The sequence below is a fragment of the Streptomyces sp. NPDC012769 genome, assembly GCF_042901205.1.
GTDB lineage: Bacteria > Actinomycetota > Actinomycetes > Streptomycetales > Streptomycetaceae > Streptomyces.
Map to the genome: position 1 here is coordinate 845,864 of NZ_JBIBCP010000002.1, position 227,655 is coordinate 1,073,518.

203 protein-coding genes, 1 pseudogene and 2 riboswitches (2 of these 206 only partly in view) are annotated in these 227,655 nt (G+C 72.4%); of the genes and pseudogenes, 111 read left to right on the forward strand and 93 right to left on the reverse strand.

The window, feature by feature from the left end:
- The 3 genes from ACFY7C_RS12900 to ACFY7C_RS12910 all read left to right on the forward strand — a co-directional run.
- A protein-coding gene (locus ACFY7C_RS12900; RefSeq protein ID WP_389648153.1) for an MFS transporter crosses the window boundary here: on the forward strand, positions 1-799 show its 3' portion. 794 nt of this gene lie to the left of the window's left edge; only the last 799 of its 1,593 coding nucleotides appear in the window; the start codon falls outside the window, past its left edge; it ends in the stop codon at positions 797-799.
- A gap of 179 nt (positions 800-978) precedes the next feature.
- The gene (locus ACFY7C_RS12905) at positions 979-1,704 is read left to right on the forward strand and encodes a TetR/AcrR family transcriptional regulator (RefSeq protein WP_389649498.1); all 726 of its coding nucleotides are present in this window, start codon (positions 979-981) and stop codon (positions 1,702-1,704) included.
- 180 nt (positions 1,705-1,884) lie between these two features.
- Positions 1,885-3,057, forward strand: coding sequence for an endonuclease/exonuclease/phosphatase family protein (locus ACFY7C_RS12910; RefSeq protein ID WP_389648156.1), 1,173 nt, complete (start codon positions 1,885-1,887; stop codon positions 3,055-3,057).
- A 30-nt stretch (positions 3,058-3,087) separates the two neighbouring features.
- Here ACFY7C_RS12910 and ACFY7C_RS12915 read toward each other — a convergent pair whose 3' ends face one another.
- Entirely contained in the window at positions 3,088-4,851 is a 1,764-nt protein-coding gene (locus ACFY7C_RS12915; RefSeq protein WP_389648158.1) for an NAD+ synthase, read from the reverse strand.
- A gap of 101 nt (positions 4,852-4,952) precedes the next feature.
- Entirely contained in the window at positions 4,953-5,804 is an 852-nt protein-coding gene (locus ACFY7C_RS12920) for a DUF4190 domain-containing protein (protein WP_389648161.1), read from the reverse strand.
- 247 nt (positions 5,805-6,051) lie between these two features.
- Between ACFY7C_RS12920 and ACFY7C_RS12925 the strand changes: the two genes are divergently transcribed.
- Positions 6,052-6,876 carry an alpha/beta fold hydrolase gene (locus ACFY7C_RS12925; protein WP_389648164.1) on the forward strand — a complete coding sequence of 275 codons (825 nt, stop codon included), beginning with the start codon at positions 6,052-6,054 and terminating at the stop codon, positions 6,874-6,876.
- Here the strand turns inward: ACFY7C_RS12925 and ACFY7C_RS12930 are convergent.
- From ACFY7C_RS12930 to ACFY7C_RS12945, 4 genes are all read right to left on the reverse strand, one after another.
- Entirely contained in the window at positions 6,861-7,280 is a 420-nt protein-coding gene (locus tag ACFY7C_RS12930) for a CBS domain-containing protein (RefSeq protein ID WP_389648167.1), read from the reverse strand. The genes ACFY7C_RS12925 and ACFY7C_RS12930 overlap by 16 nt on opposite strands.
- 156 nt (positions 7,281-7,436) lie before the next feature.
- On the reverse strand, positions 7,437-8,063 hold the full coding sequence (locus tag ACFY7C_RS12935; protein ID WP_389649501.1) for a DUF305 domain-containing protein: 627 nt from the start codon (positions 8,061-8,063) through the stop codon (positions 7,437-7,439).
- A gap of 2 nt (positions 8,064-8,065) precedes the next feature.
- Complete coding sequence (locus ACFY7C_RS12940; RefSeq protein ID WP_389648170.1) at positions 8,066-8,743, reverse strand: DUF3105 domain-containing protein; 678 nt, start codon at positions 8,741-8,743, stop codon at positions 8,066-8,068.
- 113 nt (positions 8,744-8,856) lie between these two features.
- A complete protein-coding gene (locus ACFY7C_RS12945; RefSeq protein WP_389648173.1) occupies positions 8,857-9,195 on the reverse strand; it encodes a hypothetical protein in 339 nt (112 codons plus the stop codon).
- Between the two features lie 260 nt (positions 9,196-9,455).
- On the opposite strand from ACFY7C_RS12945, the gene ACFY7C_RS12950 reads away from it, so the two are divergent.
- Positions 9,456-10,817 (forward strand): glutamine synthetase family protein, encoded by a 1,362-nt coding sequence (locus ACFY7C_RS12950; protein ID WP_389648176.1) that lies wholly within the window; start codon positions 9,456-9,458, stop codon positions 10,815-10,817.
- Between the two features lie 74 nt (positions 10,818-10,891).
- Positions 10,892-11,395, forward strand: a complete 504-nt coding sequence (locus tag ACFY7C_RS12955; protein WP_389648179.1) for a GNAT family N-acetyltransferase — start codon at positions 10,892-10,894, stop codon at positions 11,393-11,395.
- A gap of 3 nt (positions 11,396-11,398) precedes the next feature.
- Here ACFY7C_RS12955 and ACFY7C_RS12960 read toward each other — a convergent pair whose 3' ends face one another.
- Positions 11,399-11,830, reverse strand: coding sequence for a VOC family protein (locus ACFY7C_RS12960; RefSeq protein WP_389648182.1), 432 nt, complete (start codon positions 11,828-11,830; stop codon positions 11,399-11,401).
- A 178-nt stretch (positions 11,831-12,008) separates the two neighbouring features.
- Here ACFY7C_RS12960 and ACFY7C_RS12965 point away from each other — a divergent pair, with 178 nt between their 5' ends.
- Positions 12,009-14,996 carry a bifunctional [glutamine synthetase] adenylyltransferase/[glutamine synthetase]-adenylyl-L-tyrosine phosphorylase gene (locus tag ACFY7C_RS12965; protein ID WP_389648185.1) on the forward strand — a complete coding sequence of 996 codons (2,988 nt, stop codon included), beginning with the start codon at positions 12,009-12,011 and terminating at the stop codon, positions 14,994-14,996.
- Positions 14,997-15,191: 195 nt separating this feature from the next.
- On the opposite strand, the gene ACFY7C_RS12970 is transcribed toward ACFY7C_RS12965, so the two are convergent.
- Both ACFY7C_RS12970 and ACFY7C_RS12975 read right to left on the reverse strand, forming a co-directional pair.
- Positions 15,192-15,386, reverse strand: a complete 195-nt coding sequence (locus tag ACFY7C_RS12970; protein ID WP_389648188.1) for a hypothetical protein — start codon at positions 15,384-15,386, stop codon at positions 15,192-15,194.
- 36 nt (positions 15,387-15,422) lie between these two features.
- The gene (locus tag ACFY7C_RS12975; protein ID WP_389648191.1) at positions 15,423-16,034 is read right to left on the reverse strand and encodes a TetR/AcrR family transcriptional regulator; all 612 of its coding nucleotides are present in this window, start codon (positions 16,032-16,034) and stop codon (positions 15,423-15,425) included.
- A 124-nt stretch (positions 16,035-16,158) separates the two neighbouring features.
- Between ACFY7C_RS12975 and ACFY7C_RS12980 the strand changes: the two genes are divergently transcribed.
- Positions 16,159-17,724: an APC family permease gene (locus ACFY7C_RS12980; RefSeq protein ID WP_389648194.1), complete on the forward strand. Its 1,566-nt coding sequence runs from the start codon at positions 16,159-16,161 to the stop codon at positions 17,722-17,724.
- Positions 17,628-19,205, forward strand: a complete 1,578-nt coding sequence (locus ACFY7C_RS12985; protein WP_389648197.1) for an amidohydrolase — start codon at positions 17,628-17,630, stop codon at positions 19,203-19,205. The genes ACFY7C_RS12980 and ACFY7C_RS12985 overlap by 97 nt, the downstream gene beginning before the upstream one ends.
- Here ACFY7C_RS12985 and ACFY7C_RS12990 read toward each other — a convergent pair.
- Positions 19,189-20,157 carry a phosphatase PAP2 family protein gene (locus tag ACFY7C_RS12990; protein ID WP_389648200.1) on the reverse strand — a complete coding sequence of 323 codons (969 nt, stop codon included), beginning with the start codon at positions 20,155-20,157 and terminating at the stop codon, positions 19,189-19,191. The two genes, ACFY7C_RS12985 and ACFY7C_RS12990, sit on opposite strands and share 17 nt — an antisense overlap.
- A 75-nt stretch (positions 20,158-20,232) precedes the next feature.
- Positions 20,233-21,264: a LacI family DNA-binding transcriptional regulator gene (locus ACFY7C_RS12995; protein WP_389648203.1), complete on the reverse strand. Its 1,032-nt coding sequence runs from the start codon at positions 21,262-21,264 to the stop codon at positions 20,233-20,235.
- Positions 21,265-21,568: 304 nt separating this feature from the next.
- Between ACFY7C_RS12995 and ACFY7C_RS13000 the strand changes: the two genes are divergently transcribed.
- The 7 genes from ACFY7C_RS13000 (at position 21,569) to pulA (ending at position 34,776) form a co-directional block, all read left to right on the forward strand.
- Positions 21,569-22,846: an extracellular solute-binding protein gene (locus tag ACFY7C_RS13000; RefSeq protein ID WP_389648206.1), complete on the forward strand. Its 1,278-nt coding sequence runs from the start codon at positions 21,569-21,571 to the stop codon at positions 22,844-22,846.
- 31 nt (positions 22,847-22,877) lie between these two features.
- Complete coding sequence (locus ACFY7C_RS13005) at positions 22,878-23,891, forward strand: carbohydrate ABC transporter permease (RefSeq protein WP_389648209.1); 1,014 nt, start codon at positions 22,878-22,880, stop codon at positions 23,889-23,891.
- On the forward strand, positions 23,888-24,778 hold the full coding sequence (locus tag ACFY7C_RS13010; protein ID WP_389648212.1) for a sugar ABC transporter permease: 891 nt from the start codon (positions 23,888-23,890) through the stop codon (positions 24,776-24,778). The genes ACFY7C_RS13005 and ACFY7C_RS13010 overlap by 4 nt, the downstream gene beginning before the upstream one ends.
- 62 nt (positions 24,779-24,840) lie before the next feature.
- Positions 24,841-26,514: a glycoside hydrolase family 13 protein gene (locus tag ACFY7C_RS13015; protein WP_389648215.1), complete on the forward strand. Its 1,674-nt coding sequence runs from the start codon at positions 24,841-24,843 to the stop codon at positions 26,512-26,514.
- Complete coding sequence (locus ACFY7C_RS13020) at positions 26,502-27,569, forward strand: LacI family DNA-binding transcriptional regulator (RefSeq protein WP_389648218.1); 1,068 nt, start codon at positions 26,502-26,504, stop codon at positions 27,567-27,569. The genes ACFY7C_RS13015 and ACFY7C_RS13020 overlap by 13 nt, the downstream gene beginning before the upstream one ends.
- A 153-nt stretch (positions 27,570-27,722) precedes the next feature.
- Entirely contained in the window at positions 27,723-29,408 is a 1,686-nt protein-coding gene (locus ACFY7C_RS13025; RefSeq protein WP_389648221.1) for a carbohydrate-binding module family 20 domain-containing protein, read from the forward strand.
- Between the two features lie 97 nt (positions 29,409-29,505).
- Complete coding sequence (pulA, locus tag ACFY7C_RS13030; RefSeq protein WP_389649504.1) at positions 29,506-34,776, forward strand: pullulanase-type alpha-1,6-glucosidase; 5,271 nt, start codon at positions 29,506-29,508, stop codon at positions 34,774-34,776.
- A gap of 40 nt (positions 34,777-34,816) precedes the next feature.
- Here the strand turns inward: pulA and ACFY7C_RS13035 are convergent, their stop codons facing one another.
- Positions 34,817-35,329 carry a GNAT family N-acetyltransferase gene (locus tag ACFY7C_RS13035; protein WP_389648224.1) on the reverse strand — a complete coding sequence of 171 codons (513 nt, stop codon included), beginning with the start codon at positions 35,327-35,329 and terminating at the stop codon, positions 34,817-34,819.
- A 51-nt stretch (positions 35,330-35,380) separates the two neighbouring features.
- Here ACFY7C_RS13035 and ACFY7C_RS13040 point away from each other — a divergent pair, with 51 nt between their 5' ends.
- The gene (locus ACFY7C_RS13040) at positions 35,381-35,713 is read left to right on the forward strand and encodes a 5-carboxymethyl-2-hydroxymuconate Delta-isomerase (protein ID WP_389648226.1); all 333 of its coding nucleotides are present in this window, start codon (positions 35,381-35,383) and stop codon (positions 35,711-35,713) included.
- Here ACFY7C_RS13040 and ACFY7C_RS13045 read toward each other — a convergent pair.
- On the reverse strand, positions 35,698-36,411 hold the full coding sequence (locus ACFY7C_RS13045) for a TetR/AcrR family transcriptional regulator (protein ID WP_389648229.1): 714 nt from the start codon (positions 36,409-36,411) through the stop codon (positions 35,698-35,700). The genes ACFY7C_RS13040 and ACFY7C_RS13045 overlap by 16 nt on opposite strands.
- Before the next feature lie 38 nt (positions 36,412-36,449).
- Here ACFY7C_RS13045 and ACFY7C_RS13050 point away from each other — a divergent pair, with 38 nt between their 5' ends.
- Positions 36,450-36,842 (forward strand): hypothetical protein, encoded by a 393-nt coding sequence (locus tag ACFY7C_RS13050; protein WP_389648232.1) that lies wholly within the window; start codon positions 36,450-36,452, stop codon positions 36,840-36,842.
- Between the two features lie 16 nt (positions 36,843-36,858).
- On the opposite strand, the gene ACFY7C_RS13055 is transcribed toward ACFY7C_RS13050, so the two are convergent.
- The 4 genes from ACFY7C_RS13055 to ACFY7C_RS13070 all read right to left on the reverse strand — a co-directional run bounded on the left by ACFY7C_RS13055 (position 36,859) and on the right by ACFY7C_RS13070 (position 41,821).
- Positions 36,859-37,926 carry a PDR/VanB family oxidoreductase gene (locus ACFY7C_RS13055; protein WP_389648235.1) on the reverse strand — a complete coding sequence of 356 codons (1,068 nt, stop codon included), beginning with the start codon at positions 37,924-37,926 and terminating at the stop codon, positions 36,859-36,861.
- A complete protein-coding gene (locus tag ACFY7C_RS13060) occupies positions 37,926-38,813 on the reverse strand; it encodes a metal-dependent hydrolase (RefSeq protein ID WP_389648237.1) in 888 nt (295 codons plus the stop codon). The genes ACFY7C_RS13055 and ACFY7C_RS13060 overlap by 1 nt, the downstream gene beginning before the upstream one ends.
- A 225-nt stretch (positions 38,814-39,038) precedes the next feature.
- Positions 39,039-40,937: a hypothetical protein gene (locus tag ACFY7C_RS13065; protein WP_389648240.1), complete on the reverse strand. Its 1,899-nt coding sequence runs from the start codon at positions 40,935-40,937 to the stop codon at positions 39,039-39,041.
- A gap of 83 nt (positions 40,938-41,020) precedes the next feature.
- Entirely contained in the window at positions 41,021-41,821 is an 801-nt protein-coding gene (locus ACFY7C_RS13070) for a tyrosine-protein phosphatase (protein WP_389648243.1), read from the reverse strand.
- Positions 41,822-42,089: 268 nt separating this feature from the next.
- Between ACFY7C_RS13070 and ACFY7C_RS13075 the strand changes: the two genes are divergently transcribed.
- Complete coding sequence (locus ACFY7C_RS13075; protein ID WP_389648246.1) at positions 42,090-42,722, forward strand: hypothetical protein; 633 nt, start codon at positions 42,090-42,092, stop codon at positions 42,720-42,722.
- A 74-nt stretch (positions 42,723-42,796) separates the two neighbouring features.
- Positions 42,797-44,281: a PepSY-associated TM helix domain-containing protein gene (locus tag ACFY7C_RS13080; RefSeq protein ID WP_389648249.1), complete on the forward strand. Its 1,485-nt coding sequence runs from the start codon at positions 42,797-42,799 to the stop codon at positions 44,279-44,281.
- On the opposite strand, the gene ACFY7C_RS13085 is transcribed toward ACFY7C_RS13080, so the two are convergent.
- The 5 genes from ACFY7C_RS13085 to ACFY7C_RS13105 form a co-directional block, all read right to left on the reverse strand.
- On the reverse strand, positions 44,282-44,815 hold the full coding sequence (locus tag ACFY7C_RS13085; RefSeq protein ID WP_389648252.1) for a winged helix-turn-helix domain-containing protein: 534 nt from the start codon (positions 44,813-44,815) through the stop codon (positions 44,282-44,284).
- A 331-nt stretch (positions 44,816-45,146) separates the two neighbouring features.
- Positions 45,147-46,076, reverse strand: a complete 930-nt coding sequence (locus tag ACFY7C_RS13090; RefSeq protein ID WP_389648255.1) for a DUF6891 domain-containing protein — start codon at positions 46,074-46,076, stop codon at positions 45,147-45,149.
- A gap of 148 nt (positions 46,077-46,224) precedes the next feature.
- On the reverse strand, positions 46,225-47,256 hold the full coding sequence (gene glnII / locus ACFY7C_RS13095; protein ID WP_389648258.1) for a glutamine synthetase: 1,032 nt from the start codon (positions 47,254-47,256) through the stop codon (positions 46,225-46,227).
- 141 nt (positions 47,257-47,397) lie between these two features.
- Positions 47,398-48,582 (reverse strand): hypothetical protein, encoded by a 1,185-nt coding sequence (locus ACFY7C_RS13100; protein WP_389648261.1) that lies wholly within the window; start codon positions 48,580-48,582, stop codon positions 47,398-47,400.
- Positions 48,579-49,994: a hypothetical protein gene (locus tag ACFY7C_RS13105; protein WP_389648263.1), complete on the reverse strand. Its 1,416-nt coding sequence runs from the start codon at positions 49,992-49,994 to the stop codon at positions 48,579-48,581. Before ACFY7C_RS13105 ends, ACFY7C_RS13100 begins: the two co-directional genes overlap by 4 nt.
- A 316-nt stretch (positions 49,995-50,310) precedes the next feature.
- On the opposite strand from ACFY7C_RS13105, the gene ACFY7C_RS13110 reads away from it, so the two are divergent.
- Complete coding sequence (locus tag ACFY7C_RS13110) at positions 50,311-51,225, forward strand: Gfo/Idh/MocA family protein (RefSeq protein WP_389648266.1); 915 nt, start codon at positions 50,311-50,313, stop codon at positions 51,223-51,225.
- Positions 51,226-51,273: 48 nt separating this feature from the next.
- Positions 51,274-52,134: an alpha/beta fold hydrolase gene (locus tag ACFY7C_RS13115; protein WP_389648268.1), complete on the forward strand. Its 861-nt coding sequence runs from the start codon at positions 51,274-51,276 to the stop codon at positions 52,132-52,134.
- A gap of 1 nt (position 52,135) precedes the next feature.
- On the opposite strand, the gene ACFY7C_RS13120 is transcribed toward ACFY7C_RS13115, so the two are convergent.
- Entirely contained in the window at positions 52,136-52,495 is a 360-nt protein-coding gene (locus ACFY7C_RS13120) for an arsenate reductase family protein (protein ID WP_389648271.1), read from the reverse strand.
- A gap of 136 nt (positions 52,496-52,631) precedes the next feature.
- Between ACFY7C_RS13120 and ACFY7C_RS13125 the strand changes: the two genes are divergently transcribed.
- Positions 52,632-52,907, forward strand: a complete 276-nt coding sequence (locus ACFY7C_RS13125) for a hypothetical protein (RefSeq protein WP_389648273.1) — start codon at positions 52,632-52,634, stop codon at positions 52,905-52,907.
- Positions 52,908-52,985: 78 nt separating this feature from the next.
- Here ACFY7C_RS13125 and ACFY7C_RS13130 read toward each other — a convergent pair whose 3' ends face one another.
- The 5 genes from ACFY7C_RS13130 to ACFY7C_RS13150 form a co-directional block, all read right to left on the reverse strand.
- The gene (locus ACFY7C_RS13130) at positions 52,986-54,197 is read right to left on the reverse strand and encodes a cytochrome P450 (protein WP_389648276.1); all 1,212 of its coding nucleotides are present in this window, start codon (positions 54,195-54,197) and stop codon (positions 52,986-52,988) included.
- A complete protein-coding gene (locus ACFY7C_RS13135; RefSeq protein ID WP_389648279.1) occupies positions 54,194-54,916 on the reverse strand; it encodes a tRNA-dependent cyclodipeptide synthase in 723 nt (240 codons plus the stop codon). The genes ACFY7C_RS13130 and ACFY7C_RS13135 overlap by 4 nt, the downstream gene beginning before the upstream one ends.
- 133 nt (positions 54,917-55,049) lie before the next feature.
- A complete protein-coding gene (locus ACFY7C_RS13140; protein WP_389648282.1) occupies positions 55,050-55,238 on the reverse strand; it encodes a hypothetical protein in 189 nt (62 codons plus the stop codon).
- Positions 55,235-56,314: a hypothetical protein gene (locus ACFY7C_RS13145; RefSeq protein WP_389648285.1), complete on the reverse strand. Its 1,080-nt coding sequence runs from the start codon at positions 56,312-56,314 to the stop codon at positions 55,235-55,237. The genes ACFY7C_RS13140 and ACFY7C_RS13145 overlap by 4 nt, the downstream gene beginning before the upstream one ends.
- Before the next feature lie 9 nt (positions 56,315-56,323).
- Positions 56,324-56,731, reverse strand: a complete 408-nt coding sequence (locus tag ACFY7C_RS13150; protein ID WP_389648288.1) for a hypothetical protein — start codon at positions 56,729-56,731, stop codon at positions 56,324-56,326.
- 217 nt (positions 56,732-56,948) lie between these two features.
- Between ACFY7C_RS13150 and ACFY7C_RS13155 the strand changes: the two genes are divergently transcribed.
- Positions 56,949-57,902, forward strand: coding sequence for a hypothetical protein (locus ACFY7C_RS13155; protein WP_389648291.1), 954 nt, complete (start codon positions 56,949-56,951; stop codon positions 57,900-57,902).
- 68 nt (positions 57,903-57,970) lie between these two features.
- Here the strand turns inward: ACFY7C_RS13155 and glnA are convergent, their stop codons facing one another.
- Positions 57,971-59,380 (reverse strand): type I glutamate--ammonia ligase, encoded by a 1,410-nt coding sequence (gene glnA / locus ACFY7C_RS13160; RefSeq protein WP_389648294.1) that lies wholly within the window; start codon positions 59,378-59,380, stop codon positions 57,971-57,973.
- A 232-nt stretch (positions 59,381-59,612) separates the two neighbouring features.
- Here glnA and ACFY7C_RS13165 point away from each other — a divergent pair, with 232 nt between their 5' ends.
- Positions 59,613-60,080, forward strand: a complete 468-nt coding sequence (locus ACFY7C_RS13165; RefSeq protein WP_389648297.1) for an RDD family protein — start codon at positions 59,613-59,615, stop codon at positions 60,078-60,080.
- A 78-nt stretch (positions 60,081-60,158) separates the two neighbouring features.
- Here the strand turns inward: ACFY7C_RS13165 and ACFY7C_RS13170 are convergent, their stop codons facing one another.
- From ACFY7C_RS13170 to lipB, 4 genes are all read right to left on the reverse strand, one after another.
- Positions 60,159-60,869: a DUF4191 domain-containing protein gene (locus tag ACFY7C_RS13170; RefSeq protein ID WP_389648300.1), complete on the reverse strand. Its 711-nt coding sequence runs from the start codon at positions 60,867-60,869 to the stop codon at positions 60,159-60,161.
- Between the two features lie 10 nt (positions 60,870-60,879).
- Positions 60,880-61,089, reverse strand: coding sequence for a hypothetical protein (locus ACFY7C_RS13175; RefSeq protein WP_389648303.1), 210 nt, complete (start codon positions 61,087-61,089; stop codon positions 60,880-60,882).
- Positions 61,090-61,248: 159 nt separating this feature from the next.
- Positions 61,249-62,202, reverse strand: a complete 954-nt coding sequence (lipA, locus tag ACFY7C_RS13180) for a lipoyl synthase (protein ID WP_389648306.1) — start codon at positions 62,200-62,202, stop codon at positions 61,249-61,251.
- Positions 62,203-62,304: 102 nt separating this feature from the next.
- Positions 62,305-63,129 carry a lipoyl(octanoyl) transferase LipB gene (lipB, locus tag ACFY7C_RS13185; RefSeq protein WP_389649506.1) on the reverse strand — a complete coding sequence of 275 codons (825 nt, stop codon included), beginning with the start codon at positions 63,127-63,129 and terminating at the stop codon, positions 62,305-62,307.
- A gap of 346 nt (positions 63,130-63,475) precedes the next feature.
- On the opposite strand from lipB, the gene ACFY7C_RS13190 reads away from it, so the two are divergent.
- Positions 63,476-64,996, forward strand: a complete 1,521-nt coding sequence (locus tag ACFY7C_RS13190; protein WP_389648309.1) for a regulator — start codon at positions 63,476-63,478, stop codon at positions 64,994-64,996.
- A 6-nt stretch (positions 64,997-65,002) separates the two neighbouring features.
- Here the strand turns inward: ACFY7C_RS13190 and ACFY7C_RS13195 are convergent, their stop codons facing one another.
- Both ACFY7C_RS13195 and ACFY7C_RS13200 read right to left on the reverse strand, forming a co-directional pair.
- Positions 65,003-66,358, reverse strand: a complete 1,356-nt coding sequence (locus ACFY7C_RS13195; RefSeq protein WP_389648312.1) for an NAD(P)/FAD-dependent oxidoreductase — start codon at positions 66,356-66,358, stop codon at positions 65,003-65,005.
- A gap of 176 nt (positions 66,359-66,534) precedes the next feature.
- Positions 66,535-67,509, reverse strand: a complete 975-nt coding sequence (locus ACFY7C_RS13200; protein WP_389648315.1) for a TIGR01777 family oxidoreductase — start codon at positions 67,507-67,509, stop codon at positions 66,535-66,537.
- A gap of 45 nt (positions 67,510-67,554) precedes the next feature.
- Between ACFY7C_RS13200 and ACFY7C_RS13205 the strand changes: the two genes are divergently transcribed.
- Positions 67,555-68,052: a GNAT family N-acetyltransferase gene (locus ACFY7C_RS13205; RefSeq protein ID WP_389648318.1), complete on the forward strand. Its 498-nt coding sequence runs from the start codon at positions 67,555-67,557 to the stop codon at positions 68,050-68,052.
- 74 nt (positions 68,053-68,126) lie between these two features.
- Here the strand turns inward: ACFY7C_RS13205 and ACFY7C_RS13210 are convergent, their stop codons facing one another.
- Positions 68,127-68,804 carry a TetR/AcrR family transcriptional regulator gene (locus ACFY7C_RS13210; RefSeq protein ID WP_389648321.1) on the reverse strand — a complete coding sequence of 226 codons (678 nt, stop codon included), beginning with the start codon at positions 68,802-68,804 and terminating at the stop codon, positions 68,127-68,129.
- Positions 68,805-68,880: 76 nt separating this feature from the next.
- Here ACFY7C_RS13210 and ACFY7C_RS13215 point away from each other — a divergent pair, with 76 nt between their 5' ends.
- Positions 68,881-69,675 (forward strand): SDR family NAD(P)-dependent oxidoreductase, encoded by a 795-nt coding sequence (locus tag ACFY7C_RS13215; RefSeq protein WP_389648324.1) that lies wholly within the window; start codon positions 68,881-68,883, stop codon positions 69,673-69,675.
- Positions 69,676-69,730: 55 nt separating this feature from the next.
- On the opposite strand, the gene ACFY7C_RS13220 is transcribed toward ACFY7C_RS13215, so the two are convergent.
- Positions 69,731-70,252, reverse strand: a complete 522-nt coding sequence (locus tag ACFY7C_RS13220; RefSeq protein WP_389649509.1) for a DUF4240 domain-containing protein — start codon at positions 70,250-70,252, stop codon at positions 69,731-69,733.
- 100 nt (positions 70,253-70,352) lie between these two features.
- On the opposite strand from ACFY7C_RS13220, the gene ACFY7C_RS13225 reads away from it, so the two are divergent.
- Positions 70,353-71,282: an SDR family oxidoreductase gene (locus tag ACFY7C_RS13225; protein WP_389648327.1), complete on the forward strand. Its 930-nt coding sequence runs from the start codon at positions 70,353-70,355 to the stop codon at positions 71,280-71,282.
- A 5-nt stretch (positions 71,283-71,287) separates the two neighbouring features.
- Here the strand turns inward: ACFY7C_RS13225 and ACFY7C_RS13230 are convergent, their stop codons facing one another.
- The 6 genes from ACFY7C_RS13230 to ACFY7C_RS13255 form a co-directional block, all read right to left on the reverse strand.
- The gene (locus ACFY7C_RS13230) at positions 71,288-72,250 is read right to left on the reverse strand and encodes a helix-turn-helix transcriptional regulator (RefSeq protein WP_389648330.1); all 963 of its coding nucleotides are present in this window, start codon (positions 72,248-72,250) and stop codon (positions 71,288-71,290) included.
- Positions 72,251-72,295: 45 nt separating this feature from the next.
- Complete coding sequence (aceE, locus tag ACFY7C_RS13235) at positions 72,296-75,007, reverse strand: pyruvate dehydrogenase (acetyl-transferring), homodimeric type (RefSeq protein WP_389648333.1); 2,712 nt, start codon at positions 75,005-75,007, stop codon at positions 72,296-72,298.
- Between the two features lie 298 nt (positions 75,008-75,305).
- Positions 75,306-75,929 (reverse strand): GntR family transcriptional regulator, encoded by a 624-nt coding sequence (locus ACFY7C_RS13240; protein WP_356702776.1) that lies wholly within the window; start codon positions 75,927-75,929, stop codon positions 75,306-75,308.
- A 121-nt stretch (positions 75,930-76,050) separates the two neighbouring features.
- Entirely contained in the window at positions 76,051-77,826 is a 1,776-nt protein-coding gene (sucB, locus tag ACFY7C_RS13245; RefSeq protein WP_389648336.1) for a 2-oxoglutarate dehydrogenase, E2 component, dihydrolipoamide succinyltransferase, read from the reverse strand.
- Positions 77,827-77,889: 63 nt separating this feature from the next.
- Positions 77,890-79,278 carry a dihydrolipoyl dehydrogenase gene (lpdA, locus tag ACFY7C_RS13250; protein WP_389648339.1) on the reverse strand — a complete coding sequence of 463 codons (1,389 nt, stop codon included), beginning with the start codon at positions 79,276-79,278 and terminating at the stop codon, positions 77,890-77,892.
- Between the two features lie 305 nt (positions 79,279-79,583).
- Entirely contained in the window at positions 79,584-81,092 is a 1,509-nt protein-coding gene (locus ACFY7C_RS13255) for a leucyl aminopeptidase (protein WP_389648342.1), read from the reverse strand.
- Positions 81,093-81,398: 306 nt separating this feature from the next.
- Here ACFY7C_RS13255 and ACFY7C_RS13260 point away from each other — a divergent pair, with 306 nt between their 5' ends.
- The 5 genes from ACFY7C_RS13260 to ACFY7C_RS13280 are packed head-to-tail and all read left to right on the forward strand — an operon-like array spanning position 81,399 to position 87,981.
- Complete coding sequence (locus ACFY7C_RS13260) at positions 81,399-83,555, forward strand: hypothetical protein (RefSeq protein WP_389648345.1); 2,157 nt, start codon at positions 81,399-81,401, stop codon at positions 83,553-83,555.
- A 42-nt stretch (positions 83,556-83,597) separates the two neighbouring features.
- On the forward strand, positions 83,598-85,106 hold the full coding sequence (gene pelF / locus ACFY7C_RS13265) for a GT4 family glycosyltransferase PelF (RefSeq protein ID WP_389648348.1): 1,509 nt from the start codon (positions 83,598-83,600) through the stop codon (positions 85,104-85,106).
- Positions 85,103-86,551 (forward strand): hypothetical protein, encoded by a 1,449-nt coding sequence (locus ACFY7C_RS13270; protein WP_389648351.1) that lies wholly within the window; start codon positions 85,103-85,105, stop codon positions 86,549-86,551. Before pelF ends, ACFY7C_RS13270 begins: the two co-directional genes overlap by 4 nt.
- A 9-nt stretch (positions 86,552-86,560) precedes the next feature.
- The gene (locus ACFY7C_RS13275) at positions 86,561-87,196 is read left to right on the forward strand and encodes a spherulation-specific family 4 protein (RefSeq protein ID WP_389648354.1); all 636 of its coding nucleotides are present in this window, start codon (positions 86,561-86,563) and stop codon (positions 87,194-87,196) included.
- A complete protein-coding gene (locus ACFY7C_RS13280) occupies positions 87,193-87,981 on the forward strand; it encodes an endo alpha-1,4 polygalactosaminidase (RefSeq protein ID WP_389648357.1) in 789 nt (262 codons plus the stop codon). Before ACFY7C_RS13275 ends, ACFY7C_RS13280 begins: the two co-directional genes overlap by 4 nt.
- Positions 87,982-87,996: 15 nt before the next feature.
- Here the strand turns inward: ACFY7C_RS13280 and cobS are convergent, their stop codons facing one another.
- Positions 87,997-88,761 (reverse strand): adenosylcobinamide-GDP ribazoletransferase, encoded by a 765-nt coding sequence (gene cobS / locus ACFY7C_RS13285; RefSeq protein ID WP_389648360.1) that lies wholly within the window; start codon positions 88,759-88,761, stop codon positions 87,997-87,999.
- Positions 88,762-88,838: 77 nt separating this feature from the next.
- Between cobS and ACFY7C_RS13290 the strand changes: the two genes are divergently transcribed.
- Positions 88,839-89,603 (forward strand): hypothetical protein, encoded by a 765-nt coding sequence (locus tag ACFY7C_RS13290; RefSeq protein ID WP_389648363.1) that lies wholly within the window; start codon positions 88,839-88,841, stop codon positions 89,601-89,603.
- Here the strand turns inward: ACFY7C_RS13290 and ACFY7C_RS13295 are convergent.
- From ACFY7C_RS13295 to ACFY7C_RS13310, 4 genes are all read right to left on the reverse strand, one after another.
- The gene (locus ACFY7C_RS13295) at positions 89,543-90,265 is read right to left on the reverse strand and encodes a hypothetical protein (protein WP_389648366.1); all 723 of its coding nucleotides are present in this window, start codon (positions 90,263-90,265) and stop codon (positions 89,543-89,545) included. The two genes, ACFY7C_RS13290 and ACFY7C_RS13295, sit on opposite strands and share 61 nt — an antisense overlap.
- Positions 90,262-92,022 carry a phosphatidylglycerol lysyltransferase domain-containing protein gene (locus ACFY7C_RS13300; protein ID WP_389648368.1) on the reverse strand — a complete coding sequence of 587 codons (1,761 nt, stop codon included), beginning with the start codon at positions 92,020-92,022 and terminating at the stop codon, positions 90,262-90,264. The genes ACFY7C_RS13295 and ACFY7C_RS13300 overlap by 4 nt, the downstream gene beginning before the upstream one ends.
- Positions 92,023-92,111: 89 nt before the next feature.
- Positions 92,112-93,179 (reverse strand): nicotinate-nucleotide--dimethylbenzimidazole phosphoribosyltransferase, encoded by a 1,068-nt coding sequence (cobT, locus tag ACFY7C_RS13305; protein ID WP_389649511.1) that lies wholly within the window; start codon positions 93,177-93,179, stop codon positions 92,112-92,114.
- A gap of 44 nt (positions 93,180-93,223) precedes the next feature.
- Positions 93,224-94,423, reverse strand: coding sequence for a bifunctional adenosylcobinamide kinase/adenosylcobinamide-phosphate guanylyltransferase (locus ACFY7C_RS13310; protein WP_389648370.1), 1,200 nt, complete (start codon positions 94,421-94,423; stop codon positions 93,224-93,226).
- Between the two features lie 80 nt (positions 94,424-94,503).
- Here ACFY7C_RS13310 and ACFY7C_RS13315 point away from each other — a divergent pair, with 80 nt between their 5' ends.
- On the forward strand, positions 94,504-94,710 hold the full coding sequence (locus ACFY7C_RS13315; protein ID WP_389648372.1) for a hypothetical protein: 207 nt from the start codon (positions 94,504-94,506) through the stop codon (positions 94,708-94,710).
- A gap of 56 nt (positions 94,711-94,766) precedes the next feature.
- Here the strand turns inward: ACFY7C_RS13315 and ACFY7C_RS13320 are convergent, their stop codons facing one another.
- The 3 genes from ACFY7C_RS13320 to ACFY7C_RS13330 all read right to left on the reverse strand — a co-directional run bounded on the left by ACFY7C_RS13320 (position 94,767) and on the right by ACFY7C_RS13330 (position 97,314).
- Entirely contained in the window at positions 94,767-95,810 is a 1,044-nt protein-coding gene (locus ACFY7C_RS13320) for a S1C family serine protease (RefSeq protein ID WP_389648374.1), read from the reverse strand.
- Between the two features lie 101 nt (positions 95,811-95,911).
- The gene (locus ACFY7C_RS13325; protein ID WP_389648377.1) at positions 95,912-96,679 is read right to left on the reverse strand and encodes a class I SAM-dependent methyltransferase; all 768 of its coding nucleotides are present in this window, start codon (positions 96,677-96,679) and stop codon (positions 95,912-95,914) included.
- A gap of 32 nt (positions 96,680-96,711) precedes the next feature.
- Positions 96,712-97,314: a DUF3043 domain-containing protein gene (locus ACFY7C_RS13330; protein WP_389648380.1), complete on the reverse strand. Its 603-nt coding sequence runs from the start codon at positions 97,312-97,314 to the stop codon at positions 96,712-96,714.
- A 251-nt stretch (positions 97,315-97,565) separates the two neighbouring features.
- On the opposite strand from ACFY7C_RS13330, the gene ACFY7C_RS13335 reads away from it, so the two are divergent.
- From ACFY7C_RS13335 to ACFY7C_RS13355, 5 genes are all read left to right on the forward strand, one after another.
- Positions 97,566-98,363 carry a PspA/IM30 family protein gene (locus ACFY7C_RS13335; protein ID WP_389648382.1) on the forward strand — a complete coding sequence of 266 codons (798 nt, stop codon included), beginning with the start codon at positions 97,566-97,568 and terminating at the stop codon, positions 98,361-98,363.
- A gap of 54 nt (positions 98,364-98,417) precedes the next feature.
- A complete protein-coding gene (locus ACFY7C_RS13340) occupies positions 98,418-98,696 on the forward strand; it encodes a hypothetical protein (protein ID WP_389648384.1) in 279 nt (92 codons plus the stop codon).
- An 84-nt stretch (positions 98,697-98,780) separates the two neighbouring features.
- On the forward strand, positions 98,781-100,010 hold the full coding sequence (locus tag ACFY7C_RS13345; protein ID WP_389648387.1) for a sensor histidine kinase: 1,230 nt from the start codon (positions 98,781-98,783) through the stop codon (positions 100,008-100,010).
- Complete coding sequence (locus tag ACFY7C_RS13350) at positions 100,007-100,717, forward strand: response regulator (RefSeq protein WP_389648390.1); 711 nt, start codon at positions 100,007-100,009, stop codon at positions 100,715-100,717. Before ACFY7C_RS13345 ends, ACFY7C_RS13350 begins: the two co-directional genes overlap by 4 nt.
- Before the next feature lie 169 nt (positions 100,718-100,886).
- A complete protein-coding gene (locus tag ACFY7C_RS13355; protein WP_389648393.1) occupies positions 100,887-104,045 on the forward strand; it encodes an efflux RND transporter permease subunit in 3,159 nt (1,052 codons plus the stop codon).
- A gap of 117 nt (positions 104,046-104,162) precedes the next feature.
- On the opposite strand, the gene nadA is transcribed toward ACFY7C_RS13355, so the two are convergent.
- Positions 104,163-105,350 (reverse strand): quinolinate synthase NadA, encoded by a 1,188-nt coding sequence (nadA, locus tag ACFY7C_RS13360; RefSeq protein WP_389648396.1) that lies wholly within the window; start codon positions 105,348-105,350, stop codon positions 104,163-104,165.
- Positions 105,351-105,587: 237 nt separating this feature from the next.
- Between nadA and ACFY7C_RS13365 the strand changes: the two genes are divergently transcribed.
- A complete protein-coding gene (locus ACFY7C_RS13365; protein WP_019885637.1) occupies positions 105,588-105,944 on the forward strand; it encodes an iron-sulfur cluster assembly accessory protein in 357 nt (118 codons plus the stop codon).
- Positions 105,945-106,057: 113 nt separating this feature from the next.
- On the opposite strand, the gene ACFY7C_RS13370 is transcribed toward ACFY7C_RS13365, so the two are convergent.
- Both ACFY7C_RS13370 and ACFY7C_RS13375 read right to left on the reverse strand, forming a co-directional pair.
- Complete coding sequence (locus tag ACFY7C_RS13370; protein ID WP_389648399.1) at positions 106,058-107,482, reverse strand: hypothetical protein; 1,425 nt, start codon at positions 107,480-107,482, stop codon at positions 106,058-106,060.
- 73 nt (positions 107,483-107,555) lie between these two features.
- Positions 107,556-107,762: a hypothetical protein gene (locus ACFY7C_RS13375; RefSeq protein WP_389648402.1), complete on the reverse strand. Its 207-nt coding sequence runs from the start codon at positions 107,760-107,762 to the stop codon at positions 107,556-107,558.
- Positions 107,763-107,894: 132 nt separating this feature from the next.
- Here ACFY7C_RS13375 and ACFY7C_RS13380 point away from each other — a divergent pair, with 132 nt between their 5' ends.
- Positions 107,895-108,869: a carbohydrate kinase family protein gene (locus ACFY7C_RS13380; protein ID WP_389648404.1), complete on the forward strand. Its 975-nt coding sequence runs from the start codon at positions 107,895-107,897 to the stop codon at positions 108,867-108,869.
- A gap of 58 nt (positions 108,870-108,927) precedes the next feature.
- Here ACFY7C_RS13380 and ACFY7C_RS13385 read toward each other — a convergent pair whose 3' ends face one another.
- Positions 108,928-110,310, reverse strand: a complete 1,383-nt coding sequence (locus ACFY7C_RS13385; RefSeq protein WP_389648406.1) for a cysteine desulfurase/sulfurtransferase TusA family protein — start codon at positions 110,308-110,310, stop codon at positions 108,928-108,930.
- A gap of 311 nt (positions 110,311-110,621) precedes the next feature.
- Here ACFY7C_RS13385 and coxB point away from each other — a divergent pair, with 311 nt between their 5' ends.
- The 4 genes from coxB to ACFY7C_RS13405 all read left to right on the forward strand — a co-directional run bounded on the left by coxB (position 110,622) and on the right by ACFY7C_RS13405 (position 115,085).
- On the forward strand, positions 110,622-111,587 hold the full coding sequence (gene coxB, locus ACFY7C_RS13390; RefSeq protein ID WP_389648410.1) for a cytochrome c oxidase subunit II: 966 nt from the start codon (positions 110,622-110,624) through the stop codon (positions 111,585-111,587).
- Entirely contained in the window at positions 111,584-113,320 is a 1,737-nt protein-coding gene (ctaD, locus tag ACFY7C_RS13395; protein WP_389648413.1) for a cytochrome c oxidase subunit I, read from the forward strand. The genes coxB and ctaD overlap by 4 nt, the downstream gene beginning before the upstream one ends.
- Positions 113,317-113,715, forward strand: coding sequence for a cytochrome c oxidase subunit 4 (locus ACFY7C_RS13400; protein WP_389648415.1), 399 nt, complete (start codon positions 113,317-113,319; stop codon positions 113,713-113,715). The genes ctaD and ACFY7C_RS13400 overlap by 4 nt, the downstream gene beginning before the upstream one ends.
- A gap of 113 nt (positions 113,716-113,828) precedes the next feature.
- On the forward strand, positions 113,829-115,085 hold the full coding sequence (locus tag ACFY7C_RS13405) for an Ig-like domain-containing protein (protein WP_389648418.1): 1,257 nt from the start codon (positions 113,829-113,831) through the stop codon (positions 115,083-115,085).
- A gap of 11 nt (positions 115,086-115,096) precedes the next feature.
- Here the strand turns inward: ACFY7C_RS13405 and ACFY7C_RS13410 are convergent, their stop codons facing one another.
- The gene (locus ACFY7C_RS13410; protein WP_389648420.1) at positions 115,097-115,498 is read right to left on the reverse strand and encodes a hypothetical protein; all 402 of its coding nucleotides are present in this window, start codon (positions 115,496-115,498) and stop codon (positions 115,097-115,099) included.
- Positions 115,499-115,685: 187 nt separating this feature from the next.
- On the opposite strand from ACFY7C_RS13410, the gene ACFY7C_RS13415 reads away from it, so the two are divergent.
- The 6 genes from ACFY7C_RS13415 (at position 115,686) to ACFY7C_RS13440 (ending at position 122,796) form a co-directional block, all read left to right on the forward strand.
- Positions 115,686-116,306, forward strand: coding sequence for a heme-copper oxidase subunit III (locus ACFY7C_RS13415; protein WP_389648422.1), 621 nt, complete (start codon positions 115,686-115,688; stop codon positions 116,304-116,306).
- Positions 116,307-116,380: 74 nt separating this feature from the next.
- Positions 116,381-117,190 carry a c-type cytochrome gene (locus ACFY7C_RS13420; RefSeq protein ID WP_389648425.1) on the forward strand — a complete coding sequence of 270 codons (810 nt, stop codon included), beginning with the start codon at positions 116,381-116,383 and terminating at the stop codon, positions 117,188-117,190.
- A complete protein-coding gene (locus tag ACFY7C_RS13425; RefSeq protein WP_389648429.1) occupies positions 117,187-118,239 on the forward strand; it encodes a Rieske 2Fe-2S domain-containing protein in 1,053 nt (350 codons plus the stop codon). Before ACFY7C_RS13420 ends, ACFY7C_RS13425 begins: the two co-directional genes overlap by 4 nt.
- Positions 118,236-119,861 carry a cytochrome bc complex cytochrome b subunit gene (locus tag ACFY7C_RS13430; protein ID WP_389648432.1) on the forward strand — a complete coding sequence of 542 codons (1,626 nt, stop codon included), beginning with the start codon at positions 118,236-118,238 and terminating at the stop codon, positions 119,859-119,861. The genes ACFY7C_RS13425 and ACFY7C_RS13430 overlap by 4 nt, the downstream gene beginning before the upstream one ends.
- 137 nt (positions 119,862-119,998) lie before the next feature.
- Complete coding sequence (gene trpD / locus ACFY7C_RS13435) at positions 119,999-121,063, forward strand: anthranilate phosphoribosyltransferase (RefSeq protein ID WP_389648435.1); 1,065 nt, start codon at positions 119,999-120,001, stop codon at positions 121,061-121,063.
- Positions 121,064-121,140: 77 nt separating this feature from the next.
- Positions 121,141-121,258, forward strand: a riboswitch (SAM riboswitch).
- Between the two features lie 173 nt (positions 121,259-121,431).
- Entirely contained in the window at positions 121,432-122,796 is a 1,365-nt protein-coding gene (locus ACFY7C_RS13440; protein ID WP_389648438.1) for an aminotransferase class V-fold PLP-dependent enzyme, read from the forward strand.
- Positions 122,797-122,866: 70 nt separating this feature from the next.
- Here the strand turns inward: ACFY7C_RS13440 and ACFY7C_RS13445 are convergent, their stop codons facing one another.
- Entirely contained in the window at positions 122,867-123,148 is a 282-nt protein-coding gene (locus ACFY7C_RS13445; RefSeq protein WP_389648440.1) for an Lrp/AsnC family transcriptional regulator, read from the reverse strand.
- Positions 123,145-123,879, reverse strand: coding sequence for a rhomboid family intramembrane serine protease (locus tag ACFY7C_RS13450; RefSeq protein ID WP_389648443.1), 735 nt, complete (start codon positions 123,877-123,879; stop codon positions 123,145-123,147). The genes ACFY7C_RS13445 and ACFY7C_RS13450 overlap by 4 nt, the downstream gene beginning before the upstream one ends.
- Positions 123,880-124,028: 149 nt before the next feature.
- Here ACFY7C_RS13450 and ACFY7C_RS13455 point away from each other — a divergent pair, with 149 nt between their 5' ends.
- From ACFY7C_RS13455 to ACFY7C_RS13475, 5 genes are all read left to right on the forward strand, one after another.
- A complete protein-coding gene (locus tag ACFY7C_RS13455) occupies positions 124,029-124,271 on the forward strand; it encodes a hypothetical protein (RefSeq protein WP_345489112.1) in 243 nt (80 codons plus the stop codon).
- A 45-nt stretch (positions 124,272-124,316) separates the two neighbouring features.
- On the forward strand, positions 124,317-125,681 hold the full coding sequence (locus ACFY7C_RS13460; protein WP_389648446.1) for an NYN domain-containing protein: 1,365 nt from the start codon (positions 124,317-124,319) through the stop codon (positions 125,679-125,681).
- Between the two features lie 266 nt (positions 125,682-125,947).
- Positions 125,948-126,976, forward strand: a complete 1,029-nt coding sequence (locus ACFY7C_RS13465) for an NlpC/P60 family protein (protein WP_389648449.1) — start codon at positions 125,948-125,950, stop codon at positions 126,974-126,976.
- A 193-nt stretch (positions 126,977-127,169) separates the two neighbouring features.
- Positions 127,170-128,183, forward strand: coding sequence for an NlpC/P60 family protein (locus tag ACFY7C_RS13470; RefSeq protein ID WP_389648452.1), 1,014 nt, complete (start codon positions 127,170-127,172; stop codon positions 128,181-128,183).
- A 23-nt stretch (positions 128,184-128,206) separates the two neighbouring features.
- The gene (locus ACFY7C_RS13475; RefSeq protein WP_389648455.1) at positions 128,207-129,421 is read left to right on the forward strand and encodes a hypothetical protein; all 1,215 of its coding nucleotides are present in this window, start codon (positions 128,207-128,209) and stop codon (positions 129,419-129,421) included.
- Here ACFY7C_RS13475 and ACFY7C_RS13480 read toward each other — a convergent pair.
- A complete protein-coding gene (locus tag ACFY7C_RS13480) occupies positions 129,418-129,975 on the reverse strand; it encodes a PadR family transcriptional regulator (RefSeq protein WP_389648458.1) in 558 nt (185 codons plus the stop codon). The two genes, ACFY7C_RS13475 and ACFY7C_RS13480, sit on opposite strands and share 4 nt — an antisense overlap.
- A 105-nt stretch (positions 129,976-130,080) precedes the next feature.
- On the opposite strand from ACFY7C_RS13480, the gene ACFY7C_RS13485 reads away from it, so the two are divergent.
- The gene (locus tag ACFY7C_RS13485) at positions 130,081-131,514 is read left to right on the forward strand and encodes an MATE family efflux transporter (protein WP_389648461.1); all 1,434 of its coding nucleotides are present in this window, start codon (positions 130,081-130,083) and stop codon (positions 131,512-131,514) included.
- On the opposite strand, the gene ACFY7C_RS13490 is transcribed toward ACFY7C_RS13485, so the two are convergent.
- Entirely contained in the window at positions 131,442-132,794 is a 1,353-nt protein-coding gene (locus ACFY7C_RS13490) for a glycosyltransferase 87 family protein (RefSeq protein WP_389648464.1), read from the reverse strand. The genes ACFY7C_RS13485 and ACFY7C_RS13490 overlap by 73 nt on opposite strands.
- 88 nt (positions 132,795-132,882) lie before the next feature.
- Between ACFY7C_RS13490 and ACFY7C_RS13495 the strand changes: the two genes are divergently transcribed.
- Positions 132,883-134,028, forward strand: a complete 1,146-nt coding sequence (locus ACFY7C_RS13495) for a glycosyltransferase family 4 protein (RefSeq protein ID WP_389648466.1) — start codon at positions 132,883-132,885, stop codon at positions 134,026-134,028.
- A gap of 74 nt (positions 134,029-134,102) precedes the next feature.
- On the opposite strand, the gene ACFY7C_RS13500 is transcribed toward ACFY7C_RS13495, so the two are convergent.
- Both ACFY7C_RS13500 and ACFY7C_RS13505 read right to left on the reverse strand, forming a co-directional pair.
- Positions 134,103-134,627: a hypothetical protein gene (locus tag ACFY7C_RS13500; RefSeq protein ID WP_389648469.1), complete on the reverse strand. Its 525-nt coding sequence runs from the start codon at positions 134,625-134,627 to the stop codon at positions 134,103-134,105.
- 178 nt (positions 134,628-134,805) lie between these two features.
- On the reverse strand, positions 134,806-136,602 hold the full coding sequence (locus ACFY7C_RS13505) for an AMP-dependent synthetase/ligase (RefSeq protein WP_389648471.1): 1,797 nt from the start codon (positions 136,600-136,602) through the stop codon (positions 134,806-134,808).
- Positions 136,603-136,857: 255 nt separating this feature from the next.
- Between ACFY7C_RS13505 and ACFY7C_RS13510 the strand changes: the two genes are divergently transcribed.
- From ACFY7C_RS13510 to ACFY7C_RS13535, 6 genes are all read left to right on the forward strand, one after another.
- Entirely contained in the window at positions 136,858-137,625 is a 768-nt protein-coding gene (locus ACFY7C_RS13510; RefSeq protein ID WP_389648474.1) for a metallophosphoesterase, read from the forward strand.
- A gap of 79 nt (positions 137,626-137,704) precedes the next feature.
- Positions 137,705-138,148: an SRPBCC family protein gene (locus ACFY7C_RS13515; RefSeq protein ID WP_389648477.1), complete on the forward strand. Its 444-nt coding sequence runs from the start codon at positions 137,705-137,707 to the stop codon at positions 138,146-138,148.
- A 100-nt stretch (positions 138,149-138,248) separates the two neighbouring features.
- Positions 138,249-139,475: an ArsA family ATPase gene (locus ACFY7C_RS13520; protein WP_389648479.1), complete on the forward strand. Its 1,227-nt coding sequence runs from the start codon at positions 138,249-138,251 to the stop codon at positions 139,473-139,475.
- 51 nt (positions 139,476-139,526) lie between these two features.
- Positions 139,527-140,024 carry a DUF5304 domain-containing protein gene (locus ACFY7C_RS13525; protein WP_389648482.1) on the forward strand — a complete coding sequence of 166 codons (498 nt, stop codon included), beginning with the start codon at positions 139,527-139,529 and terminating at the stop codon, positions 140,022-140,024.
- 86 nt (positions 140,025-140,110) lie between these two features.
- Complete coding sequence (locus ACFY7C_RS13530; protein WP_389648485.1) at positions 140,111-141,052, forward strand: ROK family glucokinase; 942 nt, start codon at positions 140,111-140,113, stop codon at positions 141,050-141,052.
- 88 nt (positions 141,053-141,140) lie between these two features.
- A complete protein-coding gene (locus ACFY7C_RS13535; protein ID WP_389648488.1) occupies positions 141,141-141,899 on the forward strand; it encodes an endonuclease/exonuclease/phosphatase family protein in 759 nt (252 codons plus the stop codon).
- A gap of 15 nt (positions 141,900-141,914) precedes the next feature.
- On the opposite strand, the gene ACFY7C_RS13540 is transcribed toward ACFY7C_RS13535, so the two are convergent.
- Both ACFY7C_RS13540 and ACFY7C_RS13545 read right to left on the reverse strand, forming a co-directional pair.
- Positions 141,915-142,715: a hypothetical protein gene (locus ACFY7C_RS13540; protein ID WP_389648491.1), complete on the reverse strand. Its 801-nt coding sequence runs from the start codon at positions 142,713-142,715 to the stop codon at positions 141,915-141,917.
- Entirely contained in the window at positions 142,708-143,490 is a 783-nt protein-coding gene (locus ACFY7C_RS13545) for an alpha/beta hydrolase (RefSeq protein WP_389648493.1), read from the reverse strand. The genes ACFY7C_RS13540 and ACFY7C_RS13545 overlap by 8 nt, the downstream gene beginning before the upstream one ends.
- Before the next feature lie 212 nt (positions 143,491-143,702).
- On the opposite strand from ACFY7C_RS13545, the gene ACFY7C_RS13550 reads away from it, so the two are divergent.
- From ACFY7C_RS13550 to ACFY7C_RS13570, 5 genes are all read left to right on the forward strand, one after another.
- Complete coding sequence (locus ACFY7C_RS13550; protein WP_389649514.1) at positions 143,703-144,434, forward strand: lysophospholipid acyltransferase family protein; 732 nt, start codon at positions 143,703-143,705, stop codon at positions 144,432-144,434.
- 28 nt (positions 144,435-144,462) lie between these two features.
- On the forward strand, positions 144,463-145,689 hold the full coding sequence (gene macS, locus ACFY7C_RS13555; protein ID WP_389648495.1) for a MacS family sensor histidine kinase: 1,227 nt from the start codon (positions 144,463-144,465) through the stop codon (positions 145,687-145,689).
- 92 nt (positions 145,690-145,781) lie between these two features.
- On the forward strand, positions 145,782-146,429 hold the full coding sequence (locus ACFY7C_RS13560) for a response regulator (protein ID WP_389649517.1): 648 nt from the start codon (positions 145,782-145,784) through the stop codon (positions 146,427-146,429).
- A 95-nt stretch (positions 146,430-146,524) separates the two neighbouring features.
- Positions 146,525-147,514: an ATP-dependent 6-phosphofructokinase gene (locus ACFY7C_RS13565; RefSeq protein WP_389648498.1), complete on the forward strand. Its 990-nt coding sequence runs from the start codon at positions 146,525-146,527 to the stop codon at positions 147,512-147,514.
- 68 nt (positions 147,515-147,582) lie between these two features.
- The gene (locus ACFY7C_RS13570) at positions 147,583-148,578 is read left to right on the forward strand and encodes a 2-hydroxyacid dehydrogenase (protein ID WP_389648501.1); all 996 of its coding nucleotides are present in this window, start codon (positions 147,583-147,585) and stop codon (positions 148,576-148,578) included.
- A 97-nt stretch (positions 148,579-148,675) separates the two neighbouring features.
- Here ACFY7C_RS13570 and ACFY7C_RS13575 read toward each other — a convergent pair whose 3' ends face one another.
- Both ACFY7C_RS13575 and ACFY7C_RS13580 read right to left on the reverse strand, forming a co-directional pair.
- Positions 148,676-150,628, reverse strand: coding sequence for an anthranilate synthase family protein (locus ACFY7C_RS13575; RefSeq protein ID WP_389648504.1), 1,953 nt, complete (start codon positions 150,626-150,628; stop codon positions 148,676-148,678).
- Positions 150,629-150,742: 114 nt separating this feature from the next.
- A complete protein-coding gene (locus ACFY7C_RS13580) occupies positions 150,743-150,841 on the reverse strand; it encodes a trp operon leader peptide (RefSeq protein ID WP_389648507.1) in 99 nt (32 codons plus the stop codon).
- 64 nt (positions 150,842-150,905) lie between these two features.
- On the opposite strand from ACFY7C_RS13580, the gene ACFY7C_RS13585 reads away from it, so the two are divergent.
- Positions 150,906-152,252 (forward strand): class II 3-deoxy-7-phosphoheptulonate synthase, encoded by a 1,347-nt coding sequence (locus ACFY7C_RS13585; RefSeq protein WP_389649519.1) that lies wholly within the window; start codon positions 150,906-150,908, stop codon positions 152,250-152,252.
- A 143-nt stretch (positions 152,253-152,395) separates the two neighbouring features.
- Complete coding sequence (locus ACFY7C_RS13590) at positions 152,396-152,653, forward strand: bacterioferritin-associated ferredoxin (RefSeq protein WP_389648510.1); 258 nt, start codon at positions 152,396-152,398, stop codon at positions 152,651-152,653.
- 34 nt (positions 152,654-152,687) lie between these two features.
- Here ACFY7C_RS13590 and bfr read toward each other — a convergent pair whose 3' ends face one another.
- Positions 152,688-153,164 carry a bacterioferritin gene (gene bfr, locus ACFY7C_RS13595; RefSeq protein ID WP_309549481.1) on the reverse strand — a complete coding sequence of 159 codons (477 nt, stop codon included), beginning with the start codon at positions 153,162-153,164 and terminating at the stop codon, positions 152,688-152,690.
- A 188-nt stretch (positions 153,165-153,352) separates the two neighbouring features.
- Between bfr and ACFY7C_RS13600 the strand changes: the two genes are divergently transcribed.
- The gene (locus ACFY7C_RS13600; protein ID WP_389648513.1) at positions 153,353-153,994 is read left to right on the forward strand and encodes a sulfite oxidase-like oxidoreductase; all 642 of its coding nucleotides are present in this window, start codon (positions 153,353-153,355) and stop codon (positions 153,992-153,994) included.
- A gap of 6 nt (positions 153,995-154,000) precedes the next feature.
- Here ACFY7C_RS13600 and ACFY7C_RS13605 read toward each other — a convergent pair whose 3' ends face one another.
- The 6 genes from ACFY7C_RS13605 to thiO all read right to left on the reverse strand — a co-directional run bounded on the left by ACFY7C_RS13605 (position 154,001) and on the right by thiO (position 159,717).
- Positions 154,001-154,558, reverse strand: a complete 558-nt coding sequence (locus tag ACFY7C_RS13605) for a DUF4396 domain-containing protein (protein ID WP_389648516.1) — start codon at positions 154,556-154,558, stop codon at positions 154,001-154,003.
- 68 nt (positions 154,559-154,626) lie between these two features.
- A complete protein-coding gene (locus ACFY7C_RS13610; protein ID WP_389648518.1) occupies positions 154,627-155,475 on the reverse strand; it encodes a deoxyribonuclease IV in 849 nt (282 codons plus the stop codon).
- Between the two features lie 6 nt (positions 155,476-155,481).
- Positions 155,482-157,383, reverse strand: coding sequence for a Stk1 family PASTA domain-containing Ser/Thr kinase (gene pknB / locus ACFY7C_RS13615; RefSeq protein WP_389648520.1), 1,902 nt, complete (start codon positions 157,381-157,383; stop codon positions 155,482-155,484).
- Between the two features lie 131 nt (positions 157,384-157,514).
- Positions 157,515-158,309: a thiazole synthase gene (locus ACFY7C_RS13620; RefSeq protein ID WP_389648523.1), complete on the reverse strand. Its 795-nt coding sequence runs from the start codon at positions 158,307-158,309 to the stop codon at positions 157,515-157,517.
- Positions 158,310-158,314: 5 nt separating this feature from the next.
- Positions 158,315-158,557 (reverse strand): sulfur carrier protein ThiS, encoded by a 243-nt coding sequence (gene thiS / locus ACFY7C_RS13625; RefSeq protein ID WP_389648526.1) that lies wholly within the window; start codon positions 158,555-158,557, stop codon positions 158,315-158,317.
- Positions 158,554-159,717 (reverse strand): glycine oxidase ThiO, encoded by a 1,164-nt coding sequence (thiO, locus tag ACFY7C_RS13630; protein WP_389648529.1) that lies wholly within the window; start codon positions 159,715-159,717, stop codon positions 158,554-158,556. The genes thiS and thiO overlap by 4 nt, the downstream gene beginning before the upstream one ends.
- Positions 159,715-159,827: riboswitch (TPP riboswitch) on the reverse strand. (Overlaps the previous gene by 3 nt.)
- Positions 159,828-159,910: 83 nt before the next feature.
- On the opposite strand from thiO, the gene ACFY7C_RS13635 reads away from it, so the two are divergent.
- The 5 genes from ACFY7C_RS13635 (at position 159,911) to ACFY7C_RS13655 (ending at position 164,530) form a co-directional block, all read left to right on the forward strand.
- Positions 159,911-161,389, forward strand: a complete 1,479-nt coding sequence (locus ACFY7C_RS13635; protein WP_389648532.1) for an NAD(P)/FAD-dependent oxidoreductase — start codon at positions 159,911-159,913, stop codon at positions 161,387-161,389.
- Between the two features lie 43 nt (positions 161,390-161,432).
- Positions 161,433-161,798 (forward strand): Rv2175c family DNA-binding protein, encoded by a 366-nt coding sequence (locus ACFY7C_RS13640; RefSeq protein ID WP_389648535.1) that lies wholly within the window; start codon positions 161,433-161,435, stop codon positions 161,796-161,798.
- 214 nt (positions 161,799-162,012) lie between these two features.
- Positions 162,013-162,663, forward strand: a complete 651-nt coding sequence (gene thiE, locus ACFY7C_RS13645; protein WP_389648538.1) for a thiamine phosphate synthase — start codon at positions 162,013-162,015, stop codon at positions 162,661-162,663.
- A 106-nt stretch (positions 162,664-162,769) separates the two neighbouring features.
- The gene (metF, locus tag ACFY7C_RS13650) at positions 162,770-163,687 is read left to right on the forward strand and encodes a methylenetetrahydrofolate reductase [NAD(P)H] (protein ID WP_389648541.1); all 918 of its coding nucleotides are present in this window, start codon (positions 162,770-162,772) and stop codon (positions 163,685-163,687) included.
- A 51-nt stretch (positions 163,688-163,738) separates the two neighbouring features.
- A complete protein-coding gene (locus tag ACFY7C_RS13655; protein WP_389648544.1) occupies positions 163,739-164,530 on the forward strand; it encodes a hypothetical protein in 792 nt (263 codons plus the stop codon).
- Between the two features lie 12 nt (positions 164,531-164,542).
- Here the strand turns inward: ACFY7C_RS13655 and ACFY7C_RS13660 are convergent, their stop codons facing one another.
- From ACFY7C_RS13660 to ACFY7C_RS13680, 5 genes are all read right to left on the reverse strand, one after another.
- On the reverse strand, positions 164,543-165,949 hold the full coding sequence (locus tag ACFY7C_RS13660; protein WP_389648547.1) for a phytoene desaturase family protein: 1,407 nt from the start codon (positions 165,947-165,949) through the stop codon (positions 164,543-164,545).
- 31 nt (positions 165,950-165,980) lie between these two features.
- Positions 165,981-166,595: a DUF4126 domain-containing protein gene (locus ACFY7C_RS13665; RefSeq protein ID WP_389648550.1), complete on the reverse strand. Its 615-nt coding sequence runs from the start codon at positions 166,593-166,595 to the stop codon at positions 165,981-165,983.
- Positions 166,596-166,909: 314 nt separating this feature from the next.
- Complete coding sequence (locus ACFY7C_RS13670) at positions 166,910-167,518, reverse strand: TetR/AcrR family transcriptional regulator (protein ID WP_389648553.1); 609 nt, start codon at positions 167,516-167,518, stop codon at positions 166,910-166,912.
- A 38-nt stretch (positions 167,519-167,556) separates the two neighbouring features.
- Complete coding sequence (locus ACFY7C_RS13675) at positions 167,557-169,650, reverse strand: YhgE/Pip family protein (protein ID WP_389648556.1); 2,094 nt, start codon at positions 169,648-169,650, stop codon at positions 167,557-167,559.
- Positions 169,637-170,575, reverse strand: coding sequence for an ATP-binding cassette domain-containing protein (locus ACFY7C_RS13680; RefSeq protein ID WP_389648559.1), 939 nt, complete (start codon positions 170,573-170,575; stop codon positions 169,637-169,639). Before ACFY7C_RS13680 ends, ACFY7C_RS13675 begins: the two co-directional genes overlap by 14 nt.
- Positions 170,576-170,728: 153 nt before the next feature.
- Here ACFY7C_RS13680 and ACFY7C_RS13685 point away from each other — a divergent pair, with 153 nt between their 5' ends.
- The 3 genes from ACFY7C_RS13685 to ACFY7C_RS13695 all read left to right on the forward strand — a co-directional run bounded on the left by ACFY7C_RS13685 (position 170,729) and on the right by ACFY7C_RS13695 (position 172,826).
- On the forward strand, positions 170,729-171,259 hold the full coding sequence (locus ACFY7C_RS13685; RefSeq protein WP_389648561.1) for an SAV_6107 family HEPN domain-containing protein: 531 nt from the start codon (positions 170,729-170,731) through the stop codon (positions 171,257-171,259).
- A 66-nt stretch (positions 171,260-171,325) separates the two neighbouring features.
- Positions 171,326-172,114, forward strand: a complete 789-nt coding sequence (locus ACFY7C_RS13690; RefSeq protein WP_389648564.1) for a class I SAM-dependent methyltransferase — start codon at positions 171,326-171,328, stop codon at positions 172,112-172,114.
- Between the two features lie 307 nt (positions 172,115-172,421).
- The gene (locus ACFY7C_RS13695; protein ID WP_389648566.1) at positions 172,422-172,826 is read left to right on the forward strand and encodes a DUF3040 domain-containing protein; all 405 of its coding nucleotides are present in this window, start codon (positions 172,422-172,424) and stop codon (positions 172,824-172,826) included.
- 83 nt (positions 172,827-172,909) lie between these two features.
- Here ACFY7C_RS13695 and ACFY7C_RS13700 read toward each other — a convergent pair whose 3' ends face one another.
- The 3 genes from ACFY7C_RS13700 to ACFY7C_RS13710 are packed head-to-tail and all read right to left on the reverse strand — an operon-like array spanning position 172,910 to position 177,752.
- Positions 172,910-175,303: a DUF3488 and DUF4129 domain-containing transglutaminase family protein gene (locus ACFY7C_RS13700; RefSeq protein ID WP_389648569.1), complete on the reverse strand. Its 2,394-nt coding sequence runs from the start codon at positions 175,301-175,303 to the stop codon at positions 172,910-172,912.
- Positions 175,300-176,715, reverse strand: a complete 1,416-nt coding sequence (locus tag ACFY7C_RS13705; protein WP_389648572.1) for a DUF58 domain-containing protein — start codon at positions 176,713-176,715, stop codon at positions 175,300-175,302. Before ACFY7C_RS13705 ends, ACFY7C_RS13700 begins: the two co-directional genes overlap by 4 nt.
- Entirely contained in the window at positions 176,715-177,752 is a 1,038-nt protein-coding gene (locus tag ACFY7C_RS13710; RefSeq protein WP_389648575.1) for an AAA family ATPase, read from the reverse strand. The genes ACFY7C_RS13705 and ACFY7C_RS13710 overlap by 1 nt, the downstream gene beginning before the upstream one ends.
- A 496-nt stretch (positions 177,753-178,248) precedes the next feature.
- Between ACFY7C_RS13710 and rsmH the strand changes: the two genes are divergently transcribed.
- From rsmH to ACFY7C_RS13790, 16 genes are all read left to right on the forward strand, one after another.
- Positions 178,249-179,208: a 16S rRNA (cytosine(1402)-N(4))-methyltransferase RsmH gene (gene rsmH / locus ACFY7C_RS13715; RefSeq protein ID WP_389648578.1), complete on the forward strand. Its 960-nt coding sequence runs from the start codon at positions 178,249-178,251 to the stop codon at positions 179,206-179,208.
- A complete protein-coding gene (locus tag ACFY7C_RS13720) occupies positions 179,205-179,744 on the forward strand; it encodes a septum formation initiator family protein (protein ID WP_389648580.1) in 540 nt (179 codons plus the stop codon). Before rsmH ends, ACFY7C_RS13720 begins: the two co-directional genes overlap by 4 nt.
- A gap of 3 nt (positions 179,745-179,747) precedes the next feature.
- The gene (locus ACFY7C_RS13725; RefSeq protein ID WP_389648582.1) at positions 179,748-181,721 is read left to right on the forward strand and encodes a peptidoglycan D,D-transpeptidase FtsI family protein; all 1,974 of its coding nucleotides are present in this window, start codon (positions 179,748-179,750) and stop codon (positions 181,719-181,721) included.
- Positions 181,722-181,798: 77 nt separating this feature from the next.
- Entirely contained in the window at positions 181,799-183,517 is a 1,719-nt protein-coding gene (locus ACFY7C_RS13730; RefSeq protein ID WP_389648585.1) for a UDP-N-acetylmuramoyl-L-alanyl-D-glutamate--2,6-diaminopimelate ligase, read from the forward strand.
- Between the two features lie 4 nt (positions 183,518-183,521).
- Entirely contained in the window at positions 183,522-184,964 is a 1,443-nt protein-coding gene (murF, locus tag ACFY7C_RS13735; RefSeq protein ID WP_389648588.1) for a UDP-N-acetylmuramoyl-tripeptide--D-alanyl-D-alanine ligase, read from the forward strand.
- On the forward strand, positions 184,961-186,031 hold the full coding sequence (gene mraY / locus ACFY7C_RS13740) for a phospho-N-acetylmuramoyl-pentapeptide-transferase (protein ID WP_389648590.1): 1,071 nt from the start codon (positions 184,961-184,963) through the stop codon (positions 186,029-186,031). Before murF ends, mraY begins: the two co-directional genes overlap by 4 nt.
- Positions 186,013-187,449: a UDP-N-acetylmuramoyl-L-alanine--D-glutamate ligase gene (murD, locus tag ACFY7C_RS13745; protein ID WP_389648593.1), complete on the forward strand. Its 1,437-nt coding sequence runs from the start codon at positions 186,013-186,015 to the stop codon at positions 187,447-187,449. Before mraY ends, murD begins: the two co-directional genes overlap by 19 nt.
- A 55-nt stretch (positions 187,450-187,504) precedes the next feature.
- Entirely contained in the window at positions 187,505-188,845 is a 1,341-nt protein-coding gene (gene ftsW / locus ACFY7C_RS13750; RefSeq protein WP_389648595.1) for a putative lipid II flippase FtsW, read from the forward strand.
- Positions 188,846-188,851: 6 nt separating this feature from the next.
- Positions 188,852-189,946 (forward strand): undecaprenyldiphospho-muramoylpentapeptide beta-N-acetylglucosaminyltransferase, encoded by a 1,095-nt coding sequence (murG, locus tag ACFY7C_RS13755; protein ID WP_389648598.1) that lies wholly within the window; start codon positions 188,852-188,854, stop codon positions 189,944-189,946.
- 29 nt (positions 189,947-189,975) lie between these two features.
- The gene (locus ACFY7C_RS13760; RefSeq protein WP_389648601.1) at positions 189,976-190,773 is read left to right on the forward strand and encodes a cell division protein FtsQ/DivIB; all 798 of its coding nucleotides are present in this window, start codon (positions 189,976-189,978) and stop codon (positions 190,771-190,773) included.
- Positions 190,774-191,053: 280 nt separating this feature from the next.
- The gene (gene ftsZ / locus ACFY7C_RS13765) at positions 191,054-192,268 is read left to right on the forward strand and encodes a cell division protein FtsZ (RefSeq protein ID WP_389648604.1); all 1,215 of its coding nucleotides are present in this window, start codon (positions 191,054-191,056) and stop codon (positions 192,266-192,268) included.
- Positions 192,265-192,993, forward strand: a complete 729-nt coding sequence (pgeF, locus tag ACFY7C_RS13770; RefSeq protein WP_389648607.1) for a peptidoglycan editing factor PgeF — start codon at positions 192,265-192,267, stop codon at positions 192,991-192,993. Before ftsZ ends, pgeF begins: the two co-directional genes overlap by 4 nt.
- Positions 192,994-193,001: 8 nt before the next feature.
- Entirely contained in the window at positions 193,002-193,721 is a 720-nt protein-coding gene (locus ACFY7C_RS13775) for a YggS family pyridoxal phosphate-dependent enzyme (protein WP_389648610.1), read from the forward strand.
- Positions 193,722-193,858: 137 nt separating this feature from the next.
- Positions 193,859-194,479: a cell division protein SepF gene (locus ACFY7C_RS13780; protein WP_265861641.1), complete on the forward strand. Its 621-nt coding sequence runs from the start codon at positions 193,859-193,861 to the stop codon at positions 194,477-194,479.
- An 82-nt stretch (positions 194,480-194,561) separates the two neighbouring features.
- Positions 194,562-194,852, forward strand: coding sequence for a YggT family protein (locus ACFY7C_RS13785; RefSeq protein WP_345489237.1), 291 nt, complete (start codon positions 194,562-194,564; stop codon positions 194,850-194,852).
- A 67-nt stretch (positions 194,853-194,919) separates the two neighbouring features.
- The gene (locus ACFY7C_RS13790; RefSeq protein ID WP_389648614.1) at positions 194,920-195,993 is read left to right on the forward strand and encodes a DivIVA domain-containing protein; all 1,074 of its coding nucleotides are present in this window, start codon (positions 194,920-194,922) and stop codon (positions 195,991-195,993) included.
- An 807-nt stretch (positions 195,994-196,800) separates the two neighbouring features.
- Here ACFY7C_RS13790 and ileS read toward each other — a convergent pair.
- Positions 196,801-199,944: an isoleucine--tRNA ligase gene (gene ileS, locus ACFY7C_RS13795; RefSeq protein ID WP_389648617.1), complete on the reverse strand. Its 3,144-nt coding sequence runs from the start codon at positions 199,942-199,944 to the stop codon at positions 196,801-196,803.
- Positions 199,945-200,492: 548 nt separating this feature from the next.
- Between ileS and ACFY7C_RS13800 the strand changes: the two genes are divergently transcribed.
- The 4 genes from ACFY7C_RS13800 (at position 200,493) to ACFY7C_RS13815 (ending at position 203,491) form a co-directional block, all read left to right on the forward strand.
- On the forward strand, positions 200,493-201,326 hold the full coding sequence (locus ACFY7C_RS13800; protein WP_389648620.1) for a TraR/DksA family transcriptional regulator: 834 nt from the start codon (positions 200,493-200,495) through the stop codon (positions 201,324-201,326).
- 63 nt (positions 201,327-201,389) lie between these two features.
- Positions 201,390-201,956, forward strand: a complete 567-nt coding sequence (gene lspA, locus ACFY7C_RS13805; protein WP_389648622.1) for a signal peptidase II — start codon at positions 201,390-201,392, stop codon at positions 201,954-201,956.
- Between the two features lie 78 nt (positions 201,957-202,034).
- The gene (locus ACFY7C_RS13810) at positions 202,035-202,976 is read left to right on the forward strand and encodes an RluA family pseudouridine synthase (protein ID WP_389648623.1); all 942 of its coding nucleotides are present in this window, start codon (positions 202,035-202,037) and stop codon (positions 202,974-202,976) included.
- Complete coding sequence (locus tag ACFY7C_RS13815) at positions 202,973-203,491, forward strand: GNAT family N-acetyltransferase (RefSeq protein WP_389648626.1); 519 nt, start codon at positions 202,973-202,975, stop codon at positions 203,489-203,491. The genes ACFY7C_RS13810 and ACFY7C_RS13815 overlap by 4 nt, the downstream gene beginning before the upstream one ends.
- Before the next feature lie 313 nt (positions 203,492-203,804).
- On the opposite strand, the gene ACFY7C_RS13820 is transcribed toward ACFY7C_RS13815, so the two are convergent.
- The gene (locus ACFY7C_RS13820) at positions 203,805-203,993 is read right to left on the reverse strand and encodes a hypothetical protein (protein WP_389648629.1); all 189 of its coding nucleotides are present in this window, start codon (positions 203,991-203,993) and stop codon (positions 203,805-203,807) included.
- Positions 203,994-204,106: 113 nt separating this feature from the next.
- Here ACFY7C_RS13820 and ACFY7C_RS13825 point away from each other — a divergent pair, with 113 nt between their 5' ends.
- A complete protein-coding gene (locus ACFY7C_RS13825) occupies positions 204,107-205,693 on the forward strand; it encodes a Na+/H+ antiporter (RefSeq protein ID WP_389648632.1) in 1,587 nt (528 codons plus the stop codon).
- Positions 205,694-205,731: 38 nt separating this feature from the next.
- Complete coding sequence (locus ACFY7C_RS13830; protein ID WP_389648634.1) at positions 205,732-206,301, forward strand: dienelactone hydrolase family protein; 570 nt, start codon at positions 205,732-205,734, stop codon at positions 206,299-206,301.
- A gap of 77 nt (positions 206,302-206,378) precedes the next feature.
- Here ACFY7C_RS13830 and ACFY7C_RS13835 read toward each other — a convergent pair whose 3' ends face one another.
- Both ACFY7C_RS13835 and ACFY7C_RS13840 read right to left on the reverse strand, forming a co-directional pair.
- Positions 206,379-207,353 carry a zinc metalloprotease gene (locus ACFY7C_RS13835; protein WP_389648637.1) on the reverse strand — a complete coding sequence of 325 codons (975 nt, stop codon included), beginning with the start codon at positions 207,351-207,353 and terminating at the stop codon, positions 206,379-206,381.
- Between the two features lie 360 nt (positions 207,354-207,713).
- Entirely contained in the window at positions 207,714-209,363 is a 1,650-nt protein-coding gene (locus ACFY7C_RS13840; RefSeq protein WP_389648640.1) for an alkaline phosphatase D family protein, read from the reverse strand.
- 160 nt (positions 209,364-209,523) lie between these two features.
- Here ACFY7C_RS13840 and ACFY7C_RS13845 point away from each other — a divergent pair, with 160 nt between their 5' ends.
- Positions 209,524-211,161 (forward strand): PQQ-binding-like beta-propeller repeat protein, encoded by a 1,638-nt coding sequence (locus ACFY7C_RS13845; RefSeq protein WP_389648643.1) that lies wholly within the window; start codon positions 209,524-209,526, stop codon positions 211,159-211,161.
- An 89-nt stretch (positions 211,162-211,250) separates the two neighbouring features.
- Here the strand turns inward: ACFY7C_RS13845 and ACFY7C_RS13850 are convergent, their stop codons facing one another.
- The 3 genes from ACFY7C_RS13850 to ACFY7C_RS13860 form a co-directional block, all read right to left on the reverse strand.
- On the reverse strand, positions 211,251-212,066 hold the full coding sequence (locus ACFY7C_RS13850) for a thioredoxin domain-containing protein (protein WP_389648646.1): 816 nt from the start codon (positions 212,064-212,066) through the stop codon (positions 211,251-211,253).
- Positions 212,067-212,141: 75 nt separating this feature from the next.
- On the reverse strand, positions 212,142-212,882 hold the full coding sequence (locus ACFY7C_RS13855; protein ID WP_389648649.1) for a hypothetical protein: 741 nt from the start codon (positions 212,880-212,882) through the stop codon (positions 212,142-212,144).
- Between the two features lie 81 nt (positions 212,883-212,963).
- Positions 212,964-214,298, reverse strand: coding sequence for a DUF2252 domain-containing protein (locus ACFY7C_RS13860; protein ID WP_389648652.1), 1,335 nt, complete (start codon positions 214,296-214,298; stop codon positions 212,964-212,966).
- Between the two features lie 181 nt (positions 214,299-214,479).
- On the opposite strand from ACFY7C_RS13860, the gene dnaE reads away from it, so the two are divergent.
- A complete protein-coding gene (gene dnaE / locus ACFY7C_RS13865) occupies positions 214,480-218,019 on the forward strand; it encodes a DNA polymerase III subunit alpha (protein WP_389648655.1) in 3,540 nt (1,179 codons plus the stop codon).
- A gap of 89 nt (positions 218,020-218,108) precedes the next feature.
- Here dnaE and ACFY7C_RS13870 read toward each other — a convergent pair whose 3' ends face one another.
- Positions 218,109-218,279, reverse strand: coding sequence for a hypothetical protein (locus ACFY7C_RS13870; RefSeq protein WP_389648657.1), 171 nt, complete (start codon positions 218,277-218,279; stop codon positions 218,109-218,111).
- Between the two features lie 241 nt (positions 218,280-218,520).
- On the opposite strand from ACFY7C_RS13870, the gene ACFY7C_RS13875 reads away from it, so the two are divergent.
- The 4 genes from ACFY7C_RS13875 (at position 218,521) to ACFY7C_RS13890 (ending at position 222,435) form a co-directional block, all read left to right on the forward strand.
- A complete protein-coding gene (locus ACFY7C_RS13875; protein ID WP_389648660.1) occupies positions 218,521-219,882 on the forward strand; it encodes an NYN domain-containing protein in 1,362 nt (453 codons plus the stop codon).
- A 20-nt stretch (positions 219,883-219,902) separates the two neighbouring features.
- Entirely contained in the window at positions 219,903-220,874 is a 972-nt protein-coding gene (locus ACFY7C_RS13880; RefSeq protein WP_389649522.1) for an ABC transporter ATP-binding protein, read from the forward strand.
- A 31-nt stretch (positions 220,875-220,905) separates the two neighbouring features.
- Positions 220,906-221,736, forward strand: a complete 831-nt coding sequence (locus ACFY7C_RS13885) for an ABC transporter permease (RefSeq protein WP_389648663.1) — start codon at positions 220,906-220,908, stop codon at positions 221,734-221,736.
- Between the two features lie 66 nt (positions 221,737-221,802).
- Positions 221,803-222,435: a DUF2567 domain-containing protein gene (locus ACFY7C_RS13890; protein WP_389648665.1), complete on the forward strand. Its 633-nt coding sequence runs from the start codon at positions 221,803-221,805 to the stop codon at positions 222,433-222,435.
- A gap of 29 nt (positions 222,436-222,464) precedes the next feature.
- Here the strand turns inward: ACFY7C_RS13890 and ybaK are convergent, their stop codons facing one another.
- The 4 genes and pseudogenes from ybaK to ACFY7C_RS13910 form a co-directional block, all read right to left on the reverse strand.
- Positions 222,465-222,962, reverse strand: coding sequence for a Cys-tRNA(Pro) deacylase (ybaK, locus tag ACFY7C_RS13895; RefSeq protein ID WP_389648668.1), 498 nt, complete (start codon positions 222,960-222,962; stop codon positions 222,465-222,467).
- 18 nt (positions 222,963-222,980) lie between these two features.
- Positions 222,981-223,718, reverse strand: coding sequence for an LON peptidase substrate-binding domain-containing protein (locus ACFY7C_RS13900; protein ID WP_389648671.1), 738 nt, complete (start codon positions 223,716-223,718; stop codon positions 222,981-222,983).
- A 242-nt stretch (positions 223,719-223,960) separates the two neighbouring features.
- Positions 223,961-224,989: pseudogene (locus tag ACFY7C_RS13905) on the reverse strand (hypothetical protein); the annotation flags it as partial.
- A 134-nt stretch (positions 224,990-225,123) separates the two neighbouring features.
- A complete protein-coding gene (locus ACFY7C_RS13910; protein WP_389648673.1) occupies positions 225,124-226,725 on the reverse strand; it encodes an oxidoreductase in 1,602 nt (533 codons plus the stop codon).
- A 172-nt stretch (positions 226,726-226,897) separates the two neighbouring features.
- Between ACFY7C_RS13910 and hisD the strand changes: the two genes are divergently transcribed.
- A protein-coding gene (gene hisD / locus ACFY7C_RS13915) for a histidinol dehydrogenase (protein WP_389648675.1) crosses the window boundary here: on the forward strand, positions 226,898-227,655 show its 5' portion. 577 nt of this gene lie beyond the right edge of the window; the window shows 758 of its 1,335 coding nt (coding positions 1-758); the start codon lies at positions 226,898-226,900; its stop codon lies beyond the right edge, outside the window.

Consider the following 227,655-nt stretch of genomic DNA (forward strand, 5'->3'; position numbering starts at 1 on the left):
CAAGCCCGCCTTCTCGGCCGCCGTCGCCGCCGTCGCGCTGGTCTTCTTCGCCCTCATGGGCGTGACCTTCTTCTCGGCCTTCTACCTGCAGAGCGTCCGCGGCTACACCGCGCTGGAGTCCGGCCTGCTGATCCTGCCGCTCGCCGTCGCCCAGATGGCCTTCGCGCCGCGGGCCCGGCTCGTCGTGGAGCGCTTCGGCGCGCGGATCGTCTGCACGGCGGGCATGCTGGCCGTGGCCGTGGGCCTCGGCGCCTTCGCCCTCTTCGACGCGGACACCCCGGTCTGGTGGATGGAGGTCGTCTTCTTCCTCCAGGGCGCGGGCATGGCGCACATCATGCCGCCGGTCACCGTCGCCATCATGCAGGCGCTGCCCCGTGAGAAGGCCGGCTCCGGCTCGGCCGTCAACAACACCTTCCGGCAGGTCGGCGGCGCGCTCGGGGTGGCCGTACTCGGCTCCGTGCTGTCCTCCACCTACCGCGGCGAGATCGAGGGCCACCTCGGCTCCGTCCCGGCCGGCCTGCGCGACACGGCCGGCGAGTCCATCGAGGCGACCCTGGCCGTCGCCGAGAAGCTCGGCCCGGCCGGTCAGGGCCTGATCGCCCCCGCGTACGACGCCTTCGTCGACGCCATGCACGTCACCGCCATCGGCTCGGCCGCCGTCGCCGTCCTCGGCGCGGTCGTCGTCGCCCTCTTCCTGCCCGGCCGGGCCACGGCCGCCCCGGCCCCCGGACAGGCCGCGGCGCCGGGCGCGGGCGTCCCGGGCAGCCGCGCCGAAGCGGGAGAATCGGTTCCGAAGTAGCGGAGCAGGCGGTGCGGTCGACGGACAACCCCAGGGGCACCACGGGCGGTATGAGAGGCGGAACGGACGTGTCGCAGGAGAACGGCGGGTCGGGGACGACCGGGGCGGCCGACCCGCCCGGACCGGAGGCGGGCGGTTCCGACGGTACGGGCGCTGCCGGTGTTACGGGTGGTGCGGGCATTACGGGCGGTTCCGGCGGCACGGGCGGTGCGGGTGTTACGGGTGGTTCCGGCGGCGCGGGCGGTGCGGCCGTTACGGGTGGTGCCAGCGGTACGGGCGGTTCCGGCGTTACTCCCGGTGCCGGCGGCGCGGGCGGGTGCGCCGCGCGGCGGGGGCGGCCCCGGAGCGAGGCGGCGGAGCAGGCGATCTTCGAGGCGGCGATCGGGCTCCTGGAGAGCGGGATGCCGCTGGCCGAGGTCTCCATCGAGAAGATCGCCCGCACCGCCGGAGTCGGCAAGGCCACGATCTACCGCCGCTGGCCGGGCAAGGAGGAGCTCTTCGTCGACCTGCTGCGCTCCGTCGAGGCCCCGGACCCGGTGCTGCCCGGCGTCTCGGTCCGCGACGACCTCGTCGCCCTCATGGAGTCGATCCGGCGGCGAGGACTCGCCAAACGGAATTCGGCGCTGCTGCACAACGTGTTCTCGCAGATGCAGCAGTACCCCAGGCTGTGGGACACCTATCACCACACGGTCATCGAGCCCCGCCGCCGCCTCGGCCTCGACCTCGTGCTGCGCGGCATGGAGCTCGGCGAGATCCGCTCCGACCTCGACGCCGAGCTGGTCAACGACCTCTTCACCGGCCCCATGATCCTGCGCACCACCATCCGCCCCGGCGCCCCGCTCGACGACGACCTGGCCGAGCGGGTCGTCGACGCCGTCCTGGACGGCGTACGGCCGCACGACTGACCGGCCGGAGGACAGTCCGGGCGCGCTCGTACGAATGTGCGCGTTCTGTCACAGCCGTACGCCCCGCGCAGCTCGCAGGAACCCGCCACGCCCGGGTGTCGTCCCTCGAGGAGTACGACCGAACCGGAATCGCCTAGGGTCGACTCCGGGTCGCAGAGCAAGGCAGTGAGGACGAGTGTGATGGCGCGGGTGGACATGACGGGGACCGAGAACGGCGGAACGCCGGACGACGAGGGCTCCGCCTCCCGGGCCGGCTCCCGCTTCGGCTCCCGCTTCGGCCCCGGCACCCCAGGCCCCGGCACCTCAGGCCCCGGTATCGCAGGCGCGGGCACCACGGGCACGACCGGAGCAGGCGCGGGCCCCGGCAACACCGGCCGCGGCACCGCCGGTTCCGGTCTCGGCGCCCGGCTGGCCCGGCTGCGCGGCGACCGCGGCATCTGGCGACGGGGCGTGCTCCTCGCCCTCGGCGCCGTCGTGCTCGCCCTCGTGATGGTGCTTCACTCCGACATCCCCAACCGGATCGGCAACCTCGGCAGCCTGACCGAGACCTTCCTGCCCTGGTTCGGCCTCCTGGTGCCGGTGCTGTTCGTCCTCGCCCTGCTGAGGCGCTCCGCCACCGCGCTGGTGGCGCTGGTGCTGCCGGCCGTGGTCTGGCTCAACCTCTTCGGCGGGCTCGTCGTCGACAAGTCGCAGCCCGGCGGCGACCTCACCGTCGTGACCCACAACGTGAACGCCGACAATCCCGACCCCGAGGGCACGGCCCGTCAGATCGCCGCGTCCGGCGCCGACGTGGTGGCCCTGGAGGAGCTCAAGGGCGACATGGTCCCGGTCTACGAGAAGGCCCTCGCCGACACGTACCGCTACCACTCCGCCCAGGGCACGGTCGGCCTGTGGAGCAAGTACCCGCTGCGCGACGCCCAGCCGGTCGACATCCGCCTCGGCTGGACCCGCGCGATGCGCGCCACCGTCGCCGCCCCGGCGGGCGAGGTCGCCGTCTACGTCGCCCACCTGCCCTCCGTACGGGTCAAGCTGAACGCCGGCTTCACCGCCAACCAGCGCGACAACAGCGCCAACGCCCTCGGCGAGGCCATCGCGCGCGACCCGCACGACCGGATCGTGCTCCTCGGCGACCTCAACGGCACCATGAACGACCGCGCCCTCAACGCCGTCACGTCCCAGCTGCGCTCCACCCAGGGCGCGGCGGGCGACGGCTTCGGCTTCAGCTGGCCGGCGTCCTTCCCGATGGCCCGCATCGACCAGATCCTGGTCCGCAACGTCGAGCCGCTGTCCTCCTGGACCCTCCCGGAGACGAAGAGCGACCACCTTCCGGTGGCCGCCCGTCTCAAGTTCTAGGGAATGCCCAGGGGTTTCCGCCCCTCACCGTCAGGGGCGGGCCTCGCGCCAGCGGTTGGTGATGGGCAGGCGGCGGTCCTTGCCGAAGCCCTTGGCGGAGATCTTCGTGCCCGGCGGGTACTGGCGGCGCTTGTACTCCGCCGTGTCGACCAGGCGCAGGGTGCTGGTCACCAGGTCCTCGTCGAAGCCCGCCGCCACGATCTCGTCCCGGCCGTGGTCGCGGTCGACGTAGAGCTCCAGGATCCGGTCGAGCAGGTCGTAGTCCGGGAGGGAGTCCGTGTCGACCTGGCCCGGGCGGAGTTCGGCGCTCGGCGGCTTGGTGAGGGTGTTCTCGGGGATCGGCGGGGTCTGGCCGCGCTCCTCGGCGGCGCGGTTGCGCCAGCGGGCGAGGCGGAAGACAACGGACTTGTAGACGTCCTTGATCGGGCCGTACGCGCCGACGGAGTCGCCGTACAGGGTCGAATAGCCCACCGCCAGCTCCGACTTGTTGCCGGGCGCGAGGACGATGTGGCCCTCCTGGTTGGACAGGGCCATGAGGAGGGTGCCGCGCAGCCGCGACTGGAGGTTCTCCTCGGCGAGGCCGGTGAGGCCGAGCGCCCCCATGTAGGCGTCGAACATCGGCTCGATCGGCACCGTACGGAAGTGGAGTCCGGTGCGGCGGGCCAGTTCGGCGGCGTCCGCGCGCGAGTGCTCCGAGGAGTACTTCGACGGCATCGACACGCCGTACACGTGGTCCGCACCGAGCGCGTCGCAGGCGATCGAGGCGACGAGGGCCGAGTCGATGCCGCCGGACAGGCCGACCAGGACCGAGCGGAAGCCGTTCTTGTTCACGTACGCGCGCAGGCCGACGACGAGGGCCGAGTACACCTCCTCGTCGTCGTCGAGCCGGTCCGCCTGACCGCCCGTCACCTGGGGTTCGTAGGCGGGCAGCGGCTCCTCGGACAGCACGGCGCGGTCGATCCGCAGGCCGTCGTCGACGACGGCGCCGCTCTCCGGCGCGTCCGGATCGGCCGCCGGAAGCTCCAGGTCGAGGACCACGCAGCCCTCGGAGAACTGCGGGGCGCGCGCGATCACCTCCCCGGACCCGTCGACGACGATCGAGTCGCCGTCGAAGACCAGCTCGTCCTGACCGCCGGTCATCGCCAGGTACGCGGTGGTGCAGCCGGCCTCCTGGGCCCGCTTGCGGACCAGTTCGAGACGGGTGTCGTCCTTGTTCCGCTCGTACGGGGAGGCGTTGACGGACAGCAGCAGCCCCGCCCGGGCGGCGCGGGCCGCCGGGACCCTGCCCCCCTCCTGCCACAGGTCCTCGCAGATGGCGAGGGCCACGTCGACGCCGTGGAGGCGGACGACGGGCAGGGTGTCGCCCTGGACGAAGTAGCGGTACTCGTCGAAGACCCCGTAGTTGGGCAGGTGGTGCTTGGCGAACCGCAGCACCACCTCGCCCCGGTACAGCACCGCCGCCGCGTTCTCCGGCGACCCGGCGGGCCGGCCGAGCCGGGGCTCGGCCCGCTCGGAGCGGTCCAGGTAGCCGACGACCACGGGCAGCTCGCCGAGCCCCTCGTCGGCGAGCCGCCGCCCGAGCGCCCGCAGGGCGGCCCGCGAGGCCTCGACGAAGGAGGAGCGCAGCGCCAGGTCCTCGACGGGATAGCCGGTCAGCGCCATCTCGGGGAACGCGACGAGGTGCGCGCCCTGCTCGGCGGCGTGCCGGGTCCAGTGGACGACGGCCTCGGCGTTCCCGGCGAGATCGCCGACGGTCGAGTCGATCTGATTCAGAGCGAGGCGTAGTTGAGGCACGCCCCCAGTCTAATCGTCAATTCGACGCTATGTCCTGAGGAACGCGCGATCGACCCGGGCGAGCGGGCGGCCGTGGACCGCCGCCGGCCGAGCGAGGGCGGCTACTTCGTGGGGCCGGTCCAGATCTGCGGCTCGTGTTCCAGGACCGTCGGGGAGAGCTCGATCTGCAGTTCCCCGGCCGCGGCGGCGGGCATCGAGAAGGTGTACTCGGCCTTGGCCTGCTTGCCGGGCAGCACCTTGCCGTTGAAGGGCTTGGTGGCGTCGCTGCCGTCGAAGACCGTCTCGGCGGCTGCGCCCTGGGCGTCGCTCGCGTCCGGCAGGGCGGCGGTGACGTCGAGCGTCTCCTCGCTGCCGTTGACGACGGTGATCGTCACCTGGAAGGCCCGGTTGCCCTTGGCGTGCCCCACCGCGAAGCCGTCGGGCTTGTGGGACCGGGGCTTGGACACGGTGACCTTGATCCCGTCGTCGTACGTGAAGGTGTCGCCGAACTTCAGGGCGGCGGGAGCCTTCTCGGTCGGCTCGGCCGACGGCTCGCCGGTGCCTTCGCCGCCCGGTGCGGCGGAGGAACTCGCCGAGCCCTTGCCGCCGGTCTCCTTCTCCAGGTCGTCGGCGACGTCCTGCACCGCCACGGCGAGGACGATCACCCAGACGATCGCGGCGACCAGGGCGACACCGCCCAGGACGGCCCCGGTGACGGCCATCCCCCTGTTCGTCGCGATGCCCTGGCCGGCCCGGACGGCGCCGACGATGCCGAAGACAACCGCCAGCACACCCAGGATCGCGCCGAGCCAGAAGAGGAACGGGATGATCCCGAAGAGTGCGCCCAGGATGCCGAGGACCAGCGCGGTGACGCCGAGCCCGTTGCGGGGCTGCTGGAACGGGGGTTGCGGCGGGCCCGGTACCCCCGGCGGCCCCCAGGGCTGCGGCGTGGGGGAGTGGCTGGGCATGGTCATGCGGTGTCCTTCGTCGAACGGGGGAGAGGACACCGGCACGGCCGCCGGACCCCCTCAAGATCGCTCCTGACGTTAAGTGAATGGAATGTGTAGAGACCAGGGAATTCTTGGTCGGAGTGCGATCGTTATCCGACGTCCAGTGGCCGGCGACCGAGCGAAGGTGATCGGCCCTGGTCCGGGCCCGCCCCGGGAACCCTCCGCCGTGTCCTGACGTTCGACCCACTGCGTCCAGAGAAGGCAGGCCGGAATGACCTTCGTACGGCTCGGAGGAGTCGCCCACCACGTCGTCGTCGACGGCAGCGGACCCGTCTGCGTCCTCGCCGCCGGGCTCGGCATGAGCTGGTTCGACTGGGACCCGGTCGTCCCGCTGCTCGCCCCGCACCGCACCGTCGTCCGCTTCGACCGCCCCGGCCACGGCCTGTCCGCCCCCGCCGCCGAGCCGTCCACCGCCGCCGGGGAGGCGGACCGGATCGCCGCGCTCCTCGACGCGCTGCGCCTGCCCGGGCCCGCCACGGTCGTCGGGCACTCGATCGCCGGCTTCCACGCCGAGGCCTTCGCCCGCCGCCACCCCGCCCGCGCGGCCGCCCTCGTGCTCCTGGACACCTCCGTGGAGGAGCGCCCCCGCGCCTCCCGCACCGCCCCGCCGCTCGCCCGCGCGCTGGGCCTCGCCCTGTCCGCCGCCGGGATCCCGGCGGCGCTGGGACCGGCCGCGCGCGGACTCACGGTGCGGCTGTCGGCCCGGGGGCAGGACCCGGCCCCGCCCGCCCTCGTCCGCCGTGTCTACCGCACCTCACGCGTCCTGCGCGGCACCCTCGACGAGAACGCCCGCTACGGCGCCGTGGCCGCCGAACTCCTCGCCCTGCGCGAGCGCGCCCCGCTCCCGCCGGGCCTGCCCGTCACCGTGCTCGCCGCCCCGGACGGCTCCGCCCGCTGGGAGCGGCGCCAGCGCGCGCTGGCCCGGCGGCTCGGCGCCCGCTACGAGGCGGCCGAACCGTCGGGCCATCTGGTCATGCTGGACCGCCCGGACCTGGTGGCCGGGGCGGTCCTGAGGGAGGCTCAGGAAGCCGCGTAGACGCTCTCGCAGAACGACTTCAGCTGGTCGTCCGAGAGCTGCCGGGCCAGGTCCGCCTCGCTGATCATGCCGACGAGACGCTTGTTCTCGATGACCGGCAGCCGGCGGATCTGGTGGCCCTGCATCTCCCGCAGGACCTCGTTCACATCCGCCCCGGCGTCGATCCAGCGCGGCGTGCCCTTGGCCATCTCACCGCAGGTGAGCTTGGCCGGGTCGTGACCCATGGCGACACAGCCGACCACGATGTCGCGGTCGGTGAGGATGCCGCAGAGCCGTTCGTTCTCGTCGGCGATGGGCAGCGCGCCCACGTTGAGGTTGCGCATCAGCTGGGCCGCGCGGTCGAGCGTCTCGTGAGCCGGGATCCACTGGGCCCCCGGGTGCATGATGTCCTTCGCCGTGGTCATGGGGTGCGTGCCTTTCGTAGAACGTCGTCGTACGTACGTCCCCGAGCACCCCTCATTCTGTGGTGACGGCGCGGCCCCCGCGACCCCAGCGGTGCGACCGGGGAAGGTCGACCGCGGGGGTCACGGGGGCCGGGGGGCCGTGGCGGGTCCGACGCGTCAGGCGCCGCGCTGCTTGAGCATGTCGGCCATCAGCTTGATCTCGGACTCCTGCGCGTCGACCATGCCCTGCGCGAGATCCCGCTCGACACCGGGCACACAGCGCTCCACACAGCCCTGGGCCATGTGGATGCCGCCCTTGTGGTGCTCGGTCATCAGCTTCAGATAGAGCACCTCGGCCGCGCGGCCGGAGGCCCGGGTCAGCTGCTCGATCTCGGCGCGGGTCGCCATGCCCGGCATCAGCTCGCCGTCCTCGCCGGCCGTCTCGTCGCCGTGGCCGCCCATGCCCATCCAGGTCATCGGCGGGACGCCCGACCGGACCTTCGGCAGCCCCCACATGTCCAGCCAGCCCAGCATCATGCCGCGCTGGTTGGCCTGGGTGTTGGCGATGTCGTACGCCAGCCGGCGCACCTCCTCGTCCCGCGTGCGGTCGCGCACGATGAACGACATCTCGACGGCCTGCTGGTGATGGACGGCCATGTCCCGGGCGAAGCCGGCGTCCGCGGACTCGGTGGTGGGCGTCCTCGGGGCCTCGTCGCGGTCGGCCGAGGCGACGGTGACCGCGCCCCCGGCGAAGAGCAGCGCGAGCACCACGGAGGTGACGGACGCCCACTGCGTCCGGTTCAGCCTCACTGGCCCATCCCGGCGCCGCCCGTGCCCTCGGCGCCGACGCCACCGGTGCAGGCGGCGCCCGGCTCCGGGGTCTGCGGACCGTTGACGTACTTGGTGAAGAAGGCGTCGACCCGCGGGTCGGTCGCGCTGTCCACGGTCACCTGCTTGCCCCAGGCGCTCAGCATGATGGCGCCGGACTGGCCCTCGACCGGGCTCATCAGCGAGTACGGGGTCTTCTTGACCTTGCTCTTCAGCTTGTCCAGGTCGGCGGCGCCGGCCTTCTTGTTGTACGTCACCCACACGGCCCCGTGCTCCAGGGAGTGCACCGCGTTGGTGTCGTTGACCGGCTTGTCGTAGACGTCGCCGTTGCAGTTCTGCCAGACCGGGTGGTGGTCGCCGCCGACCGGCGGGGTCATCTCGTACTTCACCGGCGTGTTGACGTGGTTGCGGCCCAGCTTCTTGGCGTCCCAGGACTTCTCGCCCTGGATGGGGGCCTTGGCGGCGGCCTCCTGCTGCTCCTGCTCCTTGTTCTCCTTGTTGATGACCCAGCCGCCGAAGCCGACGAGGCCGAGTACGACGACGGCGGAGACGCCGACGGTGAGGATCCGGGTGCGGCGCTCGCGGGCCTGCTCGGCGCGGCGCATCTCCTCTATTCGGGCGCGGCGGTCGGCGGTGGTGGAGCGGTTCGCGGCCATGGTGATGTCGTCCTTCTGGAAGTCTGGAATTCAGAAAGTCTGAAGTCTGGAAGTCTGGAAACGGGTCGAGAGGCGCGGACGGAGACGTACGCGACGGGGACGCGCCGCGTCGCTCACGTCCGCAGGACTTGAAGGACGTGCAGGTCCGGCGCACGCGGCTGTGCGCCGGAGAGGAAGACCCGGCCGTCGGCGGGCGACGCCTCGAGGCGCGGAAGCCGACCGTCAGCGTGCAGCGGCGGATCGAGCGGGGGCGCGCTGAGCACCGCGGGGGAGAGGGCGGGGAAGAGCGAGCAGTCGCCACCGCCGTACGGGCACACGTACTGCGCGTGCCGGACGTCCTCCGCCGTGTGCGCGGCCGCCCGATGGTGCTCGGCCCGTTCCGCCGGGTCGGCGACCCCCAGACAGAGGAAGAGCGCGCCGAGCAGCGTCGCCACGGCACTCGCCAATGCCATGGGACGCGAGTCTCGGGACAGGCGTGCGAGCCGTGGGCCCCCCATGGCCGGAGATCGTAGTGGCAGAAGGGGTTCCTTGGCCCGTACGGGGTACTCCTGGGTAGCAGGAATCGGCCCGTCCCCCGTTACCTGTGTCACAGCGGAGCAGGCACTATGGGTGTGCAACGTGCACGAAACCATGTGGTGGGATGCTCAGGTGCCCCCCGATGTGCCCGAGGCGGTGGGAGCAGGCGGCCTGACCAGCGAGGATGGGTGTGGAAATGGACAAGCAGCAGGAATTTGTGCTCCGTACGCTCGAGGAGCGCGACATCCGCTTCGTGCGTCTGTGGTTCACCGACGTGCTCGGTTTCCTGAAGTCGGTCGCCGTCGCCCCCGCCGAGCTGGAGCAGGCCTTCGACGAGGGCATCGGCTTCGACGGCTCCGCGATCGAGGGCTTCGCCCGGGTGTACGAGTCCGACATGATCGCCAAGCCGGACCCGGGCACCTTCCAGATCCTGCCGTGGCGCGCGGAGGCCCCGGGCACCGCCCGGATGTTCTGCGACATCCTGATGCCGGACGGCTCCCCGTCCTTCGCCGACCCGCGCTACGTCCTCAAGCGCGCCCTCGCCAAGACCTCGGACCTCGGCTTCACCTTCTACACCCACCCCGAGATCGAGTTCTTCCTGCTGAAGGACAAGCCGCTGGACGGCACCCGGCCCACCCCGGCCGACAACTCCGGCTACTTCGACCACACCCCGCAGAACGTGGGCATGGACTTCCGCCGCCAGGCCATCACCATGCTGGAGTCGATGGGCATCTCGGTGGAGTTCTCCCACCACGAGGGCGCGCCCGGCCAGCAGGAGATCGACCTGCGGTACGCGGACGCGCTGTCCACCGCCGACAACATCATGACCTTCCGCCTGGTCATGAAGCAGGTGGCGCTGGAGCAGGGCGTGCAGGCCACCTTCATGCCGAAGCCGTTCTCCGAGTTCCCCGGCTCGGGCATGCACACCCACCTCTCCCTCTTCGAGGGCGACCGCAACGCCTTCTACGAGAGCGGCGCCGAGTACCAGCTCTCCAAGGTCGGCCGCTCCTTCATCGCGGGCCTGCTCCGGCACGCGGCGGAGACGGCGGCGGTCACCAACCAGTGGGTCAACTCCTACAAGCGCATCTGGGGCGGCTCCGGCCGCACCGCCGGCTCGGGCGGCGAGGCCCCCGCGTACATCTGCTGGGGCCACAACAACCGCTCCGCCCTCATCCGCGTCCCCATGTACAAGCCCGGCAAGATGGGCTCCTCCCGCGTCGAGGTCCGCTCCATCGACTCCGGCGCCAACCCCTACCTGACCTACGCGGTCCTCCTCGCCGCGGGCCTCAAGGGCATCGAGGAGGGCTACGAACTCCCGGCCGGCGCCGACGACGACGTCTGGGCCCTCAGCGACGCCGAACGCCGCGCCATGGGCATCGAGCCCCTCCCGCAGAACCTCGGCGAGGCCATCGCCCTGATGGAGCGCAGCGAACTGGTCGCGGAGACCCTGGGCGAGCACGTCTTCGACTTCTTCCTGCGCAACAAGAAGCAGGAGTGGGAGGAGTACCGCTCCGAGGTCACCGCCTTCGAACTCCGCAAAAACCTTCCGGTGCTGTAACCGCGGCGCGGGGCGGTGGCGGCCTCCCGGCAAAACCCGTTGCGGCCCGCGGTGGGCCGGTCGAGACTCCACGCGTGAACGACGTGAAGATCATCGAGACCGCCCGGCTCCTGCTGCATCCGCTCTCCGTCGACGAGGCCCGGCGCGTCGTCGACGCGGCGCCCGGGCCGGAGGACCGGTGGGCCGAGGGGTATCCCGGGCCCGGGGACGTGCGGGGTGTGGGGAGCTTTCTGAACGGGGTGGCCGAGCGGGGTGACCCGGGGGTCTACCGGCCGTACGAGATACGCCGCCTGACGGACGGTGTGACCGTCGGCGGCATCGGGTTCCACGGGCCGCCTGGGGAGGACGGGGTCGTCACCGTCGGGTACGGGCTCGTGCCCGGGGCGCGCGGGCAGGGCTTCGCGTCGGAGGCGCTGCGCGGCCTGATCGCCCGCGCCCGCGAGGCCGGGGCGACGGCCGTCCGGGGGGACGCCGACCTCGACAACGTCCCGTCCCACCGCGTGATGGAGGCGGCCGGGATGACGTACGAGGGCGAGGACGAGCGGGTGCGGAACTACCGGCTCGTGCTCGCCCCGTAGGGGTCAGCGCTCCGACAGCTCCGAGGGGGCCTCCTGCACCATCCACCCGTTGCCGTCCGGGTCGGCGAAGGTCATGAAGGAGTTCCAGGTGTCGCCCTTGCCCTCCTCCCAGCCCGACTCGCCCACGTGCATCACCGGCGACACGTCGACGCCCGCCTCGACCAGCTTTTCGCGCGCCGCCTCGATGTCGGTGACGCAGACCTGAAGGCCGTGCAGGGTGCCGGGGGCCATGTCCGTCGTGCCCGGGAACGGCGGCATGCCGTGGAGGAGGGCGATCGAGCAGCGCGAGCCCGGCGGGGTGATCTGGATGATCCGCATGCCGGGGGCGACCTCCTGGTCGAGGTCGACCTTGAAGCCGCACGTGTCGGCGTAGAACTCCTTGGCCCGGTCCATGTCGCTCACGGGGACGGGGACCACTTCCAGTGTCCAGTTCATGCGGTCGATTGTGCCGTCGGTCCGGGACCCGCGCCCGCCGGATCGCCGAACGGGACGTCGACCTGCCCGAGTGCCGGCCGCGGATCGCGCCGGGGCCCGCGCTCCCCGGCGAGCCCCTCCGCCCCTTCGGCGGATAGGCTCGACGCCGGACGGAGACGACCGGTGAGGGAGCGGCGGAATGACGGTGCCGGGACGCAGGAGCAGCACGTTCAGCCGGCTGCTGCGGCACGGGTTCACCGATCCGTCGGCCGCCGAACGGCTCCTGGAGCTGCCCGAGCTCGCCGCCCTGCGCGGCGACTCCGTCCTCCTGGACGCCCTCGGCGCCACCGCCGACCCCGATCTCGCCCTGCGCGGCCTGGTCCGGCTGGTCGAGGCGCAGCCGGAGGACGGGCGGCGGGCGCTGACCACCACCCTGCTCTCCGCCAAGCCGTTCCGCGACCGGCTGCTCGGCGTGCTCGGCACCTCCGAGGCGCTCGCCGACCACCTGGCCCGCCACCCCCGCGACTGGCAGGCCCTCGTCACGTACGAGGCGGCCGATCTGCACCCGGGCGTCGCCGACTTCGAGCGCGGGCTCGCCGAGGCGACCGACCCGGTGTCGCTGCGGGTCGCCTACCGCCGCTGCCTCCTCGCCATCGCCGCCCGCGACGTCTGCGGCACCATCGACGTCGCCCAGACCGCCGCCGAGCTGGCCGACCTCGCCACCGCCACCCTGCGCGCCGCGCTCGCCCTCGCCCGGGCCGCCGCGCCCGAGGACGCCGCCCTGTGCCGGCTCGCCGTCATCGCCATGGGCAAGTGCGGCGGCAACGAGCTGAACTACGTCTCGGACGTCGACGTCATCTTCGTGGGCGAGGCGGCGGACGGCGCCGACGAGGGCAAGGCGATCCAGGCCGCGACCCGGCTCGCCTCCCACCTCATGCGGATCTGCTCCGAGACCACCGTCGAGGGCACCATCTGGCCCGTCGACGCCAACCTCCGCCCCGAGGGCCGCAACGGCCCGCTCGTCCGGACCCTGTCGAGCCACCTCGCCTACTACCAGCGCTGGGCCAAGACCTGGGAGTTCCAGGCCCTGCTGAAGGCGCGGCCGGTGGCCGGCGACCCGGAGCTCGGCGCCGCGTACATCGACGCCGTCTCCCCGCTCGTCTGGCAGGCGGCCGAGCGCGAGAACTTCGTCTCCGACGTGCAGAAGATGCGCCGCCGGGTCGTCGACAACATCCCCGCCGGCCATGTCGACCGCGAGCTGAAGCTCGGCCCCGGCGGCCTCAGGGACGTCGAATTCGCCGTCCAGCTCCTGCAGTTGGTGCACGGCCGCAGCGACGGCACCCTGCACAGCGGCAGCACCCTCGACGCGCTCGCCGCCCTCGCCGCCGGCGGCTACGTCGGCCGCGCCGACGCCGCCCAGCTCGACGACGCGTACCGCTTCCTGCGCGCCATGGAGCACCGCATCCAGCTGTACCGGCTGCGCCGCACCCACCTCGTCCCCGAGGGCGAGGAGGACCTGCGCCGCCTCGGCCGCTCCCTCGGTCTGCGCACCGACCCGGTGGCCGAGCTCGGCCGCGAGTGGCGGCGGCACGCGGCCGTGGTGCGCCGGCTGCACGAGAAGCTGTTCTACCGGCCGCTCCTCGACGCGGTCGCCCAGCTCGCCCCCGGCGAGATCCGGCTCAGCCCGAAGGCCGCCGGCCAGCGCCTCGAAGCGCTCGGTTACGCCGATCCCGCCGCCGCCCTGCGCCACCTGGAGGCGCTGTCCTCCGGGGTCAGCCGCAAGGCCGCGATCCAGCGGACGCTGCTGCCCGTGCTGCTCGGCTGGTTCGCCGACTCCGCCGACCCGGACGCCGGCCTGCTCGGCTTCCGCAAGGTGTCCGACGCGCTCGGCAAGACCCCCTGGTACCTGCGGCTGCTCCGCGACGAGGGCGCCGCCGCCGAGAACCTGGCCCGGGTCCTGTCCGCCGGACGGCTCGCCCCCGACCTGCTGCTGCGGGCCCCCGAGGCGGTGGCCATCCTCGGCGACCCGGAGGGTCTCAAACCGCGCGGCCGGGACCACCTGGAGCAGGAGGTGCTGGCCGCGGTCGGCCGGGCGGAGGGTGCCGAGCAGGCGGTGGCGGCGGCCCGCGGAGTGCGGCGCCGGGAGCTGTTCCGTACCGCCGCGGCCGACCTCATCGGCTCGTACGGCACGGAGGACAGCCCGCGCGCCTCCGACCCCGGCGACCTGGTCGACCGGGTCGGGCAGGCGGTCACCGACCTCAACGCGGCCACCCTCGCGGGCGCGCTGCGGGCGGCCGTACGGGCGGAGTGGGGCGAGCAGCTGCCGACCCGGTTCGCGGTGATCGGCATGGGCCGCTTCGGCGGGCACGAACTCGGTTACGGCTCCGACGCGGACGTGCTGTTCGTGCACGAGCCGCGCGAGGGCGTCGACGAGCAGGAGGCGGCCAGGGTCGCGAACCAGGTCGTCACCGAGATGCGGCGCCTCCTCCAACTGCCCACCGCCGACCCGCCGTTGCTGATCGATGCCGATCTGCGCCCGGAGGGCAAGAACGGCCCGCTGGTGCGCACCCTGAAGTCCTACGAGGCCTACTACCGGCGCTGGTCGCTGGTCTGGGAGAGCCAGGCGCTGCTGCGCGCCGAACCGATGGCGGGGGACACCGAGCTCGGCGAGCGGTTCATGGAGCTCGTCGACCCGCTGCGCTACCCGGCGGAGGGGCTCGGCGAGGACGCGGTGCGCGAGATCCGCCGCCTGAAGGCCCGGATGGAGACCGAACGGCTGCCGCGCGGCGCCGACCCGACCCTCCACGCCAAGCTGGGCCGGGGCGGGCTGAGCGACGTCGAGTGGACGGTGCAGCTGCTCCAGATGCGCCACGGCTGGGCCGAGCCGGGGCTGCGCACCACCCGCACCCGCGAGGCCCTGGCCGCCGCCCACGCGGCCGGTCTCATCGGCACGGACGAGGCGCAGATCCTGGACGAGGCCTGGGTCCTGGCGACCCGGGTCCGCAACGCGGTGATGCTGGTCCGCGGCCGCTCCGGCGACACCTTCCCCTCCGAGCCGCGCGAACTGGCGGCGGTGGGGCGCTATCTCGGGTACGCCCCCGGCCACGTCGGTGAGATGGTCGACGACTACCGCCGCGTCACGCGCCGCGCGCGGGCGGTGGTGGAGGAGCTGTTCTACGGGGCGTGAACCGCCCGGACCGTCCGCTCACTGCTGTTCGAGGTACGGCTCCAGGAGCGTCCCCCAGGCCTTGTCGATCTGTTCGAACTCCCGGGGGCACCGCACGGCGCGCGACTCCGGCAGGACACCGTCCGGGCGCCCGGCAGCGTGCGGCGGGGCGCCGGCCCACGCGCGGGGTGAGGGCCCAGGCCCCGTCCCCCGCACCTAGTCGCCGTTGCCGTCCCCGCCGTTGCGGCCCTTGCGGTCGGCCCGTTGGGTCGCGCGGGCCGCGTCGGCGGCGGCCAGGGTGGCTCGGGACACGGCGCGGGTCCAGCGGGGGCCGCCGCGGGCGGCCCAGACGACGCAAGAGCAGCCCGCGACGACGAGGGCGAGGATGCCGGAGAGGATGAGCAGGGTCATGGGGGTCCCCCTTCGCTGGTGGTCGGCCCCATCGTCTCAGGCCGAGGTGTCCAGGAGTCGGCGGCAGCGGGCCAGATAGCCGTCGAGGGCCAGCTCGAAGGATGCGTCCGAGCGGCCGCCGGCGACCGCGGCCAGGGCGGCGGCCAGGCGCGGGGTGGCCGTCTCGTCGGCGAGCTCCCACATCATCTCGGGGGCCGCCATGTCGAGGGCCGACCCGAGGACCAGGTTCTCCAGGCCGATGATCACCGGCATGACGTCCGCGAGCCGGAAGCCCGCCGCCAGGAGCCGGACGACGGCCTTCTCGTACTGCAGGAGGACCTTCTGCGCGCGCACCGGCGACGTGGTCAGGAGCGGGATCGCGCGCGGATGGGCGGCGAAGGCGGCCCGGTAGGAGCGGGCCCACGCCGCCATGGCCGCGTCCCACGGCTCCCGGTCGAGCGCGGCGTCGTCGATGGCGTCGCAGACCCGCTCGCGCAGCAGCTCCACGATGCCGTCCCGGCCGTCCACATGGTGGTACACCGAGGCCGTCTGCGCCCCCAGTCGCCGCGCGATCTGCGGGACGCTGAAGTCGCCCTGCTCGTCGACGAGTTGAAGCGCCGTGGTGGTGATGCGCTCCCGGTCGAGGAGGGGCGTGCGCGGCCGGCCCATGCAGGTCTTCTCCCAGTTCAGGTCTTCCCGAATCGTCGGACCCGAGGCTACATTGCGCCACACCAGTCAACCGAAAGGCTTTAGGTTTTCGTTTCCCCGTCCCTCCAGAAGGGCTTCTCCCCGCATGTCCTCCAGCAGTTCCACCGCCCCCGACGAGCCACCCGGCCTGCGCACCGGCACCCTCTCCACCGCCGACATCTCCTTCTTCGTCGTCTCTGCGGCCGCCCCGCTCACCGTCATGGCCGGCGTCGCCCCCATCGCCCTCGTCCTCGGCGGCATCGGCGCCCCCGCCGGCTACCTCCTCGCCGGCATCACCCTCGCGATCTTCGCCGTCGGCTTCACCGCCATGAGCCGCCACGTCCGCAGCGCCGGCGCCTTCTACGCGTACATCACCCGCGGCCTCGGCAAGCCGCTCGGCATCGCCGCCGCCCTCATCGCGATGGTCGGCTACAACGGCATGGAGATCGGCGTCTACGGACTCCTCGGCTCCGCCACCGCCGACACCACCCACGCCCTCGTCGGCACCGACCTGCCCTGGCTGCCGATCGCCCTCGCCGGACTGCTGGTCATCTGGTACGGCGGCTACCGCTCCATCGACTTCGGCGCCAAGGTCCTCGGCGTCCTGCTCGTCGCCGAGACCGGCATCCTCGTGCTCCTCGCCGGCGGCGTCCTGCTCGACGGCGGCGCGGACGGGCTCTCCCTCTCCTCCTTCGCCCCCGGCAACGTGCTGGTGCCCGGCACCGCGGCCGTCCTCGCCTTCGCCTTCTCGGCCTTCACCGGCTTCGAGTCGACCGTGATCTACCGCCGCGAGGCCCGCGACCCCGCCCGCACCATCCCCCGCGCCACCTACATCGCGGTCGGCTTCCTCGGGCTCTTCTACGCCTTCGTCGTCTGGACCGTCATCCAGGCCTTCGGCGACGACAAGGTCGTCGAGGCCGCCGCGGCCGACACCGGCGGCCTCTTCTTCGCCGCCATCACCACCTACGTCGGCAGCTGGGCCGCCGACCTGATGCACGTCTTCATCGTGACCAGCATCATCGCCTCGCTGCTCGCCTTCCACAACGCAATCAACCGCTACGCCCTCGCCCTCGCCGAGGAGGGCGTCCTGCCCGCCGCCCTCGGCCGGATCCACCCCCGCCACCGCTCCCCGTACGTCGCCGGGCTCGCCCAGACCGTGCTCGGCGCCGTCGTGGTCCTCGGCTTCGCGGCCGCCGGCGCCGACCCGTACACCCAGCTGCTGCTCTGGGTGAACACCCCCGGCATGCTCGGCCTGATGGCGCTGATGCTGCTCGCCGCGCTCGCCGTCGTCCGCTACTTCCGGCGCGTCCCGCACCGGGAGGGCGCCCTGCGCACCCTCGTCGCCCCGGTCACCGCCGCCGTGCTGCTCGCCGTCGCGCTGTGGCTGGTCACCAGCAAGGTCGCGCTGTTCACCGGCGCCTCGCCCACCGTCAACACGGTCCTCGTCTCCGTCGTCCCCGCCGTCCTCGTCCTCGGGCTCCTGCTCGCCGCCCGGCTGCGCCGCACCCGCCCCGAGGTCTACGCCAACTTCGCCGCCGAGCCCGTCGCAGCGCCCACGCCCTCCGGAGACACCCCGTGCCCAACCTCCGTCCCGACCTCGTCCTCCTCAACGCCCGCCTCCGCACCCCCGAGCTCTCCCGGCACACGGCCGTCGCCGTCCACGGCGGACTGATCACCGCCCTCGGCGACGACACCGACGCCCGCGCCTGGCGCGGCCCCCGCACCGAGGTCGTCGACCTCGCCGGTGCCACCCTCACCCCCGGACTCACCGACGCCCACAGCCACCCCGTGTGGGGCCTGGAGATGTTCACCGGCACCGATCTGTCCGCCGTCACCGACCTCGACGGACTGCGCGCCGCGCTCAGGGGCGCCGAGCGCCGCGACGGCTGGGTCCTCGGCTTCGGCCTCGACCACAACGTCTTCGGCGGCCGGCCCGTCCACCGCGAGCTGATCGAGGACGCCCTCGGCGGCGCCCCCGCCTTCCTCCGGCTCTACGACGGGCACTCCGCCCTCGCCAGCGCCGCCGCGCTGCGGGCCGCCGGCATCGACGGTCCGCGGGCCTTCGCCCAGCGCTCCGAGGTGGTGTGCGACGCCGAGGGCCGCCCCACCGGGCACCTGAACGAGCACGCCGCCATGGACCTGATGACGCCCGTGCTGCCCGCGCAGCCCTACGCCGAGCGCCGTGACCGGCTCGTCGAGCTGCTGTCCGCCATGGCCGCCACCGGGCTCACCGGCGCCCATGTCATGGACCTCGGCGGCCACGACGTCCCCGGGCTGCTCGCCGCGATCGAGGCCGACGGCGACCTGCCGCTCCGGCTGCGCCTCGCCCCCTGGTGCATGCCCGGCGCGACCACCGAGGAGCTGGACGAGCTGGTCCGGCTCCAGGAGCGGGCCGGGCGGCTGTGGCGGATCGGCGGGGTCAAGTTCTTCATGGACGGCACCGTCGAGGGCGGCACCGCCTGGCTGGAGCACGCAGACTGCCACGGCCAGGGCACCGACGCCTTCTGGCCCGACCCGGCCGCGTACACCGCCGCCGTACGCCACCTCCACCGCGCGGGCGTCGGCACCGCCACCCACGCCATCGGCGACGCCGCCGTCCGGCACGTCCTCGACACCGTGGAGTCCCTCGGCGCCGGCCCGGGGCCCCGGCACCGGATCGAGCACATCGAGACCGTCCCCGACGACCAGCTCGGCCGCTTCGCCGCGCTCGGCGTGGTCGCCTCCATGCAGCCCCCGCACACCGCGTACACCCGTGCCGACCGCACCGACGAGTGGTCACGGCGGCTCGGCGAGGAGCGCGCCGAGCGGGCCTGGCGCTGCCGGGACCTCAGGGACGCAGGAGCGGCCCTGGCGCTCGGCTCGGACTGGCCCATCGCCCATCACGACGCCCGGCAGGTCCTCGCCACGGCTCAGGCCCCGCGCGGCGCCGCCTCGGGCCGGCCCGGGCTGACCGGTCTGATGGCCCTGGAGGGGATGACCACGCACGCGGCCCTCGCGGCGGGGGAGGAGCAGCGAGCGGGCCGTATCGCCCCGGGCCACCGGGCGGACCTCACCGCGTTCGCCGTCGACCCGGTCGACGCCCCGGCCGACGAGACCGCCGCCGCCCCGATCCGCCTCACCGTCGCCGGCGGCAGGATCACCTGGCGGAGCTGACCCGCTCCGGAGCGTTCCCGGTCTCCGCGGTCCGCTCGGCCTCCTCGGACCCGTCGCGGGGCGCCGCCGTCACCGTCACCGGCGGCGGCCCGCCTGCGGTGACCCCCTGGGTGGCCGAGACGGCCGGGGCCGCGGCCGGTTCCACCCGCTTGGGGAGGCGGTGCGGCCGCGAGCCGTACCAGACGTAGCTGACGGCGAAGCCGAAGGCCAGGCAGATCACGCCACCCACCGCGTCCAGCCAGAAGTGGTTGGCCGTGGCCACGATGACGACCAGGGTCGCCGCCGGGTAGACCAGGCCCAGGATCCGGGCCCAGGGCGCCTTGGCGAGCAGGAAGATGGTGACGCCGCACCACAGTGACCAGCCGATGTGCATCGACGGCATCGCCGCGTACTGGTTCGACATCTGCTTCAGGTTGCCCGAGGCCATCGAGCCCCAGGTGTGGTGCACGAGCACGGTGTCGATGAAGTTCTGGCCGTTCATGAGGCGCGGCGGGGCCAGCGGATACAGGTAGTAGCCGACCAGGGCCACACCGGTGGTGGCGAACAGGACCGTGCGGAACGCCGCGTAACGGCCCGGCTGCCAGCGGTACAGCCACACCAGCACACCGATGGTCACGATGAAGTGCAGCGTGGCGTAGTAGTAGTTCATCGACACGATCAGCCATGTCACCGAGTTCACGGCGTGGTTGACGGTGTGCTCGAAGGCAAGACCGAGGGAGTGCTCGGCCTGCCAGATCCAGTCCGCGTTCCTGAGCGCCTGGGCCTTCTGCTCGGGGACCGCGTTGCGGATGAGCGAATAGGTCCAGTAGCTGACGGCGATGAGCAGGATCTCGAACCAGATCCGCGGCTGCCGGGGCGCGCGGACGCGCAGCCGCGCCCAGCCGCCGCCGGCCACGATGGGTGACGACGGGGTCGTCCGACGTTCCGAGGTCTTCACGGTCGTTTCACCCATAGGTCGAGAGTCTGCCAGATCCCGTCCCCTCGACCGATCATCCCTCGGTCGGGTACGGGGCGCACCCGGTCCGCCTTAAGGCGTAGGGGGTGCCGTAGGGGCGGAGGCGGTCGAGCCGCGCACCACGAGTTCGGGCATGAACACGAACTCGCTGTGCGGGGCGGGCGTGCCGCCGACCTCCTCCAGGAGGGCCCGTACCGCCGCCTGCCCCATCGCCTGCACCGGCTGCCGGATGGTGGTCAGCGGCGGATCGGTGAAGGCTATGAGGGGGGAGTCGTCGAAGCCGACGACGGAGACGTCCTTCGGCACCTGCAGGCCCTGCTGCCGGGCGGCCCGGATCGCGCCGAGCGCCATCATGTCGCTGGCGCAGACGATCGCGGTGCAGCCCTTGGCGATGAGCGCGGCGGCGGCGGCCTGGCCGCCCTCCAGGGTGTAGAGGGAGTGCTGGATCAGCTCCTCGGCCTCCTCGGGGGTGAGCCCGAGCCGCTCCTGCATGCCCTTGCGGAAGCCCTCGATCTTGCGCAGCACCGGCACGAAGCGCTTGGGGCCGACGGCGAGGCCGATCCGGGTGTGGCCGAGCGACGCCAGGTGCGTCACGGCGAGCACCATCGCGGCCCGGTCGTCGGGGGAGACGAAGGGGGCCTGCACCTTGGGCGAGAAGCCGTTGATGAGGACGTACGGGACGCCCTTGCCGCGCAGCTGGTCGTAGCGGGTGGTGTCGGCGGTGGTGTCGGCGTGCAGTCCGGAGACGTAGATGATCCCGGAGACGCCGCGCTCCACCAGCATGTCGGTGAGCTCGTCCTCCGTGGACCCGCCGGGGGTCTGGGTGGCGAGCACGGGCGTGTACCCCTGCCGGGTGAGGGCCTGCCCGATGACCTGCGCGAGCGCGGGGAAGATCGGGTTGTCCAGCTCGGGGGTTATGAGGCCGACGAGGCCGGCGCTGCGCTGGCGCAGCCGGACCGGGCGCTCGTAGCCGAGCACGTCGAGTGCGGCGAGCACGGATTCACGGGTGGCCGCGGCCACACCGGGCTTGCCGTTGAGCACGCGGCTGACTGTGGCTTCACTGACCCCCGCCTGGGCTGCGATGTCGGCGAGCCGCGCGGTCATGGGAGTGGACTGTACCGGTCAGGCGTCCAATTGCCCACCGAACGCGGTTTCCGGCCGTCTTCGACGGGCTTGCGCAAGTTCTTGCAAGAGGAGATGCCGCCCTGTGGCTGTCAAGCGGCGCGTCGGCAACCTTCGGGACACGTGGATGTAACGATCCCCGGGTCTTGCAGAAATTTCCCGCAAGGTCTTTCGGCTCGTTTTCATCCCTGTTACGTTCCTGCCAACCCGGCGCGCCGCGAGGGAGCGGTCGCATGAGGAAGGTTCCAGCCCCTCGTTCTCACCGGGACCATTTGAAGGAGTTCACATGCGGCGTGGCATAGCGGCCACCGCGCTGGTCGCGGCCCTGGGCGTGACCCTGGCGGCGTGCGGAAGCGACAACGGATCCACCGGCGGCGGCACGAAGGGCTCGGGCGAGCTCTCCGGCACGGTCACCTGGTGGGACACCTCCACGGTCGGCTCCGAGGACAAGGTCTTCAAGAAGATCGCCGAGGACTTCACCAAGAAGCACCCCAAGGTGAAGATCAAGTACGTCAACGTGCCGTTCGGCGACGCCCAGAACAAATTCAAGAACGCGGCCCAGTCCGGCTCCGGCGCCCCCGACGTGATCCGCGCCGAGGTCGCCTGGACCCCGGACTTCGCGAACCTCGGTTACCTCGCGCCGCTGGACGGCACCGCCGCCCTGAAGGACGAGGACGACTTCCTCAAGCAGGCCGCCGCCTCCACCAAGTACAACGGCAAGACCTACGCCGTGCCGCAGGTCATCGACTCCATGGGCATCTTCTACAACAAGAAGATCTTCAAGGACGCCGGTGTCGAGGTCCCCAAGACCATCGACGAGCTCAAGTCGGTCTCCGCCAAGATCAAGCAGAAGACCGGCAAGACCGGCCTCTACCTGCGCGGCGACGACGCCTACTGGTTCCTGTCCTTCCTGTACGGCGAGGGCGGCGACCTGGTCAACGCCGACACCAAGACGGTCACGATCGACAACGCCGCCGGCGTCAAGGCCATGAAGACCGTCAAGGACCTGGTGGACTCCAAGGCCGCGATCACCGACGCGACCAACGGCTGGGACAACATGCAGGCCGCCTTCAAGGACGGCAAGGTCGCGATGATGATCAACGGCCCGTGGGCCGTCGCCGACACCTACACCGGCAAGGAGTTCGCCGACAAGGCGAACCTCGGCATCGCCCCGGTCCCGGCCGGCTCGGCCGGCCAGGGCGCCCCGCAGGGCGGTCACAACCTCGCCGTCTACGCCGGCTCCAAGAACCTGGACGCCTCCTACGCCTTCGTCGAGTACATGAGCTCGCCCGAGGTCCAGGCCCAGTTCGCCAAGGAGCTCAGCCTGCTGCCGACCCGTACGTCGGTCTACGGCAAGTCCGAGGTGGCCATGAACCCGATGATCACCTTCTTCAAGCCGGTCGTCGACAAGGCCGTCGAGCGCCCCTGGATCCCGGAGACCGGCAGCCTCTTCGCCCCGCTGGTCACCGAGTACACCAAGGTCCTCACCAACCAGGCCACCCCGGAGCAGGGAGCGAAGACGGCGGGCGACTCCTACCGCAAGCTCCTGAAGGACTGGAAGTAACACGGAAGCGGGAAGGAAGGCAGACCGGCTGATGGCTGTGGACACCAGCAGCCAGTCGGTGGCGAAGGCCGCGGGCGAGGACATCGCCCGCGGCCGGAGCCGCGGAACTGGCCACCGGCGGGGACCGGTGAAGCGCTCTCTCTCCACTCACTGGTACGCCTGGGCGATGGTCGCCCCGGTGGTGATCGTGATCGGCGTGATCATCGGATACCCGTTGGTCCGCGGCATCTGGCTGTCGCTCACCGACGCCAACGAACGCAACGTCGAGCGTTCCATCGGTGTCAACCACATTCCCGCGAGCTACGAGTTCGTCGGCCTCGACAACTACGCCGACGCCCTCACCGGAAGCCAGTTCCTCGGCACGCTCGGCTGGACGCTGGTGTGGACGGTCGCCTGTGTGTCGGTGACCTTCGCCCTCGGCCTCGGTCTCGCCAACATGCTCAACCGGCGGATCGCCGGCCGCTCCGTCTACCGGATGCTGCTCATCCTTCCCTGGGCCGTGCCCGGCTTCGTCTCGGTCTTCGCCTGGCGCTTCCTCTACGACGAGCGCCGCGGCATCCTCAACCAGCTGCTCGCCGGCGGCGGCATCGACGCCGTGCCGTGGCTCAACGACCCCACCTGGGCCAAGTTCTCGGTCATCGCCGTCAACGTCTGGCTCGGCGTGCCGTTCATGATGGTCGCCCTGCTCGGCGGTCTGCAGTCCATCCCCGGCGAGCTCTACGAGGCCGCCGAGATGGACGGCGCCGGCGCCTGGCAGCGCTTCCGGCACATCACCCTGCCCGGGCTGCGCTCGGTCTCCACGACGGTGATCCTGCTGAGCACCATCTGGACCTTCAACATGTTCCCGGTGATCTTCCTGCTCACCCGGGGCGGTCCCGGCGAGGCCACCCAGATCCTGGTGACCCAGGCGTACAAGTTCTCCTTCGAGATCAGCCCCCGCGACTACGCGCAGTCCTCCACCTGGGGCGTGCTGATCCTGATCCTCCTGATGGTCTTCGCCGCGGTCTACCGGCGGGTCCTCCGCAAGCAGGGAGAAGTCTGGTGACCACCGCAACCGCCCCCGCCCCGACCGGGAACCCGGCCCCCGCCCCGGTCCACGCCCCGCGCCGCGGCCGCCGCTCGCCGCTGGCCTCCGCCGGGCTGCACCTCACCCTGATCGTCGCCTCCGTGATCGCGGTCTTCCCGGTGCTGTGGGTCCTGCTGACCTCGCTCAAGCCGGCGAAGTTCGCCACCACCACGGACTTCGTGAAGGAGCCGACGCTCCAGAACTACACGAACCTGCTGAACGACACCCCGTTCCTCAGCTGGTTCGGCAACTCGCTGCTCGTCGCCGCCCTCACCACCGTGCTCGGCGTCTTCGTCTCCTCCACCACGGGCTACGCAGTCAGCCGCTTCCGCTTCCCCGGCAAGCGCGGACTGATGTGGACGCTGCTCATCACCCAGATGTTCCCGGTCGCCGTCCTCATCGTGCCGATCTACAACATCATGGCGTCGATGGGCCTGCTCAACACCGCGTCCGGCCTGGTCATCACCTACCTGACCATCGCCGTCCCGTTCTGCGCCTGGATGATGAAGGGCTTCTTCGACACCATCCCGAAGGAGATCGACGAGTCGGGCTACGTCGACGGCCTCAACCCCTTCGGCACCTTCTGGCGGCTGATCCTGCCGCTGGCCAAGCCGGGCATCGCGGTCACCGCCTTCTACTCCTTCATCACCGCCTGGAGCGAGGTCGCCTACGCCTCCGCCTTCATGGTCGGCGACGAGAACCTGACCCTCGCCGGCGGACTGCAGAAGTTCGTCAACCAGTACGGCGCCCAGTGGGGCCCGATGACCGCGGCCTCCGTGCTCATCGCGATCCCGGCCGCCCTGGTGTTCCTCTTCGCCCAGCGCCACCTGGTGACCGGCATGTCCGCCGGCGCCGTCAAGGGCTGAGCCCCCACCGGCCCCCGCAGCCGAGTCCGCGTACGAATGTCCTTACGAGACACAAGGAAGACATGACCCAGCACCTCGCCGCCCCCGCCGACGCCGCCCCCATCACCGGCACGCAGTCGGGCTGGTGGAGAGACGCGGTGATCTACCAGGTGTACCCGCGCAGCTTCGCCGACGGCAACGGCGACGGCATGGGCGACCTGGAGGGCATCCGCAGCCGGCTTCCGTACCTCAGGGAACTCGGCGTCGACGCCGTCTGGCTCTCCCCCTTCTACGCCTCCCCGCAGGCCGACGCCGGCTACGACGTCGCCGACTACCGGGCCATCGACCCCATGTTCGGCACGCTCCACGACGCCGACGCCGTCATCCGCGAGGCCCACGAACTGGGCCTGCGGATCATCGTCGACCTGGTCCCCAACCACTCCTCCGACCAGCACGAGTGGTTCCAGCGCGCCCTGCGCGAGGGCCCCGGCTCCCCGCTGCGCGAGCGCTACCACTTCCGCGCGGGCAAGGGGAAGAACGGCGAACTGCCGCCCAACGACTGGGAGTCCATCTTCGGCGGACCCGCCTGGACCCGCACCGAGAACCCGGACGGCACCCCCGGCGACTGGTACCTCCACCTCTTCGCGCCCGAGCAGCCCGACTTCAACTGGGAGCACCCGGCCGTCCGCGACGAGTTCCGCTCGATCCTGCGCTTCTGGCTCGACATGGGCGTCGACGGCTTCCGCGTCGACGTCGCCCACGGCCTGGTCAAGGCCGAAGGACTGCCCGACATCGGCGCGCACGACCAGCTCAAGCTGCTCGGCAACGACGTCATGCCCTTCTTCGACCAGGAAGGCGTCCACGAGATCTACCGCTCCTGGCGGAACGTCCTCTCCGAGTACGACGGGGAGCGCGTCCTCGTCGCCGAGGCCTGGACCCCGACCGTCGAGCGCACCGCGAACTACGTGCGCCCCGACGAGATGCACCAGGCCTTCAACTTCCAGTACCTGGGCACCCACTGGGACGCGACCGAGCTGCGGACCGTCATCGACGCCTCGCTCGCCGCGATGCGCCCGGTCGGCGCCCCCACCACCTGGGTGCTGTCCAACCACGACGTCACCCGGCACGCCACCCGCTTCGCCAACCCGGCGGGCCTCGGCACCCAGCTGCGCACCCCCGGCGACCGCGCGCTCGGGCTGCGCCGGGCCCGCGCCGCGACCCTGCTGATGCTGGCGCTGCCCGGCTCCGCCTACGTCTACCAGGGCGAGGAGCTCGGCCTGCCCGACGTCACCGACCTGCCCGACGAGGTCCGCCAGGACCCGTCGTTCTTCCGGGCCACCGGCCAGGACGGCTTCCGCGACGGCTGCCGGGTGCCGATCCCGTGGACCGTCGAGGGCGGCTCGTACGGCTTCGGAGCCGGCGGCTCCTGGCTGCCGCAGCCCGCCACCTGGGGAGAGCTGAGCGTCGAGGCGCAGACCGGCGACCCGACCTCCACCCTGGAGCTGTACCGCAGCGCGCTCGCCGTGCGCCGCGAGCGCCCCGAACTCGGTGCGGGCGAGTCCGTGGAGTGGCTGGAGGCACCCGAGGGTGTGCTCTCCTTCCGCCGCGACGGATTCGTCTGCACCGCCAACACCACCGGCCGGGCCATCACCGTCCCGCTGCCCGGCCGGCTGCTCCTCTCCTCCAGCGAGGAGATCCGGATCGTCGACGATGAGGCACTCGTGCCCGCCGACACCACCGCCTGGTGGGCGGTGTGACGATCCCCCTGCCGCGGGGCGCCGGAGGGGGCGCCCCGCGGCTCGCGGACATCGCGGCCCAGTCCGGGGTGAGCGAGGCCACCGTCAGCCGGGTCCTCAACGGCAAGGCGGGCGTGGCCGGCGCGACCCGGCACAAGGTGCTCGCCGCCCTCGACGTGCTGGGCTACGAGCGTCCGGTACGGCTCAGACGGCGCAGCGCGGGCCTGATCGGCCTGGTCGTGCCCGAGCTGACCAACCCCATCTTCCCGGCCTTCGCGCAGGTCATCGAGCAGGTCCTGGCCGGGCACGGCTACACGCCCGTGCTGTGCACCCAGATGCCGGGCGGCGCCACCGAGGACGAGCTGGTCGAGCAGCTGGTGGAGCGCGGGGTGTCCGGCATCCTCTTCCTGTCCGGGCTGCACGCGGACGCGAACGCCGACCCGGTCCGCTACACGCGGCTCGCCGCCCGCGGGGTGCCGTTCGTCCTCATCAACGGCTTCAACGAGCACGTCGACGCCAACTTCGTCTCGCCCGACGACCGGGCCGCGGCCCGGATGGCCGTACGACACCTGCTCGAACTCGGCCACGAGCGCATCGGGCTCGCCATCGGGCCGACCCGCTACGTCCCCTCGCGCCGCAAGGCCGAGGGCTTCGTCGCCGAGCTGCGCGAGCAGCTGGGCGTGGAGCGGGTGTGGGCCGAACGGTTCGTGCGGCCCACCCTGTTCGGGGTGGAGGGCGGGCACGCCGCCGCCGACCTGCTGCTCGCCGAGGGCTGCACCGGCATCGTCTGCGGCTCGGACCTGATGGCCCTCGGGGTGGTCAGGGCGGCCCGCGGGCGTGGCCTCGACGTGCCCGGGGACGTGTCGGTCGTCGGCTTCGACGACTCCCCGCTGATCGCGTTCACCGACCCGCCGCTGACGACCGTGCGCCAGCCGGTGCAGGCGATGGCGACGGCCGCGGTGGGCACGCTCCTGGAGGAGATCGAGGGAAACCCGGTCCAGCGCACGGAGTTCGTGTTCCAGCCGGAGCTGGTCGTGCGCGGTTCCACGGCCCAGCCGCCCCAGCCGGCCGTCTGACGGCCCGTCCGTTCGTAACTCCTTGCACAAGTCCTTGCATCGGGTTGTTTGAAGTATTGACCGCACGCCTGTACGCCCCTACGGTCGCGGCTGAAAACAGTTGCTGACGTTTTCGGCAACTTCTTGCGACAGGGACGTCGTACAGGAGGAAACATGGCAAGAAAGACCGTGGCCGCTGCACTCGCCCTTGTGGCAGGAGCCGCTGTGGCCGTCACGGCACCGCCCGCCGCGCAGGCCGCCGCCCCGGGCGCCAAGGACGTCACCGCCGTGATGTTCGAGTGGAACTTCGCCTCGGTGGCCAAGGCCTGCACGGACCAGCTGGGCCCCGCCGGCTACGGCTACGTGCAGGTCTCACCGCCCCAGGAACGCATCCAGGGCCCGCAGTGGTGGACCGCGTACCAGCCCGTCAGCTACAAGATCGCCGGCCCGCTGGGCGACCGCGCCGCCTTCAAGAGCATGGTCGACACCTGTCACGCCGCCGGCGTGAAGGTGGTCGCCGACACCGTCGTCAACCACATGGCGAACTCCTCGGGCACCGGAACGGGCGGGACCTCGTTCTCCAAGTACGACTACCCGGGCCTCTACTCCGGCGCCGACATGGACGACTGCCGCGCCGTCATCTCGAACTACCAGGACCGGGCCAACGTCCAGAACTGCGAGCTCGTCGGCCTGCCCGACCTCGACACCGGCGAGGACTGGGTGCGCGGCCGGATAGCCGCGTACATGAACGACCTGCTGAGCCTCGGCGTCGACGGCTTCCGCGTCGACGCCGCCAAGCACATGCCGGCCGCCGACCTGGCCAACATCAAGTCCCGGCTGACGAATCCTTCCGTCTACTGGAAGCAGGAGGCCATCCACGGCGCGGGCGAGGCCGTCTCGCCGAGCGAGTACCTCGGCAACGGCGACGTGCAGGAGTTCCGCTACGCCCGTGACCTCAAGCGGGTCCTGCAGAACGAGAAGCTCGCCTACCTCAAGAACTTCGGCGAGGCGTGGGGCCACATGCCCTCCGGCCAGTCCGGCGTCTTCGTCGACAACCACGACACCGAGCGCGGCGGCGACACCCTCTCCTACAAGGACGGCGCGAACTACACCCTCGCCTCCGTCTTCATGCTCGCCTGGCCCTACGGCTCCCCGGACGTCCACTCCGGCTACGAGTGGACCGACAAGGACGCCGGCGCCCCGAACAACCACCAGGTGAGCGCCTGCTACAGCAACGGCTGGAAGTGCCAGCACGCCTGGCGCGAGATCGCCTCCATGGTCGCCTTCCGCAACACCGCCCGCGGCCAGGGCGTCACCGACTGGTGGGACAACGGCAACAACGCGATCGCCTTCGGCCGCGGCAGCAAGGCCTACGTGGCCCTCAACCACGAGTCCTCCGCCCTGACCCGCACCTTCCAGACCTCGCTGCCCGCCGGTGCCTACTGCGACGTGCAGAGCAACAGGGCCGTGACGGTGAACGCGTCCGGCCAGTTCACGGCCACCCTCGGCGCGAACACCGCCCTCGCCCTGCACACCGGAGCCATGAACTGCGCCTCCCAGCCCGCGACGGCCGGGGCCTCCTTCAACGTCACCGCCACCACCTCGCCCGGCCAGAACATCCACGTCGTCGGCAACCGCCCCGAGCTCGGCAACTGGTCCACGACCGCCGCCCCCAAGCTCGACCCGGCCGCCTACCCCGTCTGGAAGCTCGCCGTCTCCCTGCCCGCCGGCACGGCCTTCGAGTACAAGTACATCCGCAAGGACGCCGCCGGGAACGTGACCTGGGAGTCCGGTGCCAACCGCACCGCGACCGTCCCCGCCTCCGGCCAGATCGTCCTGAACGACACCTTCCGCAACTGACGTCCCTCCCACCGCAAGGGCCGCCCCGCCGGGGCGGCCCTCTCTTCCCGTACCTCCTGGGAGCACCCCCGTGATACGCAAGAGAACGGCGGTCGCGATGGCCGCCGCCCTGTGCGCCGCCCTCGTGCCCGCCCTCCCCGCGACGGCCGCGCCGCGGCCCCCCGCCCCGCCCTCCGACCGCGCGCTCGCCGCCACCTCGGCCCGCCACGACCTGACCCGCGAGCAGTTCTACTTCGTGCTGCCCGACCGCTTCGCCAACGGCGACACCGGCAACGACCGCGGCGGCCTCACCGGCTCCCGCACGCAGACCGGCTTCGACCCGGGCGACAAGGGCTTCTACCAGGGCGGCGACCTCAAGGGCCTCACCCAGCGGCTCGACTACATCAAGGGCCTCGGCACCACCGCCATCTGGATGGCGCCGATCTTCAAGAACCGGCCCGTCCAGGGGGAGGGCAAGGACGCCTCCGCCGGCTACCACGGCTACTGGATCACCGACTTCACCCAGGTCGACCCGCACTTCGGCACCAACGAGGACCTGAGGAAGCTGATCGACGCCGCCCACGCCAAGGGCATGAAGGTCTTCTTCGACGTCATCACCAACCACACCGCCGACACCGTCGACTACGCCGAGAAGAAGTACGGCTACCGCCCCAAGGGCGCCTACCCCTACCTCGACACCAGCGGCCGCCCCTTCGACGACCGGACGGCCCCGCGGGCGAAGGTGGACGCGGACTCCTTCCCGTACACGCCCGTCGAGAAGGCGGACACCAAGGTCCCGGCCTGGCTCAACGATCCCACGATGTACCACAACCGGGGCGACTCCACCTGGGCCGGCGAATCCGCCGAGTACGGTGACTTCGTCGGCCTCGACGACCTGTGGACCGAGCGCCCCGAGGTCGTCGAGGGCATGAAGCGGATCTACGAGACGTGGGTCCGCGACTTCAAGATCGACGGCTTCCGCATCGACACCGTCAAGCACGTCGACCTGAACTTCTGGACCCAGTGGGCCACCGCCCTCGACGCCTACGCGAAGAAGCAGGGCCGCGAGGACTTCTTCATGTTCGGCGAGGTCTACTCCGCCGACACCACCGTCACCGCGCCCTACGTCACCCGGGGCCGGCTCGACGCCACCCTCGACTTCCCCTTCCAGGACGCCGCCCGCGCCTACGCCTCCCAGGGCGCCGGCGCCGACCGGCTCGCCCGCGTCTTCGCCGACGACTACAAGTACACCGCTCGCCATGCCAACGCCTACGAGCAGGTCACCTTCCTCGGCAACCACGACATGGGCCGCATCGGGACCTTCCTGAAGCAGGACCACCCGGACGCCTCCGACGCCGAACTGGTCCGGCGGGCCCGCCTCGCCAACGAGCTGATGTTCCTCTCCCGCGGCAACCCGGTGATCTACTACGGCGACGAGCAGGGCTTCACCGGCCCCGGCGGCGACAAGGACGCCCGCCAGACCCTCTTCGCCTCGAAGACCGCCGACTACCTCGACGACGACCAGCTCGGCACCGACCGCACCCATGCCTCCGACGCGTACGACCCCACGCACCCGATCTACCGGGCCGTCGCCGAACTGTCGAAGCTCACCAAGGCCCACCCGGCCCTGCGCGACGGCATCCAGCGCGAGCGCCTCGCCGAGGGCTCCGTCTACGCCTTCTCCCGTACGGACGCCGAGGCGAAGGTCGAGTACCTGGTCGCCACCAACAGCGCCACCGAGGCGAAGACCGTGACGGTCCCCGTCGACTCCGCGCACTTCCGCGGCCTCTACGGGACGCAGGGCACCGTCGCCGCGAAGGACGGCGAGGTCACCGTCACCGTCCCCGCCCTCTCCTCCCTCGTCCTCAAGGCCGACACCCCGCTCCCGGCCCCGGCCACCGCGCCCGCCGTCACGCTCAAGGCCCCGGCCGCCGGCGCCACCGGCACCGTGGAGATCTCCGCCGACGTCACCGGCGGCGGCCTGAACCGGGTCGTCTTCGCCGCCCAGGTCGGCGACGGCCGCTGGCAGACCCTCGGCACCGCCGACCACGCCCCCTACAAGGTCACCCAGCACGTGACCGCCCCCGCCGGCACCCCGCTGCGCTACAAGGCCGTCGTCGTCGTCGACGCCGCCGGCCGCACCGCGAGCAGCCTCGCCGCGACCACGGCCGGCGCGCCCCCGGCGCCCGAGAAGCCCGTCGCCGTCGAGCGCCCGTACGCGATCGTCCACTACAAGCGCGCGGACGGGAACTACGACGGCTGGAAGCTGAAGGCCGCCGGCCAGGAGACCGCCTTCAGCGGACGCGACGCCCACGGCGCCTTCGCCTGGGTCCGCGTCCCCGACGGCGCCTCCACCGTCCCGTACACCGTCGAGAAGGACGGCACCGCCGACGGCCCGCAGCGAAGCATCACCCTCGCCCGCACCGGCGAGGTCTGGATCACGCAGGGCCAGGACGGCCAGTCCGACACCGACCCCGCGCCCGCCCCGCAGGACAAGGGCAAGGTCGTCCTCCACTACCAGCGGACGGACGGCGACTACGACGGCTGGGGCCTGCACCTGTGGACCGGCGCCGCCCAGCCCACCGACTGGTCCAAGCCCCTCATGCCCGTACGGGTCGACTCCTACGGGGCCGTCTACGAGGTGCCGCTCGCCCAGGGCGCGACCTCCCTGTCGTACATCCTCCACAAGGGCGACCAGAAGGACCTGCCCACCGACCAGTCCCTCGACCTCGCCACCCACGGCAACGAGGTGTGGCTGCTCGCCGGACAGCCGAAGTACCTCCTGCCCACCGCCGGCGGCACCCCGAACCTCGACCTCACCAAGGCCGAGGCCCAGTGGATCGACCGGAACACCGTCGTCTGGAAGGTGAAGGCCACCGACGCCACCAGCCAGCAGCTGGTGTACGCGGAGGACGGCGGCATCACCGTCACCGACGGCGCCCTCAGCGACGAGGGCCGCTGGCTGCGGCTCAACGCCACGGCGCTCGACCCCGCGCAGAAGGCGCGCTTCCCGCACCTCAGGGACTACCCGGCCTTCACCGTCGACCCGCGGGACGCCGACCGCGTCCGCGCCTCCCTGCGCGGCCAGCTGATCGCCACCCAGCGCGCCGCCAACGGCGCCCTGCTCGCCGCCACCGGCGTCCAGACCGCGGGCGTCCTCGACGACCTGTACGCGGCTGGCGCCACCAAGGCCGCCCTCGGCCCCGTCTTCCGCGCCGGCCGGCCCACCCTCTCCCTGTGGGCCCCCTCCGCCCGGTCCGTCGCCCTCGAACTCGACGGCAGGACCGTCCCCATGCGGCGCGACGACAGCTCCGGCGTCTGGTCCGTCACCGGTCCGAAGTCCTGGACCGGCAAGCCCTACCGCTATGTGGTGACGGTCTGGGCCCCCAGCGTCCAGAAGGTCGTCGTCAACAAGGTCACCGACCCGTACTCGACTGCCCTCACCACCGACTCCGCCCGCAGCCTCGCCGTCGACCTCACCGACCCCCGGCTCGCACCCCAGGGCTGGAAGACGCTGAAGAAGCCCGCCGCCGTGCCGCTGCGCGACGCCCAGATCCAGGAACTCCACGTCCGCGACTTCTCGATCGCCGACCCGACGGCGAAGGCGGACCACAAGGGCACCTACCTCGCCTTCACCGACAAGGACAGCAAGGGCTCGAAGCACCTCAAGGCCCTCGCCGACTCCGGCACCTCCTACGTCCACCTGCTCCCGGCCTTCGACATCGGCACCATCCCGGAGGACGAGGACGCGCGGACCGAACCCGCCTGTGACCTGAAGGTCCACGCCCCCGACTCCGAGGAGCAGCAGGCCTGCGTCGCCGCCGCGGCCGCCAAGGACGCCTACAACTGGGGCTACGACCCGCTGCACTACACCGTCCCCGAGGGCTCCTACGCCACCGACCCGAACGGCACCCGCCGCACGGTCGAGTTCCGGCAGATGGTCCAGGCCCTCAACGGCCAGGGCCTGCGCACCGTCATGGACGTGGTCTACAACCACACCGTCGCCGCCGGACAGTCCGACAAGTCCGTCCTCGACAAGATCGTGCCCGGCTACTACCAGCGCCTCCAGGCCGACGGCTCCGTCGCCACCTCCACCTGCTGCGCCAACACCGCGCCCGAGAACGCGATGATGGGCAAGCTGGTCGTCGACTCGGTCGTCACCTGGGCCAAGGAGTACAAGGTCGACGGCTTCCGCTTCGACCTCATGGGCCACCACCCCAAGGACAACATCCTCGCCGTGCGGGCCGCCCTGGACGCGCTGACCGTCGAGAAGGACGGCGTCGACGGCAAGGCGATCGTCCTCTACGGCGAGGGCTGGAACTTCGGCGAGATCGCCGACGACGCCCGCTTCGTCCAGGCCACCCAGAAGAACATGGCCGGCACCGGCATCGCGACCTTCTCCGACCGGGCCCGCGACGCCGTCCGCGGCGGCGGCCCCTTCGACGAGGACCCCCGCGTCCAGGGCTTCGCCTCCGGCCTGTTCACCGACCCCAACACCTCGGCCGCCAACGGCTCCCCGGAGCAGCAGAAGGCCCGGCTCCTGCACTACCAGGACCTCATCAAGGTCGGACTCTCCGGCAACCTCGCCTCCTACACCTTCACCGACACCTCCGGGCGTACGGTCAAGGGCTCCGAGGTCGACTACAACGGGGCCCCGGCCGGCTACGCCGCCGCCCCCGGAGACGCCCTCGCCTACGCCGACGCCCACGACAACGAGACCCTGTACGACGCCCTCGCCTTCAAGCTGCCGGCCGACACGTCCGCGGCCGACCGGGCCCGCATGCAGGTCCTCGCGATGGCGACGGCCACCCTCTCGCAGGGCCCGGCGCTCTCCCAGGCAGGCAGCGACCTGCTCCGCTCCAAGTCCCTCGACCGCAACTCGTACGACAGCGGCGACTGGTTCAACGCCATCCACTGGGACTGCCGCGACGGCAACGGCTTCGGCCGCGGACTGCCCCCGGCCGCCGACAACAAGGCCAAGTGGGCGTACGGCAAGCCCCTGCTCACCGACCCCGACCTCACCGTCGGCTGCGCCGAGATCGACGGCGCCTCCGCCGCCTACCGGGACCTGCAGAAGATCCGTACCACCGAGCCGGTCTTCTCCCTCGCCACGGCCGCGCGGGTCCAGGACGCCCTGTCCTTCCCGCTGTCCGGCCGCGACGAGACCCCGGGCGTGATCACCATGCGCCTGGGCGACCTGGTCGTCGTCTTCAACGCCACCCCGCAGGGGCAGCGGCAGACGGTCGGCGCCCTGGCCGGGAAGGGCTACCGCCTCCACCCCGTCCAGGCGAACGGCTCCGACGCGACGGTGAAGTCCGCCGCCTACGAGACGGCCTCGGGCACCTTCACGGTCCCGGCCCGCACGGTGGCGGTCTTCACCACCCGCTAGCGGGCTTCGGCCGGCAGGCCCTGGTGCGAGGGTGTCCCCCTCACACCAGGGCCTTCTCCATCAGCGTCACCGCGTAGTGCCGGCCGTCCGCGGCCACCTTGTCGAGCCGCTCGACGACCGCCGCGTACCCGGCGCCCTCGTAGTACGTCCGCAGCCGGGGGTCACGCGCCTCGCAGTCCAGCCGGGCCAGCGCCCGGCCCGTGGCCGCGATCCGCTCCTCCGCGTGCGCGAGCAGCACCCGCCCGGTGCCGGCCGGCGCCGCCTCCCGGTCGGCCATCAGCCGGTGCACATAGCCCGCCACCGGCGGCTGCGGCCCCCAGACCGAGGCGTCCTCCCACCACAGCTCGTAGGCGCCGACCGTCCGCTCGCCGTGCAGGGCCAGCCACACCTCGCCCTCGGCGATCCGCGCGCGGAAGTGCTCCGGCCCCCGGGCCCCCGGCCGCCACTGGTCGATGCCCTGGCGCAGCATCCACCGCGCCACACCGTCGTGCAGCCGCACCAAGGTGTCGAGATCGCCGTCGTCCGCCTGCCGGAAGGTCACTTGTGTCGTCATGACGATCACCGTAAGGCTGTGGCCAGACATCCGGACCACCAGGAGCGACCCATGCCCCAGATCACCGTCGACTACTCCGCACCCCTCGACCGGCGCGGCTTCGCGCTCGCCCTCCACCCGCTCGTCGTCGAGACGGTCGACGCGAGCCTCGACGCCTGCAAGACCCGCTTCCGCGAGGTCGAGGAGCTCGTCGTCGGCGACGGCGCCACGGACGACGCCGTCGTCCACGTGGAGATCGCGCTCCTCGCCGGCCGGACCGACGAGGCCAAGGCGCGGCTCGCCCGGGCCGTGATCGACCTGGTGCCCGCCCACCTCAAGGAGCAGGACGGCGTCCGGATCTCCGCCGAGGTCCGGGACCTCGACCCCTCCTACGCCAAGCGCTGACCCGGCACCCGCGGCACGAGGGCGACGAGCCGGGCCACCAGATCGCCGAACGGGCCGTCGGCCGGCTCGTCGGCCAGGATGCCGACCAGGATCTCCGCCATCTCCGCGTCGTACGCGGCGCTCACCGCCGCCAGCGCCGCGAAGTCGTGCACGAGCTGCAACTCCAGCTCCGCGCGCGGCACCCGGCGGCCGTCCAGCCACAGCAGCGCCGTCGACTCGGCCAGCGACACCCAGGAGCGGACGACCAGTTCGAGCCGCGCGGACGGCTCCTCGACCTCCAGATGGGCCAGGATCTGCTCGTAGGCGGCCTGCCGCACCTCGTCGATCATCGCGTTGGTGGTGGAGGAGCCGACCGCCGGGCCGCCGCGCATCAGCGCCGCGAAGCCCGGCCCGTGGTCGTCGACGAAGTCGAAGAACCGGCCCATCACCCGCAGCAGACGCGCCCCGAGCGGGCCCTCGGGCGGTTCCAGGAAACGAGCGGCCAGCTCATCGGCCGCCCGGCGCAGCGCCGCCTCGTACAGGGACTGCTTGCCGGGGAAGTAGTGGTAGACCAGCGGCCGGGAGATGCCCGCGGCGGCGGCGATCTCGTCGATGGAGACCTCGTCGGGGGAGCGATGGCTGAACAGCTCCAGGGCCACCCCGATCAACTGCCGCTTGCGCTCCTCGACGCCCATCCTGCGGCGTACCCCGGTCGTCATGCGAACAGCCTAACGGGAGTCCGTTACGCTCCCGGCACATGAGTGCTTCTGAGCAGGACATCCCGGAGACCGAGGCGGACGCGTCGACCAGGGCGGGGACCGAAGCCGGGACGGACGCGGGGACGGAGTTCTCGACTGACGCCGGGACGGAGGCCGACGAGCTGGCCGAGCGCACCGGCCTCACGCCCCGGCAGGCCCGGCTGCTGCGCGTCGTTGTCGGCGCGGTCCTGCTCGTGGTGATGGGCGTGGTCCTCGCGGTCCGGCTGGCGGCCCACACCTCCGTCCTCGTCGTCGGCGTGTACGGACTCGCCATGATCCTGTGCGGAGTCGTGATCGAGCTCTCCCGCAACGGCCGTACCCGCCTTGCCACCTGGCTCCTGGCGGGCGGCCTCCTCACGGCCCTGGCCCTGGACTGGCTGGTCCTCCCTTAGGGCCCCAGAGCTCTTCCTACAGATCCAGGACGAGCCGCTCGCCCGCGCACCGCGAGACGCAGATCAGCATGGAGTCCGTCCGCTCGGCGTCGGTGAGCAGCTCGTCGCGGTGGTCGATCTCGCCCTCCAGGACGTGCTGTCGGCAGGTCCCGCAGAAGCCCTGCCGACAGGAGTAGAGGACGCCCGGCACCGCCTCGCGGACCGCCGAAAGCACCGACTGGTCGGCCGCCACCGTCAACGTCCGGCCGGTGCGCCGCAGTTCGACCTCGAAGGGCGCGCCGCCCTCGGTCCTGGCGGCCGAGAAGCGCTCCAGGTGCGGCACCCGGCCCTCCGGCAGAGCGGCACTCACGGCGTCCATCAGCCCCTCGGGGCCGCAGCAGTAGACGGCCGTCTCGGCGGGGGTCCCGTTGAGGAAGGACAGGTCGGGCCGGCCGTCCTCGTCCTCGGCGACGACGGTCGTCCGCCCCGGCCCCAGCTTCTCCACCTCGTCGAGATACGGCATGGTGGCGCGGCTGCGCCCGCAGTACAGCAGCCGCCAGTCGGCCCCGGCCGCCTCCGCGGCGCGCACCATCGACAGGACCGGTGTGATGCCGATGCCGCCGGCGACGAACACGTAGGCGGGTGCGGGGGCGAGCGGGAAGCGGTTGCGGGGGCCGCGGATCTCGACCTCCGTGCCCACGTGCAGCTGTTCGTGCACTTCGCGCGAGCCGCCCCGCCCGCCCGCCTCGGCCTCGATGAGGCGGGTGGCGATGGTGTACGCGTCACGGTCGGCCGGGTCGCCGCACAGCGAGTACTGCCGCACGGCCCCGGAGGGCAGGACGAGGTCGATGTGCGCGCCGGGCTGCCAGGCGGGCAGTCCGGTTGCCTCCAGGCGGAGTTGGACCACGCCGTCGGCGGGCTCGGTGCGCGCGGCGACGAGGACGCGCCGGGTGACGGTGGACTGCCGGCCGCGGCCGGAGACCGGCTCGTCGAGCGCGGGCATCGGCCACAGCGGCGAGGCGCTGATCCGGCGCCGCAGGGCCCGCTTGGCGAGCAGCGCGGCTCCGGCGACCAGGACGACGGTACGGAGTCGGGTGCCGCGCATCAGTGCCGGCCTCCGCCCGCGCCCGGGGAGCTCGCGAGGTAGGCGACGGCCTGCGCGGTGGAGCCCTCCTGCGAGGGGTGGTAGTCGCGGCTCAGGTAGCGGGGGATGGAGCGCAGCATGTCCGGCGTCGACGGCAGCACGCCCTCGCGCCCCTTGCGGACGAGCTGACCGACCGAGGGCTTGGCGCCGAGGAGCGTCGGGTCGTTCTCCATGAAGAAGCGGACCCCGCGCTGCCAGAGGAAGACGAGCGCGGTGAACGCGGTCGCCCAGGTGCGGGCGCGCCGCCGGTAGCCGCCGTCCAGGTGCAGGAACAGCTCGAAGGCGACCGAGCGGTGCTCGACCTCCTCGGCGCCGTGCCAGCGCAGCAGGTCGAGCATGACCGGGTCGGCGCCGACCCGGTCGAGCGCGTCGGCGTTGAGCACCCAGTTGCCGAGGAAGGCGGTGTAGTGCTCGATGGCGGCGATCAGCGCGACCCGCTCCATCAGCCACCACCGCCGCGCCCGGCCCGGGGGCAGCGTCCTGTCGCCGAGCAGCTTCTCGAAGAACCAGTCCACCTGCGCGGTGTACGGCGTGGGGTCGAGCCCCAGCTTCTTGAGGTGCGGCAGGACGTCGTCGTGGGCCTGGGAGTGGACCGCCTCCTGCCCGATGAACCCGATGACGTCCTGCCGCAGCCGCTCGTCCGTGATGTACGGCAGGACCTGCTTGTAGACGTGCACGAACCAGCGCTCGCCGGCCGGGAGGAGCAGGTGCAGCACGTTGATGGTGTGGGTGGTGAACGGGTCGCCGGGAACCCAGTGGAGCGGTGTCCCCTCCCAGTCGAAGGAGACCTTCCGGGCCTTGAGCTCGATGTGCTCCGACGCCACCGGTGCGGGCTGCGTATTAGACATGGCGTCAATGTACTGAGGGGTAGGCGAAGGGACCAGGGTCGTGCACGCCCCTTTTTCCGTTGGGGCCGTTGTGGGCATGCGTTCCGCTGGGGCCGAACGGGTGGGCACAACGAACGGCGCCCTTTGCCGGGCCTGGGCTCCCGCGCCTGTGCGGTGCCCCCGAGCGCGGCGCCTGGTGGTGCGGGCAGGTACCCGGGGTGGAGGCACCCGCGAGGTGCCGCCCCGTCACCGCAGGGCCCGCACCCGGGTCCCGTCCTTGAGCGTCCCGGACAGGTCCGCCCGACTCCCCGGCGCCGCCTGCACGGCGAGCAGATTCCCCTCGACGCGCTCCTTCACCCCGCCCGTGAGCGCCAGCGACGCGAAGTCCTCCGTCCCCGCCGCCAGCACGTACCACTGCCCGCTCTTCGCCTGCCACACCACTCCCGCCAGCACCCGCGGCTCCCGCACCCCGCAGGCCGGCGACCCGTCCGAGCGGGCGGCGATCGCCGCGGGGCCGGTCGCGCCCGGTGCGCGGAACAGGGCCAGGGCCCGGCTGCCCGTGCCCCGCCACGTCTCCGCACGCACGCACAGCCACCCCGCGCGCCCGGCGCCCTCGGGCAGCCGCTGGGTCGCGTACGCCCAGGAGTTCACCGTCCGCACCCCGTGCGAGCGCACCGCCGACAACTGGCAGGCCGCCCGTGCCCATTCCTCCCGCGCCGCCGCGCCCGTCACGTCCACGGGCCGGCCGGGCGGACCCGAGGTCAGTCGGGCCGGGGCCAGTTCGCCCAGGTCGGTCAGGAGCCGCGTGCCGGTCTCGTCCCGCACCTGGAGCACGCTCCAGCGCGTACAGCCCCGGGCCGTCGCCGGGCTCGGCACCGGCTCCGTCACCCCGTGCGCGTCGCGCGCCAGAACCCGCGGCTCCTTGTCCGGCAGCAGCAGGTCCCGTACCGCCGCCTCCTCCACCCAGGGCGCCGTCACATAGCGGACGTTGCCCGCCGCCCGGGAGACCACGAGCGCCGCCGAACCGACCGCGTCCGCCCCGTCCGTCCGCGCGAAGTCCAGCGCCGCGCCGCTCGTGCTCCCGACCGTCTCCGCGTACCGCACCACCCGCAGCCCGTCGAAGAACAGCACCACGCGCGCCGCGTCGACCCGCCCCGCGAACAGCAGCTGCGGCGAGCCCATCGGCGGCCCCGGCGGCGTCCCGGGCGTCGCCGAGGTCCGGACGGTCGGCCCCGGCCGCGCCCACACCGCGAGCGCCCGGCGCAGGAGTGCCGTGTCACCGGTGAGTTCGCCGCGGGCCGGCCACACCGAGAAGTCCGTACGGGACGAGACCTGTCGGCCGGTCGTGCCCACCCGCTTCAGGCCGTCCGGGTCGAGCGCCGCCTCAGCGGCCGGGTTACGGGCGTACGAGGGCGCCGCAGCACCGTTTCTGCCCCATCCGTCGCCCGGCAGCCCGAGCAGCGTCCCGCACACCACGACCGCCGCTGCCGCCGCGAGCGCGGCCCTGCCGTGCTGGCGGCGCCGCATCAGGTCCGTCGGCCGCGCCTGGAGCGAGCACGGATCGAACTCCGCCGACTCCAGGAGCACGTACTGCGCCTCGACCCCGTCCGCCTCCGCGAGCGCCGCCTCCGGGTCCTCGGCCCCGGCCGCCGCCAGCACCCGCAGCACCTCCGGGTCGCCCTGCCGCTCGAGGCCGCGCAGCACGTACGCCGCCCGGCCCGGCCCGGAGAGCGCGGAAAGCCGCTGGTCCAGGGCCAGTTCGTCAGCGCCGCCGGCCCGGGGGAAGAGCCGCAGCCCCCACACCTGCGGCAGCAGCGGCGGGAACTGCGCCCGCCGCCGCAGCGGCAGCCCGGCGACCAGCGCCTGCCGCAGCACCTCGCCCCGAACGTACGCGTACCCCGGGTCGACCGCGTCCTCCGCCCCCCGGCGCGCCCCGGCCACCGCGGCCGTGCGGCGCCGCGGCAGCGAACGCTGCACCAACGCGTGCGCGGTCAACACCCGCCGGTTGCGCCCCAGAGAGGGCGGCAGCACCAGATAGGCGATCCGCACGAGCCGCGGATAGTGCTCGACGAGCGCGGCCTCGGCCTGCTCGACATCGACCGGCCCTGGGGAGCCGGGGGCGGGGGCGAGTTCCTGGGTGCTCACGTTCAGCAGAACGAGCGAATGATGCGATGGTCACCCCGGTGGGGCCGGTCACCCGGTCGGGCGCCTCGGGCCGCCCCACGCCGTCAGGCCGCGTACACCGTCAGGCGCTCGCGGATGACGTCCGTGACCTCCTCCGGCACGCCCAGTCCCTCCCGTACGTACTTCTCCATCGAGCCGTGCCGCACCGCCACCTCGTCCAGCGCCGCCTCCAGGTACTGCGGCACGACCCCGATCAGCGCCAGAGCCAGATCGGGGTCGCCGCCCTGCGCCGTGAACCCCTCGATGAGGGGCGCGAAGGCCGCCCGTACGCCGGGGTTGACCGCAAGGTACTCCGCCATCAACGTCTCCTCGTCCGCGCCGAGCACCGACAGCACGAGGGTCGCCGCCCAGCCGGTGCGGTCCTTCCCCGCCGTGCAGTGGAACAGCAGCGGGCCCGTGGACGGATCGCCCAGCTCGGTGAGGAAGGCCCGGTAGGAGGCACGCGCCGACTCGCTGGTCACGAAGGCCCGGTACGTCCGGACGAACGCGCCCTGGGCCCGCCCGCCGCCCAGGTGCTTCTCGGCGAGCGCCGGATCGGAGAGCAGGGTCTTCAGGCGGGCGGCGGGCGGCAGGCCGCTGGTCGCCAGGTAGTCGGCGAGCACGTCCGCGACGAGCAGCCGCCCGCCCGGCGGCACCCGGTCGGGCCGCTCGGCCCGCTCGCCGGCGGTGCGGAAGTCGACGACGGTACGGATCCCGAGCGCGGCCACCACCGGCTCGGCCGCGTCGAGCCGGTCGAGCTGCCCGGACCGGAAGACCAGGCCCTCGCGGACGCTGCGGCCCTCACCGAGGGGGAGGGTGCCGAGATCGCGGAGGTTGGCGACGCTGGCGGCGGGGATGGCGGGCATACGTCGACTCCTCCGAAACCGGTATGAATCATACTTTTCCTACGAACCGTAGCCGATACCCGCCGGAGGCGAACTCCCGAGCCCACCCCCCGACGCGCGGACGCGCCCCGGCGCCCCCTCGGCCGCCCGCCGGGGCGCCATACCGCACGGCCCGCCCGGATGGCAGCATGGGTGCACGATGACGCACACCCGGTCGCCCCTGCGCGCCCTCCGTGCCGCACTCTTCGCGGCGGTGTGCGTGACTTTGGCAGCCATGGGGCATTCGTCCATGTCTGCCCATCCGATCCCGCCCGGCTCCCTGCTCACCGCCTTCGCGGTGACGGCCGTCCTCGCCTGGACCGCGGCGGACCGTCACCGCGGCCCCCTCGCCATCGCGACCGGCCTGACGGCCGTCCAGGGAGTGCTGCACCTGATCTTCGGGGCGGGCGAGGACGCGGGGACGCCCGGGGCGGAACTCCCGGCCGAGGTCCTCGCCGACCCCTACCTGACGCACGCGGCCCATGCCGCCCAGGCCGCCCACGCCGCCGCCGACGCCGCGCACGCGGGACACATGGCGCACGGCATGGCCATGGGCGGCGGCTCCGCCGCAGCGGGCTCCGGCGCCGGCATGCTCGCCGTCCACCTGCTCGCCGCCCTCCTCTGCGGGCTCTGGCTCGCCCGCGGCGAGGCCGCGTTCTTCGCCCTCGCCCGGACCGTCGGCGCCCGCGCCGCGGCCCCGTTGCGGCTGCTCCTCGCCGCCGCCGGGGCCCTGGTCCCCGCCTCGCCGTCCCGGCGCTCCGTGCGCCCGCGCCCGTACACCCGTCGCCCGCACGGCGTCCTCCTCGCGCACTCCGTCTCCCGCCGCGGCCCGCCCCGCCCGCCCGCACCCCGCGCCACGGCCCCCGGAGTCCGGATCGTCTGACCGCATGACCGTCCGTCCGTCTGACTGTCCCGGGGGTCGCTTCCCCCTGTCGACACACGACTCCAAGGACCGTCATGACCCTTGACGACCTCGCGCGCCCGGAACGGGACGCGGAGACACCCGACTCGCCCGAGACGCCCGACTCACCCGACTCACCCGACTCATCCGACTCGGCCAAGCGACCGCGCGGCTGGGCGGCCCTGCGCCCCCTCGTCCTGCGCCTCCACTTCTACGCGGGCGTCCTCGTCGCCCCGTTCCTCCTCGTGGCCGCCCTGAGCGGACTGCTCTACGCGCTCTCGTACCAGGCCGAGAAGGTGGTCTACGCCCACGAGCTCGAAGTCCCGGTGCCGGACGGCGCCACCGCCCTGCCGCTCTCGCGCCAGGTCGAGGCCGCCCGCGCCGCCAACGCCGACGGCACCGTCACGGCCGTCTGGCCCGGCGCCGAACCCGGCGCCACCACCCGGGTCCTCATGGCCGACCCGGACGCTCCCGAAGGCTCCTCCACGGCCGTCTTCGTCGACCCGTACACCGGCGAGATACGCGGACAGCTGCCCAGCTACGGCAGCACCGGCGCGCTTCCGCTGCGCACCTGGATCTCGCGGCTCCACGTCGACCTGCACCTCGGCGACTTCGGCCGCAACTACAGCGAACTGGCCGCCGCCTGGCTGTGGGTGGTCGCGCTCGGCGGCCTGCTGCTGTGGGTGGGCCGCCGCCGCAGGAACCGCCGCGACCTCTTCCTGCCCGAGCGCGGCCCCAAGTCCCGCCGCCGCACGCTCTCCTGGCACGGCGCGGTCGGCCTGTGGGCCGTGACCGGCCTCGTGGCGCTCTCCGCCACCGGCCTGACCTGGTCGAAGTACGCGGGCGAGAACATCGGCGCCGTCCAGGACCGGCTCGGCGGCGCCACCCCGTCGCTGTCCGCGGGCCTCGCGGGCGGAGCCGCCGGCGGTGAGCACGCCGGCCACGGCGACGGCCACCACCCGGCGCCGCCGACCGCCGCCCAGGGCGCGGACATCGGCATCGACAAGGCCGTCGAGGCGGCCCGCGCGGCCGGGATCGACAGCCCGTCGATCTCCGTCGCGCCGCCCGCCGAGGGCGCCGGCTACGTGGTGAAGGAGACCGACAAGCAGTTCCCCGTCCAGCTGGACTCGGTCGCCCTGAACCCGGCCGACGGCGCGGTCCTCGACCGGCTCCGCTTCGCGGAGTACCCGCTGCTCGCGAAGCTGACCCGGATCGGCATCGACGCCCACATGGGCCTCTTCCTCGGCCTGGTCAATCAGCTGGCGCTCGCCGCCCTCGCGCTCGCCCTGGTCCTGCTGATCGTCTGGGGCTACCGCATGTGGTGGCTGCGCCGGCCGGGCCGCCCGGTCGCGCGCGGGGCGTGGCGCAAGGTCCCGCCGACCATGCTGCTCCCGCTGCTCGCGGTGACCGCCCTGGTGGGCTGGTTCCTGCCGCTGCTCGGCATCAGCCTGGCGGCGTTCCTGGTCGTCGACCTCGCCCTCGCGCTCGTCGCGAAGGCGCGGGCGAGGGCGCGGGCGAGGGCTGGAGCGCCGACCGCCTGATCAGGGCGTGTACTTGTAGCCGACCCGCCGCACGGTCTGGATCGTGTGGCGGTGCTCGGCGCCCAGCTTGCGGCGCAGCCGGGCCACATGGACGTCGACGGTCCGGCCGTCGCCCACGTGCCCGTACCCCCACACCGTGGTGACCAGCTGGTCGCGGGTGTGCACCCGGTGCGGGTGGGCCACGAGATGGGCGAGGAGCTCGAACTCCAGATACGTCAGGTCGAGCGCCCGCCCGTCGACGCGGGCGATCCGCTGGACGCCGTCGATGGCCACCGGCCCCTGCTCCGCGCCCGGCTCCGGCACCCCGGGGGGCGACGGCTGCCGCTGGTCGGCGGGCAGCAGCACCAGATAGCCGACCATCGGCGGCCGGCCGGGCAGCGCCGGCAGCGCGTGCGGCGGGGCGGGCAGGAGCGTGGCGCCGGGCGGCAGGAAGTCGGCGACCCCCGCGAGACCGGCGATCTCGTCGGGGTCGACGGCGCGCAGGCGGGGACGGGCGGCGGTCAGGGTGGCGGTGGCAGCCTGGGTGTGGGCCATGAGGAATCAGCTCTTTCGCGCGGGTCGCGGACGGACGGCGTCGTACGTACGTCATGCGCGTCGGCCGAAGGCCGGAGGACCGGAACCTACCGGTCGGGGCTTTAGAGGGCCGACGCGTTCCTCACGCGCCGACAGCACCGGTCGAAGTCGTGGTGCTGACGGGAAGGCCAGAACGGCTCGAGGTCGTGGCGACCCGTCGCGGTGTCGTTCTTCATGCTGGCCATATCCCTATTAAACCAGGAGGGAAGTGCGGTGGGCAGCCCCCGGTACGTCACACCGTGCCCTCCTCGGCGGATCGGGACCGGCGCGCCGCCCGGAGGGTGACGCCGCATCAACCCGTCAGTCGCTTGCGCCAGTCCAGCCCCGTCACCTTCACCGCCTGCCCGGGATCCCCGTCCCACTCCACCGTCAGGCCCTGCCCGCGCAGCGCCTCGGCCACCTCGCCGCCGACCGCGGCGGTCGTGTCCTCGGAGCCGTCGAACCCTCCGTACAGCAGATACAGCGGCCCGCCCGACGCGGCGCCCTCCGTGCCCTGGGTGTGGAAGAAGACGAACCCCCGTGCCCCCTCGGCGCCGTCCTCCGAGCCGATCTCCGACAGACCGCAGGAGCGGCAGCAGGTGAAGTGCTCACGGGCGACGATCCCGGCGCCGTCGAGTGCGGCGAACGCGGCCGTGATCCGCTCCGGGTCCGTCGTGCCCTCCCAGCCGGCCGTCTCCGCGACCCGCTCCAGCCACAGCCGGTCCACCAGGGCCGTGGCCTGCTGCCGCGACACGGGCCGCTCGTCGCCGGAGACCGGATGGTCCTCCGCCGTCTCGGTCAGCCCCGCCCGGTCGTCGTAGCCGCAGACGAGGAGCTCGCGCACCCGGGCCTCCAGCTGCTCCCGTATCCCCTCGGGGAGTTCGGGCACGGCGGGCTCGGGCGGGAAGCCCATGTTCGCCCACACCGTCCCCGCGGCCTCGCCGTCGGCCGCCCAGTCGTCGGCGGCGCCCGCCCATGCCGTGAGGACCTCGGCGACCCGTGCCGGCTCGTCGAGTCGCGTCTCGTAGTGCAGCTCCGGCGCCCCGGCACGGTGCTCCACCTGGTAGGGGCCGCCGTCGGCGTGCCAGACCTGCGCGAACACGGCCGGCAGGTCCGGTATCCGCTGCACGATCAAAAAACGGTCGCCCTCCGCGCCGATGCGCCGCACGAGCCCGGCCAGGTCCTCCTCGGACGGCCGGACGTGCCGCTCCCCGTTCTCGGTCCGCACGGTGATGTCGAGCATGCGTTCACGATGGCAGACGGCACTGACAACGCGGGGAGGGGGTGCCCGCCGTGACGGCGGGCACCCCCTCCCGGAGCGCGCGGATCAGACTCGATCCCTCGGACCTGGTCCCTCAGACCCGGTCCCGGACCCGGTCCCGGACCCGGTCTCAGACCTGGCCGGCCTTCTCCAGGGCCTCGCAGCAGGTGTCCACCATGAGTCGGGTCACCGTGTACGGGTCCACGTTGGCGTTCGGGCGGCGGTCCTCGATGTAGCCCTTCCGGTCCTGCTCGACCTGCCACGGGATGCGGACCGAGGCGCCGCGGTCGGAGACACCGTAGGAGTACTGGTCCCACGGGGCGGTCTCGTGCAGACCGGTCAGGCGGTCGTCGATGCCGGCACCGTAGTTCTTGACGTGGTCGAGCGGCTTCGAGCCCTCGCCCAGCGCCTCACAGGCGGTGATGATCGCGTCGTAGCCCTCGCGCATCGCCTTCGTGGAGAAGTTGGTGTGCGCGCCCGCGCCGTTCCAGTCGCCCTTCACCGGCTTCGGGTCGAGGGTCGCGGAGACGTTGAAGTCCTCGGCCGTGCGGTAGAGCAGCCAGCGGGCCACCCACAGCTGGTCGGCGACCTCGAGCGGCGCCAGCGGGCCGACCTGGAACTCCCACTGGCCGGGCATGACCTCGGCGTTGATGCCGGAGATGCCCAGGCCCGCCTTGAGGCAGTTCTCCAGGTGCGCCTCGACGATCGGACGGCCGTGGATCTCGTCCGCGCCGACACCGCAGTAGTAGCCGCCCTGCGGCGCCGGGAAACCGTTCACCGGGAAGCCGAGCGGGCGGGTGCCCTCGAAGAAGGTGTACTCCTGCTCGATGCCGAAGATCGGCTCCTGGGCGGCGTACTTCGCGTAGGTCTCCGCCAGCGCGGCGCGCGTGTTGGACGAGTGCGGCGTCATGTCCGTGTTGAGGACCTCGCACAGCACCAGCACGTCGTTGCCGCCGCGGATCGGGTCCGGGCAGGAGAAGACCGGCTTGAGGACGCGGTCCGAGGCGTGACCCTCGGCCTGGTTCGTGCTGGAACCGTCGAAGCCCCAGATCGGCAGCTCCTCCAGCGGAAGGCCCTCGCCCGCGATGATCTTCGTCTTGGAACGGAGCTTGGCGGTCGGCTCGGTGCCGTCGATCCAGATGTACTCAGCCTTGAAGGTCACGGGCCTCATCCTTTGGCGTGGTGCTGCGGGTGCTGGCGGGGCGGCGGCTCGCGACTTCGCGAGAGCTGCGGTGGCGTGTCTGCGCGCAGCTTCGCAACACGGGATTTCCCGTCGGTTGCCCGATTGTGAACCCCGTGTTACTCAGCTTTCCCGCGTTTCGCGCAGTCGCCGTGCGATCACGTGCGCCTCCAGGAGCTGCCCCAGACCGGCCCGCCGGATCCTCGCCACCACCTCGGCGTACGAGGTGCCGAGCGCCTCCGCCGTACGTCCCAGGTGCCAGTCGCAGTCCGCGAGCCTGCGCAGCAGATAGCCCCGCCGGATCTGCGCCTCCGACAGCCGGAAGGTCTTCAGATAGGCCGTCCGCCCCCGGTGGTCGCTGATCAGCTCGCCGATGTGCTGCTCCTGCCCCGAGCGCACGAACGGCGGCAGGAACCGGTACAGCCCGAACCGCCCGGCCCGGTAGACCCGCTCGAAGGCGTACGGCGTCTCCAGGAGGTCCCGCGCCATCAGCCCGTCGTGCGCCTCGGCCCACTCCCGCGCCTGCGCGTCCGCCGCCGCCCGCAGCTGCGCGAGCGAGTGCACCCGGTCGCCGTCCAGCGCGGCAGTGAACTCCGGAACCGGCCCGCCATACAGCCCGTACTGGTGCACCAGCTCACCGAACAGGTCCTCCACCAGGGTCGGGTGCAGCACCCGGTAGTCCTCCGGATGCGGGACCACGAAGGCCGCGGCCAGGGCGTCGGCCACGTACAGCACCATCCCGCACTGGCCGGGGTGGATCTCGAAGACCCGCAGCGCGTCCGCGAGCCCCGGCACCTGCCATCCCGCGTACGTGGCCTCCGCGCGCGGCGACAGGCCCTGCCGTACCGCCTGGCGGGACCACTCGTCCCACACCACGGACGGCCCGCCGAAGTGGAGCGCCAGATACCCCTCCAGGGCGAGGTGCAGCGGGAGGAACCGCAGCCGCGGCTCGCCGTGCCGGCGCCGCGCGAGCCGCCGCACCGGCACGGCGGCCGCCGGGGTCCCGTCACCGAGCCGCGTCCCATAGGCGGCGGCCTCCCCCCGCCCGCCCGGGCGCGCGTCCGTGCCCGGGCCCCTGCCCGGGTCCGCACCCGGTTCCGACCAGTCGGCGACCAGCCCGTGCGGGATGTAGGAGGTGTACGACGTGCCGTCGCCGACGTCGACCGAGGCGGCGCCCCGGCAGTCGTACACCTCCCGGTGCAGCCGCAGGCCCTCGATCGGCTCGTCGCGCACCAGCGGCACCAGCCGCACCCCGCCCCACACCTGCGCGGGCCGCACATGGAGCCCCGCCAGATCGATCCGGGTCACCGGCCGCCTCCGTCCACGGTCCCGTCCAGGAACAGCTCCACCCGGCGGTCCAGATACGCCCGCAGCGCCGCGAGCCCCTCACGGCCCTCCGCGAACCGGGCGATCTCCACCAGCGCCGGCAGATCCTCCGCGTCCCGGATCCCGGCCGTCGGCACCCCCGGAGCGAGCCGGCGCACGTCGAAGCCCGCCGCGTCGTATACGGGGTTCACATGGACCGCGCTCGTCCGCCGCTCCGGATCCAGCCGGGACCGCCACACCCGCAGCACCTCTCCCGCGAGCCCGGGCGGCGCGTTGTCCCAGCCGTCCGAGACGATCAGCAGCCGCTCCGGGGCGTCCTCCAGGGCGTCGACGATCCGCATCCCGAGCGGCGTCGCGCCGAAGGGCCGGACGAGCAGCGGGTCGCGCCCGCCGGACGTCCAGTGCGCCGTGTACGCGCCCGGCGCGGCCAGCGCCTCGAGCAGGAAGTGACAGCCGAGCGCGACCGCCAGCGGACGGCGCCGCTTCACCGCCGAACCGGACGAGGACCAGCTGTCGTCGAGCACGGCCGCCACCCGGCCCCAGCTCCCCGCGTGCGGTCCGGCCACCCGCCGCGCCGCCGCCCGCAGCGCCCCGGTCAGCTCCGCACGCCGCTCCCTCCTCTCCCCGAAGGGGAGGGACAGCACGTACAGCGCGAGCCGCGTCAGCGGCATCACGGACAGATCGGTTCCCGGCGCCGCCGGGCGGGCGCGCAGCCGCTCCAGCCGGGTCATCCGGGGTGCCATCCGCTCCAGGAACACCTCACGCGGTACGCCGTGCCGGGCGGCGAACCCCTCGGCCACCGTGAACGGCAGCTCGTACAGCGCCCCCTGCTCGTGGCGCGCCCGGCGGAAGGCCTCCAGGACGGGCTGCGCGTAACGGGCGCGGCGGCCCGGCGCGAAGAGGAAGTCACCGGTCTCGGCGCCGTGCTCCCCGGGCAGCGGCAGACGGGCGTGCCGGGCGGCGGCCTTGAGACCCGAGCGGTACTTCACGGCGTCGTGCGCCAGGTCGGGGCGGCCCGCCAGCCAGTCGCGGACGATCGCCCGGGTGCGCCGGTTGTTCACGCCTGCCGCGCGCAGGGCCCCGAAGAGCCGGTAGACGCGCTGCGGCGGCAGCTCGGCGAGCCGCGCCGCGATCAGCCGCCCCTCCCGGGGCTCCGCCTCCGCCGGTGTGCGCAGCAGGTGTTCGGCGATCAGCGCGGCGTTGTGGTCGTTGATGTCGAGCGCGAGCGCGGCGGCGTACAGCGGCCGGTAGTTGACGCGCACGTACTCGTGCAGGAACGCGAGGGAGAGCCGCTGCTCCTCGGCCGACGCGCGGAACTCGCGCTGGCCGGTGGCCGTGACGGCCGCGTTGACGAAGAGGAGCACGTCCTCGGCGGCCACGAGGTCGGACGACATCTTCTCTTCTCCGTTCGCCGAGGTGCCGGCCGGGGAATGGGGGCGCGAACAGCGAATACGTTGCTTCAGAGGCAGGTCCCGGAAGTCGCACCGGAGTCCCGCGGCCGGCCCGGGAACGCTAGCACCGGGGGAGGGGAGCAGGTCCACCGGATATCGGGCGGGCGTCGAGCAGGTGGTGGAGGGGGCGGGACGGGCCGATGGGGCGGGCGTGCGGGATGGTGGGGGCGCGCCCGGAGCGTGCGCTCCGGGCCGGACCAGGGGCGGGTCGGGGGGATCCCGGAGCCGGGGGTGGCGGAGGCCCGGCAGACTGGTGGGCATGACGAAGCTCCCGGGCACCAAGCCCCGTATCGGTCTCCTCGGCACCGGCCCCTGGGCCGAGCGCACCCACGCGCCCGCCCTCGCGGCCCATCCGGGCGTGGAGTTCAGCGGGGTGTGGGGCAGACGCCCCGAGGCCGCCGCCGCGCTGGCCTCCGCGTGCGGCACCCGGGCGTACGACGACGTGGACGCCCTCCTCGCGGCCAGCGACGCCGTCGCCCTCGCCCTGCCCCCGGACGTGCAGGCCCCGCTGGCGGCGCGGGCCGCGGCGGCCGGCTGCCATGTGATCCTCGACAAGCCGGTGGCGACCTCCGCGGCGACCGCCCGTGAGGTCGCCGACGCGGTGACGGCGGCCGGGGTCGCGTCCGTCGTCTTCTGCACCCTGCGGTTCGCGCCACCCACCGCGCGCTGGATCGACGAACAGGCGGCGGAGGGCGGCTGGTTCCTGGGCGAGGCGCACTGGCTCGGCTCCCTCTTCGCCCCCGGCTCGGCCAGTGCCTACGCGGCCTCGCCCTGGCGGCGCGAGAAGGGCGGCCTGTGGGACGTGGGCCCGCACGTGCTGTCCGTCTTCCTGCCGGTCCTCGGCGACGTGACCGCCGTGACCTGTGCGGCGGGCCCGGCCGACACCCGCCACCTGGTGCTGCGCCACGCCTCGGGCGCGAGCAGCACGGCGACGCTCACCCTCAGCGCCCCGCCCGCCGCCAGTGAGGCCGCGCTCTCCCTCTACGGTGAGCGGGGCCGGGTGACGATGCCGGGCTGGGACGGTGCGCTCGACGCCTTCGGGGGTGCGGTGGACGCCCTCCTGGAGGCGATACGGACCGGCGAGCCGCACGGCTGTGACGTCCGCTTCGGGGCCCGGCTCACCGAGATCCTGGCGGAGGCGGAAGCGGCGGCGGTGCCCATGGTGACGGTCTGACGGATAGGGTGCCGACGACGCGGACCGACCGGGGGAGAGGACTCGCGCATGGCCCAGGAGGCCTTCGACCGTGCCTACGACGCCGTCCTCGCCAGGTGGCCGGCGGGCACCACGACCACCCTCGTGCCCACGCCGTACGGCGGCACCCATCTCATCAGCCACGGCCCCGCCGACGCCCCGCCCGTCCTGCTGCTGCCGGGCGGCGGCGCCACGGCCACCGGCTGGTACGGCACGGCCGCCGCGCTGGGTGCCACGCACCGAGTCCATGCGGTGGACCTCGTGGGCGAGCCGGGCCGCAGCGTTCCCGACCCGAGCCGCCCGATCCGCACCGTCCAGGACCTCAGCGGCTGGCTCGACGCCCTCCTCGACGCGCTCGGTACGGCAGGCGGTGCGGCGGACGGCCCCGTCGGTCTCGTCGGCCACTCGTACGGCGCCTGGATCGCCCTCCATCACGCGCTCGCCGCCCCCGACCGGGTCGCCCGCCTGGTCCTGCTCGACCCGACGAACTGCTTCACCGGCTACGCCCCGCGCTTCCTGCTGCGGGCCCTGCCGGTGCTGCTGCGCCCCACCCCGGCCGGGAACACCGCCCTCCTCGACTGGGAGACGCGCGGCGCCCCGCTCGACCCCGACTGGCGGCGGCTCCAGGCCCTGACCGCGACCGTCCCCACCGTCCGCCCCGTCAGCGGACCCCGCCCCGCGCCCGAGCGGCTCGCCGCCCTGAAGCCGCCGACGCTCGTCCTCCTCGCCGGCCGGTCCCGCGTCCACGACCCGCGGGCGGTGGAGCGTCGGGCCCGGACCGCCGTCCCCGGCGTGGTGACGGAGGCCCTGGCCGACGCCACCCACTTCACCCTCCCCGTGGCGGCCCCGCCGGGCACCCACGCCCGGATCGCCCGCCACTTCACGCACTGACTCAGCGGGACAGCGCGTCCCGCACAGCCTCCTCCGATCGCGCGACCACGGCCGTGCCGTCGTCCGCGGTGATGATGGGCCGCTGGATCAGCTTCGGATGCGCCGCCAGCGCCTCCACCCAGCGGTCCCGGTTCGCCGCGTCCCTCGGCCAGTCCTTGAGGCCCAGCTCCTTGGCGGCCGCCTCCTGCGTCCGCGTGATGTCCCACGGCTCCAGGCCGAGCCGCTCCAGCACCTCCCGGATCTCGTCCGGCGACGGCACGTCCTCCAGATAGCGCCGCACGGTGTAGTCGGCGCCCTCGGCGTCCAGCAGGGTCAGCGCGCCGCGGCACTTGGAACAGGCGGGATTGATCCAGATCTCCATGCCCCCCAACGTACCGCCCGCGTACACCGAAAGCCGTTCTGGCCAGGGGCGATTGTCAGTGGTGGCCACTAAAATCGGGGGTGAAGGCGAGGGTCCCGGGGAGGGCCCCCGCCCACCGTTCGCCAGGAGGTCGCCCATGGCAGTCGCCATGATCCGGACACCGTCCCTCGAACCCTGGAAGCCGCTCCAGAGGAAGCCGCTCCCCGCGGGCCGCCCCCGCGAGTGGTACGTCACCCACAACCGCCGGCTGAAGGCCATGCGCCTCGCGATCGCCCTGCTCGACGCGGGCGTCTACCTGCCCTCCCGGGCCACCAACGCGAAGATACGCACGACCGCCGGCCAGCTCGGCATCCACCCGCCCTCCGACACCACCTGCCACATGGTCCGCGCCCTGATCCGTTACGGCCGCTGACCCCGACGGCGCTGCCCGGCCACGGGCCGGGCAGCGCCCCGCGCACACCGCTTCCGGAGCTCCGCTTACGGTGCTCCGCTACCAGGCGACGGGCAGCCGCTCGGGCAGCCGCTTCATGAAGTTGGTGCGCCACACCAGCTGTTCGACCGGCACCGCGAGCCGCAGCCCCGGCAGCCGCTCGAGCAGCGTCTCCAGAGCGATCTCGGCGTGCCGCTTGCCGAGCGCGGTCGCCGGGCAGTAGTGGCCTCCGCCGCCGAACGACAGGTGGTCGGAGGCGTTCTCCCGGTCCGGCCGGAAGGCCAGCGGCTCGGGGAAGTGGTCGGGATCGTGGTTGGCCCCCTCCACGAGCACGAGCACCAGCTCGCCCGCTTTCACCAGCACGTCACCGAGCCACACGTCCTCCAGCGCGAGCCGCGGCAGCCCGTCGCCGATCGACAGGTTGACCCGCAGCAGCTCGTCCATCGCCCCGGCGACCCCGCCTCCGTCCCCGGTGAGCACCTCCCGCACATCCGGACGGGTCAGCACCGACACCAGCGCCATCGTCAGGAAACCGGCCGTGGAGATCACCCCGGCGCCGAACAGCGTCACCCCGACCGTGGCCAGCATCTCGTCCGTCAGATGCGCGTACTCGGGATCGTCGCGCAGCGCCGCGAGCTCCGCCATGAGCCCGGTGGTCGCCGGATCGTCGAGCCGCTCGACCATGTAGGCGATGTCCCGGTCCCAGTTGAGCCGCGCGGCCTCGATCTCACTGGGCGCGTTCATGAACGCCACGTCCAGGCTGCGCAGCAGCCGCGGCCCGTCCTCCTCGGGGATCCCGAGGATCCGGCAGTGCAGCCCCGCCGAGTACGGGTCGGCATAGCAGCTCCGCAGCTCCCCGGGCGCCCCCTCCTCGACCATCGCGTCCACCAGAGCGCCCGCCCGCGCGCGCAGCCACTCCTCCAGACCCGGCGCCTTCGGGTTGATGGCCTTCATCACGGCCTTGCGCAGCCCCGCGCCGGTGATGTTGCCCATGTTGTTCACCACGTGCGGCGGGATCGTCAGCGCGTACTGCCGCGGCACCCCCGGCGCCGAGGTGTCCTTCAGGCTGAACCTCGGGTCCTCCAGCACCTGCCGGCACAGCCCGTACGAGGAGACCAGCCAGGCCTCCGCCCCGGCGATGGTCCGCACCTTCCGCACCGGCTCGGCGCGCAGTTCCTCGATCTCGGCGGGCAGCCGGGTGCCGTTCCAGTCGAACGGGAACGCCGGCAGGTCGGTCGCCGGGTCCATGGTGGGACGGGTCATCGCAGTCATCGCACATCTCCTTCGACGGGCCGGACGGGGGTGAGGATGCCGTGGCCCTGGTTGCGCGAGGCCCGCAGTCCGGAGCCCCTGGCGTACAGCAGATCCGCCAGCGGCAGGGCCTGGTGGTAGCAGTTGAGCGAGGACGGCACCCCGAGGATCGCGGGCGTGTCCAGGAACAGCGGCACCTCGGCGCAGATGTACGCCCGGCACACCTGCCGCTGCCGCTCGGTGACCTCCTGGCCCGGCGTCAGCTTCCCGGCCAGGAAGATGCCGGTCAGCGCGTCACAGGTCTCCCGCACCACCGGGTCGCCGGCCACCGCCGCCACGACCTCCCGGTGCAGCTCCTGGTACGCGGGCACCGACCCGAACTCCGACATCCCGCGCGCCCGCATCCGCACGCCGGTCGGATCGGCCTCGGCGACGGCCGCGGCGACCTTGGCCCGCACCCCCCGCAGGTTCTTCACGGCCTTCCGCCGCGCCTCGTCGGCCCCGTAGCCGAGTGCCTCGTACATATCGGCCACATGCAGGTCGGTGTAGACGAGATCGACCCGCTCGAAGTGGTCCAACCCCCAGCGCGCCAGATCGCGCAGCCGCTGAGCGGTGAAATAGCTGTTTCCCGGTGAGACGCCGATGACCACGTGTGCGCCCTCGTCGGCGATGACACGGCAATGGTCGGTGTACGGCTGGAGTCGGAGCGTCTCCGCAGGGGCGTATGCCGCCTGAGTCACGTTCGGAATTCCTCATCGCGCCAACTAGTCCCAGCGGAGCCCAGTGCTCCGGGTGTGGCGGCCGCGACGACGACACGCTATCGATCAGTCGCGGAGCGTGAACCACCTACCCGGGGGTACGCATGAGTGTTCGTCAGTCGTTAACCTGTTCTTCACTCTGCGTACCCGACCCGCCGGGACCTTCGCGCAGTTCGCGCCGCACCTCCCGCCACGCGCGGATCAGCCGGGGCAGCCGGTCCAGTACGTCTCCGACCTGCGCCAGCACCAGCGTCACGCACCCGAACAGCGCGAGCAGGAAGAGGGCGACCGCGTCCCAGCTCACGCCGCACCCACCGGCCCGTCGAGCAGCTCCCGCCGCACCATCCAGTCGAGCGCCTCCACCCCGAGCCGGTCGGGCGCCTCGCGCAGGGCGCGCTCCACCGCGCCGAGATCGGCCAGGCCCTCCGGCCCGCCGGAACGGTCCGTCCCGGCGAGCCGGGCCACGACCGCGTCGACCACGGACGGCCAGGCCGGCATGCCGAAGTGGGCGGGCGCCTTGACCGCCGCCGAGGCCGCCCGGTGCAGCAGAGCCCCGCGCCAGCCCTGCGCCCGCATCACCTCACCGGTGAACCACACCCGGCTGTCGACATGCCGGACGAACTCCCCGAGCGAGGCGTCGTCCGCTCCCGCCGCCACCTGCCGCAGCAGGAAACCGGAGTCACCGGCCCACCGCAGCCGTACGTCCGAGGCGACGGCCACGAACGCCGCCAGCGCCTCCGGACCGTCGTCCCGCGCGGCCAGCAGCGCCGCTCTCGCCCGGCGGTACAGATCGACGCTCTGCGCGAAGATCTCCCCGTCGCTCGGCCCGCCCTCCCGCTCAAGAATCTCGTCCAGCGGACCCTCCCGCCAGGCGTCGTGGACGAGACCGACCGCCGCCGCGCTCAACAGGGCCTCCGGATCGTCCACGGGGATGCCGAAGTGGTCGAGAACGGCCTCGGCGCCCTCCACCAGGTGCGCCATCCGCGCCCCCGACGCCGCCGCCACCCCCGGACCCCCGTCGTCCCCGCCGCCACCGCCGGTTCCGCGCTCGGCGCCCACGCGATCGAGCAGCGCCCGCAGCGCCGGTCCGAGCGGCTCCGGCTCCGGCTTCTCCACGGTGACACCGTGCTCGGCCAGGTCGTCGAAGACCGCGTCCGGCCCGCAGTCGATGTGCGAGCTGTCATGCCGCCCCGAGCAGTCGTCCGGACACCCGAACTCCTCGCACATCTCCGGCTCCTCCCCCTGGGCCTCGTTGAGCACGTGATACGCCAGCCGCTCCGCGACCGCCTCCCGCGCCGAGATCATCGCCAGGTCGAGCCGGAACGCCCCGTCCCTCAGCTCCGCGTCCTCCCCGCCCACCGACGGCGGCGGCTCCGGCACCTCCGGCAGTCAGGTGTACGCCGACTCCAGCGACACGAGGAGCCACGCGACCCGCAGCGCGGCCGTCTCGCCGTCCCGGGCCAGCTCGGCCACGGCCTCCGCCGCCTCGCGCACCCGGTCCAACCGGGCGAGGTGCCGTGCCCGGGCCGGCTCCCACTCCGCGGACTCGTCCCGGGCCCGCTCCGCGTCCCGCAACCGATCCGCGTCCCGCGCCCGTCGCGCCCTGGCGACCAGCCGGGTCAGACACTCCCGGCAGCCGAAGAGACCCGACTCCGGCGTCGGACCGAGCGGCACGGCCGCCCGCTCCCCGAACGGCTCGTCGCACAGACAGCAGTCGACGGCGCCCACCTGCCGGGAGGTGGGCACGGTCGGCAGCGCGGCCCGGATCGTGGCATGGGCGTAGGCAGGGATGTGCACAGGGGTTCAACTCCTCGGAAGACCGCGCCGGTTCGGTCACGGCGCTGCCTCCATGCTGGAGGGCCGCTCATCCCACTTGCCGCCGTCTGACGGTCCGCACGGGGAAGTTGGCGGAATCTGACACGCGCCCCGTGGCCTGCGACTTCTAAGCTCTTGACGCCATCTGACAGCTTCCGGCGCACGTCCGGACCGCCTCACGGCCGAAGGGACCCGCACCGTGGCCACCACCTCGCCCCACCCCGCGCACCAGGAACTGGTGCGGGCCCTAGAAGAGCTCCACCGCGCGGCCGGCCGCCCCAGCATGCGGAGGATCAGCAAGCTCATCAAGGAGGGCGACCATCCCGCGGCCGTCAGCTACGAGGGCGTCCGCGCCGCGCTCAAGGGGCTCACGGTCCCGCGCTGGGAGACCGTGCAGTCGATCGTCGAGGTGCTGGCGCCCGCCTGCGTCGACCCGCCGAGGGACCCGGCCGGCGAGGTGGCACGGTTCCTGAAGCTGTGGCGCGCGGTACGGGAGGGGGAGTCCGGCGGCCAGCAGTCGGCCCGCGAACTGGGCCTGTCCCAGGGCTGGGGCACCGACGACGGCCGATGGACCCCCGAGGCGGTCCTCGGTCTGATGATCAACCCCTTCAACGCCATCGAGATCCACCCCTCCCTCGCCGTTCCCCACGAGCCGATGATGACGGAGGACGAGTGGGTGGAGCTCGGCCTGCGCCTCATCGAGGAGAGCGGCGCCGAGATGGCCCTGCGTGCTCTGCTCAAGACCCTGAAGGGCGACTACCTCGGCGCGGGGGAGGGAGCCCCGTACGGCTACCACTTCCCTGACCAGGAAGCCGTCGACATGCACACGGCCTACCTTCATGGCTGCGACCTGCTGCTCCGGCGCCTCGCCGTCGAGCCCAACCTGCTCCAGCGGTCGATCGCGGCCATGCACGCCGACGAGACCATGGACCGCGAGGACCGGGTCGCGATGCTGGAGGCGGAGTCGGACGCGTCGCTGATGCGGGAGGTGATGACGGTGACGCCGGAGACCTGGCACGAGATCTCCGAGGAGGCGCGGCACCAGGTCTTCGGCTATCTGGTCAAGTCGTTCGGCCCGGTCGGCAGGATCGGCCTGCCGCCCGAGCAGCGCTATCGGTTCGACTGGCGGATCCCCGAGCCGTCCCCGGCGTAGCGACGGAAACGGCGAGGCCCGCCGCCCCCAGGAGGGGCGACGGGCCTCAGCGGATCGGCAGGTCCGGCTTAGAGGTCGAAGTACAGCTCGAACTCGTGCGGGTGCGGGCGCAGCTGGATCGGGGCGATCTCGTGGGTGCGCTTGTAGTCGATCCAGGTCTCGATCAGGTCGGAGGTGAAGACACCGCCGGCCTGGAGGTACTCGTTGTCCTCCTCGAGGGCCGTCAGGACGGCCTCCAGGTTGGTCGGGACCTGGGCGACGCCCGCGTGCTCCTCGGGGGCGAGCTCGTAGAGGTCCTTGTCGATCGGCTCGGCCGGCTCGATCTTGTTCTTGATGCCGTCGAGGCCCGCGAGGAGGAGGGCCGAGAAGGCGAGGTACGGGTTCGAGGACGGGTCCGGCGCGCGGAACTCGACGCGCTTGGCCTTCGGGTTCGAGCCCGTGATCGGGATGCGCATCGCGGCGGAGCGGTTGCGCTGCGAGTAGACCAGGTTGACCGGGGCCTCGAAGCCCGGGACCAGACGGTGGTAGGAGTTCACCGTCGGGTTGGTGAAGGCCAGCAGCGACGGGGCGTGCTTGAGGATGCCGCCGATGTAGTAGCGGGCGGTGTCCGAGAGGCCCGCGTAGCCCTGCTCGTCGTAGAAGAGCGGGTCGCCGTTCGACCACAGCGACTGGTGGACGTGCATGCCCGAGCCGTTGTCGCCGAAGATCGGCTTCGGCATGAAGGTCGCGGTCTTGCCGTTGCGCCAGGCGACGTTCTTCACGATGTACTTGAAGAGCATCAGGTCGTCGGCCGCGGCGAGCAGCGTGTTGAACTTGTAGTTGATCTCCGCCTGGCCGGCGGTGCCGACCTCGTGGTGCTGGCGCTCGACCTGGAGGCCGACGTTCTCCAGCTCCAGGGAGATCTCCGCGCGCAGGTCGGCGAAGTGGTCGACCGGCGGGGCCGGGAAGTAGCCGCCCTTGTAGCGGACCTTGTAACCCCGGTTGTCCTCCTCCTTGCCTGTGTTCCAGGCGCCGGCCTCGGAGTCGATGTGGTAGAAGCCCTGGTTCGCCGAGGTCTCGAAGCGGACCGAGTCGAACACGTAGAACTCGGCCTCGGGGCCGAAGTACGCGGTGTCGGCGATGCCGGTGGAGGCCAGGTACGCCTCCGCCTTCTTCGCGATGTTGCGCGGGTCACGGCTGTACTGCTCGCCCGTGATCGGGTCGTGGATGAAGAAGTTGATGTTCAGCGTCTTGTCGCGGCGGAACGGGTCCAGGCGGGCCGTCGACAGGTCGGCGCGCAGGGCCATGTCCGACTCGTGGATGGCCTGGAAGCCGCGGATCGACGAACCGTCGAAGGCCAGCTCCTCGGACGGGTCGAACGCCGTCGCCGGGATCGTGAAGTGCTGCATCACGCCCGGAAGGTCGCAGAAACGGACGTCGACCATCTTGACGTCATTGTCCTGAATGAACTTCTTGGCCTCGTCGGCGTTCTGGAACATCCAACTCCTCCTACTCCCGGCCCGGGGAGGGGCGGGGTTGCAGCTCGGTCGTGCGGCCAGTGCGGTGGCACACGCAGGACCCGACCATAGGCAGACGGGATTTCTCAAGCATGACCCATTTGTTTCGTCGAAGTTAACCGGGGCGGGTGCGCCGCCACGGCCCCCGCGCTCCCGCCGGCCCCGGCCCGACCCAGGCCGAAGTGATCAAAAACGGGCGCAGTACCGTGGTCGGGTGGACAACAGGCAAGCACTCGGATCATGGCTCTCCGGACCGCGCGCCGCGGCCGAAGAAGCGGGCGTGGACTTCGGTTACCGGGGGCAGCAGCTCGGTCTGCCCGAGGAGGGCCCCGGCTCGATCGCCCGCCCCGGCCGCCGCCTCGGCGCCCTCGCCGTCGACTGGGCCCTCTGCATGCTGATCGCATACGGCCTCATCACCGACGGCTACCGCCAGGCCACCGGCAACTGGGCCCTGCTCATCCTGCTGGTCCTGAGCGTGCTCACGGTCGGCACCATCGGCTCCACCCCCGGCAAGCGGCTCTTCGGGCTCCGGGTCGTCTCCGTGAACGGCGGCCGTCTCGGCCTGCTCCGCGTCGTCGTCCGCAGCGTCCTCGTCTGCCTCGCCATCCCCGCCCTCATCTGGGACCGCGACGGCCGCGGCCTGCACGACCGGTTCGCCGGCGCCGTCCAGGTCCGGATCTGACCGTAAGAATCCGACCGTGAAAAGGGGCGCCCCGGACCGATCGGTCCGGGGCGCCCCTTCGTACGCTCGCGCGTACGGTCAGCGCATCTTTCCGCCGCGCGGCATCCGCATGCCCTTCGGCATCGGGCCCTTCGGCAGCGGCATGTTGCTCATCAGGTCGCCCATCGCCCGCAGCCGGTCGTTCGTCGCCGTCACCTGGGGGCCGGCGAGCAGCCGCGGCAGCTTCAGCATCTTGGTGCGGACCTTCTTCAGCGGCACCTGGCCGGCGTCCTCGTCGTTGCCGACGATGATGTCCGTCACCGGCACGTCCGGGACGATGCGGGCCATCTTCCGCTTCTCGGCCGCGAGCAGCGGCTTCAGCCGGTTCGGGTTGCCCTCGGCGACCAGGACGATGCCCTGGCGGCCGACCGCCCGGTGCACGACGTCCTGGTTGCGGTTCATCGCCACCGCCGGGGTCGTCGTCCAGCCGCGCCCGATGTTCTGCAGCACCGCCGCGGCGGCGCCCGGCTGGCCCTCCATCTGCCCGAAGGCCGCCTTCTCAGCACGCCGGCCGAAGACGATCGCCATCGCCAGGAAGGCCAGAACGAAGCCGAGAATGCCCAGGTAGACCGGGTGACCGATCAGGAAGCCGATCGCGAGGAGGACACCGAGCACGACGATGCCCACGCCCGCGACGACGAGACCGACCTTCGGGTCGGCCTTCCGGGTCATCTTGTACGTGAGGGCGATCTGCTTCAGTCGCCCGGGGTTCGCGGCGTCAGCGCCGCCCGTGTTTGCCTTCCTCGCCATGTCCTGAAGTTTACGTGGCCCGGGAAGCCCGGCCCGCCACGGCCTCCATGACGTGCTGGGCCTCCACCCGGTCCTTGGCGCGGCGGCGGTCCTCCAGAACCGAGGTCCAGGCGTTACGCCGGGCGGTGCGCTGCCCACGGGCGAGCAGCAGGGACTCGACGGCCCTCAGGGTGCCGGTGACGGACGGGAACGCGGTGGCTCGGATGTGCGCGGCCTGCATGGGCGAGGGCCTCCGTGAGCGCTCGGTGGCGGTGAGTGAGAACAGCCTCACAGATTGGTGTTACCAGGACGTGACCCGGTGGTCAAACACTGATGAAGCCCATGACACGGCCGATGCGGCCGTCCGTCCGGACGGCCGCATCGGCCACGCAGGGAATCCTCAGGCTTCGGCGCGGCTGCGCCGCTCCATCGCCTGCTGGTACAGGCGTCCCGCCCGGTACGACGAACGGACCAGCGGGCCCGACATCACGCCGGAGAAGCCGATCTCGTCGGCCTCGTCCTTCAGCTCCACGAACTCCTGCGGCTTCACCCAGCGCTCCACGGGGTGGTGCCGCACGGACGGACGCAGGTACTGGGTGATGGTGATCAGCTCGCAGCCGGCGTCGTGCAGCTGCCGCAGCGCCTCGCTGACCTCCTCGCGGGTCTCGCCCATGCCGAGGATCAGGTTCGACTTCGTGACCAGACCGTAGTCCCGGGCCTTGGTGATGACCTCGAGGGAACGCTCGTAACGGAAGCCCGGACGGATCCGCTTGAAGATCCGCGGCACCGTCTCGATGTTGTGCGCGAAGACCTCGGGGCGGGAGGCGAAGACCTCCTCCAGGAGCTCGGGCACCGCGTTGAAGTCGGGGGCCAGCAGCTCGACCTTGGTGTGGCCGGTGGGGCGCTCGGCGGTCTGCTGGTGGATCTGGCGCACGGTCTCCGCGTACAGCCAGGCGCCGCCGTCCTCCAGGTCGTCGCGCGCGACGCCGGTGATGGTGGCGTAGTTCAGGTCCATGGTGACGACGGACTCGCCCACGCGGCGCGGCTCGTCACGGTCGAGGGCCTGCGGCTTGCCGGTGTCGATCTGGCAGAAGTCGCAGCGGCGGGTGCACTGGTCGCCGCCGATGAGGAAGGTCGCCTCGCGGTCCTCCCAGCACTCGAAGATGTTGGGACAGCCCGCCTCCTGGCAGACCGTGTGCAGCCCCTCGCTCTTCACGAGCCCCTGCAGCTTGTTGTACTCGGGCCCCATCTTCGCCCGGGTCTTGATCCACTCGGGCTTGCGCTCGATGGGGGTCTGGCTGTTCCGGACCTCCAGGCGCAGCATCTTGCGTCCGTCGGGTGCGACTGCGGACACATCGGCTCCTGTAGCTTCGATTCTTCGGCGCACACCAGGGTACGCCCGTTGCTTCCATGCCTTGCTACGTCTGGCCAACCCGTGGCCAGAGCTCGGCATTCCTCAGGCGGTCGCCGTCTCCACAGGCCGCTCCGTCTTCCGCTCGATCTCCCGCGGCTTCAGCTCCGCGTGCGCCATGACCTCACTCAGGTGCCTCTCCAGGACCGGCAGCACCTCGGCGATCGTGATGTCCCGGCCCAGCTCGTTGGCCAGGGAGGCCACGCCGGCGTCCCGGATGCCGCAGGGGATGATCCGGTCGAACCAGGTGTTGTCGGGGTTCACGTTGAGGGCGAAGCCGTGCATGGTGACGCCCTTGGCGACCCGGATGCCGATGGCCGCGAGCTTGCGGTCCTCGCGGCGCTGGCCAGCGTTGGACGGGGCGTACTCCGGGCCGTTCAGCCGCGGGTCGAACTCCTCGTCGGTCAGTCGCGGGTCGAAGTCCAGGGAGAGGCCGCCGAGCGCGGGGCGCTGCTCGATCGGGTCGCCGAGCACCCAGACGCCGCTGCGGCCCTCGATCCGGGTGGTCTCCAGGCCGAACTCGGCGGCGGTGCGGATCAGCGCCTCCTCCAGCCGGCGGACGTGCGCGACCACGTCGACCGGGCGGGGCAGCTTCATGATCGGGTAACCCACCAGCTGTCCGGGGCCGTGCCAGGTGATCTTGCCGCCGCGGTCCACGTCCACGACGGGCGTCCCGTCCAGGGGGCGCTCGCTCTCCTCGGTGCGCCGGCCCGCGGTGTACACGGGAGGGTGCTCCAGAAGCAGACAGGTGTCCTCGACCTCGTCGGCGAACCGGGCGGCGTGCACCTCGCGCTGCTTGTCCCACGCCACCTGGTAGTCGACGGCGTCCTCGCCGAAGCCCAGACGGACGAATCGCACACTCACGGCAATGCCTCCTCCTGGGTGCCGGTGGCCGGGTTCCGGGGATCGTCCCGGGGCGGGAGCCGGCTCGGCACCATGCGTCATTCGCGCCCATGCCACTGTACGGCGGCTCGCCGCAACTCCCTCGGGCAGGTGGGCGAGCTCACGGGGCTGCCGCCCCGCGGCCGACCCCCGTCCGCCGTCGGTCATCCGGCGGCGGCAACCCTCCTTCCCGTTCCTCACACGATCGGATGAATGTGAGGCGAAGGTGGTGGTCAGGGCGTTTCCTACCGCTAAATTCACGCCGTTCCATGAGGGCCATGAGGGTCGATACGGGCTGCCACCCGGGCCCGGAAGGCAGGAGACCGCACAGCTGATGACGGAACGACCCCCGCAGCGCATCCCGAACCGCCAGCTCGCCGCGCTCATCGCCGAAGCAGGTTTCTCCAACGCGGGTCTCGCCAGACGGGTGGACCAGCTCGGTCTGGAGCACGGGCTCGACCTGCGGTACGACAAGACCTCCGTGACCCGCTGGCTGCGCGGCCAGCAGCCGCGCGGCACCACTCCCGCCCTGATCGCCGAGGTCTTCACCCGGCGCCTCGGCCGCCGCCTCTCCGCGCAGGACCTCGGGCTCGACGCCTGCGCACCGGTCTACGCGGGCCTGGAGTTCGCCGCGACCCCCGAGGAGGCCGTCGACATCGTCAGCGGGCTGTGGCGCAAGGACTCCGGCAGCCACGCGGAACTGCGGAAGATCGCCTTCACCCCGGCCGGGCTCGTCGTCCCCAGCCGCGACTGGCTGATCGGCCGGGCCGACGAGCGGGTCGCGCGCGGGGAGTCCGCCGGGGCACCGGGCGGCACGGGCGCCGGCGGTACGCACCCGGGCACGGGCCCGGCTCCCGGCACCGGTCCGCGGACCCAGGGCACCGACCCGCGCGTCCCCGCCCAGGGCCGGTTCTCCGTCCCCCGCCAGCGCGGCACCGACCGAGGCCCGGGGCAGCGGGTCTCCAGCGGGGACATCGCCGCCCTGCGCTCGGTCGGCGAGCTCTTCCGCACCCTCGACCACGCCTACGGCGGCGGCCACGCCCGACAGGCCCTCGTCCGCTACCTGGAACACGAGGCGGAGCCGATGCTGCGCGGCACCTACGGGGAGAGCGTCGGGCGCCGGCTCTTCGCCGCGGCCGCCGATCTGACCCGGCTGGCCGGCTGGACCTCGTACGACATCGCCGCGCACGGCCTCGCCCAGCGGTACTTCGTCCAGGCGCTGCGGCTCGCCCAGGCGGCCGGCGACCGGGCCTACGGCTCGTACGTCCTCGTCACCATGAGCCACCAGGCCGTCTACCTCGGGCACGGCCGCGAGGCCGTCCAGCTCGCCCGGGTCGCCCAGCAGGGCGTCGGCTCCGCCGCCCCGCCCGTCGTCCAGGCCCTGCTGCACTCCGTCGAGGCGCGGGGGCACGGCGTGCTCGGCGAGTCCCGGGCCTGCGGCGCCGCGCTCGCCCGCGCCGAACGCGCCCTGGAGGCCGCCCGGCCGGGCGACGAGGTGCCGTACTGGGCCAAGTCCTTCGACGAGGCCCAGCTCGCCGACGAGTTCGGGCACTGCCACCGCGACCTCCAGCAGTACCGGGCCGCCGCCCAGCACGCCGAGCGCGCCCTCCAGCTCCGCGCGCCCGGCTACGCCCGCAGCCGCCTCTTCTGCCGGGTCGTCCTCGCCTCGGCGCGGCTCGCCCTCGGCGAGATCGACCAGGCCTGCGCCCTGGGCGCCGAGGCCGCCCAGCAGGCCGCCGAGATGCGCTCGGCGCGCGCCGTCGAGTACGTCCGCGACTTCGAACGCCGCCTGGAGCCCTACCGCGACGCCCCCGCCGTCCGCACCTACCGCGACCGGGTGGCCGCCCTCGGCTAGCCCCGGTCAGGCCGCCCTCTCGGCCTTCTCCGCGGCGGCACCCGCCGTCTCCGGGGCCCGCAGGCCCAGGTCCGCCAGGAGGGCGGCGGCGGTGCGGCGGGCCGAGGAGAGGGCGCCGACGGGGGTGCCGGTGGCGCGGTGGTCCCCGCACACGTAGAGACCGGACAGGACCCGCACCGGACGCTCGTGGTCGAACGGGGGCCGCATCGCCGGGAAGGCGTGCGGGGTGTGGTGCAGGCCGACCAGCTCCCACTCGTCCGTGGAGACCCCGTACAGCGTCGCCAGATGCTTGCGGACCCGCCGCTCGGTGTCGTCCGGCGGGGTGCCCAGGATCGTCGAGGTGATCAGGGTGCGGCCCGCCGGGGCCCGGGTCGGGTCGACCGCGCTCATCACCGCCGTGTGCGCCACCGGACCGTCCGGATCGGACTCCACCAGCAGCACCGGATCGACGGCCGGCGCGGCGGGCGCCGTGTGGTGCAGCACGGTCGCCGCGTGGTAGTCGGGGACCCGCAGACCCGGCAGCAGCTCCGCCGCCGTCCGCCCGCCGGTCGCGAGGACCACCGACCGGCAGCCGAACACCCCGTGCTCCGCCGTCGTCACCCGCGAGATCGACGCCTCCGTGACCCGGACGTCGGTACGGACCGTACCCGGCGGCAGCGCGGCCGCCAGCCGCTCCGGCAGCGTGCCCGAACCTCCCTCCGGCACCCCGAGCCGGCCCCGCGCGAAGGACCGCAGCGCGAGGTCCGCGCGCCGGCTGGAGGTCGTCAGGTCGGGGTCGCCGAGCAGGGCGGCGAGCAGCGGGCGCAGCACTCCCTGGACGGTGCGGGCCGGCAGACGGGCCGTCAGCGCCTCGCGCGCGGTCCGCTCCGTACGGGCCAGCAGGCGCGGCGCCGGGGTCGTGGCGAGCCGTACCAGGGACGCCCCGAGGCGCGCCTGGTCGAGCGAGACCGCCGGATTCCGGGGGGCGCCGGCCAGGGCGCGCGCCACCCCGCGTGCGCCCCCTACGCCCCGGGAGGCGTTCGGGGACCCCCGCCCCGGGCTCCGGGAGGCCCCCGCGCCGACCCTGGGGGCGCCGCCCCAGGGGGTGTGCGGTGCACCCCACCGTCCGTACCGCCCGTCGCTGTGCACCAGCACCCCGGGGGCGAACGGGCGCAGGACCACGTCCGCCACCTCCGGCACGGTGAACAGCGGTCCGAGGCGGTCGAGTCGGAAGCCGTCGACGGTGTCCGTCGCCATCCGGCCGCCGACCCGCGGCGCGGCCTCCAGGACCCGGACCGACAGACCGGCCGCGATCAGCTGATGGGCCGTCGCCAGACCCGCGATCCCGGCTCCTACGACGACGACGTCCGCGTTGTCGAGCACGTGCCCCTCCCCAGGTCGGTCGCGCTGTGTGGGAGGCCTATGCCCCCAACCAGTCCCCGGAATGCCGGAGTTCGCAAGAGACTAGGCAGCGCTCCCGCCCCGGGAAGCCGCGCGCGACGGGCGTGCGCGCAGCACGGGGGAGCACACGCGGCCCTCCCGCCGGGCCCGAGGGGGCGTCAGCGGGCGGCGGCGCGCACCGAATCGTCGATCGTCGGGAAGGCGAAGTCGAAGCCGGTCTCCAACAGCCGCCCGGGCAGCACCCGCTGGCTGCCCAGCACGTCCTGCGCGAACTCCCCGAGCACGGCCCGCAGCGCCGGCGCGGGGACGTGGAAGAACGCCGGGCGCCGCAGCACGCGCCCCATCGCCGCCGTCACCTCCCGGTTGGTGACCGGCTCGGGCGCGGTCAGGTTCACCGGCCCCGCCAGGGAGGGCGTGTCGACCATGTGCCGCAGCGCGGCGACCTCGTCGTGGAGCGAGATGAAGCTCCAGTACTGGCGGCCGTCGCCCATCCGCCCGCCGAGCCCGGCCCGGAAGAGCGGGAAGAGCCGGCCCCACGCCCCGCCCTCGCGGGCCACCACCAGGCCGGTGCGGGCGTACGCCACACGGATGCCGGCCGCCTCGGCGGGCGCCGCCGCGGCCTCCCACTCCACGCACACCGACGGCAGGAAGCCCTCGCCCGCGGGCGCGCTCTCGTCCACGGCCCGGGTGCCGGTGTCGCCGTACCAGCCGAGGGCGGTCCCGCAGACCAGCACCTCGGGCGGGTCGGCGAGCGAGGCGAGGGCCTCGGCGATCGTCCGCGTGCCGAGCACGCGGCTGTCGCGGATCTCCTGCTTGTACGCCGCGTTCCAGCGCCGCTCGCCGACGCCCGCGCCCGCGAGGTGGACCACCGCGTCGACCCCGACGAGGCCGGCGGCGTCCACGTGGAGCCGGGCCGGGTCCCACTCCACCTCGTCGGCGGTCCGGGCGGGCCGCCGGACGAGCCGCAGGACCTCGTGGCCGTCGGCGCGCAGGGAGCGCACGAGGGCGGAGCCGATGAGTCCGGACGCCCCGGTGACGGCCACCCGCCTGCGGGAGGAACGCCGCCGCGGTGCGTGCTGTGGCCCGCCCTCGGGCACGTCCTGGGGTGAGTGCTGCTGCGAGGAGTGCTGCATGGGCCCATCCTGCCCTTCGCCGTCCGGTCGTGGCACAGTGGCCGCATGATCGTGCCGGAGATTCCGATACGCGAGGCCCGGGCCGCCGACGAGCCGGCCCTCGCCGAGCTCGACCGCACCACCTGGTCGTCCCTCCACGCCGTGATGCCCCCGCCCGAGGCGGGGCAGCCCTTCTATGACGAGCGGCACCGGCCCGAGCACTACCTGGTCGCGGAGCTCGGGGGAGCGGTCGTCGGCTACGTCCGGCTCGTCCCGCCCACCCCGCTGGCCTGCAACGCCCATGTCCGCCAGATCCAGGGCCTCGCCGTCGCCGGGTCCGCCCGCGGCCGGGGCGTGGCCCGGGCGCTGCTGCGCGCCGCGGCGGCCCGCGCCCGCGCCCAGGGAGCCGTCCGGCTCACCCTGCGGGTCCTCGGCCACAACGCCCCGGCCCGCGCCCTCTACGAGGCCGAGGGCTTCACGGTCGAGGGCGTCCTGCCCGGCGAGTTCCTGCTGGACGGGGCGTACGTGGACGACATCCTGATGGGCCGGTCACTCACCGGCTGACGTCGGCCCGGCCGGTCACCACGGCCGCGCCCCGTCTCGCCCGCGCCCCGTCCTGCCGGCGCCCACGCCGTGCGTCACGCCTCCGCCGACGACCACCCGATCCCGGCCGTCAGTTCGCGCAGGCACCGCACCGCCAGCTCGGCCGGTGCGCCCTCGCCCCGTACCGGCGCGTCCGTCCCGGCCCAGGTCTCCAAAGCGATCCGGATCGCGGCGGTGGCCGCCGCGGCGGCGAGACGGAGCTCCAAGGGGTCGGCGCCCGGGCCCGCGAGAGCGGCGAGGACCTCGCGGAGCCGCTCCTCGGACTCCTGGTTCACGCGGTACCAGACGGCCCGCAGCGCCGGATCGCGGTCCGCCGCCCGCAGGAGGCCGCGGGTCCGGCGCAGGCCCTCCGCCTCCTCCTCGCCCTCCGCCGCGAGGGAGCCGGCGACGGACCGCTCCAGGGCGAGCGCCAGGTCCGTGCCCGGCTCGGTGGCGGCCAGGGCGGCCCGCCAGCGGTCGGCGCCGCCCGCGAGCAGCGGGGCCACCGCGTCCTGCTTGGAGCGGAAGTAGCGGTAGAAGGTGCGCAGGGCGACCCCGGCCCGTAGCGCGATGTCCTCGGCGGTGGTGTCGTCGGGGCCGCGCTCGGTGAACAGTTCGGCGGCGGCGCGGGCGATGTCGAGCTGGGTGGCGGCCTTGCGGCGCTCCGTCAGGGAGGGGGGCTTGGTGCTCACCCCACCCAGCGTACGCCCGCCGCTGCCATGTGTGCACGGCATGCAAGTATGGCAAAACGTGCCACTTAGGCGTACGGTTGCACCCGTCCCGGAGGCTTGAGACCGAGAGGTTGCCGTCATGAACCAGCTGACCCGTTACGAAGGACGTCGCGCACTCGTCACCGGCGGCGGCTCCGGCATCGGCCAGGCCACCGTGCTGCGCATGCTGGCGGAGGGCGGCACCGTCGTCGCCGCCGACATCAGCGAGGACGGCCTCAAGGACACCGTCGCCAAGGCGGGCGACACGGCTGGCCGCCTCACCACCCTCGTCGTGGACATCGCCGACGAGACCTCGGTGCGCGAGGGCGTCGCCGCCGCCGTCACCGCCCTCGGCGGCCTGGACGTACTCGTCAACGCGGCCGGCATCCTGCGCTCCTCGCACACCCACGAGACCGCGCTCGACGCCTTCGAGCAGGTGATCCGGATCAACCTCACCGGCACCTTCCTCGTCATCCGCGAGGCGATACCGGCGCTCCTGGAGGGCGACGACGCGGCCGTCGTCAACTTCTCCTCGACCTCCGCGATGTTCGCCCACCCCTATATGGCGGCCTACGCGGCCAGCAAGGGCGGCGTCCAGTCCATGACCCACGCGCTCGCCGCCGAGTACGCCAAGCAGGGCATCCGCTTCACCGCCGTCCAGCCCGGCTCCATCTCCTCCGGCATGACCGACGGCTCCGGCGCCAGCAGGCAGTCGATCGGCCCCGGCCTGCCCGAGGACACCGACTGGTCCCTCTTCGCCAAGCTCGCCCCCGCCCTCGGCCAGGGCTTCGCCGGCCCCGAGACCGTCGCCGGTGTCGTCGCCATGCTCGCCAGCGAGGACGGGAAGTTCATCACCGGCACCGAGATCCGCATCGACGGCGGCACGCACTTCTGAGGGGCTCCCAGGACCAAGCCCGCACAGACCGGCCCGGTTCGGCCCCTCCGTACCCCTACCCGGGGCCGAACCGGGCCCACAGCCGCGGGAAGCGGGCCGCGAGCACGCCGTCGTCCTCCAGGTCGAACGGCGTCCCCTCCGGCTCCGCTCCCGGCGGCGGGATCCCCAGGTCGGGCGTCTCCGCGCCCGTCAGCTGCTCGTACGCCTCGTCCGCCGCGAAGCCCAGCTCCTCGCCGTCCCCGTCGATCTCCTCGTCGAAATCGGCCAGCAGCTCCGCCAGCGCGTCCGGCTCGTGCACCCCGCCCTCGAAGACCTCCCGGCCCTGGGCGATCAGCCAGCAGCGGAACCAGTCGAAGGCCTCGTCGCCCGCCCCGCCCAGCAGCACCGCCGCCGCACCCCACAGATCCCAGGTGTACGCGCGGTTGTAGCGGGCCTCGAAATGGCGGGCGAAGTCGACCACGGAGTCCGGATCGAGCTGCGTCAGGCGCTCGACGAGCAGGTCGGCGTGCTCCTCCGGGTCGCCCTCGGCGCGCTCCCGGGTGGAGTCGATGATCTCCCAGAACTCCGTCTCGTCCATCACGGGACCAAGCATCGTGGGTCGCGCCCGGCGACGCACCCGGAAGCGGCCGAAAACAATCCGGACAGAAGATGTCGTCCTTTCCTGCCAGGCTCCCCCCATGACCGCTGCAACGAAGCCGCTCGCCGGCCGCATCTGCCTCGTCGCCGGAGCCACCCGTGGAGCCGGCCGCGCCATCGCCGTCCAGCTGGGCACCGCCGGAGCCACCGTCTACGTCACCGGCCGCACCACCCGCGACAGCATCAGCGAGGTCGGCCGCGCCACCGAGACCATCGAGGAGACCGCCGAACTCGTGACCGAGGCCGGCGGCCACGGCATCGCCGTGCCCACCGACCACCTGGAGGCCGACCGGGTCCGCGCCCTGGCCGACCGCATCGACCGCGAACAGGGCCGGCTCGACGTCCTCGTCAACGACGTCTGGGGCGGCGAGCACCTCATCGGCTCGTCCTTCGGCAAGAAGACCTGGGACATCGACCTCACCGACGGCCTCAGGATGCTCGAACTCGGCGTGAAGACGCACCTCATCACCTCCCACGCCGTCCTGCCGCTGCTCACCCGCCACCCCGGCGGCCTCGTCGTCGAGGTCACCGACGGCACCACCGCGTACAACGGCACCCACTACCGCGAGAACCTCTTCTACGACCTCGCCAAGAACGCCCCGATCCGGATGGCCTTCGGCCTCGCCAAGGAGCTGGCGGACTCCGCCGGCACGGCCGTCTCGATCAGCCCCGGCTGGCTCAGGTCCGAGCAGATGCTCGCCCACTTCGGCGTCACCGAGGACACCTGGCGCGAGGCGACGAAGCAGCTCGCCGACTTCGCCGTCTCCGAGTCCCCGGTCTACGTCGGCCGGGCCGTCGCCGCCCTCGCCGCCGACCCCGACCGGGCCCGCTGGAACGGGCGGTCGCTCGACAGCGGACAGCTCGCGCGGGAGTACGGCTTCACCGACGCCGACGGCTCACGCCCCGACTCCTGGGGGTTCATGCTGGCCAAGGAGGCCGACCCGGACACCCGCGTGGAGGACTACCGGTAGCGGGACTACCGGTAGCGGTCGGCCATGGCCCGGGCGGCCTCCGCGAACCGCGCGCGGAGCGCCGCCGGGGCCAGCACCTCCGCCTCCGCCCCCAGCCCGAGCAACTGGCCGAAGGCGACCTCCTCGTTCTCCACCCGCAGGCTCACCCGCACCCGGCCGTCCTCCTCCACGGCCCCCGCCGCGAGCGCCTCCTCGGCCGCCGCCCGGTCCGTCACGTACGGCAGCCGCCGCGCCCCCGCCTCCGTGACCCGCAGCACCACCTCCGCCCGCAGCAGCGAGCGCGCGAACTCGTCCGAACGCTCGGCCCAGAACGCCGCCAGGTCGAAGTCCGGATCCCGTGCGAAGTGCTCCTCGCCGAGCACGACGTCCGTGAACCGGTCCACCCGATAGGTGCGGTACGAGGTGTCCGCACGGGCGCACACGTACCAGACGCCCGCCTTGAGCACGAGCCCGTACGGCTCGAGCTCCCGCTCCACCTCGCCGTCCCCCCGCCGGTAGCGCGCCCGGACCCGCAGGTCGCCCCAGACCGACTCCGCGATCGCGGGCAGCAGCTCCGGGGTCTCCGGCTCCTGGTACCAGCCGGGCGCGTCCAGGTGGAAGCGCTGGGCGGCCGACCGGGGCGCGTCCCGCAGCGACGGCAGCAGCGCCGCCGACACCTTCAGCCGGGCCGCCGAGGCCGCGTCCTCACGGCCCATGTCCCGCAGCGCCTGCGGAAGCCCGGACAGGAACAGCGCCTCCGCCTCACCGCGCGCGAGCCCCGTCAGCCGGGTCCGGTACCCGCCCACCAGCCGGTAGCCGCCGGCCCTCCCCCGGTCCGCGTACACCGGCACCCCCGCCTCCGAGAGGGCGAGGGCGTCACGGGTGATGGTCCGCTCCGACACCTCCAGCTCGGCGGCGAGTTCGGCGGCGGTCATGGACGGCCGGTTCTGCAGCAGCAGGACCATCTTGATGAGACGAGCGGCACGCATGACTCCATCATGCGTGCCGCTCGGTCTGCTTCTTCTCCGTGGCCCTTACAGGCCGTAGCGCTCCCGCGCCTCCTTCACGGCCGTCGCCTGGACCTCGCCGCGGCGGGCGAGCTGGGCGAGGGCGGCCACGACGATCGACTGGGCGTCGACGCCGAAGTGGCGGCGGGCGGCCTCACGGGTGTCCGACAGGCCGAAGCCGTCGGCGCCCAGCGAGGACCAGTCCTGCTCGACCCACTGCGCGATCTGGTCCGGGACCTGGCGCATGTAGTCCGAGACGGCGAGGACCGGGGAGTCCACGCCCTCCAGGGCCTGGCGGACGTACGGCACGCGCTCCTCGCCGCGCAGCAGGGCCGCGTCGGCCTCCAGCGCGTCGCGGCGCAGCTCGGTCCAGGAGGTCGCGGACCACACGTCGGCGGCCACGCCCCACTCGGCGGCGAGCAGCTTCTGCGCCTCCAGGGCCCAGTGGATGGCCGTGCCGGAGGACAGCAGCTGGATGCGGGAGGCGTTCGCGGGCAGCTCCAGGCCGGCCGACTCGGCCGTGTTGAAGCGGTACAGGCCCTTGATGATGCCCTCGTCGATCCCGGCGCCGGCCGGCTTGGCCGGCTGCGGCATGGGCTCGTTGTAGACGGTGAGGTAGTAGAAGACGTTCTGGTCCTCGCCCTCGGCCGCCTCGCCGTACATGCGGCGCAGGCCCTCCTTGACGATGGTCGCGACCTCGTAGGCGAACGCCGGGTCGTAGGTCAGCGCCGCCGGGTTGGTGGCCGCGATCACGGGGGAGTGGCCGTCGGCGTGCTGGAGGCCCTCACCGGTCAGGGTGGTGCGGCCGGCGGTGGCGCCGACGAGGAAGCCGCGGCCGAGCTGGTCGCCGAGCTGCCACATCTGGTCGGCGGTCCGCTGCCAGCCGAACATCGAGTAGAAGATGTAGAACGGGATCATCGCCTCGCCGTGCGTCGCGTACGACGTCGAGGCGGCGATGAAGTCGGCCATGGAGCCGGCCTCGGTGATGCCCTCGTTCAGGATCTGGCCGTTGACGGCCTCCTTGTAGTACATCAGCTGGTCGCGGTCGACCGGCTCGTACGTCTGGCCCTTCGGCGAGTAGATGCCGAGCGAGGGGAACAGCGACTCCATGCCGAAGGTGCGGGCCTCGTCGGGGACGATCGGGACCCAGCGCTTGCCGGTCTCCTTGTCGCGGACCAGGTCCTTGATCAGGCGCACGAAGGCCATCGTGGTGGCGACCGACTGCGAGCCGGAGCCCTTGTCGAAGGCGGCGAAGGTCTTCTCGGCCGGGGCCGGCAGGGGCGCGAGCGGGTGCACACGACGGGCCGGGGCGGGGCCGCCGAGGGCCGCGCGGCGCTCCTGCAGGTAGCGGACCTCGGGGGAGTCGGCGCCCGGGTGGCCGTACGGGACCACGCCGTCGACGAACTGGGAGTCGGAGATCGGGAGCTCAAGAAGGTCACGCATGTTCTTGAACTCGTCCGTCGACAGCTTCTTCATCTGGTGGTTCGCGTTCTTCGACGCGAAGCCCTCACCCAGGGTGAAGCCCTTGACGGTCTGCGCGAGGATCACCGTCGGCGCGCCCTTGAACTCCAGGGCGGCCTTGTACGCGGCGTAGACCTTGCGCGGCTCGTGACCACCGCGGGAGAGGTGGAAGCACTCGAGGATCTTGTCGTCGCTCAGCAGCTTCGCCATCTCGACGAGCGCCGGGTCCTTGCCGAAGAAGTCCTCGCGGATGTAGGCGGCGTCGCGGGTCTGGTACGTCTGGACCTGCGCGTCCGGCACCTCGCGGAGGCGGCGGACCAGCGCGCCGGTGGTGTCGAGCGCGAACAGCTCGTCCCAGGCGTTGCCCCACAGCGACTTGACGACGTTCCAGCCGGCGCCGCGGAACTGGGCCTCCAGCTCCTGCACGATCTTGAAGTTGGCGCGGACCGGGCCGTCGAGGCGCTGCAGGTTGCAGTTGATGACGAAGGTCAGGTTGTCCAGACCCTCGCGGGCGGCGAGTGCGAGTGCCGCCGTCGACTCGGGCTCGTCCATCTCGCCGTCGCCGAGGAAGGCCCAGACGTGCGAGGAGGAGACGTCCTTGATGCCGCGGTTGGTCAGGTAGCGGTTGAAGCGCGCCTGGTAGATCGCGGAGAGCGGGCCGAGGCCCATGGAGACGGTGGGGAACTCCCACAGCCAGGGGAGGCGCCGGGGGTGCGGGTAGGAGGGCAGGCCGTTGCCGCCGGACTCCTGCCGGAAGTTGTCGAGGTGCGTCTCGTCCAGACGGCCGTCGAGGAAGGCGCGGGCGTAGATGCCGGGGGAGGCGTGGCCCTGGATGTAGAGCTGGTCGCCGGAGCCGGCGGCGTCGCCGGACTCCTTGCCCTTGAAGAAGTGGTTGAAGCCGGTCTCGTAGAGCCAGGCCGCGGAGGCGAAGGTGGCGATGTGGCCGCCGACGCCGTGCTTGGAGCCGCGGGTGACTATCGCGGCCGCGTTCCAGCGGTTCCAGGCGGTGATCTTCCGCTCCATCTCCTCGTCGCCGTCGATGCCCGGCTCGGCGGAGGTGGGGATGGTGTTGACGTAGTCCGTCTCCAGGAGCTTGGGCAGGGCCAGGCCCGCACCCTCGGCGTGCTGGAGCGTGCGGCGCATCAGGTAGGCGGCCCGGTGGGGGCCGGCGGCCTTGGTGACGGCGTCGAGGGAGGCCGCCCACTCGGCGGTCTCCTCGGTGTCACGGTCCGGGAGCTGGTCGAGCTCGCTCGGAATCTTGCCTACGGGATCGGTCATGATCGCCGCCTTCCGGACAGGTGGGGGTGGAGATAAAGGGGGCCTTGTCTGGCAGGACAGGGCGGAGGGCCGGGGTACGGCCCGCCGAAGACTGTAAGCCGCCGATCGATGATCGATCAAAGCTTCGCAGAGAAAAAGATGCCCGGAGCACCAAAGTCGGCACAGGGTGCCGCGAAGAAGGGCACCCGGTGCCTTGTTTTCGCAGGTGAACCCGGCACTCTGAGAGCCCCCTCGCACAAACGAGCGGGCCCGCCGGTAGAGGCGGACCCGTTGAGGACGATGGCCGGAACCCGACCGGTCAGGCGCGCGGCGCGCAGCCGAGGACATGCGCCTTCACCAGCGCCCCGATGTTCGGATCCGCCCGGCGGAAGGCCTCCACCAGCTCCTGGTGCTCCTCCGCGTACGACTTCTGCACCGTGCCCAGCCAGCGGATCGACAGCGCCGTGAACACCTCGATGCCCAGGCCCTCCCAGGTGTGCAGCAGCACGCTGTTCCCGGCCGCCTTCACCAGCTCCCGGTGGAAGGCCACCGTGTGCCGCACCTGCGCCGTGCCGTCGGAGACCGCGTCCGCCTCGTACAGGGCCGCCACATGCGGCTCCAGGGCCGAGCAGTCCGCCGACAGCCGGGGCGCCGCCAGCTCCGCCGCGATCTGCTCCAGACCGGCCCGTACGGGATAGCTCTCCTCCAGGTCCGCGGCCGTCAGATTCCGCACCCGCACGCCCTTGTTGGGCGCCGACTCGATCAGCCGCAGCGACTCCAGCTCCCGCAGCGCCTCCCGGACCGGGGTCTGCGAGACCTCCAGCTCCGTCGCGATCCGTCGCTCCACGATGCGCTCGCCCGGCTTCCAGCGTCCGCTGACGATGCCCTCCACGATGTGCTCGCGGATCTGCTCGCGCAGCGAATGGACGACGGGCATGGTCATGGGGGCCGCTCCTTAGGAGTCACTGGACTCTTAGACAATACGGCGGCGCCCCCGCCCGGAAACACATCCGGACGGGGGCGCCGCAGGTGAGGCTTGTTACGTTGCCTTTCGGCCCCGAGCCTTACAGACCGAGGTCGACCTCGAACTCGCCGGCCTCGAGGATCGCCTTGACGGCCGTCAGGTAACGGGCGGCGTCGGCGCCGTCCACCAGACGGTGGTCGTAGGACAGCGCGACGTACGTCATGTCGCGGATCGCGATCGTCTCACCCAGGTCCGGGTGGTTCACGACGACCGGACGGCGCACGGTGGCGCCGATGCCCAGGATGGCGACCTGGTTCGGCGGAACGATGATCGTGTCGAACAGCGCGCCGCGCGAACCGGTGTTGGAGATGGTGAAGGTCGCACCGGCCAGGTCGTCCGGCGTGATCTTGCCGGCCCGCACGGCGCCGGCCAGCTCCGCGGTCTTCTTGGAGATGCCGGCGATGTTGAGGTCGCCCGCACCCTTGATGACCGGGGTCATCAGACCCTTCTCGGAGTCCACCGCGATACCGATGTTCTCGGTGTCGAAGTAGGTGATCGTGCCCTCGTCCTCGTTGATCCGGGCGTTGATGACCGGGTGGGCCTTCAGTGCCTGGGCCGCCGCCTTCACGAAGAACGGCATCGGGGAGAGCTTGACGCCCTCGCGGGCGGCGAAGGCGTCCTTCGCCCGGGCGCGCAGCTTCATCAGCTTGGTGATGTCGACCTCGACGACCGAGGTCAGCTGGGCCTGGCCGTGCAGCGCCTTCATCATGTTGTCGCCGATGACCTTGCGCATGCGGGTCATCTTGACCGTCTGGCCGCGCAGCGGGGAGGCCTCCAGGACGGGGGCCTTCGGAGCGGCGGCGGCCGGGGCGGCGGCGGGGGCCGGGGCGGCCTTCTTGGCCTCGGCGGCCGCGAGGACGTCCTGCTTGCGGATGCGACCGCCGACGCCGGTGCCCTTGACGGCCGCCAGGTCGACACCGTTCTCGGTGGCGAGCTTGCGGACCAGCGGGGTCACGTAGGCGCCGTCCTCCGCCGGCTGTGCGGCGGCGGGGGCGGCCGGAGCGGCCGGGGCCGGGGTGACCGGGGCCGGGGCGGCCACCGGGGCGGCGGGCTGAACCGGAGCCGGGGCGGGCGCCGGAGCGGCCGGCGCGGGAGCCGGAGCCGGGGCGGCGGGCTGAGCCGGAGCCGGAGCCGGAGCGGCGGCGGGGGCCGGGGCGGCGGGAGCCGGGGCAGCGGCCGGGGCGGCACCGGCGGCGCCGATGACGGCCAGCTTGGCGCCGACCTCGGCGGTCTCGTCCTCGCCGACGACGATCTCGAGCAGCACACCGGAGGCCGGGGCCGGGATCTCGGTGTCGACCTTGTCCGTGGAGACCTCGAGCAGCGGCTCGTCGGCCTCGACGGTCTCGCCGACCGACTTCAGCCAGCGGGTGACGGTGCCCTCGGTGACGGACTCGCCGAGCGCCGGAAGGACGACGTCGGTGCCCTGGGCGCCACCGGCCGGAGCGGCCGGGGCCTCGGCGGCCGGAGCCGGGGCGGCGGGGGCCTCGGCCGCGGGGGCCGGAGCGGCGGCGGGGGCCTCCTGGGCCGGAGCCGGAGCGGCCTCGGCGGCGGGGGCCGGGGCGGCCGCGGAGGCGCCCGAGCCGTCGTCGATGATGGCCAGCTCGGCGCCGACCTCGACCGTCTCGTCCTCGGCGACCTTGATGGAGGCCAGGATGCCCGAGGCGGGGGCAGGGATCTCGGTGTCGACCTTGTCGGTCGAGACCTCGAGCAGCGGCTCGTCGGCCTCGACACGCTCACCCTCGGCCTTGAGCCAGCGGGTGACGGTGCCCTCGGTGACGCTCTCGCCGAGCGCCGGCAGGGTTACGGAAACCGACATGGTTTCAGTTGCTCCTCACGAAATTGCGGAAAGTGGTCGTCGCGCCCGTAGATGACGTGAGCGTCAGTCGTGCGAGTGCAGAGGCTTGCCGGCCAGGGCCAGGTGGGCCTCGCCGAGTGCCTCGTTCTGCGTCGGGTGGGCGTGGATGAGCTGCGCGACCTCGGCCGGCAGCGCCTCCCAGTTGTAGATCAGCTGCGCCTCGCCGACCTGCTCGCCCATGCGGTCACCGACCATGTGGACGCCGACCACGGCACCGTCCTTGACCTGGACGAGCTTGATCTCGCCCGCGGTCTTCAGGATCTTGCTCTTGCCGTTGCCCGCGAGGTTGTACTTCAGGGCGACGACCTTGTCCGCGCCGTAGATCTCCTTGGCCTTGGCCTCGGTGATGCCGACGGAGGCGACCTCCGGGTGGCAGTACGTCACCCGCGGCACGCCGTCGTAGTCGATCGGGACGGTCTTCAGACCGGCGAGCCGCTCCGCCACCAGGATGCCCTCGGCGAAGCCGACGTGCGCGAGCTGGAGCGTCGGGACAAGGTCGCCGACCGCGGAGATCGTGGGCACGTTGGTCCGCATGTACTCGTCGACGAGGACGTAGCCGCGGTCCATCGCGACGCCCTGCTCCTCGTAACCGAGACCGGCCGAGACCGGGCCGCGGCCGATCGCGACGAGCAGCACCTCGGCCTCGAAGGTCTTGCCGTCGGCCAGGGTGACCTTGACACCGTTCTCGGTGTACTCGGCCGACTGGAAGAAGGTGCCCAGGTTGAACTTGATGCCGCGCTTGCGGAAGGCGCGCTCGAGCAGCTTGGAGCTGTTCTCGTCCTCGACCGGGACGAGGTGCTTCATGCCCTCGATGACCGTGACGTCGGTGCCGAAGGACTTCCAGGCCGAGGCGAACTCGACACCGATGACACCGCCGCCGAGGATGATCGCGGACTCCGGGACCCGGTCCAGGGTCAGCGCGTGGTCCGAGGTGATGATCCGGTTGCCGTCGATCTCCAGACCGGGCAGCGACTTCGGCACGGAACCGGTGGCGAGGAGGACGTGACGGCCCTCGACGCGGCGGCCGTCCACGTCGACGGAGGTCGGGGAGGACAGGTGACCGGTGCCCTCGATGTAGGTCACCTTGCGGGAGGCGACAAGACCCTGCAGACCCTTGTACAGGCCCGAGATCACGTCGTCCTTGTACTTGTGCACGGCCTTGATGTCGATGCCCTCGAAGGAGGCCCGGACACCGAACTGCTCCGCCTCGCGCGTCTGGTCGGCGACCTCGCCGGCGTGGAGCAGCGCCTTCGTCGGGATGCAGCCGTTGTGCAGGCAGGTGCCGCCGAGCTTGTTCTTCTCGATCAGTGCGACGTCCAGGCCCAGCTGCGCTCCGCGCAGCGCCGCGGCGTAACCGCCGCTACCGCCGCCGAGGATCACTAGGTCGAAAACGGTGCTGGCGTCGTTCGCCACGTCACGTCCTCCATGCATGTGCGCTCGTCGCCCGTCTTCGGTGACGGGGCGGCGGCTGGTTCCGGCCGCTTTATTTCGGCCCTGTGGTGGGGGCCCTGTCCTGCCGAGAACCCATCTTCGCACTTGTTGCCGGACGGCGGGACGCGGGGCCGGGCACTGAGACGGCCGATCGTCCGTACGGGCGGACGGCGGAGGCGTACGAACCTACGGATTTCGTCGCGGGCGAACGGATACGGCCCCCGGGCCGAAGGAGCCGGGGGCCGTGTCCGTTCACCGCGCCGTGTTCACCGCGCCGTGCGCCGTGCCTACAGCTCGCCCTCGGCGGTGAGCTCCGCCAGCCGCACCAGGGTGCGCACCGAGGAGCCCGTGCCGCCCTTCGGGGTGTAGCCGTAGGGGGCGCCCTCGTGGAAGGCCGGGCCCGCGATGTCCAGGTGCGCCCAGGTGATGCCCTCGCCCACGAACTCCTTCAGGAACAGGCCGGCCACCAGGCCGCCGCCCATCCGCTCGCCCATGTTGGCGATGTCCGCGGTCGGGGAGTCCATGCCCTTGCGCAGGTCCGCCGGCAGCGGCATCGGCCAGGACTGCTCGCCGACCTCCTCGGCGATCTGGTGGATCGCCGTGCGGTAGTCGTCGTCGTTGGCCATGACGGCGAAGGTGCGGTTGCCGAGCGCCAGAACCATCGCGCCGGTCAGGGTGGCCACGTCGACGATCGCGTCCGGGTTCTCCTCGGAGGCCTTGGTCAGCGCGTCCGCGAGGACCAGCCGGCCCTCGGCGTCCGTGTTGAGGACCTCGACGGTCTTGCCGCTGTACATGCGCAGCACGTCGCCCGGGCGGACGGCGGTGCCCGACGGCATGTTCTCGGCCAGCGCCAGCCAGCCGGTGACGTTGACGGCGAGGCCCAGGCGGGCGGCGGCCACGACGGCGGCGAAGACGGCGGCGGCGCCGCTCATGTCGCACTTCATCGTCTCGTTGTGACCGGCCGGCTTCAGGGAGATGCCGCCCGAGTCGTAGGTGATGCCCTTGCCGACCAGGGCGAGGGTCCTCTCCGCCTTGGGGTGGGTGTAGGCCATGCGGACCAGGCGCGGCGGGTTCGCCGAGCCGGAGCCGACGCCCAGGATGCCGCCGTAGCCGCCCTTGGTGAGCGCCTTCTCGTCGAGGACCTGGACCTTGAGGCCGTGCTCCTTGCCGGCGGCCTGCACGGCGGCGGCGAAGGCGGCCGGGGTCAGGTCGTTCGGCGGCTGGTTGATCAGGTCGCGGGCGCGGTTCATCTCCTCGGCGACGGCGACCGCGCGCTCCGCGGCGGCCTTGTGGGCCTTGTCGCGGGGCTTGGCGCCGAGCAGGGCGACCTCGGCCAGCGGCTTCTTCCGGTCCTGGCCGTTCTCCTGGTACGCGGTGTAGGCGTACGCGCCGAGCAGCGCGCCCTCGGCGATGGCGCCGGCGTGCTCGGGGGAGGCGACCGGCAGCGCGAAGGCGGCCTTCTTCGAGCCGGTCAGGACGCGGGCGGCGGTACCGGCGGCCCGGCGCAGCGCCTCGGTGCCGTAGGCCTCGCCGTCCTCGGGGGCGGAGCCCAGGCCGACGGCCAGGACGACCGGGGCCTTGAGGCCGGCGGGGGAGGGCAGCTTGGTCGCCTCACCCTCGGCGCCGGAGGCGCCCAGCGTCTCCAGGACGGCGGCGAGACCGCCGTCGAAGGCCTGGTCGACGGCCTCGGCGCCGGGGGCCACGACGAGCGTCTTGCCGGACTTCGCGACGCCGACCACGACGGCGTCGGCGCGCGTCGTCGCCGCTCCGGCGGTGCTGAGAGTGAGAGCAGTCACGGTGGTGAAATCTCGCTTCCGTTGAGTTCTGTGGCGGTCGAGGGATGGGCCGACCGTGCCCGCCGCATCGTATTTCGGCCCGATGAGCGCCGGGAATGAGCCTACGCTCGCTCACCGGTCTCGCTCACGGCGGCGGTGATTCACTCATCCGTGGTGTCTCTTTCGGGTTTACGTCCCCGGCCCGTCGGCCTCGTCCCACACTCGCCTCAACCGCGCAAGGACGCCCCGCCGCCCTGCGCCCCATCTGCGACATCTCCACAGGCCCCGCCCGTCCGGCGGGCACCTGCCGAGGGGGGACACCCACCGATGGACTCCGGCCGATTCCGCACGCCCAGAACCACCGCCTCCGCCACCGTCCCGGGCACCGCCCGGGACCGCCGGGCCCGCGCGTCCCGTACGGCCCGCGCGTCCCGCACGGTCCGGGCGCCCCGGCTCGCCGCGCTGGCCGCCGCCGGACTGCTCGCCACCGTCGTGCCCTCCGCGCAGGCGGGCGCCGCCGAGCCGGTCCCGCGGATCGACCTGACCGTGCTCGTCGTCGACGACGGCGGCAGCGCGATCCGGGCGATCACCGCCGAGCTCAAGGGCTCCGGCGTCCCGTACCGCACCCTCGACCTGAACGACGAGAACCGCCCGGTCCTCACCCCGGCCTTCCTCAGCGAACCCGCCGACGGCGCGACCGGCCGGCCCCGCGCCCGCTACCAGGGCGTCGTCCTGCCGCACGAGGCCGCCTTCGGCCCCGACTCCGCCGAGCACGCCGCGCTCGTCGCGTACGAGAAGGCCTACCGCATCCCGCAGGTCGACGCCTCCACCTGGGCCCACCCCGGCGTCGGCCTCGACTACACGTCGGACGGCGGCTGGTCCGGCGTCCTCGACGGCGCCCGCGCCCATGTCACCCCCGCCGGGCAGGCCGGTCCCTTCCGCGATCTGCGCGGCCCGCTGACCTTCGAGGACAACGACCCGGACGTCGCCGAGAGCTACGGCTACGCGGGCCGCCCCCGGGCCGGATACACCAGCTACCTCGACATGCCCGCCGCGGACGGCGGCCGGATCAGCCTGGTCGGCGAGTACGCCCACGACGGGCGGCGCGAGCTCGTCGTCACCTTCGCCTACAACCCGCACCAGCGTCAGTTCCGGGTCCTGGCCCGCGGCATCGTCGAATGGCTCACCCAGGGCGTCCACCTCGGGCAGAGCCGCCACTACCTCTCCGTGCACGTCGACGACGTCCTCGCCCCCGACGCCCGCTGGGACACCGTGCGCGACTGCACCCCCGGCGACCTCGACTGCCCGGGCGGGGCCGGCGAGGCCGGCGCGAACCCGATCAGGATGACCGCCGACGACGCCGCCCACGCCGCCGCCTGGCAGAAGTCCTCCGGCCTCCTCCTCGACCTGGTCTACAACGGCGGCCAGGGCGAGCAGTGGAAGGCCGAACACGGCGGCACCGACCCGCTCGCCGCCCGCCTGATCGCCGACCGCGCCCAGTACCGGTGGATCAACCACACCTACACCCACCCCTTCCTCGGCTGCGTCCAGGACGCCGGCACCGTCCCCTGGAGCTGCGCCAAGGACGCCTCCGGTGCCATCAGATGGACGAGCCGCGCCGAGATCTCCGCCCAGATCCGCGACAACCTCGACTGGGCCCGCGGCAAGGGCATCTCCGTCGACCGCACCGAACTCGTCACCGGCGAGCACTCCGGCCTCAGGACCCTGCCGCAGCAGCCCGTGGACAACCCCCACCTCGCCCCCGCGCTCGCCGACAACGGCGTGAAGTGGACCGCGAGCGACAACTCCCGGGAGCCGGCACAGCGATCCGTCGGCAGCGGCTACGGCGCCGCGCTGACCGTCCCCCGCCACCCCATGAACGTGTACTACAACGTGGGCACCGCCGCCGAGATGACCGACGAGTACAACTGGATCTACACCTCGCGCGCCGACGGCGGCAGCGGCGTCTGCGAGAGCGATCCGGCCTCCACCTGCCTGCCCGCCCCGCTCGACCCCGCCACCGGCTACGCCTCCCACATCGTGCCGCGGGAGGCCCGCACCGCCCTCTCCCACGTCCTCGCCAACGACCCCCGGCCGCACTACGTCCACCAGTCCAACCTCGCCGAGGAACGCCTCCTCTACCCGGTCCTCGACAAGGTCCTCGCCGACCACCGCGAGCTGTTCGCGGCCAACACCCCGCTGGTCAACCCGCGCCAGAGGGACGTCGGAGCCGAGCTGAACCGCCGTACCGCCTGGGAGACGGCGCTCGCCGCCGGACAGGTCACCGCCTACCGCGTCGGCGCCACCGTCACCGTCAAGGCGCCCGCCGGCGTGGCCGTCCCGCTGACCGCCCCCGAGGGCACCCGCAAGCAACTCCTCCTCGGCACCGCCGCCTTCGGCAGCCCGTACGCGGGAACGCGGTCGGCCTGGACCACACCGGAACCGCTCCAGAGCGGCATCACCCTCCGGCTCCCGACCGCCTGAACCGCCGTCACCAGCCGCTTGAGTTCCGGGGGGAAACCGCACATGCCGAGCAGCGGCCGTCATGTCACCATGCTCACCGAAGGCACCTATCCACACGTCCACGGCGGCGTCAGCACCTGGTGCGACCAGCTGATCCGGGGCATGCCCGAGGTCGACTTCCAGGTCCTCGCCCTCACCGGAAGCGGCCGCGAACCCGTCACCTGGGAACTGCCGCCGAACCTCTCGCTGCACACCTCCTTCCCCCTCTGGGGCACCCCGGGGCGGGGCAGGGCGCCCCGCGGCCCCGCCCGCCGCCGCTTCCTCGACACCTACGAACGCCTCCTGCTCTCGATCCTCGACCCCGCCGCAGGCTGCGACTTCGGCGAAGGGCTCCTCGCCCTCGCCGAACTCGCCCGCGAGGGACGGCTCACCGCCGCCCTGCGCTCCGAGCGGACCCTGCGCTCGCTGATGTGGATCTGGACCATGCCGCACCTGCCGACGGCCGCGGCCCGGCCCACCGTCCACGACGCCCTCACCGCCAACGACCTGCTGGAACACGCCCTGCGCCCGCTGGCCGCCAAGATCCCCGAGGGCCGCGTCGCCCACGCCGTCTCCAGCGGACTCGCCACCCTCCCGGCGCTCGCCGCCCAGCACTTCGAAGGGGTGCCCTTCCTGCTCACCGAGCACGGCATCTACCTGCGCGAGCGCTACCTCGGCTACCGCACCGAGGCCCAGCGCTGGCCCGTCAAGGCCCTGCTGCTCGGCTTCTACCGGGAGCTCAACTCCCTCGGCTACCGGAAGGCCGACCTCATCACCCCCTGCAACCAGTACAACCGGCGCTGGGAGGAACGCGGCGGCGCCCCCGCCGACCGCATCCGCACCGTCTACAACGGCGTCGACCCCACCGCCTTCCCCTGGGCCGGACCCGAACCGGAGACGCCCACCCTCAGCTGGGTCGGCCGCGTCGACCCCATCAAGGACCTGGAGACCCTTTTGCGGGCGTACGCGATCTGCCGCGCCGAACTCCCCAAGCTGCGGCTGCGCCTGTTCGGCCCGGTCCCGGCCGGCAACGAGGACTACCGCACCCGCCTGGAGAAGCTGGCCGCCGAACTCGGCGTCGCCGACGGCGTCACCTTCGAGGGCCGCACCTCAGACGTCGCCGGGGCCTACGCGGCCGGCAACGTCGTCATGCTCTCCTCGATCAGCGAGGGATTCCCCTTCTCCCTCATCGAAGCCATGTCCTGCGGCCGGGCCACCGTCTCCACCGACGTCGGCGGCGTACGGGAGGCCGTCGGCGACACCGGCCTCGTCGTACCGCCCCGCGAACCGGCCGTGATGGCCGCCGCCGTCACCGACCTGTTGCGCGACGACGCCCGCCGCGCCGACCTCGCCCGCAGAGCCCGCCAACGGGTCGTCGACCGCTTCACCCTGCACCGCTCGGTCGACGGATTCCGCCGCATCTACCTGGAGCTCGCCGGCCGGCCCCTCGCCCCGAGGACCGAATCCGACGACTGGACGGTCCGCCTCACCGACCCCTGGCGCACCGGACTGATGGAAGGCGCGTGGGCATGAGCGGCTCCCTCTGGCTGACCAACGGCACCATGAAGGACTCGCTCCCGGCGCTCCCGCGCCAACGAGGGGGCACGGCGCCGGGCGCCGCCGCGGGCCGTGGTCCGGGAACGGCTCCCGCCCCCCGCACCGCTCCCGCCACCGCCCTCGCCGCCGACCCGCTCGACGAACTCGCCGACCGGCTCGACGCGTTCGCCGCCGTCGCCGTCCACCCCGACGAGATAGCCGCGATCCTCGAGTCCGACGGCATGACCGACGACCACATCCGCCTGACCTACGGCCGCGCCGACTCCTTCGCCCTCGCCGAGGACCTCTACGCCAGGACCGAGCGCCGCCACCCCGACCCCGAGGCCCCGCCGGCCGGCCCCTGGCACACCGGCCTCGCCGACTGCCTCCTGCGCGGCCTCGTCTTCGCCCTCCCCGGCCTCGCCTATGTGCTCGGCGCGCCCCTGCTCGCCGCCGGTCCCGGCCGCCACGGACTGCCGCCCGGCACCGTCCCGCTCTTCGCCGGGGCCGTCACCGGCTGGGTGTGGAACCAGGCCCTCGCCCACCGCGCGTACACCTGGCTCGGTCTCGGCGACCGCCGGGCCGCGGCCCGCGCCCTGCTCATGGGCGCGCCGGCGGGCGCGCTCGCCGGGGCGGCCGCCGCGGCCGCCGCCGCCCGGCCGGGGGAGGGGTCCGCCGTCCTGTTCGGCGCCGGACAGGCCCTCTATCTGGCCGCGGCCACCGTCCTCCTCGTCCTCGGCCGCGAACGGGCCCTGCTGTGCGCGCTCCTCCCGCTCGCCGGCGCCGTTCCCGCCTTCCGCCACGACCTGCCCGAGCCGCTCCGCCTCGGTCTGCTGCTGCTCTCGCTCACCGCGACCGTCGCCTTCGCGGCGCTGGTGCTGCGCCCCGGCATGGCCCGGCCCGCCCGGGGCAGGGGCGGACCGCCGCTCGCGGCCTCCCTGCCGTACGGCCTGTTCGGCCTCGGCAGCGGGCTGCTCGTGCTGTACGCGGGCCCCGACGCCGTCCTCGCGCTCACCCTCTCCATGGGCCCGGCCGAATGGCTCCTGCACCGCTTCCGCGGCGCGACCCTCGCCCGGCTGCGGCTGCTGACGACCGCGTCCGAGTTCCGCCGCGCCGTCACGGCGACGCTCGCGGGCTGCCTCGGCGGCTATCTCGCCGTGCTGGTCGTCCTCACCGTCACCGCCGCGCTGCTGTGGCCCGGCGCCGCCGCCGTCTCCGCCGCGCGGACCGGCTCGCTGCTCCTCGTCGGCGCGGTGCTGTGGCTGGGGCTGCTGCTCCAGGCCTTCGGCGCGGTCGCCGGCGCGGCCGTGGTCTGTCTGCTCGCCGCCGCCACGCAGGCCCTCGCCCCGGCGGCGGGACCGGTGGGCGCGGGCGCGGCGGCGGCCCTGCTGGGCGTGCTGACGTGTGTTCTGCTCGTACGACCGACCGCCCACCGTTTCTAGGGGCCGGACTTGACTCCCTCGACCACCGCCTCCGCCTCCCTCCTGGTGCCGTTCTACGAGCACCCCGCCGACCGCCCCGAGGACTGGGCCGCCGTCGTCGCCGCGGCCCCCGCCCTCTACGGAGTGGTGCTCAACCCGGCGAGCGGGGCCGGCCACGCGCCCGACCCCGCCTTCGCCGAGGTCGCCGCCCGGCTCCGGGACGCCGGGGTGCGGGTGCTCGGCTACGCGGACACCGACTACGGCCGCCGCCCGCACCCCGAGGTCGTCGCCGACCTGGTCCGGCACCGCGACTGGTACGGGGCCGACGGCGCCTTCCTCGACCAGGTGCCGACCGAGCCGGCCGCGCTGCCGCACTACCGCCGCCTCACGGTCGCTGCGCGGGCCGCCGGGGCGCGCACCCTCGTCCTCAACCACGGCGCCCACCCGGCTCCCGGCTACGAGGAACTCGCCGACCTGCTCGTCACCTTCGAGGGCCCCTGGGACGCCTACCGAGGCCTGGACCTCCCGGTCGCCGACCACTACTGCCACCTGGTGTACGCGGCCCCCGCCGACGCCCGCCCCGCCACCCCGGTCCACTGCGCGGTCCCCGGCACCGGCGCGCACCCCTGGGGCACGCTGCCCCACACCCTGGAGCCCGCCCGATGAGACGCCCCCCGCTCCTCCTGCCCCTCCTGGTCCTGCTGCTGCTCGCGGGCTGCACGACGGCGCCGGACCCGGACGGAAAGGCCTCGCCCCGCTGGCGACCGGGCCCCGGCCTCGCCTGGCAGTGGCAGCTCAGCGGCCGCCTCGACCCGTCCGTGGACGTTCCCGTCTACGACATCGACGGCTTCGACCACCCCGCGGCCACCGTCGCCGACCTGCACCGCCGCGGCCGCAAGGTCGTCTGCTACCTGTCCACCGGCGCCTGGGAGGACTTCCGCCCCGACGCCGACCGCTTCCCCGAGACGCTCCTCGGCAAGGGCAACGGCTGGCCGGGCGAACGCTGGCTCGACATCCGCCGCACCGACCTCCTCGCCCCCCTGATGGCCGCCCGCCTCGACATGTGCCGCGCCAAGGGCTTCGACGCCGTGGAACCCGACAACATGGACGGCTACACCCACCCCACCGGCTTCCCCCTCACCGCCGCCGACCAGCTCCGCTACAACCGCCTGATCGCCCGGCTGGCCCACGACCGCGGCCTCGCCGTCGGCCTGAAGAACGACCTGGACCAGATCCCCCAGCTCCTCGACGACTTCGACTTCGCGGTCAACGAACAGTGCGCCCAGTACGAGGAGTGCGCGCTCCTGACCCCCTTCGTGAAGGCGGGCAAGGCCGTCTTCCACGTCGAATACGGGCTGGACCCCCAGGACTTCTGCCCCGGGACCCGCCGCCTCGGCCTGAGCTCGATGCGCAAGCAGTACGACCTGGGGGCATGGCGCCGGGCCTGTTAGCCCCGCGCGGCACGCTCACCCCAGCGTCAGCGCCACCAGCGCCACCGTCAGCGCCGTCTCCTCCACCGCGCCGAAGACGTCGCCCGTCACCCCGCCGAAGCGCCGCACGCACCGGCGCAGCAGCAGGTCCGCCACGCCGAGGGCGGCCAGGGCGGCGAGCACGGTGCGGGCGGCGTCGTACCAGGAGAAGAGCGCGCCGGAGGACGCGCACAGGAGGAGGACCGCGGCGGTCGCGAGGGTGGCGGCGCGGAGGGGGACGGTGGCGGCGACGATCGCGCCGAGGCCCTCGGGGCGGGCGGGCGGGACGCCGTGGCGGGAGGCGTGGGTGAGGGCGAGGCGGGCCAGTGTCGCGGAGAGGGCGGCGGCGACCGCGCCGTGCGCCCAGCCCCGCCCGTAGAGCTCGTGCAGCGCCGCCACCTGGGCGAGCAGCGCGAAGAGCACGGTGATCACGCCGAAGGGTCCGATGTCGGACTGCTTCATGATGCGCAGCGCGTCCTCGGCGGGCTTCGCGCTGCCGAGGCCGTCGGCGGTGTCGGCGAGGCCGTCGAGGTGCAGCCCGCGGGTCAGCAGGGCGGGCACGGCGACGGTCAGCACGGCGGCGAGCAGCGGCCCCGAGCCGAGCAGCAGGAACCCGCCGCCCACCGCCGCCGCGAACAGCCCGACGACCAGGCCCGCGAGCGGGGCGCAGAGCATCCCGGCGCGTGCCGCGTCGCGGTCCCAGCGGGTGACGCGGGCGGGGAGCACGGTGAGGGTGCCGAAGGCGAAACGCAGGCCGTCCATCCGGGGAAGGGTAGTGCCCGGGTCGATGCTCAAATCGGCCATACTGCAAGAAAGCTGACCAACCGGCAGAGGGTGCAATGGGTCACTGGTTCTCGCGCAACATCGTCGAACCCGGGAAACTCCCGCTGTTCCTCGCCCTGGCCTCCTTCGTGCTGACCTTCCTGGTCACCCGGACCGTCACCCGGCTCATCCGGGCCGGCAAGGGGCCCTTCCGCAACGTCTCCACGGGCGGACTGCACATCCACCATGTGGTCCCCGGGGTCGTCCTCACCATCCTCGGGGGCTTCGGGGCGGTCGGCAGCGGCCGGCACGGCGTCGGATCGGCGGTCTTCGCCGTGGTCTTCGGGATCGGTGCCGGGCTCGTGCTCGACGAGTTCGCGCTGATCCTGCACCTCGACGACGTCTACTGGTCGGAGGACGGCCGCAAGAGCGTCGAGGTCGTCGTCCTCACCGCGGCGCTCGTCCTGCTCGCCCTCGCCGGCTTCTCCCCGCTGGGCGTCGACGACATGACGGCCGACGAGCGGCAGGACCGGGCCTCCTTCCTGCTCACCCTGGGCCTGAACTTCCTGCTCGTCCTCGTCACCGCGGTGAAGGGGAAGTTCCGGATGGCCGTGCTCGGCACCCTGATCCCCTTCGTCGCCATCGTCGGCGCGGTACGCCTGGCCCGCCCCGGCTCCTGGTGGTCCCGGCGCCTCTACGCCCGCCGCCACCGGGCGCGGGCCCGCGCCAAGGTCCGTGCCTACCGGCACGACAAGCGCTGGACCCGGGTGCGCCGGAAGGTTCAGGACCTGATCGGCGGCTTCCAGGAGCGCGTCCCGGGCCGCGGCTCCACCCCGTCCTGACCCGGCCGGCGCCGGCGCTCCCACCACTCCCGGACGGCGATCAGCACCAGCACCGCCGCGATCGCGGCGAGGTGCTCCTTGCCGGCCAGGTTGTTCTTGATCATCACCTCGACGACCATCGCCACGATCACCAGGCCCCCGGTCCACCAGGCCCGATAGCGCCAGGACACGTAGACGGCGAGGCCGACCACCGCCGCCGAGGGGCCGGTGTCCACCACCAGCCGGTCGGAGGCGGGCAGCCCCAGCGGGCTGTCGGGACCGAGGGCGATGCCGAACCGGGCGTACAGCGTGCCGGCGAGCGTCGCCACGTACGCCAGCGCCAGCGTCCGCCACCGGCCCAGGCAGATCTCGGCGATACCGAAGACCAGCAGGATCTGCGCGAGCGCCCCCCACACCGGCAGGTCGAGCGCCGGCACGAACAGCGACAGCGGGGTACGCAGCAGGGCGAGCCACAGCGGGTCCTCGGCCCGCACCGAGCCGATGTCCTGCACCGGCTGATAGCCCCAGTCCTGGTTCTGCACGATCTGGAACAGCGAGGTGAGGCAGACGGCGGCCAGCGTCATCGGGATCGCCCGCCACCCGCGCGCGACCAGCGCCGCCCGTACGGTGCCGAAGAGCGGCCCCCACTCCCGTCGTGCGAAGCCCTTGGGCGAGGGGGTCAACGCCGACCCTCCAGATGCCTGCGGTGCAGCCACTTGGGCAGTCCGGGGGCCTCGAGGAAGCCCTCGGCGCGCCCCGCCGCGAGGCCGATCCGCAGCAGGTCGGCGCTCTTCTCGAAGAGCATGAATCGGGGCTCCCAGATCGGTCGGTACTTGGCGTTGGCGCGGTACAGCGACTCGATCTGCCACCAGCGGGAGAAGAAGCTGAGCAGCGAACGCCACATGCGCAGCACGGGTCCCGCCCCGAGCTTCGAGCCGCGTTCGAAGACGGACCGGAACATCGCGAAGTTCAGCGAGACCTGCGTGATCCCGATCTCCTTCGCCCGCTGCAGCAGCTCGATGACCATGAACTCCATCAGGCCGTTCTCGGACTCCCGGTCACGCCGCATCAGGTCCAGCGACAGCCCCTTCGGCCCCCACGGCACGAAGGACAGCAGCGCCCGCAGCTCTCCCTGGTCGTCGGTGCACTCCAGCATCACGCAGCGACCGTCCCGGGGGTCGCCGAGCCGGCCGAGCGCCATGGAGAAGCCGCGCTCGGTGGCGCCGTCGCGCCAGTCGTCGGCCTTGCGGAGCAGTTCGTCCATCTCGCCGGCGGGGATGTCCTCGTGGCGCCGGATGCGCACCTGGTACCCGGCCCGCTTGACCCGGTTGTAGGCCTGCCGGACCGTGCGCATGGCCCGCCCGTCCAGGGTGAACTCGTCGGTCTCCACGATCGCCTCGTCGCCCAGCTCGAGCGCGTCGAGCCCGTGCCGGGCGTAGATGGTGCCGGCCTCCTCGCTCGCCCCCATCACCGCCGGGATCCAGCCGTGCTCGCGGGCCTCGGCCAGCCAGGGCTCGATGGCCCCGGGCCAGGCCTCCGGGTCACCGATCGGATCGCCCGAGGCCAGCGACACCCCGCCCACCACCCGGTAGGTGACGGCCGCCTTCTCGCTCGGCGACCAGATGACGCTCTTCTCGCGGCGCAGTGCGAAGTAGCCGAGCGAGTCCCGCTCGCCCTGCTTGTCGAGCAGGGCCCGCAGCCGGTCCTCGTCCTCCTCGGTGAGCGGGTCGACGGCCCGCCGGGAGCGGAAGGCGGCGAAGAGCACCGCGAAGAGCAGCACGGTGGACATGACGTTGATGACCACGTCGACCCAGCCGGGCGTGGCGATCCCGGCGAAGCGCGCGTCGTCGGCGGCCAGCGTGACGAGCCGCATCACCCCGTAGTGCCAGCGCTCCAGGAAGGTGGAGTGGCCGGCCGAGGTGTTGGTGACCGTCACCAGCGCGGCGGCCAGCAGCGAGGTGACGAGCAGCCCGCCGACCGCGACGCCCGCCGCCAGCAGGGGATTGGAGCGGTCGCCCTTGGCGTAGAACTCCCTGCGCCCGAGCAGCAGCGCGAGGAAGAAGGCGGCCGTCAGTACCAGGGACACCCAGTTCTGGGCGTGCTGCCGTACCTCGGGGAAGAACATCACCAGTGCGAACAGCAGCAGGAAGAGCCCGCAGAGCACGAGGTTCAGGATCCACGCGGCCCGCTTGCGGCGGCGCATCGTGATCGCCAGGAAGAGCGTGAAGACACCGGAGGCGAAGCCGGCGGTGAGCATGTACGGGGTGAAGAAGTCGTCCTCGTTGTGCCGGCGCAGGTCCTGGCCGAACGAGACCCACACGGCGCTCAGGAAGTTGACGAACGTGACGACCCGCAGATACCAGACGGCGAACGCGGCGCTGCGCCGCGAACGGACCGTGCCCTGGGGCGCTCCTTCGGTGGACAAACGGACCTCTCCCATGAAAAGCGATCATATGGGGCATCGCTTCGCATGGACGGGCGCCGGATGCGAGCGCTCGCGCGTCGCACCCGGTGCCGTGGTCCTCCGACTCAGCTCCCCTCGGCCGCCACAGCGTCCGGAATGGTCAGTTCCGGAAGCTCCGCCGCCAGTGCGGCGGCGGCTCGGACGAGCGGAAGCGCGAGCAACGCCCCGGTTCCCTCGCCCACAGTGACGCCGTGGTCGAGCAGAGGGTTGAGCGCCATCCGGTCCAGCGCCTTCGCCTGCGCCGGCTCACCGCTCACCTGACCCGCCAGCCACCAGTCCGGCGCGCGGAACGCCGCCCGCTGGGCCACCAGCGCACAGGCCGCGCCCACCACACCGTCGAGCACCACCGGCAGCCGCCGCACCGAGCACTGCAGCAGGAACCCGGTCATCGCCGCCAGGTCCGCGCCGCCCACCGTCGCGAGCAGCTCCAGCTGGTCGCCGAGGACCGGCCGCGCCCGCCGCAGCGCGTCCCGGATCGCCGCACACTTGCGCATCCACGCCAGGTCGTCGATCCCGGCGCCGCCCCGGCCGGTCACCACCGAGGCGTCCGTCCCGCACAGCGCCGCGATCAGCGTCGACGCCGGCGTCGTCCCGCCCACGCTGAGGTCCCCGAGCACCACCAGATCGGTCCCCGAGTCGGCCTCCTCGTCGGCGACCGCGATGCCGAGCTCCAGAGCGGCCTGCGTCTCCTCCGCCGTCAGCGCGTCCTCGACGTCGATCCGACCCGAACCCCGCCGCACCCGACGCCGCGTCACCTCCGCGGGAAGCAGCTCCGGATCGCAGTCCAGACCCGCGTCCACCACCCGCACCGGCACCTGCTCGGCCCGCGCGAGCACCGCCACCGGACTCGACCCGTCGAGCACCGCGCGCACCAGCTCGTACGCGCTGCCCGCGGCCCGCCCGGACACGTCCAGCGAGGCCACCCCGTGGTCGCCCGCGAACAGCACCACCTTCGGCTGCCCGACCGGCCGCACCGGCACCACGCCCTGCGCCGCCGCCAGCCACTCGCCCAGCTCGTCAAGGCGCCCCAGCGCACCGGGCCGCACGGCGAGCCGCGCCCTGCGCTCCTCGGCGTCGTGCCGTATCCCCCCGTCGGGGCGCTCGATCAGATCGGAGAAGTCGTCGAGGTTCACGATGGGTTCCACCTACGGATTCAAACAGTCATGGGGCTCGCACCCTACCCGCGCAGCACCAGCGCCTGCCCGGCCACCACGAGCACCACCTGCTCGCACTCGTCCCCGAAGGCCGCGTTCAGCCGCCCCAGCTCGTCCCGGAAGCGCCGCCCCGCCGCCGTCGACGGAACCACCCCCGACCCCACCTCGTTCGTCACCGTGACCACCGTGCGGCTCGTCTCCCGCACCGCCGCCACCAGCTCCGCGACCCGCGCGGCCAGCGCCTCCCGGCCGCCGCTCGCCCACCGCTCGTCGTCCCAGGCACCGACCCGGTCCATGGCATCGGTCAGCCACAGCGACAGACAGTCGATCAGCAGCGCGCACCCCTCCTCCCGGAGCAGCGGCACGAGATCACAGGTCTCGGCCGTCCGCCACGACCCGGGCCGCCGCTCCCGGTGCAGCCCCACCCGGTGCGCCCACTCCGGATCGCCCTCCCGCGTGCCGCCCGTCGCCACGTACAGCACCTCGGGAAAGGTCTCCAGGCGCCGCTCGGCCTCCACCGACTTGCCCGACCTGGCCCCGCCCGTCACCAGCGTCCGCCGCGGCACGTCCGGTACGGCGTGGTACTCGCCGACGTACACCGTCGTCCCGTCCGGCACCGCCCGCGCCCCCGCCGCCGCGAGCCGCCGGTCCAGCTCGGCGCCCGCCGGGGCGTCATGGTCCAGGTGCACCGCCACCACATCGGTGCTCGCCCCCACGGCCCCGGCCGCCCGCAGCCGGGCCAGACCGTCCGGCCGCCCCGTCACGTCCGCCACCACCATGTCGTAGGGACGGTCGCTCTCCTCCAGGCCCGCGGGAGCGCCTCCCGGCGGCAGGTACAGCAGCCGCTCCCCGTCCGTCGAGGTCACCTCGTATCCGGTGCCCGGCGAGTCCATCGGCACCGCCCGCACCGTGTGGCCGCTGATCAGCGTCAGCTCCCGCCCGTCCGGCACCCGGCCGGCCGCCGGCAGCCCCGCGGGCACCTCCACGGCGGGCCCGTCGTGCGGATGGGTCAGCAGCACCTGCCGCACCCCGACCAGCGAATGCCCCGAGCGGGCCGCCGCGAGCGCGGCCCCCGGCGTCAGATCGAGCAGCAGGGCTCCGTCCACGAGCAGCGAGGTCGCGGCCCGCGCCCGCTCCCCACGGGACAGCGCGCACACGGCGCAGGGGCAGCCGGGGCGGGGGAGTCCGAGGGGCGCGCCGGTGCCGAGCAGTGTCAGTTCCACGCTCAGATCCTCCCGCGTCACCGCGAGGGGTGCGCGCCCGGCTACGCTGCGGGCAGGAAACCGATCATCCGGAGGCGGACATGGCATGGACGTGGCGGTTCGAGAAGTCCGACGGCACCGAGGTCACCCCGTCGGTGACTCCCGAGGAGTTCACCACCCAGGGCGACGCGGAATCCTGGCTCGGTGAAAACTGGCGCGACCTCCTGGACGGCGGCGCCGACCAGGTGACCCTCTCCGAGGACGGGACGAAGATCTACGGCCCGATGCCCCTGGACGCGGAGGGCTAGAGCAACGGAAGCGGGGGCCCTCCCGGCCCCCGCCCACCCCTCGGCGCACCCACCCGCTAGATCTCGCCGAGCGTCACCTCGGCCTTGTCCTCCCGCTCGCCGCGCGTGAACACCACCGTGACCTTGTCGCCGGGCTTCCTGGGGGCCAGCGCCTCGGCCAGGGACGTGGTCGTCGTGACCGGCTCGTCCCCCACCCGGGTGATGACGTCGCCCGCGCGCAGCCCCGCCTTCGCGGCCGCCCCGCCCGCCGCCGCCTCGACGACGGCGACCCCCGCCGGCCGGTAGTCGTCGTCCAGGACGGTGCGCCCCGTGATGTTGAGCGCGGCCCGCCCCGAGTCGGTGACCCTGCCGGTCCTGATGATCTGGTCGGCCACGGTCCGCACCATCGACGCGGGGATCGCGAAGCCGATGCCGGGCGCCGAGCCGCCGCCCATCTCGGGGTCCGTCGCCGCGAGCGTCGGGATGCCGATGACCTCGCTGTCCAGGTTGACCAGCGCGCCCCCGCTGTTGCCGGGGTTGATCGCGGCGGAGGTCTGCACCATGTTGGCGATCGTCGCGCCCGTACCGCCGCCCCTGGGACCTTCGCTGACCGTGCGGCCGGTCGCGGAGACGATGCCCTGGGTGACGCTGCCGGACAGGCCGAGCGGCGAGCCCATCGCGAGCACGATCTGCCCCATGTCGACCTTGCCCGAGTCCCCGAACCGCGCCGCCTTCAGCCCCTGCGGCACGTCGTCCAGCCTGATCACGGCGAGGTCCTGCTCGGGATAGGCGGCGACGAGCCGTGCCGTGACCGGCTGGCCGCCCGTCGCCGCGGTGACCTTGAAGGACTTCTCCTCGCCGATCACGTGCGCGTTGGTGACGATGTGCCCCTTGCCGTCGTAGACGACCCCGGAGCCCAGGCTCTGCGACGCGTCGATCTGGACGACCGACGGCAGGACGTTCCTGATCACGGCCTGGTAGTCGTCCTGGAGCTCGTTGGAGACGAGCGGGGCCGCGGCCTGCGTGGACCGCTCGGCCCGGGGCGCGGGAGCCGGGGAGCAGCCGCCGGCCAGGGTGACGGCGCAGGCTCCGGCGGCGAGGGGGAGCAGGAGGCGTCTCATGTCCGCAGTCTCCGTGCCACCCGCCCGCCGCGCCCGGGCAAGGCACCCGAACAGGGGGCCGGCCTCTCGGGCCGCACCCCCGGCCCGTCAGGGCCGGCCGCTCAGCCCCGTACCCCGCACAGATGCAGCAGTCCGGCGATCCGCCGGTACGGGTCGGTCCGCCCGGCCCGGTCCTCGGCGGCCAGGAGGCGTTCGAGCTCGTCGGCGGCCGGCAGGCCGACGTCGCCGGGGATCGTGTCGGTGAAGACCCGCACGCCGTACCAGGCGTGCAGCGGCGCCGCGATCCCGGCGAGGGTGGAGGTGAGGGCGTCGAGCCGGTCGGCCCGCACCTTCGCGCCGGCGCCGTCCTCGTACACATCGGAGTCGAAGCCGGCGAGCGCGCCCGTCCAGTCCCCGGCGAGGCCCGGCCGCATGGCCAGCGCCTCGGCGTTCCGTACCACCAGGGACAGCAGGCCGCCGGGGGCGAGCATGCGGGCGAGACCGGCGAGCAGGGCGTCGGGCTCGTCGGCGTACATGAGCACGCCGTGGCAGAGGACGATGTCGAAGCTGCCGGGCAGGAAGTGCACCCCGGTCTCGCGTCCGTCGCCCTCGATCAGCCGGACCCGTTCGCGGATGCCGGCGGGTTCGGTCGCCAGCGAGTCGCGGGCGGCCTTGAGCAGCTCGGGGTCGGCCTCGAGGCCGGTCACGGTGTGTCCGGCGCGGGCGAGGCGCAGGGCCTGGGTGCCCTGGCCCATGCCGGCGTCGAGGATGCGCAGCCGCTGCCCCACGGGGTAGCGGCCGGCTATCTGCTCGTCGAGCTGGCGCGCGATCAGTTCCTGACGGACGGTGTCGCGCAGCCCGCCGGGAACGACCGGCCAGTGGCCGACCACAGGCAGCACCTCACCCGGACCGGAGTCGGCGCTCAGGGCCGCTCTCCGCGCTTGACCTGCGGCTTGGGCAGCCGCAGACGGCGCATCTGGAGCGTGCGCATCAGGCCGTACGCGACGGCGCCGCGCTTCGACTCGTTCGGGAACCGCTGGTTCAGCTGCTTGCGCAGCCGGATGGTGATGCCGATCGAGTCGATGACGATCATGACGATCACACCGGCCCAGAGCAGCAGCGAGATGTTCTGCAGGGAACGGTTGGTGTTGCCGAACAGCGACAGCACGAGGATCACCACGGCCATCGGCAGGAAGAACTCGGCGACGGCGAAGCGGGAGTCGACGAAGTCGCGGACGAAGCGCCGCACCGGGCCCTTGTCGCGGACCGGCAGATAGCGCTCGTCACCGCTGGCCAGGGCCTCGCGCTGACGGGCGAGGTCGGTGCGGCGCGCCTCGCGCTGGCGCTTCATGGCCTCCTTGCGGTCCAGCGGTGCGGTCTGTGCACGCCGGCGCTGGGTCTGTGCCTCGCTCCTCTTGGGGGTCGGGCGGCCCTTGGGGGCCTCGGGGTCGCGGGGCTGCTTGGAGAGGTCCGCCGTCACCTTCTCGGTGGGGGCCTTCTCATCCTTCGAACGGCTACGGAACACAAGGCCAAGCGTACGTGCTGCCGGGCATGGACCCCAGCGTCGGCGGGAACGATCCGCTAACGGCCCGCGTCTGTGCGGGTACGACCCCGGGGTTCGTCTACTCCCTGGGCCGGAGGGTCCGTGATCGTCACTCGTCCTTGGGGAGGAGCACATCGGGCCCCGAACAGTGCGGTAATGGAGTCAGGAACCGTACTGTGGTTCATGTTGGAGTGCTGGAGCCGAAGTCCGTCAGAAGGGGGCGCGCGAAGCCCATGAGCGGTGTGATGAAGCGTATGGGGATGATCTTCCGCGCGAAGGCAAACAAGGCCCTCGACCGGGCCGAGGATCCGCGCGAGACCCTCGATTACTCCTACCAGAAGCAGCTGGAGCTGCTGCAGAAGGTGCGCCGTGGTGTCGCCGACGTGGCGACGTCCCGGAAGCGTCTCGAGCTGCAGCTGAACCAGCTCCAGGGCCAGTCCGCGAAGCTGGAGGACCAGGGCCGCAAGGCGCTGGCGCTCGGCCGCGAGGACCTGGCGCGCGAGGCGCTGTCCCGGCGGGCGGCGCTGCAGCAGCAGGTGAGCGACCTGGAGGTGCAGCACCAGACGCTGCAGGGCGAGGAGGAGAAGCTCACCCTGGCGGCGCAGCGCCTGCAGGCCAAGGTCGACGCCTTCCGCACGAAGAAGGAGACGATCAAGGCGACCTACACGGCGGCGCAGGCGCAGACCCGGATCGCCGAGTCGTTCTCCGGCATCTCGGAGGAGATGAGCGACGTCGGTCTGGCGATCCAGCGGGCCGAGGACAAGACGGCCCAGCTCCAGGCGCGGGCCGGCGCGATCGACGAGCTGCTCGCCTCGGGCGCGCTGGACGACCAGTCGGGCCTGGCCAAGGACGACATCCAGGCGGAGCTCGACCGGCTGTCCGGCGGTACGGACGTGGAGCTGGAGCTCCAGCGGATGAAGGCGGAGCTCGCCGGAGGCCCGTCCGCGCAGCAGCAGGCCCTGGAGGGCGGCACCGGCCAGAACCAGAGCCAGAACCAGCAGCAGTCCCAGCCCCGGTTCGACAAGCAGTAGCCCGACGACCCGTAGCCGACCCGACCAGCAGTAGCCGACAGTCAAGGACGCGTCATGATCGTACGGATCATGGGGGAGGGCCAGTGCGAGCTGGCCGACAGCCACTTCGCCGAGCTGAACAAGCTCGACGAGGAGCTCCTGGGGGAGATGCAGTCGGGCGACGAGGAGGGCTTCCGCCGCACGCTCCACGCCCTGCTCGACAAGGTGCGGGAGCTGGGCACCCCGCTCCCGGACGACGCCCTGGAACCCTCCGAACTGATCCTTCCGGCGCCTGACGCGACCCTCGACGAGGTCCGCGAGATGCTCACCGACGACGGTCTGATCCCGGGCTGACGGCCCGCTCCGGCTCCCACCGCCCCGCCTCCCCGCCCGGGAGGCGGGGCGCGGGCTTTCCCGGACCCCGTACCGTTCCCTGATGTGACGACCACCGGCGCCGCCCTCGCCCGTACCCGCCACTGGCTGCGGAATCATCGCCTCGCCTTCGACGCGGGTCTCGCGTTCGTCGTGCTCGCCTGCATGATCACCGGGTCCTTCGCGGACCCGCACGGCAGCCCCAACGGCCCGACCTTCGGCGACCGGGCCCCCACCGCCACCGGTGTCGTGCTCATGCTGCTCGGGGCCCTCGCCCTGGTGTTCCGCCGCCGGTGCCCGATCCCGGTGCTCGCCGTGACCGTCACGGTCTCCCTGTTCGGCCTGGTCGGCGAGGAGCGGCCCGCGCCGGTCGCGATGAGCGCGGTCATCGCCCTCTACACCGTCGCCTCCCGCACCGACCGGCCCACCACCTGGCGGCTCGGGCTCGCCACCATGGCCGTGCTGACCTGCGCCGCCATGGTCTTCGGCCCCACTCCCTGGTACGCGCAGGAGAACCTGGGCGTCTTCGCCTGGACGGGGATGGCCGCGGCGGCCGGGGACGCGGTGCGCAGCCGCCGCGCGTTCGTCGACGCCATCCGGGAACGGGCCGAGCGCGCGGAACGCACCCGCGAGGAGGAGGCCCGGCGGCGGGTCGCCGAGGAGCGGCTGCGGATCGCCCGCGACCTCCATGACGTCGTCGCCCACCACATCGCCCTGGTCAACGTGCAGGCGGGGGTGGCCGCGCACGTCATGGACAAGCGCCCCGACCAGGCGAAGGAGGCGCTCGCGCACGTCCGTACCGCCTCCCGTTCGGCCCTCGACGAGCTGCGCGCCACGGTGGGCCTGCTGCGCCAGTCGGGCGATCCGGAGGCGCCGACGGAGCCGGTGTCGGGTCTGGCGGTCCTCGACGACCTGCTGGCCACCTTCCGCAACGCCGGCCTCCCGGTCGAGCTGACCCGCACCGACGGCGACGCCGCCCTGCCGGCCGCCGTCGACCTCGCCGCGTACCGGATCATCCAGGAGGCCCTGACCAACGTGCGCAAGCACGCCGGCCCGGACGCGCGGGCCGAGGTGAGCGTGCTGCGGGTCGGCCGCACGGTGGAGGTCACCGTCCTCGACGACGGCCCCGCGCAGCAGGCCCCGGCCGACGAGAGCGGCGGCCACGGTCTGATCGGGATGCGGGAACGGGTGACGGCGCTCGGCGGCACGCTGACCGCCGCACCCCGTTACGGAGGCGGCTTCCGGGTGCAGGCGATACTGCCCGTGACCGGCCGCACAGGGGAGGACGAGGAATGACGGGAACCGAGGCGACGCCGCCCATCCGGGTGCTGCTCGCCGACGACCAGGCCCTGCTCCGCAGCGCCTTCAAGGTCCTGGTGGACTCCGAGCCCGACATGGAGGTCGTCGCGGAGGCCGCCGACGGGGCCGAGGCGGTGGCGCGGGCCCGCGAGACCAAGGCGGACGTGGTCCTGATGGACATCCGGATGCCCGGCACGGACGGCCTCGCCGCCACCCGCATGATCACCGCCGACCCGGAGCTGTCCGCCGTACGGATCGTCATGCTGACCACCTTCGAGGTCGACGAGTACGTGGTGCAGTCGCTGCGCGCCGGTGCCTCCGGCTTCCTCGGCAAGGGCGCGGAGCCGGAGGAGCTGCTCGGCGCCATCCGCATCGCGCACGCCGGCGAGGCGCTGCTCTCCCCGGCGGCCACCAAGGGCCTGATCGCCACCTTCCTCGCCCAGGGCGGCGGCGCCGACCCGGAGCGGGAGACGGCTCCGTCGTACGCGGTGCGCCTCGCGGCGCTCACCGCCCGGGAGCGGGAGGTCCTGGTCCTGGTCGCGGGCGGGATGTCCAACGACGAGATCGCCGAGCGGCTGTACGTGAGCCCGCTGACCGTCAAGACGCACGTGAACCGGACCATGGCCAAGCTGGGCGCCCGTGACCGGGCCCAACTGGTGGTGACCGCCTACGAGTCGGGGTTGGTACGTCCGAGGGTGGAGTGAGGCGGGGGCCCGGCGTACTCCAGACGCGGTATGCGCGGCATAAGGAATTGGGTCCGGGGGCCGAGGATCCGGCCGTCTCCATGGCTGATCGTAAAGGCGGGCACCCTCAGGGGCTCTTCCCGCCCGCCCGGTCGCCCGCCTGCCGAGTACGCCACAGAAACGAGTCCCCATGTCCTGGCTGTCCAGATTCAGCCTCGCGCAACGGGCCCTGATCGGGCTGATGTCCCTCGTCGCGCTCCTTTTCGGAGCGATAGCGATACCGCAGCTGAAGCAGCAGCTCTTCCCGTCGATCGAGCTGCCGATGGTCTCGATCATCGCCCCGTACCAGGGCGCCTCGCCCGACGTGGTCGAGAAGCAGGTCGTCCAGCCGCTGGAGAACAACCTCAAGGCCGTCGACGGCATCAAGGGCATCACGTCGACCGCCTCCGAGGGCAGCGCCGTCATCATGGCGAGCTTCGACTACGGGGACGAGGGGACCAAGCAGCTGGTCGCCGACGTCCAGCAGGCGGTCAACCGGGCCCGGGCGACGCTCCCGGACACGGTCGACCCGCAGGTGGTCGCCGGCTCCACCGACGACATCCCGACCGTCGTCCTCGCCGCCACCTCCGACAAGGACCAGCAGGCACTGGCCGACCAGCTGGAGCGGACCGTCGTCCCGGCCCTTGAGGACATCGACGGCGTCGCCCAGGTCACCGTCGACGGCGTCCAGGACCTCCAGGTCTCGGTCACTCCCGACGACCGCAAGCTCGCCGCGGCCGGTCTGACCGGCATGAAGCTCGCCGAGGCCCTCAGGAACGGCGGCGGCACCATGCCGGCCGGCTCGTTCTCCGAGGCCGGCAAGAGCCGCACCGTCCAGGTCGGCGGCGGCTACACCTCGCTGAAGCAGATCGAGGACCTGCGGATCAAGCCCGAGAAGGGCAGGGCGGTACGCCTCGGCGACGTGGCCACGGTGAAGCAGGAGGAGTCGAGCCGGGTCTCCCTGACCCGTACCAACGGCCGGCCCAGCCTCGCCGTCATGGCCACCATGGACAAGGACGGCAGCGCCGTCGCCATCTCCGACGCCGTCAAGGACAAGCTGCCCGAGCTGCGCCGGGACCTCGGCGCGGGCGCCGACCTCACCGTCGTCTCCGACCAGGGCCCGGCCGTCGCCAAGTCGATCTCCGGCCTCACCACCGAGGGCGCCCTCGGCCTCGTCATGGCCGTCCTCGTCATCCTGGTCTTCCTCGCCTCGCTGCGCTCCACCCTGGTCACGGCGGTGTCCATCCCGCTGTCGGTCGTCCTCGCCCTGATCGTGCTGTGGACCCGTGACCTGTCGCTCAACGTGCTGACCCTCGGCGCGCTCACCATCGCGATCGGCCGGGTCGTCGACGACTCGATCGTGGTCCTGGAGAACATCAAGCGGCACCTGGGCTACGGCGAGGAGCGGCAGGCCGCCATCCTCACCGCGGTCCGCGAGGTGGCCGGCGCGGTCACCTCCTCGACGCTCACCACGGTCGCCGTCTTCCTGCCGATCGGCCTGGTCGGCGGCATGATCGGCGAGCTGTTCGGCTCCTTCTCGCTGACCGTCACCGCCGCGCTGCTCGCGTCGCTGCTGGTCTCGCTGACGGTGGTCCCGGTCCTCTCGTACTGGTTCCTGCGTGCTCCGAAGGGCACCTCGAAGGACCCGGAGGAGGCCCGCAGGCTGGCCGAGGAGAAGGAGGGCCGGAGCCGGCTGCAGCGCGCGTACGTGCCGGTGCTGCGGTTCGCGACCCGTCGCCGTCTCACCAGCGTGGCCATCGCCCTGGTGGTGCTGTTCGGCACCTTCGGCATGGCGCCGCTGCTGAAGACCAACTTCTTCGACCAGGGCGAGCAGCAGGTCCTGACCGTCAAGCAGAAGCTGGCGCCCGGCACCAGCCTCTCCGCCTCCGACGAGGCCGCGAAGAAGGTCGAGAAGGTCCTCGCCGCCACCGAGGGCGTCAAGGACTACCAGGTCACCGTCGGCTCGTCCGGCTTCATGGCGGCCTTCGGCGGCGGCACCGGCGCCAACCAGGCCTCCTTCCAGGTGACCCTGGAGGACTCCGCCTCGTACGAGAAGACCCGCGACGCGATCGACGCGGGGCTCGGGAGGCTCGACGGCATCGGCGACACCTCCATCGCGGCCGGTGACGGCTTCGGCAACCAGGACCTGAGCGTGGTCGTCAAGGCCGGTGACCCGGAGGTCCTGAAGAAGGCGTCCGAGCAGGTCACGAAGGCGGTCGGGGAGCTGAAGGACGTCACCGACGTGCAGAGCGACCTGTCGCAGTCGGTGCCCCGGATCTCGGTGCGGCCGAACGACCGGGCGGCGGACGCCGGCTTCGACGCCACCACCCTCGGCATGATCGTCTCGCAGGCCGTACGCGGCACCCCGGCCGCCAAGGCGGTCCTGGACGACACCGAGCGGGACGTCCTGATCACCTCGGCGAGGCCGGCGACCACGCTGGCCGAGCTGAAGGCGCTGCCGCTCGGCCCGGTGCGGCTGGGCGACGTCGCCGCCGTCGAGCTGGTTCCCGGCCCGGTCTCCATGACCCGGATCGACGGCGCCCGCGCGGCGACGATCACGGCCAAGCCGACCACCGACAACACGGGCGCGGTGAGCGCCGCGCTGCAGACGAAGCTCGACGGCCTCGACCTCCCGGAGGGCGCCACCGCCTCCGTCGGCGGTGTCTCCGAGGACCAGGCCGAGGCGGCGAGCAGCATGGCCCTGGCGATGCTGGCGGCCGTGGCGATCGTCTTCATGCTCCTGGTCGCGACCTTCCGGTCCCTCATCCAGCCGCTGATCCTGCTGGTCTCCATCCCGTTCGCGGCGACCGGCGCGATCGGCCTGCTGGTGGCGACGGACACGGCGATGGGCGTCCCGGCGATGATCGGCATGCTGATGCTGATCGGCATCGTGGTGACCAACGCGATCGTCCTGATCGACCTGATCAACCAGTACCGGGCCCAGGGCCTGGGCGTGGTCGAAGCGGTGGTCGAGGGCGGACGGCACCGGCTCCGTCCGATCCTGATGACCGCGCTGGCGACGATCTTCGCGCTGCTGCCGATGGCGCTCGGCGTCACCGGCGAGGGCGGCTTCATCGCGCAGCCGCTGGCCGTGGTGGTGATCGGCGGTCTGATCACGTCGACGCTGCTGACGCTGCTGCTGGTGCCGACGCTGTACGCGATGGTGGAGCTCCGCAAGGAGCGCCGCGCGAAGAAGAAGGCGGCGAAGAAGGCGGCCAGGTCGGGCAAGAAGGGCGACGGGGACGACAACCCGCAGCAGCCCGACGTCACGCCGGTGGACGCGACGCTGCTGGACGCGCTGGATCTCTGATCCGTAGGTCACTGAGTACGTCACGGATCCTTACGGCATGACGAAGGGGCGCCCCGCGAGTGACGCGGGGCGCCCCATCCGTACCCGCGTACCGAGGATCGGGTACGCGCGGAATCGTTACGGCAGCGCCAGCATCCGCTCGAGCGCCAGCTTGGCGAAGGACTCGGTCTCCCGGTCCACCTGGATCTGGTTGACCAGGTTGCCCTCGGCCAGCGACTCCAGGGTCCACACCAGGTGCGGCAGGTCGATCCGGTTCATGGTCGAGCAGAAGCAGACCGTCTTGTCGAGGAAGACGATCTCCTTGCCCTCGTCGGCGAAACGGTTCGCCAGACGGCGGACCAGGTTGAGCTCGGTGCCGATGGCCCACTTCGAGCCGGCCGGGGCCGCCTCCAGGGTCTTGATGATGTACTCCGTGGAGCCCACGTAGTCGGCCGCGGCGACGACCTCGTGCTTGCACTCGGGGTGGACCAGCACGTTGACGCCCGGGATGCGCTCGCGCACGTCGTTGACCGAGTCCAGCGAGAAGCGGCCGTGCACCGAGCAGTGACCCCGCCACAGGATCATCTTCGCGGCGCGCAGCTCCTCGACGGTCAGGCCGCCGTTGGGCTTGTGCGGGTTGTAGAGCACGCAGTCGTCCAGGGACATGCCCATGTCGCGGACGGCGGTGTTGCGGCCCAGGTGCTGGTCCGGCAGGAAGAGCACCTTCTCGCCCTGCTCGAAGGCCCAGTCCAGGGCCTTCTTCGCGTTGGACGAGGTGCAGATGGTGCCGCCGTGCTTGCCGGTGAAGGCCTTGATGTCGGCGGAGGAGTTCATGTACGAGACGGGCACGACCTGCTCGGCGACGCCGGCCTCGGTCAGCACGTCCCAGCACTCGGCGACCTGCTCGGCGGTGGCCATATCGGCCATCGAGCAGCCGGCGGCCAGGTCCGGCAGGACGACCTTCTGGTCGTCACCGGTCAGGATGTCCGCCGACTCGGCCATGAAGTGCACGCCGCAGAAGACGATGTACTCCGCCTCCGGCTTGGCGGCGGCGTCGCGGGCGAGCTTGAACGAGTCGCCGGTGACGTCGGCGAACTGGATGACCTCGTCGCGCTGGTAGTGGTGCCCGAGGACGAAGACCTTGTCCCCGAGCTTCTCCTTGGCGGCGCGGGCGCGCTCCACCAGGTCGGGGTCGGACGGCGACGGGAGGTCGCCGGGGCACTCCACGCCGCGCTCGCTCTTGGGGTCGGCCTCGCGGCCGAGCAGGAGAAGGGCGAGCGGCGTCGGCTGGACGTCCAGGGGCTGGGCGGTGGTCACGTCACGCACCCTTTCTGCGGTGAGCCTCGATAAGCCTTTTCGTCGAAATGACGCTATCTATCATAACCGCTTCACGTCACTTTGACGATGTCCATAGTGTCGATGTGACGAATTCGCCGTCCGCGTCTCTGGACACGGTGTGCGAGCATGAAAGGGAAAGACACGCCTCGGCCCGGAATGAATCCGCGGCCCCGCCGGTTGCAACCGTCGGCAAGCAGTCTCCGTACCAACCCGGGAGAGAAGCAGATGTCCGTATCGGACGAGAAGACCACTGTCAGCGACGGCATCCTCCTGTCCGACGCCGCCGCGGCCAAGGTCAAGGCCCTGCTCGACCAGGAAGGCCGCGACGACCTGGCCCTGCGCGTCGCCGTTCAGCCCGGTGGCTGCTCCGGCCTGCGTTACCAGCTGTTCTTCGACGAGCGCTCGCTCGACGGCGACGTCGTCAAGGACTTCGGCGGCGTCAAGGTCGTCACCGACCGCATGAGCGCTCCCTACCTGGGCGGCGCCTCGATCGACTTCGTCGACACCATCGAGAAGCAGGGCTTCACGATCGACAACCCGAACGCCACGGGCTCCTGCGCCTGCGGCGACAGCTTCAGCTGAGGCGACCGGCCCCGCCCGAGCCCCAGGGCGCGGGCGGGCCGTGCGCACGCGCGAGGGCGGCACCCGGAATCCCCGGGTGCCGCCCTCGCGCGCGTTCGGCCGATGGTTCCGCGCTACTTCCGCGGGACCGCCTGCCCGCTCGCCCCGTCCACGACCTGCCGGTCACCCAGCGGCTGCTGCAGCGTCACCGTCTTCGTCACCTCGACGGCGACCATGATGCAGGCCCTGCCCGGCTCGGTCGGCTTCTCGTCGACCCGCACGAGCACCTTCTCCGGAGTCTCCCGGGCGGTCACCGTGTAGGTGCTGCACACCCCGCCCCAGAAGGTCACCGACAGCTTCCTTCCGTCCGACTCGGTCCGGTACGCGTCGATCCGCCGCACCGGCTCCTTCGACTCCTCCGGCGGCGCCGGGGACTCCTGGGCCACCGCCGTCCGCACCACCGTGAACGGCTTCGCGCCCGGCTTCTCCCGCGCCTGGAACAGCCACGCCGGTACGAGCGCCTGCTCGCCCTTCACGTCCTGCGCCGCGAGCCCGAAGACGGCGCCCGTGACCTCCACCACCTTCGGCGCGGCGGTCTCACCCGAGGGCTCGCAGGGCGCCTGCGGCAGATCGTCCGAGCCGCCCATCACGTCCGCCGCCGGCGGGGCCGTCGCACAGCCCCCGATCCCGACCGACCCCGACCCCTTCGCCTCCGCGTTCAGCGCGTCGAGGGCCTGCCGCGCCCCGATCACCGGCTGGGACTCGCTCCTCACCGGCTCCTTCAGGCGCCCGCTGCCGGCCAGCACGGAGCCGTCGGGCCCCACGTGGAGTCCGGTCGACCAGCCGTACGTGGGCAGGCCGTCGACCACCGGGTCGGCGTTGACCACCCGTACCGAGCCGTTCATGAGCTGGCTCGCGTCCAGCTTCGCGTCGTCCTGGCCGATCGCCTTGAGCACCGGCGCCACCGCCGCCTTCGCCGCGGCCTCGCTCACCGGCGAGCCGGCGCCGGTCGGCGGCTTGGCCGCTCCCGGCGGCGGGCAGGCCTTGCCCTTCAGGCAGGTGTCGCCGATCGGGCCGCCGTCGTGGCGGCTGAGGCTCCAGCTCCCGGGCGCCTTCGCCGAGACGTCCAGGCGCGGGCCCGAGCCGTCCTTCTCCGGGGCCAGCTGCCACACCTCGCCCACGAGCCGCGGGGTGCCCGCGACGCCGAGCGCCTGTGCCAGCCGGGTCACCTCCGCCGAGGTGACCCGGCCCTCGGGCCGGTGGACAGCGGCCGAGGAAGGCCCCTGGGGGAGGGGGCCCCTGGCCTGGTAGACGGTGCCGCCGGAACCGCCGCCGGGGTCGGGCTCGCCCGGGGCGATCCCCGGACCGTCGCCGCCCCTGGCCGCCGCGTCCTGCGCCGCCGGCGCCTCACGTACCGCCTCACCGCTGCCGTCGGACGCCGTGGCGGCGTAGTACACGCCCCCGCCGCTCACGAGGACGACCCCCGCCGCCACCGAGGCGACGAGGAGCGGACCGCGCCTCCTCGGCCGGACCTCCGGCCGGATCTCCGTACTGCTCACCACACGCTCCTTCCCAAGGACACCCCTGGGACGGGAGCGGCGCCCGATCGGTTCCGGGCGCCGTACCGGATTCTCAGATTCCGTACTCGGGGGTGGCGGCGATCAGCCGGGCCGAGTCGGCCGGGACCTCGACGCCGTGGATCAGCGCGGGGGAGACCGGAGCGGCCACCGGACTTGACGGAGTCACCCAGTGCGGGGCCATCCGCGCACCGTCACCGCACAGCTCGGCGAGGCTGAACTCGGACTCCTGGGGCTCCTGGGGAGCGGGGTACGGGGTCATGGCCGCACCGTACGCATGCCCGGGCTCCATGGAAAAGACCTACTCTGGGGTAGTTTCCACTGTTCGGCATCCGCGTTCGCACCCGGTAGCGTGAACTGTCATTACCGTCATCCCCGCAGGAGCGTCCCAGCCGTGCGTATCGCAGTCACCGGCTCCATCGCCACCGACCACCTCATGACCTTCCCGGGCCGGTTCGCCGACCAGCTCGTGGCGGACCAGCTCCACACGGTCTCGCTCTCCTTCCTCGTCGACAACCTCGACATCCGGCGGGGTGGCGTCGGCCCGAACATCTGCTTCGGCATGGGACAGCTCGGCGGCAACCCGATCCTCGTGGGCGCGGCCGGCTACGACTTCGACGAGTACCGCGCCTGGCTTGACCGGCACGGCGTCGACACCGCCTCGGTCCGCATCTCCGAGGTCCTGCACACGGCCCGCTTCGTGTGCACCACGGACAAGGACCACAACCAGATCGGCTCCTTCTACACCGGTGCCATGAGCGAGGCCCGGCTCATCGAGCTGAAGGCCGTCGCCGACCGCGTGGGCGGCCTGGATCTGGTCCTCATCGGCGCCGACGACCCGGAGGCGATGCTCCGCCACACCGAGGAGTGCCGCGCCCGCGCGATCCCCTTCGCCGCCGACTTCTCGCAGCAGATCGCCCGCATGGGCGGCGACGAGATCCGCACCCTCCTCGACGGGGCCACCTACCTCTTCTCCAACGAGTACGAGAAGGGACTCATCGAGTCCAAGACCGGCTGGACCGACCAGGAGATCCTGGAGCGCGTCGGCCACCGCGTCACCACCCTCGGCTCGCGCGGTGTCCGCATCGAGCGCGTCGGCGAGGACCCGATCGAGGTCGGCTGCCCGGAGGAGGAGGCCAAGGTCGACCCGACCGGCGTCGGCGACGCCTTCCGGGCCGGCTTCCTGACCGGTCTGTCCTGGGGCGTCGGCCTGGAGCGCGCCGCCCAGGTCGGCTGCATGCTCGCCACCCTGGTGATCGAGACCCTGGGCACCCAGGAGTACACCCTGCGCCGCACCAACTTCATGGAGCGCTTCACCAAGGCCTACGGCGACGAGGCCGCCGCCGAGGTCCAGGCCCACTTCGCCTGACCCGCCCACGCGTGACGCGTGAGCCCCCGGGAGTACGTCCCCCGGGGGCTCCCGTACGTCAGGAGAGCCGCCGCACCACGTACGCCGTGCCGCCCTTCGGGGACGGCTCCTCGCCCACGTACTCCTGGCCGCGCATCTCGCACCAGGCCGGGATGTCCAGACGGGCGGCCTCGTCGTCGGAGAGCACGGTCACCGTGCCGCCCACCGGCACCCGGCCGATCACCTTGGCCAGCTCGATCACCGGGATCGGGCAGCGCTTCCCGAGCGAGTCCACCACCAGCGTCTGGGCCGCGCCGGGCGCCGCCGCCGGCTCCGGGGCGCCGAGCCGGTCCCGTACGGACCCGACCAGACCCGGCAGCGCCCCGAGGAAGCGGTCCACGTCCTCCTCCGTCGTGCCGGCCGGCAGCGACACCCGGACGTTCCCCTCGCTCAGCACGCCCATCGCGCGCAGCACATGGCTGGGCGTCAGCGTCGAACTCGTACACGACGAACCGGACGAAACGGAGAAACCCTCCCGGTCCAGCTCGTGCAGCAGCGCCTCCCCGTCGACATAGAGACAGGAGAAGGTGACGAGATGCGGCAGCCGGCGCTCCGGATCGCCCACCACCTCCACGTCCGGCACCAGCTCCGGCACCCGCGCCCGGATCCGGTCCACCAGACCCCGCAGCCGCGCCCCCTCGGCCGCCGCCTCCGCCCGCACCGCCCGCAGCGAGGCCGCCGCCGCCACGATCGCCGGCAGGTTCTCGAAACCGGGCGCCCGCCCCGACTCCCGCTCGTCCGCAGGGCCTTGCGGGGCGAACCGGACACCCTTGCGCACGGCGAGCAGCCCGACCCCCGCCGGCCCGCCCCACTTGTGCGCGCTCGCCGCGAGCAGCGACCAGCCCTCCGGCACCGGGCCCCAGCCCAGCGACTGCGCCGCGTCCACGAACAGCGGCACCCCGGCCGCCCGGCAGGCCTCCGCCACCGCGGCCACCGGCTGCTCGGTGCCGACCTCGTGATTGGCGGACTGCAGACAGGCGAGCGCCGTACGGGAGTCCAGCGCGCCCGCGAAGACCTCCGGGTCCACCGCGCCGGACCGCCCCACCGGCACCTCGGTCACCGACCCGCCGGCCGCCGTGTGCGCCTCGCCGGCGTGCAGCACGGAGGAGTGTTCGACCGCCGACACCACGAGCCGGTCCCCGACACGCCGACGCGCCGCGAGGGCCCCGGAGATTCCGGCGTGAACCGCGCGCGTCCCCGAAGGAGTGAAGACCAGCTCGTCCGGACGGCACCCCACCGCCTCCGCCGCCGCCTCCCGCGCCGCGTCCAGCAGCATCCGCGCCCGCCGCCCCTCCCGGTAGAGCCGGGCCGGATCGGCCCAGCCCTCGTCCAGGGCGGCGAGCAGCGCCTGACGGGCGACGGGGTGCAGCGGGGCCGCGGAGGCGGCGTCGAAGTACGGCATCCGCCCACGCTAACCCCGCGCGGATGATCCGCCGTCAGAAGGCCCGCCCGCGCCGCCGGTCCGTCACCGGTCCGCCGCCGTGCGGCCCAGGGAACCCCGCCCCCGGGCCGCTCGCGGAAGGAAGGAGTCCACCCCTTCGGGGACTCGGACGGCGCGTTGGGCACCCTCCCCGCGCGACCCCAAATAGCGTCCAGTAGGGTTTGGTCCGCATAAACATCCAAACCCCTGCCCGCGGCCGGGGCGGCGACCGACCAGCGAGACGGACGGCCGTGGCCGACCAACGCGGGCCGAGACTCTCGGGAAGGCGCTACGTGAGTCCCAACGGCTCCGACCGCTCGTCGCGGCGCCCGATGCGGCGGAAGCTGCCGCAGGTGCTGACTGCGGGCCTGATCCTGGCGACAGCCACCGGCTGCTCGTACAACTGGGAAGACTTCCCCCGCCTGGGCATGCCCACCCCGGTGACCGAAGAGGCTCCGCGGATCCTCTCCCTCTGGCAGGGCTCGTGGGCGGCTGCGCTCGCCACCGGCGTCCTGGTGTGGGGCCTGATCCTGTGGGCCACCATCTTCCACCGGCGCAGCCGTACCAAGGTCGAGGTACCTCCGCAGACCCGGTACAACATGCCCATCGAGGCGCTGTACACGGTCACCCCGCTCATCATCGTCTCGGTGCTCTTCTACTTCACCGCGCGTGACGAGTCCAAGCTGCTCGAGCTCTCCGCCAAGCCCGCCCACACCATCAACGTGGTCGGCTACCAGTGGAGCTGGGGCTTCAACTACGTCGAGAACGTCCCCGGTGTCACGGGCGACGGCAAGACGGACAAGAACCTCGCGGCCATTCCGGACAAGTACAAGGAAGCGTTCCCGGCGAACGCGGGCGGTGTCTACGACTACGGCATCCCCGGCACGCGGAACCCGCAGACCGGCAACCCGGGCCCGACCCTGTGGCTGCCGAAGGGCGAGAAGGTCCGGTTCGTCCTGACCTCCCGTGACGTCATCCACTCCTTCTGGGTGGTGCCCTTCCTGTTCAAGCAGGACGTCATCCCGGGTCACACCAACGTCTTCGAGGTCACCCCGACCCAGGAGGGCACCTTCCTCGGCAAGTGCGCCGAGCTGTGCGGTGTCGACCACTCCCGGATGCTCTTCAACGTCAAGGTGGTCTCCCCGGAGCGCTACCAGCAGCACCTGAAGGAGCTGGCGGAGAAGGGGCAGACCGGCTACATCCCGTCGGGCATTGCGCAGACGGACCCGGCCAGGAATGCGGAGAAGAAGCAACTGTGAGCATCCTCAACGAACCCCAGGGTGCGGCCGCGGCTGAGGACTCGTACGAGAACGAGCTCCCGGTACGCCGCAAGCAGCCCGGCAACGTCGTGGTGAAGTGGCTGACGACCACCGACCACAAGACCATCGGTACGCTGTACCTGGTCACGTCGTTCGCCTTCTTCTGCATCGGCGGCCTGATGGCGCTCTTCATGCGCGCCGAGCTGGCCCGTCCGGGTACGCAGATCATGTCGAACGAGCAGTTCAACCAGGCGTTCACGATGCACGGCACGATCATGCTGCTGATGTTCGCGACGCCGCTGTTCGCCGGTTTCGCGAACTGGATCATGCCGCTGCAGATCGGCGCCCCGGACGTCGCGTTCCCGCGACTGAACATGTTCGCCTACTGGCTGTACCTGTTCGGCTCGCTCATCGCGGTGGCCGGCTTCCTCACCCCGCAGGGTGCGGCCGACTTCGGCTGGTTCGCCTACTCCCCGCTGTCGGACGCGGTCCGCTCGCCGGGCGTCGGCGCCGACATGTGGATCATGGGTCTGGCCTTCTCCGGCTTCGGCACGATCCTCGGCTCGGTCAACTTCATCACCACGATCATCTGCATGCGCGCTCCGGGCATGACGATGTTCCGCATGCCGATCTTCACCTGGAACGTGCTGCTGACCGGTGTCCTGGTCCTGCTCGCCTTCCCGGTCCTGGCGGCCGCGCTGTTCGCCCTGGAGGCGGACCGCAAGTTCGGTGCCCACGTCTTCGACGCGGCCAACGGCGGTGCCCTGCTGTGGCAGCACCTCTTCTGGTTCTTCGGACACCCAGAGGTGTACATCATCGCCCTGCCGTTCTTCGGCATCATCTCCGAGGTCATCCCGGTCTTCAGCCGCAAGCCGATGTTCGGCTACATCGGTCTGGTGGCCGCGACCATCGCGATCGCCGGTCTGTCCGTGACCGTGTGGGCCCACCACATGTACGTCACCGGTGGCGTGCTCCTCCCGTTCTTCTCCTTCATGACGTTCCTCATCGCCGTACCGACCGGTGTGAAGTTCTTCAACTGGATCGGAACGATGTGGAAGGGCTCGCTGTCCTTCGAGACCCCGATGCTCTGGGCCGTCGGCTTCCTGATCACCTTCACCTTCGGTGGTCTGACCGGCGTCATCCTGGCCTCGCCCCCGATGGACTTCCACATCTCCGACTCGTACTTCGTGGTCGCGCACTTCCACTACGTCGTCTTCGGCACCGTGGTCTTCGCGATGTTCTCCGGCTTCCACTTCTGGTGGCCGAAGTTCACCGGCAAGATGCTGGACGAGCGCCTCGGCAAGATCACGTTCTGGACGCTGTTCGTGGGCTTCCACGGCACGTTCCTGGTGCAGCACTGGCTGGGCGCCGAGGGCATGCCGCGTCGTTACGCGGACTACCTGGACGCCGACGGCTTCACCGCCCTGAACACGATCTCGACGATCTCGTCGTTCGTCCTCGGTCTGTCGATCCTGCCGTTCTTCTACAACATCTGGAAGACCGCCAAGTACGGCAAGAAGATCGAGGTCGACGACCCGTGGGGCTACGGCCGTTCGCTCGAATGGGCGACGTCCTGCCCGCCGCCGCGGCACAACTTCCTCACCCTGCCGCGGATCCGTTCCGAATCCCCGGCGTTCGACCTGCACCACCCTGAGATCGCGGCTCTCGACCAGCTCGAGAACAAGCCTCACGAGGTGGCGGCCCTCAGCGGCGGCAAGGAGGCCGGCAAGTGAAGATCCAGGGCAAGATGTTCATCTGGCTGAGCGTCTTCGTCCTCGCCATGGCAGTGCTCTATGGCGTGTGGTCGAAGGAGCCGGTCGGTACGACGGCGCTGTTCCTGGCCTTCGGCCTGTGCATCATGGTCGGCTACTACCTGGCCTTCACGGCCAAGCGGGTCGACGCCATGGCGCAGGACGACAAGGAGGCCGACGTCGCGGACGAGGCCGGCGAGGTGGGCTTCTTCGCCCCCCACAGCTGGCAGCCGCTCTCGCTGGCCATCGGTGGTGCGCTCGCCTTCCTCGCCATGGCGCTGGGCTGGTGGCTGCTGTACTTCTCCGCTCCGCTGATCCTGGTCGGCATCTTCGGCTGGGTGTTCGAGTTCTACCGCGGTGAGAACCAGAACCAGTAGCAGCACCCCGTAACACCCCGAGGGGCCCGGTCACTTCGTCCGACGAAGCGGCCGGGCCCCTCGTTTGCCCCGCTCGGCGCGCTGGGCGCGAGGAATGTTCTTAACGTGAGGTCATGAACGACACGCCGCGCAATCGGACCGTTCCGATCTGCACTCTTATGGCCCTCACCGTCGTCGCGGGCGCCACCGCGTGTGCGGGCTCCGGAGACCATCCGCTGTCGGCGAGGCCCTACGACGCGGCGGACCAGGTCGCCTTCAACGCGCCCGCCGGCGGGAGGAAGGCCGACCCCGAGAAGCCTCTGGAGATCACCGCCAAGGGCGAGGAGAGCCGGATCACCGACGTCACCGCCCTCGACGAGTCCGGGCACCACCTGGCCGGCGAGCTCACCGCGGACGGGCGGAAATGGCGCTCCACGGCCGCGCTGGCGGCCGGCGCCCGCTACACCGTGCGGGTGGCCACCGAGGACGCGGACGGCGCCCCAGGGGCCCGTACGTTCACCTTCGAGACGGCACCGGCCAAACGGGCCCTCACCGTCACGTTCGGCCCGGAGGAGGGCAAGTACGGCGTCGGCCAGCCCGTCACCGCCGACCTCAGCCTCCCCGTGAAGGACAAGGCGGCCCGCGCGATCGTCGAACGGGCCCTCAAGGTCCGCTCCGTACCGGCCGTGGAGGGCTCCTGGTACTGGGTGGACGACAAGAAGCTCCACTACCGTCCGAAGGAGTACTGGCCCACCGGCGCGACCGTCACCGTGACCGGCAACCTGGCGGGCCTCAAGGTCGGCGACAAGCTCTACGGCGGCGAGTCCAAGCCGCTCAAGCTCACCATCGGCGACCGCATCGAGGCCGTCGCCGACGCCGGCTCCCACCACATGACGGTCCGCCGCAACGGAGAAGTGATCAACACCATTCCGGTGACCACCGGAAAACCGGGCTTCTCCACCCGTAACGGGATCAAGGTGGTGCTCGGCAAGGAGTACTACGTACGGATGCGGGGCACCAGCATCGGCATCGCCGAGGGCAGCTCCGAGTCGTACGACCTGCCCGTCTACTACGCCACCCGGGTGACCTGGAGCGGCGAGTACGTGCACGCCGCCCCCTGGTCCGTCGGCTCCCAGGGCGTCGCCAACGTCAGCCACGGCTGCGTCGGCATGTCGACCGGCAACGCCGCCTGGTTCTACAAGACCGTCCGCCCCGGTGACATCGTCCGCGTCGTCAACAGCTACGGCCAGATGATGGACACCTTCGGCAACGGCTTCGGCGACTGGAACCTGCCCTGGGACAAGTGGCGCAAGGGCAGCGCCCTGGTGGCCGACACGGGCAACCCCATGGCCACCGAGGACGCCAAGGCCCGCCTGCGGCCCTCTCTCTGAGGGGCGGGGTGCTACGCGTCGATCGAGAGGCGCGAGCGCAGCAGGGACGCCAGGGACGCCGCGAAGTCCACCGGTTCCACCGGAAGGGTGACCGCGGCGTCCGCGCGGCTCCAGGTGGCCAGCCAGGCGTCCTGCGGGCGGCCGATCAGCAGCAGGACCGGAGGACAGTGGAAGACCTCGTCCTTGATCTGCCGGCACACGCCCATGCCGCCGGCCGGCACCGCCTCGCCGTCGAGCACGCACACGTCGATGCCGCCCTGTTCCAGGGCCGTCAGCACGGCGGGCAGCGTCGCGCACTCGACGAACTCGACCGGGGGAACATCGGCGGCGGGCCTGCGGCCGGCCGCCAGGCGGACCTGCGCGCGGGTGTTCGCGTCGTCGCTGTAGACCAGGACCGTGGCGCTCGACTGCATCGTTCCTCCGTGAAGGTGGTCGGTCGTTGCGCGGATGCTACTCCGCTCCACAGCCCGTCAACACCCGTTCAACACCTGTTCGAAGGGTGGCGGAACGCCGCTTGGATGGGCCGTTCGGGCTGGACACGCACCCCGGACACTCCGAACGGCACCCCCCGGAGTGAGGGCGGGATAAGCGACCGACATAATGTCGGTCGTGGCGACAGTAACGACAGTAGAAACAGGGCACGCGCACCCGTCGGTCAATCGACCGAACCTCACCAGCGTCGGAACCATCATCTGGTTGAGCTCCGAGCTGATGTTCTTCGCGGCCCTCTTCGCGATGTACTTCACCCTGCGATCCGTGATGGGCGCGGAGTACTGGGCGGAAAAGGCGCACGCCTTGAACCTCCCGTTCTCCGCGACGAACACCACGATCCTGGTGCTCTCCTCTCTCACCTGCCAGCTCGGCGTCTTCGCCGCGGAGCGGGGCGATGTGAAGAAGCTCCGGTCGTGGTTCATCATCACGTTCGTGATGGGCGCGATCTTCATCGGCGGCCAGGTCTTCGAGTACACCGAGCTGGTCAAGAAGGACGGCCTCTCGCTGTCCTCGGACCCGTACGGCACGGTGTTCTACCTGACCACCGGCTTCCACGGCCTGCACGTGACGGGCGGTCTCATCGCCTTCCTGCTGGTCCTGGGCCGGACGTACGCCGCCAAGAGGTTCACTCACGAGCAGGCAACCGCCGCCATCGTCGTGTCCTACTACTGGCACTTCGTCGATGTCGTCTGGATCGGCCTCTTCGCCACGATCTACTTGATCAAGTAATCGGGCCCCGCCTCCGGGCGGGCCGACTCATCCAGCAAGCATCGACGCAGAAGATCCTGACACCGGGGTAATCCGTGAAAAAGCTCTCCGCACGACGACGCCATCCGCTGGCGGCGGTCGTCGTCCTACTTCTCGCGCTGGCGGCAACTGGGGGGCTGTACGCCGCGTTCGCGCCCGCGGGCACGGCCAAGGCCGACGAAACCGCCCAGTCCCTCGCCATCGAGGAGGGCAAGAAGCTCTACTCCGTCGGTTGCGCCAGCTGCCACGGAACCGGCGGTCAGGGCACCTCTGACGGCCCGTCCCTGGTCGGCGTGGGCTCGGCAGCCGTGGACTTCCAGGTCGGCACGGGCCGTATGCCGGCCCAGCAGCCGGGCGCCCAGGTCCCGAAGAAGAAGGTCGTCTACTCGCAGGCTGAGATCGATCAGCTCGCGGCGTACATCGCCTCCCTCGGCGCCGGTCCGATCACGCCGACGGAAAGCCAGTACAGCCCTGAGGGCGCGGACATCGCCAAGGGTGGCGAGCTGTTCCGCTCCAACTGTGCCCAGTGCCACAACTTCACCGGCGAGGGCGGCGCGCTGACCTACGGCAAGTACGCCCCCAGCCTCGAGGGCGTGGACCCGAAGCACCTCTACGAGGCCATGCAGACCGGCCCGCAGAACATGCCCTCCTTCCCCGACACGACGATGCCGGAGCAGCAGAAGAAGGACATCATCGCCTACGTCCAGGCCGTCAACGGCGAGAAGTCCGACAGCCCGGGTGGTCTCAAGCTGGGCGGGCTCGGCCCCGTCAGCGAGGGTCTCTTCGGCTGGATCTTCGGTCTGGGCGGACTGATCGCAGTTGCCATCTGGGTCGCGGCCCACACCGCTAAGGCCAAGAAGTCATGAGTACGCAAGAGAATTCAGAAGAGAACCTGCCGACCGCGCAGGACACCGCGCACGGCGCGGTGAAGGTCGCCGACGACCCGTTCGCCGACCCGGGCCTCCCGCCCCACAAGCCGCGCATCCAGGACATCGACGAGCGGGCCGCCAAGCGGTCCGAGCGTGCGGTCGCCTTCATGTTCACGCTGTCGATGCTGGCCACGATCGGCTTCATCGCCTCGTACGTGATCTTCCCGGTCGACAAGATCGTGTACATCTGGCCCTTCGGCCGGGTGTCCGCGCTCAACTTCGCCCTGGGCTGGACGCTCGGCCTGGCCCTGTTCTTCATCGGCGCGGGCGCGGTCCACTGGGCCCGTACCCTCATGTCCGATGTCGAGGTCGCCGACGAGCGTCACCCGATCGAGGCGTCGCCCGAGGTCAAGGCCAAGGTCATGGCGGACTTCGCGGCCGGTGCCGCCGAGTCCGGCTTCGGCCGCCGCAAGCTCGTCCGCAACACGCTCTTCGGCGCGCTGGCCATGGTGCCGCTCTCCGGTGTCGTGCTGCTGCGTGACATGGGTCCGCTGCCCGAGAAGAAGCTCCGGTCCACCATGTGGGCCAAGGGCAAGCAGCTCATCAACATGAACACGCACGAGCCGCTGCGTCCCGAGGACGTCGCGGTCGGTTCGCTGACCTTCGCGATGCCCGAGGGCCTCTCGGAGCACGACCACCACTTCCAGACCGAGATCGCCAAGGCTGCCCTGATGATCGTCCGGATCCAGCCGGAGGACATCAAGGACAAGCGCGAGCTCGAGTGGTCGCACGACGGCATCGTCGCCTTCTCGAAGATCTGCACCCACGTCGGCTGCCCGATCTCCCTGTACGAGCAGCAGACGCACCACGTGCTCTGCCCGTGCCACCAGTCCACCTTCGACCTGTCCGACGGCGCCCGTGTCATCTTCGGCCCGGCCGGCCACGCCCTCCCGCAGCTGCGGATCGGCGTGAACGACAAGGGCTTCCTGGAGGCGCTCGGCGACTTCGACGAGCCCGTCGGCCCTGCCTTCTGGGAGCGCGGATGAGCACTGTGACCAATACGCAGAAGAAGGCGCCCGCCGGTGAGCGGGTCGCCGACTGGGCCGACGGCCGCCTGGGGATCTACACGCTGGCCAAGGCCAACATGCGGAAGATCTTCCCGGACCACTGGTCCTTCATGCTGGGCGAGGTCTGCCTCTACAGCTTCCTCATCATCATCCTGACGGGCGTCTATCTGACGATGTTCTTCCACCCGTCGATGAACGAGGTGGAGTACACCGGACCGTACGTCCCGCTCCAGGGACAGCTGATGTCCGAGGCGTTCAACTCGACCATGCACATCTCCTTCGAGGTGCGCGGTGGTCTGCTCATCCGGCAGATCCACCACTGGGCGGCGCTGATCTTCATCGCCGGCATGTTCGTGCACATGATGCGCGTGTTCTTCACCGGCGCGTTCCGCAAGCCGCGTGAGATCAACTGGCTGTTCGGCTTCCTGCTGTTCTTCCTGGGCATGTTCACCGGCTTCACCGGTTACTCGCTCCCGGACGACCTGCTCTCCGGCACCGGTGTCCGCTTCATGCAGGGCGCGATCCTGTCCGTGCCGATCGTCGGCACGTACCTGTCGATGTTCCTGTTCGGCGGGGAGTTCCCCGGCGGCGACTTCGTCGCCCGGTTCTACTCGGCGCACGTGCTGCTGCTCCCGGGCATCATGCTCGGCCTGGTGGTCGCCCACCTGATCCTGGTGTTCGTCCACAAGCACACGCAGTTCGAGGGCCCCGGCCGCACGAACAAGAACGTCGTCGGCATGCCGCTGCTGCCGGTGTACATGGCCAAGGCCGGAGGCTTCTTCTTCCTGGTCTTCGGTGTCATCGCGGTCATCTCGGCGATCGCCTCGATCAACCCGATCTGGGCGCTCGGCCCCTACCGTCCGGACCAGGTGTCGACCGGCGCCCAGCCCGACTGGTACATGGGCTTCGCCGAGGGTCTGATCCGTGTCATGCCGGGCTGGGAGATCAACATCTGGGGCCACACCCTGGTCCTGGGCGTGTTCATCCCGCTGGTGATCTTCCCGCTGGTCCTGGCGGCCATCGCGGTCTACCCGTTCATCGAGTCCTGGATCACGGGCGACAAGCGCGAGCACCACATCGCACAGCGCCCGCGCAACGCTCCGACGCGCACCGCCTTCGGTGTCGCCTGGATCACCGCGTACATGATCATGCTCATCGGTGGTGGAAACGACATCTTCGCCACCCACTTCCACCTGTCGATCAACGCGATCACGTGGTTCGTCCGGATCTTCTTCTTCGTCGGACCGGTCATCGCGTTCATCGTCACCAAGCGGATCTGCCTCGGCCTCCAGCGCCGGGACAAGGACAAGGTGCTGCACGGTCGCGAGTCCGGCATCATCAAGCGCCTGCCGCACGGTGAGTTCGTCGAGGTCCACACCCCGCTCAGCCAGGGCGAGCTGCACAAGCTCACCGCGCACGAGCAGTACGCGCCGGCCGAGCTGCCGCCGGCCGTCGACGAGAACGGCGTGGAGCGCAAGATCGGCCGCATGGAGAAGCTCCGGGTCAAGCTCAACCGGGGCTACTACGGCGCGGACAACCAGATCGCCAAGCCCACCGTCGAGGAGTACAAGGAGATCCAGAGCGGCCACGGCCACCACTGATCACCTTGACCTCCTGATGTAGGTCGCCACGGCGAGAGCCCCGTCCATTCGATGGACGGGGCTCTTTGCCGTTCCCGGAGATCGATAGGGTGGGGGCACTCTGTAGACACGTACGTACGCACACACCAGGAGCGACCATGAGCGCTGCGAACCCCGCTGGAGGCGACACCGCGGCGGGCCGCTCCTGGCCCGTCGTCCTGGACGGTCTGCTGAACGGCCGCGACCAGAGCGCCGAGGACACCGCCTGGGCCATGGACCGCATCCTGCGCGGCGAGGCGACGGACGCGCAGATCGCCGGCTTCGTGGTCGCCCTGCGCGCCAAGGGCGAGACCGTGGAGGAGATCACCGGTCTCGTCCGGACCATGTACGCGCACGCCAACACCATCGAGGTGCCGGGAGCCACCGTCGACATCGTCGGCACCGGCGGTGACGGCGCCAAGACGGTGAACGTCTCCACCATGTCGGCGATCGTCGTGGCCGGTACGGGTGCCAAGGTCGTCAAGCACGGCAACCGGGCCGCGTCCTCGGCCTCCGGTGCCTCCGACGTCCTGGAGAAGCTCGGCGTCAACCTTGAGCTGACCCCGCGGCGGGTCGCCGAGGTCGCCGAGGAGGCCGGGATCACCTTCTGCTTCGCGGTGAAGTTCCACCCGGCGCTGCGCCATGTGGCGATGGCCCGCAAGGAGCTGGGCATCCGCACGGTGTTCAACTTCCTGGGCCCGCTGACCAATCCGGCAAGGGTCAGGGCCCAGGCCACCGGAGTCGCCGACGCCCGGATGGCCCCGATCGTCGCCGGGGTGCTCGCCGAGCGCGGTTCCTCCGCGCTGGTCTTCCGGGGAGACGACGGCCTGGACGAGCTCACCACCACGGCCACCTCGCGGGTGTGGATCGTCCGGGACGGCACCGTCCGCGAGGAGCACTTCGACCCGCGTGACGTCGGCATCGACCTGGTGCCCGTGGAGGCCCTGCGCGGTGCCGACGCCTCGTACAACGCCGACGTCGCCAGGCGGCTGCTCGCCGGTGAGACCGGTCCGGTACGGGACGCGGTGCTGCTCAACTCGGCGGCGGCGCTGACCGCCCTGGAGCCGGGGGAGGGCACCCTCGTGGAGCAGCTTCGGGCCGGCATGGAGAAGGCGGCCGAGTCCCTCGACTCCGGTGCCGCCCGGCGCGCCCTGGAGCGGTGGGTCGCCGTCAGCAACGCGTAGGTGTCACAGCGCGCGGCCCCGTCCGGAATACGGACGGGGTTGCGCGCCGACGATCAGTTGGCATAGCTTCTGAACCAGGTCATGAGTGACAGCCATCAAGGCCCCGGCCGGCTGTCCGGCAACCCTCCGTCCGTGGCGGGGTGCCCCGGGTGAAGACCAGGCCGTGGACAAAAAGGTCCGCGGCAAGCGCGGACCCCTGCAATCCCTGGGGTCCTTGGTCCTCAAGGGAGCAGTCTCGTGAGCAAGCGAATGCGTTAGGGCCTCGAAGCCCCTTCTTCGTCACCCCCTTTTCCCTTTCCGTGCCTCCGCGGCCGTGTGTCCCGTCGCGTCGAGGCGCTGAATTCGCCTGCCCTGAACGGGAGTTCGCCATGTCCGTGATCACCGCTGCCGCCGACCAGTCCCTTTGTGCCCCTCTGGCCGTTCTGGGCCGGGATGTCACCGTCCCGCTCGTCACCGGCGGCGAGGTCACCTACGCGGCGCTCGACTACGCGGCCAGCGCCCCGGCCCTCCAGCGGGTGTGGGACGACGTCGCCGCGTACGCCCCCTACTACGGCAGCGTCCACCGCGGCGCCGGGTACCTCTCCCAGCTCTCCACCGACCTCTTCGAGAACAGCAGGGTCACCGTCGCCGAGTTCCTCGACTGCCGCCCCGGCGACGAGGTCGTCTTCACCCGCTCCACCACCGACTCGCTCAACCTGCTGGCCCAGGTGCTCCCCGCCGACTGCCAGGTCTTCGTCTTCGAGACCGAGCACCACGCCTCCCTGCTGCCCTGGAGGGACGCCCGCGTCACCTACCTCAACGCGCCGCGCACCCCCGAGCAGGCCGTGGAGACCCTGGAGCGCGCCCTCGCCGAGCGCGACCCGTACGGCCCGGCCCTGGTCTGCGTGACCGGAGCGTCCAACGTGACCGGTGAGCTGTGGCCGGTGCGGGAACTGGCCTCCGCGGCGCATGCGCACGGTGCGCGGATCGTCCTCGACGCCGCCCAGCTGGCGCCCCACCACCCCGTCTCCGTGAGGGAGTTGGACGTCGACTGGGTCGCCTTCTCCGGGCACAAGCTGTACGCGCCGTTCGGCTCCGGCGTCCTCGCCGGCCGGGCCGACTGGCTGCGGGACGCCGAGCCGTACCTCGCCGGCGGCGGCGCCTCCCGCACGGTGGCGCGCCGGGCCGACGGCGGTGTGGACGTGGAGTGGCACACCACCGCGGCCCGGCACGAGGCCGGCTCCCCCAACGTCATCGGCGTCTACTCCATCGCCTCCGCCTGCAAGGCCCTCACCGAGGCCGGCTTCGACCGGCTCGTCGCCCGGGAGCGGCACCTGATCGCGAAGGTCCGCGAGGGCCTGGCCGAGGTGCCCGAGGTGCGGGTCCTGTCGCTCTTCGGCGACGAGGCCCCCCGCGTCGGCGTCATCTCCTTCGTCGTGGAGGGCTGGAACAGCTCCCACTTCGCCGCCGCGCTCTCCGCCGAGTACGGCATCGGGGTCCGCGACGGCCTGTTCTGCGCCCACCCGCTGGTGCGCACCCTGCTCGGCAGCGACCCGCAGGACCCGGGCGCGTGCGGCGCCCCCGACGCGGCCCCCGGCGAGAGGTCCCTCAACGCGATCCGGGTCAGCTTCGGCGCGGGCACGCCCGACGAGCACGTGGAGCGGTTCGTCGGCGCGGTCCGGGAACTGGTCCGCGACGGCGCCCGGTGGACGTACCGCACCGAGGACGGCCGCTGCGTCCCGGACCGCGGCTGACCGCTCCCTCATACGGGTGAAGCCGGCCTCCCGCGGGGGAGAGGCCGGCTTCACCGTGTCCGTACCGCCGTCAGGACTCCAGACCGATGGCGAAGGCCGCGTCCAGGTCGTGCTGGGAGTAGGCGCGGAACGCGACGTGCGTGTCGGTGGCCTCGACGCCCGGGATCTTGGAGATCCGGCCGGGGATCACGTCGGCCAGGTCGTCGTGGCGCGCCACCCGGACCATGGCGATCAGGTCGTAGGTCCCGGTGACGGAGAAGACCTCGGTGACGGAGTCGATCGCGGCGATCGCCTCGGCGATCTCGGGGATGCGGTCCACGCTGGTCTTGATGAGCACGATCGCGGTGATCACGGCTGGCTTTCTCCCTCGGTGGCCGCGGCTGGGGGTTTCACTCTATCGGCACGCCCGTACCGCGCCCACGCGTAGACGAAGCCGATGCCGAAGCCCAGCACGTGCGCCAGGTACGCCACCCCCGGCCCCGAGCCCGCCGAGCGGGCGGCCAGCCACTGGAGCACGAACCAGAAGATCAGCACGATCCAGGCCGGGAAGCGCAGCGGCAGGAAGAAGAGGAACGGGAAGAGGCTGGTCACCCGGGCGCGCGGGAAGAGATGGAGGAAGGCCCCGAGCACTCCCGAGATCGCCCCCGACGCACCCACCAGGGTCTGCTCGCTGTCCGCGTGCGCCACCGCGTACCCGAGCAGTGCCAGACAGCCGCACCCCAGATAGAACAGACCGAAGCCGATCCGGCCCATCCGCTCCTCGGCCATCGCCCCGAACACGTACAGGAACAGCATGTTGCCGAGCAGGTGCAGCCAGCTGCCGTGCACGAAGAGGGCGGTCAACGGGGTCAGCAGGGCGCGTGGATCGCCGCCGGTCAGCTCCGCGGGGATCACGCCCCAGCGCCGGAAGTACGTGCTCTGCGCCACGAGCAGCTCGTGACCGGTGCCGTACACCGGGTTCAGCCCCGACGCCGGGCTCGCCGCGAAGAGCAGCACGCAGCCGGCGATGAGGCCGTAGGTCACGGTCGGTCCGTTCCGGGCGCCCCGCCAGGCGCCGAGGGTCACGCCCCGCCAGTCGATCATGGACAGATCATGGCGTACCCGGGCCCACCTGGACAGAGTGCCTCGCCGTGTCATGGGGTACCCGCGAGGCCGTAGGGTTACGGGCAGTACTCCCGCAGTTCGACGGCGCACCGCGGGCCCGTGAAGCTCGTACGAAAGAGGACGGCACGATGACGACGGTTCCCCTGCCGACCGCCGACACCCGCTGGCGCTGCACGCTCTGCGGCAACCTGACCCGCTTCGATGTGACCCGCTCGTCCAAGGTCGTCGAGTACGTCCATCTGGACCTCGCCGGAGAGCCCAAGGTGGAGGAGCGCGAGGTGGTCAGTGAGACCATCGAGTCGGTCCGCTGCCGCTGGTGCAACGCGGTGGACCAGATCGAGTTGGTGGACAGGCCGGGCGCCGCTTCCTGAGAAGCGGCCCCCAGAGGGCGACGACAGGGAGAGGGGTGACGGATCGTGGAGCAGCCCGCGCACGGTGATGAGCCGACGGGCTCGGCGGACGACGCCGCCGAGGCGCTCGACCGGCCCCTGCCCGAAGCCGTGCGGCGGAAGGTCGTCGCGCTGGTCGCGGACGCCTTCGGCGGGCTGACCGTCGCCGAGCTGCCGGCCCCGCTGCGGCAGTACGCCCGTTTCACTGCCCCCCGGCGGGCCAAGTTCGCCGGGAACGCGATGGCCGCCGCCCTGGAGAGCGACCCGCTGTTCCGGCAGCGGATCGGGGAGCGCTTCAAGGAGTCCCAGCCCGAGCTCGCCGGGGCGGTGGAGTCCGGTGCCGTGCCCGCCGCGGCCGACCCGGTCGACGTGGCGGCCGCGGCCTATGTGCTGCGCCCGGCCGGCTGGGGCAAGCTGGTGGCCGCCGCCGGCGAGGAGGCGCAGCGCGCCGACGCCGAGCGGGCCGACGAGGCGAGCCGGCGTGAGCTGCAGCGGCTGCGCGAGGAGGTCGCGGGCGCCAGGGAGCGCGCCCGGGCCGAGACCGAGCAGCTGCGGCACGATCTGGAGGCGGCCCGCAAGGAAGCCGAATCGCTTCACCGCAAGCTGCGCAGCGCACAGAGCGACGTCAAGCGCGGCGAGGCCGCGCTGCGGCGCGTCCAGGCCGAGATCGACACCGCGCGGACCGAGGCCGCCGCCCAGGTGTCGGCCGCCGAGAGCGAGACCCGGCGCCTCAAGGCCCGCCTCGCCGAGGTGGAGGCCGCGCTGGAGGCCAGCCGGCGGGCCGCCCGCGAGGGCCGCTCGGTGGAGGACATGCGGCTGCGGCTGCTCCTGGACACGGTGCTCGACGCCGCCCAGGGGCTGCGCCGTGAACTCGCCCTGCCCCCGGTGTCGATGCACCCCGCGGACACCGTGGACGCCGTCGAGCCCGGCCGGATGTCGCCGAAGGACATCGCGGCGCGCGCCCTGTCCGAGACCGACCCGGCGCTCCTCGACCAGCTCCTCGAACTGCCCCAGGCGCACCTGGTGGTGGACGGCTACAACGTCACCAAGACCGGCTATCCGACGATGCCGCTGGAGAAGCAGCGGCTGCGGCTGCTCGGCGGTCTGTCCGCGCTCGCGGCCCGCTCCGGCGCGGAGATCACCTGTGTCTTCGACGGCGCCGAGCTCGCGGCGCCGGTGCTGCTCGCGCCGCCGCGCGGGGTGCGGGTGCTGTTCTCCAAGCCCGGTGTGACGGCCGACGAGCTGATCCGTCAGCTGGTGCGCGCCGAGCCGCCCGGGCGCCCGGTCGTGGTGGTGTCCACCGACCGCGAGGTGGCCGACGGGGTCGCCAAGTCCGGTGCGCGGCCCGTGGCCTCCGCGTTGTTGCTGAAGAGGCTTTCGCGCCTCTCGTGACCTCTCGTCACCGCTGGGCACTCCTGGGCTGGATGTCCGGATTGTTGTCCGCGCAGGGTCAAGTGGCCATTACTGCCCGTGGGATGTAGGTAAATAACTTGTCGAGCGGGCGAGATTTTGCCCGTTGGGATTTGAACTGATCACAAGATGGTCACTAGGGTCGGGCCTCGAACCTTCGCGCGGTTGATCATCCATCGGGGATGACAGCGATGGTCCCGCCTGCCGCAGTTCGGCCTGGCGGCTCGAGGAAGAAGGAGATCGCCTTCGTGGCGTCCCACCGTCGACCCAAGCAGCCCAGCCGCACCCGTGTGACCGTGCTCACCGCGACCGCCGCGGCCGCCGTCGCGCTGTCCGCCCAGACCGGTGCCCAGGCGGCTCCCAAGCCGAAGATCGACGAGGTCAAGTCGAAGGTCGACAAGCTGCACCACGAGGCCGAGGAGGCCACGGAGCAGTACAACCTCGCCGAGGAGCGCAGGGGCAAGCTGCAGAAGGAGATCGGCGCCCTCCAGGACAAGGTCGCCCGCGGCCAGGAGGAGCTCAACACCCTTCGCGGTCAGATCGGTTCGGTCGCCAGCGCCCAGTACCGCTCCGGCGGCATCGACCCGGCGCTCCAGCTCTTCCTCTCCTCCGACCCGGACACCTACCTCGACAAGGCGTCCGCGATCGACCAGCTCGGCGCCAAGCAGGCCGACGTCCTCCAGTCCATCCAGGCCAAGCAGCGCACCCTCGCCCAGCAGCGGGCCGAGGCGACCACGAAGCTCGCCGACCTCGAGGACGTCCGCAAGACCCTGGGCGAGAAGAAGAAGAAGTTCCAGGGCAAGCTCGCCGAGGCGCAGAAGCTCCTCAACACCCTGACCGCCGCCGAGCGCGCCAAGATCCAGCAGGACGAGCAGCGCGCCAGCCGCGCCGCCGGCGACCGCGTCGACCTCGGCAACGAGGTGCCCGCCTCCCAGCGCGGCGCCGCCGCCCTCAACGCCGCCGCCACCCAGCTCGGCAAGCCGTACGTCTCCGGCGCCGAGGGCCCCAACTCGTACGACTGCTCCGGTCTGACGCAGTGGTCCTACCGGCAGGCCGGTGTCGGCATCAGCCGCACCACCTACACCCAGCAGAACGACGGCGTGAAGATCGGCCGCAGCCAGCTCAAGCCGGGCGACCTGGTCTTCTTCAACAGCCTGTCCCACGTGGGCCTGTACGCGGGCAACAACACCATCCTGCACGCCCCGAAGCCGGGCGCCGTGGTCCGCTACGAGTCCATGGACTACATGGGCACCTTCCAGTTCGGCGTCCGCATCTGACGCCTGGCGACACCGCGAACCACGCCCCCGATCGGGTGGTTCGCCGGATCCCGAACTGACCTGACGCCCCGCCGGTGACCTGTGATCTCCGGCGGGGCGTCACTTTGTGTGTTCGGCGGCTTCGTTGGAGGCGGCACCGCGAACGGCTACTGTCTGCCGCGCCAGTCCGTCGAGCCGAACAGGAGCGTGATCCTTGGCGACCCACCGACGACCCGCCAGGGTCACCGTCCTCACCGCGGCGGCCGCCACCGCGGCCACCGCCCTCGGTGCCGTCCCCGCGCACGCCGACCCGGCCGGCTCCACCCCCGAGACCACCCGTGCCACCGTCGACCGGCTCTTCGAGGAGGCCGAGAGGGCCACCGAGGGTTACAACCGGGCCGACGAGAAGGCCGACCGGCTGCGCACCACGGTCTCCCAGGCGCGGGACAGCCTCGCCCGCGGCCAGGAGCGGATCAACCGCATGCGCGGCGCGCTCGGTTCGGTCGCCGGAGCCCAGTACCGCTCCGGCGGCATCGACCCGGCCCTCGCCCTGCTGCTCTCCTCCGACCCGGACAGCTACCTCGACCGGGCCTCCGTCCTCGACCGGGTCACCGCCCGCCAGGGCGCCGCCCTCGCCGAACTCCGGCGCGAGCTGCGCAAGCTGGCGCAGGAGCGGACCGAGGCGAGCCGGGCCCTCGCCGAACTCGAGCGCAGCCGCAGCGAGGTGGCGAAGCACAAGCGCACCGTCGAACGGAAGCTCGCCGAGGCCCGCCGGGTGCTCGCCGCCATGACCGCCGACGAACGGGCCGGCTTCGAACGGGCCTCCCGCTCCGGCCGCGAGGCCCTCGACGAGGACCTCCCGCCGCTCGCCGACCTCGGCCCCTCGCGCGCCGCCGCCGCGGTGATCGCCGCGCGCAGCGCCATCGGCAAGCCGTATGTGTGGGGCGCGACCGGCCCGTCCGCCTTCGACTGCTCGGGCCTGATGGTCTGGTCCTACCGCCAGGCCGGCATCGCCCTGCCCCGCACCTCCCAGGCACAGCGGAACGCCGGCCGCCGCGTGCCGCTCTCCCAGGCGCAGCCCGGCGACCTCGTCACGTACCGCGGCGACGCCAGCCACGTGGCGATCTACGCCGGCAACGGCCAGGTCATCCACGCCCCCTACCCGGGCGCCCGGGTCCGCTACGACCCGGTGAACATGATGTCCCACGCGACGGTGACCCGGGTCTGACCCGGCCCCGTACGATCGGGGGCATGGCGGATCGGGGCAGGCGGGTGGCGCGCGGTGCCGCCGTGTGCGCGCTGTCGGCCCTGCTCGCCCTCGCCGGGTGCACGGCCCCCGAGCGGGACGAGCCCGCCCGCGCCGAGGTGCAGCGCCTCCTCGACCGGCGCGCCGAGGCCCTGCTGAGGGGGGACGAGGCCGGCTATCTCGCCGCCCTCGACCCGGCGCTCGCCCCCGCCGCGCGGACCGAGTTCGGCCGGCTGGCGAAGATCCCGCTCGGCGGCTGGTCGTACCGGGTCACCGACGTCGACCCGGCCGGCCCCGGACGGGCCACCGCCGAGACCGAACTCGACTACCGCATCCAGGGCTACGACTCCGGGCCCGCCACCACCCGGCGGATCCTGGAGCTCGCCGAACGGGACGGCCGCTGGTACGTCACCGGTGACCGCGCCGCCGACGGTGCCCCGCAGCAGCTCTGGCAGCAGGGCGAGGTCAGCGCCGTGACGGGCCGCCGGAGCCTGGTCCTCGGCGTCGGCCAGCGCCCCGAGCGGCTGCGCGAGATCGCCGACGCGGCGGACCGGGCCGTACCCGCCGTCGACGACGCCTGGCCCTCGCCCTGGGCCGGACGGATCGTGGTCCTGGTCCCGGCCTCGGTGGACGCCATGGGCAGACTGCTCGGCGCGCCCGCCGCCTCGTACCGGGGGATAGCGGCGGTCACCACCGGCGAGGTCGGCGGCGGGCCCGCGGCGCCCGCGGACCGCGTGATCGTCAACCCGGACGCGTACGGAGTGCTCGGCGGCTTCGGCCGGCAGTTCGTCCTCACCCACGAGACCACGCACGTCGCCACCCGCGCCCGGACCACCCCGGCCACTCCGGTCTGGCTCTCCGAGGGCTTCGCCGACTGGGTCGCCTACCGCGGCACCGACCGCACCCCCGCCGAGGCCGCCCCGGAACTCGCCCGCGAGGTCCGCGCCGGCCGGCCCCCCGTCGCCCTGCCGGACGACAAGGCCTTCACCTTCGGCGGCGACGCGGACACGATGGCCCGCGCCTACGAGAGCGGCTGGCTCGCCTGCGCGCTGATCGCGGACCGCTGGGGCGAGCGGAGGCTCACCGCCTTCTACGAGGCGGTCGGGGCCCACCCGCGCCGCGAGGGCGCCGTGGAGAAGGCCCTCGCGGACGTCCTGGACACCACACCCGAGGACTTCACGGCCCGCTGGCGGACCTATCTGACCGAGCGGCTGGGCTAGGCCGGCTCACGGCCCGGCTCTCCGCTCGCCTTGCGGTCGAGGTCCTCCAGCGTCTCCACGAGCCACGCCTTCTCCTCCCTGCCGGTCGCGCGGGCGATCCGGAGCATGCCGCGGCGGAAGGGGTCGGGGGCGTCCTCGGCGCGGACCGGCGCGCCCGCCTCGTAGAAGAAGCTGGCGGGGGTGGTGAGGAACTCCAGGCGGCGGCGCAGGACGGCGGCCTGATCGGCCGGGTCGGGGAGCCGGCCGAGGAAGGCCAACAGGGTGAAGAAGCGCTGGCCGTCGGTGATCTCGGCGTCCTTGGGGGAGCGCAGCCGGGAGCGGAGCTCCGCCCGGCCCTCGGCGGTCAGCGAGAGGGTCCGGCGCGGGGCCGCGCCCGCGCCCGGTTCCGTACGACTGTCCACCAGGCCGTTCTTCACCAGCCGGGTGATCGCCGGGTAGAGCGCGCCGTCGCTGACCGGGCGGACGTGGCCGCTCAGGCCCTGGATGCGCTCCTTGAGCTCGTAGCCGTGCAGCGGCTTCTCGTCGAGGAAGCCCAGGATCGACAGCTCCAGCACCGTCCGCTCCTTCGTGCTTGTCGGGGACCGGGGCCTCATGCTACCTCTGGCTACCTCGAATCGAGCTACCTCGAAACGAGGTATGTCTCACCAGGGGGGACCTCCATGAAGGCCACGACCGCCACGACAGGCACGGCCACCGCGCACCGCCGCGCGCTCGTCCGGCTCGCCGGACCCGTCTACCTCGAACTCCTCGCCGGAGTCGCCGCCGGCGTCATCGGCATGGTGTGGGTCGCCCACCTCGGCCAGGACGCCGTGGCCGCCGTCGCCGTCGCGACCAACGTCGAGAACCTGCTCCTCGGCGTCGTCCTCATGGCCGCCTCCGGCACCACCGTCCTCGTCGCCCGGGCCAGAGGCGCCGACGACCCGGCCGCCCTGCGCTCCGCCGTCCGCGGCGGCGTCGCCCTCGGCGCCCTGCTCGTCCCGCCCGTCGCCCTCGGCGGCTACCTGCTGCGCGACCCGCTCGCCGCGCTCCTGCTCGGCGGCTCCGGCCACCCCGCGCACGCCCAGGCGACGGCGTACTTCGCGATCTCGCTGCCGGGCACGGCCGTCTTCTTCGCCACCACCGTCCTCGACGGCATCCTCAAGGGCACCGGCGACACCCGCACTCCCATGCGGCTCGCCTTCCTCGCCAACGGACTGATCCTCGTCCTCGACCCACCGCTGATCCACGCGTACGGAGTGGAGGGCGCCGCCTTCGCCACCGTCGTCGGACGCACCGCCGCCCTCGCCGCCGGCCTCCTGGCCCTGCGCCGCAACGAGCTCCTCAAGGCCGCCCGGAGCGGCCGGGTCGCCCGGGCCGCGCGTCCGGCGGGCGACGGCCTTCCGGCCGCCGTCCGCCGCACCGCCGCCCTCGGCCTGCCCATGTCCGTCGACTTCGCCGTCCGCATGGCCGGGGCGCTCGCCCTCGTCACCGTCGTCGCCCGGCTCGGCGTCACCGAGATCGCCGCCTACGGCATCGCCGCGAAGGCCATGTACGTCGCCACCATGGCCTTCTACGCCCTACGGCAGGCCGCCGCCATCCACACCGCCCACCTGCTGGGCGCCGGCCGCGACGAGCGGGCGGCCGTGGGCCGCCAGGCCCTCGCATTTGGCGGACTGCTCGGCACCGGCGCGGCCCTGCTGCTGCTCGTCACCGCCGGGCCGGTGATGCGCGGCTTCGGCGCCGAGCCGTCCGTCGCCGAGGCCGGAGCGCTGTTCCTGCGCTGCCTCGGCCCGTATCTGCTGCTCATGGCCGGCTTCATCGCCCTGGCCGGGGTCTTCGAGGGCTCCGGCGACTCCCCGCGGCTCGCCCGGATCACCGTCGTCGGCGTCCTGCTCCAGCTCCCGCTCGCGTACGCGCTCTCGGCGGCCCTCGGCCTCGCCGGGATCTGCCTCGCCATGGCCCTCGCCATGGCGGCCCAGTGCGCGGCCCTCGGACGGCTCCGTCGCCGGAGCGGATGGATCGGGACCGGGCAGCCGACGGGTCAGGAGGACGCGGACGCGGAGGCGGGTGCGGAGACCGGTGCGGAGGCGGGGGCCGGGTCGCGGTCCGTCTGAGGCGGTATCCCCTCCGGGCCCGCCGGCCGGCCCGCGGCCGCAGCCGTGCGCGGCTCCGTGACCGTCTGCCGCCACAGGATCCGGCAGGCGGAGACCACGGCGGCGACCAGCAGACCGTTGCGGACCAGGAGCAGCGCGATGCCCAGCGGATCGCTGTCACCGACGTGCGAGAACCACACCGGGAACTCGAACTGCGTCACCGCCGTCGCCCACAGCACCAGATACGCGGGCCGCCGCATCCGGCTCGACCGGTACACCAGGCACACCGCGGCGAGACCCACCAGCCAGATCATGTACTGGGGGCTGATCACCCGGCTCGTCGCGGTGAACAGCAGCACCGCCACGAAGGCCGCGTCCGCGGTGGTCGTCGTCGTGTGCAGCCGCGCCTTCAGCCGCCACACGAGCAGCCAGGCGAAGGCGGCGGCCGTCAGCGCCATCGCCGCCGTCGACACCGCCTGCACACCCGGCCCGAGGAACTCGATCGAGCCGTAGTTCATCCGCGCCTCGCCCGGCCAGCCGAAGTGCCGGGCCACGTGGAAGACCAGCGCGCCCAGCGACTCGATCTCCGTGCCCCGGTCCCGCTGGAAGCCCAGGAAGGCCAACGCCCCCGGCGCCGCGAGCACGCACAGCAGCAGCACCCCGGCCGCCGCGCCCGCCGCCGCCGTCCACGAGCGGAAGGTGGCCCGGCCGCGCGCCGTGCCCACGAGCACCAGCACCGGCCATACCTTGAGCGTCGCCCCGAACCCGGCCAGCGCGCCCAGCACCGCCGGCCTGCGGACCGCCGCGAGCAGCCCCGCCACGGCCACCGCCGTCACCATCAGGTCGTACCGGGCGTACGCGGTCGGGCCGAGCAGCGGCACCCCCGCCAGCCACAGCCAGGCCCCCCGCATCGAGCGGCCCGGCCGCCGCCCCGCGTACACGAGCAGTCCGAAGACGAGCGCGTCGCAGAGCAGCGCGAGCACGAAGAACGCGGCGGAGTAGCCGAGGAAGGGCAGCAGGGCCGGGGCGAGGATCGGCAGCGCGGCGGCCGGCGGGTACTGCCAGGTGACGTCGTCCAGCGGGTACGTGCCGGTCTTCAGGACCTCGTACCAGCCCTGGTAGATCTGCTCGATGTCGCTCGTGACGTCCGGGCCGGGGATGACCACGACCTTGAAGACGCACAGCAGGATCAGCACACGGGTGAAGGCCCACAGGCCGAGGGGCCTGCCGAGGCCCTCGCGCACCGTCGCGCCCACCCTGCCGCCCGTGCCGACCGAGGTCGTACCCACCGCGCCCGTCATACCTGTCCAGTTCCTCTTCTGTCGGTCCGCCGGAGGCGGAGGGTGGTGGTGCCGGGCTGGGGCCGCGACCACGGTACTGTCGGCCACGATGCACAAGACCCTGATCGTAACGAACGACTTTCCGCCGCGTCCGGGCGGAATCCAGGCCTTCCTGCACAACATGGCGCTGCGCCTGGATCCCGAGCGGATCGTGGTCTACGCCTCCACGTGGAAGCGCAGCCGCGAGGGGATCGAGGCGACCGCCGCGTTCGACGCCGAACAGCCTTTCACGGTCGTCCGTGACCGCACCACCATGCTGCTGCCGACTCCTCGGGTGACCGCGCGGGCCACCGCGCTGCTGCGCGAGCACGACTGCGAGGCGGTGTGGTTCGGCGCGGCGGCCCCGCTCGGCCTGATGGCCCCGGCGCTGCGCCGCGCGGGCGCCCGGCGGCTCGTCGCCACCACCCACGGCCACGAGGCGGGCTGGGCGCAGCTGCCCGCCGCCCGGCAGCTCCTCGGCCGGATCGGCGAGGGCACGGACACGATCACCTACCTCGGCGAATACACCCGCTCCCGGATCGCGACCGCGCTCAGCCCGGCCGCCGCCGCGCGCATGACCCAGCTCCCGCCGGGTGTCGACGAGAAGACCTTCCACCCCGACTCGGGCGGCGCCGAGGTCCGCGAGCGGCTCGGCCTGAGCGACCGCCCGGTGGTCGTGTGCGTCTCCCGGCTCGTGCCGCGCAAGGGCCAGGACACCCTGATCCTCGCCATGCCGGAGATCCTGCGCCGGGTGCCCGACGCGGTCCTGCTGATCGTCGGCGGCGGCCCGTACGAGGCGGACCTGCGCCGGCTCGCGGCCCGTACCGGCGTGGCCGGATCCGTACGCTTCACCGGCGCCGTCCCGTGGTCGGAGCTGCCCGCGCACTACGGGGCCGGCGACGTCTTCGCCATGCCCTGCCGCACCCGCCGCGGCGGCCTCGACGTCGAGGGGCTCGGCATCGTCTACCTGGAGGCGTCCGCGACCGGCCTGCCGGTCGTCGCCGGCGACTCGGGCGGAGCGCCCGACGCCGTCCTCGACGGCGAGACCGGATGGGTGGTGCGCGGCGGCGTCCCGGAGGAGTCCGCCGACCGCATCGCGACCCTGCTCCTCGACCCGGAGCTGCGCGCCCGCATGGGGGAACGCGGACGCCGCTGGGTCGAGGAGCGGTGGCGCTGGGACCTGCTGGCGGAGCGGCTGCGGGAGCTGTTGGGTTAGCGGTCCCGGGGCAGCGGTCCGGGCAGCGGTCCGAGGACCGCGGCCCCCGGACCGCCGTGGCCCGGGGGCGGGACTCAGCCCGGCAGGTAGTCCGTCAGGGCGCAGCCGTCGACGAGGGGCTTCTCGTTGCGGTAGCCGTCGGGCACCTTGAAGCCCTTCTCACAGGTGAAGAGCATGACCTCGGACTTCAGCAGGGCCTTGGCGGTGGCGTCGTCGCCCGCCACCAGGGCGAAGTCCTGGCCGATCAGGAAGCGGCGGCCCTGGCCCCGGGCAGCGGCGTCCTTGTTCGCCCGCTGGAACTTCTCCATGTCGGAGAGGGACAGCAGCGTGACGGTGTCCCTGGCGTCGTCGCCGCACATCGCGCGCTGCTTCACCGCCCACGCCGGGTCCTTCGCCTCGAGGCCCATGGCGCCGCCGTCGTTCGTGCCGGACCGAAGGTCGCTGCACATGGTGTGCGCGGCGACCAGCTTCTCGATCGCCGCCATGTCGGGGGCCGAGGGCAGCCCGAGGTCCTCGCCCCAGGTGCTGCCGCACCCGGTGACGGCGACGAGGGCGGTGAGGGCCGCGCCCAGGACGGCCGCGGTGCGCTGGAGCCGCATGACTGCGTTTCCTCTCGTGTGTGTGCGTGATGTGTGCGTGTGATCCGTGTGGGGCGTGTGGTGGTGTCTGTGTCCCTGTGTGTCCGTGTGTACGGAATGGTCCGTTCCGGCCCTGACGCGCGCGAACGCCCCCGACCGGCCCGGTAGTCGGGCCCGCCAGGGGCGTTCCGAAGAGCTGTCAGGCCCGGTAGATCGCCTCGATCTCGTCGGCGAAGTCCTTCGCCACCACGTTGCGCTTCAGCTTCAGCGACGGGGTGATGTGCCCCGCCTCCTCCGTGAACTGCGCGGACAGGATACGGAACTTCCGAACCGACTCCGCCTTCGAGACCGCCGCGTTGCCGTCGTCCACCGCCCGCTGGACCTCCGCCATCAGCTCCGGGTCGTCCCGCAGCGTGGCCGCCGTCGAGCCGGCCGGCTTGCCGTGCTCCGCCGCCCAACGGCCCAGGAACTCCTCGTCGATGGTCACGAGCGCGCCCACGAACGGCCGCCCGTCGCCGACCACCATGCACTCGGCGACCAGCGCGTGCCCCCGGATCCGGTCCTCGATGACCGCCGGGGCGACGTTCTTGCCGCCCGCCGTCACCAGGATCTCCTTCTTGCGGCCGGTGATCGCGAGGTAGCCGTCCTCGTCGAGGGTGCCGATGTCACCGGTGTGGAACCAGCCGTCCGCCAGCGCCTCGGCCGTCGCCGCCTCGTTGTTCCAGTAGCCGGAGAAGACGTGCTCGCCGTGCAGCAGCACCTCGCCGTCGTCGGCGATCCGCACCACCGAACCCGGCAGCGGCTGCCCGACCGTGCCGATCTTCTGCCGGTCCCACGGGTTGAACGCCGTCGCCGCGCAGGACTCCGTCAGGCCGTAGCCCTCCAGGACCGTGAAGCCGATGCCGCGGAAGAAGTGGCCGAGCCGCTCGCCCAGCGGCGCGCCGCCGGAGATCGCGTACTCGCCGCGCCCGCCGAGCACCGCCCGCAGCTTCGAGAAGACCAGCTTGTCGAAGAGCTTGTGCTTCAGCCGCAGACCGAGGGACGGCCCCTGCGGGGTGCTCAGCGCCCGGCTGTAGGCGATGGCCGTGTGCGCCGCCTTGTCGAAGATCTTGCCCTTGCCGTCCGCCTGTGCCTTCGCCCGGGCCGAGTTGTAGACCTTCTCGAAGACCCGCGGCACACCGAGGATCAGCGTCGGCCGGAAGGCCGCCAGCTCGTCGGTGAGGTTCTTGATGTCGGGCACACAGCCCAGCTTGATCGGCGCCATCACCGAGGCGACCTCGACGAGCCGCCCGAAGACGTGCGCCGCCGGCAGGAAGAGCAGCACCGAGCACTCGCCCGTACGGAACAGCGGCTTGAGCCGCTCGACCACGTTGCCGCACTCGGCGAAGAAGGCCCGGTGGGTCAGCACACAGCCCTTGGGGCGGCCGGTGGTGCCCGAGGTGTAGACGATGGTCGCCGGGTCGTCGGCGTGCGCGCTCGACATGCGCCGGTCGAGCTCCTCGTCGGAGACGTCCGCGCCGCTCTCGGTCAGCTCACGGACCGCGTCGGCGTCGATCTGCCGGATGCCCTTGAGGGCGGGCAGCGCCCCCCGCACCGACTCGACCGACGCCTGGTGCGCGGCCGACTCGACCAGGACGAGCGAAGCGCCCGAGTCGCCGAGGATCCACTGGATCTGCTCCGGCGAGCTCGTCTCGTAGACCGGCACGGTCACCGCGCCCGCGCTCCAGATCGCGAAGTCCAGCAGCACCCACTCGTAGCGCGTACGGGAGAGCAGCGCGACCCGGTCGCCCGGCTCGACACCGGCGGCGATCAGGCCCTTGGCCGCCCCACGGACCTCGGCGAGGAACTGCTTCGCGGTGACGTCCGTCCAGGCCCCGGCCACCTTGCGGCCCATCACGGCGACATCTGGGTGCTGGGAGGCGTTGCGGCGGATGAGATCCGTCAGGTTGCCGTCCGTGGGGACCTCGTACAGGGCCGGAAGGCTGAACTCGCGCAAGACTGCTGCTCCTCATCGGGCGCCGGCGCCACGGCTCTGTGTGATGCACCGGTGAAGTCCAAGATCGGGCAGGTGCTCAGTGGGGGTGAGCACGACTGGACTGCCCGGACGTTACCCATCAGTACGCGGTTCCCGATAGGGGGTCCTGCTCAGATGTTCCGTGCGTCACACATGTATGGCGTTGCTCCGCGCACAGTAGTCCACGGCTTTACGGACTCCCAAGTAACCGCAGGTCGCACCCCCTAGGCTGACAGGATGAGGATCAACGTGGTCAGCGACGTGCACGGCAACGCGGGAGCCCTCGCCAAGGCGGGAGAGGGCGCCGACGCCCTGATATGCCTCGGCGACCTGGTGCTCTTCCTGGACTACGCGGACCACAGCCGCGGCATCTTCCCCGACCTCTTCGGCGTCGAGAACGCCGACCGCATCGTCGAGCTGCGCACCGCCCGCCGCTTCGACGAGGCCCGCGACTTCGGCCGCGCGCTCTGGGCGGCGCTCGACGTCGACCGCGCCACCGCCATCGAGGGTGCCGTCCGCCGCCAGTACGCCGAGCTGTTCGCCGCCTTCCCCACCCCCACGTACGCCACCTACGGCAACGTCGACATCCCCGGCCTCTGGCCCGAGTACGCCCGCCCCGGCACCACCGTCCTCGACGGCGACCGGGTCGAACTCGACGGCCTCGTCTTCGGCTTCGTCGGCGGCGGCCTGCGCACCCCCATGCGCACGCCCTACGAGATCTCCGACGAGGAGTACGCGGCGAAGGTCGAGGCCCTCGGCGAGGTCGACGTGCTCTGCTCGCACATCCCGCCGGAGGTCCCCGAGCTCACCTACGACACCGTCGCCCGCCGCTTCGAACGCGGCAGCCGCGCCCTCCTCGACGCCATCCGCCGGATCCGCCCCCGCTACGCCCTCTTCGGCCACGTCCACCAGCCGCTCGCCCGCCGCATGCGGGTCGGTTCGACCGAGTGCGTGAACGTCGGGCACTTCGCGGCGACCGGGCGGCCGTGGACGCTGGAGTGGTGACGGCCTCGTACGGGTGCGTGACGGTGGCGCGATAGCCTTCACGCACATACGAGTCGCGCCCATACGAGGAGCCACCGCGATGGCGGAACACACCAGCTCGAGCATCACCATCGAGGCGGCCCCGGCCGAGGTCATGAACGTGATCGCCGACTTCGCCCGCTACCCCGAGTGGACGGGCGAGGTGAAGGAGGCCGAGGTCCTGGAGACGGACGAGGCCGGCCGCGCGGAGAAGGTCCGCCTCCTCCTCGACGCGGGCGCCATCAAGGACGACCACACCCTCGCGTACACCTGGACCGGCGACAACGAGGTCAGCTGGACCCTGGTCAAGTCCCAGATGCTCCGCGCCCTCGACGGCTCCTACCGCCTCGCCCCGGCGGCGGGCGGCGCGCGCACGGAGGTCACCTACCAGCTGACCGTCGACGTCAAGATCCCCATGCTGGGCATGATCAAGCGCAAGGCGGAGAAGGTCATCATCGACCGCGCCCTGGCCGGCCTGAAGAAGCGCGTCGAATCCCCGAAGTAGCCCCCGAGCGCCGGGGCCGGCGCCCCGTGCGGGCCTTCGACCCCGCCGGGCCTGCGGCCCGCCCCCGTGTGCGGGGGTGCGGCGCCGGTACGGTCGGGGGATGAGGATCATTCTTGTGACCGGGACCGGCGGCGCCGGGCGGACCGTCGTCGCGGCGGGAAGCGCGCTCGCCGAGGCGCGGGCCGGGCGGCGGGTGCTGCTGGTGTCGGCCGACGCCGACGGCGCGGCGGGACTGCACACCGACGGGCCCGGCACGGGCACCGGCACCGGGCAGCCCCGGCCGGTCCGGCTCACGGACGCCGAGGACGAAGCCGGCCCACAGGGCCCCGGCAGCCTGCACCTCCTCACCCCCGACCCCGCCGCCGACTTCCGGCGCGAGTTCCTCGCCTTCCAGGCTCGCTCCACCACCGCCCTCGAACTCCTCGGCGCCGCGCCCTTCGAGGAGGCCGAGCTCACCGAACCCCCCGGCAGCGGCCACTTCGCGCTGCTCAGGGCCCTGCGGGACGCCGCCGCCGGAGATTGGGACCTCGTCGTCGCCGAACTGCCCCCCGTGCCCGAGGCCCTCGCGCTGCTCGCCCTGCCCGAGCAGCTGCGCCGCTATCTGCGCCGCCTGCTCCCGCCCGAGCGGCAGGCCGCCCGCGCCCTGCGCCCGATGCTCGCCCAGCTCGCCGGCGTTCCCCTGCCCGCGCAATGGCTGTACGAGACCACCGCCCGCTGGGAGCAGGAGCTGGCCGCCGTCCAGGACGTCATCGGCTCCCCGCACACCTCCGTCCGGCTCGTCGTCGAACCCGGACCCGCCGCCGACGAGGCCCTGCGCCTCACCCGCCTCGGCCTCGCGCTCCAGGGCCTCGCCCTCGACACCGTCGTCGCCAACCGGGTCCTGCCCGCCGACTCGCCCGACCCCTGGTTCGCCGGCCTCGTCGCCGAACAGCACCACCACCTCGCCGCCCTCCGCACCGCCCACCCGGGCCTGACCGAGCTGCCGCACCTCGGGCGCGTGCCGCGCGGCCCCGAGGACCTGGTGCTGCTCGCCGTGACCGACCGCGAGGGGGCCCCCGCCGCGCCGCCCGCCTGGACCGTCGAGGACCGCCGCGACGAGGACGGCATCCTGGTCTGGCACGTCCCGCTGCCCGGCGCCGTCAAGGACGGGCTCTCCCTCGTCCGCCGCGGGGACGAACTGCTCCTCGCGGTCGGCCCGTACCGCCGCGCCGTCGCCCTCCCGGCCGTCCTGCGCCGCTGCACCGTCACCGGCGCCGGACTCGTCGACGGCGACCTGCGGATCCGGTTCGCACCCGACCCGGGGCTCTGGCCGAGGAGCACTCCCTGAGCCCCGCGAAGGGCGTGTACCGTCGACCGTAGAAGCCCTAAGGAGTACGCCATGAGCGATTCGGACGCCTGGGCCAAGGCCTGCGCCGAGGACCTGGAGGCCGAGAAGGCCCGGCGCCGCGCGCAGCGCGGGGAGGAGCCCGGCTCCCCGGCCGAGGAGTTCCGCAAGCTCTTCGACGCCGTCGCCGACAAGCTCTCCGGAACCCTGGGCGGCACCCTCGGCGGTCCCCTCGCCGGCGGGCAGGCCGCCGCGACCGTCCAGCAGGTGGTCAGCCAGGCGAAGGCCCTCGTCGAGCCCGTCATCGAGCGCAACCCGCAGGTCTTCGACCACCTCGCCGCCGCCGGGAACGAGCTCCTCGCCGCCTACCGCTCCGCCGTCCAGGGCCACGAGGCCCGCTGGACCCGCGGCGACAGCCGGCAGGCGACCGGCGCCGCGGACCCCGCCCCCGCCCCCGCCGGCGACACGGGCGACACCGGCGAAAGCGACCGGCCGGAGAAGCCGAAGGACGACGACGGCCCCGGAACCGGTCAGCACATCGACCTCGACTGATCCGGACCGATCCGGACTGATCAGTACGGTCCCCCTCCTCGGGTACGGTGGGCCCTAGCGGGGCTCGACCGAAAACTGAGGGACACATGGGACTCACCATCGGCGTCGACATCGGCGGCACGAAGATCGCGGCCGGCGTGGTCGACGAGGAGGGCAACATCCTCGACACGCACACCGTGCCCACCCCGCCGACCCCCGAGGGCATCGTCGACGCCATCTGCGCCGCGGTCTCCGAGGCCGGCAAGGGGTACCAGATCGAGGCCGTCGGCATCGGAGCCGCCGGTTACGTCGACGACAAGCGCGCCACCGTCCTCTTCGCGCCGAACATCGACTGGCGGCACGAGCCGCTGAAGGACAAGGTCGAACAGCGCGTCGGCCTCCCCGTGGTCGTCGAGAACGACGCCAACGCGGCGGCCTGGGGCGAATACCGCTTCGGCGCCGGCCAGGGCCACGAGGACGTCATCTGCATCACCCTCGGCACCGGCCTCGGCGGCGGCATCATCATCGGCAACAAGCTGCGCCGCGGACGCTTCGGCGTGGCCGCCGAGTTCGGCCACATCCGGGTCGTCCCCGACGGCCTGCTGTGCGGCTGCGGCAGCCAGGGCTGCTGGGAGCAGTACGCCTCCGGCCGCGCCCTCGTCCGGTACGCGAAGCAGCGCGCCAACGCCACCCCCGAGCGCGCCGAGGTGCTCCTCGGTCTCGGCGACGGCACACCCGAGGGCATCCAGGGCAAGCACGTCAGCGAGGCCGCCCGTGCGGGCGACCCGGTCGCCGTCGACTCCTTCCGCGAGCTCGCCCGCTGGGCCGGCGCCGGCCTCGCGGACCTGGCGTCGCTGTTCGACCCGTCGGCGTTCATCGTCGGCGGCGGCGTCTCGGACGAGGGCGAGCTGGTCCTCGACCCGATCCGCAAGTCCTTCCGGCGCTGGCTGATCGGCGGCCGCTACCGCCCGCACGCCCAGGTGCTCGCCGCCCAGCTCGGCAACAAGGCCGGTCTGGTCGGCGCGGCCGACCTCGCCCGCCAGGGCTGAGCCCCCCAGGGCTGAGAACCGGCCGTCCGCACGTCGGTGCCCGTCGTGCCCTCCGGGGCGCGGCGGGCACCGTGCTTATGGTGGCTCCATGGCGATGAGCGAGCTGCCCGACTCCGGTACCGGTCCGGACGGTTCCGCCGTCGTCCGGATCCTCTCCTACAACGTGCGCTCGATGCGCGACGACGAGGACGCCCTCGCCCGGGTGATCCGGTCCTGCGCCCCCGACCTGGTCTTCGTCCAGGAGGCCCCGCGCTTCTTCCGCTGGCGCAAGCACGCGGCCCGGCTGGCCGCCAAGAGCGACCTCGTCGTCCTGAGCGGCGGCGCGACCGCCGCCGGACCGCTGCTGCTGTGCTCGCTGCGGGCCTCCGTGGAACGCACCGAGGACGTCCTGCTGCCGCTCACCCCGGGCCGGCACCGGCGCGGCCTCGCCACCGCCGTGGTCCGGTTCGGCGGCGCGCGGCTCGGCCTGGTCAGCTGCCACCTCAGCCTGTACGCCGACGAGCGCCACGCCCAGGCGGGCATGCTCCTGGACCGGGTGGCCGCGCTCGGCACGCCGTACGCCGTGGTGGCCGGAGACCTCAACGAGCGACCGGGCGGCCGGACCTGGACCCGGCTGACGAAGGAGCTCCGGGACGGCCGGGAGGCCGCGCCCTGGGGCGCGGAACACACCTGGCCCGCCACCGCCCCCGACCGCCGCATCGACGCGGTCCTGGCCACCCCGGGCGTCGAGTTCCTCGCCTGCGGCGTTCCCACCGACCTCGACCCGCGCGACCTGACGACGGCGACGGACCACCTGCCCGTCCTGGCGGTGGTCCGTGTGCCGGCCGATCCCTCGGTCCGGGCCTGATCCGAACGACAGGCCTCAGACCACCGCGCCGCGGCCCGGGTCGTCGAAGCCGTCGTCGTCCTCGTCGTCGTGCTTCATCCGGGCCACCAGGGTCACGAAGCCGCCCAGGAAGCCGCCCACGCACAGGGTGGTCAGCCACCAGGTCATGTCCCACCGGAGCAGCACGGCCAGCAGCATCAGGACCGGGCCGCCGATCACCGCGAGCCAGGCGAACTTGGTGGTGGTGTCGGCCTCCGGCAGCGGCGGGGGCTCCGGCGGCACGAAGTGGCCCCCGTCGAGGTCGCCGGCGTCATCGCCGCCCGCGCCCCCGTCCGGCTCGGCCAGCGAGTAGTCGCGCGGGCCGCCGCCCATGCCCACGCCCGGGGCGAAGACGACCGAGGACCCCAGCGCGGGCTTCTCCGGCGGCTCGGGCTGCTCCGGCGCCTCGGGCTTCCTGAACTTGTCCGGCTTCTCGGCCGCCTCCGGTTTCCGGGCCGCGTCCGGCTTCTCCGCGGCCGGTCTCTCGCCGTCGTCCGGCCCCACCGGGCCGCCGGCAGCCGCGCCTCCGATCCCGGCCCCGCTGCTGTCCGCGCCCTCGCCCGCTCCGGTGTCCTCGCCACCCTCGTGCCGAGACCCGTTCCCCCGCCCGCCGCCGGACTCCTCACCGGAGGCCGTGTCCTCCGGCATGTCCGGCAGAGCCAGGTCCTCCACCGGCCGGAAGGGCCGCGCGCCCGGGGGGTCGACGGGCTCCTCGCCGTACCCGGCGACGATCGCGGCCCAGGCCGCCTCCTCGTCGATGGGCTGGGGCTCGCGCTCCCCGTCCTGCTGCTCAGCCACCGCTCGCGCTTCCCTTCTCGCCGACGAGTTCCGGAGCGAGCCGGGACACGAACGCCCAGCTCTCCTCGAAGATCCGCTCCGCGTCGTGGTCCAACGTCGCCACGTGGTAGCTCTGTTCCAGCACGATCTCCTTGACGTCCGTCGACGACACCCGGCTGAGGATCCGCGCCGAGTCGGCCGGCGGCACCACATGGTCCTGCGGGCTGTGCAGCAGCACCATCGGCTGCGTCACCTGCGGCAGCTCCGCGTCCACGATCCGGAAGAAGCGCCGCAGCGAGTGCGCCGCGTGCAGCGGCACCCGCTCGTAGCCGATCTCCACCGCGCCCGGCTTGGCGATGTCGCTGGCGATGCCCTTCGTCGACGGCACGAAGTGCCGCACCACCGGCAGCGCGCGCGCCGCCACGCCGTGCACCTTGTTGCCCGGGTTGACGAGCACGATCCCGCTGACCGCGTCGCCGTACCGCGCCGCCAGCCGCAGGGTCAGCGCGCCGCCCATCGACAGGCCCATCACGAACACCCGCTCGCAGCGCTCGGTCAGCTCGCGCAGCGCCCGGTCCACCTCCGCGTACCAGTCGTGCCATGTGGTGAGCTGCATGTCCTGCCACCGGGTGCCGTGCCCGGGCAGCAGCGGCAGCGACACCGTGAGCCCGCGCCCGGCCAGATACTCGGCCCAGGGGCGCATCGACTGCGGGGAACCGGTGAATCCGTGACAGAGGAGGACGCCGACCTCTCCGCCCTCGTGGCGGTACGGCTCGGCTCCAGGAAGGACCGGCACGGGGTCTCCTGTTCGGGTTCGACTTCGGATCTCGCCGAAGCGCGACAATAAAGGGGAAGGCTTTCACCGTACGCGACCGGACCGACACCGACCAGGGCCGTAGCCGTGAAGGACCGCGAAGCCACGGCGCCCGCGGCGGCTCCACCGGTGCCGTACGGGATAAGGTCATGCCGACGGCACACGGAAGGCTTGGCGAGTTGATCTACGGCGCAATGAAGTTCTCCCTCGGAGGGTCACTGAAGATCGCCTTCAGGCCCTGGGTGGAGGGCCTCGAGAACATTCCCGCCGAGGGGCCGGCGATCCTCGCGAGCAACCACCTGTCGTTCTCGGACTCCTTCTTCCTGCCCGCCGTCCTCGACCGCAAGGTGACCTTCATCGCCAAGGCCGAGTACTTCACCACCCCCGGCGTCAAGGGCAAGCTGACGGCCGCCTTCTTCAAGGGCGTCGGCCAGCTCCCGGTCGACCGCTCCGGCGCGCGCGGCGCGGGCGAGGCGGCGATCAGGGCCGGCATCGAGGTCATCGAGAAGGGCGGCCTGTTCGGGATCTACCCCGAGGGCACCCGCTCGCCCGACGGCCGGCTCTACCGCGGCAAGCCCGGCGGCCTGGCCCGCGTGGCGCTCGCCACCGGCGCGCCCGTGATCCCGGTCGCCATGATCGACACCGAGAAGATCCAGCCGCCCGGCAAGATCGTGCCCAAGCTCATGCGCCCGGGCATCCGGATCGGCAAGCCGCTCGACTTCAGCCGCTACCACGGCATGGAGGGCGACCGCTTCATCCTGCGCTCGGTGACCGACGAGGTCATGTACGAGATCATGAAGCTGTCCGGCCAGGAGTACGTCGACATCTACGCGACCGCCGCCAAGCGGCAGATCGCGGACGCCGAGAAGGCCGCCAAGGAAGCCGTCAAGGCCGAGATCGCGGCACGGGAAGAGTCCGGCGCCTGACCCTGAGGGGCGCCGGGGGGTGGGGAAGATGGCCAGGCGCGAACGTGTCGTGCGCATGTCGGTCGAGCAGCCGCTGTGGCGCGCGCTCACCGCGTACCGCGTCCTCACGATGATCTACGCGGTGCTGCTCGGCTACTTCGGCCGGCACACCTACGAACGGCCCTGGATCGCCGTGGCGTTCCTCGCCGTGATGGGCGCGTGGACCCTCGCCACCCTTCCCAAGGTGGCGAACGCGGCCAGCTGCACCAAGCCTTTCCTGGTCGCCGACCTCACGCTCGCGCTGACCGGCATCCTGCTCACCCCGCTCGCCGACCATCAGGCGCAGACGGTCGACCACCCCACCCTGCCCTCGATATGGACCGCCGGCGCCGTCCTCGCGTACGCGATCAAGGGCGGCTGGCGCTGGGCCGGCTTCGCCTCCTCCCTGGTCGCCGTCGCCAACATCATCGAGCGCGGCCACCCCAGCCGGGACACCCTGCACAACGTGCTGCTGGTCTGGGTCGCCTCCATCGCCATCGGCTACGTCGTCGAGGTCGCCCGCGCCTCCGAGCGCACCCTCGCCCGCGCCCTGGAGATCGAGGCCGCCACCCGCGAACGGGAGCGGCTCGCCCGGGACATCCACGACAGCGTGCTCCAGGTCCTCGCCATGGTGCAGCGGCGCGGCACCGCCCTCGGCGGCGAGGCGGCCGAGCTGGGCCGGATGGCCGGCGAACAGGAGGTCGCCCTGCGCACCCTGGTCGCCGGCGGCCTCACCCGGCCCTCGCACGTCTCCGAGGACGAGTCCGAGGGCGCCGTCGTCCGGGTCGTCGAGGTCCCCGACGAGGACGACGGCACCGACGTCGACCTGCGCACCCTGCTCGCCCCGCGCGCCGGTTCCCGGGTCACCCTGTCCGACCCCGGCACCCCCGTCCTCCTCCCGGCACCCGCCGCCCGCGAGCTGGCCGCCGCGGTCGGTGCCGCCCTGGACAATGTGCGGGTGCACGCGGGCGAGGAGGCCCACGCGTGGATCCTGGTCGAGGACTGGGGCGACGAGGTGATCGTGACCGTACGGGACGACGGCCCCGGCATCCCCGAGGGCCGGCTCGCCCAGGCCGAGGGCGAGGGCCGGATGGGCGTCGCCCTGTCCATCCGGGGCAGACTGCGGGACCTCGGCGGCAGCGCCGAACTGATCTCGGTCCCCGGCCAGGGCACCGAAGTGGAACTGAAGGTCCCGCGCACACCGCGGGAACGGCGGGGGAAGGCAGGAGCGAAGTGAACGAGCAGCACCGACAGCACGAGCAGAGCGCGCAGAGCGGACAGGGCGGGCAGAGCGGACCGGAGGGGCAGCCGCAGCGGCCGATCAGGGTCATGGTCGTCGACGACCACCCGATGTGGCGGGACGCGGTCGCCCGCGACCTCGCGGAGGCGGGCCTCGACGTGGTCGCCACCGCCGGCGACGGCGAGCAGGCCGTACGCCGCGCCGCCGCGGCCGACCCGGACGTCCTCGTCCTCGACCTCAACCTGCCCCTCAAGCCCGGCGTCCAGGTCTGCAAGGAACTCGTCGGCGCCAACCCGCGCCTGCGGGTCCTGGTGCTCTCGGCCAGCGGCGAGCACGCCGACGTCCTGGAGGCCGTGAAGTCCGGCGCCACCGGCTATCTGCTGAAGTCGGCCAGCACGGCCGAACTGCTCGACGCGGTCCGCCGCACCGCCGTCGGCGACCCCGTCTTCACCCCCGGCCTGGCCGGCCTGGTCCTCGGCGAATACCGGCGGCTCGCCTCCGAGCCCGCCCCGGCCACCGGCGCCGACGAGCCGAAGGCCCCCCAGCTGACCGAGCGCGAGACCGAGGTGCTGCGCCTGGTCGCCAAGGGCCTGAGCTACAAGCAGATCGCCGAGCGGCTCGTCATCTCCCACCGCACCGTGCAGAACCACGTCCAGAACACCCTGGGCAAGCTCCAGCTGCACAACCGCGTCGAGCTCGTCCGCTACGCCATCGAGCGCGGCCTCGACGACGCCTGAGCCATCCGCGACGATTCACTCTCTTCGCCGTCTCGGAGTGACCCGGCTCACCATTAGCGTGGGCCGTGTCCCCTACGTACGGCGAAGGAGTGCCCATGCGGGTCGGAGTGCTGACCGGCGGAGGAGACTGTCCCGGACTCAACGCGGTGATCCGCGCCGTCGTCCGCAAGGGCGTCCAGGAGTACGGCTGGAGCCTCACCGGCTTCCGGGACGGCTGGCGCGGCGTCGTCGACGGCGACACCGTCCCGCTCGACGTCCAGGCCGTCCGCGGCATCCTGCCGCGCGGCGGCACCGTGCTCGGCTCCTCCCGCACCGACCCCTTCGCCGTCCCCGACGGCATCCGGCGGCTCGGCGAGAACCTCGCCAAACACCGCACCGACGCCCTCGTCGTCATCGGAGGCCGCGGCACCCTCGGCATCGCCGCCCGGCTGCACGCCGAACACGGGGTGCCCTGCGTGGGCGTCCCCAAGACCATCGACAACGACCTCCCCGCCACCGACTGGACCTTCGGCTTCGACACCGCCGTCGGCATCGCCACCGAGGCCATCGACCGCCTCCACACCACCGCCGACTCCCACCGCCGGGTCCTCGTCGTCGAGGTCATGGGCCGGCACACCGGCTGGATCGCGCTGCACGCCGGACTCGCCGGCGGCGCCAACGTCATCCTCGTCCCCGAACAGCGCTTCGACGTCGACCAGGTCTGCGCCTGGGTCGCCTCCCGCTTCGAGGCCACCTACGCCCCGATCCTCGTCGTCGCCGAGGGCGCCCGGCCCAGCGACGGCGGCCCCGTGCCGGGCTCGGTGGGGGAGTGGCTGGCCGGCGAGATCGAGTGGCGCACCGGCAAGGAGGCCCGCACCACCGTCCTCGGCCACGTCCAGCGCGGCGGCAGCCCGAGCGCCTTCGACCGCTGGCTCGCCACCCGCTTCGGGCTGCACGCCGTGGACGCCGTACGGGACGGGGCCTACGGCACGACGGTCGCCCTGCGCGGCACGGACGTGGTCCGCGTGCCGCTGACCGCCGCGACCGCCCGCCTCAAGACGGTCGACCCGGCGCTGTACGCGGAGGCCGGGGTGTTCTTCGGCTGAGCGCCCGCACCGGACCGGCCGTATATTCGCCCACATCCGGACCGGCACTGCTCGATGAGGGGAAAGCCGTGGAAATCCTGGCATTCGGCGTACAGGCGGACGAGAAGCCGCTCATCGAGCGTGCCTTCGCGGGACACCACGACATCCGCTGCCTGGACGTCTTCCTCACCGAGGACACGGCCCCCATCGCCGCCGGCCACGAGATCGTCTCCACCAGTGTCAACGCCGACCTCGACCACCGGGTGCTGCGCATCCTCGCGGCCGGCGGCACCCGGATGATCGCCCAGCGTTCCACCGGCTTCAACAACATCGACCTCGACGTCGCCGAGCGCCTCGGCCTCACCGTCGCCCGTGTCTCCTCTTACTCCCCCTACTCGGTCGCCGAGTTCGCCTGGACTCTCGCGATGGCCGTCAACCGCAGGATCGTCCGTGCTTCCAACCGCACCCGCGACTTCGACTTCCGGCTCGACGGACTGATGGGCCGCGACCTGCGCGGCCGCACCGTCGGCGTCCTCGGCACCGGCAAGATCGGCGAGGCCTTCACCCGGATCGCCCACGGCTTCGGGATGAACCTGCTCGGCTGGGACATCGCCGAGAACCCCGCCTGCGTCGACCTCGGCATGAAGTACGTCGACAAGGACCGGCTCCTCGCCGAGTCCGACCTCGTCAGCCTCCACGTCCCGCTGCTCCCGGCCACCCGCCACATCATCGACGCCGCCGCCCTGCGCTCCATGAAGGACGACGCGATCCTGGTGAACTCGAGCCGCGGCGGCCTCGTCGACACCGAGGCCCTGGTCCACGAACTGCGCGCCGGCCGCTTCACCGGCGTCGGCCTCGACGTCTACGAGGCCGAGGCGGGCCTGTTCTTCCTCGACAAGTCCCTCGCGGGCGTCGAGGACGACACCCTGGCCCGCCTCGTGACCTTCCCCAACGTGGTGGTCACCTCCCACCAGGCGTACTACACGGTCGACGCGGTCGGCCAGATCGTCGACACCACGCTCCGGAACGTCCTCGACTACGTGGCGGGTCGGCGCAGCGAGAACGTCCTGGTGCCGCGGGCCTGACGGGCCATCCCCGCGTGCGTGGGGAGCACGCCCTGCGTGGGCCGGGTTTCGCCGGCGTGCAAGGACCATCCCCGCTGACGCGGGGCGAACGTCTGACCTAACGAACGCCCCCGCGATCCGTCACGGTCGCCGTGGCTGCGGCGGTCGCCAGCAGCCGTGTGACGATCGCCGATCCGTCCAGTGAGAGCACCGACTCGGGGTGGAACTGCAGCGACGCGAAGCCGCGGCCGACCAGCGCGTGGACCTCGTCCGACTCCGCGTCCCGGCTCACCTCGATCCGGTGCAGCGCCAGCTCCGTCGCCGTACGGTCGTCGCACCGCGCCGTGAAGCTGTTGTAGAAGCCGACCGTCCGCTCCTGGCCGAACAGGTCGATCCGCACCTGCGCCCCCTGGAACGGCGTCCGCCTGCGGACGATGTCCAGGCCCAGCTCGGCCGCGATCAGCTCGTGGCCCAGGCACACGCCGAGGAGGCCGTGCCGGTGGCCGCGCAGCAGTTCCGCCGTCAGCCCGCGCAGGAAACGCATCTTCGGGTCCGCCGGGTCCGACGGGTCGCCCGGGCCCGGGCCGAGCACCACCGGGCCCCGGTGCGCGAGCGCCCGCTCCCGCAGCCCCGGCTCGTCGTAGCGCAGCACCGACACCTCCAGGCCCGAGGAGCGCAGCAGATGCGCCAGCATCGCGGTGAAGGTGTCCTCCGCGTCGATCACCAGCGCGTGCCCGGACAGCTCCGCCGACCGGACCTGCATCTTCAGCCAGAACGGCGCCAGGTCCGCCCGGCGCGCGTCCAGCGCCGCCCGCACCCGCGGATCGTCGGCGAGCCGCGGCCCCGCGGGCGACTCGTCGCTCGGCCGCCCCTCCCGTACCCCCAGCGCGGTGAGCACCCCGGCCGCCTTGGCATGGGTCTCGGCCACCTCGGACGCCGGGTCGGAGTGCCGGACCAGCGTGGCGCCGACCGGGACCCGCAGCCGGCCGTCGGCGGCGATGTCCGCGGTCCGGATGAGGATCGGCGAGTCGAGCGTCTGCGCCCCGTTCGCGTCCGTCCCGAGCAGCGCCAGCGCCCCGGCGTAGTAGCCCCGCCCGAGCCCGTCCGGGCCGACGGGCTCGTGCCGCTCGATCACCCGGCACGCGTTCTGCACCGGCGACCCCGTGACGGTCGCCGCGAACATCGTCTCCCGCAGCACCTCCCGCACGTCCAGCGAGGAACGCCCGCGCAGCTCGTACTCCGTATGGGCGAGATGCGCCATCTCCTTCAGCCGGGGCCCGATCACCACCCCGCCCCTGTCGCCGACCGTGCACATCATCTTCAGCTCCTCGTCGACCACCATGGAGAGCTCCTCGGTCTCCTTGCGGTCGGCCAGGAACGTCAGCAGGTCCTCGGGCGTCGGCGCCGCCCCCGCCGGGTAGCGGTAGGTGCCGCTGATCGGGTTCATCACGACCGTCCCGCCGGACATCCGCACGTGCACCTCGGGACTCGCCCCGACCAGCGTGCGCTCCCCGGTGTGCACCACGAAGGTCCAGTACGCGCCCCGCTCGCCCGCGAGCAGCCGCCGGAACAGGGCCAGCGCGTCGGCCCGCCCGAAGCCCGGCACGGTGCCGGTGTAGGTGCGGCGGATGACGAAGTTGGCGCCCTCGCCGCGCCCGATCTCCTCGTCGATCACCCGCCGCACGATCCGCCCGTACTCCTCGTCGGAGACGTCGAAGCCGCCGTCCTCGACCCGTACGTCATGGGCCGGAAGCACGTCGAGGACGTCGGCGAGCGGCAGCTCGTACGACTCCTCCGCGACCAGTACGGAGAGCGGGGTGCCGTCGTCGCGCACGTCGAAACCGCGCTCGCGGATCTGCCGGAACGGCACGAGCGCCAGCGTCGGCCGGTCGCCCACCGGCAGCTCGGCGAGCCGCTCGGCCTCGTGCACCGGACCGATCAGCACCTCGACGGTGTCGTGGTCCCGGCCCGGGGTGCGCCGGCGCAGCAGCGCGAAGGGCGGGCAGGAGTCGTCGAGCAGCCGGGGGAGGAGGCTGGAGAGCGAGGGGGAGGGGGAGAGGGGGAGGTCCATGGGACGGGTGTTCCTTCCGTGGGTTTCGGAAGAGGAACGGCCTCCGGGCGAGAGCTCCGGGTACGAGAAAGGCCGCCCCTCGGGCGGCCTTCGCGTGTGTCGGTGTACGCGCAGTCAGTGGGCCGCCGGATGAGCGGTCCACCACCAGTTCTGGGTCGTCTGCGCGAACATGGCGCCGATCGTAGCCCACGGAACCGGTGGAACGCGTCTCATTCGTCTCAGTACGCGGTCACTGTCGTGGACGACTGTTTTCGCCACGTACTGTGGTGGCGTGACCGTGAACGCTGACACCCACGCCGTCGCCAAGGCGACCTGGCGAGACCTGCCCGCGGCGCAGCAGCCCGAGTACCCCGATGCCGAGGCTCTGCGCGATGTGATCGCGGACCTCGAGTCGTATCCTCCGCTGGTGTTCGCCGGCGAGTGCGACCAGCTGCGCGCCCGGATGGGAGCCGTCGCCCGTGGCGAGGCGTTCCTGCTTCAGGGTGGCGACTGCGCCGAGGCCTTCGACGCCGTGAGCGCGGACCACATCCGCGCCAAGCTGAAGACCCTGCTCCAGATGAGCGCCGTCCTCACGTACGCGGCCTCCGTGCCCGTCGTGAAGGTCGGCCGGATCGCCGGCCAGTACTCGAAGCCCCGTTCCAAGGGGACCGAGACCCGGGACGGCCTGACCCTGCCGACCTACCGGGGCGACTCGGTCAACGGCTTCGACTTCAACGAGAAGGCCCGCGTCCCGGACCCCGAGCGCCTGAAGCGGATGTACAACGCCTCCGCCTCCACGCTCAACCTGGTCCGCGCCTTCACCACCGGTGGCTACGCCGACCTGCGCCAGGTGCACGCCTGGAACCAGGACTTCGTGAAGTCGTCCCCGTCGGGCCAGCGCTACGAGGCGCTCGCCCGCGAGATCGACAACGCCCTGAACTTCATGAAGGCCTGTGGCACCGACCCGGCCGAGTTCAAGGCGGTCGAGTTCTACGCCTCGCACGAGGCGCTGCTGCTCGACTACGAGGGCGCACTGACGCGTACGGACTCGCGCACCGGCAAGCTGTACGACACCTCCGGCCACATGGTCTGGATCGGTGAGCGCACCCGTCAGCTCGACCACGCGCACATCGAGTTCGCCTCGCAGATCGCGAACCCGATCGGCATCAAGCTGGGTCCGACGACCACCGCCGAAGAGGCGCTGACGTACATCGACCGCCTGGACCCGGACCGCGAGCCGGGCCGGCTGACCTTCATCGTCCGCATGGGCGCCGACAAGGTCCGCGACAAGCTCCCCGAGCTGGTCGAGAAGGTCACCGCCTCGGGTGCGACGGTCGCCTGGGTGACCGACCCGATGCACGGCAACACCTTCGAGGCGGCCTCCGGCCACAAGACCCGTCGCTTCGACGACGTCCTCGACGAGGTCAAGGGCTTCTTCGAGGTCCACAAGGAGCTGGGCACCCACCCGGGCGGCATCCACGTCGAGCTCACCGGTGACGACGTCACCGAGTGCGTGGGCGGCGGCGACGAGATCTTCGTCGACGACCTGCACCAGCGCTACGAGACGGCCTGCGACCCGCGGCTCAACCGCAGCCAGTCGCTGGACCTGGCGTTCCTGGTGGCGGAGATGTACCGCGACCAGTGAGCGTGATCAGTAGGTAGCTTCCTACGACGGTGGGGCGCGGATCCATGTGATCCGCGCCCCACCGTCGTTTCCAGGGCTTTTACGGGCCCCGGCCGCCGGGTAAGGTTAGGTAAACCTAATCGATCTCGGCGGGAGGTGAACCGGTGTACGTCTGCTCATGCTTCGGGGTGACGGAGAAGCAGGTCAAGGAGCACGCCGAGGCCGGCGCCTGCACGCCCCGCCAGATCGCTTCGGCCTGCAAGGCCGGTACGGACTGCGGTTCGTGTGTACGACGCATTCAGGCCATTCTCGGCCGCGGCAACTGCCCCCGGCGTGAGCTCCTGGACCAGGGCATGCCGGCTCTGACCGCGGACCTCGCCGTCGCGGACGACCTCGCCGAGGATCTCTCCGAGGCCGCTTAGTCCGGCTGCCGGCTCGTGCCGGCTCGGCGAGCCGCTAGCTCGGCTGTTCGATGAGCGTCGAGCAGTAGAGCGCCTCGCCCAGCTGCTCGATCAGCTCGAGCTGGGTGTCGAGGTAGTCGATGTGGTGCTCCTCGTCCGCCAGGATCTCCTCGAAGAGGTTCGCCGAGGTGATGTCGCCCTTGGCCCGCATGACCTCGATCCCGCGCTTCAGGCGGTCGATCGCCTCCACCTCGACCTGACGGTCGGCCTCGAACATCTCCTTGACCGTCTGGCCGACCCGGACGTGGAAGAGCCGCTGGTAGTTGGGCAGGCCGTCGAGCATGAGGATGCGCTCGGTCAGCTTGTCCGCGTGCTTCATCTCGTCGATGGACTCTTCGCGGGTGTACTTGGCGAGCTTGGTCCAGCCCTTGTTGTCCTGGATGCGGTAGTGCAGCCAGTACTGGTTGATCGCCGTCAGCTCGCCGGTCAGCTGCTCGTTGAGGAACTCGAGGACCTCGGGGTCGCCCTGCATAGCTTCAGGATCCTTCCACGCATGTCGGTGCCGCCACTGGGCAGGATGGCGGCATCCTTGCAGCGCGAATGGGTGGCGTCCAGTAAGTGCAGGCTTACTGTGGGTTGCCTTAATTGTCAGAATATCTACGGGATGACGGGGGCATGGCTGGTCATGACCACCCCTCGCGGTCTGTCACCATGGATGACATGGGTCAGCCGGAGGGCGGAGCACGCCGCGAAACAGCAGCGTCGGCGGCGTCGGATCTTCCGCCGGGACAGCGGCTCCAGCGCGGCTGGCCGGTCACCCACTACGGCCCCGTTCCCCGTTTCAAGCCGGACCGCTGGGAGTTCCGGGTCTTCGGGGCGACCGCCGACGGCGACAAGCACTGCTGGAACCACGAGGAGTTCTCGGCCCTGCCCTTCGCCACCGTCGTGGCCGATCTGCACTGCGTGACGAAGTTCAGCATGCTGGGGGCCGAATGGGGTGGGGTGCCCGCCCGGACGGTCCTGGAGCTGGCTCCTCCCGCGCCCGGCGTCACCCATGTGATGGTCTGGGCGGAGTACGGCTACAGCGCCAACATGCGCCTCTCCGACTTCGCCGCCGAGCACACGATCTTCGCCACCCACAAGGACGGTGAGCTGCTCACCGCCGAGCACGGCTTCCCGCTGCGGCTCGTGGTGCCGCACCTCTACGCCTGGAAGGGGCCCAAGTGGGTCCGGGGCGTGGAGTACATGGCCGCCGACCGGCGCGGCTTCTGGGAGGAGCGCGGCTACCACAACATCGGTGACCCGTGGACGGAGCAGCGCTACTCGTACCAGGAGGAGCCGGGCGACGGCCCCGAGCTCTAGCTTCCCTCAGTGGTACTGGTGGACGACGGCGTGGCCCTTGCCGCGTCCGATCATCCACTTGTTGACGGGGGTCGTGATCAGGAAGGCGACGAGGAAGGCGAACGCGAGGGCGCCCCAGAACAGCGCGTCCGACAGGTGCGCGTCCATCGCCCCGGGGACCAGCAGCAGGACCCCGTTGTCGACGACCTCCATCACGGTGATGGACAGGGTGTCCGCCGCCAGCGCGACACCGATGGCCGCCTTCAGGCCGACGCCGGCGCGCATGACGGCCCAGAGGGTCAGCGAGTAGCCGAAGAAGAACGCCAGGGCGATCGCGAGCACCATGGTCGGGGCGTTGCCCCAGCCGAGCGCCGTACCGATGATCATGCCGAGCACCTCGCCGATGGCGCAGCCGGTGAGGCAGTGCAGCGTGGCCTTCGCGGCCATGGCCCAGGAGACCCCGCCGTGGCCGTGCTCGTGGTGCCTGCCGTGCCCGTGGCCGTGGTGCCCGCCGTGCTCGCCGTGGTGCTGGTGCTGCTCGTGAGCGGCGGAGTGGTCGTGGTGGGCGTGTGCGTCGTGCTGCATGGGGTGCCCCCAGGCTCGTATGGCGGTTCCTCCGTACAGAGGAACCGTATACCCCCCTAGGGTATTCCTCAACGCAGTTTCTTCAGCAGCTCCACGTCCGCCCGGTGCCCCTGCGTCCCGCCCGGCGTCTCGATGATCAGCGGTACGCCCTCGGTGGCCGGGTGGTCCAGCAGATTCCGGAAGGCCTCCTGGCCGATGTGACCGGCGCCGATGTTGGCGTGCCGGTCCTTGTGCGCGCCCACGACGTCCTTCGAGTCATTGGCGTGGATCAGCTTCAGCCGGTCCTCGCCGACCACCGCCACCAGCTCGTCGAGGGTCCGGGTCGCGCCGTCCGGCCCGGTCAGGTCGTGGCCCGCGGCGAAGATGTGGCAGGTGTCCAGGCAGATGCCCAGCTTCGGATGCCGCTCCAGCGCGTCGAAGTACGGGCCGAAGTCCTCCGCCCGCGAGCACAGCGAGAAGCCCTGCCCGGCCGTCGACTCGATGAGCAGGAACGGGTCGTCGTCGTGCGTCAGCTCGTCGAGCAGCGGCAGCATCCGCTCCCGCACCTGCGCGAGCGCCTCCGCGCGCGGACGGCCCCCGGTCGCCGAGCCGGTGTGCACCACCACGCCCCTGGCGCCGATCTGCCGGCCACGGCGCAGCGAGTGGCGCAGCGAATCCACCGACTTCTCCACCGTCGCCTCGGTGTGGGAGCCGAAGTTGATCAGGTACGGGGCATGGACCCAGGCGGAGATCCCCTCGGCCTCGCAGCCGGCCCGGAACAGCTCGTCCTGGGCCGGGTTGCCGGCCGGGGTCGCCCAGCCGCGCGGATTGGCGACGAAGACCTGCACGGCCTCGGCCCCGAGCTCGCGTGCGTAGCCGAGGCCGGTCCTGGCGAGGCCGCCGGCCACGGGGACATGGCCGCCGACGGGGTTGCGCATGAGTCTCTACAGTCCCTTGATCGTGATGGTGACGGTCGAGCCCTCGGGGGCGTTCGCGCCGCCCTCGACGGACTGGCCGGTGACGGTGTCGCCGAGGAACGGGAAGGTCTTCTCGACCTTCACCTGGAAGCCGGCCGCCTCCAGCTCGCCGCGCGCCTCGTCCGTCTTCATTCCGACGACGTCCGGGACCTCGATCATCCGGGGGCCCTTGGAGACGGTCAGGGTGATGGTGTCACCCTTGGCGGCCCGGCTGCCCTCGGCGAGGGACTGCGCGGCGACCGCTCCGGCGTCCTCGGCCGAGTGGATCCGCTCCGGTGCCACCGCCACCTTCAGGCCGGCCTGCTGGAGCGAGGCGGTGGCGTCCGCCAGCGACTCGCCGGTGACGTCCGGGATCTCGATCGGCACGCCCTTGCTGACGACCAGGGCGACCGCCGAGTCCGGGCTCCGCTCGGTGCCGGGCTCCGGGTCGGAGCCGATGACCGCGCCCTGGGCGACGGACCGGCTGAAGGCGTACGTGATGACGCCCGGCGCCAGCCCCTCCTCGGCCAGGGCCTTCCTCGCCTCCGCGAGCGGGGTGCCCTTGAGGTTCGGCACCTTCACGATCTTCGGACCGCGGGAGAGCGTGAGCGTCACCGAGCCGTTGCCGCGGATCCGCTCGCCGGGCGCCGGGTCGACGGCCATGACCGTGCCGCGCTCGTACACGTCGCTGTACGCGCGCCGGGTGGTGCCCACGTCCAGGCCGGCGTCGGCGAGACGCCGGGTGGCCTGCTCCTCGGTCTGACCGAGGACGGCGGGGACGCGGGTGAACTGACCCGAGTTGATGTACCAGACGCCGGCCCCGAGGCCGAGGGCCAGCAGGACGGCGGCGACGATCAGCAACGGCCCGCGGGGCGCTCCGCGCCGGGCCGCGTCGGGCCCGGGCGAGGGAGGGGGCGGGGGAGCGGGCAGTCGGCTGGTGTGCTCGACGGGCAGCGGCCGGACGCGCGGGATCACACTGGTCCGGTCCTCCGCCTGGCTCCGCTCCTGGGCACGGGCCTGCGGCGGTACGGCGTCCAGCTGCTCCTCGCTGAGGGCGGCGCGCGCCTCGCGGGTCAGGGCGAGCAGCGCGACCGCGTCGTACGGGCGGAGCTCGGGATCGCGGGCGGTGGCGCCCGCCACCAGCTCGTCCAGCTCCACGGGGAGGCCGGGGACGGCGGCGGAGGGCGCGGGCACGTCGGTGTTCAGGTGCCGGTAGAGCACCTGGGCGGGGGTGTCCCCGGAGTGCGGCTTGGCACCGGTCAGCATCTCGTAGAGGACGACCCCGCAGGCGTACACGTCGGCGCGGGTGTCGGCGGTGCCGTGCTCGATCTGCTCCGGGGCGAGGTAGGACACGGTGCCGAGGACGGAGCCGGTGGTGTCGGTGGCCGAGCCCACGGCCCGCACCAGGCCGAAGTCGGCGACCTTCACCCGGCCGTCGTCCCCTATCAGGACGTTCTCCGGCTTCATGTCCCGGTGCACGAACCCGGCCCGGTGCGCGGCCCCCAGCGCCGCCAGCACCGGCTCCAGGACGTCCAGCGCGGCCCGCGGCTGGAGCGCGCCGCGCTCGCGCAGCACGTCGCGGAGGGTGCAGCCGGCGACGTACTCCATCGCCAGATACACGTACGCGCCGTCCGCGCCCTGGTCGAAGACCCCGACCACATTGGGATGCGCCAGGCGCGCGACGGACTTGGCCTCGCGCATGAACCGCTCCACGAACGCGGCGTCCGTGGCCAGGTCCGGGTGCATCACCTTGAGCGCGAGCACCCGGTCGAGACGGGTGTCCACGGCCCGGTAGACCGTGGCCATCCCGCCGACGGCGATACGCGCGTCGACGCGGTAGCGGCCGTCGAGCAGCCGCCCGACGAGAGGGTCCTGAAGGGTCGTGTCCACGGCCCCGAGTCTACGAGTGCCGCGGAGCCCCCCGGCCGGCCCCGCCCCGACTGCAGCGCACCTGTGACGCGCGTCGCGGTCGGGGAGGGGCGGGGGAGGACCGGGCCCTGTCCGGACAGAAGGCCGGGCGTTCAGAAGGCCGGGCGTTCCGGGTCGAGGTGGGCGCGGCCGTCGTGCGGGGAGGACGCCTCCGCGAAGTGGCGGCGGGGGATGCGGCCCGCCCGGTGCGCCAGGCGGCCCGCCTCGACCGCGTGGCGCATCGCCTCCGCCATCAGGACGGGCTCCTGGGCGCGGGTCACCGCGGAGGCGAGCATCACCGCCGCGCAGCCCAGCTCCATCGCCTGCGCCGCGTCCGACGCCGTCCCCGCCCCCGCGTCCAGGATCACCGGCACCCCCGCCCGCTCCACGATCAACTGGAAGTTGTGCGGGTTGCGGATGCCGAGGCCGGAGCCGATCGGCGAACCCAACGGCATGATCGCCGCGCAGCCGACGTCCTCCAGCTTCCGCGCGAGCACCGGGTCGTCGTTCGTGTACGGCAGCACGACGAAGCCGTCGTCGACGAGCGTCTCGGCGGCGGAGAGGAGCTCCTCGCCGTCCGGCAGCAGGGTCCGCTCGTCGGCGATGACCTCCAGCTTGATCCAGTTGGTGCCGAGTGCCTCCCGGGCCAGCCGGGCCGTGAGGACCGCCTCGCCCGCCGTGAAGCAGCCCGCCGTGTTCGGCAGGACGCGGATGCCCAGCCGGTCCAGGACCGAGAGGACCGAGCCGCGTACGTTCGGGTCGAGGCGGCGCATGGCCACGGTCGTCAGCTCCGTGCCGCTGGCGACGAGGGAGCGTTCGAGCACGTCGAGGCTGGGCGCCCCGCCGGTGCCCATGATCAGGCGGGACGAGAAATCCGTACCGCCGAGCGGGAAAACGTCGTCGGACATCGCGCTCAGCCTCCCTGCACCGCGGTCAGGACCTCGATCCGGTCGCCCTCGCCGAGCACGGTGGCGGCCCACCGGCCACGCGGCACGACCGTCTCGTTGACGGCGGCGGCCACCCCGGCGGAGGCCGTGGTGAGGGTGGCGACGAGGGCGTCGAGGGAGAGCGGGCCCGCCAGGACGCGGGCCTCTCCGTTCACGGACACGGTCACGGTCACGGAAGGGTCCGCGGAGGTGTTCTGGGGGGTGTTCATGCGTGCTCCAGGTGCGCGGGGAGGAAGCGGCGGGCGGTGAAGGGGCGCGCCTCGTCCGGCAGCGTGCCGGTGGTGAGCGCCTCCGCCATCACGTCGCCGGTGACGGGGGTGAGCAGCACCCCGTTGCGGTAGTGGCCGGTGGCCAGGTGCAGGCCGGGCAGGGCGCTCGGGCCGAGCAGCGGCGCGTTGTCGGGGGAGCCGGGCCGCAGCCCGGCGCGGGTCTCGGTGAGCGGCAGTTCGGTGATGCCGGGCACCAGCTCGTGCGCGTCGCGCAGCAGCTCGTAGACCCCGCCCGCGGTCACGGTGGTGTCCCAGCCGAGCTCCTCGCTGGTGGCGCCGACGACGAGCTCGCCGTTCTCGCGCGGGACGAGGTAGACCTGGCTGCCGCGGACCACCGCCCGGACCGTCCGGGACAGGAACGGCGCGTACGCGGGCGGCACCCGCAGCCGCAGCACCTGCCCCTTCACGGGCCGAACGGGCGGCAGCACGTCCGCCGGTACGCCGTCGAGCCGGCCGCTGAGGCTGCCCGCGGCCAGCACCACCTGCTCCGCCGCCGGCTCTGCCCCGTCGGCCAGGACCGCGCCGCGCGCCCGGTCGCCCACCACCGTGAGCCGCTCCGCGCGAGTCCGGTGGAAGACCACCCCGGCCCGCTCGCAGGCGGCCACGAGGGCGTCGGCGAGCCGGCGCGGATCGACCTGGTGGTCGCCGTCCACCCGCAGCCCGCCCCGCACGCCGGGCGCCAGCATGGGCTCCAGACGGCGGCACTCGCGCCCGCTGAGCCATTCCGAGGCGAGTCCGCAGCGGGTCTGCAGGGCGTGGAGTTCGCGCAGGTGGGCCCGGTCGTCGGCGTCGAGCGCGACGGCGAGGGTGCCGCAGGCGCGGTAGCCGACGTCGTGGCCGGTGGTCTCGGCGAGTTCGGCGACGAAGTCGGGGTAGCGGCGGGCGGAGGCCAGGTTGAGGCCGAGGAGGGTCTCCTCGCCGTAGTGCAGTTCGGTGACGGCGGCGAGCATGCCCGCCGCCACCCGGGCGGCCCCGCCGCCCGGTTCGGGGTCGGCCACGGCGGTGCGCAGTCCGCGTTGCGCGGCCCGCCAGGCCGTGACCAGGCCGATGATCCCGCCCCCGATGACGAGGACGTCGGAAGTACTGCTCGTACGCGACATGGGCGTCCAGCCCCTCCCTTCGCCGGCATGACCCGGATCAGGTTCGTACGGTCGGAGGCCGGCCAGCCTCCCTCTCAGCCCGGTGCGTCCGGGCTCCCGCGAGTGCTTTACGGCGGCCAGACTAGCCGCCGAGGGCGGAGCGCCACAGGACCCCTCCCTTCCTGACGGTTCGTCAGATGCGTAAGGTGGCCGTGTGAGCGAGCAGAAGAGCGAGCAGTCCAGCGGGAAGAACAGCGCCGACCCCATGGAGCCGACGGCCACCCGGCCGCCCGCCACCCCCGGCGCCCCGCCGCACCCGACAGCCGCCGCCCCGACCGGAACCCCGGCCGCCGTGCGTCCCGGCCCGGAGGCGACCACTGCCCCGGCTGGGACCCCGGCCGCCGTACAGCCCGGCCCCGCGTCAGCCGCCGCCCCGGCCGCGCCGCGCAGCGGTCGGCACGTCGTGATCGTCGGCGCCGGAATGGCGGGCGTGCAGACCGCCGTCGCCCTGCGCGAGCAGGGCTTCACGGGCCCCGTCACCCTCATCGGCGCAGAGCCCCACCAGCCCTACGACCGGCCGCCGCTCTCCAAGGCGGTCCTGCTCGGCAAGGCCGAGGACTCCGCCTTCGACATCGACTTCGAGGACCTCGGTGTCGAGCTGCGCCTCGGCGTCGAGGTCACCGGCCTGCGCGCCGCCGACCACGAGGTCGACACGGAGGCCGGCCCCGTCCCGTACGACACCCTCGTCGTCGCCACCGGCGCCCATCCGCTCACCCTGCCCGGCAGCGAGGGCGTCCCCGGCGTCCACCTGCTGCGCACCCTGGACGACGCGGCCCGACTCAAGCCGGTCCTGGAACGCCGCCACGACATCGTCGTCGTCGGCGCCGGCTGGATCGGCGCCGAGTTCGCCACCGCCGCCCGCGAGGCCGGCTGCGCCGTCACCGTCGTCGAGGCGGCGGACCGTCCCCTCCCCGGCGCCCTGCCGGCCGAGGTGACCGCTCCCATGGCGGCCTGGTACGCCGAGAGCGGCACCGAACTCCGCCTGCACGCGCGCGTGCGGCAGGTCGAGGAGGGACGGGTCGTCCTCGACGAGGACGCGACCGGTTCCGAGGCCTCGGCGGCCCCGGCCGCCTCCACCGCCCCCCGGGAGCTGCCCGCCGACGCCGTCGTCGTCGGCATCGGCGCCCGGCCCGCCACCGGCTGGCTCGCCGGATCCGGCGTCGCGCTCGACCCGAGTGGCGCGGTCACCGCCGACGATCGCCTGCGCGCCTCGCTGCCCGACGTGTACGCGGTCGGGGACTGCGCCTCCTTCCCGTCGGCCCGCTACGGCGAACGGCTCCTCGTCCACCACTGGGACAACGCCCTCCAGGGCCCCCGTACCGTCGCCGCCGACATCCTCGGCGAGGCCCCCGCGCCCTACGACCCGGTGCCCTACTTCTGGTCCGAGCAGTTCGGCCGCTTCGTCCAGTACGCCGGACACCACGGCGCCGCCGACACCCTGCTGTGGCGCGGCGACCCGGCCGACGAGGCCTGGACCGTGCTCTGGCTGCGCGGCGACGCGCTCGTGGCGCTGCTCGCGGTGGGCCGCCCCCGCGATCTGGCCCAGGGGCGCCGGCTGATCGAGCACGGCACGCCCGTCGACCCGGAGCGGGCCGCGGACCCCTCCGTACCTCTGAAGGCGGCAGTCCGGTAGGGCCCGACTACCGGCTGTCAGTCCGGGATGGCACGCTTGTCCCGTGACCGAGATTGACGCAAAGATCGATGCTCTCGTCCCCGCCTGGCTCTACCTCCCCGACATCGCGGAAATGCTCGACGTCGAGGTGACGCGCGTGCGGCAGCTGGTCAAGGAGGGCCAGCTCATCGCCGTGCGCCGTGGTGAGAACAAGGCGCTGCAGGTGCCGGCCGCCTTCATCCAGGGCGACAAGGTCGTCAAGGGGCTCGTGGGCACCCTGACGCTCCTGCGGGACGACGGCTTCACCGACGAAGAGATGCTGGAGTGGCTCTTCACTCCCGACCCGACCCTGCCCGGCACCCCCGCGCAGGCCCTCGGCGAGAATCGCGGCACGGAGGTGAAGCGCCGCGCCCAGGCGCTCGCCGTCTGACGCGGTTACGCGACCGCCGCGCCGACGCAGCCACGCACCGGCGCGGCCACGCATACGATGCGCCTCGCGCCGGTGCGCCGCGCACCGCGCGCCGACGCGCCGCGCACCGGGAACGCTCGCCGAGCGGACCCACGAACAGCACCCGCGGGTGCCGGGCCGGCCGGTCCTTACCGGCCGGCCCGGCACCGGCACCACCCACCAGGGGGGAACGACCATGTCCACGCCTCGCGCCCGGCTCTCCGACGCCCGGCTCTATCTGTGCACCGACGCCCGCAAGCGGCAGGGCGACCTGCCCGCCTTCCTGGACGCCGTGCTCTCCTCCGGCGTGGACATCGTGCAGCTCCGCGACAAGGGCATGGAGGCCGGTGAGGAGCTCGAGCACCTGGCCGTCCTCGCCGAGGCCTGCCGCCGCCACGGCACGCTCCTCGCCGTCAACGACCGGGCCGACGTCGCCCACGCCATCGGCTCCGACGTGCTGCATCTCGGCCAGGGTGACCTGCCCGTGCCCGCCGCCCGCGCCATCCTCGGCGACGACGTGCTGATGGGCCGCTCCTGCCACGCCGAGGAGGAGGTGGCCGCGGCCGCCGCCGAGCCGGGCGTGGACTACTTCTGCACCGGCCCGTGCTGGCCCACCCCCACCAAGCCGGGGCGTCACGCGCCGGGCCTCGACCTCGTGCGGTACGCGGCGGGCCTGGCCCAGGACCGGCCCTGGTTCGCCATCGGCGGCATCGACGAGACCAACCTGGACGAGGTCCTGGACGCCGGAGCCCGCCGGATCGTCGTCGTCCGCGCGATCACCGAGGCCGACGACCCGGCCGCCGCCACGGCCGCCCTCGCCAAGCGGGTCCGCGAGCGCCTCGCGTAGATCGTCCCGGTCCGGGCGGCCCCGGCCGGCGTCCTGCTGTCCTGAAACGTGTCCACAAGGCGGACTCGGCTTCACCCCGCTCGTAGACCCCGTCTAACCTGCCCGTATGGCCCTTGGTACCGCTTCCGTCCGCTCGGACCGTGCACGCACGGTCCGCGACATCCTCGCCTCCGGTGGCACCTCCTACTCCTTCGAGTTCTTCGCGCCCCGGACCGAGAAGAGCGAGCAGAGCCTCTGGAACGCGATGCGCCGGATCGAGGCGGTGGGGCCGAGCTTCGTCTCCGTCACCTACGGCGCCGGCGGCTCCACGCGCGGAGGCACGGTCAAGGCCACCCAGAAGATCGCCTCCGACACCACCCTCACCCCGGTCGCCCACCTCACCGCCGTCGACCACTCGATCGCCGAGCTCCGCAACATCCTCGGCCAGTACGCCGACGCCGGAATCCGGAACATGCTCGCCGTCCGCGGCGACCCGCCGGGCGACCCGCTCGGCGAGTGGGTCGCCCACCCCGAAGGCGTGCGGTACGCCGCCGACCTCGTCCGGCTGATCAAGGAGTCGGGCGACTTCTGCGTGGGCGTCGCCGCCTTCCCGGAGATGCACCCGCGCTCCACCGACTGGGACACCGACGTCCGCCACTTCGTGGACAAGTGCCGGGCCGGCGCCGACTACGCGATCACCCAGATGTTCTTCGACCCGGAGGCGTATCTGCGGCTGCGCGACAGCGTCCAGAAGGCGGGCTGCGACACCCCGATCATTCCCGAGGTCATGCCCGTGGTGAGCGCGCGAACCCTGGAGCGGCTGCCCCAGCTGAGCAACGCGGTCTTCCCGGAGAACGTGAAAGAACGGATCCTCGCCGTCAAGGACGATCCGGCCGCTGTACGCTCCATTGGCATCGAGTTCGCGACGGAGTTCTGCGCGCGTCTGCTGTCCGAGGGTGTCCCCGGGCTGCACTTCATCACGCTGAACAACGCCAGGGCGACGCTCGAGATCTACGAGAATCTCGGACTGCACCAGCAGTCGTGACCGGTCGTACCCGCCCCTACCCGCGGCGGTGGCCGTAGGAGAGGGGCGGGCATGGGGTGGACGGTCCTCTACATCGCGTTCGGTGTCGTGGCGTTGTGGCTGCTGGGTGAGGTGCTCCTGCAGTACAAGGCGCGGCTGCGCTGGCGGCTGCTCGCCTTCGGCGGCTTCCTCGGCGTGGTCCTCGGCGTGCTGCTGCCGTCGGTGCTGGTCATCATCCTCGGGGCCGCCGCCTTCGCCGTCGGCCAGACCTATGTGACCCTCTCCTTCCGGCGGGGCTTCTCCACCGGCTGGGCCCTGGGCGGCAACCCGGGCGCCAGCCGCCGCCGCAGGTCCGCCTCGCCGGCGCAGGAGGGCCCGACCCTGGAGGTCAGCGACCTCTCGTACGAGCCGGCCGACCACGCCGGAGACCGGACGGATGCCGCCGCCGAGACCACATCGGTGTACGAGCCGCAGCCGATCCCCGACGAGACCGGCCAGTACGCCGTCTACGGCGCCGCCTACGACCAGCACCAGCAGCAGCCGCCGCAGTACGCCGACCCGTACGCCACCGGGTACGAGCAGCAGCCCGCGTACGACTACGGCACCGGCGGCCAGCAGACCTACGCGGCCTACTCCGACCCGTACATCGGCCAGCAGTACCACGACGCGAGCGCCCAGTACGGCGGCGGCTACCAGCAGCCCTACGCCGACCAGTACGCCCCCTCGTACACCTACGACACGCCCCCCGGTGGCGTCTGGGTCCCGCAGGTCCCGCAGCAGCGGGACACCGACCAGCAGACGCAGTACCAGGAGCAGCAGGGCTACTACGGCTACGGCGACGACCAGCCGCAGCACCGTCCCTGACGCGGCCCGCGGCTACTGCGAGCCGCGGAAGTCCGCGCCCTCCACGATCAGGCCGGCGACCAGCGCGCCCGACATGCCGGCGTGGGCGAGCCCGCCGCCGGGGTGGGACCAGCCGCCGGCGAAGTGGAGGCCGGGGAGCAGCGAGACGTTGGCCGCCGGGAGACACCGCCCGCCGGCGCCCGCGAGCGCGGGCCCGGGGACCTCGGCGACGCCGGTCTCCCGCAGCGTGTGGTCGGGGGTGCGGACCTCCTGCCAGAGCAGCCGCTCCCGCAGCCCCGGCACGGCCGCCTCGGCCTGCCGCAGCATCCGCCCGGCGACCGCGCTCCAGTCCCGCCCGCCCGCGATGCGGACGGTCGAGGTGACGGTCGCCGACTCGTGGGCGCCGTCGGGCCGCAGGGCCGGGTCGTCCGGCCGCAGCACGGTCACGGTGGGCAGCTCGCCGGAGCCGTGCACGACGGTGCGGTGGACCGCGCCGGACTCCCGGGCGCCGCGCAGGGCCAGACAGACCGTCACCCGGCCCGTACCGAGGGCCTGGACGTGTGGGGCGAGGTCGGGACGCAGGCCGGGCACCGGCGCGCCCGACACCACGTGGTCCGCCTCGACGACCTGCCCGCCGGCCAGCCCGACGCCGCACGCCCGCCCGTCCTTCTCCAGGACCTCCTCGACGCGCGTGTCGAAGACGAACTCCACCCGCCGCTGCCGGCACCGCTCGTACACCGCGTCCGCGAGCGCCCGGATGCCGCCGCCCACATACCAGCTGCCGAAGGTCTGCTCCATGTACGGCAGCACGGCCGCCGCGGCCGGGGCGGTGGCCGGGTCGAAGCCGTAGCTCCACGCGTACGCGTCGAGGAGCGCGGCGAGCCGCGGGTCGCGCAGCTCGCGGGAGCCGATCCGCGCGAGCGTGGTCGTCCGGGATCGCAGCAGGCCCGCCTTCAGCGCCGGGTAGGGCTCGCGGCCCAGCGGCGTGAGGTCGGTCGGCTGCGGCTCCTCCAGGAGGGGGCGGCGCGTGCGGTCCCAGGCCTCGCGGGCCCGCACCAGGAAGTCGCCCCAGCGCTCGCCCGCGCCCGCGCCGAGCGCCGCGTCCAGGGCGGCGACCGTGCCCGCGCGCGAGGCGTTCGGCAGGTCGACGCGGGTGCCGTCGGCGAAGACATGACGGCTCGCCGGGTCGACCTGGCTGAGCGTCACACACTCCTCGAGCGGCTGCTTCCCGGTCTTGACGAACAGATCGCGGTAGACGGCGGGCAGGTGCAGCAGGCCGGGGCCGGTGTCGAAACCGAACCCGTCCCGCTCGAACCGGCGGACCCCGCCCCCGTACGTCCCGCCGCTCTCGTACACCGTCACGCGGTGGCCCGCCACGGCCAGCCGGGCGGCTGCCGCCATGGCGCCGAGACCCGCGCCGATCACCACAATCCGTGCCATGTCAGGGACTTTATCGGCCCCCACCGACGACTCAGCCGGAAGGTGGCCGGCCGGCCGCCGCCATCCGCCGCTCCTCGCGGCGCTGCGCCCGGCGCCGCCAGAAGCGGCGGATGCGGTGGGCGAGGAAGGCCAGGGTCACCAGGCCTCCGACGAGCAGCACGGCCGCGATGACGGCCGCCGCGACCGGATGGAAGATCGCGAAGGTGACGACTCCGGCGACCCCGAGGTCCTCCGCCACGGACACGGCGATGTTGGAGAAGGGTTCCGGCGAGGTGTTGATCGCCATCCGCGTCCCGGCCTTGACGAAGTGGCTCATCAGGGCCGTCGAGCCGCCGACCGCGCCCGCCGCCAGCTCGGGCAGTGAACCCGACTGCCCGGCGAGCAGCGCGGCGACCACCGCCCCGCTGAGCGGCCGGATCACCGTGTGGACGGAGTCCCACACGTTGTCGACGTACGGGATCTTGTCCGCGACCGCCTCGCACAGGAACAGCACTCCGGCGGCGATCAGGACGTCGGGCCGTTGCAGCGCCTCGGGCACCTCGTCGGTGAGACCGGTGGCGCCGAAGACGCCGAGCAGCAGGATCACCGCGTACGCGTTGATCCCGCTCGCCCAGCCGCTCGTGAAGACCAGGGGGAGTACGGACACGTCCGCGATCGTAGCCAGCTCTGAGTATCCGTACCTAGGGGGAGAGATGAGTAGGGACGCGGATGGGCCGTGACCTGTGAGGAGGGGAGAGTGGACCGCACGGAAGGAGCGCGGCTCCGGACCGCCGGCACGGGGCGGCGGAACGGGGCCGCGCGCCTGCCGGTACGGGGGACACGGGGGAACACGGGGAGACCCGGGGGAACACGGGGGGACCGAAAGAAGCGCCGGTCCGGCGAGGCTCGGGGGGATCGAGCCTCGCCGGACCGGCGCCTTTCGTTTCGTCTTTCGTTTCGTCGCGGGCCGTGCCCGCCGCGCTAGCAGCCGCCGACGCGCCCGTGGAGCAGCCGGGAGAGCGCGGCGTGCACGTCGTCCAGGGAGCGCTCGCTCTGGAAGGCCTGCCAGTCCAGCGCGGCCACCAGGACCATGCCGACCAGGGCGGACGCCGTCAGCTGCACGTCGATCTCGTCGCTCAGCTCACCGGCCGCCACGCCCTCGCGCAGCACGCCCTCCACCACGGCGACGGCCTCCTGACGGACCACCAGGAGGGTCGAGTTCCAGGCCCGTCCGGTGCGCCAGAGCTCGGCCACGTACAGCTGCGTGAAGGCCGGGTAGCGGTCGATGAAGACGAGACCGGCCCGGATCATCGCGTCCAGCGCCTCGACCCGGGTGCCGCCGCGCCCGGCGGTCTCCTCGGCCGCCGCCCGCAGGGAGGCGGTGAGGAGGGCGACCCCGTGCCTCAGCAGCTCCTCGAAGAGCTCGGTCTTGCTCTTGAAGTTGTAGTAGACCGTGCCCTTGGCCACGCCCGCCCGCTCGGCGATCTCGTCGACCGTCGTCGCCGAGAAGCCCTGCTCCGCGATGAGGGTGACGGCCGCTTCGTAGAGCTTGGCGCGGGTGGCCTGCCGTCTGGTGCTGCTGCTGTCCATGGGGTCGATTCTCACAGGTCCGCCGGTCGCCACGGGGCTCACAGGGACAGTTCGGGGTGAAGCCGGTCCAGCGTCCACACCTGCTTCTGACGGGCGGAGAGCGCGGTCAGCGCGAGCGCGCCCACCGTGAAGGCCGTGAGGACGGCGCACGCCTGCCACACCGGCCCGATCCCGCCGCCCGTGATGAGCCGGCGCAGCGCCTCGACCACGTACGTCATGGGCAGGTAGGGGTGGATCGCGTTGAAGAAGCCGGGGCTGGTCTGCACGGGGTAGGTGCCGCCCGCCGAGGTCAGCTGGAGCATCAGCACCGCGAGCACCAGGATGCGTCCCGCCGCGCCGAACTTGGCGTTGAGCCACTGGATGATGGCGGCGAAGCAGCAGGTCACCAGGACCAGGAAGCCGACGGTGCCGGCGGCCCTGGCCATCTGCAGGCCGAGGCCCCAGTGGAGCACCGACATCAGCGCGGCCACCTGGGCGACGCCGATCGCGGCGACCGGGAGCCAGCCCGCGAGCGCGATCCGCCAGGCGGAGGCGCCGGCGGCGAGGGCACGGCGGTTGAGCGGCTGGATGATCATGTACGCGACCATCGCGCCGACCCAGAGGGACAGCGGGATGAAGTACGGGGCGAAACCGGTCCCGTAGTTGGGCGCCTTGTGCATGGACTGCGCGGCGAGCTTGACCGGGTCGGCCATCACCTCGGTGCGGCGGTCGCGGTCGTTCTTGTCGTAGTCGGGGATCTTCTTCACGCCGTCGCTGAGCCCGGTGGCCAGCTCGCCCGAGCCGTCGGCCAGCTTGAACAGACCGCCGTCGAGGTCGCCCGCGCCCTTCTTCAGCTTGCCGACACCGGTGTCCAGGCCGGCCGAGCCGCCGCGGGCGCTGGTGAGGCCGGTGTGCAGCCGGTCGGCGCCGTCGGCGACCTGCTGGGCGCCCTTGTTGAGCTCGTTGATCTTCTTGATGGCGCCCGCGATGTCCTCGTCCAGGCGAGGGGAGCGCCGGGCGAGCTCGTCGGCGTCCTTCTTGAGCTTGGCGAGCCGGGCGTCGAGGGTCTTCAGGTCGCCGGTGCTGTCCTTGGTCAGCTCGTGCAGGTCGTCGGCGATTTTCGCGACGTCGTCGGCGCTGACCGAGGCCTTCCTGAGGAGCTCGCAGCCCTTGGTGTCCTTCAGCGGATCGAGGCCGGTCGTGCAGTGCTCGCGGTAGTACGCGGAAAGCTCCTCGTCGGCCTTGTGGGCGGCGCTGCGGGCGATCGGGGCACGGCGTACGAGGTCGTCCAGGTTGTTCCGGACGGCGGTGGTCGAGTCGGAGACCAGCCGGGCGGTGTCGCGGATGGACTTGCCGTTGTTCGCCAGGTAGGGGCGGACCTTGTCGGCCGTGCCGTTGACCTTGTCGGCGAGCTGCTGGGTGCCGTCGGCGACCTTCCGGGAGCCGACCTCCAGGTCCTTGGCGCCCTTGTCGAGCTTCTTGATGCCCGAGGCCAGTTCGCCGCTGCCCTTCTTGGCGTCCTTGAGGCCGTCGGCGAGGCTCTTGGAGCCCGCCTTCGCCTTGTCGACGCCCTCCTTGAGGTCGCCCGCGCCCTTGGCGGCCTCCTCGGTGGCGTCGTGGAGGTCGGAGAAGGAGATGAAGATCTTGTCCAGGAAGGTGCGCGAGGACTTGGTGGAGGCGGCGGTGCGCACCTCGGAGAAGACCGTGCGGGAGATCTGGCCGACGATGTAGTTGTTGGCGTCGTTCGTCCGGACCCTCAGGGCGCCGGTCTCGGGGGAGTCGCCGGAGCTGGAGGCGATCCGCTCGCTGAAGTCGGACGGCATGGTCAGGGACAGGTAGTACGTGCCGTCCTCGACGCCCTCGCGCGCCTGCGCGTCGCTCACCTCGTGCCACTCGAAGACGGCGCTCTCGCGCAGGCTCTCGGTGATGTCGGCGCCCGCGGTGATCCTCTTCCCGTCGGCGGTGGCGCCGCGGTCCTCGTTGACGAGGGCGACGGGGATCCGGTCGAGCCTGCTGTACGGGTCCCAGAACGACCACAGGTACAGCGCGCCGTACAGCAGCGGCAGCAGCAGGATGGCGACGAGCGCGGCCCGCGGCAGCTTCCCCCTGCCGAACCGCTTCAGCTCGAGCGCGGCCAGCCTAGGCGAGCGCATCGGTCTCCCCCTTCTCGGTCTTGGTCTCGGTCTTCTCGGTGTTCTCGGCGTTCTCGGTCTTCGTGTCCGTCTGCGTCCGGGGCTTCGTGTCGCTCGTGTCGGCGTCCGCGGCGGTGTCGGAGGCGCCATCCGCCGTGTCGTCGTCCGCCGTGTCGTCGTCCGCCGTGTCGTCGTCCGTCGCCGCCGGGGCGGCGGGGCGGGCGGGCTCGTCCCGGTCGCCGCCGGCCGTGGAGATCCGCAGGGCGCCCTCGGGGGCCTCGCTGCACACGGCGAGGACGGTGGTGCCGGCCGCGGCGACCGACCGCAGCAGGGCCCAGGCCTCGGCGCGGTCGGCGTCCGACAACTTCAGGTCGGCGTCGTCCAGGGCGAGCAGCCTCGGCCGCCCGATGAGGGCCAGGGCGAGGGACAGGCGCAGCGCCTCCAGGCGCTCCAGGTCCCGTACGGCCGTGCGCTCGCCCTTCGGCAGCGCGTCCACGTCCAGGCCGGCGGCCGTCAGCGCCTCGTCGATACGGGCCCGCGCGGCGGCGGCGCGCTCGGAGGGCGGGCGCAGCAGGGCCTTGAGCGAGCCGTCGAAGCGGCGCTGGAGCAGGGCCCGCTCGCGCAGGTGCTCGGCGACGGTGAGGGCCGGATCGAGGTCGCTGACACCGGGCACCGGGCCCAGGGCGCTGATCCGGCGGACCGCCGCCATCTTGCGGGGCAGCCGGAGCCCGGCGACCTCGGCGTGGCCCTCGTGGGCCTTCATGCGGCCGGCGAGGGCGAGCAGCAGACAGGTGCGGCCGGAGCCGGAAGGGCCCTCGATCGCGACGAGGGTGCCGGGCGCCGCCTCGAGGTCCACGCCGCGGAACGCCCAGCCGCGTGGGCCCTTCAGGCCGAATCCCTCCGCGACGACGGCGGCGCCGTGCGGCTCGTCCGGGTGCGCTTCCACGATCCCCCCTCTTTTGAACTGACCAGTCAGTGCAAAAACTTACCGCTGTGACCGCCTGGAGGCAAAAACCCAGGTCAGCGCGATTGTCAGTGGGGGCGGGCACGATGAACACATACGGCCACAGCGCCGTCACCCGACGACAGGAGGCTCGTCATGGCCGGCCACTCCGCCGCAGCCACACCCCGGCGCCGTACCAGTCGCCCCGCCGCCCCCTCCCAGCTCGGACCCGCGTCCGACATCCACCCGGTCCTGCGCCGCACCTCGGCACCGCCCGCCGCTCTCGACCTGCTCGCCAAGGCCAGGGCCGGAATCGACGAGGCCGCCGCGCTCGACATGCCCCACGAGCGGTACGCCACCGCCCACCTCGCCGCCCTGCGCACCGCCGCCGCCGTGCTCGCCGCCCGGGGCAGGCCCGAGCGCGACCCCCGCAAGCGGGCCCGCATCCGCAGCACCTGGGACGTGCTGCCCGAGATAGCGCCCGAGCTGACCGAGTGGAGCGCCCTCTTCGCCTCCGGCGCCGAGCGCCGGGCCCGCGCCGAGGCCGGGATCACCGGCGCCGCCACCGCGCGGGACGCCGACGACCTGCTCAGGGACGCCGCCGTGTTCCTGCGCCTGGTCGAGCGTCTGCTCGTCCTCCAGCCGGTGCTGCCGCGCCAGCCGGGCGCAGAGGAGGCCACGGGATGATCGGGGGAATCGGCCCGAGGCCATAGGGTGGGAGCGTTCGCACCCGTCACCGAGGAGTCAACAGCCGTGTCGGACCCTTCCCCTGTCTCCGGTCGAGAGGCGACCTCGCGCCCGTCGCGCGCCTCCCTGCGCACCGCCGTCGTCTGGGACGTCCTCAAAGACGCCCTCGACCGCCGGGTCAAGGCCACCGGGACCGACAGCCTCGATGTCCTCGACACCGGCGGCGGCTCCGGCAACTTCGCGGTCCCGGTGGCCCGTCTCGGCCACCGGGTCACCGTCGTCGACCCCAGCCCCAACGCGCTGTTCGCCCTGGAGCGGCGGGCCGCCGAGGCGGGCGTCGCCGACCGGGTCCAGGGAGTGCAGGGCGACATCCGCGGACTGTTCGACGTCGTCGAGCGCGAGCGCTTCGACACCGTCCTGTGCCACGGCGTCCTGGAGTACGTGGACGACCCGGCCGAAGGCGTGCGCAACGCGGTCGCCGCGCTGCGCTCCGGCGGCAGCCTCAGCCTGCTCGCCGCCGGGCTCGGCGGCGCCGTCCTGGCCCGCGCCCTCGCCGGCCACTTCACCGAGGCCCGGCACGCGCTGAGCGACCCGGCCGGCCGCTGGGGCGCCGGCGACCCCGTGCCCCGGCGCTTCACCGCCGAGCAGCTCACCGAACTCGCCACCGAGGCCGGCCTCGCCGTCGGCGCCGTCCACGGCGTGCGGGTCTTCGCCGACCTGGTCCCCGGCGTCCTCGTCGACACCGAACCGGGCGCCGCCGACGCCCTGCTCCGCCTCGAAGCCGCGGCGGCGGAACTGCCCTCCTTCCACGCCATCGCGACCCAGCTGCACGTCCTGGGCGAGAAGCCCGCCTGACGACACCCGCACGGCGGTGCCCCCAAGCTCCGGCCGGGGGGCACCGCTGTGCCCGCTGAGCAGCGACGCAGCCGCAGATGGAGTACGCCACAGCCCGCCCGATCGGGGACATGTCGCCGTATGATCGGGGGACACGATCCGGCATGACGGGCAGGGGGCTGGGGAATCAACGCCTCAGCATCCGAACCGCATGGCGGCCCGGATTGGCGATTTGGCATTGAGGGCGGGTTTCACGGGGGCGATTCCCTGCCTATCCTGAAAGGGCCGCAAACCGGTCGCCCCCGCGACCGACGACTAGGAGGACTCCGTGCCGCTCTCGGAGCACGAGCAGCGAATGCTCGAGCAGATGGAGCGAGCGCTGTACGCCGAAGATCCCAAGTTCGCGACAGCGCTCGAGGGAAGCGGACTGCGTACGTACACCCGGCGACGGGTCTACCAGGCAGTCGCCGGCTTCCTGGTGGGTATCGCGCTCCTCATGGCCGGAATGGTCGCTCAGCAGATCTGGATCAGCGTGGTGGGGTTCCTCGTCATGCTGGGCTGCGCGGTCCTGGCGGTCACCGGATGGCGCAAGGCGCCCAAGCCGGGCGAACAAGCGACGGGAGCGACGGCCGGTCACGGTCGTCAGACCCGGCAGCGACGCTCGATGATGACCCGCATCGAAGAGCGGTGGCAGCGCCGCCGCGACGAACAGCAGGGCGGCGGCCACCACTGAGCCCCCTCGCTCCACTCACCCCCTGAACCAACGTGGGCCCGCACCTCCCGGTGCGGGCCCACGTTCGTCTCCGACAACCCCGCCTACGACGGGCTCCTGGTCAGCGCGCGGACCAGGGGAGCGGTCCTCGTCCGGAGCCTGTCCCGGGTCGCGGACCAGCCGTCATGAGCCGCCCACACCACCCGCGCCAACGAGCGCGGAACCAGCAGCGCGCGCAGGCGGGTCGCGCGGGAGGCCGACCCGTGGAAGCCACGAAGGACCGTGTGCGCGTGCTCCGTCAGGCCGGTGGCCGGACGGGGACGCGGGGCGTAGAGGGCCTCCTCGACCGCCCGCGCCACCCGGTGCGCCGCGTCCGCCGCGTCCGGCGGCAGCTCGCCCAGGCGGACCATCCGCGCCGCCGTCCTGCGGGGCGTCTGCGACTCGTCCGGGGCCACCCCGTAGTCCCAGGCCGTGTCGTTGATCTCCTCCCACACCGCCAGGACCCGGCTGACCGGGTCGGCCGCCGGTCCGAGCCGCCGCGACCGCGTCTGCGTCCGCCACAGCAGGGGCAGCAGCGCGAGGAAGGCCACCAGCAGGATGCCCAGGCCCACCGCGAGGCCCATGATGCCCAGCCCGGCGAACCAGCCGGCGTCGTCCTTCGACGCACCGGCGGCGGCCTGGTCCTGTCCGCACTCGCCCAGCCGCTTCTGCTGCGGCGGGCAGCTCTCCGAGGCACTCGGCACCGCCGAGGGCTGGGCAGACGCGCCGGTCGAGGGCTGCGCCGACGGCGTCGCCGCTCCGCCCGCCGACTGTTCGCGGGTGTAGTCCGGCGCGGTGCCCCGCGAGGGCGTCGGCTCGAAACGGGTCCAGCCTGCCCCCTCGAAGTACAGCTCGGGCCACGCGTGCGCGTCCCGGATGCCGACCGAGACGGAGCCGTCGGACTGCGGCGTGCCGGGCATGAAGCCGACCGCGACCCGGGCCGGGATGCCCAGCGAGCGGGCCATCGCGGCCATCGAGAAGGAGAAGTGGACGCAGAAGCCCTTCTTGTCCTTCAGGAAGCGGCTGATCGCCTGCACGCCGGTGCCCGAATCGGCGTTCACGTCATAGCGGAAGCCGCCGTCGTCGGCGAACCAGTCCTGCAGCCGCACCGCGCGCTCGTAGTCGTTGCGCGCCCCGCGGGTGACGTCCAGGGCCGTCGACCTGACCTCGGCCGGCAGGGTCGCCGGGACCCTCGTGTACTCGCGGCGCAGCTTGTCCGGGGCGGCCGGGGACCCCGCCAGCTGCTCGCCGGTCGGCCGCACGTCCAGGCTGGTCACCGTGTAGCGGGCGCCCCGCGTGTCCTGGCCGTCGCCGACCAGCATCCGGCCGGCCGGCTCGTAGCGCCAGTTGCCGCTGATGGAGACCTTCGACGCCGGGTACGGCATCGGCAGCCACTTCTGGTTGTACGCCGGGGAGGCGACGAAGTTGGTGGTGACCTGCGGGGCGCGGACGTCCTGCGCGAGGCCGTCCGGCCAGGGCAGGTCCTCGGGCACGTCCTGGATCGGACGGACGGAGGACTTCCAGGCGGTGCCGTCGAACTGGTCGAGGGCGACGAGCCGCAGATACAGGTTGCCGGTGCTCTCCGCGTTGGTGCGGTAGCGCAGGACCTCGCGGTCCTTCGGCTGACGCAGGTTGTCCTGGAGCGACACCAGCGGGTTCACCGCCGAGATGGTGCCGCCCTGGCCGTCGGATCCCTCGCCGTCGCCGGACTGGCCGAGGAAGCCCCCGTCGAGACCGGGCAGCGCGAACGGCACCACCAGCGCGATGCCCAGGGCGGCCGCGCCGATCCGCCGGCCGGTGCGCACCGGCGCGAACGCCGGACCGCCCTCGCCGGCCGCGGACCCGGGCCGGCCGGAGCGCTGGGCGCCGCCGAAGACCCGGCCCCACTGGGACAGCCGGTCCCGGCCCTCCGCCAGGAGCAGCAGCAGATAGCCGCCGGCGGCGAGCAGGAAGTACAGCCCGCCCGCGCCGCCGCCGGAGAGCCCCGCGGCCACCGAGTACAGCGCCAGCAGCGGCAGGCCCGCCGGGGCCGCGTTGCGGAAGGTGACCGCGAGCGCGTCCACCAGGAGCCCGATCACCGCGACGCCGGTGACCAGGAGCAGCCGGATGCCGGGCGTGTTCGGCGCCGGGATCGCGTACGTGCCGACGTCGTCCACGCCCGCTTCGAACAGTGCCCCGAAGGCGGCGAACACGTCGGGTCCGGGCAGCACGAACAGGATCGCCTGCTCGTGGGCGAACACCACGGTCAGCACGAGCAGCGTGACGGCCGCCTGGGCGGCGATCGTGAGCGGGCGGGCGAGCGGCACCCGCCGGGTCGCCGTGCCGACCGCGCTCTGCAGCCCCAGCAGGATCGCCGCCGTGAAGATCCAGGTCGCCGGCTTCACCAGCGGCAGCAGCGCGGCGGACGCCGTCAGCGTCGCACCGAAGGCCGCGAGCGTCAGCCGCGCGCGCCCGCTCATGACCAACCTCCGTACGTGTCGGCCGCGGGCGCCTCGTGCGACGCCCCGCCGGCCTGCTGCCACAGATCGGCGAGCCGGGTGCCGGGGGTCACGGCGAACGCCTGCCACCCCGCTTCCCGCAGTCGCCGCAGACGGTCCTCCACGGCCCCGGCGACGGCGCCGCCGGTCAGCCAGGTCCCGGAGTCCAGCACGAAGGCGACCGCCGCGCCGCCGCGCTGCCGCATGCGGGCCGCGAGCGCGGCCTGCTCCTCGTCGAGATCGCCGAGGAAGGCGACGAGCAGACCCTCGTGCCCGCCGCGCAGCACGTCGTGGGCGCGGGAGAGCCCGGCCCCCTCCGAGTGGTCGACGACCGCGAGGGTGTCCATCATCAGGCCCGCGGTGTCGGCGGAGTCCTGGCCGCCGCCCCCGGTGAAGCCGTCGGAGCCCTCGCCGGGCACGCCGCTGCCGGTGTCGGTGAGCAGCCGCACCGCGTAGCCGCGCTCCAGCATGTGGGTGAGGACCGAGGCGGCCCCCGAGACGGCCCATTCGAAGGCCGAGTCGGGCCCGCTGCCCTCGTAGGCGATCTCACGGGTGTCCAGGAGCACCGTGCAGCGGGCGCGCTGCGGCTGCTCCTCGCGGCGCACCATCAGCTCGCCGTAGCGTGCGGTGGAGCGCCAGTGGACCCGGCGCAGGTCGTCGCCGTGCCGGTAGGCGCGCGGGATGATGTCGTCGTCCCCGGCGAGCGCGAGGGACCGCTGCTGTCCCTCCCCGTACCCCGCGGACTCGCCGCCGAGCTTCACGGGCGGCAGCGGTTCGGTGCGCGGGATGACGGTCAGCGTGTCGTACGAGCTGAAGGAGCGGGTCAGCTCGCACATCCCGAAGGGGTCGCAGAGGCGCAGCTGGAGCGGGCCGAGCGGAAAGCGTCCGCGCAGGTCGGAGCGGACCCGGTAGGACACCTCGCGGCGGCCGCCCGCCTCCACCCGGTCGAGCACGAACCGGGGCCGCGGCCCCAGCATGTACGGCACGTGGTCCTGGAGCATCAGCAGTCCGGTGGGTAGCCGGGCGACGTTGTCCATGCGGAGGTGGACCCGGGCCTCCGTGCCGGTCTCGACCCGGTGCGGGGCGAGCCGGCGGCCGGCCGCGACCCGGTGGCGGGTGCGGTGCAGGACGACGACGCAGATCAGCGGCAGCACGGCGAGCAGCAGCCCGACGCGCAGCAGATCGCCCTGGCCGAGCACATAGGCGCAGGCGGCGGCGGCGACCCCGGCGGCGAGGAAGGACCGGCCGCGGGTGGTCAGTCCGGCCAGGGCGGCCCGCAGGCTGCCCCGGCCGCCGTCGTCCCCGTACCCGCTGCCGGTCCCGTGCCCGCCCGCGTCGGTCCGGGGGGCGTGCCCCGGCTGCGCCGGCCCCTGCGGAGCGGCGGCGGTGGTCATCACAGCCGCCGGGCGCCGGGCTGGTGCTGGCCGTAGAGCGGACCGGCGGGCGGCACGGCCGGCGCCGGGGGAGCGGTGGCCGGGACGGGGGTCCGCTGGAGGATGTCGTGGACGACCTGCTCGGCGGTGCGGCGGCCCAGCTGGGCCTGCGCGGTGGGCAGCAGCCGGTGGGCGAGCACCGGAGCGGCGAGTGCCTGGAGGTCGTCGGGCAGCACGTACTCCCGGCCGCTGAGCGCGGCGGAGGCCTTCGCGGCCCGCAGCAGGTGCAGCGTGGCGCGCGGGGAGGCGCCGAGTCTCAGATCCGGGTGGGTGCGGGTCGCGGCGACGATCTCGACCGCGTACCGCCGGACGGCGTCGGCGACGTGCACGGCGCGCACCGCCTCGATCAGCTTGACGACGTCATGGGCGTGGGCGACCGGCTGGAGGTCGTCCAGCGGGGACACCGCGCCGTGCACGTCGAGCATCTTCAGCTCGGCCTCGGCGCTCGGATAGCCGATGGAGACCCGGGCCATGAAGCGGTCGCGCTGGGCCTCGGGCAGCGGATAGGTGCCCTCCATCTCCACCGGGTTCTGGGTGGCGACCACCATGAAGGGGCTCGGCAGCTCGTAGGTCTGGCCGTCGACCGTGACCTGACGCTCCTCCATGGACTCCAGGAGCGCGGACTGGGTCTTGGGCGAGGCCCGGTTGATCTCGTCGCCGATCACGATCTGGGCGAAGATCGCGCCCGGCTTGAACTCGAAGTCGCGCCGCTGCTGGTCGAAGATCGACACGCCGGTGATGTCCGACGGCAGCAGGTCGGGCGTGAACTGGATGCGCCGGACCGAGCAGTCGATGGATCGGGCCAGGGTCTTGGCCAGCATCGTCTTCCCGACGCCGGGGACGTCCTCGATGAGGAGATGTCCTTCGGCGAGCAGCACGGTCAGCGCAAGCCGTACGACCTCGGGCTTGCCCTCGATCACACCTTCCACCGACCTGCGGACACGCTCCGCTGTCGTGGTCAGATCTGTGAGGCTCGCTCGGTCGTCATAGGTCGTCACCCGGCCCTCCTCGGCCCTTTCGCAGCACCGACACCTGCCCCCGGCGTCGCGGCCGGGGGGTGTCACCCGTGCATTCTTGTGGCCGTGACGGGGTCGTGTCACTTGCCGACCGCTCGCCTGTGGATAACTGCGGGTGAATTGCCGGGGTTTGTGGGCTTGCGCCGGGCCGGAGTCGTCTTCCCGCGCCGGCTCACGCGGCCGGTTCGGCCGGATCGATCGCGCGCGGCGGCCCCGTCGGCTCGTGCGTAAGGCCCACGGACGACGGCCCCAGAGCCGTCCGGGTGAAACGCGCGAAGCGTCCGACGGCCCCCGGCCGGGGCGCGCGACGCGCCAGCCGGTTGATTGACCGGTGGGGACCGTGGACTAAAGTGGCGCGAAGTTCACGGAGACATCGAGCGATTTCCGCCGTTTCTCCCCGTTGAGTGCGGCGGTACCCACGGCTCGGCCCCTTCCGCTCGCCGGTGGTACCTGTCTCCGCCGGATCTGAGAGGGCGCATTGAGCAACGACCGACACGTCCCGGTGATGCTCCAGCGGTGCCTGGACATGTTGGCGCCCGCCCTCGAGCAGCCCGGCGCGGTCGTCGTCGACTGCACCCTCGGTCTCGGCGGGCACAGCGAGGCGCTCCTGCGGCGCTTCCCGGAGGCGCGGCTCGTCGCCCTCGACCGGGACAAGGAGGCGCTGCGTCTGTCCGGCGAGCGGCTCGCCCCCTTCGGCGACCGCGCGACCCTGGTGCACGCGGTCTACGACGAGCTGCCCGAGGTCCTGGAACGGCTCGGCATCCCGAAGGTCGACGGCGTCCTGTTCGACCTTGGCGTCTCCTCCATGCAGCTGGACGAGGCCGACCGCGGCTTCGCCTACGCGCAGGACGCCCCGCTCGACATGCGCATGGACCAGACGACCGGCATCAGCGCGGCCGAGGTCCTCAACACCTATCCGCCCGGCGAGCTGGTCCGCATCCTGCGCAGCTACGGCGAGGAGAAGCAGGCCAAGCGGATCGTCTCCGCGATCGTGCGCGAGCGCGAGAAGGAGCCGTTCACCAACAGCGCGCGCCTGGTCGAGCTGATCCGCGACTCCCTGCCGCAGGCGGCCAAGCGCACCGGCGGCAACCCGGCCAAGCGCACCTTCCAGGCGCTGCGCATCGAGGTCAACGGGGAGCTGTCGGTCCTGGAGCGCGCGATCCCGGCCGCGGTGAAGGTCCTCGCCGTCGGCGGCCGGATCGCGGTCCTCTCGTACCACTCCCTGGAGGACCGCCTGGTCAAGCAGGTGTTCGCGGCGGGTGCCGCCAACACCGCCCCGCCCGGTCTGCCGGTCGTCCCCGAGCGCTACCAGCCCCGTCTGAAGCTCCTCACCCGCGGCGCCGAACTCCCCACGGAGGAGGAGGTCGCCGAGAACCGCCGGGCCGCCCCAGCGCGTCTGAGGGGTGCGCAGCGGATCAGGGAGGACGAGTCGGCATGACGCGGAAGGGGCCCCTCAAAGGGAGGGCGGCACGGCTCGGCAGGCTCATGCCGTCGGGACCCAGCACCGCCGCCCGTACCCCCTTCGTGCTGCTGGTCGTGCTGCTGCTCGGCGGCGGTCTGATCACCCTCCTGCTGCTCAACTCGGCCCTCAACCAGGGCTCGTTCGAGCTCAGCGAGCTCAAGAAGAAGACCACCGAGCTCACCGACGAGGAGCAGGCCCTCCAGCGGGACGTCGACGACAACTCCGCGCCCGACGCCCTGGAGCGGCGCGCCCGGGAGCTCGGGATGGTCCCCGGCGGCAGCCCCGCCTTCCTCGGGCCGGACGGCAAGGTGCTCGGCGTGCCCTCCAAGGCCGCCCCGCCCAAGCCCAGCCCCACGCCGACACCGCCCGCGAAGCCGGGCACCACCCCTGGCGCCACGCCGGCCGGCCCTGCCGCCACACCGGGCGCCACACCGGCCGGCGCGCCCAGGCTCCCGGTCACACACACACCCGGAACGCCCACCGCGACCGCCCCCACGACCTCCGGCAGGTGACCCGTGCCCTCCAAGGAGCCCCCGCGCCGCCGCGTCCCCGGCCCCGCGCGGCCCGCACGCCCCCGCCCCGCCGCCTCCGGCCGGCCCGCGGCGCGGCGACCCGCCCCGCCCCGGCGCCCCGCGCCCCGTCCGGCGGCCAAGGCCCGCACCATCCGGCTCGGCAGCCCCAAGCCCCGGCTGCGCCTGGTCTCCCTCGGCCTGACCCTCGTCATGCTGGTCTTCGTCGTGCGGCTGCTCCAGGTCCAGGCCGTGGACGCCAGCGCGTACGCCGCCAAGGCGGAGAAGCACCGCTACCAGGAGTACACCCTCTCCGCCGACCGCGGTGAGATCACCGACCGGGCCGGGATCGCCCTGGCCGCCAGCGTCGACGCGTACGACATCACCGCCGACCCCAAGCTCTTCACCCCGGCCGAATCGAAGATCGCGGACGCCCCCGAGCAGGCCGCCGCGCTGCTCGCCCCGCTCCTCGGGAAGGACCCCGCGGAGCTCGCCGGAAAGCTGCGCACCCCCAAGTCGCGCTACACCCTGCTCGCCCGCAAGCAGACCCCCCAGGTCTGGAAGCAGATCAAGGACCTGAAGAAGGTCTACGAGCAGAAGGCCAAGCCCGCCAACGGCGGCAACGGGATCAACCTGCTCGGCGGCGTCCTCGGCGAGCCCAGCACCAAGCGCGTGTACCCCAACGGGCAGCTCGCCGCCGGGATACTGGGCTACGTCAACGCCGAGGGCCGCGGCGCCGGCGGCATCGAGTCCATGCTCGACCGGGAACTGGCCGGCACGGACGGGAAGATCAGGTTCGCCCAGTCCGGAGGGCGCCGGGTGCCCACCGCCGGTTCCGAGGGCACCCCGGCCGTGCCCGGCTCCGACATCGAGCTGACCATCGACCGGGACATCCAGTGGGCCGCCCAGCAGGCCATCACCGAGCAGGTCCGCAAGTCCCGGGCCGACCGCGGCTACGTCGTCGTCCAGGACACCCGGACCGGCGAGGTCCTCGCCATGGCCAACGCCCCCGGATTCGACCCCAACGACCTCTCCCAGGCCAACGCCACCGCCATGGGCAACGCGGCCCTCCAGGACGCCTACGAACCCGGCTCCACCAGCAAGGTCATGTCCATGGCCGCCGTCCTGGAGGAGGGCAAGGCCACCCCCGACACCCATGTCGTCGTCCCCAACCGGCTCCACCGCGGCGACCGGCTCTTCAAGGACGACGTCGACCACAAGACCTGGTACCTGACCCTCAACGGCGTCCTCGCCAAGTCCAGCAACATCGGCACCATCCTGGCCACCGGCCAGCTCGGGAGCACCCAGGCCGAGTCCAACCGGGTCCTCCACGACTACCTGCGCAAGTTCGGCATCGGCAGCCCCACCGGCCTCGGCTACCCCGGCGAGACCCCCGGCATCCTCGCCAGGCCCGAGACGTGGTCGACCTCCCAGCAGTACACGATCCCCTTCGGCCAGGGCCTGTCCGTCAACGCCATGCAGGCCGCCTCCGTCTACTCCACCATCGCCAACGGCGGCGTACGCATCGAACCGACCCTGGTCCGCGGCACCAAGGGCCCCGACGGGCGCTTCACCCCGGCGCCCGCGCCCAAGGAGACCCGGGTCATCAGCGAGAAGACCGCCAGGACCCTCGCGCAGATGCTGGAGTCGGTCGTCGACGACGAGGCGGGCACCGGCACCAGGGCCGCCATCCCCGGCTACCGGGTCGCCGGCAAGACCGGCACCGCCAACCGCGTCGACCCCGAACTCGGCCGCTACAAGGGCTACACCGCCTCCTTCGCCGGATTCGCCCCCGCCGACCAGCCCCGCGTCACCGTCTACTGCGCCATCCAGAACCCCACCAAGGGCAGCTACTTCGGCGGACAGATCTGCGGACCGATCTACAAGAAGGTCATGGAGTTCGCCCTCAAGACCCTCCACGTCCCACCGACCGGCAGCGCCCCCGCCCGGCTGCCGGTGGAATTCGACCCCACCTCGTGACGGCGGAGACCCCGCCCGCGCCCCTCCGACACGCCCCTGACCGCGACAGCGACACCCGTGACACTCCGGGAGCACCAGTGACAACCATCACCCCCCGTTCCGGGAACCGGAAATCGAACTCCGGCGACGCCACGGCCTCATTTAGCCCTGCGCAGGGTGCGCCCGGTACGCTCACCGCCGTGCCACACGCTGATCAGTACCGAACCACCCCGCCCCGCCCGGAGCGGGTCCGCCCGACACCCCTGGGCGAACTCGCCGCGCGGCTGGGCACCGAGACCACCGGCCCCGCCGCCGAGGTCTCGGGCATCACGCACGACTCCCGGGCGGTGCGCCCGGGCGACGTGTACGCGGCCCTGCCCGGCGCCCGCGTCCACGGCGCCGAGTTCGTCGCACAGGCCGCCGGACTCGGTGCCGCCGCCGTCCTGACCGACCCGGCCGGCAGCGAGCGCGCCGCCGCGACCGGCCTGCCGGTCCTGGTCGTCCCGGACCCGCGCGGACGGATGGGCGAACTCGCCGCCGAGATCTACGGGCGGCCCGGCGAGGACCTCCTCCAGATCGGCATCACCGGCACCTCCGGCAAGACCACCACCGCCTACCTCGTGGAAGGCGGACTGCGCGGCGCGGGCAGGCACACCGGCCTCGTCGGCACCGTCGAGATGCGCATCGGCGACGAGCGCATCAAGTCCGAGCGGACCACCCCCGAAGCCACCGACCTGCAGGCCCTGTTCGCGGTCATGCGCGAACGCGGCGTCGAGGCCGTCGCGATGGAGGTCTCCAGCCACGCCCTGGTGCTCGGCCGGGTCGACGGCTGCGTCTTCGACGTCGCCGTCTTCAACAACCTGAGCCCGGAGCACATGGAGTTCCACTCCGACATGGAGGACTACTTCCAGGCCAAGGCACGGCTCTTCACCCCCGAGCGCAGCAAACGCGGCGTGGTGAACCTCGACGACGCCTACGGCCGCCGGCTCGCGAAGGAGGCGGCCGTCCCGGTCGTCACCTTCTCCGCCGCGGGCGACCCGGACGCCGACTGGCGCGCCGAGGACGTCCGTCTCGGAGCCGCCGACTCCACCTTCACCGTCGTCGGCCCGGACGGCGAGCGGATCCAGGCCACCGCGCCCCTGCCCGGCCCGTTCAACGTGGCCAACACCCTCGCCGCGATCGTCACCCTCGCCCTCGCGGGCATCGACCCGAAGACCGCCGCCGACGGCGTCGCCGCCGTCCCCGGAGTCCCCGGCCGCCTGGAGCGGGTCGACGCCGGCCAGCCCTTCCTCGCGGTCGTCGACTACGCGCACAAGACGGACGCCGTCGAATCGGTCCTGCGCTCGCTGCGCGAGGTGACCCGCGGCAGGCTGCACGTGGTCATCGGCTGCGGCGGCGACCGCGACACCACCAAGCGCGGCCCCATGGGCGCCGCCGCGGCCCGCCTCGCCGACACCGCCGTCCTCACCTCCGACAACCCCCGCTCCGAGGACCCGCTCGCGATCCTCACCGCGATGCTCGCGGGCGCCGCCGAGGTGCCGGCCGCCGAGCGGGGCGAGGTCCTGGTCGACGCCGACCGGACCGCCGCCATCGCCGCGGCCGTGGCCCGCGCCCGGCCCGGCGACACCGTCCTGGTCGCGGGCAAGGGCCACGAACAGGGCCAGGAGGCCGCCGGGGTGGTCCGCCCCTTCGACGACCGCCAGGTCCTGCGCGAAGCGATCCTGGCGCGGGGCGCCGGCACCGAGCGTCCGGCGCACCGCGCTGGTGAGCAAGCCGCCCATCAGGACGAACACCGTCACGAGAACAGTCAGGGATGAAGCAGTGATCGCCCTCTCCCTCGCCGAGATCGCCGAAATCGTCGGCGGGCAGCCGCACGACATACCGGATCCGGCCGTCCAGGTCACCGGTGCCGTCGTCATCGACTCCCGCCAGGTGACGCCCGGCAGCCTCTTCGCCGCCTTCGCCGGCGAGCACGTCGACGGCCACGCGTACGCGGAGCGTGCCGTCGAGGCGGGCGCGGCAGCCGTACTGGCCGCCCGCCCCGTCGGCGTGCCCGCGATCGTCGTCGAGGACGTCCAGACGGCGCTCGGGGCCCTCGCCCGGGCGGTCGTCGAACGCCTCGGCACCGATGTCGTGGCGCTCACCGGCTCGGCCGGCAAGACCTCCACCAAGGACCTGATCGCCCAGGTCCTCCAGCGGCACGCGCCCACCGTCTGGACGCCCGGCTCCCTCAACAACGAGATCGGCCTGCCGCTGACCGCGCTCACGGCCACCGCCGAGACCCGGCACCTCGTCCTGGAGATGGGGGCGCGCGGAATCGGCCATATCCGCTACCTCACCGGCCTCACCCCGCCGCGCATCGGCCTCGTCCTCAACGTGGGCACCGCGCACATCGGCGAGTTCGGCGGCCGCGAGCAGATCGCCCAGGCCAAGGGCGAGCTCGTCGAGTCCCTGCCGGCCGCCGAGGACGGCGGCATCGCCGTCCTCAACGCCGACGACCCCCTGGTGCGCGCCATGGCGAGCCGTACCAAGGCCCGGGTCACCCTCTTCGGAGAGTCCGACGAAGCGGCCGTACGTGCCGAGAATGTCCGGCTCACAGAGAACGGACAGCCCTCTTTCAGGCTTCACACACCCACCGGGTGCAGCGACGTGACCTTGCGCCTGTACGGTGAGCACCACGTGTCGAACGCGCTCGCCGCGGCCGCCGTCGCCCATGAGCTGGGCATGCCCGTCGAGGAGATCGCCACCGCGCTCTCCGAGGCGGGCACCCTGTCGCGCTGGCGCATGGAGGTCACCGAGCGTCCGGACGGCGTGACGATCGTCAACGACGCCTACAACGCGAACCCCGAGTCCATGCGAGCCGCCCTGCGCGCGCTCGCGGCCATGGGCAGGTCTGCACAGGCCAGGGGCTCTCGTACGTGGGCGGTGCTCGGCAAGATGGCCGAGCTCGGGGACGACTCGCTCGCCGAGCACGACGCGGTCGGACGGCTCGCCGTCCGGCTCAACGTCAGCAAGCTCGTCGCGGTCGGGGACAGGGAAGCTGCCTGGCTGCAACTGGGCGCCTATAACGAGGGTTCGTGGGGTGAGGAGTCGGTGCACGTGTCCGACGCGCAGGCGGCGGTCGACCTGTTGCGCAGTGAGCTGCGCCCGGGGGACATCGTCCTGGTGAAGGCTTCCAGGTCGGTCGGCCTCGAACGGGTCGCCACGGCCCTGCTCGAGACCGCGGGCACCGCGGGCTCCGAGGGCGAGGTCACCGGCCGATGAGGCAGATCCTCTTCGCGGGGGCCATCGGGCTCTTCCTGACCCTGATCGGCACCCCGCTGCTCATCAAGCTGCTCGCCCGCAAGGGATACGGCCAGTTCATCCGGGACGACGGCCCGCGCACCCACGGCTCGAAGAAGGGCACGCCCACCATGGGCGGCATCTCCTTCATCCTGGCCACGCTCATCGCGTACGCGCTGGCGAAGGTCATCACCGGCGAGGACCCGACGTACTCGGGCGTCCTGGTGCTGTTCCTGATGGCCGGTATGGGTCTGGTCGGCTTCCTCGACGACTACATCAAGATCGTCAAGCAGCGCTCGCTGGGCCTGCGGGCCAAGGCGAAGATGGCCGGCCAGCTGATCGTCGGCATCGCCTTCGCCGTGCTCTCGCTGCAGTTCGCGGATCTGCGCGGCCTCACCCCGGCCTCCGAGAAGCTCTCCTTCATCACCGACTTCGGCTGGTCCATCGGCCCGGTGCTGTTCGTGGTCTGGGCTCTCTTCATGATCCTGGCCATGTCCAACGGCGTGAACCTGACGGACGGTCTGGACGGTCTGGCCACCGGCGCGTCGGTGATGGTCTTCGGCGCGTACACCTTCATCGGGCTCTGGCAGTTCCAGGAGTCGTGCGCCAACGCCATGACCCTGACCAACCCGAACGCCTGCTTCGAGGTGCGCGACCCGCTCGACCTCGCCGTCGTCGCCTCCGCCCTGATGGGCGCCTGCTTCGGCTTCCTGTGGTGGAACACCTCGCCCGCCAAGATCTTCATGGGTGACACCGGCTCGCTGGCCCTCGGCGGCGCGCTCGCCGGTCTCGCCATCTGCTCCCGTACGGAGCTGCTGCTGGCCCTCCTGGGCGGCCTCTTCGTGATGATCACCATGTCCGTGGTCATCCAGGTCGGCTCCTTCAAGATGACCGGCAAGCGCGTCTTCCGGATGGCGCCCCTCCAGCACCACTTCGAACTCAAGGGGTGGTCCGAGGTCCTGGTCGTCGTCCGCTTCTGGATCATCCAGGGCATGTGCGTGATCGTGGGCCTGGGCCTCTTCTACGCGGGATGGGCATCCGAAAAGTGAGCGAGCTGGACTGGCAGGGCAAGAAGGTCACCGTCGCCGGGCTGGGCGTGAGCGGCATCCCCGCCGCCCGTGTCCTGCACGGCCTGGGCGCGGTCGTCACGGTCGTGAACGACGGCGACGACGAGCGCTCCCGGGCGCAGGCCGCGGAGCTGGAGGCGGAGGGCATCACCGTCCGCCTCGGCGACGGGGCCACCCTGCCGCCCGGCACCGAACTGATCGTCACCGCCCCCGGCTGGAAGCCCGACAAGCCGCTCTTCCAGGCCGCCGAGGCGGCGGGCGTGGAGATCTGGGGCGACGTCGAGCTGGCCTGGCGGCTGCGCGGCCCCGACGCGGCCCCCTGGCTCGCGGTCACCGGCACCAACGGCAAGACCACGACCGTGCGGATGCTCGCCTCCATCCTCCGGGCGGCCGGCCTGAAGACCGCCGCCGTCGGCAACATCGGCGTCTCGCTCCTCGACGCCGTCCTCGGCGAGGAGGAGTACGACGTCCTCGCCGTCGAGCTCTCCAGCTACCAGCTGCACTGGGCGCCCTCCCTGCGCGCCCACTCGGCCGCCGTGCTCAACCTGGCGCCCGACCACCTCGACTGGCACGGCTCGATGGAGGCGTACGCCGCCGACAAGGGCCGGATCTACGAGGGCAACCAGGTCGCCTGCGTCTACAACCGGGCCGACAAGGTCACCGAGGACCTGGTCCGCGAGGCCGACGTCGAGGAGGGCTGCCGGGCCATCGGCTTCACCCTCGGCACCCCCGGCCCCTCGGAACTCGGCGTGGTCGAGGGCATCCTCGTCGACCGGGCCTTCGTGGAGAACCGGCAGAAGAACGCCCAGGAGCTGGCCGAGGTCGCCGACGTCCAGCCGCCGGCCCCGCACAACATCGCCAACGCGCTCGCCGCCGCCGCCCTCGCCCGCGCCTTCGGCGTGGAGCCGAAGGCCGTACGGGACGGACTGCGGGCCTTCCGGCCCGACCCGCACCGCATCGAACTGGTCGAGGAGATCGAGGGCGTCGTCTACGTCGACGACTCCAAGGCCACCAACACGCACGCCGCCGAAGCCTCGCTGGCGGCCTACGACCCGATCGTCTGGATCGCCGGCGGCCTCGCCAAGGGCGCGACCTTCGACGAGCTCGTGAGCAGGTCCGCGAAGCGACTGCGCGGCGTCGTCCTGATCGGCCAGGACCGGGCGCTGATCCGCGAAGCCCTGGCGCGACACGCCCCGGAGGTCCCGGTGGTGGACCTCGACCGGACCGACACTGGGGCGATGTCCGCGGCGGTCCAGGAGGCGGCCTCGCTCGCCCGGCCGGGGGACACGGTCCTCCTCGCCCCGGCCTGCGCGTCGATGGACATGTTCGCCAACTACAACAAGCGGGGCGAGGCCTTCGCGGACGCGGTCCGCGCCCTCGCCTCGGCCGGGCGCGCCTGACCTGACCAGCGAGGAGGTCCGGCCGCGCCGGGCACGACCGGAGGGGACAGCGACCATGCCGAGCAGAACCGCCGGGACGCGAGAGGCCTCCGCCGTACGTGGCGGCGGCCGCGCCCCCGCGGCGCCGAGAAGGGTGCGCGGGGGCGGGCCGCGGGGGCTCTACGAGCGGGCCAGAAGGGCCTGGGACCGGCCGCTGACCGCCTACTACGTGATCGTCGGCGCCGGACTGCTCATCACCGCGCTCGGCCTCGTGATGGTCTACTCCGCCTCGATGATCACGGCGCTCCGCTACGACCTGGTGCCGTCGTACTTCTTCCGCAAGCAGTTCTTCGCGGCGCTGCTGGGCGCGGGGCTGCTCCTGGTGGCCTCCCGGATGCCGCTGAAGCTGCACCGGGCGCTGGCCTACCCGATCCTGGTCGGGGCGATCTTCCTCATGGTGCTCGTCCAGATCCCCGGGATAGGAGTCGCGGTCGGCGGCAACCAGAACTGGATCTCACTGGGCGGACCGTTCATGCTCCAGCCCAGTGAGTTCGGCAAGCTGGCGCTGATCCTGTGGGGGGCCGACCTGCTGGCCCGCAAGCAGGACATGAAGCTCCTGTCCCAGTGGAAGCACATGCTGGTGCCGCTGGTGCCCGGCGCGTTCCTGCTGCTCGGTCTCATCATGCTGGGCGGTGACATGGGCACGGCGATCATTCTCACGGCGATCCTCTTCGGACTGCTGTGGACCGCCGGCGCCCCCACCCGGCTCTTCGTCGGGGTCCTCACCGTCGCCGGCGTGCTCGGCATGCTGCTGATCAAGACCAGCCCGCACCGCCTGAAGCGCTTCTCCTGCATCGGGGCCAGCGACCCCGGCGGAGTGGGGGACCCCTGCTGGCAGGCCGCGCACGGAATCTACGCTCTGGCCTCCGGCGGATGGTTCGGTTCCGGCCTCGGGGCGAGTGTGGAAAAATGGGGCCAACTCCCCGAAGCGCACACCGACTTCATCTTCGCCGTCACCGGGGAGGAACTGGGTCTGGCGGGGACGCTGTCGGTGCTGGCCCTCTTCGCGGCTCTAGGCTATGCGGGTATCCGCGTGGCCGGACGCACGGAGGACCCCTTCGTCAGGTTTGCCGCGGGAGGCGTGACCACCTGGATCACGGCGCAGGCCGTGGTCAACATCGGTGCGGTGCTCGGTCTGCTGCCGATCGCCGGAGTCCCGCTCCCGCTGTTCTCCTACGGGGGATCGGCCCTGCTGCCGACCATGTTCGCCGTCGGGCTCCTGATCGCCTTCGCGCGACAGGAACCCGCCGCGAAAGCGGCCCTGGCCCTGCGCCGCCCCGGATGGGGCAAGCGGGCCGGGGGGAGATGGAAGTCGATGCGACGGCGCGTCAAGAAGCGTCCGTCCGGAGAGCGGTGAATTTCGGTGCATGTCGTCCTCGCCGGCGGAGGTACCGCCGGCCACATCGAGCCCGCGCTCGCACTCGCGGACGCCCTGCGCAGGCAGGACCCGACCGTGGGTATCACGGCGCTGGGCACGGAGCGCGGCCTGGAGACCCGGCTGGTGCCCGAGCGGGGTTACGAGCTGGCGCTCATCCCCGCCGTACCGCTGCCCCGCAAACCCACGCCCGAGCTGATCACCGTCCCCGGGCGGCTGCGCGGCACCATCAAGGCCGCCGAGCAGATCCTGGAGCGCACCAAGGCGGACTGCGTGGTCGGCTTCGGCGGCTATGTGGCGCTGCCCGGCTACCTCGCCGCCAAGCGCCTCGGCGTGCCGATCGTGGTCCACGAGGCCAACGCCCGGCCCGGCCTGGCCAACAAGATCGGCTCGCGCTACGCGGCCGGGGTCGCCGTCGCCACCCCGGACTCCAAGCTGCGCAACGCCCGTTACATCGGCATCCCGCTGCGGCACACGATCGCCACCCTCGACCGCGCCCGCGTGCGCCCCGAGGCGCGGGCCGCCTTCGGCCTCGACCCGAACCTGCCCACCCTGCTGGTCTCCGGCGGCTCGCAGGGCGCACGCCGGCTCAACGAGGTCGTCCAGCAGATCGCCCCGGTGCTCCAGCGCTCCGGCATCCAGATCCTGCACGCGGTCGGCCCGAAGAACGAACTGCCGCGTGTCGACAACATGCCCGGGATGCCGCCGTACGTGCCGGTACCGTACGTGGACCGGATGGACCTCGCGTACGCCGCCGCCGACATGATGCTCTGCCGCGCGGGCGCGATGACCGTCGCCGAGCTGTCCGCCGTCGGGCTCCCGGCCGCCTACGTCCCGCTGCCGATCGGCAACGGCGAACAGCGGCTCAACGCCCAGCCGGTGGTGAAGGCCGGCGGCGGGCTCCTCGTCGACGACGCGGAACTGTCGCCGCAGTGGGTGCAGGCCAACGTCCTGCCCGTACTGGCCGATCCGCACCGGCTGTACGAGATGTCCCGCGCCGCCGCCGAGTTCGGCCGCCGGGACGCCGACGACCTGCTCGTCGGCATGGTGTACGAGGCGATCGCCGCCCGCCGGCAGGCGTAGCGCGGCGGCGACAGGCAGGAGAGGCCACGGTGGCAGCCGGAGCGGCGACCGAGCAGAAGAGCGCGAGCGGCAGGCCGGCGGGATCCGGCCGGCGGCCGCCCCGACCGGGCACCCGGACCTTCCGGGTGCCCGGCCCGCGCGCGCTCCTGATCGGCTTCGCCGCGCTCGCCCTGGTGGCCGGCGGTGTCTGGGCGCTCTACGGCTCGGACTGGTTCCGGGTGGAGAAGGTGAGCACCTCCGGTACGGAGGTGCTCACCCGGGACGAGGTCGAGCGGGTCGCGGCCGTACCGCTCGGCGCGCCGCTCGTCTCCGTCGACACCGACGCCATCGAGGCCCGGCTGCGCGAGGAACTCCCGCGGATCGACACCGTGGACGTCGTGCGGTCATGGCCGCACGGAATCGGTCTGAAAGTGACGGAACGACAGCCCGTCCTCCTTCTCGAAAAGGGCGGAAAGTTCACCGAAGTGGACTCCGGCGGTGTGCGGTTCGCCACCGTGCCCACCGCCCCGCGCGGCGTCCCGCTGCTCGTCCTCGACGTGGCCGCCTCGCCGAGCCTGCGCCGCTTCGACGCGGAGCGGCTGCTGCGGGTCGCGGTAGGCGTGACGGGCGAACTCCCGGAGAAAATCGCCCAGGACGTCCGTGTCGTCCGGATCACGTCCTTCGACTCCATCACTCTGGAGCTCGGCAAGGGCCGCACCGTCTTCTGGGGCAGTGGCGAGGACGGGCCCGTGAAGGCGCGCGTTCTCACCGCTCTCATGAAAGCGACTCCCAAAGCGGGGCACTTCGATGTAAGTGCCCCCACCGCGCCCGCCTCGTCACGAAGTTGACGGTCATCACCGCTGGCCAGCACCCTGGTTGGCCAGCGCTACGGGTGATCACATAGGGTGAAAAGAAAAACGGGAGGTTCGGCGTGTTCGTTGAACGTGCGCCACTTGTCGACTTAGTGTCCTGTTCGGAAGAGTCCAGCGAACAGAGACACTGGTAACCCTAAACTTCAACGTTAGGGTTTGGGTCGGCGTTTCGGACCGTCCCAATCGGCATCCGTCGTCGCGGCGCGCTTACCACCGCGAAGCGGCGACACGTAACTCGAGGCGAGAGGCCTTCGACGTGGCAGCACCGCAGAACTACCTCGCAGTCATCAAGGTCATCGGTGTCGGCGGCGGTGGTGTCAATGCCATCAACCGAATGATCGAGGTCGGTCTCAAGGGCGTCGAGTTCATCGCCATCAACACCGACGCCCAGGCGCTGTTGATGAGCGACGCCGACGTCAAGCTCGACGTCGGCCGTGAACTCACCCGCGGCCTCGGGGCCGGGGCCAACCCGGCAGTCGGTCGCAAGGCGGCAGAGGACCACCGTGAGGAGATCGAGGAGGTCCTCAAGGGGGCCGACATGGTCTTCGTCACCGCCGGCGAAGGTGGCGGCACCGGCACCGGCGGCGCGCCCGTCGTCGCCAACATCGCGCGCTCGCTGGGCGCCCTCACGATCGGTGTGGTCACCCGCCCGTTCACCTTCGAGGGCCGCCGGCGCGCCAACCAGGCGGAGGACGGCATCGCCGAGCTCCGCGAAGAGGTCGACACCCTCATCGTCATCCCCAACGACCGGCTGCTGTCCATCTCGGACCGCCAGGTCTCGGTCCTGGACGCCTTCAAGTCCGCCGACCAGGTCCTGCTCTCCGGCGTCCAGGGCATCACCGACCTCATCACCACCCCCGGCCTGATCAACCTCGACTTCGCCGACGTCAAGTCGGTCATGTCCGAGGCCGGTTCCGCCCTGATGGGCATCGGCTCCGCCCGCGGCGACGACCGCGCGGTGGCGGCGGCCGAGATGGCGATCTCCTCGCCGCTCCTCGAGGCGTCCATCGACGGCGCCCGCGGCGTGCTGCTCTCCATCTCCGGCGGCAGCGACCTCGGCCTCTTCGAGATCAACGAGGCCGCCCAGCTGGTGAGCGAGGCCGCCCACCCCGAGGCGAACATCATCTTCGGCGCCGTCATCGACGACGCCCTCGGCGACGAGGTCCGGGTCACCGTCATCGCCGCCGGCTTCGACGGCGGCCAGCCGCCGGCCCGCCGCGACAACATCATCGGCTCGGCCTCCGCCAAGCGCGAGGAGCCCGCCCCCGCCCCCCGCGCCACCGAGACCTCCCGCCCGCTGGGCGGCCTCGGCACGGTGACCCCGCGCGACGAGCCCGCGGCTCCCGCCGAACCGGCGCCGGCCGTCAGCGAGACCCCGCTGCCGCCCGTCACCCCGCCGGTGGTCCCGCCGGCCCGCCCGTACCCGGACACCCAGGCCGAAGAGCTGGATGTCCCGGACTTCTTGAAGTGATAGGGCAGCGTTACGAGACGAGCGGCGCCCACTTCGCCTTCACCGACCGGTGGGGCGGGGTGAGCGCCGTTCCGTACGAGGAGCTCAACCTCGGCGGCGCCGTGGGCGACGACCCCGAGGCCGTACGGACCAACCGGGCGCGGGCGGCGGCCGGGCTCGGGCTCGACCCGGCGGACGTGGTCTGGATGAACCAGGTGCACGGCGCGGACGTCACGGTGGTCGACGGCCCGTGGACCACCGCCGACATCCCGTCCGTCGACGCGATCGTCACCGCCCGCCGGGGCCTCGCCCTCGCGGTCCTCACCGCGGACTGCGTCCCCGTCCTGCTCGCCGACCCCGTCGCCGGGGTCGCCGCCGCGGCCCACGCCGGGCGGCCCGGGATGGTGGCCGGAGTCGTGCCCGCCGCCGTGAAGGCGATGATCGACCTGGGCGCCGACCCCTCCCGCGTCACCGCCCGCACCGGACCCTCGGTCTGCGGGCGCTGCTACGAGGTGCCGGAGGCGATGCGCGCCGAGGTGGCCGCGGCCGAACCGACCGCGTACGCCGAGACCTCGTGGGGCACCCCGGCCGTGGACGTCGCCGCCGGAGTGCGCGCCCAGCTCGAACGGCTCGGCGTCCGGGACGTCGCGGACGCCGGGGTCTGCACCCTGGAGTCCCGCGACCACTACTCGTACCGCCGCGACCGCACCACGGGGCGACTCGCGGGATATGTCTGGTTGACGTGAGAAGAGATATGACGGACCGCAAGTCGGAACTCGCCGAGAACCTCGCCCGGGTGGAGGAGCGCATCGCCGCCGCGTGCGCCGCCGCCGGGCGCGCGCGGGAGGAGGTGACCCTCATCGTGGTCACCAAGACCTACCCCGCGAGCGATGTGCGACTGCTGCACGAACTCGGCGTGCGCCATGTGGCGGAGAACCGGGACCAGGACGCGGCCCCCAAGGCCGCCGCCTGTGCGGACCTCGACCTGACCTGGCACTTCGTGGGCCAGTTGCAGACCAACAAGGTCCGTTCCGTGGTGGGTTATGCCGATGTGGTGCAGTCCGTCGACCGTTTGAAGCTCGTTTCCTCTCTTTCCACGGCCGCGGAGAAGGCCGGGCGCGAGCTCGGCTGTCTGATCCAGGTCGCCCTCGACGCCGAGTCCGGCGCGCGCGGCGACCGGGGCGGGGTCGCCCCGGACGGGATCGAGGAGTTGGCGGCGGCCGTGGACGCGGCTCCCGGACTGCGACTCGACGGCCTCATGACCGTCGCGCCGCTCGCCGGTCCGTACGCGGGCCGGCAACAGGCCGCCTTCGAGCGGCTGATGGATTTGTCGACTGTCCTGCGCGCGAACCGTCCGGCTGCGAACATGGTGTCAGCAGGGATGAGTGCGGACCTCGAGGAGGCCGTGGCGGCCGGAGCGACACATGTGCGCATCGGTACGGCGGTGCTCGGCGTCCGCCCGAAGCTCGGGTAACGTCGCGAAGCAAGTCGGACCACAGCAGAAAATATGGTCATTCCGCCGAGGGGCGGACGGACCCGTGGATCGCGGGCACTTGGTGACACTGCGAGTTTCGGTAAGGGCGATCCACCACAGAGCGGAGGATGCAGAGAATGGCCGGCGCGATGCGCAAGATGGCGGTCTACCTCGGCCTCGTGGAGGACGATGGCTACGACGGCCGAGGATTCGATCCCGACGACGACTTCGAACCCGAGCTGGAACCGGAGCCCGAGCGCGACCGGCGCCACCAGCCTCCTCGGCAGATCGAGCGCGAGGAGCCGGTACGGGTGGTCCAGCCGCCCGCGCCGCGCGAACCCGTCGCCCAGTCTGTCCCCGTACACGCGGAAAGCGGACGTCCTGCCCGAATTGCCCCCGTGGCATCCATCACACCCGAACGTCCGAGCCTGGAGAAGAACGCACCGGTGATCATGCCCAAGGTCGTGTCCGAGCGGGAGCCCTACCGCATCACCACGCTTCACCCGCGGACCTACAACGAGGCCCGTACCATCGGGGAACACTTCCGCGAGGGCACCCCGGTGATCATGAATCTCACGGAGATGGACGACACCGACGCGAAGCGACTTGTCGACTTTGCCGCCGGACTCGTCTTCGGGCTCCATGGCAGCATTGAGCGCGTGACGCAGAAGGTCTTCCTGTTGTCGCCTGCTAACGTCGATGTCACGGCGGAGGACAAGGCCCGGATCGCAGAGGGCGGATTCTTCAACCAGAGCTGAGAACACGAGATCGAGAACGGCCCGGCCGCGAGGGCGGCCGGACAAGTGAGAGCAAGAGAGCCAGGGGAGAGGGAAGCGCGGGATGGGCGTCGCACTGCAGGTGATCTACATCGCGCTGATGTGCTTCCTGGTCCTGCTGATCTTCCGGCTGGTCATGGACTACGTCTTCCAGTTCGCCCGTTCATGGCAACCCGGTAAGGCGATGGTGGTCGTTCTGGAGGCCACCTACACTGTCACCGATCCACCGCTCAAGCTTCTGCGGCGGCTCATCCCGCCGCTGCGTCTCGGGGGCGTGGCACTCGACCTGTCCTTCTTCGTTCTGATGATCATCGTCTACATCCTGATCTCCATCGTGAGCAGCTTCGCGAGGTGATGGTGGAGGTGGATGTGGACGATACGGTCTTGCCGACTGCCGACGACTACGTAGAGGTGAAGAAGAGATGCCGCTGACCCCCGAGGACGTGCGGAACAAGCAGTTCACGACCGTCCGCCTTCGAGAAGGCTATGACGAGGACGAGGTCGATGCCTTCCTCGATGAGGTCGAAGCCGAACTGACTCGTCTGCTCCGCGAGAACGAGGACCTGCGCGCCAAGCTGGCCGCGGCGACCCGTGCCGCCGCGCAGAACCAGCAGCAGCAGGGCATGCGCAAGCCGCCGGAGCCGCAGGATCGTCCCGTCGGTCCCGGCGCCCCCGTGCCCGCCGCCATATCCGGACCTCCGGCCCAGCAGCAGCCCCCGCAGATGGGCCCGCCGCAGCTGCCGTCCGGCGCCCCCGCGCTTCCCGCCGGCCCGATGCAGGGCGGCCCCATGCAGGGCGGGCCCATGGGCCCCGGCCCGATGCAGGGCGGCCCGATGGGTCCCGGCCCGATGCAGGGCGGCCCCATGGGCCACCCGCAGCAGCAGCCGATGCAGCAGATGCAGCCGGCCCAGGGCCCGGGTGGCGACAGCGCCGCGCGCGTGCTCTCGCTGGCGCAGCAGACCGCCGACCAGGCGATCGCGGAGGCCCGTTCCGAGGCCAACAAGATCGTCGGCGAGGCGCGCTCGCGCGCCGAGGGCCTGGAGCGGGACGCCCGCGCCAAGGCCGACGCCCTGGAGCGGGACGCGCAGGAGAAGCACCGCGTCGCGATGGGCTCCCTGGAGTCCGCCCGCGCCACGCTGGAGCGCAAGGTCGAGGACCTGCGGGGCTTCGAGCGTGAGTACCGGACCCGCCTGAAGTCGTACCTGGAGTCGCAGCTGCGTCAGCTGGAGACCCAGGCCGACGACTCGCTGGCTCCGCCGCGCACCCCGGCGACCGCGTCCCTGCCGCCGTCCCCGTCGATGGCCTCGGCCGGCGCGGGCGCCCCGTCCTTCGGCGGCAACGGCACGATGGGCGGCGCCCCGTCGTACGGTGGCCAGCAGCAGATGTCCCCGGCGATGACCCAGCCGATGGCTCCGGTCCGCCCGCAGGCCCCGCAGCCGATGCAGCAGGCGCCGGCGCCGATGCGTGGCTTCCTGATCGACGAGGACGACAACTGAGGCCGGCGGCCCAGCGCGCGCTGAGCGCGTAGCCGTCGTCGGCAGTCTCAAGGGCCGGGCCCTGGGTTACCCCAGGGCCCGGCCCTTTTGCGTGGGGGTGGGGGCGGGAGCGGGGCGCCTGCGGCGGGCTCCTTCCCCACCCCGCCCCGTCCCGAACCGGGGCTCCGCCCCGGACCCCGTGGTGGGCGCGGGGGCGAGGCCCCCGCCGCCCCCGGCGGGGCGGCGGCTCCGCGCCGCGGCGAACGCGGCCCGGGCGGGAGTGGCGGCTCGGCGCCGTGCGCAGGGGGCGCCTGGCCGGCGAGGGCTTCGCGGCGCGAGGCGCGGGGTGGCTGTTTGGCCATGGGGCCCGGTGGGTGGTCGGCGGGGCGACGAGGTCCCCGCCGCCCCGGGCGCGGGCGGGCGGCGGCTCCGCGCCGCGGGCGGCGACGGGCGGGAGCGGCGGCTTCGCCTCAGGCCCCGGGGGTGGTGGGTGCGGGGGCCCCGCGGGCCCGGCGGGGCGGAGGCTTCGCGGTGCGCAAGGGGTCCCCGGCGCCCGGGGTCCGCGACGGGCGGTCGCGCCCCAGGGGCGCGACCCGGACCGGGGAGAGGCGACCGTTGTGGGCATTCGTTCCGCTGGGGCGGAACGGGTGGGCACAACGCACCAGGGTGGTGCCCGGTCATGGGCGGTACGGCGAGAGGCCTGCAGCAGGGTGGTGCCCGGTCATGGGCGGTACGGCGAGAGGCCTGCACCAGGACGGTGCCCGATCCGTGGGGGCGGGACGGCGAAGGGCCCGGCACCATCCTGGTGCCGGGCCCTTCGCCGTGGGGCTACGCCTTGCGGAGGCGGAAGGTGAGGGTCAGGCCCTCGTCCTCGAAGGGGGTGCCGAAGGTGTCGTCGGCCGGGCCCTCCGCGTAATCCGTGGCCAGGACCTCGTCGGCGATGAGGGCGGCGTGGGTCGTGAGGGCCTCCGTCGTCTCCGGGGAGGGGGAGGTCCAGCGCAGGGCGATGCGGTCCGCGACGTCGAGGCCGCTGTTCTTGCGGGCCTCCTGGATCAGGCGGATCGCGTCACGGGCCAGGCCCGCCTGGCGGAGCTCCGGGGTGATCTCCAGGTCGAGCGCGACCGTCGCGCCGGAGTCCGAGGCGACCGACCAGCCCTCGCGCGGGGTCTCCGTGATGATGACCTCCTCGGGGGTGACGAAGATCGTCTCGCCCTCCACCTCCAGGACGGCCTCGCCGGCCTCGCGCAGGGCCAGGGACAGGGCCGCCGCGTCGGCCGACGCCACCGCCTTGGCCACCTCCTGCACGCGCTTGCCGAAGCGCTTGCCCAGCACCCGGAAGTTGGCCTTCGCGGTCGTGTCGACCAGGCTGCCGCCGACCTCCGACAGGGACGCCAGGGAGGAGACGTTCAGCTCCTCCGTGATCTGGGCCTGGAGCTCCAGGGAGAGGTCCGCGAAGCCGCTCGCCGCCACCAGCGCCCGGGAGAGCGGCTGGCGGGTCTTCACCCCGGACTCGGCACGCGTCGCGCGGCCCAGCTCGACCAGGCGGCGGACCAGCAGCATCTGCTCGGACAGCACCGGGTCGACCAGGGAGGCGTCCGTCTCCGGCCACGAGGACAGGTGGACGGACTCGGGGGCGCCGGGGGTCACCGGGACCACCAGGTCCTGCCACACCCGCTCGGTGATGAACGGCGTGAGCGGCGCCATCAGGCGCGTGACCGTCTCGATGACGTCGTGCAGCGTGCGCAGCGCCGACGCGTCGCCCTGCCAGAAGCGGCGGCGCGAACGACGGACGTACCAGTTGGAGAGGTCGTCGACGAACGCCGAGAGCAGCTTGCCGGCCCGCTGCGTGTCGTACGCCTCCATCGCCTCCGTGACGTCGCCGACCAGCGTGTGCAGCTCGGACAGCAGCCACTTGTCCAGGACCGAGCGGTCGGCCGGCGCCGGGTCGGCGGCGGACGGCGCCCAGCCGGACGTCCGGGCGTACAGCGCCTGGAAGGCGACCGTGTTCCAGTACGTCAGGAGGGTCTTGCGGACGACCTCCTGGATCGTGCCGTGACCCACCCGGCGCGCCGCCCACGGCGAGCCGCCGGCCGCCATGAACCAGCGGACCGCGTCCGCGCCGTGCTGGTCCATCAGCGGGATCGGCTGGAGGATGTTGCCCAGGTGCTTGGACATCTTGCGGCCGTCCTCGGCGAGGATGTGGCCCAGACAGACCACGTTCTCGTACGAGGACTTGTCGAAGACCAGCGTGCCGACGGCCATCAGCGTGTAGAACCAGCCACGGGTCTGGTCGATGGCCTCGGAGATGAACTGCGCCGGGTAGCGGCTCTCGAACAGCTCCTTGTTCTGGTACGGGTAGCCGTACTGCGCGAACGGCATCGAGCCCGAGTCGTACCAGGCGTCGATGACCTCCGGCACGCGGACGGCCTCCATCGAGCAGCCCTCCGCCGGGCAGCCGAAGGTCACGTCGTCGATGTACGGGCGGTGCGGGTCGAGGCCGGATTGGTCGGTCCCGGTCAGCTCGGTCAGCTCCGCGCGCGAGCCGACGCAGGTGAGGTGGCCCTCCTCGCAGCGCCAGATCGGCAGCGGGGTGCCCCAGTAGCGGTTGCGGGACAGCGCCCAGTCGATGTTGTTGTTCAGCCAGTCGCCGAAGCGGCCGTGCTTGACCGAGTCCGGGAACCAGTTCGTCTTCTCGTTCTCCTGGAGAAGGCGGTCCTTCACGGCGGTCGTACGGATGTACCAGGACGGCTGCGCGTAGTACAGCAGCGCCGTGTGGCAGCGCCAGCAGTGCGGGTAGCTGTGCTCGTACGCGATGTGCCGGTAGAGCAGGCCGCGCTCGTCCAAGTCGGCGGTCAGCTTCTCGTCCGCCTTCTTGAAGAAGACGCCGCCGACCAGCGGCACGTCCTCCTCGAAGGTGCCGTCGGGGCGGACCGGGTTCACGACCGGCAGGCCGTAGGCGCGGCAGACCTTGAGGTCGTCCTCACCGAAGGCGGGGGACTGGTGGACCAGACCCGTACCGTCCTCGGTCGTCACGTACTCGGCGTTGACCACGTAGTGCGCCGGGGCGTCGAAGGGGACCAGCTCGAAGGGACGCTGGTAGGTCCAGCGCTCCATGTCCTTGCCGGTGAAGGACTCGCCGGTGGTGACCCAGCCCTCGCCGAGCGCCTTCTCCAGCAGCGGCTCGGCGACGACCAGCCTCTCGTCGCCGTCCGTGGCGACCACGTAGGTCACCTCGGGGTGGGCGGCGACCGCGGTGTTGGACACCAGGGTCCAGGGGGTGGTCGTCCAGACCAGGAGCGCGGCCTTGCCGGCGAGCGGGCCGGAGGTCAGCGGGAAGCGGACGTAGACGGAGGGGTCGACGACCGTCTCGTAGCCCTGCGCGAGCTCGTGGTCGGACAGGCCGGTGCCGCAGCGCGGGCACCAGGGGGCCACGCGGTGGTCCTGGACGAGCAGGCCCTTGTCGAAGATCTGCTTGAGCGACCACCAGACCGACTCGATGTACGCGGGGTCCATGGTCCGGTAGGCGTCGTCGAGGTCGACCCAGTAGCCCATGCGGGTCGTCAGCTCGGCGAAGGCGTCGGTGTGGCGGGTCACGGACTCGCGGCACTTGGCGTTGAACTCGGCGATGCCGTACGCCTCGATGTCCTTCTTGCCGGAGAAGCCGAGCTCCTTCTCGACGGCGAGCTCGACCGGCAGGCCGTGGCAGTCCCAGCCGGCCTTGCGGGCGACGTGGTAGCCGCGCATGGTCCGGAAGCGGGGGAAGACGTCCTTGAAGACGCGGGCCTCGATGTGGTGGGCGCCGGGCATGCCGTTGGCGGTGGGCGGGCCCTCGTAGAAGACCCACTCCGGGCGTCCCTCGGACTGCTCCAGGGTCTTGGCGAAGACCTTGTTGTCGTGCCAGAAATCGAGCACGGCGTGCTCGAGCGCGGGCAGGTCTACCTGGGCGGGCACCTGGCGGTACTGCGAAGACATCGATCTTCCTCCGGCGGATGTTCCTCGTTCCGTCGGAGGGACGAGAGCACTGCTCCCGCGGTACCACCCTCCTTGGCCCCGGGCGCGACGCCCTGAGCCCCCTCATTGGGGTCGCGACGCCGGGTCTAGTCACCGCGTCCGAATCGACGACCGCGGCTTTCTTCCGGCAGCTCCGGGGTGATGCTTCACATCGGGCTCGCCCCCGGGCTCTCACCGTCCCCGGGTCGCTCATGGCTGCGTACGACGCTACTCGTCCCCATCCAAGCCTTTCGCTCCGCCCAGTGTACGGGGCCGGGGCGAGGTCGGCCGACCGTTTTGCCGGTGACCCGAATGGCCACACGGGTCCTGGGGACTTCCGCTGCGGCCAAGTGGGGGAGCGGTGGCGCGGATAACCGGCCGGGGAGCTGGGCACAACCGAGGCAGGCTCGTCCCACAGGGCACCGGGGCGGGCGGAACGGGCGGCGTGCCCCGTTGCCGCGGGCCGTGGGCCGATTTATCGTCCCAGCACGATTCGCGAGCAAGATCACAAAATGTGAAGGGGCCGCGACATGGTGGCGAAGAAGACCGCCGCGAAGGAGACGACGGCCACGAAGACGGCGGTCGCGAAGGCACCGGCCGCGAAGAAGTCCGCGCCCGCGAAGAAGGCCGTGGCCAAGAAGGCCGCGGCCACGAAGGCGCCCGCGAAGAAGGCGCCGATGAAGAAGGCGTCGGTGAAGAAGACCGCACCCGCCAAGAAGGTGACCGCGAAGAAGTCGGCACCCGCAGCGAAGAAGGCGACGGCGAAGGAGCCGGCCGCCGAGAAGGCGGTCGTCGACGGGACGGCCGTCGCCGCGCCGGCGGAGGCCGCGAAGCCGGTGAAGAAGAAGACCGCCACGGGCGGGAAGACCGCGACCGAGAAGACAGGAGCCAGGACGGTGGCAGCGAAGAAGACCGCGGGTGGCGTCACGACGGCCGAGACCGACGTCGCGGTGCCCCCGGCACGCGCCGGCGAGCTCGCCGTACGCCCGGGTGAGGACCCCTGGACCCCCGGGGAGGTCGCCGAGGCCCGCAGCGAGCTCCAGTCGGAGGCGCTCCGGCTCCGCAACGAGCTCGCCCACTCCCAGGAGGAGCTGACCGGCCTGATGCGCGACTCCGGCGACGGCGCCGGCGACGACCAGGCCGACACCGGCACCAAGAACATCACGCGCGAGCACGAGCTGGCCCTGGCCGCGAACGCCCGCGAGATGCTGGAGCAGACGGAGCACGCCCTGGAGCGCCTCGACGCGGGCACGTACGGGCTGTGCGAGGTCTGCGGGAAGCCCATCGGCAAGGCCAGGATGCAGGCCTTCCCCCGGGCCACGCTCTGTGTGGAGGACAAGCAGAAGCAGGAGCGCCGGGGCTGACCTCGTCGCACGGCTGTGCCGTACCCTCGGTGCACAGTCAGGCACCTAGGTTGAGGGACTCACGTGGCAGAGGCGGAGAGCGTCATCGGTACGCCGGATTCAGCAGGAGCCGACGAGACGGCCGTTCCCGAGGAGCGCCCGAAGGGCAGGCGGAAGATCGCCGTGCTGTTCGTGGTGGCCGTCGTCGCCTATCTTCTCGACCTCGGCAGCAAGATGCTCGTGGTGGAGAAGCTGGAGGGGCGCGAGCCGATCAAGGTGATCGGCGACCTGCTGCGCTTCGAGGCGATCCGCAACCCCGGTGCCGCCTTCGGCATGGGCGAGGCCTTCACGATCATCTTCACCTGCATCGCGACCGTCGTGATCGTGGTGATCATCCGGCTGGCCCGCAAGCTCTACAGCCTGCCGTGGGCGATCGCGCTCGGTCTGCTGCTCGGCGGTGCGCTCGGCAACCTGACCGACCGGATCTTCCGCTCGCCCGGCGTCTTCGAAGGGGCGGTCGTCGACTTCATCGCGCCCGCCCACTTCGCCGTCTTCAACCTCGCCGACTCGGCGATCGTCTGCGGCGGCATCCTGATCGTGATCCTCTCCTTCCGGGGTCTGGACCCCGACGGCACCGTCCATAAGGACTGAGCTCCGCCACGGGGCCGACTTGTCCACAGGGACCGAGCTCACGGACGGAGTACCGCCGACACAAGGCATACTCGACGGGTGAGCACGAGTCCCGAGATCCGCACGCTTCCCGTTCCGGACGGCCTGGAGGGCGAGCGCGTCGACGCCGCCATCTCCCGCATGTTCGGTTTTTCCCGTACGAAGGCGGCCGAGCTGGCGGCCGCAGGCAAGGTCCTGGTCGACGGCGCCGTCGTCGGCAAGTCCGAGCGGGTCAGCGGTGGCGCGTGGCTCGAGGTCGAGATGCCGGGCGCGCCCGCCCCGGTGCAGGTCGTCGCCGAGCCCGTCGAGGGCATGGAGATCGTCCACGACGACGACGACATCGTCGTGATCATGAAGCCGGTCGGGGTGGCCGCCCACCCCAGCCCCGGCTGGACCGGCACCACGGTGATCGGCGGCCTCGCCGCCGCCGGCTACCGGATCTCCACCTCCGGCGCCGCCGAGCGCCAGGGCATCGTGCACCGCCTCGACGTCGGCACGTCCGGCCTGATGGTCGTGGCGAAGTCGGAGTACGCGTACACCTCGCTGAAGCGCCAGTTCAAGGAGCGCACGGTCGACAAGCGCTACCACGCCCTGGTGCAGGGCCACCCCGACCCGCTGAGCGGCACCATCGACGCGCCCATCGGCCGGCACCCGAACCACGACTACAAGTGGGCCGTGACCGCCGAGGGCAAGCCGTCCGTGACGCACTACGACCTGATCGAGGCGTACCGGGCGGCCTCGCTGCTCGACATCAAGCTGGAGACGGGCCGCACCCACCAGATCCGGGTGCACATGTCCGCCCACCGCCACCCCTGCGTCGGCGACCTCACCTACGGCGCCGACCCGACCATGGCCAAGCGCCTCGGCCTGACCCGGCAGTGGCTGCACGCCGTGCGGCTCGGCTTCGAGCACCCCGGCGACGGGCAGTGGGTCGAGTTCGCCAGCACCTACCCGGCGGACCTGGAGACGGCCCTCGAGCGGATCGCCTCGGAGAGCCGGTGACCACCGTCGGGGGGACGGACGCGGAGTCCGTCGAGGCCGTGGCGTACGAGGTCCGCGAGGCGCGGGAGCACCAGGACCGGGACGCCTGCTTCGCCGTGCGCCGGGCGGTGTTCGTCGAGGAGCAGGGCGTTCCCCAGGAGATCGAGTACGACACGTACGACGAGACCGCCGTGCACGTCCTCGCGGTCCGCGCGGACGGCGTGCCACTGGGCACCGGGCGGCTCCTGCACGGGGCGGACGCGGTCGGCAAGACCGGCGCGGACATCTCGGTGGGCTCTCTGGGCCGGCTCGCGGTGACCAGGGCCGCCCGTGGCCTCGGCGTCGGTGCCGCCCTCGTGCGGGGCATCGAGGAGGCGGCCCGCGCGCGCGGGCTCGCCGCCGTCGACCTGCACGCCCAGACGCACGCCCTCGGCTTCTACGAGCGGCTCGGCTACGAGGCGTACGGCCCGGAGTTCCCGGACGCGGGGATGCCGCACCGGGCGATGCGCCGGGTCCTCCAGGCCGTGGGGGAGTAGCGCCGTCTGCCCGCGGGGCAGGGCCCGCGGCGTCTGGTGCGTGGGGTCTCCCCAGGCCCGCAGGGCCCAGGGGAAGATCGCAAGGCGGAGGGGCGCCCTCGTACTGGGCGCGCCCGGGTGACCCGACAACGCGGCGAGCGTGCGTCCGCGTGGGGGCACCTCCCGGGCGAAGCCCTGGGGGTCGCGGGCCGGCGGGACATTACGGACACGGTCCATGGGCTGTCCGGAGGACTTCGTCGACCGGCCCAGCGGCACGAGGATGGGCCTGGTCCGAAGAGCAGGCCCTTGAAGGTTTCGTGCTGGGCTGTGGCGGTTACTTGCTGGTGTGGCAACCGCGTGGGCGTTCATCCGCGGGGCCGGTGCACTGGCCGCTCTGGCCTGCGCCGTTTCCGCCATTGGTGGGCGGATGCGGCGTCGCCAGCGCGGCCGATCCGGCGCCGAGCACGCCGGTTACGGCCAGCACCAAGGCTGCCGCGCGACGCCCCAGTCGCTGCTTCAGCATGGCCGTCCTCCCGTCGATTGGCCGACATGTCCCTTTTATGCTATGCCTCCCCGGAGGGCATGGCCGGGTGAGCCAGGTGGTCATCGACCTGCCGGACCGCTGAAGGGGAGACCGTGGATCAGCTCGCGCTGTTGTTCTTGCTGCTGCTCGGCGCCGTGCTCACCGTTCCGCTCGGGGACCGGCTCGGGCTGCCGGCTCCCGTCCTGATGACGCTCGTCGGGATCGTCCTGGCCTTCCTGCCGTTCGTGCCGAACGTCGACATCCCGCCCGAGTACATCCTCCCGCTGGTGCTGCCGCCGCTCCTCTACGCCTCCGTGCAGCGCACCTCATGGCGGCAGTTCGCGGCGAACAGACGGCCGATCTTCCTCCTCGCGGTGGCCCTGGTCTTCGTCACCACGGCCGCCGTCGGCGCGGTCGCCAACGCACTGGTCCCCGGTATCCCGCTGGCCGCCGCGCTCGCCCTCGGCGCCCTCGTGGCGCCGCCCGACCCGGTCGCGGCGACCGCCGTGGCCGGCTCGCTGGGGCTGCCCCGGCGGCTCGTGTCGATCCTGGAGGGCGAGGGCCTCTTCAACGACGTCACCGCGATCGTGCTCTACCACGTGGCGATCGGCGCCGTGGTCAGCGGCGAGTTCTCCTGGCCGGAGGCGCTCGGTGAACTCGTCCTGTCCGCCGTCGTCGCGGTGGTGGCCGGGCTCGTCCTCGGCTGGACCACGAACAAGCTGATGGGCTTCGTCGGCGACGCCACCCTGCAGACCGGCCTCACCCTCCTCGTCCCGTTCGTCTCCTACGTCCTCGCCGAGGAGCTGCACGGCTCCGGAGTCCTCGCGGTCCTCGTCACGGCGCTGTTCCTCGCCGAGTACGCGATCGACGCCGACGACGTGATGGGACGGCTGGCCGGACAGACCTTCTGGGAGATCGTCGACACCCTGGTGACCGGCATCGCCTTCGGGCTCATCGGCCTGGAGCTGATCCATGTCTTCGGCGTCGCCGACGAACGCGGCGGGGAGATGCTCGGCTGGGGCGCGGCGGTCGTCGGCGTGGTGGTCGGGGTCAGGCTGCTGTGGCTGCTGCCCGCGACCTGGCTGGCGAAGCGGCTGCACACCCGGCGCGACTACGCCGAGGAGATCCCGGTGAGCTGGCGGGAGACCGTCGTCATGTGGTGGTCGGGGATGCGCGGGGTGGCCTCGGTGGCGCTGGCGCTCGCCATCCCGCTGCGCACGGAGGACGGCTCCCCCTTCCCCGGCCGCGACGAGGTGATCTTCATCGCCTTCTGTGTGATCATCGCCACGCTCGTGGTGCAGGGCCTGACGCTGCCCTGGCTGGTGCGCAGGCTCGGCGTGCAGGCCGACACGGACGCCGAGCGGGCCTTCGAGCGGGAGCTGGCGCTGCGGGCGGCGAAGGCGGCCAAGCACCGGCTGAAGGAGATCGAGGAGGTGGAGGAGCTGCCGGAGGAGGTGGCCGAGCGGCTGCAGCGCGGGGCCTTCGACATCGGGGCGAGGATCAGCCCGGACGTGCTGGACGAGGAGCGGCGGGCCGCGTTCGCGCAGCGCGTGGAGCGGGTGAAGGCGGTCCAGCGGATCCAGAAGGAGATGATGTCGGCGGCCCGGCACGCGGTCCTCTCGGCGCGCAGCGAGCCCGGGGCCGACCCGGAGGTGGTGGACCGGGTGCTGCGGCAGCTGGACGTGCGCAGCATGCGCTGACACCGGCTCCGTGCGGGCCGGGTGGCAGGATGGGCCGCATGGACATCATGCTTTTCCACTCGGCGTACGGCCTGACCCCCGCGGTGGAGGCCGCGGCCGAGCGACTGCGGGACGCCGGGCACCAGGTGTGGACGCCGGACCTCTTCGACGGCCGGACGGTCACGACGGTCGAGGAGGGCATGGCGCTGCGGGACGGGATCGGCAAGGACGAGCTGCTGCGGCGGGCGGTCATGGCCGCGGCTCCGTACTCGGAGCGCGGACTGGTCTACATGGGCTTCTCGTTCGGCGCCTCGGTGGCGCAGACGCTGGCGCTGGGCGACGAGAAGGCGCGGGGGCTGCTGCTGATCCACGGCACCTCGGACATCGCGGAGTCGGCGTCGGTGGACGACCTGCCGGTGCAGCTGCACGTGGCCGAGCCCGACCCGTTCGAGACGGACGAGTGGCTGTCCTCCTGGTACCTGCAGATGCGCAAGGCCGGCGCCGACGTGGAGGTCTACCGCTACCGGGGCGCCGGGCACCTGTACACCGACCCGGAGCTGCCGGACTGGGACGCGGAGGCGGCCGAGCGGACCTGGGCGGTGGCGCTGGGCTTCCTCGACAGCCTCTAAGGCGGCCGGCGGACGTGCGAAGGGGTGTGGCCCCCGGGGAGATCCCCGGGGGCCACACCCTTGTTTCGGACGGTCCGTCAGGCGCGGTACGCCGTCCAGTGCTCGTTCATGCGGGTCACCTGGCCGGTGGTGAACTGGTACATGCACGCGTCGTACGTGTAGTCCATGAAGTTGTGGATCGGGTCCGCACCGGTCTTGGAGGCGCAGGAGTCACGGCCGGTCGGGCACTCGTAGGCCGGGCTCTTCTCGGCCGGGGTGTCGGTGACGTAGTCACCGTTGCCGTTGCAGCCGCCCTGGAAGGTGTGGTAGAGGCCCATCCAGTGGCCGACCTCGTGGGTGGCGGTGTCGCCCTGGTTGTAGTTCGCCGCCGAGCCGCCGGGCAGGGAGGCGTCGAGGAGGACGACGCCGTCCATGGACGGGTTGGACTGGTACGAGGACGGGAAGGTCGCCCAGCCGAGCAGGCCGCCGCTGAGGTTGGCGGTGTAGATGTTCAGCGCGTTGGCGCCGCCCTGGCGGAGGGTCTGCTTCATCTGCTTCTCGGCGGTGGAGCCGGAGGCCAGGTTGTACCAGGTGGCGTTGTCCGTGTAGGTGGTGCCGGCCAGGTTGAACTGGAAGCCGGTGTTCACGTTGCCGGTGCCCTGGCCGCCGAAGGCGGAGTTGAGGACGGCCATCTGGTTGCTGATGTCCGTGGCGGACAGCTTGCCCGTCGTCCCGCTGTGGATGACGTGGAAGTAGACGGGGATGGTGGCCGCGGTGGTGCCGGCGGCGGCCGTGGCGCGGCCGGAGACGCGGGCCTCGGCCAGTCTCTTCTTCAGGTCCTCGTCCATGGCCTTGGCCTGGGTGGCGGTGACCTCGTTGGGCTCGGCCTTGGTGGCGCCGCCCTTGGCCTTGCGGGCGCCGGAGAGGGCCTCGTGGCCGTGGTCGTCGTGGCTGTCCACGCACTCCTCGGCGGCGGCGAGGGTGGTGGTCGACGGGGCCGCGACCGGGGCGGAGAGCGGGGCCAGGGCCAGGGTTCCGGCCATGACGGCGGTGCCGAGCAGACGACGTGACATACGCGGCGATATACGAACAAGAGCACGCACGGGTGACTCCTCGCGGGGGGTTGTGGAGAGGTACTTCCTCAGCCACCGCGGGGACATTACGCGTCCATGTCAGGCTTCGTTGAGGATTGATCAAGCCCAATCATCCATGGGGCAAAACGGGGCATCGAGAAGAAAAACTTGCGCCGGTTCCGGAGTTTGAGATGTGGGCGTAACAGAAGAGACGACAAAGGCGGGTGGTGTGTCCGGATTCGATGCCCCGAACTCACCACCCGCCGTGCCCGTGTGATCTTCCGTTAACACGAGAGATCATGGCTGAAAATCATCGTACGGATGACCGAGAGGTGTCCGATGGTCGTTCGACGGTGTCCGTCAGCGGACCGGCTGGTACACCCGCTCGACACGCTGCGTTCCGCTCAGCGTGCGGTACGAACGCGTCCAGGCCGCCGTCGCGTCCCGGTCCGCACGGTCGGAGATCGTGTAGTAGTCCATCTGCGAGCGCTCCGCGGTCACGTCGAGCACGCCGTAGCCGTGGTGGTCCATGTCCACCCACTTCACGTGCCGGTTGGCGGCCTTGATCGCCCCCGCCGCCACCACCGAGACCGTGCCCGGCGCCACGTGCAGCAGGTCGTCCAGGTTGTCCGAGGTCACCGAGGTCACCACGAACTCCGTCGCCGCCGAGGCCGACAGCGGGTACGTCGACGCCTTCACCGGTACGTCGTTGGCCCAGGCCATGTGGATGTCACCGGTCAGGAAGACCGTGTTGCGGATGCCCCGGTCCGTCAGGTGCCGCAGCAGCTCCTTGCGGTCGTCGGTGTAGCCGTCCCACTGGTCGACGTTGATCGCGATGCCCTCCCGGGGCAGTCCGAGGAGCTCGGCCAGCGGCCCGAGGAGATCCGCGGGCAGCGCCCCGAACGCCACCGGCGAGATCATCACCGAGGTGCCGACCAGCTGCCAGGTCGCGTCCGAGGCGGCCAGGCCCGACTTCAGCCAGTCCAGCTGCGCCCGCCCGGTGAGGGTGCGCTCCGGGTCGTCCACCGCTCCGCTGCCCACCCCCGACTGCTGGGAGCGGAAGGAGCGCAGGTCGAGCAGATGCAGATCGGCCAGCCGGCCGAAACGCAGCCGCCGGTAGACCGTGCCCTCGGTCGAGGTGCGCACCGGCATCCACTCGAAGTACGCCTGCTTGGCGGCGGCCACGCGGGCCGCCCACTCGCCCTCGGTGCCCGGCGTGTGGTTCTCGGCCCCGCCCGACCAGGCGTCGTTGGCGATCTCGTGGTCGTCCCAGATCGCGACGACCGGATGGGCCGCGTGCAGCGCCTGCAGGTCGGCGTCGCTCTTGTAGGTGGCGTGCCGCAGGCGGTAGTCGGCCAGCGAGACGATCTCGTGGGCCGGCTGGTGCGGCCGGACGGTGTACTTCGCGTCGGGGTAGGAGCCGGTCCCGTACTCGTAGACGTAGTCGCCGAGATGCAGGATCGCGTCCAGGTCCGCGCGGGCGGCCAGGTGACGGTAGGCGGAGAAGTAGCCCGCCTCCCAGTTGGCGCAGGACACCACGCCGAAGCGGACACCGGGCGCGGCCGCGTCCACGGCGGGCGCGGTGCGGGTGCGGCCCTCGGCCGAGACGGTCCCGTCCGCGGTGAACCGGAACCAGTAGGACGTGGCCGGGCGCAGACCCCGTACGTCCACCTTCACGGTGTGGTCCAAGGCCGCGGTGGCGACGGCCGTACCGCTCGCCACGGTCCGGTCGAAGGAGCGGTCCTCGGCCAGCTCCCAGCCGACCGTGACATCGGGTCCCAGGCCGGAGCCGGGCAGGGCGTCGGGGGTGGGGGTGACGCGCGTCCACAGCAGGACGCCGTCGGGCAACGGGTCGCCCGAGGCGACACCGTGGAGGAACTGCGGGGCCCCGGTGTCCGCGAGCGCGGGCGAGGCGGTGGCCACCAGAGCGGGGGTCACGACGGCCGACACTGCGGCGGCCTTCACGACGGTACGGCGGCTGGGGGCGGATATGAGCTTACGACTGGTCACGGGCCGTCAGATTACCCACTGGTATGACGAACGGGCAGAGGGGTGAGCAAAGTTCGCCAACTCTTCCCGGAGGGTTTCGGTCAGCCCCGCGCGGCCGCGTCTGCCTCGCTAACCTGACCGCGCACCAGATCCTTCATCGGCCGCAGGGGGAGCACATCCGATGACCCATCAGCCCTGGTACGACCACCGCCCGCAGCAGGGGCCGGCGCCGGACAACCCGTACGCCTCGGGAGGCCCCGGGCCGGCCCAGGGCCCCGGCCCCGCACCCGGATTCGGCCCCGGCCCCGCACCTGGATTCGGCCACGCCCCCGGTCCTGGCTTCGGCCCCGCACCCGGTCCCGGCTTCGGTCACGGCCCCGGCGCGCCGCCGCCGCGCCGACGGCGCCCTGGCCCGGTCCCCCTGCTCGCCGCCGTAATCGCCCTGCTGCTCGTCGCGGCCGGCGGCGCGTACCTCCTGAAGGAGCGCGCGGCGGACCAGCGCCGTACGGACGCAAAGCCCGGCCCGTCCGCCACCGCGAGCCCGAGCGCCCGCCCGCCACGGACCACCGCCCCGGTGCCCGAGGCGGAGCGGATACCCACCCCCGCGGAGATCGCGGCGGCCCGGAAGCCGGGAGAGGCGGCGGCCTGGATCGCCCAGGACCCGACCGACCTGCCCCGGGGCAACCACCTCGCGCACGACCTCTGGATCGTCGGCGACACCGTCGTCCAGGCCGTCCACAAGAAGGTCACCGCCTACCGCCTCGCGGACGGCGCCGAGCTGTGGAGCATTCCCCTGCCCCACCCCGTCTGCGAGACGCCCGTCGACACCACCCCCGACGGCCGGGTCGTCATCGTCCACCGCAACCGCGACTCCCAGCAGGGCAGCCGGTGCGACCAGCTCCGGATGATCGACCTGCGCACGGGACGCCAGGGCTGGCACAAGGAACTCGTCCAGACCGGCGCGCTGGACAGCACGATCATCGTCCGCACCGCCATCAGCGGGGACACCGTCGCCGTCGTGCAGGACATGAAGGCCGCCGCCTACCGGATCGCCGACGGCACCAGGCTCTACGACATCGCCAAGGAGGACCCGGGCGGCTGCTACCCGGACGACGTGGCCGGCGGCCGGCGGCTCCTGGTCGTCGACACCTGCGCCCTCGGGGCCGCCGAGAAGGGCTACAGCCGGGTCCGGTCGCTCGACCCGGTGTCCGGCCGGGTCCTGTGGCGCCACGACACCCCGCGCGGGCGGAAGATCGACAAGGTGCTCTCGACCGAACCCGTCGTGATCACCACCCTCGACAAGGTGACGTACGCCGAGGACTGGAGGGTGGTCGCCCTCCACCCCGACGGCCGGGTGCGCGGCACCGTCGACCCCCGGGAGAAGGGCTTCACGCACTGCGCCGACGCCGGTGACGCGGGCGAGGGAGTGCAGAACTGCCGTGGTGCCGCCGTCGGACCGGACACCGTCTTCCTCGGCACCGAGGGCAAGCTCGGCGCGTACGACCTCACCACCGGCAAGCTCCGTTGGGGCGTTCAGGAGAACACCGGGCGCCGCCTGTATCCGCTGCTCGCCGCCGGGCCCGCGGTCGTCGTCTACGAGGCGGCCACCCCCAGCCGGCCCGGTCTGGTCCGGCGGATCGGCCCCGGAGCGGAGAAGGCCGTGCTCCTGCTGAAGCACCCGGACGCGCCGCGGAAGCAGGAGTACGACGCCCTCGCCGGGAAGACGGCGTATGTGAGGGACCGGTTCCTCCTCGCCCCCTCGATGGTGGGCGGCGACGACGACCGGCCCTCCCCGCGGCTGCTCTCCTTCGCGCCCTGACCCGGGCTTCGCGCCCTGACCCGGGCTTCGCGCCCTGCCCCGGGCCGGCCGGCTTCGGGCCCGGCCGGCCCACGGTCGGCGCGCGCTGATCAGCCCTTCAGGGCCTTCGTCATGGCCGTGTTGAACTCGTCCACCGTCAGCGGCGGGTTGTCGCTGCCCTCGGCGGTCAGCTTCTTCCCGTCCATCTTCAGGGTCGGCGTGGCCCCGACCCCGCTGGCGTCGAAGGCCTTCGACATCTTCAGCGCCCAGGCGTCGAAGGTGCCGTTCTCCACGTCCTTGCGGAACTCCGCGTTGCCCTTCAGGGCCGGGACCGAGTCCGCCACCTCCAGGAGGTAGGAGTCCTTGGCGAACTTGTCCTGGCTCTCCTCCGGGTGGAACTTCGTCGAGTACAGCGCCGCCTTGTACTTCAGGAAGGCCTCGGGGCTCACGTTCAGCGCGGCACCCAGCGCGGAGAGGGCGTTCTTCGAGCCCTCGCCCGCGTCGACGTTGTCGATGAAGGTCGCGCCCACGTACTTGAGCTTGTACTTGCCGTCGGTGACGTCCTTGTCGACCGTGGCGCCCACGTTCTGCTCGAAGGTCGCGCACACCGGGCAGCGCGAGTCCTCGTACAGCTCCAGGGTCTTCTTGGCCTCCGGCTTGCCGATGACGACGGTGGTGCCGTTCTCGCCCTCGGTGTTCTTCGGGGCCGTGACGCTCTTCGCGTCCGCCGCCGTCTCCCACGCGGACGGCTTGTTGGCCTGGACGACGGCGAAGCCGACGCCGCCGGCGACGGCCAGGACGCCGACCGCCGTCGCGGCGACGATCACCTGGCGGCGGGCCTTCTCCTTCTTGGCCTGCCGCTCCCGCTCGATCCGCAGCCGCTCGCGGGCTGCTGCCTTGTTGGCCTGGCTGTTGCGCTTGCTCATGGTCGTGCTCTCCGTGACTGAGGAGGAAAGAAAAAGGGGGACCGCCGTCCGGCCCGGCCCGTAGGAGGTGCCGGCTCAGACCAGCGCGAGGGTGGGGGCGAGCGCGGGCGTCGCGGCCGGAGCCGGACGCCACGGGCTCGCGGCCCACGGAGGTCCCCGCCGTCCCACGGAGTGCACGAGCAGCCGGGTGCGCGACCGGCGCGGCCGGTCGGCGACCTGCCCGGCACCCGGGGTCGCGGTGCCCGAGGCGCGGAAGAAGGCCGCCACGAGCAGCAGCGGCCGGAACGCGAAGGCGACGGCCGCCCGCAGCAGCCGGGCCAGCGCCCGCTCCCCGCCGCGCAGCCAGGAGGCCGCCGAGAGCCCGACCGCCACATGGGCGGCGAGCAGCAGCCAGGGCACGACGGGATCGGGCGAGGTCAGCAGGGAGGCCGCGGTGCCGCTCCCGGCCGCCGCCACGCCCGGCAGCGGAGCGCCGACGGCACCGCCGCACAGCGCGTCCATGTCCAGGCCCACCGTGCGCAGCGAACCGGCGACCGGTCCGCCGGCGGGGCCGTAACAGGCCACCTGCCCGCTGGTGAAGAACGTGTCGGCGGCCAGCTGCAACGGCACGAGCAGCCCGGCGATCGGGCCGAAGCCGCGCTCGCGGCCGGCCAGCGCGTACGCCACGGCGAAGACGGCCGCCGCGACCGGGACGACCGTCGCGAGCGGCAGCGGCACGCCGGAGAGCAGGACGTGCGAGGCCACGGACAGCGTCACGACCAATGCCGTGAAGAACGCCGCCCGGAGGGCTCTCAGCTGGATTCCTGCCATGTCCATCGCCGTGGAAGTGTGCCATGCCCGCCCGTAAGACGTCCCTAAGGGCGGCCTGTGAGGCGCCCCGGGCGCCTCACAGGCACCTCAGAGCCCCGGGATCCGGCCGTTGCGGAACAGGTCCACGAAGATCTGGTGGTCGGCACGCGCGCGAGCGCCGTAGGAGTGCGCGAAGTCCACCAGGAGCTCCGCGAAGCCCTCGCCGTCGTCGGAGTCCGCCGCGATCGCCGCGTCGATGGCCCGCTCCGTGGAGAACGGCACCAGCGAGTGCCCGCTGGAGTCGTCCGCCGCCGCGTGCATCGTCGCCGTCGCCCGGCCCAGGTCGGCGACCGTGGCCGCGATGTCCCGCGGGTCGTCGATGTCCGACCAGTCCAGGTCCACCGCGTACGGCGAGACCTCCGCGACCAGCTGCCCCGCGCCGTCCAGCTCGGTCCAGCCCAGCCACGGGTCGGCGTGCGCCTGGAGCGCCCGCTGCGAGATCACCGTGCGGTGCCCCTCGTGGTGGAAGTAGCCCCGTACCGCCGCGTCCGTCACATGGCGCGAAACCGCCGGTGTCTGCGCCTGCTTCAGGTAGATGACGACGTCGTTCTCCAGGGCGTCGCTGTTGCCCTCCAGGAGGATGTTGTACGAGGGCAGGCCGGCCGAGCCGATGCCGATGCCGCGCCGGCCGACGACGTCCTTGACCCGGTACGAGTCCGGGCGGGCCAGGCTCGACTCCGGCAGCGTCTCCAGATAGCCGTCGAAGGCGTCGAGCACCTTGTAGCGGGTGGCCGCGTCCAGCTCGATCGAGCCGCCGCCCGCCGAGAAGCGGCGCTCGTAATCGCGGATCTCCGTCATCGAGTCGAGCAGCCCGAACCGGGTCAGCGAACGGGCCTCGCGCAGCGCGCCGAGCAGCGCGCCCTCGGCCGTGTCCAGCGTGAACGGCGGCAGCTCGTCGTTCTTCGCGCCGGTCGCCAGGGCGTGGATCCGCTCCCGGTAGGAGGCGGCGTAGATCCGGACCAGCTGGGTGATCTGCTCGTCGCTGAGCGCCTTGGTGTAGCCGATCAGCGCCAGGGAGGCGGACAGCCGCTTGAGGTCCCAGGTGAAGGGGCCGACATAGGCCTCGTCGAAGTCGTTGACGTTGAAGATCAGCCGGCCGGTGGCGTCCATGTAGGTGCCGAAGTTCTCGGCGTGCAGATCGCCGTGGATCCACACCCGGCCGGTCCGCTCGTCCAGATACGGCCCGCCGTGCGCCTCGTGCTCCAGGTCCTTGTAGAACAGACAGGCCGTGCCCCGGTAGAAGGCGAAGGCGGATCCGGCCATCTTCCGGAACTTGACCTTGAAGGCGGCCGGGTCGGCGGCGAGCAGCTCGCCGAAGGCGGTGTCGAAGACGGCGAGGATCTGCTCACCGCGCTCGTCGGCGGTGGGCTGGGGGACCGACATCGAAGGTGCCTCCTGGTGCGGGATGCGGGCGAGCCGTGGCTCAAAATAGGTGCATGACAAATGGGACAGGTGTTCCCTGTCTCCCAACGGCCGACCGTACCCGCGAGTGCCCGCCCACTGTCAGTCGGGCGACGTAGACTTCCACGCTGACCCCCCAGATATTCAGCCGGAGGCATCCCCCGTGACCAAGCCGCCCTTCACGCACCTCCACGTCCACACCCAGTACTCCCTGCTGGACGGTGCCGCGCGGCTCAAGGACATGTTCGACGCGTGCAACGAGATGGGCATGACCCACATCGCCATGTCGGACCACGGCAACCTCCACGGGGCCTACGACTTCTTCCACTCCGCCAAGAAGGCCGGCGTGACGCCGATCATCGGCATCGAGGCCTATGTCGCCCCGGAGTCCCGGCGCAACAAGCGGAAGATCCAGTGGGGCCAGCCGCACCAGAAGAGGGACGACGTCTCCGGTTCGGGTGGTTACACCCACAAGACGATCTGGGCGGCGAACGTCACCGGCCTGCACAACCTCTTCCGGCTCTCCTCCGACGCCTACGCCGAGGGCTGGCTGCAGAAGTGGCCGCGTATGGACAAGGAGACGATCTCCCAGTGGTCGGAGGGGCTGATCGCCTCCACCGGCTGCCCCTCCGGCGAGCTCCAGACCCGGCTGCGGCTCGGCCAGTTCGACGAGGCCCTGAAGTCCGCCTCCGAGTACCAGGACATCTTCGGCAAGGACCGCTACTTCCTGGAGCTGATGGACCACGGCATCGAGATCGAGCGCCGGGTCCGCGACGGGCTCCTGGAGATCGGCAAGAAGCTCGGCATCCCGCCGCTGGTCACCAACGACTCGCACTACACCTACGCGCACGAGGCCACCGCCCACGACGCCCTGCTGTGCATCCAGACCGGCAAGAACCTCTCGGACCCCGACCGCTTCAAGTTCGACGGCACCGGCTACTACCTGAAGTCCACGGACGAGATGTACGCCATCGACTCCTCGGACGCCTGGCAGGAGGGCTGCCGCAACACCCTCCTGGTCGCCGAGCAGGTCACCACCGACGGCATGTTCGAGGCCAAGAACCTCATGCCGAAGTTCGACATCCCCGAGGGCTACACCGAGGTCACCTGGTTCCGCGAGGAGACCATGCGGGGCATGCACCGGCGGTTCCCGAACGGGATCCCCGAGGACCGCATGAAGCAGGTCGAGTACGAGATGGACACCATCATCTCGATGGGCTTCCCGGGCTACTTCCTCGTCGTCGCCGACTTCATCATGTGGGCGAAGAAGCAGGGCATCGCCGTGGGCCCCGGCCGAGGTTCCGCGGCCGGCTCGATCGTCGCGTACGCCATGGGCATCACCGACCTCGACCCCATCCCGCACGGCCTGATCTTCGAGCGCTTCCTCAACCCCGAGCGCATCTCCATGCCCGATGTCGACATCGACTTCGACGAGCGTCGGCGCGTCGAGGTGATCCGGTACGTGACCGAGAAGTACGGCGCCGACAAGGTCGCCATGATCGGCACGTACGGAAAGATCAAGGCCAAGAACGCGATCAAGGACTCCGCCCGCGTCCTCGGCTACCCGTACGCGATGGGCGACCGGATCACCAAGGCCATGCCCGCGGACGTCCTCGGCAAGGGCATCGACCTCGACGGCATCACCAACCCCTCGCACCCGCGCTACAGCGAGGCGGGCGAGGTGCGCGCGATGTACGAGAACGAGCCGGACGTCAAGAAGGTCATCGACACCGCCAAGGGCGTCGAGGGCCTGGTCCGGCAGATGGGCGTGCACGCCGCCGGCGTGATCATGTCCAGCGAGACCATCACCGAGCACGTACCCGTCTGGGTGAGGCACACCGACGGCGTGACCATCACGCAGTGGGACTACCCGAGCTGCGAGTCGCTCGGCCTGCTCAAGATGGACTTCCTCGGCCTGCGCAACCTGACGATCATGGACGACGCCGTCAAGATGGTGAAGTCCAACAAGGGGATCGACATCGATCTCCTCGCCCTCCCGCTCGACGACCCCACGACCTTCGAACTGCTCCAGCGCGGCGACACCCTCGGCGTGTTCCAGTTCGACGGCGGCCCCATGCGGTCCCTGCTGCGGCTGATGAAGCCGGACAACTTCGAAGACATCTCCGCCGTGTCCGCGCTCTACCGCCCGGGCCCGATGGGCATGAACTCGCACACGAACTACGCGCTGCGCAAGAACGGCCAGCAGGAGATCACCCCGATCCACCCCGAGCTGGAGGAGCCGCTCAAGGAGGTCCTGGACGTCACCTACGGCCTGATCGTCTACCAGGAGCAGGTGCAGAAGGCCGCCCAGATCATCGCCGGCTACTCGCTCGGCGAGGCCGACATCCTCCGCCGCGTCATGGGCAAGAAGAAGCCCGAGGAGCTGGCGAAGAACTTCGTCATCTTCGAGGCCGGCGCCAAGAAGAAGGGCTTCAGCGACGAGGCCATCAAGGCCCTGTGGGACGTGCTGGTCCCCTTCGCCGGCTACGCCTTCAACAAGGCCCACTCCGCCGCGTACGGTCTCGTCTCCTACTGGACCGCGTACCTCAAGGCCAACCACCCCGCCGAGTACATGGCGGCGCTGCTCACCTCGGTCAAGGACGACAAGGACAAGTCCGCCGTCTATCTGAACGAGTGCCGCCGCATGGGCATCAAGGTGCTCCCGCCGAACGTCAACGAGTCCGAGGCGAACTTCGCCGCCCAGGGCGACGACGTGATCCTCTTCGGCCTCACCGCCGTCCGCAACGTCGGCGCCAACGTCGTCGAGTCGATCATCAAGACCCGCAAGGGCAAGGGCAAGTACAGCTCCTTCCCCGACTTCCTCGACAAGGTCGAGGCGGTCGTCTGCAACAAGCGGACCGTCGAGTCGCTGATCAAGGCCGGTGCCTTCGACACCATGGGCCACACCCGCAAGGGCCTCGTCGCCCAGCACGAGCCCATGATCGACACCGTGGTCGCGGTCAAGCGCAAGGAGGCCGAGGGACAGTTCGACCTCTTCGGCGGCATGGGCGACGAGGACAGCAGCGAGCCGGGCTTCGGCCTCGACGTGGAGTTCTCCGACGTCGAGTGGGAGAAGTCCTACCTGCTCGCCCAGGAGCGCGAGATGCTCGGCCTCTACGTCTCCGACCACCCGCTCTTCGGCCTCGAACACGTCCTGTCCGACAAGACCGACGCCGGCATCTCCCAGCTCACCGGCGGCGAACACGCCGACGGCGCCGTCGTCACCATCGGCGGCATCATCTCCGGCCTCCAGCGGAAGATGACCAAGCAGGGCAACGCCTGGGCCATCGCCACCGTCGAGGACCTGGCCGGCTCCATCGAGTGCATGTTCTTCCCGGCCACCTACCAGCTGGTCTCCACCCAGCTCGTCGAGGACGCCGTCGTCTTCGTCAAGGGCCGCCTCGACAAGCGCGAGGACATCCCCCGGCTCGTCGCCATGGAGCTGATGGTCCCCGACCTGTCCAATGCGGGCACCAACGCGCCGGTCATCCTCACCATCCCCACGGTCAAGGTGACCCCGCCGATGATCAGCCGGCTCGGCGAGATCCTCCAGCACCACAAGGGCAACACCGAGGTCCGCATCAAGCTCCAGGGACCCCGCTCGACCACCGTGCTCCGGCTCGACCGGCACCGGGTCCAGCCCGACCCCGCCCTCTTCGGCGACCTGAAGGTCCTCCTCGGCCCCTCCTGCCTGGCCGGCTGACCCGGTCCGGCGGTCCGGCGGCCGCCGGGCCGCCGCACGCGCAAGGGGCGCGCCCGTCGTCACGGGCGCGCCCCTTTGCCGTGGGTGCGTCAGTTGTGGCCGAAGCGCTTCTGACGGCCCTTGCGTGCCATGTCGCCCGGGGTCACCTGGGTGGCGCGCTGCTCGGCCTGGGACTCCATCGCGGTCGACCGGGCGTCCTGCTGGCCGCGCTCGGCCGCCGACGCGCGCTGACTGCGGTCCTGCTTACGGTTCTTGGCCATGGTGATGATGCCTCCTCGTGGGGGTCTGGGGGCCAGGGCCGCTGCCAGACTCACACACGGCAGGAAGCGCCGCATTTTGGATCATTACGGACGGTGAGTGCCGCCCGGGCGTGAGATCCGCCACGCCGATGATCCAGTTCCGGACGTCAAGCCCACCCAGGTCGGGCAGACTCGGGGGAACCCGGAGCAGTTCCGATCCCGAGGTTCCCGAAGAGGTTCTCGAAGAGGTTCCCGAAAGAGGGTGGAACACGTGGACCGATGCGTCGTCCTGGTGGACGCCGGCTATCTGCTGGGCGCCGCCGCCAGCCTCCTCGCCGGGGAGCCGGCCCGCTCACGGATCACCGTCGACCACGCCGCGCTCATCCAGCAGCTGCGCGAACGCGCCGAGGCCGACACCCAGCAGCCCCTCCTGCGGATCTACTGGTTCGACGGCGCCCCCGACCGGGTGCCCCAGCCCGAACACCGCCGCCTGCGCGTCATGCCCCGGGTCACCGTCCGGCTCGGCGCCCTGACCCGTAGCGACGGACGCTGGGCCCAGAAGGGCGTCGACGCCGCCATGCACACCGAACTCACCGAACTGGCCAGAAACCGCGCCTGCTCCGACATCGTCCTCGTCACCGGCGACGGCGATCTGCTGCCCGGCCTCATGTCCGCCAAGGAACACGGCGTCGCCGTCCACCTCTGGGCCGTCCAGGCCGCCGACGGCGACTACAACCAGTCCGAGGACCTCGTCGCCGAGGCCGACGAGCGCCGCGTCCTCGACCGGACCTGGATCACCCGGGCCGTCCGCGCCAAGGACCTCACCGGCCTGTGCGCCCCGCCGCCCGCGCCCCGCCCCGAGATCGCCGCGATCCTCTCCGCGCCCCTGCCCGAGTCCGCACTCGCCGCCTCCGCGGAACGAGCCGCCGCGGCCGCCGCCCACAACAGCGCCCACAACGGGAGCCACAGCGGCGGCCACGACAACCTCCGCGACAACCTCCACGGCGACTCCCGGCGGGACACGGCCGCCACCGCCGCCCCGGCAGCCGCGCCCGGCTCCGCCGAACCGGCCGACGACACGAGCGCCTCCGCCCCCGCGAGCTCCAGGAACGTCCCCACCCCCAAGGACCTCGCCGCCCTGCGCGGCCCGGCCGCCCCCGCCACCCATCCGCACACCCCGGCCGCCACCCTGCGCTGGTCCTCCGACAAGGGCTGGATCGACCGGCCGCCGGCCGCCCTCGGCGAACCCGCCGAGACCGCCTCCCTCCCCACCCTCGCCCAGCTCACCAGCGCGGAACAGCGCTGGGCCGACCGCGAGGAGGACATCACCACCGTCGGCGGCGACCCCTACGAAGTCGGCCAGGTCTTCGCCCGCCGCTGGCTCGACCGCCTCCCCGAACCCGGACACGTCCCCAAGCTCGCCACCATGTACCCGCGCATCCCCCACCGCATCGACGGCGAACTCCTCCGCTACGCCGCCCGCTTCGGCCTGCTCGCCCACAAGGACGACCAGATCGACGAGCACGACCGCTACGCGATCCGCGCCGGATTCTGGCGCGAGATCGACGTCCACGCCGCCGTCCAACCCGCCCCCGCGCCCGAGGAGAGCCGGGGCACCCCGTAGGCTCATCCCTCGTGAGTACGGTGTGCGTGGTGCGGGACCTGGTCAAGACGTACCCCGCCACACGCGGCAGACGCGGAGCACCCGCGACCCCCGAGGTCCGGGCCACCGACGGGATCAGCCTCGATGTGCGCGGCGGCGAGATCTTCGGCCTGCTCGGCCCCAACGGCGCCGGCAAGTCCACCCTCGTCCGCCAGCTCACCGGACTCATGCGACCCGACTCCGGCACCGTCCGCCTCCTCGGCCACGACGTGGTGCGCCACCCCGAGCGCGCCTCCCGGCTCCTCGCCTACCTCGGGCAGGAATCCACCGCCCTCGACGAGCTGACCGTCTCCCTCGCCGCCGAGACCACCGGCCGGCTGCGCGGGCTCGGCGCCCGCGAGGCCCGCGCCACCCGCGACGCCGTCCTCGACGAACTCGGTCTCACCGACATCGCCGCACGGCCCCTGAAGAAGCTCTCCGGCGGTCAGCGGCGGCTCGCCTGCGTCGCCGCCGCCCTCGTCGGCGAACGGCCCCTCCTGGTCCTCGACGAACCCACCACCGGCATGGACCCCGTCGCCCGCCGGGCCGTGTGGGCCGCCGTGGACCGGCGCCGCGCCGAGCACGGCACCACCGTGCTGCTCGTCACCCACAACGTCATCGAGGCCGAGACCGTCCTCGACCGGGTCGCCGTCCTCGACCGCGGCCGCGTCATAGCCTGCGACACCCCCGCGGGGCTCAAGGAACGCGTCGCCGGAGAAGTACGGGTCGACCTGGTCTGGCGCGAGCGCGCCCCCCTCGACGTCCCCGAGGTCGCCGCACTGCGCCCCTCCGCGCAGGAGTCCGGCCGCCGCTGGGTGCTGAGGCTCGCCCCCGACGAGGCACGGGCGGCCGTCGCGGCGGTGACGGGAGGCGCGGCGTTCGCTGCCCTCGACGACTTCACCCTGGCGACACCGAGCCTGGAGGACGTCTACCTGGCGCTCGGCGGCGAGACCCGGGGACTGGTGAAGGCGTGACCCACCTGTCGAACGTCAGGAGCTGGACGAGTTGAGCACCCTGCCCGCCGAGGCCCCGGGGGCCGCCGTCGCCGGTGACCTGGTCTCGGACCAGGCCGCGGACGGCGCCGCGCCCCTCGCCCCGCGCGCCCGGCTGCTGCCGGCGCTCGCCGCGGTGTACCGCGCCCAGCTCTCCCGCGCCCGGGTCTCCCGCATCCCGCTGCTCTTCGTCGCCACCTTCCAGTCCGTCGGGATCATGGTCCTGATGCGGGGGGTCGTCGACGGCGGCGCGGAGGCGCGGGCCGTCGTCGCCGGCTCCTCCGTCCTCGTCGTCGCCTTCGTCGCGCTCAACCTGCTCGCCCAGTACTTCGGGCAGCTGCGGGCCGGCGGCGGACTCGACCACTACGCCACCCTGCCCGTGCCGCCGGCGGCCGTGGTGCTGGGAGCGGCCGGGGCGTACGCCTCCTTCACCGTGCCCGGCACCGTGGTCACCGCCGTGATCGGATCGGTGCTCTTCGGGCTGCCGCTCGGACACCTGTGGATCCTCGCCGCCGTCGTGCCGCTCGCCGGGGCGGCGCTCGCCGGGCTCGGCGCGGCTCTCGGCCTGCTCGCCCCGCGGCAGGAGATCGCCACCCTCCTCGGCCAGCTCGGCATGTCGGCGGCGCTGCTGCTCGGCGTGCTCCCCGCCGAGCGACTGCCCGGCCCGATCGGCTGGGCCCGGGACCTGCTGCCGTCCACCTACGGGGTCGAGGCCCTGGCCCGTACCTTCGACACCCGCCCGGACTGGGCGGCGGTCTGCCTCGACCTCGCGGTGTGCGGGGCGGTGGGGGTCGTCTCGCTGGCGGTGGCGACGTGGGCGTATCGCAGGGCGGCGGTTCGCTGACGGTGCGCCGGAGGGCCGGGTCGGTCCGCTGAGGCGGCGCACAGCCGCACCTGGCACGATGGCGTGGTGACCGCACCTCTGACTCCGCCGCACCAGCCACCGCCGCACGACTCCGCCTGGCCCGCGCCCCACTCGGCGCTGCCCGACCCGGACGGCGCCCCCAGCACGGCCACCGAGCTGCGGCAGGCCGCCGTCGTGACCGTCGTCTCCGCGGTGGCCGGAGCCCTGCTCGGACTGCTGTGGCTGTGGCTCGCGCCGAGGGTCGTCCTCGTCTCCGACGGCAAGGCGGTCTTCCTGCGCGAGGGCGAGGGCGAGGCGGCCATCGGCATGGACGGAACGTTCGTCCTGCTCGGCCTCGGCTTCGGGGCGCTGGCCGCGGCCCTGGTCTTCCTGATCCACCGCCACGGCGGCATCGCCCTCGTCATCGGGCTCGCGCTGGGCGGCGTGCTCGGCTCGCTGCTCGGCTGGGGGACCGGCGCCTGGCTCGGGCCCGAACGCGATGTGGTCGCCCACGCCAAGGCCGTCGGGCCCAACGTCTTCTTCGAGGCGCCGCTGGACCTGAAGATGGCGGCCGCGGCGGTGCTGGCGTGGCCGGTCGCCGCGATGATCGTGCACCTCGCCCTGACGGCCGTCTTCGGACCGCGCGACCCGGAGCCCGAGGACGGGCCGTGGCCGCCGATGCCGAGCACGCAGGTCTGACCGCAGGACCCGCTGACCGCTCCTTCTCCCTAGCCCCGGCCGATCGGGGCCATGACCGCGTTCGTGAGGGTCGCCAGGTCCTGGGGGGCCAGTTCCACCTCCAGGCCCCGGCGGCCCGCCGAGATGCAGATCGTCGGGTGCGTGGCGGCCGAGGAGTCCAGGACCGTACGCAGGCGCTTGCGCTGGCCCAGGGGCGAGATGCCGCCGCGGACGTAGCCGGTGGTCCGTTCCGCGGCCGCGGGGTCGGCCATGGCCGCCTTCTTGCCGCCGACGGCGGAGGCCAGCGCCTTGAGGTCGAGCTGGCCCGCGACCGGGACCACCGCCACCGTCAGCTCGCCGTCCACGTCCGCCACCAGCGTCTTGAACACCCGGTCGGGAGACACGCCGAGCGCCTCGGCAGCCTCCTCGCCGTAGGAGGGCGTCGCCGGGTCGTGGTCGTAGGCGTGCAGGGTGTAGGGCGTGCCGGCGGTGGTCAGGGCGACGGTCGCCGGGGTGCCGCCGGTGGGCTTCTTCTGCTTCTTCGCCACGGTTTCCTCGGGGGAGTGTCAGTTCGGGCTGGTCGGGGCGCGGGTCAGCTCCACGGCCGGGAGCGACGGCAGATGACGCAGGACCGCCGTCTCGGAGCGCAGCAGGGTCAGTTCCTCGCGCAGCCGCGTCGCCGTGTCCGGTGCCTGGAGCAGCCGCTGCTTGGCCGGGGTGTCGAGCACCGCGGCGGCGGCGACCAGGTACGACACGACGGAGGGGTCGTCCGGCAGCTCGCTGGTGGTGAGGGAACGTTCCCGGGCGCCCGCCAGCCGCTTCTGGTACGCGCGGAAGGCGCGCAGCACGCCCTCGGCGAGGGTGCCCGCCTCGTCGCCCTGCTCCTCGGGGATCTCCTCGACCTCGGCGGTGAGGAACGGGCCGCTCGCGTCGACGGAGAGCAGCTTCACCCGGGTCGTGCCGGTGGCCATCACCTCGAAGCCTCCGTTCGCGCGCTCCCGGATCGAGGCGGCGTCGGCGATACAGCCGACCCGGTGGAAGGCCTGGATCGGGTCCGGGCCGAAGCCGGCCGCGGGGCCCTTCTCCGGCAGGGCCGTCTGGTCCGGCAGACCCGGTGCCGTCGGGGCGACCTCACGGCCGTCGCGGATCGCCACGACGGCGAAGCGCCGCGGCTCGGACTCGTCCGTCGCGAGCAGCGCGCGCATCATGGCGCGATAACGCTCCTCGAAGACGTTCAGGGGCAGCACGAGGCCCGGGAACAGCACCGTGTTGAGCGGGAAGAGAGGCAGACGGGCGGTGGTCACAGCGGTCAAGCCTAATGGCCGCCGGGCCGGCCTCCGTCGCCAGTTCCGGGCCTAGGGGGTGTCTCGCCGATCTTGCCGGGCTCGCGACTCCCCCGGAGCTTCGCCTGGGAGGTGCCCCCATGCGCACGCACGCTCGCCGCGGTGTCGTCGGTCGCCGATGTCCCCCAGAGCTTCGCCTGGGAGGTGCCCCCACCGCATGGACTCCCTCCTCCGCCTTGCGATCCACGGCGCCAGACGCCGCTCCCTGATCCGGCCTGATCGACAAGACGCCCCCTGGCCCGCAGCGGGGTCCGGCGGGCCACCTCGCGTACGGCGGCGGCGCGCGCGTCCAGGAAGGCGCGCAGCGGGTCCTCGGCCACCAGCGTCCACGGGAACGACGTCGCCTGCGGGCCGATCCGCGTGAACTCGGCGAGGGCGTCGTGCCCGCGGCCCCGCTCCACCAGGACGTGGACCAGCAGGTTGCGCACCTCCGCCGGCCACAGGTCGCCGGCCGGGTACTCGGCGGACAGGGCGAGCGCCCGGTCCGCCGCCGCGTCGATCCGGTCGTCGCCCACCCCCTGGCCGGGAACGGGCCCGGACAGCAGCTGCGAGAAGGCCGCCCGCACCGGCAGCGCCTGCACGAGCGAGCCCGGCAGCGCGTCCTCGGCGGCCTGCTCGGCGAAGTCGAAGCACTCCCGGTGCGAGCCGTACCACTGCGCCGACAGGTACTTGAGGGCGGCCACGTGGCTGCCGTAGTGGTTCGGGGCGCGCCGCACGGCCTGCTCCCACAGGGCCTCGAAGGCGGTGTGCCCGGCGTGCGTGCCCCGCGCGTGGTCCAGGGCGAGCCGCCACGGCACCGGATCGCGCGGTGCCGCCTCGGCCGCCGCCTCGATCAGCGGCCCGAGCTCGCGCAGCCGCTCGGCCCTGGCCGGCGACTCCCACGCCCTGCGGACCGCCAGCTGCGCCTTGACGAGCAGGGCGTCCGGGTCGTGCGGGGTCACCGCGAGCCAGTGGCCGAGCCAGTCGTCCCTGCGGTACGCGAAGGCGCTCAGCCGGGTCACATAGCGGTCCCGGTCCTCCCACTCGGCGGCGTCCCGGGTGGTGGCGAGGAGCTTGGCGGCCGGCCCGGGGTCGCCGAGCGCGGCGGCGACCAGGGCCGGCGCGAGGCGCGCGTCCGGCGCGTCGAGCAGCACGTCGTCGTCCGGCGGCAGCGCGGCGGAGAGTCCCGGGCTGTGCCGGACCATACGGGCGGTGCCGATCAGGGCGCGGAGCAGTGACATCGTGCGAAACATTGAAAACCGCAGGTGAGGGCTGCGCCAGTGGGGGGCTGTGAAGCTTTGGTGGCGGCCGGAAGGTTGTGCTGACGGGGGTCAAGACAGCGTAAAGAAAGGGGTGAGACCGTGCCGAATGCGACCCCCGTCCAGTGTCACCCGCGTCTCAGCAGACGCGAGGCCCCCGCCGCCACCGTCGTGGCCAGCACCCAGCCCAGGAGGATCAGCGCGGTCGACGCCCACTGCCAGAAGCCCTGCAGCCGCCAGTGGCCGACCTGGCCGAGGTCGATCACCGGAAGCAGCAGATCGAGCGCGTACAGCGTCGCGTTCCACTCCGGTGTCTCGCCCGGTTTCAGCGGCTCCGGCTCGCTGCGGGAGAACGCCACCGCGCCCGCCGCCCACAGGATCGCCATCCACAGGGCCGCCCGGCCCGGCCGATAGCCGTAGGCCACGGCGAGGTCCTGGACGTAGCCCCACAGCTTCCCCGCCAGCGGCAGCGTCTCCCGGCGCCGCCGCTGCTTGGCGAGCAGCACCTCGCGCGCATCGGCGTCCTCCCCGCTGCTGCGCAGCACCGCGGCCAGCCGCTCGTACGGCTCCGGCGCGTACTCGGGCGTGGCCGCCGCCACCCACTCCAGGCGCCGGGCCAGCGGGAAGTGGCCGTAGGGGACGAGGGTCTCGTAGATGAAGCCGTTCATCGCGAGCCCGCCCGGGCCCGGCCAGCTGGTGGACAGGTCGATCAGCGTCACGACCTTCGCCCCGTTGAGCACCACCCGGCCCTCCTCGGGGCGCTCCCCGTTGAACCGCAGCTCCGGTGTGACGATCCGGCGCAGCGACACCTCCTCGCGGCGCGAGCCGTCCAGCAGGAACCGGGCGTACTGCAGGTCGACCGAGTCGCCGAAGCGGCCGTCGTCCAGCCGCACCCCGCCATGGCACTCCACCGGCTTGCGCCGGGCGCCCTGGGCCGGCGTCACCCCGTACGGCGGGGTGGCCGTCGTGTGGCCCGAGGTGTCGTACACCCACGCCGCGTTCAGATAGAGGGTGCGCTCCACGGTCAGCTGCGGCGCGTTCAGCGCGCGGCGCTGCTGCGCGCCGCGGAGCACGCTGCCGCGCAGGCTGAGCGACACGCCGACCTTCGCCCCGCGCAGGCTCACCTCCCCGTAGGTCTCGATCAGCTCGGCCTGGAGGTCCTGGGCGACCGCCAGACCGTCGGCCGTGATCGCCCGGCCCCGCCGGTCGGGCCACACCCGGATCTGGTTGATCAGCAGATCGGTGCCTATCTGGGCGTCGGTCAGCCGGATGCCCCGCTCGACCCGGCAGCGGGGGAGGTGGAGGTCGCCCTCCGTGTGCAGCCTCGCCGCCTCGAGCCGGGGGATCAGGCACTCGACCATCCGCAGCGTGCCGAAACGGGCCTCGGGCAGCACCACCTCGCCGTCGAAGCGGCAGCCGTTCAGCTCCACGTACGGCCCTATCGTGCCGCCCGCCAGATTGAGCACGCCCGTGATCCGCGCCCCGCGCAGCTTCAGCGCGGCGACGCGCCCGGCCAGCGCCGGCGGCCCGTCGAGCAGCAGCAGGGCCACGATCTCGGCCCGCACGCTGCGCTCCTCTCCCCACGGAACGCCCACCGCGAACGGATCGTCCCACTCCGGCACCCCCTGCCGCAGATCGCAGCTGTTGCCGACCCGGAACGCCGTCCACATCTCCCGCTCCGGCCCGGTCAGGCCCTCCGGCATCCCGTCGTCCTCGCGCGGCTCGGTCACTGCCGCCCCCTCGCTTCCCACGATTCCGTTTCCCGGATTCGTACAGCCGTTCTTCCCGCTGAGTGACGGACTGAACGCTAACGGTCAGGAGTGGCGACAAGACGCCAGAGTGGCCCGTATCAGCCAGTGATACGGACGACGGACGTTCCTGGCCGTCTGAGAGAATTGACCCGTGATCTCTCGAATCGATCTGCGCGGTGAGGCCCTCCCCGAGGGTTCCGCCCTGCGCGACCTGCTGCCCCGTGCCGAGTTCGACGTGGAAGCCGCCCTGGAGAAGGTGCGGCCGATCTGCGAGGACGTACGGCATCATGGCGCGGCCGCGGTGATCGACTACGGGGAGAAGTTCGACGGCGTCCGCGTCGAGAGCCTGCGCGTCCCCGCCGAGGAGCTGACCCGCGCCCTCGACGAGCTCGACCCGGCCGTCCGCGCGGCCCTGGAGGAGTCGATCCGCCGCGCCCGCCTGGTCCACCGCGCCCAGCGACGCACCACCCACACCACCCAGGTCGTGCCCGGCGGCACGGTCACGGAGAAGTGGATCCCGGTCGAGCGCGTCGGCCTCTACGTGCCGGGCGGCCGCGCCGTCTACCCGTCCTCCGTCGTGATGAACGTCGTCCCGGCCCAGGAGGCCGGTGTCGAGGGGCTGGCCGTCTCCTCCCCGCCGCAGAAGGAGTTCGGCGGCCTGCCGCACCCGACGATCCTCGCCGCCTGCGCCCTGCTCGGCGTCGACGAGGTCTACGCCGCCGGCGGCGCCCAGGCGATCGCCATGTTCGCGTACGGCACCGAGGGCCCCGAGGGCTGCGCCCCCGTCAACCTCGTCACCGGCCCCGGCAACATCTACGTCGCCGCCGCCAAGCGCCTCCTCAAGGGCCGCATCGGCATCGACGCCGAGGCCGGCCCCACGGAGATCGCCGTCCTCGCCGACTCCACCGC

Excerpts from the sequence above, each read along its gene's own strand:
- ACFY7C_RS12910 (WP_389648156.1), top strand. The coding sequence starts at position 1,885 with ATGGCGCGGGTGGACATGACGGGGACCGAGAACGGCGGAACGCCGGAC.
- ACFY7C_RS12920 (WP_389648161.1), bottom strand. The coding sequence starts at position 5,804 with ATGACCATGCCCAGCCACTCCCCCACGCCGCAGCCCTGGGGGCCGCCG.
- ACFY7C_RS12925 (WP_389648164.1), top strand. The coding sequence starts at position 6,052 with ATGACCTTCGTACGGCTCGGAGGAGTCGCCCACCACGTCGTCGTCGAC.
- ACFY7C_RS12930 (WP_389648167.1), bottom strand. The coding sequence starts at position 7,280 with ATGACCACGGCGAAGGACATCATGCACCCGGGGGCCCAGTGGATCCCG.
- ACFY7C_RS12940 (WP_389648170.1), bottom strand. The coding sequence starts at position 8,743 with ATGGCCGCGAACCGCTCCACCACCGCCGACCGCCGCGCCCGAATAGAG.
- ACFY7C_RS12945 (WP_389648173.1), bottom strand. The coding sequence starts at position 9,195 with ATGGCATTGGCGAGTGCCGTGGCGACGCTGCTCGGCGCGCTCTTCCTC.
- ACFY7C_RS12950 (WP_389648176.1), top strand. The coding sequence starts at position 9,456 with ATGGACAAGCAGCAGGAATTTGTGCTCCGTACGCTCGAGGAGCGCGAC.
- ACFY7C_RS12960 (WP_389648182.1), bottom strand. The coding sequence starts at position 11,830 with ATGAACTGGACACTGGAAGTGGTCCCCGTCCCCGTGAGCGACATGGAC.
- ACFY7C_RS12965 (WP_389648185.1), top strand. The coding sequence starts at position 12,009 with ATGACGGTGCCGGGACGCAGGAGCAGCACGTTCAGCCGGCTGCTGCGG.
- ACFY7C_RS12970 (WP_389648188.1), bottom strand. The coding sequence starts at position 15,386 with ATGACCCTGCTCATCCTCTCCGGCATCCTCGCCCTCGTCGTCGCGGGC.
- ACFY7C_RS12975 (WP_389648191.1), bottom strand. The coding sequence starts at position 16,034 with ATGGGCCGGCCGCGCACGCCCCTCCTCGACCGGGAGCGCATCACCACC.
- ACFY7C_RS12980 (WP_389648194.1), top strand. The coding sequence starts at position 16,159 with ATGTCCTCCAGCAGTTCCACCGCCCCCGACGAGCCACCCGGCCTGCGC.
- ACFY7C_RS12990 (WP_389648200.1), bottom strand. The coding sequence starts at position 20,157 with ATGGGTGAAACGACCGTGAAGACCTCGGAACGTCGGACGACCCCGTCG.
- ACFY7C_RS12995 (WP_389648203.1), bottom strand. The coding sequence starts at position 21,264 with ATGACCGCGCGGCTCGCCGACATCGCAGCCCAGGCGGGGGTCAGTGAA.
- ACFY7C_RS13000 (WP_389648206.1), top strand. The coding sequence starts at position 21,569 with ATGCGGCGTGGCATAGCGGCCACCGCGCTGGTCGCGGCCCTGGGCGTG.
- ACFY7C_RS13005 (WP_389648209.1), top strand. The coding sequence starts at position 22,878 with ATGGCTGTGGACACCAGCAGCCAGTCGGTGGCGAAGGCCGCGGGCGAG.
- ACFY7C_RS13015 (WP_389648215.1), top strand. The coding sequence starts at position 24,841 with ATGACCCAGCACCTCGCCGCCCCCGCCGACGCCGCCCCCATCACCGGC.
- ACFY7C_RS13025 (WP_389648221.1), top strand. The coding sequence starts at position 27,723 with ATGGCAAGAAAGACCGTGGCCGCTGCACTCGCCCTTGTGGCAGGAGCC.
- pulA (WP_389649504.1), top strand. The coding sequence starts at position 29,506 with ATGGCCGCCGCCCTGTGCGCCGCCCTCGTGCCCGCCCTCCCCGCGACG.
- ACFY7C_RS13035 (WP_389648224.1), bottom strand. The coding sequence starts at position 35,329 with ATGACGACACAAGTGACCTTCCGGCAGGCGGACGACGGCGATCTCGAC.
- ACFY7C_RS13040 (WP_389648226.1), top strand. The coding sequence starts at position 35,381 with ATGCCCCAGATCACCGTCGACTACTCCGCACCCCTCGACCGGCGCGGC.
- ACFY7C_RS13045 (WP_389648229.1), bottom strand. The coding sequence starts at position 36,411 with ATGACGACCGGGGTACGCCGCAGGATGGGCGTCGAGGAGCGCAAGCGG.
- ACFY7C_RS13050 (WP_389648232.1), top strand. The coding sequence starts at position 36,450 with ATGAGTGCTTCTGAGCAGGACATCCCGGAGACCGAGGCGGACGCGTCG.
- ACFY7C_RS13055 (WP_389648235.1), bottom strand. The coding sequence starts at position 37,926 with ATGCGCGGCACCCGACTCCGTACCGTCGTCCTGGTCGCCGGAGCCGCG.
- ACFY7C_RS13060 (WP_389648237.1), bottom strand. The coding sequence starts at position 38,813 with ATGTCTAATACGCAGCCCGCACCGGTGGCGTCGGAGCACATCGAGCTC.
- ACFY7C_RS13070 (WP_389648243.1), bottom strand. The coding sequence starts at position 41,821 with ATGCCCGCCATCCCCGCCGCCAGCGTCGCCAACCTCCGCGATCTCGGC.
- ACFY7C_RS13075 (WP_389648246.1), top strand. The coding sequence starts at position 42,090 with ATGTCTGCCCATCCGATCCCGCCCGGCTCCCTGCTCACCGCCTTCGCG.
- ACFY7C_RS13080 (WP_389648249.1), top strand. The coding sequence starts at position 42,797 with ATGACCCTTGACGACCTCGCGCGCCCGGAACGGGACGCGGAGACACCC.
- ACFY7C_RS13085 (WP_389648252.1), bottom strand. The coding sequence starts at position 44,815 with ATGGCCCACACCCAGGCTGCCACCGCCACCCTGACCGCCGCCCGTCCC.
- ACFY7C_RS13090 (WP_389648255.1), bottom strand. The coding sequence starts at position 46,076 with ATGCTCGACATCACCGTGCGGACCGAGAACGGGGAGCGGCACGTCCGG.
- ACFY7C_RS13105 (WP_389648263.1), bottom strand. The coding sequence starts at position 49,994 with ATGTCGTCCGACCTCGTGGCCGCCGAGGACGTGCTCCTCTTCGTCAAC.
- ACFY7C_RS13110 (WP_389648266.1), top strand. The coding sequence starts at position 50,311 with ATGACGAAGCTCCCGGGCACCAAGCCCCGTATCGGTCTCCTCGGCACC.
- ACFY7C_RS13115 (WP_389648268.1), top strand. The coding sequence starts at position 51,274 with ATGGCCCAGGAGGCCTTCGACCGTGCCTACGACGCCGTCCTCGCCAGG.
- ACFY7C_RS13120 (WP_389648271.1), bottom strand. The coding sequence starts at position 52,495 with ATGGAGATCTGGATCAATCCCGCCTGTTCCAAGTGCCGCGGCGCGCTG.
- ACFY7C_RS13125 (WP_389648273.1), top strand. The coding sequence starts at position 52,632 with ATGGCAGTCGCCATGATCCGGACACCGTCCCTCGAACCCTGGAAGCCG.
- ACFY7C_RS13130 (WP_389648276.1), bottom strand. The coding sequence starts at position 54,197 with ATGACTGCGATGACCCGTCCCACCATGGACCCGGCGACCGACCTGCCG.
- glnA (WP_389648294.1), bottom strand. The coding sequence starts at position 59,380 with ATGTTCCAGAACGCCGACGAGGCCAAGAAGTTCATTCAGGACAATGAC.
- ACFY7C_RS13170 (WP_389648300.1), bottom strand. The coding sequence starts at position 60,869 with ATGGCGAGGAAGGCAAACACGGGCGGCGCTGACGCCGCGAACCCCGGG.
- ACFY7C_RS13175 (WP_389648303.1), bottom strand. The coding sequence starts at position 61,089 with ATGCAGGCCGCGCACATCCGAGCCACCGCGTTCCCGTCCGTCACCGGC.
- ACFY7C_RS13190 (WP_389648309.1), top strand. The coding sequence starts at position 63,476 with ATGACGGAACGACCCCCGCAGCGCATCCCGAACCGCCAGCTCGCCGCG.
- ACFY7C_RS13200 (WP_389648315.1), bottom strand. The coding sequence starts at position 67,509 with ATGCAGCACTCCTCGCAGCAGCACTCACCCCAGGACGTGCCCGAGGGC.
- ACFY7C_RS13205 (WP_389648318.1), top strand. The coding sequence starts at position 67,555 with ATGATCGTGCCGGAGATTCCGATACGCGAGGCCCGGGCCGCCGACGAG.
- ACFY7C_RS13210 (WP_389648321.1), bottom strand. The coding sequence starts at position 68,804 with ATGCCGTGCACACATGGCAGCGGCGGGCGTACGCTGGGTGGGGTGAGC.
- ACFY7C_RS13215 (WP_389648324.1), top strand. The coding sequence starts at position 68,881 with ATGAACCAGCTGACCCGTTACGAAGGACGTCGCGCACTCGTCACCGGC.
- ACFY7C_RS13220 (WP_389649509.1), bottom strand. The coding sequence starts at position 70,252 with ATGGACGAGACGGAGTTCTGGGAGATCATCGACTCCACCCGGGAGCGC.
- ACFY7C_RS13225 (WP_389648327.1), top strand. The coding sequence starts at position 70,353 with ATGACCGCTGCAACGAAGCCGCTCGCCGGCCGCATCTGCCTCGTCGCC.
- ACFY7C_RS13230 (WP_389648330.1), bottom strand. The coding sequence starts at position 72,250 with ATGCGTGCCGCTCGTCTCATCAAGATGGTCCTGCTGCTGCAGAACCGG.
- aceE (WP_389648333.1), bottom strand. The coding sequence starts at position 75,007 with ATGACCGATCCCGTAGGCAAGATTCCGAGCGAGCTCGACCAGCTCCCG.
- ACFY7C_RS13240 (WP_356702776.1), bottom strand. The coding sequence starts at position 75,929 with ATGACCATGCCCGTCGTCCATTCGCTGCGCGAGCAGATCCGCGAGCAC.
- sucB (WP_389648336.1), bottom strand. The coding sequence starts at position 77,826 with ATGTCGGTTTCCGTAACCCTGCCGGCGCTCGGCGAGAGCGTCACCGAG.
- ACFY7C_RS13260 (WP_389648345.1), top strand. The coding sequence starts at position 81,399 with ATGGACTCCGGCCGATTCCGCACGCCCAGAACCACCGCCTCCGCCACC.
- pelF (WP_389648348.1), top strand. The coding sequence starts at position 83,598 with ATGCCGAGCAGCGGCCGTCATGTCACCATGCTCACCGAAGGCACCTAT.
- ACFY7C_RS13270 (WP_389648351.1), top strand. The coding sequence starts at position 85,103 with ATGAGCGGCTCCCTCTGGCTGACCAACGGCACCATGAAGGACTCGCTC.
- ACFY7C_RS13280 (WP_389648357.1), top strand. The coding sequence starts at position 87,193 with ATGAGACGCCCCCCGCTCCTCCTGCCCCTCCTGGTCCTGCTGCTGCTC.
- cobS (WP_389648360.1), bottom strand. The coding sequence starts at position 88,761 with ATGGACGGCCTGCGTTTCGCCTTCGGCACCCTCACCGTGCTCCCCGCC.
- ACFY7C_RS13290 (WP_389648363.1), top strand. The coding sequence starts at position 88,839 with ATGGGTCACTGGTTCTCGCGCAACATCGTCGAACCCGGGAAACTCCCG.
- ACFY7C_RS13300 (WP_389648368.1), bottom strand. The coding sequence starts at position 92,022 with ATGGGAGAGGTCCGTTTGTCCACCGAAGGAGCGCCCCAGGGCACGGTC.
- ACFY7C_RS13315 (WP_389648372.1), top strand. The coding sequence starts at position 94,504 with ATGGCATGGACGTGGCGGTTCGAGAAGTCCGACGGCACCGAGGTCACC.
- ACFY7C_RS13320 (WP_389648374.1), bottom strand. The coding sequence starts at position 95,810 with ATGAGACGCCTCCTGCTCCCCCTCGCCGCCGGAGCCTGCGCCGTCACC.
- ACFY7C_RS13335 (WP_389648382.1), top strand. The coding sequence starts at position 97,566 with ATGAGCGGTGTGATGAAGCGTATGGGGATGATCTTCCGCGCGAAGGCA.
- ACFY7C_RS13340 (WP_389648384.1), top strand. The coding sequence starts at position 98,418 with ATGATCGTACGGATCATGGGGGAGGGCCAGTGCGAGCTGGCCGACAGC.
- ACFY7C_RS13350 (WP_389648390.1), top strand. The coding sequence starts at position 100,007 with ATGACGGGAACCGAGGCGACGCCGCCCATCCGGGTGCTGCTCGCCGAC.
- ACFY7C_RS13355 (WP_389648393.1), top strand. The coding sequence starts at position 100,887 with ATGTCCTGGCTGTCCAGATTCAGCCTCGCGCAACGGGCCCTGATCGGG.
- ACFY7C_RS13365 (WP_019885637.1), top strand. The coding sequence starts at position 105,588 with ATGTCCGTATCGGACGAGAAGACCACTGTCAGCGACGGCATCCTCCTG.
- ACFY7C_RS13375 (WP_389648402.1), bottom strand. The coding sequence starts at position 107,762 with ATGACCCCGTACCCCGCTCCCCAGGAGCCCCAGGAGTCCGAGTTCAGC.
- ACFY7C_RS13385 (WP_389648406.1), bottom strand. The coding sequence starts at position 110,310 with ATGCCGTACTTCGACGCCGCCTCCGCGGCCCCGCTGCACCCCGTCGCC.
- ACFY7C_RS13405 (WP_389648418.1), top strand. The coding sequence starts at position 113,829 with ATGAACGACACGCCGCGCAATCGGACCGTTCCGATCTGCACTCTTATG.
- ACFY7C_RS13410 (WP_389648420.1), bottom strand. The coding sequence starts at position 115,498 with ATGCAGTCGAGCGCCACGGTCCTGGTCTACAGCGACGACGCGAACACC.
- ACFY7C_RS13415 (WP_389648422.1), top strand. The coding sequence starts at position 115,686 with ATGTCGGTCGTGGCGACAGTAACGACAGTAGAAACAGGGCACGCGCAC.
- ACFY7C_RS13425 (WP_389648429.1), top strand. The coding sequence starts at position 117,187 with ATGAGTACGCAAGAGAATTCAGAAGAGAACCTGCCGACCGCGCAGGAC.
- ACFY7C_RS13430 (WP_389648432.1), top strand. The coding sequence starts at position 118,236 with ATGAGCACTGTGACCAATACGCAGAAGAAGGCGCCCGCCGGTGAGCGG.
- trpD (WP_389648435.1), top strand. The coding sequence starts at position 119,999 with ATGAGCGCTGCGAACCCCGCTGGAGGCGACACCGCGGCGGGCCGCTCC.
- ACFY7C_RS13440 (WP_389648438.1), top strand. The coding sequence starts at position 121,432 with ATGTCCGTGATCACCGCTGCCGCCGACCAGTCCCTTTGTGCCCCTCTG.
- ACFY7C_RS13450 (WP_389648443.1), bottom strand. The coding sequence starts at position 123,879 with ATGATCGACTGGCGGGGCGTGACCCTCGGCGCCTGGCGGGGCGCCCGG.
- ACFY7C_RS13455 (WP_345489112.1), top strand. The coding sequence starts at position 124,029 with ATGACGACGGTTCCCCTGCCGACCGCCGACACCCGCTGGCGCTGCACG.
- ACFY7C_RS13475 (WP_389648455.1), top strand. The coding sequence starts at position 128,207 with ATGGCGGATCGGGGCAGGCGGGTGGCGCGCGGTGCCGCCGTGTGCGCG.
- ACFY7C_RS13485 (WP_389648461.1), top strand. The coding sequence starts at position 130,081 with ATGAAGGCCACGACCGCCACGACAGGCACGGCCACCGCGCACCGCCGC.
- ACFY7C_RS13490 (WP_389648464.1), bottom strand. The coding sequence starts at position 132,794 with ATGACGGGCGCGGTGGGTACGACCTCGGTCGGCACGGGCGGCAGGGTG.
- ACFY7C_RS13495 (WP_389648466.1), top strand. The coding sequence starts at position 132,883 with ATGCACAAGACCCTGATCGTAACGAACGACTTTCCGCCGCGTCCGGGC.
- ACFY7C_RS13500 (WP_389648469.1), bottom strand. The coding sequence starts at position 134,627 with ATGCGGCTCCAGCGCACCGCGGCCGTCCTGGGCGCGGCCCTCACCGCC.
- ACFY7C_RS13510 (WP_389648474.1), top strand. The coding sequence starts at position 136,858 with ATGAGGATCAACGTGGTCAGCGACGTGCACGGCAACGCGGGAGCCCTC.
- ACFY7C_RS13515 (WP_389648477.1), top strand. The coding sequence starts at position 137,705 with ATGGCGGAACACACCAGCTCGAGCATCACCATCGAGGCGGCCCCGGCC.
- ACFY7C_RS13520 (WP_389648479.1), top strand. The coding sequence starts at position 138,249 with ATGAGGATCATTCTTGTGACCGGGACCGGCGGCGCCGGGCGGACCGTC.
- ACFY7C_RS13525 (WP_389648482.1), top strand. The coding sequence starts at position 139,527 with ATGAGCGATTCGGACGCCTGGGCCAAGGCCTGCGCCGAGGACCTGGAG.
- ACFY7C_RS13530 (WP_389648485.1), top strand. The coding sequence starts at position 140,111 with ATGGGACTCACCATCGGCGTCGACATCGGCGGCACGAAGATCGCGGCC.
- ACFY7C_RS13535 (WP_389648488.1), top strand. The coding sequence starts at position 141,141 with ATGGCGATGAGCGAGCTGCCCGACTCCGGTACCGGTCCGGACGGTTCC.
- ACFY7C_RS13550 (WP_389649514.1), top strand. The coding sequence starts at position 143,703 with ATGAAGTTCTCCCTCGGAGGGTCACTGAAGATCGCCTTCAGGCCCTGG.
- macS (WP_389648495.1), top strand. The coding sequence starts at position 144,463 with ATGGCCAGGCGCGAACGTGTCGTGCGCATGTCGGTCGAGCAGCCGCTG.
- ACFY7C_RS13560 (WP_389649517.1), top strand. The coding sequence starts at position 145,782 with ATGGTCGTCGACGACCACCCGATGTGGCGGGACGCGGTCGCCCGCGAC.
- ACFY7C_RS13565 (WP_389648498.1), top strand. The coding sequence starts at position 146,525 with ATGCGGGTCGGAGTGCTGACCGGCGGAGGAGACTGTCCCGGACTCAAC.
- ACFY7C_RS13575 (WP_389648504.1), bottom strand. The coding sequence starts at position 150,628 with ATGGACCTCCCCCTCTCCCCCTCCCCCTCGCTCTCCAGCCTCCTCCCC.
- ACFY7C_RS13580 (WP_389648507.1), bottom strand. The coding sequence starts at position 150,841 with ATGAGACGCGTTCCACCGGTTCCGTGGGCTACGATCGGCGCCATGTTC.
- bfr (WP_309549481.1), bottom strand. The coding sequence starts at position 153,164 with ATGCAGGGCGACCCCGAGGTCCTCGAGTTCCTCAACGAGCAGCTGACC.
- ACFY7C_RS13600 (WP_389648513.1), top strand. The coding sequence starts at position 153,353 with ATGGGTCAGCCGGAGGGCGGAGCACGCCGCGAAACAGCAGCGTCGGCG.
- ACFY7C_RS13605 (WP_389648516.1), bottom strand. The coding sequence starts at position 154,558 with ATGCAGCACGACGCACACGCCCACCACGACCACTCCGCCGCTCACGAG.
- ACFY7C_RS13610 (WP_389648518.1), bottom strand. The coding sequence starts at position 155,475 with ATGCGCAACCCCGTCGGCGGCCATGTCCCCGTGGCCGGCGGCCTCGCC.
- ACFY7C_RS13620 (WP_389648523.1), bottom strand. The coding sequence starts at position 158,309 with ATGTCCGACGACGTTTTCCCGCTCGGCGGTACGGATTTCTCGTCCCGC.
- thiS (WP_389648526.1), bottom strand. The coding sequence starts at position 158,557 with ATGAACACCCCCCAGAACACCTCCGCGGACCCTTCCGTGACCGTGACC.
- thiO (WP_389648529.1), bottom strand. The coding sequence starts at position 159,717 with ATGTCGCGTACGAGCAGTACTTCCGACGTCCTCGTCATCGGGGGCGGG.
- thiE (WP_389648538.1), top strand. The coding sequence starts at position 162,013 with ATGTCCACGCCTCGCGCCCGGCTCTCCGACGCCCGGCTCTATCTGTGC.
- metF (WP_389648541.1), top strand. The coding sequence starts at position 162,770 with ATGGCCCTTGGTACCGCTTCCGTCCGCTCGGACCGTGCACGCACGGTC.
- ACFY7C_RS13655 (WP_389648544.1), top strand. The coding sequence starts at position 163,739 with ATGGGGTGGACGGTCCTCTACATCGCGTTCGGTGTCGTGGCGTTGTGG.
- ACFY7C_RS13660 (WP_389648547.1), bottom strand. The coding sequence starts at position 165,949 with ATGGCACGGATTGTGGTGATCGGCGCGGGTCTCGGCGCCATGGCGGCA.
- ACFY7C_RS13670 (WP_389648553.1), bottom strand. The coding sequence starts at position 167,518 with ATGGACAGCAGCAGCACCAGACGGCAGGCCACCCGCGCCAAGCTCTAC.
- ACFY7C_RS13675 (WP_389648556.1), bottom strand. The coding sequence starts at position 169,650 with ATGCGCTCGCCTAGGCTGGCCGCGCTCGAGCTGAAGCGGTTCGGCAGG.
- ACFY7C_RS13685 (WP_389648561.1), top strand. The coding sequence starts at position 170,729 with ATGGCCGGCCACTCCGCCGCAGCCACACCCCGGCGCCGTACCAGTCGC.
- ACFY7C_RS13700 (WP_389648569.1), bottom strand. The coding sequence starts at position 175,303 with ATGAGCGGGCGCGCGCGGCTGACGCTCGCGGCCTTCGGTGCGACGCTG.
- ACFY7C_RS13705 (WP_389648572.1), bottom strand. The coding sequence starts at position 176,715 with ATGACCACCGCCGCCGCTCCGCAGGGGCCGGCGCAGCCGGGGCACGCC.
- ACFY7C_RS13720 (WP_389648580.1), top strand. The coding sequence starts at position 179,205 with ATGACGCGGAAGGGGCCCCTCAAAGGGAGGGCGGCACGGCTCGGCAGG.
- mraY (WP_389648590.1), top strand. The coding sequence starts at position 184,961 with ATGAGGCAGATCCTCTTCGCGGGGGCCATCGGGCTCTTCCTGACCCTG.
- murD (WP_389648593.1), top strand. The coding sequence starts at position 186,013 with ATGGGCATCCGAAAAGTGAGCGAGCTGGACTGGCAGGGCAAGAAGGTC.
- ftsW (WP_389648595.1), top strand. The coding sequence starts at position 187,505 with ATGCCGAGCAGAACCGCCGGGACGCGAGAGGCCTCCGCCGTACGTGGC.
- ACFY7C_RS13775 (WP_389648610.1), top strand. The coding sequence starts at position 193,002 with ATGACGGACCGCAAGTCGGAACTCGCCGAGAACCTCGCCCGGGTGGAG.
- ACFY7C_RS13780 (WP_265861641.1), top strand. The coding sequence starts at position 193,859 with ATGGCCGGCGCGATGCGCAAGATGGCGGTCTACCTCGGCCTCGTGGAG.
- ACFY7C_RS13785 (WP_345489237.1), top strand. The coding sequence starts at position 194,562 with ATGGGCGTCGCACTGCAGGTGATCTACATCGCGCTGATGTGCTTCCTG.
- ACFY7C_RS13790 (WP_389648614.1), top strand. The coding sequence starts at position 194,920 with ATGCCGCTGACCCCCGAGGACGTGCGGAACAAGCAGTTCACGACCGTC.
- ileS (WP_389648617.1), bottom strand. The coding sequence starts at position 199,944 with ATGTCTTCGCAGTACCGCCAGGTGCCCGCCCAGGTAGACCTGCCCGCG.
- ACFY7C_RS13800 (WP_389648620.1), top strand. The coding sequence starts at position 200,493 with ATGGTGGCGAAGAAGACCGCCGCGAAGGAGACGACGGCCACGAAGACG.
- ACFY7C_RS13820 (WP_389648629.1), bottom strand. The coding sequence starts at position 203,993 with ATGCTGAAGCAGCGACTGGGGCGTCGCGCGGCAGCCTTGGTGCTGGCC.
- ACFY7C_RS13830 (WP_389648634.1), top strand. The coding sequence starts at position 205,732 with ATGGACATCATGCTTTTCCACTCGGCGTACGGCCTGACCCCCGCGGTG.
- ACFY7C_RS13835 (WP_389648637.1), bottom strand. The coding sequence starts at position 207,353 with ATGTCACGTCGTCTGCTCGGCACCGCCGTCATGGCCGGAACCCTGGCC.
- ACFY7C_RS13845 (WP_389648643.1), top strand. The coding sequence starts at position 209,524 with ATGACCCATCAGCCCTGGTACGACCACCGCCCGCAGCAGGGGCCGGCG.
- ACFY7C_RS13850 (WP_389648646.1), bottom strand. The coding sequence starts at position 212,066 with ATGAGCAAGCGCAACAGCCAGGCCAACAAGGCAGCAGCCCGCGAGCGG.
- ACFY7C_RS13855 (WP_389648649.1), bottom strand. The coding sequence starts at position 212,882 with ATGGACATGGCAGGAATCCAGCTGAGAGCCCTCCGGGCGGCGTTCTTC.
- ACFY7C_RS13860 (WP_389648652.1), bottom strand. The coding sequence starts at position 214,298 with ATGTCGGTCCCCCAGCCCACCGCCGACGAGCGCGGTGAGCAGATCCTC.
- ACFY7C_RS13870 (WP_389648657.1), bottom strand. The coding sequence starts at position 218,279 with ATGGCCAAGAACCGTAAGCAGGACCGCAGTCAGCGCGCGTCGGCGGCC.